Below are 178651 nucleotides of genomic sequence, written 5' to 3'. Positions count from 1 at the left end.
GTTTCGCGCCTGCGATTGCAGACCTGATTTCACTGTTTCTCATTGGGGAACAAATTGTTTAAGGCAATTTTTAGGCAAAATAACAACAAAATCTGGACCAATTTGAAGAATTCCCGTAGCTGAGTTGTGATGTATTTCTGCTTTCTACTTTTGGGGGACTAAATGATTGGCGCACTTGTTCTAAGCACATTGGCAGTTGCCGGCCTGGCGATCAGCTTTGATGACGGCGATGATAACGCGCCCGAGCCGGATCCCATTGATGAAAACCCTGAACCTGTACTGCCAGGGACCCTTCCTACGGATGGGCCGGACGATCTGATCCTGGGGGATGAAGACGATGTTCTGGAGGCAGGAACCGGGGCCGACCGGGTACAGGCCGGGGGCGGCAATGATCAGATCTCGGGCGGCGAGGGCAAAGACACTGTGCTGGCAGGCGACGGCAGCGACACGGTGTCCGGCGGCGCGTTTCATGATCTGATTTACGGTGGCAACGGCAATGACCTTTTGTCCGGCGACGGCGGCCTCGACACGATTTTCGGCGAAGGCGGCAACGATACGCTGGACGGCGGCGACTGGAACGACTCGCTGGTTGGCGGCCTGGGCTATGACAGCCTGACAGGCGGCATCGGAAACGACGTGCTGATTGCCGGCGCAGGAAAAGATGTGGCCGATGGCGGCGAAGGCAATGACACTATCTCCGGCGGCGAATTTCACGACATCGCCTATGGCGGTGCCGGAAACGATTCCCTGTCGGGCGATGGCGGCATTGACGTTCTGTTCGGCGACGCTGGCGACGATACGCTGGACGGCGGCACCTGGGATGACGACCTGATCGGCGGCGATGGCGCGGATGTTCTGAATGGCGGCGCCGGCAATGATGCCCTGAGCGGGGTAAACCTGACGCGGGACCTGACACCGGAAGAGGTTGCCAGTCTGCGCGACCAGGATGAGGGTGCAACGCTTGAGGGCGTCGGCTTCTCCAACGCGGACGACGGCGCGGATACGCTGGATGGCGGCGCCGGCAATGACTTCCTGCTGATGGGCGCCGGCGATACCGGAACCGGCGGCGAGGGGCAGGATGACTTCAGCCTGTATATGTCGCAGGACGCAACCGGTGTCATCACCATCACCGATTACACACCGGGCGAAGACGTGGTTCAGCTGGTCTTTGACAATGGCAGCGAAACCGTGAATGCCGACGACTACAGCGTTGAAAACGATGCGGAAACAGGCGACGCGCTGATCCTGCAGCAGGGCGAGGTTGTGGCCCGGTTGCAGGGGGCCGGCGAAAGTTTTACTGCCGATGACCTGGTGCTGATCGACGCGGCGTAAAACCCCGCATCGGTCACGAAACAAAAAAGGCCTGCCGCAACTGAATGCGGCAGGCCTTTGTAATGAAAAGAGCCTTCAGCTTTTAACCGTTGGCTTCGCGGATCTTGTCGGCAGCATCCTTGTCAAAGGCGATGCTGTTCTGTTCGAACATGCCGTCCAGTTCGCCCGATAGGGTCATCTCGGTGATGATGTCGCAACCGCCGACGAATTCGCCCTTGATGTAAAGCTGCGGAATGGTCGGCCAGTCGGAGTATTCCTTGATGCCCGAGCGGATGTCCTCATCCGCCAGCACGTTCACATCGGTGTAGTCCACGCCGATGTAGTTCAGCACGCCCGCCACGCGCGAGGAGAAGCCGCACTGCGGCATTTCCTTGGTGCCTTTCATAAACAGCACCACGTCGCTGGCGTTGACGGTTTCGTCGATGCGGGTTTTTACGTCGGTCATTGGTTCATGTCCTTTTCGTCGTGCCGCCGTGGATGGACCGGCAGAAAGTCGTTGAGCGCGAGATATGCCACAATGGGCAGCAATAAAAGGGCCGCAGCCGGAGAAACTTGATTTCCCGCAAATTCAAGCAGTCAGCCCAACCGGCCTACTCCGGCGCTTTTGTCGTCAGTGCCAGGGCGTGCAGTTCGCCATCGGGGCCGTCCATCTTGCCTTTCAACGCGGCATAGACGGCGCGCTGCTGCTGGACGCGGTTCTTGCCGCGGAAGCTTTCGTCGACGACCATCGCCGACATGTGAACGCCGTCGGTGCCGGCCACCTGGATTTCAGCGTCAGGGAAGCTTTCGCGCAGCAGTTCTTCGATTTCATGGGCTTGCATGGGCATCCGGGGAAGTCCTTTGTCTTGTTTGGTAAAAATGTAGGTGGGCGCCGGGGGCTGTGCAAGCGGGATTAACCGCGGTCCTGTGCAAAAGGCGCAAGGGTTTCGACAAATTCCGGCACCGCCGCCAGGGCGTCCTGCACGCTGTTTTCCTCAAAATCCCAGACAGAGGTGGGGTTGTGCGGGCAGAGCGCTGCGGTCAGTTCTGCTCTGCGGGTTTGCAGTTCCGGCGGCAAGGGCAGGGCGGCGGCCTCCTGCAGCACCAGCAAAGCTTCGTGGATGGGCCGCAGCACCCGCAGCGCATAGGTCATATGGGTCAGCAGGTCCGGGTCATCCTGCCAGGTTTCGCCATCAAACAGGATTTGCGTAACCCTCTGGCCGGCCCCGGCGCAAGAATAGGCGACGCAGCCGCCAAAGCCGCACGCAGCCAGGCCGGAATGAATGCTGCAGCGGAAATCCGGAGCGAGGTTGGGGCAGGGGGTATCTGCCTGTTTCAGCAGGCCAAAGTCTTCATGCGCCTCAAACGGATAGGCCACACAGCACAGACCTGCGCAGCGGCTGCAATCCTCTGTCAGCTCAGGAAGGGTCATGGGCCGGTCCCCGGTTCAAAACAAAGGGCGGGACGGCTGTGCCATCCCACCCTATGCATCAGTCTGCCACGGTGCCCGGTTCGGGCATTGCGTGTTTCAATCAGGCGACAGCAGCGGCAAAGCTGGAGCGGAAGATGTCCTTCAGCTCGGCCAGCGGTGCTTCGGAGCCGCCGATCTTAACCATGTCGCCGCCGAACTTGCCGACGGTAACCAACGGCACACCGGCCTGGCCAGCAGCCAGCATCAGCGCCTCGGCCTGATCAAAGTTGCAGGCGATCAGGTAGCGCGCCTGGTCTTCGCCGAACACGGTCTGGGTGTCGCCCGCGTCGATCTGCACGCCGACGCCGGCCTCTTCGGCCAACTCGAACGCCGCCAGCGCCAGGCCGCCGTCGCCAAGGTCGGTACAGGCTTTGATGAAATCGCGGTTGGCGCGGATGAATTCGCCGTTGCGCTTCTCCGTCTCCAGATCGACCGCCGGGGCGTCGCCGTCCTCGCGGTTAAAGACCTCGGCCAGCAGTGCCGACTGGCCCAAGTGGCCAATGGTTTCCCCCACCAGCAGGGCGACATGGCCGTCGCGGGCTTCGCCGGTGATCGGCTCCTCGCCCGCCGCAATCAGGCCCACGGCGCCGATGGTCGGGGTCGGCAGGATGCCCTTGCCGTCGGTCTCATTGTACAGCGACACGTTGCCGGAGACGATCGGCATGTCGAGCGCGGCCACGGCTTCGCCGATGCCTTTGATGGCGCCGACAAACTGGCCCATGATCTCGGGCTTTTCGGGGTTTCCGAAGTTCAGGTTATCCGTTGTTGCCAAGGGTTTGGCGCCCACAGCTGTCAGATTGCGGTAAGCTTCGGCCACCGCCTGTTTGCCGCCCTCAAAGGGGTTCGCCATCACGTAGCGCGGGGTCACGTCCGAGGTGAAGGCCAGCTTTTTACCGGTGCCGTGCACCCGGACAATACCGGAACCGGCGCCGGGGCGGCGGGCGGTATCGCCCATCACGGTGGTGTCGTACTGCTCGTAAACCCACTGTTTGCCCGCATAGTTCGGCGAGGTGAGCAGCGCCTTGAGGCCATCAATCGGATCAATGGTGGGCACGTCGGCGTCGGTCAGCGGTTCAGCCGCCGGGGTCGAGACCCAGGGTCGGTCGTATTCCGGCGCGGTGGAGGCCAGTTTGGACAATACCAGATCCGCCTTCACGTCGCCGTTATGCAGGATCAGGAAACGGTCTTCGGCAATGGTCTCGCCGACAATGGCGAAATCCAGGTCCCATTTTTCGAACACCGCACGCGCTTCGGCTTCCAGCGACGGCTTCAGCACCATCAGCATGCGTTCCTGAGATTCCGACAGCATCATCTCGTAGGCTGTCATGTTCTCTTCGCGCTGCGGCACGTCTTCCAGGTTCAGCTTGACGCCCAGTTTGCCCTTGTCGCCCATTTCCACGGCCGAGCAGGTGAGGCCCGCAGCACCCATGTCCTGGATCGAGATCACCGCGCCGGTCTGCATCAGTTCCAGCGTGGCTTCCATCAGACGCTTTTCGGTAAAGGGATCGCCGACCTGAACGGTGGGCCGTTTTTCCTCAATGGTGTCATCGAACTCTGCCGAGGCCATGGTGGCGCCGCCAACGCCGTCACGCCCCGTTTTGGCGCCCAGATACACAACCGGCATGCCAACGCCAGACGCGGCGGAATAAAAGATGGCGTCGGTCTTGGCCAGGCCCGCAGCAAAGGCGTTCACCAGGCAGTTGCCGTTGTAGGCGGGGTGAAAGCGGACTTCACCGCCCGCGCAGGGCACGCCAAAGCAGTTGCCGTAGCCGCCGATGCCCTCAACCACGCCGTTGACCAGCTGGCGGGTCTTGTGGTGGGACGGCTCGCCAAAGGACAGCGAGTTCATCGAGGCGATTGGCCGCGCGCCCATGGTGAAGACGTCACGCAGGATGCCGCCAACCCCGGTTGCCGCACCCTGATAGGGTTCGATGTAAGAGGGGTGGTTGTGGCTTTCCATCTTGAATACCACCGCGTCGCCATCGCCGATGTCGACGATGCCGGCGTTCTCACCCGGGCCGCAGATCACTTGCGGGCCATCGGTCGGCAGGGTGCGAAGCCATTTCTTGGAGGACTTGTAAGAGCAGTGCTCGTTCCACATCGCCGAGAAAATGCCCAGCTCGGTGAAGGTCGGCTCGCGCCCGATGATTTCCAGGATCAGATCGTATTCGTCGGGCTTCAGCCCGTGATTGGCAATCAGTTCAGGCGTGATGGCGGGTTCCTGCATCCGTAAACGTCCCCAATGGCTGCGATTGCGCGCCTTTTAGGGCAAGGAGGGGCGCGGGGGAAGCGGAATCAGCCGGCTCCCGGCCAGATGCCGGCAGAGGCGTCTTTGCGCCGCAGCGGCTGATCCGCTGAACTGGGTTAAGCTTTAGTCTTTTCAAAGCGGTAGATTTGCGGGCGTGCGGTTGGCCAAGCGCTGAAATTACAAGCATGACGAAAGTCTGCGGCGTTTGGAAAAAGAAAAGAAAAGACTTTGTTTTTTCCGCGCTGCTATCCAAGGGCATGTCCAGCCCCATTGGCGGGCCGCCGCAAGCTGTCAGGACCAGGGCACGCTTGTCCAGACCGCCTGTCGATCAATACCCCTTTGGGGTCAATGTGTTACGGCCAAAAAAAAGGCCGAGCACTAAGCTCGGCCGAAGTCCAACAGGGAGGTATGAAGGGGGGCGAAGCCGCCGCCTTCATGAGCTTCATTTAGGGCGCCGGGCCTGCCCCTTCAAGGGGATTAATGTCAAAGATGGGTCAATGCTGGTATGCGGAAATTGCATGGCTTGGGGCGCTGCACCGGTTCGGACAAATCAAAACCGGCCACGACGCTGCATTGCAGCGCGAACTTGGCCCGCTGATGCGTCGGCGCGGGTCAGAGTTTCCCCAGCTCTTTCATATGCTTCCGGTGCGCCATGATTTCGGATTGCACAAAGTCGCGGAACGCGCCGACCCGCTGGGAATGGCGCAGTTCTTCTGGATAGGCGAGGTAGACCGGCACGCTGTGCTGATCCTCTTCCGGCAGCACCTCGACCAGTTGCGGGAATTCCTCGGTCACATAATCCGGCAGAATGCCGACCCCCAGATTGTGCAGCACGCCCTGCAGCACGCCGAAATAGTTGTTGACGGTCAGCAGCGACCCCGGGTTATGGGCCATCAGCATTTTACCAAGAACCGCGGCTGAACCCACTTGGGCGGAGCGCTGGTTCTGACAGATCAGCCGGTGCTGGGAAATGTCTTCAGCGGTTTCCAAAGTGCCGCGCTGTTCCAGATAGGCCGGAGAGGCATATAGACCCATCCGCACCGTCATCAGCCGCTTGCGCACCAGATCGGCCTGGCTGGGTTCTTTCATGCGGATGGCCACATCGGCCTCGCGCATCGGCAGGTCCAGAACACGTTCTTCCAGCATAAGGTCGATTTTCAGATTGGGATACTGCTCATACAGTTTGGTCAGCCGCGGCGCCAGCCACAGGGTGCCGAAACCCACAGTGGTGGTGACGCGCAACTCGCCGAACACTTCCTCCTCGCTGTCGCGGATGCGGGCAGAGGCGGCTTCAAGCCGGGTGGACATGGATTGGGTGGCGTCAAACAGCAGCTCACCCTGTTCGGTGAGAATCAGTCCGCGCGCATGGCGGTGAAAAAGCGTCGCATTCAGGCTCTCTTCCAGTGCCCGGATCTGGCGGCTGACCGCCGATTGCGACAGATTCAGCCTGTCACCGGCATGGGTCAGGCTGCCCGCATCGGCCACCGCGTGAAATATTCTGAGCTTATCCCAATCCATATGCGTTACTTTCTGTGCGTTTGGGGCCGACTGTATGAAATCTTAGTTATGTATCAGTTTCCGTGACGCAAGCGAGCAAAAACGAAAAAAAAGCGGCTATTCAGGTCAGCAATTATGACCTATTCTTGGGGTCAGAAAGTGCAAGCTAATCCCGGTTGAGGAGGCCACGATGAGCACGCCGAAAATCTCACTTAATGACAAGTACGACCTGACGAAATCGCCGGTACTGCTGAACGGCACCCAGGCACTGGTGCGGCTGATGCTGATGCAAAAGCACCGCGACCGGGCGGCGGGTCTCAATACCGCCGGACTTGTCACCGGCTACCGCGGTTCGCCCCTGGGGGCAGTCGACCTGCAGATGAGCAAGGCCGAGAAGCATCTGAAGGCGGCGGATGTCACCTTCCAGTACGGTCTGAACGAAGATCTGGCCGTGACCGCCCTGTGGGGGGCGCAGCAGGCCGAGGTCCGCGGCGAGGGCAAATACGACGGTGTATTCGGCCTGTGGTACGGCAAGGGGCCGGGTGTTGACCGCTCGGGTGATGCGATCCGCCATGCCAATATGGCCGGCTCGTCAAAACACGGCGGCGTGCTGCTGGCGATGGGCGATGACCACACCGGCGAAAGCTCCACCGTGCTGCACCAGTCGGAATGGTCGCTCTTGGACTGCTACCTGCCAATCGTCAGCCCGGCGGGTGTGCAGGAAATCCTTGATTACGGCATCTATGGCTATGCGTTGTCGCGCTTTTCGGGCCTGTGGACCGGCCTCAAGACCATGAAGGACACGATCGAAGTCACCTCGGTTGTGGATGCAAACCCGGACCGGATGCAGCTGGTCACGCCGGAATTCGACATGCCGGCAGATGGGCTGAACATCCGCCTGGACGACGACCGCTTCCGCCAGGAAGACCGGATCATCGACTACAAGCGCTTTGCGGCAGAGGCTTTCAGCCACGCCAATAAGATGGACAAGCGCATGTGGGGCAAACCCGGCGCCAAGATCGGCTTTGTTGCCGCCGGCAAGAACTGGCTTGATCTGGTGCATGCGCTGAAGCTGCTGAACATCGACGAGACCATGGCCGAACGGCTGGGGCTGACCACCTATAAGGTGGGCCAGACCTTCCCGATGGACATGAAGGGCTTCCACGACTGGGCCGAAGGCCTGGATCTGATTGTTGTGGTCGAAGAAAAGCGCAAGCTGATCGAGATCCAGATCAAGGAAGCGATCTTTGACGACCGCCAGGGCCGCCGGGTCTATGGCTGGTACAAGGGCGGCGCCGGCAGCATGCACCGCGAGGAGCTGTTCCCGACCCGCTATGCGCTGGACCCGATCATGATCGCCGAAAAACTGGGCGGCATCCTGATTGAGGAAGGCCGCGAGACCGAGGCCATCCGGGCCGGCCTCGAAAACCTGTCAGAGGCCCGCCGCGCCGACAACGCCGAGGAAATCGCATCCCGCTTGCCCTACTTCTGCTCGGGCTGCCCGCACAACTCGTCAACCAAACTGCCGGAAGGCTCCCGCGCCTATGCCGGCATCGGCTGCCACTTTATGGTGCAATGGATGGACCGCGAGACCACCGGCTTTACCCATATGGGCGGCGAGGGCGTCAACTGGGTGGGCGAGGCTCCGTTCTCCAACCGCAAACATGTGTTCCAGAACCTGGGCGACGGCACCTATAACCACTCCGGTGTGCAGGCGATCCGGGCTGCATTGGCCGAAGGCACCAACATTACCTACAAGATCCTTTATAACGACGCGGTGGCGATGACCGGTGGCCAGCAGGCCGAGGGCGGGCTGACCGCGCAGCAAATCGCGCATGAGCTGACTGCGATGGGCGTTAAAACCATGGCCGTGGTCTATGACGAGAAGGAAGACGTCGACGCCACGCTGTTCCCGGCCGGCATGCGGATGCACGAACGCGCCGAAATGATGAAGATCCAGCGCGAATTTGAAGAGGTCGAAGGCGTTTCTGCGATTATCTATATCCAGACCTGCGCCGCCGAAAAACGCCGCCGCCGCAAGAAGGGCCAGTTCCCGGACCCGGACCAGCGGGTGTTCATCAACACCGACGTCTGCGAAGGCTGCGGCGATTGCGGGGTGCAATCGAACTGCGTCTCCATCGTGCCCAAGGACACCGAACTGGGCCGCAAACGGGCGATTGACCAGTCGTCGTGCAACAAGGACTTCTCCTGCGTCAACGGTTTCTGTCCTTCGTTTGTGACGGTCGAGGGTGCCAAGATCCGCAAGGAGGCGACCGCCGACATCGACCTGCCGCATCTGCCAAAGCCGGAACTGCCGGCCATTGACGGCACCCACAACGTGGTAATCACCGGTGTCGGCGGAACCGGCGTTGTGACCATCGGCGCCATTCTGGCGCAAGCTGCACAGATTGACGGCAAGGGCGCCGGGCTGATGGAAATGGCGGGTCTCGCCCAAAAGGGCGGCGCGGTGCATATCCACTGCCGGATTGCCAACACCCCCGATGACATCTCGGCGATCCGCGTCGCCACCGGCGAGGCGCATGCGCTGATCGGCGGCGACCTGGTGGTGAGTGCGGGGGCCAAGACCCTGGGCCTAACCTCTACTGGCCTGACCGGCGCCGTGGTGAACAGCCATGAAATCATCACCGGCGAGTTCACCAAGAACACCGAGTTCAAGGTGCCGACCGACCGCCTGGAAGTGGCGCTGCAGGCCCGCCTGCGCGACCGGGTCGATCTGTTCGATGCGTCCGAACTGGCCCGCGCCACCATGGGGGATTCGATCTTCTCCAACATGATGGTGTTCGGCGGCGCCTGGCAGCGCGGCCTGGTGCCTGTCAGCTTTGAGGCGATCAAGCAGGCGATCACGCTGAACGGCGCCGCTGTGGAGCGCAACCTGCGCGCCTTCGATATCGGCCGCTGGGCGGTGCTGCACCCCGAAGACGCGGCCCGTCTGAGCCGGCCGGACACATCAGAAAAGCCGAAAACCCTCGAGGAGAAGATCGCCTTCCGTGCCGATCATCTGGTGGCATATCAGGGCAAAGGGCTGGCCAGGCGTTATGCTAGGCTGCTCGACGGTATCAGCGATCCCGCGCTGAAAGAGGCAGCGGCAAAGGGCTATCACAAGCTGTTGTCCTACAAGGACGAATACGAAGTCGCCCGCCTGCTGCTCGACAGCCGCGCCAAGGCGGAGGCGGAGTTTGAAGGCGACCTCAAGCTGTCCTATCACCTGGCGCCGCCGATGCTGGGCGGCACCGATGCGGACGGGCGTCCGAAAAAACGCAAGTTCAGTGCAAGCATGGAGCGCGGTTTCCGCCTGCTGGCCAAGCTGAAACGCTTGCGCGGCACACCGCTCGACATCTTCGGCTACACCGAGGAACGCAAGATGGAGCGCGCCCTGATCAAGCAATATGAAGCGGACATGATGGAGTGGCTGCCGAAAGCGGCGCCGGACATCATGGAGCCTCTGCTGGCATTGGCTGAATTGCCGCTCTCGATCCGCGGTTTCGGTCCGGTGAAGATGGCAAATGAGCAGAAAACTGCGAAGCGCCGTGAGGAGCTGCTGGCAGCCCTTCGCCAGGGCGGCGTGCCGCTGAAACACGCGGCAGAGTAACCAAGGGCCGGGCGGGACACTCCCGCCCGCTCAGGGCCATCCGCAGGATGGTCCTTCCCGGTTGGGCCCGGCGCCACGCTGACGCGCGGCGTTTGCCGTTCCGCCGCTTCTTTCTGGTCCTGAATACCCCGGGGTCCGGGGCAGCGCCCCGGTCTGCTTTTGCCCCAACGATACTTGCAGCGTTCCGGCGCCAATGGCCAAAGACACAAAAGCACTTATGGATTTCTTTCGCAAAGCGACGTATGAGCTTTCTTCAGTACCGCTCAAATCCCACGGGTATGGGTTTGAGTTCGAAGAGAAACACCACGCGTGAGAAGGCGACATGGCTGTAGGCATCTTTGATTCAGGATTGGGCGGACTGACCGTCCTTGACGCCGTGCAGAAACGTCTGCCGGATTTGGATTTCCTTTACTACGGCGACAACGCCCGCGCGCCCTACGGTGTGCGCGATGCCGAAGATGTCTATCAGCTGACCAGGGCTGCGGTCGAAGATATGTGGAGCAAAGGCTGCGATCTGGTGATCCTGGCCTGCAACACGGCCTCTGCTGCGGCGCTGCGCCGGATGCAGGAGGGCGGGCTGCCCAAGGGCAAACGGGTGCTGGGGGTTTTTGTCCCTCTCATTGAAGCGCTGACAGAGCGCCAGTGGGGCGACAATTCGCCTCCGCGCGAAGTCGAAGTGAAACACGTTGCGCTGTTTGCCACGCCTGCAACTGTCGCCAGCCGCGCCTTTCAACGGGAGCTGGCTTTCCGCGCCATTGGTGTGGATGTCGAGGCCCAGGCCTGCGGCGGTGTGGTGGACGCAATCGAGGACGGCGACATGATCCTCGCTGAGGCCCTGGTGCGCTCCCATGTGGATGCCCTGCAACGTAAAATGCCGCATCCGCAAGCCGCCATTCTGGGCTGTACCCATTACCCGCTGATGGAACAGACTTTCCAGGCGGCACTGGGACCGGGGGTCAAAGTGTTCAGCCAGGGAAATCTGGTTGCGGACAGTCTGGCGGATTACCTGACACGGCATCCCGACATGCACGGCACTGGTGCCGGCGGTTTCTTCACCACCGGAAACCCGGGCCGCGTCAGCGACCGGGCGACCCAGTTTCTCCGACGGGAAATCACCTTTCAGGCCGCCTGAGAACAGACCGCGCGGAACCTTGTTCCAGGTCAAAGTGCACGGGCGCATTTCCTCCTAATTCTCACCGCAGATGGCTGCAGAACGGCAAATCACATTGAAAGACGAGGTCTGACATGACCCATAAAGTGGCTATTCTTGGCGCTTCCGGCTACACTGGCGCCGAACTGGTGCGGCTGATCGCCCAGCATCCGAACCTCGAAATTGCGGCGCTCTCTGCCGACCGCAAGGCCGGTATGACAATGGCGGAAGTGTTCCCGCATCTGCGCCATATGGAACTGCCGGTACTGTGCAAGATCGGCGAGATTGATTTCGCCGGCATTGATCTGTGCTTCTGCGCTCTGCCGCATAAGACCAGCCAGGAAGTGATTGCGGCGCTGCCCGCAAGCCTGAAGATCGTGGATCTGTCGGCAGACTTCCGGCTGCGTGATCCGGCTGAGTACGAGAAATGGTACGGTAATCCCCATTCCGCGTTGGAACAGCAGGAGGAGGCGGTCTATGGCCTCACCGAGTTCTACCGGGATGAGATCAAATCCGCGCGGCTGGTGGCCGGCACTGGGTGCAACGCAGCCACCGGTCAGTTTGCCCTGCGCCCGTTGATTTCGGCTGGGGTCATTGATCTGGACGACATTATTCTGGATCTGAAATGCGCTGTCTCAGGCGCCGGCCGGTCGCTCAAGGAAAACCTGCTGCATGCAGAGCTGAGCGAGGGCTATAACGCCTATGCCATCGGCAGCACCCACCGGCATCTGGGCGAATTCGACCAGGAGTTCAGCAAGATCGCGGGCCGCCCCGTAAAGGTGCAATTCACCCCGCATCTGCTGCCAGTCAACCGGGGCATTCTGGCGACCGTTTATGTAAAAGGCGACGCGCGGACGATCCATGACACCTTTGCCAGGGCTTACGCTGATGAGCCCTTTATCGAACTGCTGCCCTTTGGCGAGGCCCCCAGCACCCACCATGTGCGCGGCTCCAACTTCTGCCATATCGGTGTGGCGCAGGACCGGATCGATGGCCGGACCATTGTGATTGCAGCACTTGATAACCTGACAAAAGGTAGCAGCGGCCAGGCCTTGCAGAACGCAAACCTGATGTTAGGTGAGACTGAGACCGAAGGTCTGATGATGGCGCCGCTGTTCCCCTGATCCGGGAGCGGCGCAGGCAGGGACCTTGAAGTGAGGACACCATGAAGAACCTGAAGAAACAGCGCCGGATCCAGGTCATTGCCGTTGCCGCAGTGGCTTTGGTGGTTGCAACCGCCCTGATCGGCTATGCCATGCGTGACGGGATCAACTATTTCCGTTCGCCCAGCCAGGTGGCCGAGGCGCCGCCGAAACCGTCCGAAGTGTTCCGCATCGGCGGATTGGTTGAGGAAGGCACGCTGCAGCGCGGCCAGGGTGAAACCGTGCGTTTTGCGGTTACTGATGGAGGTGCGACGGTGCAGGTCGCCTATACCGGTGTGCTGCCGGATCTGTTTGAAGAAAACCAGGGCATGGTAGGCACCGGGCGTTACGTGAATGGCGTCTTTGAAGCCTCTGAAATTCTAGCGAAACATGACGAGACCTATATGCCCAAGGAAGTCATGGACGCGTTGAAGGAGCAGGGGGTCTATCAGGAACCCGAAACCTGAGACCGGTTTCTGACCAAATGGCTCCCGCCCAAAAGGCGCCTCCCTTCGGGGAGGCGTTTTGCGTTGGGCCGGGCTCGGCGCGGTGCGGCAGCGTTCCTGAGGCGGTGTTGCGCAACATGCGTACGCCGCTGTCAGGAGATCTTTTCGTATTTTCACGATGATTGACTCACCAGAAAAGGGTGAGGTTCGATGCAGAGTGTTAAGGAAATCGCCGCTGAGATTGTGGCGCGGGAAGGCGGTTTTGTGAATGATCCGGATGACCCCGGCGGCGCGACCAAATACGGTGTGACCATCGGGACCCTGCGGCGGCTGGGGCTGGATGTGACCGGCGACGGGGATGTGGACGCCGGGGATGTGAAGGCGCTGACCCGCGCGCAAGCCGTGGCCATTTTCATCCGCCACTATTTCGACGCGCCCCGGATTGCCAGCCTGCCGGAGTGCCTCCAGGCCACGGTCTTTGATATGTATGTGAATGCCGGCAGCAACGCGGTGCGCATCCTGCAGCGGTTGCTGCGCGATATGGGGTACAGGGTTGCGGTGGACGGCACAATCGGACCGCAGACGGCAGGCGCCGCCGCCGATGCTGCCACCGTTGATGCGACGGGCCTGCGCGACGCCTATGGCATCGCGAGGCGCAATTATTACTTCCGTCTGGCAGACCGCCGGCCGGCCAGCCGCAAATACGCCCGCACCCGCGCGGGCGGCAAAGGCGGCTGGATCAAACGGGCCGAGGAATTCATCTCGCCGAACTACCATCTGAACCAGCAGGCCTTTCAGGAAAGGATCGCGGCATGGGGGTAATCTCTGACATTCTGGGGCTTGTTTTTGGCAGCCAACGCAATGTCCTGCGGGAAACTGCCGAAGTCTTTCGCGAAAACGCCGAAGCCGGTGCCGGCCGTGCCCATGACGTTCAGATTGCAGCGCTTGGCCAGTTTGGCACCGAATTTCACCAGCCCGCAAAAGGCTGGTTTGACCACCTTATGGATGGGGTGAACCGGTTGCCGCGCCCTCTGCTGGCCCTGGGAACGCTGGCGCTGATGGTGTCTGCGCTGAGCGACCCGGTGTGGTTCGCCGCCCGGATGCAGGGACTCGCGCTGGTGCCGGAACCGTTGTGGTGGCTGCTGGGCGTTATTGTCTCCTTCTATTTCGGGGCGCGGCATCAGGTGAAGGCACAGGAGTTTCAGCATGGTCTGGCGGTCAGCATGGCGCGGGTTCCCCAGGCCGTCGAAAACATCGCCGCGCTGAACAGGCTGCGGGCCGATTCACCTGCGGCGGCCTCTACCGGCACCGACGCCGCAGCGCGGCTTCAGGCCACGGGCGCAGAGGAAAACCCGGCGCTGGAAGCCTGGAAAGCCCGTCGCGGCTGATCACATTTTAGCGGCTGCGGCGGCATGGCGCGGCGAATGCCATTGGCGCCCGCAGCAGACAGGCGTATAGGAAAATACATGATTACAGAGCTTGGCCACTTCGCCCTTATCCTCGCCTTCATGATTGCGATCGTGCAGGCTGTTATCCCCTTGATCGGCGCCCATAAACGCTGGCCCGGCTGGATGGCCGTGGCGGAGCCCGCGGCACAGGCGCAGTTCCTGTTCACCGCCTTTGCCTTCGGGGCGCTGACCTGGGCATTCATCACCTCTGATTTCTCGCTGAAGCTGGTGACGCTGAACAGCCATTCGGCCAAGCCGATGCTCTACAAGATCTCCGGCACTTGGGGAAACCACGAAGGATCAATGCTGCTGTGGGTGCTGATCGTTGCCCTGTTCGGGGCGATGGCCTCGGTCTTTGGCGGCGGGCTGCCGCCCACGTTGAAGGCGCGGGTTCTGGCGGTGCAAGCAGCCATTGGCGTGGCTTTTTATGCCTTCATCCTGTTCACGTCCAATCCGTTCCTGCGTCTGGCAGTGCCGCCGTTTGACGGGCAGGACCTGAACCCGCTGCTGCAGGATCCGGGCCTCGCCTTCCATCCGCCGTTCCTATATCTCGGTTATGTCGGGCTGAGCATGGCGTTTTCCTTTGCCGTTGCTGCCCTGATCGAAGGCCGCATTGATGCCGCCTGGGGCCGTTGGGTGCGGCCCTGGACGCTGGCGGCCTGGATCTTCCTGACCATCGGTATCGGGCTGGGCTCCTGGTGGGCCTATTACGAGCTCGGCTGGGGCGGGTTCTGGTTCTGGGACCCGGTTGAGAATGCCTCCTTCATGCCCTGGCTGCTGGCGGCGGCGCTGCTGCATTCCGCCATTGTGGTGGAGAAACGAGAGGCGCTGAAGAGCTGGACCATCCTGCTGGCGATCCTGGCCTTTGGCTTCTCGCTGATCGGGACATTCATCGTGCGCTCGGGCATCATCACCAGTGTGCATGCCTTTGCGAACGATCCGGAACGCGGCGTGTTCATCCTGTTCATTCTGGCGTTTTTCACCGGCGGCGCGCTGACGCTGTTTGCGGCCCGCGCCCAGGCGATGGAGGCCAAGGGCGTCTTTGGCATGGTCAGCCGCGAAAGCGCACTGGTGGCCAATAACATCCTGCTGGCGGTCAGCTGCTTTGTGGTCTTCTTCGGCACTGTCTGGCCGATCCTCGCGGATATGCTGCTGGACCGAAAGCTAAGCGTCGGCCCGCCGTTCTTCAATTCTGCCTTTACCCCTTTCATGATCGCACTGGGGCTGATCATGCCGGTTGGCGCCATGCTGCCGTGGAAACGCGGCCGGATCGGGCGCACTGCTTGGCAGCTGCGCTATGTCTTCGTGCTGGCGGTGTCGCTGGGTGTGCTGGCCTGGGCGCTGCAGACCGGCAAGTCCGCGCTGGGGCCGGTGGGTTTGTTCCTGGGCTCCTGGATGGTGTTCGGGGCGCTGGCTGATCTGTGGCTGCGCAGTGGCAAATCGGGCCGCCTGCAACGGATGCTGCGGCTGCCGCGTGCCGATTGGGGCAAGGCCGTGGCCCATGGCGGGCTGGGCATCACCATCTTTGCCATCGCCGGCCTGACCGCCTGGGAACAGGAAGATATCCGCGTGGCCCGCATCGGCGAACCCTTTGACGTTGGTGCCTTTACCCTGATGCTGACGGATGTCAGCCGGGAACAGGGGCCGAACTACTTTACCACCAAAGGCCGGGTCGAGGTGACGCGCAACGGGCAGCCCGAAGCGGTGATGTTCCCGGAAAAGCGCGACTATCCGGTCAGCCGGATGCCAACCACCGAGGCCGCAATTGATTACCGCGTCACCCGTGACCTTTACGTGGTGCTGGGCGATCAGCAGGCCGATGGCAGCTGGACCATGCGCACCTATATCAAACCCCTTGCCAATTGGATCTGGGGCGGCTCTATCCTGATGGCGCTTGGCGGGCTGCTGAGCCTTAGCGACCGGCGTTTCCGCGTTGCTGCAGGCGCGCGCAAGGCACCGGAAACAGGAGTGCCCGCGGAATGAAAACCTTGCGCTTTTTGATCCTGGCACTGGCCGGATTTGCTGCTGTAGCTATCATCGCGCCCGCTCCGGTACTGGCAGTGGAGCCGGATGAGGTGCTGGCCGATCCAGCACTTGAAAGCCGCGCGCGGGAGCTGTCCAAGGACCTGCGCTGCCTGGTTTGCCGCAATGAAAGCATTGATGAGTCCAACGCCGAACTGGCCCGTGATCTGCGTGTCCTTGTACGCGAGCGGCTGGTTGCGGGTGACAGCGACAGCGAGGCGATGAGTTTTATCGTCGACCGCTATGGCGAGTATGTGCTGCTGCGCCCCACCACCGGCGGCGCCAACTGGCTGTTGTGGGCTGCAGGCCCGCTGATGCTGCTGGCCGCCGTTGTGATCGCCGTCTTCTATGTGCGGGGACGCGCCCGCGCGCCCAAGGCCGCCGAGCAGGGGCTGAGCGCTGACGAGCAGGAGCGGTTGCGGAAAATCCTGAAGGATTGACGCCGGGTCCGGCTTTCCGGCGGGCGGGCTTTCCGTCACCATACCGGCAAACGGCCAGGCACACGCGTTTCTGGCCTCTGAACGCAAGTTACGTGAGGCACTCCGATGGACTATAAGGAAATCCTGTTTTCTCTGCAGGACGGGCTGGCGGTTGTCACCCTGAACCGCGAAGCGCGCAAGAACGCGCTTAACAGCCGGATGCGGTCCGAGATCACCCATGCGATGCGCATGGCGTCTTCCGAGGCCCGCGCTGTGGTGTTGACCGGGGCGGGCGATGCGTTCTGCTCGGGCCAGGATCTGAGCGACGCAGGCAGCAACGGCGGCCAGCTGGATCTGGAACGCACGCTGCGCGACGAGTACCTGCCGATGCTGCAGGCGATTTATGATTGCCCGGTGCCGGTTGTGGCGGCCGTCAACGGTGCCGCTGCCGGGGCAGGGGCCAATCTGGCGCTGGCCGCCGATGTGGTGATCGCCTCTGAAAGCGCGTTTTTCATGCAGGCCTTCAGCAAAATCGGCCTGATCCCTGACGCCGGCGGCACCTGGTTCCTGCCGCGCCAGATCGGTCTGGCCAAATCAATGGGGGCTGCCCTGTTTGCCGACCGCGTCAGCGCCCGGCAGGCCTGCGACTGGGGGATGATCTGGGAAGCGGTGCCGGATGCAGAGTTCGACGCCCATTGGCGGAAGCGCGCGGAATATCTGGCCAGCGGCCCCAGCAAGGCTTTTGCCGCCACCAAATCCGCCCTGCGCGAAAGCTTTGGCCGCACATTGGCCGAGCAGCTGTCGGAAGAGGCGCATCTGCAGGGCCAATGCGGCAAGACCCGCGATTTCCATGAAGGCGTCACCGCCTTCATGGAAAAGCGCCCCGCGAAATTCGAAGGGCGCTGAGCAGTTTCAGGTCGGCTGAGAATTGAAAGAAAATGCCGGGGAGTGTCTCCGGCATTTCATTTCAGGCGCGGGTCAGCACCATAACGTTGCCTGCTGTAATCAGACCACCGGCGCCTTGGATACGAGCAAAAACCTCGCCATCTGCCAGCAGCAGAGCGTCATCCTCATCACCGAATTGGTCAAGAGTGTTCTCAACTGTGATTTCAGGCGGCGTGCCTTCGCCATCGTGAGAATAGACGATAACATCTTCAAGGCGGCTGTAGTCTGTCAGAACAACCGGTTCATCGCCGGCCTCGATCCAATCGCCGAGGATCAGTTCATCCAGGCCTTCTCCCAGGCTCACTGTGTCGCCGTTGCCTGCGATAACATCGTCATTGCCGCCGCCCGCCTGGATCACATCCGCGTCTTCGTCGGTATCGTGGTTCAGCTCAGGTTCCAGTTGCACGTCAACGTCCGGATCATCGTTGGCGGCCCATTCTCTGCCGGCTTCCACGACGTTGTCCGGATCAAAGGCGCTGGTCGACACAATGAAATCGTTGCCTGCATCCCCGATCAGAGTATCGCTGCCCGTGCCGTCAATGATTGAATCATGGTCGGAGCCTCCCCGCAGGAAATCGTCACCTTCGCCGCCAATCAGCAAATCCTGTCCGCCTTGGCCAAACAGCCGGTCGTTTCCGGCATTGCCGTCTACTATGTCGTCGCCGTCCTTGGCGAATATTGTGTCCTCGCCGGATCCGCCCGCCAGGTCGTCGTTATCCTCTGTGGCGTCGGCGGTGGTGTCGCCCTTGGTAATGCCATCGTCGTCATCATCCAGGGCAATGGCAACGCCGCCGATGGTCAGGCCGATACCGAGCAAGATCAAGAGTTCCATGTCACCAATCCCATAGTCGGCTGGCAGAGGGCTTTTGCAAATGCGTGCACGGGGCCGCCCTGCCAGAAGTAAGTAAACCTGACGGTTTGGTATTGAGTTTGATTGTCTTAGTCAAACACTTCTAAATATTGAACTTTCCATAGAAACGGTCTGAGTAATGATCCGGAATTGTCGCTGTTTTATGGCTGTTGCGGTGGCATTGCCTTCGGGGCCTAGCCCCGAAAAACACAGACTCTCTTGGAGACCGCAAAAGAAAACGCCCCGCGAATTGCGGGGCGTTTGAATGTTCATTGCAACTGGCGGTCAGCGCTTTTCGATGTCGATGTAATCGCGCATGGTCTCGCCCAGGTACAGCTGGCGCGGGCGGCCGATCTTGTTCTGCGGATCGGCGATCATCTCTTTCCACTGCGAGATCCAGCCGACGGTGCGCGACAGCGCAAAAATCGGGGTGAACATCGACGTCGGGAAACCCATCGCCTCAAGAATGATACCCGAGTAGAAATCGACGTTGGGGAACAGCTTCTTCTCGATGAAGTAGGGGTCGTTCAGCGCGGTCTGCTCCAGCTCCTTGGCAACTTGCAGCAGCGGGTTGTCCTCGACGCCGAGCAGATCCAGAACCTCGTCCGCGGATTGCTTCAGCACGGTCGCGCGCGGGTCGGTGTTTTTATAGACGCGGTGGCCGAAACCCATCAGGCGGAACGGATCGTTCTTGTCCTTGGCGCGTGCGATAAACTCGGGGATGCGGTCGACCGAGCCGATTTCCTTGAGCATTTCCAGGCAGGCCTGGTTGGCGCCGCCGTGGGCCGGACCCCAGAGGCAGGCAATGCCGGCGGCGATACAGGCAAACGGGTTTGCGCCCGAGGAAGAGGCCAGACGCACGGTCGAGGTGGAAGCGTTCTGTTCGTGATCCGCGTGCAGGGTCAGGATGCGGTCCATCGCCCGGCTCAGGATCGGGTTCACGTGGTATTCTTCAGCCGGAACCGAGAAGCACATGTGCAGGAAGTTGGCTGCGTAATCCAGATCGTTCTTCGGATACACAAACGGCTGGCCGATTGAATATTTATAGGCCATCGCGGCAATGGTCGGCAGTTTGGCGATCAGACGCACGGCGGCGACTTCGCGCTGCCACGGATCGGTGACATCCAGCGAGTCGTGATAGAAGGCCGACATCGCGCCGACCACGCCAACCAGCGTCGCCATCGGATGCGCATCGCGGCGGAAGCCGCGGAAGAAGTTGTGCATCTGCTCATGCACCATGGTGTGACGGGTCACACGGGTCTCGAAATCCTCCAGCTGGGTGACGGTCGGCAGTTCGCCGTAAAGCAGCAGGTAGCAAACCTCGAGGTAATGGGACTTCGATGCCAGCTGGTCGATCGGGTAGCCGCGGTGCAGCAGTTCGCCCTTGTCGCCGTCAATATAGGTGATGGTGCTGTCGCAGCTGGCGGTCGAGGTGAAGCCCGGGTCATAGGTGAACACACCTGCCTTCGCGTAGAGCTTGCGGATGTCGAGAACATCGGGCCCGGCCGTTGGCGAGAAAATGGGCAGCTCGTAGGTTTCGCCATTCAGGCTGAGCGTGGCAGATTTCTGTGTCTCGGTCATGGATGTCCCTTCCTGTTACAGGCACGAGAGCGGCCGTGCAGGCGTCTTCATGCGGGGCAGCGCCTGCGCGGAGTCGCGCAGGGGTTGTGTTATCAAAACAGGCTTACCCGGGAGTTAAGGACCGGTTTCAGCCTGTTGCGTCTTGGAGCCGGGCAATGGTTTCATCGCGGCCCAGAATCAGCATCATATCGAACACCGAAGGCGTTACCGCCCGGCCCGCCAGTGCTGCCCGCAAAGGGCCTGCCAGCTTGCCGAACTTGGTATCATGGGCTTCTGCAAATGCGTTCAGAAGCGCCTCCAGATCGTCACGGACCCAGCTAGCATTTTGCAGCTGCGGCGTCAATTCACCCAGTATACCATCGGATACAGAAGATAGCGCCTTTTCTGCCTTCGCATCCCGGTCAATTGGCCGTGATGAAAGGATAAAATGCGCTTTTTCAAGCAGTTCAGGGAAGGTGCGTGCCCGGTCCTTGAGGCAATACATCGCAGCTTCCAGACCCTGTGACTGTGCGTCAGTCAGGGCAGTTTCTCCGGCTGCGCCCAGATAGGCGCTGATTTCTTGCCGCAGTGCGGCGTCGTCGCTAACGGCGATATGCTGACCGCTGAGATTCTCCAGCTTCTTGGTGTCGAACCGGGCCGGGCTTTTGCCGATGCCATCAAAGTTAAACCACGCCTTGGCCTGATCGTCCGTAAAAAATTCGTCATCGCCATGCGACCAGCCCAAACGGGCCAGATAGTTGCGCATGCCGGCCGCCGGATAGCCCATCGCCTGGTATTCCTGCGCCCCCAAGGCACCATGGCGTTTGGACAGTTTTTTGCCGTCCGGCCCGTGTATCAGCGGGATATGCGCCCAGACCGGCACGTCCCAGCCCATCGCCTCGTAGATCATCATCTGGCGGGCGGCGTTGTTCAGGTGGTCATCGCCGCGGATCACATGGGTGACGCCCATATCGTGATCGTCGACCACAACCGCCAGCATGTAAACCGGCGTGCCGTCCGAGCGCAGCAGGATCATGTCATCAAGCTGATCGTTCCTGATGGTGACGTCGCCCTGAACCTCATCCTTGATAACGGTAACGCCGCTTTGCGGCGCTTTGATGCGGATCACAAAAGCTGCATCCGGGTGGCTGGAGGCATCTGCGTCGCGCCAAGGCGAGCGGTAGAGGGTGGATTTGCCTTCGGCCTTGGCCTGTTCACGGAAGGCGGCGATTTCGTCCTGACTGGCAAAACACTTATAGGCCTTGCCTTCGTCCAGCAATTGCCTGGCGACCTCGGCGTGGCGGTCTGCGCCCTCAAACTGGCTGATCACCTCGCCGTCATGATCCAGGCCCAGCCACGCCATGCCCTGCAGGATGGCGGCGGTCGCCTCGGGCGTGGAGCGTTCGCGGTCGGTGTCTTCAATGCGCAGCAGGAACTTGCCGCCGCGGCCGCGGGCATAAAGCCAATTGAACAGCGCGGTGCGGGCTCCGCCGATGTGCAGAAAGCCGGTGGGAGAAGGCGCGAAACGGGTGACAACCGGTTGGGTCATGAGCGGGATTTACCTTTTGGAAACCATGTGAGGTTTAGAGTTTCAGCCTGTCTACCGGGCCAGAAGGCGGGGGGCAAGCATGCGGCCGAGCACAGCCATTGCAGACCTGCTGCAGGCGCAGCGGGGACATCTGTTCCCCTGGACCCCGGTGTTTCTCGGGACCGGGATCGGTGCCTATTTTTCTTTGAAGTCGGAGCCAGGCGCCACCGTGTTTGCCGGGCTGGCGATGTGTGCGCTGCTGATGGCAGCCGGCGCCATGTCCCGGCGGTCGCTGGCGTTTTTACTGTGGGCGCCTGCACTTGCGGCGGCGGGGCTGTGCCTGGCCGGAGCACGGGCGCACCGGGTGTCGGCTCCGGTCCTGGAGTTCCGCTACTACGGGGCGGTGGAGGGACGTGTCGTGGCTGTCGACCGCTCGCCGACCGACGCCCTGCGGCTGACCCTGGATCAGGTTCGGCTGGACCGGGTGGCGGCGGAAAACACGCCGGCCCGTGTCCGCATATCATTGAAGGCGCAGGAACAGGTGCCGCCGCCCGGCGCCAGGGTCATGACCACCGCGCATTTGCTGCCGCCGCAAGGGCCTGCCGAACCCGGCGGGTTCGATTTCCGCCGCCATGCCTGGTTCAAGCAGTTGGGCGGTCTGGGGTACACAAGGGTTCCGGTGCTGCTGGCAAAGGCACCCGGCCAAGGCCTGCCAGTGGAACGCCTGCGCAGGAATATGGCGCAGGGCTTGCAAGACCGTTTAGCCGGAGAGACGGGCGGGTTTGCAGCCGCATTTACCACCGGCGACCGCAGCGGCGTGGGGCAACAAACGCTGACTGCCCTGCGGCAAAGCAATCTGGCGCATCTTCTGGCCATTTCGGGGTTGCATATGGGGCTGCTCACCGGATTTGTCTTTGCGGCGCTGAGAGTTGCGTTCAATCTGATACCTGTCCTGGCACTGCGCTGGCCGGTCAAGAAACTGGCAGCGCTTGCGGCGCTGACTGCCGGCGCGGGGTATCTTGCCTTGTCAGGCGGCAATGTGGCGACAGAACGGGCCTTTGTCATGGTGGCGGTGATGTTTGGCGCTGTGCTGCTGAACCGGCGGGCGATTACCCTGCGCGCAGTTGCAGTGGCCGCCTGGATTGTGCTGCTGCGGCGCCCGGAAAGCCTGCTGAGCCCTGGTTTCCAGATGAGTTTCGCCGCAACGGCGGCACTGGTTGCGGTCTTTGCCGCGCTGCGGGACAGGGAAGTGCCGTTGGGGCCGCGATGGCTGCGGCCGGTTCTGGCGCTGGTGATTTCATCTGCGGTGGCCGGCGCGGCAACCGCCCCCTTTGCTGCGGCGCATTTCAATACGGTGCCGCATTACGGGCTGCTGGCGAACCTGTTGTCTGTTCCGGTCATGGGCTCGGTTGTTATTCCAGCTGCGGTGCTGGCACTGTGCCTGGCGCCGTTTGGCCTGGAAATGATCGGGCTGACAGTTATGCGATGGGGGCTGGACTGGATCCTGGCAGTTGCGCAGACCGTCTCGGAATTCGAAGGGGCGCTGTCGCATGTGCCCGCGCCGGGCGTCTGGGTTCTGCCGCTGTTTGCTGCGGGCATGCTGTTTGCGGTGATCTGGCAAGGGTGGCTGCGGCTGGCAGGGCTGCTGCCAGCGGCCTGTGCGCTGCTGATGTGGGGCGCGGCAGAGCGTCCTGTTGTCCTGATTGCTGATTCTGGCGGGCTGGTTGGCGTGATGTCGCCGCACGGCCGGGCCTTGTCCCGGGCCAAAGGGCAGGGGTTTACTGCGAAAATCTGGCTGGAGAATGATGGCGACCCGGCAGGGCAGATCGCTGCCGCGGCGCGCTGGAGCGGTGAAACAGAGGCTTTGCCGATTTGGCAAGGACCGGGATTCCGGCTGGTTCATGCGCCTGGGAAACGTAAGCTCGCGCAGGCAAGTGCCTGTAAAAAGGGAGACATCATCGTTTCCACAGTTACGGCGCAAACGCCGGAAAACTGTCTGCTGCTGACATCGGCAGTGATGCGCCAAACGGGCAGCATCGCCGTGACCGCGACAGGCGGTCTGCAGACATCCCGCAGTGTGTCTGGACAGCGGCTGTGGACAGGATGGCAGCCGGAGGGGGGTGAAATCACCCGCCTCCGGAGGATTCTTGGCCAGGAAAACCCTTAATAAGTGCGGATCAGCCCAACCAGTTGGCCCTGGATCTGCACCTGATCTTCCGGGTAGCGCCGGGTTTCATAGGCCGGGTTGGCGGCTTCCAGCGCGATCATGCTGCCCTGGCGCTGGTAGCGTTTCAGCGTCGCCTCGTGCCCCTCGACCAATGCAACAACGATATCGCCGTTATCAGCAGTACCGGTTTCACGGATCACCACGATGTCGCCGTCATTGATGCCGGCCTCGATCATCGAGTCGCCCTTGACCTCCAGCGCGAAATGCTGGCCGTTCGGCGCGATCATACCGCCCGGAACCGCCACCTGATGCGACACCTGGCTGATCGCCTCGATCGGCACACCAGCGGCGATGCGGCCCATCACCGGCAGTTCCACAGCAGCCTGGCGCATTGGCTTTGCGGCGGCAGGCGCAGAGGGCGAAGGCTGTGTTTGACCGCCGTCGATCACCTTTGGCGCAAAGCCCTGTCCGTCCGGTGCTCCGCCCAGGCTTTCCGGCAGGCGGATAATCTCAATCGCGCGGGCGCGGTGCGGCAGGCGGCGGATAAATCCGCGCTCTTCCAATGCAGTGATCAGCCGGTGAATGCCCGATTTAGACCGCAGGTCCAATTCGACCTTCATTTCATCGAAACTGGGCGGCACGCTGTCGCGCTGCAGACGTTTGTGAATGAATTCCAGCAGTTGCAGTTGCTTTTTTGTGAGCATCGCCGCTCCCTCCGCGCCTCGGGTTTTCTTTTGTTCTACGCATGTTCCCGTTTTGTGTCAATATCGCAGTCCCTGGCGAGGCGTAAAAGAGAACGCGCCTGGGGCGCGTGCCTCCGGCGGGAGTATTTTTGCAAAGCTGAAAGGGGTTTAGATCGGCAAGTATTGCACAGTATCGCCTACGCTGCGCGCGCCGTCCTTGGGCGGGCGGAGCAGCAGGGCGTTGGCTTCGGCCAAAATGGTGAGCAGGGAGCTGTCCTGGTTATCAAACGCTTGCAACTGTCCGTTTTGCACATTTGCCCGCATGTAGTGCTCGCGCGGGCCATTGGCCGTCAGGGGGGCGCAAAGGACGGCCGTCAGCAAGTGCTGCTGCGATGGTGCAGGCAATCCCAGCATGGATCGCACCATCGGGGCCAGAAACACGTGGCCGCAGACCATGGCCGAAACTGGGTTGCCGGGCAGGCCAACCATAGCAGCGCCATTCATCCGGCCGCCCATCAGCGGTTTGCCGGGGCGCATAGCAACCTTGTAGAAACTGCGCTCCATCCCGAGATCCTGCGCCACCTTGCCGACCAGATCATGATCACCAACCGAGGCGCCGCCGATGGTGACAACCAGATCAGCGCCCTCGGCCAGTTCAAAGGCCGTGCGCAGCGAGCTTTCGGTGTCACGGGCGATGGGCAGGATGCGGGCACGGGCGCCAAGGTCTTCGAGCATCGCTTTGAGGCCAAAGGTGTTGGAGGCAATGATCTGGTCCGGTCCTGGGGTGCCGCCGGGCATCACCAATTCGTCGCCGGTGGAGATCAGTGCAATCTCCGGGCGGCGGGTGACGGGTATCGCGGGGATGTTCATAGCGGCCAGCAAGGCAATGTCAGCCGGTGTCAGGCGCTTGGGGGCCGTGACGGTCTGGCCATCGGTGAAATCGCCGCCGCGAGGGCGGATGTTGTGGTTGCTGCCGGGGGCGCCGGTGATGGTGATAAGGTCGCCGTTGCGGGTTGTATCTTCTTGTATAACAACAAAACTTGCGCCTTCAGGTACCGGTGCACCGGTAAAGATACGCACGGCCTGGCCCGCGCCGGCGCGGCCCTGAAATGCGTGACCGGCGGAGGCTTCGCCGATCACCTTGAACATGGCGTGCTGCTCAACCTCAGCGGCGTTCACAGCGTAACCGTCCATTGCTGAGGCGGAGAACGGCGGCTGATCACGGCGCGCTTGCAGATCAGCCGCCAGCACCCGGCCCGCGGCCTGTGCCAGCGGCACCTGTTCGGTTTCAAGCTGTTGAACAAGCGTTAAAAGATGCGCGCGGGCTTCGCTGACCGGGATCATTTACGCCTCGTACTTGCCTGATTTTCCGCCATCTTTCAGCGTCACGCGGATGCCGCCGATCTGCATCGCCTTGTCCACGGCCTTGGCCATGTCATAGACGGTGAGCGCGGCAGTGGAGACGGCGGTGAGCGCCTCCATCTCAACCCCGGTCTGGCCGGTGGTCTTGACCGTCGCTTCAACCCGCACGCCGGGCAGGTCCGGGTCCAGTGTCAGCTCCACCGCAACCTTGGTCACCGGCAGCGGGTGGCAGAGCGGGATCAGATCGGGCGTCTTCTTGGCGCCCATGATGCCCGCGAGACGGGCCACCGACAAGACATCGCCCTTCTTGGCACGGCCTTCGGCAATGATATCAAAGGTTTCCCGGGCCATGGTAATGTGGCCCTCAGCGGTGGCGATACGCGAAGTCACAGCCTTGTCTGAGACGTCGACCATATGGGCGTCGCCCTTGGTGTCGAAATGGGTGAGGCTCATTGCGATCCTCCTTTACATCATGCCAGGCATCAGCGGATTGGCGAGCAGCGCACGGGTGGCACCGGCGACATCGTCCTGCCGCATAAGGCTTTCGCCTATAAGGAAAGTGCGCGCACCGTAACGGGCCATGTCGCTGAGGTCTTCCGGTGTGGACAGCCCGCTCTCGCAAACGATGGTGCGGTCGGCTGGCACCATGCGCGACAGTTCCCGGGTGGTGTCCAGTGTGGTCTCAAACGTCTTGAGATTGCGGTTGTTGATGCCCATCAGCGGCGATTTCAGGTTGCAGGCGCGTTCCAGCTCTTCGGCGTCATGCACCTCCAGCAGAACATCCATGCCCCAGTCAAAGGCGCTTTCTTCCAGCTCCTGCGCCTGGGCGTCTGAGACCGAGGCGAGGATGATCAGGATGCAGTCGGCGCCCAGGGCGCGGGCCTCGGCCACCTGATAGGTGTCATACATGAAGTCCTTGCGCAGCGCAGGCAGCGAACAGGCCGCGCGGGCTTGGGTCAGGAACTCCTTGGCGCCTTGGAAGCTGGGGGTGTCGGTCAGGACAGACAGGCAGGTCGCGCCGCCGTCCTCATAGGCCTTGGCCAGTTCCGCCGGTTCGAAATCAGGGCGGATCAACCCCTTGGAGGGGCTGGCTTTCTTGATCTCGGCAATCAAACCGTAACCGCTGCGGTTGGCTTGTTTCAAGCTGTCGGCAAAGCCGCGCACCGGGGAGGCATCGCGCGCCTCAGCCTCGACCGCCTCCAGCGGTTTGGCAGCCTTATCGGCGGCCACTTCTTCCAGTTTGTAGGCCTTGATCTTGTCGAGCACGTTTTTGGTCATACCAGTTTCACTCATGCCTGGGCCTCCGTTCCTGCGTTCCAGTCTATGGCAGTTTCACCGCGGGCGGCGAGCCAATTGTTCACTTTTGAAAAGGGCCGGGACCCGAAGAAGCCGCGCCGCGCCGACAACGGCGAGGGATGGGCTGTTTTCAGGATCAGGTGATCGCCCGGTTTGATATGTTTTTCAAGCTTTTGTGCAGCATTTCCCCACAGAATGCATGCGGTGGGGGTTTGTGAGGCCAGTTCCAGCACCTGATGCACCAGGTGGTGCCAGCCAAAGTGCTTGTGACCGTTTGCCTCGCCTGCGGGAACTGACAGCGCGGTGTTCAGAAGCAAAACACCCTGGCGTGCCCAGCCGTGCAGGTCCGCATTCGGGCGGGCGACGCCAAGATCATCCTCCAATTCCTTATAAATATTGGACAATGAGCGGGGAAAGGGGCGGACGTCCGGCTCGGCTGAGAAGGCGAGCCCATGGGCGTGGCCTGGCGTCGGATAGGGATCCTGCCCCAGAATCACCACGCGAGTGTTCTCAGGCTGGGTCAGCTCCAGCGCAGCGAACCGCTGGTGCGCGGGCGGCAGGATGGTCCGGGGGTCCTCAGCAATTGCAGCTGCGATCCCGGGCCAGTGGTCGGTGAAAAAGGGCAGGCTGGACCAGGCGCCCAGCCCCGGCGGAAGATCGGTCATGCGGCTGAGGTGATCCGCGCCAGTGCCTCGACCTTGGACTTGGCCGCGCCGCTGTCGATGGACTCGGCCGCGCGCGCGACACCTTCCTTGAGGTCGGCAGCCTTACCCGCGACAACCAACGCAGCGGCGGCGTTCAGCAGCACCGCATCCCGGTAGGCAGAGGGCGTGCCTTGCAGCAGCACCCGGAAGGCCATTGCGTTTTCTTCAGGGGTGCCGCCGACAATCATGTCAAAGTCATGCACCGGCAGGCCTGCGTCCTCGGGGTGGAGTTCGACATCGCGGATGCTGCCGTCTTCCTCCAAAGCGGAGACCCAGCTGACGCCGGTAATTGTCAGCTCATCCGTGCCGTCAGAACCGTGCACCAGCCAGGCGCGTTCCGACCCCAGGGCTTTCAGCGTTTCCGCCATCGGCCGGATCATCGCGCGGCTGAAAGCGCCGGTCAGCTGGCGTTTCACGCCGGCCGGGTTGGTCAGCGGGCCGAGGATGTTAAAGATAGTGCGGGTGCCAAGCTCGGACCGGGTGGGCATTACATGTGCCACTGCCGGGTGATGCATGGGGGCCATCATAAAGCCGATACCGGCCTCATTTATTGCCTTTTCAACCACTTGCGGGCCGACCATCACGTTAATGCCCATCTGGGACTGCATGTCGGCAGTGCCGGATTTGGAGCTGAGGTTGCGGTTACCGTGTTTGGCAACCACCACGCCTGCGCCGGCCGCCACAAACGCAGTGGCGGTGGAGATGTTGAGGGTGTTCTTGCCGTCACCGCCGGTGCCGACGATGTCCATGGCACCCGCAGGCGCTTTCACCGGGTTGCATTTGGCGCGCATCACGGCGGCGGCAGCAGCGTATTCGTCAACGCTTTCGCCACGGGTGCGCATCGCCATCAGAAGGCCGCCGATCTGACTGGGCGTGGCCTCGCCCTCAAACAGCAGAGTGAAAGCGGTTTCAGCCTCATCGCGGGTCAGCGAGCGTTCCGCCGCGGCGCCGATAAGCGGTTTCAGGCGGTCGCTCATGCGGGCACCTGCATCACGTCGAGAAAGTTTTTCAGCAGCGCGTGACCGTGCTCAGAAGCAATCGATTCCGGATGGAACTGCACACCGTGGATCGGCAGCTCCTTATGCTGCAGACCCATGATAGTGCCGTCTTCCAGTTCAGCGGTGATTTCCAGGCAATCCGGCAGGCTGTCGCGCTCAACCACCAGAGAATGGTAGCGGGTTGCATCAAAAGGCGTCGGCAAGCCTTTGAAAACACCGGTATCCTTGTGGTGCATCTTACCCATCTTACCGTGCACGATCTCGTGGCAGCGGATCACCTTGCCGCCAAAGGCCTGGCCGATGGTCTGATGGCCCAGGCAAACACCCAGCAAGGGTATGCCGGTTTCGGCTGCGGCTTCGGTCAGCGCCAGGCAGATGCCGGCCTGATCCGGGTCGCAGGGACCGGGCGACAGCAGAATGCCTGAGGGCTTCATTGCCATGGCTTCCTGCACGTTGATGGCGTCGTTGCGGCGGACTTCCATTTCCGCGCCCAGCTCACCCAGATAATGGACGAGGTTGTAGGTAAAGGAATCGTAGTTGTCTATCAGCAGCAGCATCGTAGCGGGCTCTTTTAAGGGTGGCGGGCGGAGGGCACGCCGCAGTATAGTGGTCGAAACATACATGTTCAGGGATACGGGGCAGCGTCAAGGGCAGGATAGGCGAATGCCGGAGTGAACAGAAACAGGGTTCGCTCAGGCACGCTGGAACGGCGCGGTACCGAAAACGGATTGAGAGGCAAAACAGGCATGCGTGGATTTCTGGGCGGCGTGAGTGTCGGGGCATTGCTGGCCGCGGGCGGGCTGGCGATGCTGTCTTTGTCGGTGCCCTTGCCGGACAGCGGTGCCGATATCGCAGCGGTGCCGGCCCCTGCCGCGCATGATCCTGGCGATGCGCCGCAGATGCCAAACGGCGGCACCGACGCCGCCACGGACGCTGCCGGAGCGCCCGCCAGCAGCCAGGGACGTGATGCAGATCTTGTTGAGGCACAGCCGGCCGCGCCGGCCGAAACCGGTGGCAGCGATGACCTGAACGCGCTTGCGGGGGCGGATACCGCGCCGGCCGGCAAACCCGAGGTCGGGCAGTCAGCGGCGCTTATCGCTTCCAGCGATCCGGAAACAGCGGCAGCACCGGGTTTGACAAAGGGACCGGATGCGCCTCTGCCGCAGGCCGTTCAGCCGGCGGTGCCGCAGGCCCCGGGCGCTGAGTCCGCCGTTGTAGCTGCCACCGAGCCAGCACCGGAACCCGCGCCCGAGGCGCCCGAAATTGCGCAAGAGGATACGGCAGAGGCTGCGCAGCCTGATGCCATGGCGGTTCCGGTTGAGACACCGGAGACCTCTGCTGTTCTGGCGCCGGATATCGGCAGCGCGCCGCAGGCAATCACGCTGCCGGTAATCGGTGCGGCACCGGTTCTGCCAGAGGCTGGCGGTGACAGCGGTGAGAGTACTTCTGACAGCGAAACAGTTCAGGACTCTGCGGTTGGAGGGCAAGGAGCTTTGGCACCAAGTATCGGCACACCGGTTGTTCCGCTGACCGACCGGGACAAGCCGCAGGACGCCGGATTTGCCACGGCGGGGGTATCGGACCAGACGCCGTTTACCGCCTATGCCGAACCTTTTGACAATCCGGAAGACCGGCCGCTGATGTCGATTGTGCTGATCGACGACGAGGGGGCTGTCGGGGCCGAAGCGCTGGCGGAATTCCCCTATCCGTTGAGCTTTGCCATTGATCCGGAAGACCCGCAGGCTGCATCAAAGATGGCCGCGCGCAGGGCGGCGGGGTTCGAAGTGCTGATGCTGGCGGATCTGCCGAGATCTGCATCGCCGCAGGACGCAGAGACGGCGCTGGAGGTCTGGCGCGGCAAGCTGCCGGAGGCCATGGCGATCCTCGAAGGTATCGGGACCGGGGTGCAGGGCAACCGGGCGCTGGCGGATCAGGTTGCAGCAGTTGCGGCCTCGGCCGGCTACGGGCTGGTGACCCAGGACAGCGGGTTGAACACGGTCCAGAAACTGGCGCTGCGCGATGGTGTGCCGGCCGGTGTTGTGTTCCGCGATTTTGACGGCGCCGGTCAAAACCCGCGGTCGATCCGGCGGTTTCTGGATCAGGCAGCGTTCCGGGCCGGGCAGGAAGGCGCGGTGATCATGCTTGGACGGTTGCGCCCTGATACGATTTCAGCGCTGCTGATCTGGGGCCTGCAGGACCGGGCCGCCCGGATTGCGCTGGCGCCGGTCTCGGCCAGTTTGGAAGCAAACCTGCCGGCCAAGTAAAAACGGCGCCCAAGGCGGGCGCCGTGCCTTCGGCGAGGGTATTTTGAACCAGAAAGAAGCCGCAGAGCAGTCCTGCGCTGCAAGTCCTAGCGGTTGCCGTTGCCGGTGAAACGGGCAGCGTCCGCTGCCGCGCGGCGGATGGCATTGGATTTATGGACGGTTTCCATGTATTCCGCTTCCGGGTCGCTGTCATAGACCACCCCGCCGCCGGCCTGAATATAGAGGCTCTGATCCTTGACGATGGCGGTGCGCAGGGCAATGCACATGTCCATGTCGCCGCCTGCCGAGAAATAGCCGACACCGCCGCCATAGATACCGCGTTTTTCCGGCTCCAGCTCGTCGATGATCTCCATCGCCCGGACTTTGGGGGCGCCGGAGACGGTGCCTGCGGGCATCCCGGCAAAGAAAGCGTCGAGCGCGTCCTTGTCCTCGGCCAGTTCGCCGACGACGTTGGAGACGATGTGCATCACGTGGCTGTAGCGTTCGATGATGAACTTCTCCGTCGGGCGCACGGTGCCGATTTTTGCGACCCGGCCGGTGTCATTGCGGCCCAGATCCAGCAGCATCAGATGCTCGGCCAGTTCTTTCTTGTCGGCCAGCAGGTCCATTTCCAGCGCCTTGTCTTCTTCGGGTGTGGCGCCGCGGGGGCGGGTGCCTGCGATCGGGCGGATGGTGACCTCCTGCCCGAAAACGCGGACCAGGATTTCCGGGGAAGCGCCCACCACCTGGAAGCCGCCGAAGTTGAAGTAGAACATGAAGGGCGACGGGTTGGTGCGGCGCAAGCTGCGGTAAAGCGCGAAAGGCGGCTGGCGGAAGGCTTGCGTCCAGCGCTGTGCCGGCACCACCTGGAAGATGTCACCTGCGCGGATGTAGTCCTTGGCTTTTTCCACCGCGGCCATGTAGCCGTCCTTGGTGAAGTTCGACACGGGCGGTGCAACTTCATCCGCGTCACCCAGATCGCGGCTTTCGGCGGGCATGGCGCGTTCCAGATCGCGCACCGCGTCCATCACCCGTTCGGCGGCTTGGGCATAGGCGGCCTTGGCGGTCTGGCCATCGCTGGACCAGACGGGGGAGACCACGGTGACCTCGCCCTTGACCCCGTCCAGCACGGCAATCACCGAGGGGCGCAGCATCAGCGCGTCGGGCAGGCCGAGCGGATCAGGGTTCACATCAGGCAGGTGTTCAACCAGGCGGATCATGTCATAGCCCAAGTAGCCGAACAGCCCGGCTGCGGCCTGCGGCAGATCATCAGGCAGGTCGATCCTGCTTTCGGCAATCAGCGCCCGCAGGTTGTCCATCGGGTTGCCGTCCTGCGGGGTGAAATCATCCGCATCAAACCGGGCTGAGCGGTTCAGGCTGGACTGATCGCCGTGGCAGCGCCAGACCAGATCAGGTTTCATACCGATGATCGAATAGCGCCCGCGCACCTCACCGCCGGTGACAGACTCCAGCATGAAGGCGTCCTTTTGGGCGCCGGTCAGCTTGAGCATCAGCGATACAGGCGTGTCGAGATCGGCGGCAAGGCGGGTGTAAACGACCTGGTTCTCGCCGGCCTCGTAAGCCTTGGCGAATGTGTCGAAATCGGGGGTCAGAGCCATTGGTGCTTGCCTTGATTACTGAAAGTTCGCCTGCGCTGCATTCAGCGCCTGCTGGTCGACACGGGGTTCGGCGCGGGCCTGGACGTCCTGCACATAGGCCTGGAACAGCTCCTGGGCCAGGGCCTGGTTCAGCTGCGCCTGCAAGGCCTGGGTGAGCAGGTTCATGTCATCGCTGGCTTCCGGCGGCAGAATACCGTCAAGGCGGACGGCCACAGCCGACTCCGCATCCTGCAGCAGGCGGAAGTTTCCGACCTCCATTTCGAAGACCTGGGTGACCAGGTCTGCGGGTACTGTGTCGATGTAGGCTGTGCGGGTCAGGCCGGTCTCGGTTTTGACTTCAGCCCCTTCGGCAAAGCCGCCGGCTCTCTCTGCCTGGGCCAGAAGCGCCTCACCCTGCTCACGCAGCGCGGTGGCGAGGCGGTCGGCCTGCCATGCGGCGAGGACCTTATCCTTGGCATCGGCAAAGGGTTCCGGACGTTCCGGCAGGACCTCGTCCAGGCGCAGGGCGAACAGGCTGCCATCGTCCAGGAAGTCCACAGCCGGGAAGTCCTCGGCGGTGACGGCGGCGGCGGCGGTGCGGAAGCCTTCATAAGCTGCGATGCCATCGCTGGTATTGTCTGTCCAATGGATCTGAACCAGCTCCAGCCCGCTTTCGGTTGCGAGTTCTTCAAGCGTAGCGCCACCGGCCAGAAGGTCGTCGATGTCTTCGGCCTGGGCCTCTACCAGACGGCGGGTGCGGTCGGACGCCAGTTCCTCGCGCAGGTCCGGCATTGCCTGTTCAAAGGTCGTGATCTGGGCCTCAAGGCGGCCGTTCACACGGTACAGTGCCGGGCCAAGATCAGAGGGCAGGGGGCCTGCCACATCGCCGATCTGGGCGGCAAACACATCGGTGCCTGCGGCGCCGAGCGCGCCCATGGTCACATCGCCCATGTCAATGTCCTGCAGGGTCAGGCCGCGGGCATCAACCAGGCTTTCGAATGTCGCACCGCCGGTTTCCAACTGTGCTTTGGCGCTGGCAGCAGCATCGTCATCGGCAAACACCAGGCGTTCCACCAGACGGCGCTCGGGCACCTGGTACTGGCTGGAGCGGTCATTGAACAGCTGGCGCAGGGCGGCCTCGTCGATCTCCACTTCGTCCAGCAGCATCGAGGGGCGCAGCGCGGCGTAGGTGATCACCTTGGTTTCCGGCAGCATGAACTGGTCCTGTGCCGCCTCGTAGAAGGCTTGCAACTCGGCATCCGCAGGAACCTGGGCGGTCAGGGCGATGTCAGCGGCGTTGATCTGCACATAGGAAAAGCTGCGGCGCGCGCCGATGAAACCGGTCAGGGTTTCGGTCAGGATCGCCGGCATTTCAGTGCCGGACAGAACCGCGTTCTGGACAATGGTGCGGGCGGCTTCGCGGCGCAGGTCCTCTTCGAATTCTTTTTCGGACAGGCCTGCGTTGCGAAGGGCAAAACTATAGGCCTCGCGGTCAAAAGCGCCGTTCACGCCTTGGAAGGCATCGATGGCGCCCAGCTCTTCGATCAGGTTTTCGTCACCGATCGACAAGCCTAGGCCCTTCGCCTCGTGATCGAGCGCTGCCAGCGAGATGAGGCGGCCAAGGACCACCCGGTCAAGACCAAAGGCGCTGAGCTGCGCCATGGAAACGGCCTGGCCGGTTTGCGCCTGCAGGCCGCGCTGCTCGCGCTGTAATTCCCGCACATAGGTGCCGATGCTGACTTCCTCGTCGCCGACACTGGCAACCGAGGAGGCGGAGCTGGTGAAATTCACCGCGCCAAATCCGGCAAGGCCGACGATCAGCATCCCCATCAGGATCCAGACAAAGGTTTTGGATAGCTTTTTCATGCCTGCGGCCATGATGCCCTCTTTATTGTTCTGCCGTGCAAGGGGTCGCCTTGCAGCGGGAAATGCCGCTGACTGAATACGCGGCTGCCCGCAGAGGGGCAAGATGGTTGCGGATCAAACTGCTGCGTGATCAGGGATTAAAGGCGGCCAGCCGGTCAAACAGCGTCTGGATGCCTGTCCGGTCCGCATTAGCAAAGGCAATGCGGAACTGGCGCGCGCCATCCGGATCATCTGCGGGCATGAACATGGAGCCCGGCAGCATCAGAACCGAAGCCTCTGACACCAGCCGTTTGGCGATGTCTTCCGACGGAAGGTCGAACGGATGCGCGACATAGGCAAAATAGGCGCCGCATCCGAGCAGCTTCCAGCCCTTGGCGGCCAGAACAGGAAACCCGTCTTCGATTGCTGCGCGGCGGTTGAGGATTTCCTGCCGCTCTCCGGCCAGCCAGCCCTGCAGGTTTTCAATTCCCCAAAGGGCGCCGGCCTGGCCCAGCTGCGAGGGGCAGATGGTGACGGTGTCCAGAAACTTCTCCATTTCGAACATCTTGTCCGGCGAAGCAGCAACAGCACCGACCCGGTGGCCGGTCAGCCGGTAAGCCTTGGAGAAGGAATAGAGGTGGATCAGGGTCCGGTCCCAGCCGTCCAGCTGGAAAAGCCCATGCGGCGCGCCTTCGCGGCTGTCAAAATCGCGGTAGGTTTCGTCCACGATCAGGGCAATGCCCCTGGCTTGGGCCAGATCAAAGAAAGCCTGCACCAGCCCGGAAGGGTATTCGACGCCGCAAGGGTTATTAGGGGTGACCAGCACGATGGCGCGGGTGCGGGGGGTGATCAGCGCCTCAGCGGCAGCAAGGTCCGGCAGCATACCGGCCCCAACGTGCAGAGGCATGGCAGTGACGCCTGCCATGTCCAGCCACATCTTGTGGTTAAAGTACCAGGGCACGGGGATGATCACCTCATCCCCCTCGCCGCACAGCGCGGCAATCGCAGCGGCAAAGGCCTGGTTGCAGCCGGAGGTGATACCAACTTGCTCTGCCCGCACGTCTGCTTGGTAGTGGCCGGAGATCTGCCGCGCCAGCGCCCGGCGCAACGGGTCATTGCCCAGGACGGGACCGTATAAATGCGCCTCAACATCATTGAGCGCTGCATCTGCGAGTGCCTGGCGCAGTCCTTGGGGCGGCGCTTCTGCCGGCGCGGCCTGGCTGACATTCAGCAGCGGGTGTTCTGGCGGGAATTCAACCCCGGCCACCCAGCGGCGCGATTCGACGATGGGCGAGACAAATGTGGCTTGGGTGCGGGGAAGGGGCATGTGAGGCTCCGGGCGGCAGCAGATAATGTCAGGTGCGCCGGACCGGGCGCCGGCACATGTCTGGCACGGCGCAATGGACAGCTCAAGCGGTAACGGCGGGTGCCGGCATGGCCAAAGAAAAAGGCGCGCTGTAACGCGCGCCTTTGGGGTCTTTCTGTCCGGACAGGATCAATCCTTGCCGCGGTAGGGCTCCACATATTGCAGCGCCATGTCCCAGGGGAAGAAAATCCAGGTGTCCTGGCTGACTTCGGTGATGAAGGTGTCCACCATCGGCCGGCCCTTGGGCTTGGCATAGACGGTGGCAAAATGCGCCTTGGGGTACAGCTGGCGCACCAGATCCAGGGTTTTGCCGCTGTCGACCAGATCGTCGATGATCAGGATTCCTTCGCCATCCCCCATCAGATCTGCATCGGGTGCTTTCAGCACCTCAGCTTCACCCTGGGACTGGTGATGGTAGGACCGCACCGAGATGGTATCGACGGTGCGGATGTCCAGCTCGCGGCTGACAATCATAGCCGGCGCCATGCCGCCGCGGGTGATTGCCACGACTGCGCGCCATGCGCCATCATCAGGGCCTTGCCCGTCCAGCCGCCAAGCCAAGGCGCGGCTGTCGCGGTGGATCTGGTCCCAGCTGATGTGAAAGCCTTTTTCGTGCGGCAGACGATCGGTCATGTTACTTGCTCCCCGCAAAGTCGCGTCAGCTTGCAGAAACCCAGGATGCCCCTGGGTTTCTTTCTGTATTCAGTTACTTGGAGATATCCGGTGCATCCACCGCCTTCATGCCCACCACGTGATAGCCGGCATCGACATGCAGGTTCTCGCCGGTCACGCCGGAGCTGAGGTCGGACAGAAGATAAAGTGCGGATTTGCCGACGTCGTCAGTGGTCACGTTGCGGCGCAGCGGCGAATTGTATTCGTTCCACTTCATAATGTAGCGGAAATCGCCGATGCCAGAGGCGGCCAGGGTCTTGATCGGGCCGGCCGAGATCGCGTTGACGCGGATGCCGTCCTTGCCCAGATCCTCGGCCAGGTATTTGACCGAAGCTTCCAGTGCGGCCTTGGCCACACCCATCACATTATAGTGCGGCATCACCTGCTCGGCACCGTAATAGGTCAGGGTCAGCAGCGAGCCGCCCTCGCTCATCATCTTCTCAGCGCGGTTTGCCACCGCGGTGAACGAGAAGACCGAGATGTCCATGGTCATCTGGAAATTGCTGCGGCTGGTGTCGACATAGCGGCCGCGCAGCTCGTTCTTGTCGGAAAAGCCGATGGCGTGGACAACAAAGTCCAGCTTGCCCCATTTGGCTTCCAGACCGGCGAATAAGGCGTCAATGGACGCTTCGTCCGAGACGTCGCACGGCAGCACGATATCGCTGCCCAGCTGCGCCGCCAGCGGGGCGACCCGCTTTTTCAGTGCGTCGCCCTGATATGAAAAGGCAAGCTCGGCGCCGGCATCGGCGCAGGCCTTGGCAATCCCCCAAGCGATGGATTTGTCATTGGCCAGGCCCATGATGAGGCCGCGCTTGCCGGCCATCAGGTGATTAGACATGCAGGTTCTCCGCCTGTGATCTGTGAATTAGAGGGTGTTTAGTATGCCGCGCGGGCCGCTTCAAGGGTGCACGCCCTTGTCGCGGGGCAGGAAGCTGCATAGGTTGCAGCGAAATCCGCAAAGAGGTGCCCGATGACCGACCGTACAGGTATATTTGCAGGTGACGATCCGTTTGCCATCGCCCGGTCCTGGCTGGGAGAGGCGGAACAGGCCGAACCCAACGATCCCAACGCCATTGCCCTGGCCACGGTGGATGAGACCGGATTGCCGAACAGCCGCATGGTTCTGCTCAAGGAAATCGAAGACGGCGCCTTTGTATTCTACACCAATTACGAGAGCGCCAAGGCGCAGGAGCTGGATCAGGCCGGCAAGGCCGCCTTTGTGGTGCATTGGAAATCGCTGCGCCGCCAGATCCGGGTGCGCGGCACCATCACCCGCGAAGACGGGCCGCAGGCGGATGAATACTACAAGTCCCGCTCGCTCAAGAGCCGGCTGGGGGCCTGGGCCTCAAAGCAGTCACAGCCGCTGGACAGCCGCGGCACGCTGATGGCCGAGGTGGCAAAGGTCACAGCCATGAAGGGTCCGAACCCGGACCGTCCGCCGTTCTGGGGCGGTTTCCGCCTGGTTCCGGTTGAGATAGAATTTTGGGCAGATGGCGCATTCCGGCTGCATGACCGGTTTCGCTGGCGCCGCAAGAACGCAGCTGCAGAATGGGAAATCCTGCGGCTCAATCCTTGAGCGGAAGCGGCAATGGCTTACCTTGGGTCAAGAGTAATTTCATGACAATTTCTAGACTTTTTAGCTTGAAATCCAAGGTCAGAATCGCGCATCAGGGCACCATCAAAATAAAAAAAACGCGGTAGGGAAAAGTACGTGGCAGAAGATCTGAGCAGCTTGCAGCAAATCCAGGGGCTGGTGAAGTGGTTCGATCCGGCCAAAGGATACGGATTTGTCGTATCTGACGAGGGCGGCGCGGATATTCTGCTCCACGTGAATGTACTGCGTAATTTCGGCCAAAGCTCTGTCGCGGACGGCGCCAGGATCGAGATTGTAACCCATCAGACCGACCGCGGTGTCCAGGCCGTTGAAGTGATCTCCATTCAGCCGCCCGAACGTGATGACACCCCGGTGCTGAGCGATTTTGCCGAACTGGACATGACCAGCCTGCAGAACGAACCGCTGGAGCCTGCCCGGGTCAAATGGTTCGACAAGGGCAAAGGGTTCGGTTTTGCCAATGTCTTTGGCCGCGGCGAGGATGTTTTCCTGCATGTCGAAGTGCTGCGGCAGTCCGGGCTGGCGGATCTGCAGCCGGGGGAAGCTTTGGCAATGCGGGTGATCGACGGCAAACGCGGCCGCATGGCGGTTGAAGTGCTGGCCTGGGAGGCTGCAATGCTCCCCGGCGACGAGGACTGAGGTCTTGATGCGGCGCCTGCTTCAGTGGAGCTTGGGCGCCTGCATGACATTTGCCGCCGGCACCGCGCTGGCGTCCGACTGCCAGCTTGCACAGGCCGATCTTCGCGGCGACTGGGGGCAGGCGGGATTTACCGTTGAAATTGCCGGTACAGAGGCGGAGCGTGCCCAAGGGCTGATGTTCCGCGAAGACCTGCCGCGCGGGGCAGGGATGCTGTTTGTCTATGACAGCCCGCAGCCTGCGGCGTTCTGGATGAAGAATACTCTGATCCCGCTCGATATCATTTTTCTGAATGAACACGGGTTGGTGACCTCGGTTCACGAGAACGCCGTGCCTGGCGATCTGACCCCGATTCCCGGGGGTGACGCTGTCTTTGCGGTGCTGGAAATCAACGGCGGGCTTGCCCGCAAATACGGTATCGCGGCAGGCTCGCAGATGCGCCACGAAGTTTTTTCCCGCAACGGTGCAGTTTGGCCCTGTTAGGGGTTTTCAAATCAGTTTGGCAGAGATAGGAAGGCGCACGGTCCGGGGCGTGGCGCAGTCTGGTAGCGCACCTGTTTTGGGTACAGGGGGTCGTGAGTTCGAATCTCGCCGCCCCGACCATACTTCTTCAATAAATTGCAGCGAATCTTTGCCGGGTAAAAACCGCGGCAAAGATTCGTTTCCCGTATTTGGTGAACTGAACCTACGCAGTTCAATCGGGGGTGTTAGGACTTTCTTAATGCACTGTTAAGACACCCTTAACCAATTGCCGCTGAGCCGCATCAGAAGGTTAATCGGAGACCGGCTGTCCTAAGGTCCGTGGCAGGAAGCCACAAGAAAATCGCTTCTAACCTGTGCGCCCCGTTGTCAGCCAGTGCAGCTGCATGGTTTTACACACCCATCACCTTTGCCCGGTACGGCCGCTGTCCTTCTGCAAGGCAGCAAGTCACTCACCCGTCAAAGGAAATCCGAACAGGCAGCAGCGCAGTCCGAAGACATTGAACGGGACAGGGCCTGTGGATGAATCAACGCCCCGCCGCAGACCCTGCAATCCGCGGAAACCGTCAACAGCAAAGATAGTTGCCAAAGTGTAAATTTGCCGTTGACCCTTAGTGTCCGAATACGCCAAATTGTGGACACCGGTTGCGATGGCACTAGATCTGGTGGGTGACAGAGCCGAAGCAACAACGCTGAAAACAGCAGACAGTCCTGTGAGAATGGCCGGCGAGGGCCGCAAGCGCGCTATATGCGGCGCGCGCCGGGTGTTTGTGTATTCCGTGACCGGATCTGACTGGCGCTTGGGGGCGCCGCGGCAAATAGACGACGAATGCTTGAAAAGGGGCTGAGCATGAAGATCGAACGGAAGTTCACCAAACCCGGACAGGATGCTTATGCTGATCTGGCCTTTATCTCGGCCACATCGGAGATCCGCAATCCGGACGGGACCATTGTTTTCCGGCTCGACAACATCGAAATTCCCGCATCCTGGAGCCAGGTCGCCAGTGATGTCATTGCGCAGAAGTATTTCCGCAAGGCCGGCGTGCCGTCGCGGCTGAAAAAAGTCCGCGAAAAAGGCGTTCCTGATTTCCTGTGGCGCTCGGTCCCTGCAGACGGCGCAGTGCTGGGCGGGGAAACCTCCTCCAAGCAGGTGTTCGACCGTCTGGCCGGCGCCTGGGCCTATTGGGGTTGGAAGGGCGGCTATTTCTCCTCCGAGGACGACGCCCGCGCCTATTACGACGAGATGCGTTTCATGCTGGCAACCCAGCGCTCCGCCCCCAATTCCCCCCAGTGGTTCAACACCGGCCTGCATTGGGCCTATGGCATCGACGGCCCGGCCCAGGGCCATCACTATGTCGACTACAAGACCGGCAAGCTGACCAAGTCCGACAGCGCCTATGAGCACCCCCAGCCGCACGCCTGTTTCATCCAGTCGGTTTCGGATGATCTGGTCAAGGACGGCGGTATCATGGACCTGTGGGTGCGCGAGGCGCGCCTGTTCAAATACGGTTCCGGCACCGGCACCAATTTCAGCCATCTGCGCGCCGAAGGCGAGCCGCTGTCCGGCGGCGGCAAGTCTTCGGGCCTGATGGGCTTCCTGAAAATCGGCGACCGCGCGGCCGGCGCTATCAAATCAGGCGGCACAACCCGTCGGGCAGCAAAAATGGTGATCGTCGATGCCGATCACCCGGACATCGAGCAGTTCATCGAATGGAAGGTGCTGGAAGAACAGAAAGTCGCTTCCATCGTCGCCGGTTCAAAGATGCACGAGAAGATGCTGAACGGTATTTTCGAGGCCATCCGCAGCTGGGACGGCGGTGAAGCGGATGCTTATGACCCGGCGGTCAACACCGGGCTGAAATCGGCCATCCGCGAGGCCAAGAAAGTGGCAATCCCGGAAACCTACATCAAGCGGGTGCTGGATTACGCCAAGCAGGGCCATACCTCGATCGAGTTCCCGACCTATGACACCGACTGGGATTCTGAGGCCTACAGCTCCGTCTCCGGGCAGAACTCCAACAACTCGATCCGGGTCACCAACGCCTTCCTGCACGCGGTTGAAAAAGACGCTGACTGGCAGCTGATCAACCGCACCGACGGCAAGGTCGCCAAAACCGTTAAGGCCCGCGAGTTGTGGGAGAAGGTCGGCCATGCGGCCTGGGCCTGCGCTGATCCGGGCATCCAGTTCCACGACACCGTGAACGAGTGGCACACCTGCCCGGAAGACGGTGAAATCCGCGGCTCAAACCCGTGTTCGGAATACATGTTCCTGGACGACACCGCCTGCAATCTGGCGTCGCTGAACCTGCTGAGCTTCCTGAAAGACGGGCTGTTCCAGGCCGATGACTTCATGCACTCCTGCCGCCTGTGGACGCTGACGCTGGAAATCTCGGTGATGATGGCGCAGTTCCCGTCCAAGGAAATCGCGCAGCGCTCTTACGATTTCCGCACCCTCGGCCTGGGCTATGCCAATATCGGCGGCCTTTTGATGAACATGGGCTACAGCTATGACTCGGATGAGGGCAGGGCGCTTTGCGGTGCCTTGACCGCGCTGATGACCGGCGTGTCCTATGCCACCTCGGCCGAGATCGCCGCGGAACTGGGGCCGTTCCCGGGTTATGCAAAAAACTCAGACCACATGCTGCGTGTGATCCGCAATCACCGCAACGCTGCAATGGGCAACGCGGACGGCTACGAGGCGCTGTCGGTCACGCCGGTGCCACTGGACATTTCCAACTGCCCGGACGCGCTGCTGGCTGATCTGGCCGCCAGCGCCTGGGACGAGGCGCTGGCACTGGGTGAAAAGCACGGTTACCGCAACGCCCAGACCACGGTGATTGCGCCCACGGGCACGATTGGCCTGGTGATGGACTGCGACACGACGGGCATCGAGCCCGACTTTGCCCTGGTGAAGTTCAAAAAGCTGGCCGGCGGCGGCTACTTCAAAATCATCAACCGTTCGGTTCCTTCTGCACTGGAGGGCCTGGGCTACAGCTCTGCCCAGATTGAAGAAATCGCATCCTACGCAGTTGGCCATGGCTCTATCGGCAACGCGCCGGGCATCAACCACACCTCGCTGGCCGGCCACGGCTTTGGCCCCAATGAGCTGGCCAAGGTGGATGCCGCACTGGAATCGGCCTTTGACATCCGGTTCGTGTTCAATCAGTGGACCCTGGGCGAGGATTTCTGCACCGGCGTTCTGGGCATTCCGGCACCCAAGCTGAATGATCCGACCTTCGACCTGCTGCGCCACCTTGGCTTTACCAAGGCGGACATTGACGCGGCCAACGACCATGTTTGCGGCACCATGACCCTGGAAGGCGCGCCGCATCTGCAAAAAGAACACTATGCGATCTTTGATTGCGCCAACCCTTGCGGTAAAAAAGGCAAGCGTTTCCTGAACGTTGACAGCCACATCACCATGATGGCAGCGGCCCAAAGCTTTATCTCGGGTGCGATCTCCAAAACCATTAACATGCCCAATGATGCCACCATCGAGGACTGTCAGAAGGCCTATGAGCTGAGCTGGAGCCTGGGGGTTAAAGCCAATGCGCTTTACCGTGACGGCTCCAAGCTGAGCCAGCCGCTGGCGGCTGCACTGGTTGAGGATGATGACGAGGCCGCTGAGGTTCTGGAGAGCGGCGCGCAGCACGAGAAGGCCGCGGTACTTGCCGAAAAGATCGTCGAGAAAGTCGTCATAAAGGAGGTGCTGAAATCGCACCGCACCAAGATGCCGCAGCGGCGCAAGGGATATACCCAAAAGGCGGTTGTCGGCGGCCACAAAGTCTATCTGCGGACCGGCGAATACGAGGACGGCAATCTTGGTGAAATCTTCATCGACATGCACAAGGAAGGCGCAGGCTTCCGGGCGATGATGAACAATTTCGCCATCGCGGTATCGGTCGGCCTGCAATACGGCGTGCCGCTGGAAGAATTTGTGGATGCCTTCACCTTCACCAAGTTTGAGCCCGCCGGCATGGTCCAGGGCAATGACTCGATCAAGAACGCCACCTCGATCCTTGATTACGTGTTCCGCGAACTGGCCGTCAGCTATCTGGACCGTACCGATCTGGCACATGTGAAGCCCGAGGGCGCAAGCTTTGACGACCTGGGCCGTGGCGAAGAAGAAGGCGTGTCGAACCTGAGCGAGCTGAGTGAAAACGCAGCCTCGCGATCGCTGGAGGTGCTGAAGCAGATCTCCTCGACCGGTTACCTGCGCAAACGGCTGCCGCAGGAACTGGTGGTGCTGCAAGGCGGTCAGACCGAAGTGTCGGCACTGGGAACTGGAACTGATCCGGTTGCCGCGTTGCAATCGCTGGTGCCAGAGACCGGTGATGCACCTGTGCAGCCTGGCGGCGGGATGGATGCGCGCGTCAAGGCAAAAATGCAAGGCTATGAAGGCGAAGCCTGCGGCGAATGCGGCAACTACACGCTGGTCCGCAACGGCACCTGCATGAAGTGCAACACCTGCGGCGGAACCTCCGGCTGCAGCTGAAGAACACCGCTTGCGTCTCTGATTTTCCCTCGGTGGCGCAGACGGATATTGGAAGCAGTGATACTGCTTCCAGCGCTATCAGGAATGGGTGCGCCCGTTCTGAACACCGAGAAGGCCCAGGTAAGAAAACTTTCGGGCAGTCAATGAAGGAGCCTGACCGGTGATAACTGGCTTCCTCTGGTTTCAGAGGAAGCCATTTTCTTGACGTGGGCGGGCTGCTTGCTGCTTTGCGGCTACAATACATAGTTCTCATAATGAGAATTATGTTAAGTTATCGGGCTTTGAAGACCTATTGTGGCGGAACTTAAAAGACTAATTTTTTCAACTACTTGCCGGACGCAGTAATCCTTCTTGGGCGACGCTGGCGATCAGTTGGCCGTCTTCCGTGAAAATAGATCCACGATTGAAGCCGCGGCCGCTGCCGGTAAACGGTGCATCCATTGTGTAAAGATGCCAGTTCTCGAATTGAACCGGTGCATGAAACCACATTGCATGGTCCAGGCTTGCGGTCATGGCGCCGGGTCTGTGAAACGTAAGCCCATGCGGCCGCATCGATGACCCAAGCAAGCCAAAGTCCGAGGCATAGGCCATCAGGATATGCTGCAGCTCAGGACCGGCGCCTTTGGCTGCCTCCATTCTGATCCACATATGATTGATATCAGATGTGTTTTCCGGTTCCAACGGATCACGCGGCGCAACTTCGCGGATCTCGAATGGCCGCGGTCTCGTGAATTCATCGCGTTTGGCCGGATCTACCCGGAATGCATTCCGCAGGAGGATTTTGTCACGCGGCTCCAGCGCGGCCGGCGATGGAACATCCGGCATTTGGTGCTGATGCTCCCAGCCGGATTCCGGTGCATGAAAGGATGACGCCAGGTTCAGGATCTGCTTGCCGTTCTGCATCGCCACCACTCGCCGGGTGGTGAAACTGCGGCCGTCCCGCGCCGGGTCAACCTCGTATATGACTGGTCTGGACGGATCACCCGGACGAATGAAATACGCGTGAAGAGAATGACATAAGCGTCCGGAAACAGTTGCATATGCTGCCGTCAGCGCCTGTGCGATCACTTGGCCGCCATAGATGCGGGTCGGTGTTTCGCCGCCGGAACCGGATCCGCGGTAAAGATTTGTATCAAGCTCTTCCAGATCCAGCAGATCAAGGAGGGCTTTGGCGGTATCCGGCATTTGCAGCGCTTTCATTGGTCTTTTCTGATGCAGAACGCTTATCTTACCTGGAACTGCGGCAGTTGGAAGTCACTCGGCAATGGCGCCATGGATCAGCGCCTTGAGTTCCGGCCGTGCCGGGTATGAACTGGAAGGCGCCAGCTGGGTCAAAAACACCACCGACATATCAAGCTGCCGGTCCAGCCAAAAGAACGTTGACGCAATGCCGCCCCAACTGAAGTCGCCAACCGATCCGGGGCACCGCGCCCGTGCCGGGCTCAGAACAACAGCGCCGCCCAGGCCAAAACCCATGCCCTCCATCGGCTGTTCGGCAAAGCTTTGCGGTCCCATTGAGGCAATGTCGCCTGTAAGGTGGTTTTGCATCATGAAATCAGCAGTTTGCGGGCTGATGATAAGGCCGTTTCGACTGCGGCCGCGGCGCCGGAGCATTTCGGTGAATTTCATGTAATCATCAATTGTGCCGATCAATCCACCGCCGCCGGAATGCATTTCAGCCTGCCAGAACGGAGAGTGCGGGTAACTGTCTGTCAGGCGCAGGCTGTTGGGTCCGGTCTCTGCGGAATTCAGCGCCATGGCGTCTCCGGCCAGCGGCGTATAGAGAGAGGCTAACCGGCTCCCTGCCCCGCTCGGCGGCTGGAAACCGGTCTCAGTCATTTCCAACGGTTCAAAGATTTCTTCTTGCAAGAATTGGCCCAGAGATTTGCCTGAAACAACCTCGGCAACGCGGCCCAGCACATCTGTCGCAACGGAGTATTCCCAACGGGTTCCGGGGTGGAAGGCCAACGGCAGCCCAGATAGCCGGGTCACCATCGGGGCAAGTGATCCGTGGTCGGGCTTGAACAGCAGATCCTCCTTGGCCATGGCTTCCGGCAGAACACCTGGGTTGAACGGGTAACTCAGCCCGCTGGTGTGGGTCAGCAGCTGGTGCAGTGTGGGAACAGCGCAAGGTTCTGTCTGGCCGATCTGGGTGGCCCCGGGCACTAGCGCCTGCATGTCATTGAATTCCGGTAGGAAATCACTGACGGGGGCATCCAGATGGAACAGCCCTTGTTCCAGAAGAGACATCACAGCCACAGACGTCACCGGCTTGGTCATCGAATAGAGGCGCACCAGCGTGTCACGGGTGAATGGCAGGTTCTCCTCGATGTTTCGAAGGCCCGACGCGTGGAAGAACTGTTCCTCGCCGCGGCGGCGGATCAAAAGGGCGCTTCCCGGGTATTTCCCTTCATCCACATAGCGTTGCTGCCAGCCCCTGATGCGTTCCAGCCGGTCTGATCTCATCGCTGTACCCTCTTGCTGCTCTGCCTCTTCATCCGGACTGTATACTGCCATTCTGCAGGACACGAGCCGGCAGACGTTGCATTCCAGGTATCGGGGCGCAGGTGCCGGAATACAGACAGAGTGAAATACAAAGGCCCGATGACTGTGCCGGCTGGAAATAGAAACGCTCAAATTGGAAATGGGCTGGAAAAGAGTGCCGGGCAAACGCTTGTGTCAGCGGGTTCAGTAAATTCCAAAATTCGAATTTTTCTAACTTATGCGCGTTTGCGTGTTCGCATTTGCAATAAATTTGTCTTAGAGGTTCAAAGGGAAGGACGAAAAGGAAACAGATCCGATGACGAGCATTCTGGTATTGAACGGCCCCAACCTCAACCTGCTTGGCACCCGCCAGCCGGAGGTCTATGGCTCGGTCACCCTGGCGATGGCCGAGCAGGCTTGCGCCGATCATGCTCAGACACTCGGGGTTGCGGTCAGCTGCTTCCAGTCGAACCATGAAGGGGCGTTGATTGATGCTATTCATGCGGCCAAGGGCCAGCATGATGGGATTATCCTGAACGCCGGCGCTTATACGCACACGTCTATTGCCCTGATGGATGCGTTGATTTCCGTGGAGATTCCGGCCGTTGAAGTGCATCTCTCCAATATTCATGCACGCGAGCCGTTCCGGCACAGCTCCTACATCGCCAAGGCGGCGCTGGGGCAGATTTGCGGTTTTGGCGCGCAGGGGTATCTGTTGGCGATGGATGCTTTGAAGGCACATTTGGAAATGGCTGCAACAGCATGAAGGTAAAGAATTACCTGAGTTTCATTTGCGGCGCTCAAAGCCTGGAAGAGCTGTGGCACGAGCATGTCCGGCAAATGTCCAGGTTCGGGTTCGACCGGCTGATTTACGGATACACCCGTTACAAAACGGAAACGTCGCTGGGGGATCCGGAGGATTTTGTTATCCTGTCCAATCACGACAGCGAATATTTGAACGGTTTCCTGCATAAGGGGCTGTATTTCCATGCGCCGATGCTTCGCTGGGCCTTGGATAATGAAGGCGCCGGCAGCTGGCGTATTGTGCAGGACATGATTGCCGGCGGGACACTTGGGCCCGAAGCCCAAAGAGTGCATGAATTCAATCAGAAGCTCGACATGAATGCCGGTTACACCGTCAGTTTCCACTCTGCTTCTCCCCGCTACAAGGGCGCGATATCGCTGGCTGCAAAGCGGGGCATGTCTCAGGATGCGGTGGACGCGCTGTGGCAGAAGTCGGGCGATGACATCGTGCTTATGAACAATGTCGCCCATTTGAAAATCCTCACCCTGCCCTACACGGCACCAAACCGCAGCCTTACCAAACGGCAGCGGGAGGTTCTGCAATGGGTTGGCGATGGCAAAACCACGCAGGACATTGCACTTCTGATGGAACTTACACCCGCGACGATTGAAAAACACCTGCGCCTTGCCAGGGAATCGCTTTCTGTCGAGACAACCGCCCAGGCTGTTTTGAAGGCGGCATTGCACAATCAGATGTATATCATGGATGCCTAGGCAGCCGCTTGACCGCGGATGACCGCCGCCGCCGCAGCGGCAATTTCAGATTTCGCCCCGCTGTCTTTGATCGCTTACAAGCGGCGGAAATTTAACCGGTTTTTCAATCCGGCCCGGCCTGAACTAAGCCGTAAGAGGTATGGAATTCTATACTACCGTTATAGGTTGATATTCTGCATGTTGCCTCTGTTCCGTGAGTGGTGGCTTTAGCCAAGGAACTAATGGGTAACGACCCTTGTGATTTCAAGGCTCTCCTACCTGGTCAGGAACAGACGCGTATTGTTCTGCGTCTGTTCCGGATACAGAGGGGCCTCGCCCATCCCCATCAGTGGGGTCCCTCACATCCTTCTGGTGGTCTCGTTAAAATATGCAAAGACCCGTTCAGCCGCTGGGCCGCGCATTCCCTATGCGGGGAGCGATGCGCACAAAAAAACCGGCAGGGACATCCCTGCCGGTTTTTGAATTCAAGCGTGAAAACTGAACAGCCCGAATTAGCTCAAATCAGCCCTGTGCGGCTTTGGCGACTTCGGCTGCAAAGTCTTCTTTTTCGACTTCGATGCCTTCACCGACTTCAACGCGGGCAAAACCGGTGATGGTTGCGCCTGCTTCTTTGGCTGCGGCTTCAACGGTCAGGTCCGGGTTCACAACGAACTGCTGGTTCAGCAGGGTCGATTCCGCGACGAATTTCTTCATCCGGCCAACGATCATCTTTTCAATCACCTGCTCCGGCTTGCCGGATTCGCGGGCGATGTCCATCTGGACCTGCTTTTCCTTTTCAACCACAGAGGCGTCCATGTCTGCTTCGGACAGCGCGGCGGGGTTGGCAGCTGCAATGTGCATTGCGATCTGCTTGCCGATCGCGGCGTCGCCGCCGTTCATGGCAACCAGAACACCGATTTTGCCCATGCCTGCGGTAGCGGCGTTGTGCACATAGGACACAACGGTTTCGCCTTCCAGCGCGGCCATGCGGCGGACCGACATGTTTTCGCCAATGGTGGCGATCTTGTCGGTGATGGTGTCAGCAACGGTTTTGCCGCCCATGTCGGCAGCCTTCAGCGCTTCGACGTCCGAAACACCCAGCGCAGCCTTGGCGATACCGCCGACCATTGCCTGGAATTCAGCGTTCTTGCCGACAAAGTCGGTTTCCGAGTTCACTTCGACGGCAACACCCTTGTTGCCTTCGACGATCACGGCAACCAGGCCTTCTGCGGCGGTACGGCCGGATTTCTTGGCAGCCTTGGCCAGGCCTTTGGTGCGCAGCCAGTCAACCGCGGCTTCCATGTCGCCGTTGTTTTCGACCAGGGCTTTCTTCGCGTCCATCATGCCTGCGCCGGTGGATTCGCGCAGTTCTTTCACCATAGCAGCAGTGATTGCCATCTTAGGCTCTCCTCAATTCAAAAACAGATTTGGGGCAGGTGATACCCTGCCCCGCATGTCAGTTCCGTGACGGGACGGATCAGGCGTCAGCAGCAGCGGCTTCTTCAGCCACGGCTTCTTCGACCGGCGCTTCTTCGAGCGCGCCCAGGTCAACGCCTGCGGCACCCAGCTGAGCGGACATGCCGTCGAGTGCTGCGCGTGCAACCAGGTCGCAGTACAGCGAGATGGCGCGCGATGCGTCGTCGTTGCCCGGAATGATGAAGTCCACGCCATCGGGGGAGCAGTTGGTGTCGACAATAGCCACAACCGGAATACCCAGTTTCTTGGCTTCGGCGATGGCCAACGCTTCTTTTTTCACGTCGATGACGAACAGCAGGTCCGGCACGCCGCCCATATCACGGATGCCGCCCAGAGACGCTTCGAGCTTCTCCTGGTCGCGTTCCATGCCCAGACGCTCTTTCTTGGTCAGGCCTTCGGCGCCGCCCGCCATTTTCTCGTCGATTTCTTTCAGGCGGTTGATCGACTGGGAAACGGTTTTCCAGTTGGTCAGAGTGCCGCCGAGCCAGCGGTGGTTCATGAAGTACTGAGCCGACTTTTCAGCCGCTTCGGCGATCGGGCCGGCTGCCTGGCGCTTGGTGCCGACGAACAGGACGCGGCCGCCTTTGGCAACGGTGTCACGGACAACCTGCAGCGCCTGGTCCAGCATCGGAACAGTCTGGGTCAGGTCCATGATGTGGATGCCGTTGCGCGAACCGTAGATGAACGGTGCCATGCGCGGGTTCCAGCGCTGAGTCTGGTGGCCGAAGTGAACGCCAGCTTCAAGCAGCTGACGCATGGTGAACTCAGGAAGAGCCATGCTAATATATCCTTTCCGGTTTCTATCCTCGGCGGGGGTTCAGAGCGGATGCTCCAACCGGGGGTCCGTCAGGGATGTCTCCCCTGATCAGGCCAAACCCCGCCTGCGGGTTCGTAGGCGCGCTCATAGAGCAGAAATTGTCAGCTGACAATAGCGGATCCGGAAGAAACCGGTTCCCGCCTGATTTTTCAACCATTCAAAGCGCGCAGGTGGCCATCCTTCACCAATTTCCCGGCAGTGGCGGCCAGGGCTTTGCGGTCCGGGAAGGCGGCAACCTTTAACGGCTGGTGGTAGATCAGCTCCACCTGGCCTTGCCGCGGGGTTGCCAGGATCTTAAGAAGATGCGGCCCGAAATCCATATCTCCCCACCAGCCATAGAACCGCACCGGGGCGCCATCGGGCGCGCGGTAGCGGACCGAAACAGGCTGGATATGCAGATCTTTGCGCAGTTTTTCAGAAAAAAACGCAGCAAAGAGCGTTGTTTTAAAGGGCAAAACCCGCAAACCATCGGTAGAGGTGCCTTCGGGGAAAAACAGCAGCTTATGGCCGGCCAGCAGGCGCTGTTCAAACATGTCGGCCTGTTCCCTGGCTTTTTTGGGATTGCGTTCGATAAAGACGGTGCCGGTGGCCCGCGCCAGCCAGCCGATCCCCGGCCATTTGGCAACCTCCGCCTTGGAAACAAAGTAGATCCGCTTGCGCGCATTGAGGGCAAAAATGTCCAGCCAGGAGGCGTGATTGGCCACCACGGCCCCTTTTTGACGCATCAGCGTTCCGCGGGTTATGAAGCGGATCCCCAGAATGCGAAAGGCATTGCGGCAGACAAACTGGGTGATGAACGGCGTGACCGGCCGCTGCAAGCCGAATACTGGCCGCTCGATCAGCCGCAGGGCCAGCAATACCAGCAGCCCGCCAAATACCAGCACCGCCAGCGGCAGCCCGCGCAGCAGCACCAGCAACCAGCCCAAGGCGCTGATCCGGACCGGATCCGGCGCCTCTTCGCTTTGCCAGCTGACGCTCATTTCCGGCCCTTGCCTCCGGAATAAATCCTGCGCTGGCGGTCGTTCATTTGCGCGGTGTCCAGGATCAGGCACACATCGGTGGTGTTGAACGACTGATCGACATAGGCGCCGTCGCCGACGTATCCGCCCAGCCGCAGATATGCTTTGATCAGCGCGGGGGTTTCCACCATCGCACGTTTGCGGTTGAGATCATCTGCGGCCACCAAGTTCATGGATTGAAACGACTTTGACCGCACACGCAGCCCGGGCGGCGCCAGATGATTGTGGTGCAGCATGGCCAGCGGATTGGCCAGCGCAGCAGGGTCGGTGCCGTGAAAACTTGCTACCCCGAAAAGAACCTCGATACCGTGGGTCTCCACATAGTCTGCCAGCCCTGACCAAAGGTGGAACATTGCCATGCCGCCGCGGTAATCCGCATGCAGGCAAGAGCGTCCCAGCTCCAGCAGCTTGCGGCCGGAGGACCTCAGCACGGTCAGGTCATATTCATCCTCGGAATAAAACTGCCCGGCTTCTGCAGCCTGATCATCGCGCAGCAAGCGGTAGACTCCGGCCACCGTGCCCGTGGTGTCATCTATTACCAGCATGTGGTCAAAAAACGGATCGAACCTGTCCCGCTCCAGCCCCGCATCATGGTCCACCAACGCGCCGCCGCCGCCAAGCTCGCGCACAAATACGTCGTACCGCAGCGCCTGTGCGGCGCGCAGCTCCGCGTCTGTTTCTGCAATCTTGACGGAAAATTCCGGAGGACAGTCTTGCATTCGGTCACCTTTGCGTCGATCAGGCTTGAGCGCATCCCTGTATTAAGGCAAAGAACGCGCAGCTTTTCAGGCGAATTAGATGGAGTTCGTTAACCCTTCATAAACCGTTATGGATCAAAGACGGGAATAAGGGAGACGCGCGCTCCGTCAATCACAAGCTTGCCTTGGTCGGGGAAATTAACGGTGATCTTGCCGCCCGCGTTCGATTGCACCTGCCCGACACCCCATTCAGGGTGATCCGGGTGCCGGACGAACATGCCGGGGGCTAAAATTGCGTTGAGGTCATTCATTGGCGGGTGGCCCAGTTCGGAGGAAGTATAAGTTATGGGTGTAGATAACGCCAATCTGGCTGCTTTGGTAGGGTCCCGGATCTGCCATGATCTGATCAGCCCTGTCGGTGCCATAAACAACGGTCTGGAACTGCTTGGAATGGCTGGCAGCATGTCCGGCCCCGAGCTGGAGCTGATCTCTGACAGCGTCGCAAATGCCAATGCCCGCATCCGTTTCTTCCGCATCGCCTTTGGCGCTGCCGGCGACCAGCAAATGGGCCGGGCCGAGTTGATTTCGGTGCTGGAGGACATCAGCAAGGGCGGCCGGATCAAGTACCAATGGTCGCCTCTGGAGGGGTGCACCCGCAGCGAGGCGCGCCTGTCCCTGCTGGCGGCACTGTGCCTGGAATCCGCCCTTCCCTATGGCGGCACAGTTAAGATTTTCTGCGCCGGCGGCAAATGGACGGTAATGGGCGAAGGCCGCAAGCTGAACGTGGATGATGAGCTGTGGGCGCGGGTCAGCGGCGGCAATTCAAATGCAGAGATCACGCCGGCGCTGGTGCAATTTGCGCTGCTCCCTGAGGCCGCAAAGGAAGCAGACCGCACCGTCCGGCTGGAGCAGAGCCTGGAAAAGATCACGCTGCAGTTCTGATCCGCAGCAATTTCCGCAAAGAAACGCCGGGCGGTTGGCCCGGCGTTTTGCGTTTTCTGCCGGTTACGCCCGGGTGGTGCCGTCGCCGCGCACCAGGTATTTGAAGCTTGTCAGCTGGGTTGCCCCAACGGGGCCGCGCGCGTGCATCTTGCCGGTGGCAATCCCGATTTCCGCGCCCATGCCAAACTCTCCGCCGTCGGCAAACTGGGTCGAGGCATTGTGCATCAGGATTGCGCTGTCGAGTTCGGAAAAGAACTTCTGAACTGCAGCCTCATCCTCGGTGATGATGCAATCGGTGTGCTGAGAGTGATACGTGCGGATGTGCTGAATTGCTTCATCAAGGCCCGCTACCTGCTTGGCGGCAATGATGGAATCCAGGTATTCCTTGCCCCAGTCCTCGGAGCTGGCAGCAGTCATACCACTTGGACCGGGAAGGCCGGCGTCAGCGCGGATTTCCACGCCGGCGGATGCCAGGGCTTCCAACACTGCTTTACCCAGCGTTCCTGCGATGTCCTGATGGACCAGCAGGCATTCCGCGGCGCCGCAGATCCCGGTGCGGCGGGTCTTGGCGTTCAGCACCACGTCCAGCGCTTTTTGCGGATCGGCGGCTTTGTCGAGGTAAATATGCACGATGCCTTCAAGATGGGCAAAAACGGGCACCCGGGCCTCTCGCTGAACCAGACCCACCAGGCCCTTGCCGCCACGGGGCACAATGACGTCGACATAGTCTGTCATGGTCAGCAGCTGCTGCACCGCAGCCCGGTCGCGGGTCGGCACCAGCTGCACAGCATCTTCGGGCAGGCCCGCGGATTTCAGCCCCTCGGCCAAGCAGGCATGGATTGCCTGACTGGAATGAAAGCTTTCCGAACCGCCGCGCAGAATGACCGCGTTACCTGATTTCAGGCAGAGCGCGCCGGCGTCCGCCGTCACATTCGGGCGGCTTTCATAGATTACCCCGATCACCCCCAGCGGCGTGCGGACGCGCTGGATCTTGAGGCCAGTGGGCTGTTCCCACTCTTCCATCACTTCGCCCACCGGATCGCGCTGTTCTGCCACCGCGCGCAGACCATCGACGATGCCTTGAATACGGGGCTCGTCCAGCATCAGCCGATCCATCATCGCGTCGGACAGGCCTTTGGTCCGGCCGAACTCCAAATCCTTGACGTTCTCGGCGATGATCTCAGCCCGGCGGCTCCAAACCGCTTGGGCCGCACTGATCAAGGCGGCATGTTTGCGCTCAGCACTGGCCGTGGCCAGGATCTGCGCCGCTTGCTTTGCACGTTTGCCAAGCTCCGCCATCACAGCGGGAATGTTCTCATTGTCTTTCATGTGTCTCGCGCCCTTGCCGGTCCTTTTATGGCACATCGGGTGCCTGCCGACTGGAATAGATTATCAGATGGTCTGCTCAAAGCGCCATATCATCGCGGTGGATCAATGCGGCGCGGCCGGGATAGCCCAGCGTGGCCTCGATTTCCTGCGATTGGCGCCCTTGGATGGCGCGGGCTTCGTCCGCTGTATAGCGTGACAGCCCCTGCCCCAGTTTGCGCCCGTCTGGGCTAAGGATGGCCAGCGGATCGCCGCGGCCAAAGTCACCCTCCACATGACGCACACCTGCGGGCAGCAGGCTGTTACCCGACATCAGCGCGCGGGCCGCGCCTTCGTCGATGGTCAGAATACCGCGGGTCTTCATCGCGCTGATCCAGCGCTTTCGTGCGGCCTGCGGGTCGCCTTGCCCGGTGAACCAAGTGCACGACGCGCCATCTTCAAGTGTTTTCAAAGGGTTCAATGGCGAACCTTCAGTGATTACCATGGCGCATCCGGCTGCAGTGGCCATCTTTGCCGCCAGCAGTTTGGTGATCATCCCGCCTTTGGACAGGCCGGAAACACCATCGCCGGCCATCGCCTCAATCTCCGGTGTGATCTTGTCAATCCGGTCATAACGTTCCGCCTTGGGATCCAGCGCGGGGTTGGCGCTGTAGAAACCGTCAACATCGGACAGCAGGATCAAGGCATCGGCACCAACTGTCACCGCCACCTGTGCCGCCAGCCGGTCATTGTCGCCATAACGGATTTCGTCTGTGGCGATGGTGTCGTTCTCGTTGACGATCGGCACCGCACCCATCCCCAAAAGCGTTTCCAAAGTGGCGCGTGAATTCAGGTAGCGGCGGCGGTTTTCGCTGTCTTCCAGCGTTACCAGCACCTGCGCCGTGGTAATCCGGTGCGGCGCCAGCGCCTCCTCATAGGCGCGGGCCAGACGGATCTGGCCAACTGCCGCTGCGGCCTGGGATTGCTCCAACGGCAGGTCTGCGCGCGGCAGGCCCAGCACACCCCGGCCCAAAGCGATGGAGCCGGAGGAAACCAGAACCACGTCGGTGCCGCCGGCCTTCAGCCAGGCGACGTCATTGGCCAAAGAATGCAGCCAGCCTGCGCGCAGCTCGCCGGTGCCGCGGTCAACCAGCAGTGCCGAGCCGATCTTGACGACAATCCGTTTTGCCGACTTCAGGGCTGCCAAGGCGCTTCCTCCTCGGCGGGTTTCATGCGGACGCGGTCATCGTCGATTTCTGCCCGTACCGCACGGAGCACCTCGTTCAGCCCTTCGCGGCTGACGCCGGACATCATCATGACCGGGCCGCCAACAGCCTGTTCCAAGGCGGCACGTTTTTCGTCGCGCTCCTCCGGGTCGATCGCATCCACCTTGTTCAGCGCAGTGATCCGGGTCTTGGTGGCCAGAACACCGCCATAGGCCTCAAGCTCGCCGATGATGGTTTGGTAATCCTCAACCACGGTGTCAGAGGTGCCGTCCACCAGATGCAGCAGCACCGCGCAGCGTTCCACATGGCCCAGGAAGCGGTCGCCGATCCCCTTGCCTTCATGTGCGCCTTCGATCAGGCCGGGGATGTCGGCAACCACAAATTCGGTATTGTCGATGCCGACCACGCCGAGGTTCGGATGCAATGTGGTAAAGGGGTAATCGGCAATCTTGGGGCGCGCGTTGGAGGTTGCCGACAGGAAGGTCGATTTGCCTGCGTTGGGCAGGCCAAGCAGGCCTGCGTCAGCAATCAGCTTGAGGCGCAGCCAGATGGTGCGCTCTACGCATTCCTGGCCCGGATTAGCCCGGCGCGGCGCCTGGTTGGTGGCCGATTTGAAGTGCAGGTTGCCAAAGCCGCCATTGCCGCCCTTGGCCAGCAGCACGCGCTGGCCGACTTCGGTGAGATCCGCCAGAACGGTTTCCTGGTCTTCGTCCAGAATCTCTGTCCCCACGGGGACACGCAAAATAATGTCGTCGCCATCCTTGCCGGTGCGCTGCCGGCCCATGCCCGACTGGCCGTTTTTGGCAAAGAAATGCTGCTGATAGCGGAAATCGATCAGGGTGTTCAGCCCGTCCGTCACTTCGGCCCAAACCGAACCGCCTTTGCCGCCATCGCCCCCGTCCGGCCCGCCGTATTCAATATACTTTTCGCGCCGGAAGCTGACACAGCCGTTCCCGCCGGCGCCCGAGCGGATATAGACCTTTGTCAGATCGAGGAATTTCATGACAGCTCCTTAATGCGGCGGGATCCTGTGCCCGCCCGCGCAGTACAAGTGTCCCGCCAAAGCCCTAAGGCCTTGGCGGGAGTGTTTCGTTTGCCTTACCGCAAAGCGCGCGCCGCGCCAATCACAGTTTTCGGCTGTAAGTCCAGGTCGGGACAGAGGCATCGCGCGCCACCGAATAGCTTTCGGCGTCCCCGAGATATTCAAAGCCGCAATGGATCAGCACCCGGGCCGAGGCCGGGTTGTCCTGAAACACCGAGGCAAACATCGCCGCGTTGCTTTGCGGATTTGCATCCACCAATGCCTTTACCGCGGCAGAGGCAAGCCCGGTATTCCAAAACGGCGGCGCAGTCCAATAGGACACTTCCGACTGGTTGCGGTCCATCCGCTTGAGGCCGATCACGCCTTTCAGCTCTGCGTCGCCTTCGGCGGTGCCATCGATCACCCAGACATCCTCGTCCCGTTCTTCGGCCATGGCACGCGCGACAAAGGCTTCGGCAGCGCCGGGCGGCAGCGGATGCGGGACCGAGCGGGTCATGCGGGCAACGCGTGCATCGCTGACGTAATGTTCGATCAGCCCGGCATCGGATTTTCGCAGCGGCCGCAAAATAAACCGTTCTGTTTCGATGGCCTGCTGACACACGATATGTTCCAAGTTCATGGACGTGCTCCTCCTCTGCCTGTGTACTTCTGGCGGCAATTGTCATTGTTGTTGCGGCGATGCTTTTCAGATGTGTTCGCCCTGCCCCTGGAGCAAGCCCCAAGGTCTTCAATTCGCGCAAAACTTCTTGTTGGTCCGGCGTGAACACCGAACTGCAGCGGTACAAAATCGAGGGGGCTGGAAACAGCAGGAAAACTCATCATGAACTCGCAGACGCAACAAAAGAAAAGGGGGACCGGTCTTATAACCGATCCCCCTAAAGATTTCTTTACCCTTCGGGTCGGTTTACTCAGCGGCCTCCGCCACTGGGAGAACCGATACAAAGGTGCGGTTTTTCAGGCCTTTGCGGAAGGTGACAGCACCTTCGGCGGTGGCAAACAAAGTGTGATCCTTGCCAATGCCTACGTTTTCGCCCGGCCAGAACTTGGTGCCGCGCTGACGCACTATGATGTTGCCTGCGATGGCCGCCTGGCCACCGAAAAGTTTCACGCCAAGACGGCGGCCCGCGGAGTCGCGGCCGTTACGTGAGGAACCGCCAGCTTTTTTATGTGCCATTCTCTCTCTCCTTAGCCTTTAGCCAGATCTTTGGCTTGCTCAACCCATTCGGGCTTCACTTTGACCGCTTCGATACCAGCAATGTCGTCTTCGGACAAGGCTGCGATCTGGGCAAAGGTGGTCAGGCCTGCTTCGTTCAGCTTTTTGACGGCAGCAGGGCCAACGCCGGTCAGCTGGGTCAGGTCGTCCGAACCGGCTGCAGGTGCAGCTTTGGCAGCGGCTTTCGGAGCAGCTTTGGTTGCGCCCGATGCCAGGATCTCGGTGATCCGGACCAGGGTCAGCTTCTGACGGTGGCCTTTGGTGCGCTTGGAGGAGTGCTTCCGGCGGCGCTTGACGAAGTTGATCAGCTTTTCGCCTTTGATCTGGTCGATCACTTCTGCCTTTACGGCAGCGCCATCTACCAGCGGAGCGCCCACAACAGGTGCGTCGCCGCCAAGCATCAGAATTTCGTCGAACTGGATGGTGTCGCCAGCGTCTGCAGCAAGTTTCTCAATGCGGAGGATATCGCCCGCTTGAACCTTGTACTGCTTGCCGCCGGTCTTGAGGACCGCAAACATGTGCGTCTTTCCTTTTATACCCGCGTCCTACGGCCCCCTTGCGGGTGTTTCGGCAAATGCCGCCTCGAACAGCGCGCCCGTGTCATGGGCGTATTACAAATGAATCCCGGCGCACGGAGTCCGGGCCGGGATGCGGGCTTATGGTTCGGAAATTCAAAGCTGTCAACCGTTTTCCACACCCTGCGCCATAAGCCTGTGCGGGATCAGATATCCTGCCCGGGTGTCAGTTCGGCCATCCGGTGCGCCAGTTCTTCAAAGCGGTTGGCTGTGATCTCATACTGCACAGCGTTAAGCAACTCATAAACCCGCTGCATGGGCGCCTCCTCCAGGGCCATGACATAGGCCTCGACCTCGGCATCGCTGAACTCCTGGTAAGTATAGGCCGAGGCGGCCAGGCTGGAGGCCTGCAGGCTGAGGCGCAGCTCGCCCTCCTGCGCCTTCATCAGGGCCCGCAAGCCGTCGGCGTCCAGCTCCAGTTTGATCACCCCGGCAGAGGCGGCGGCCATAAGGAAGCGGAATTGGATCTGCTGCAGCGCCTTTACGCCTGCCCCTGCGGCATCAATTGCGGTTCCCATCCGCTGGTACATGGCGACACGTGCGCTGCCGTCCTTGACCATTTCCGAGATGATGCGGTTGCCTGCCAATTGCTTTACCGCGTCATCTTCGACCTTATGCGAGGCGTTTTCCGCCCGCACCAGGCGCTGCCCCAATTCGCTGGCATAAAAGGCCGCCGCATGATCCAGGGCTTCGTCGTCCAGCGTGCTTTCGAGGATCTCCAGCGCCAGGCCGCGCATTTCAGCGGTATCAAAGACGTCCCCCGACAATTCGGTCCATTGACTGCCAAAGGCGCCTGCATCCACCCCCAGCATCTCCGGTGCGCTTGAGGCGGACAAGGCAATGCTGTCGAGCGCGACGTCAAAGCCGGTCACTTCCAGAAACGCCTCAACCCTCTCACGGTCTGCGGCCAGGCCGGTCTGCGGCACTCCAACGGCAGCCAAACACAGCAAAGTCAGGAAACGTAAAAGCACAGCGGGGGTTTTGAGCGGCATCTTCATAAAGCAAATTTAGGCAAAAACATTTGGCTGGCAACGGCAAACCGGCTTTTTTTGCCGCAGCCGCATTTCCTGCTTGCACGCACCCGGAATCAACCTTAAACGCTGCCCCACCAGACCCCCGCGGAGAGGTGCCGGAGTGGTCGAACGGGGCGGTCTCGAAAACCGTTGAGCCTTCACGGGTTCCCAGGGTTCGAATCCCTGTCTCTCCGCCACTATTCCCCTGATATCCAAAGACAATCAGTGAGACCCTGGGCAATAGTGCGGTTTGCATCTGTAACGGTAGATCCCGCCAAAGGTGTCATACTATGACCCCTTTGAAGTCTTCCGGCCATGCCAACTGCGCAACTTAGAAGCGCCAGATTGGACAGCTTTGGCCTTTTTGCACAGGCAGTCAGCAAACAAAAAGGCGCTCTGCTACAGAATTGCTACCCGCTGAACAGGCCGCTTGCCCGGTGCTGATTGCAAAAGGCACCGGGTCAGGGACTTTCTTCAATATCCAATCGCGTTAGCGCAGCCCGGCGGCAGCCTTCTGCATGGCGGTGATCAGGGCATCCCGTTTGGCTGAAAGCTCGGCTGGGGATTGACCCTGTGCTTCGTCCTGCACGCCCTTGATCAGGGTTTGCGCCACGTCTTCGTTCAGATGCACCTGCCCCAGATCGTCCCACCAACCGTTGAACGTATCCGCGAAGTGATCGCAGAATGCTGCCAGGCCGCCCTCTCCGGCACCCAGGTTGAACAGCATGGTCGGCCCCATCGCCGCCCATCTCAGGCCCGGTCCGGCCCACATAGCCTTGTCGACGTCTTCAACCGAGGCGACGCCCTGCATCACAAGGCTGATCGCCTCGCGCCAGACTGCGGCTTGCAGGCGGTTGGCAACATGACCTGCGATTTCCTTGTTAACGCGGATGGTTATTTTGCCGATGCTTTCATAGAAACGTTCAGCTGCCTCCACGATCCCATCCGCAGTCCTGTCATTGCCCATCACTTCGACCAGAGGGATAAGGTGCGGCGGATTGAAGGGGTGGCCCAGGATTACCCGTGACGGGTTTTTCCAGCCGCCCTGCATCTGTCCCAAAGTCAGGCCCGAGGCCGAGCTGGCCAGTATTGCATCCTTGTCCATTTCCTCTTCGATCTCGGCAAACAGGGCATGCTTAACAGGCAGCCGTTCCGGAACGCTTTCCTGAATGAACGCGGCGCCCTGGACGGCTTCCGGTGCTGAGGCGTGGAAAGTGACCGCATCGGGATCGCCGTTTGCCGTCAATCCCAGTTCAGTCATCGCCGGCCAGGCTGTCTCAATGTAGCTGCGCACCTGTTTTTCGGCGGTTGGCGCGGGATCATATACGGCCACGGACCGTCCTGATGCCAGAAACAACGCGGTCCAGCTGGCGCCGATGACGCCGCCGCCAAGAGATGCGGTATGTGCAAATTCCATCAAAACAATCCCGGATTAAGTGGTGACGCAGCAGTCATGCCGCCGTCGACAGTAAAACATGCGCCGGTCACATAGGCAGACCGGTCCGACGCCAGCAATGCAACCATGTTGGCAATGTCGGCCGGTTCCCCGAACCGCCCGACCGGATGGGGCGCCAGCGCATCGGTCATGGCCTTGCCCGGATCGTTTGCCAAGGCAAAGCCATCTTTGGCCAATTCGGTGATGGTCCAGCCGGGGCGGATAGCATTGCAGCGTACCTTTGGTCCATGGTCAACGGCGATTGAGCAGGTCAGCCCATGCACGAAAGCCTTGGACGCATTGTAAAGAGCCATAGACGGGTCCGCGGCCATGCCCGGGATCGAGCCGATAATGATGATATTGCCGCCATGTACCGCCATATCCAAGAGGGCCGCACGGCACAAGTTGAACACGCCTTTGCCATTGACGTTCATCACCAGGTTCCAATCGTCGTCGTCGCTGTCGGCCACGGTTTTTTCGACCTGAACAGCTGCATTGTTGACCAGCAGATCGACCCGCCCGAAAGCATTGTTTGCAGCTTTGATAAGGTATTGGGCCACAGCCACCAAACCGCATGGGTTTTGACCGTCGCGTTGGAGATATCATAGGCGCTGTTGGGCGTGGTGCCCGCATCGGCCAAGTGACTGGAATAGATGCCATGGGTTGCCACCTTGTAGGTGTCCATGTCGACCAGATCGCAAAAGTCCTTATGCGCTGTCGGGCAATGGCAGCATTCCAGAAAACTGTCGACCGCGTTCTTCCAGTTGGACTTAATGTCATAAGTCAGCCGATGGGCAAAAGTGAGATCGGCAATATCCGGCGCCCCGAACGGCCGGACACTTTGCAGAAACACATATCTTTCTGCAGCGTTTGCCAGCGCATCTGTGTGTGTGCCCTGAATAATGTGCGTTGCAAAACCGGCAACTGCCACGCCCCCGCATACATAGGCTGTTGAAAAAACGAAAAAGGCCGGACACTTCTGCCCGGCCTTTTGTTCAGTCTGCCTGCGCGGATCAGGCGCGGCGGCGGCGGCCGCCGGCGCGGCCGCCACGGCCACGGCCTTCTTCGCCTTCTTTGGCAGGCTCTTTGTTGAACTTGATCCAGTCGCCGCCATGCGGGTCGTTGTTGGTCAGGAAGTTGGCAGCGCGAATGGCCTCCATTTCCTTGCCTGCGCGCGGCTTGGTGGAGCCGAGACCGAACATCTGCACAAAGGCTTCGTCTTCCATGCCCTCGGGCAGGATGATGCCGGCGGCTTCAACTTCCGCCCTTTTCTCGGCGATCTTCTTCTGGGTGATGGGCAGCGCCACCGGGTTCATAATCGCCGAGGTCATGCCAGCGCCCATAGCCATCGGCAGGAAGGCGTTGTTGATGCCGTGACGGTTCGGCAGGCCAAAGGAGATGTTGGACGCGCCGCAGGTGGTGTTCACGCCCAGCTCTTCGCGCAGACGGCGGACCAGGGCAAACACCTGCAGGCCGGCAGTCGCCATTGCACCAACCGGCATCACCAGAGGGTCAACCACGATGTCATGGGCGGGGATGCCGAAATCGGCAGCGCGCTCAACGATCTTCTTGGCGACGGCGAAACGCACATCGGGGTCTTCCGAGATGCCGGTGTCGTCATTGGAGATCGCCACAACCGGCACGTTGTACTTTTTGACCAGCGGCAGGATCTGCTCCAGGCGCTCTTCTTCGCCGGTGACCGAGTTCAGCAGCGGACGGCCTTCGCAGATTTCCAGACCGGCTTCCAGCGCACCCGGAACCGAGGAGTCGATGCAAAGCGGCACATCGACCAGCCCCTGTACCAGCTCGACGATCTTCTTCATCAGCGGTGGCTCGGTCTCGTTCGGGTTCGGGTTCGAGTTGTAGACAACGCCCGCGTTGATATCGAGCACGGTTGCACCGGCCAGAACCTGCGCCACGGCGTCTTTTTCAACGGTGGAGAAATCGTCGGCTTCCAGTTCGGCCGCCAGTTTCTTGCGGCCGGTCGGGTTGATGCGCTCACCGATGACACAGAACGGCTCGTCAAAGCCCAGGACCGCGGTTTTTGTTTTTGATTCTACGACTGTACGGGTCATTTTTGATCCTTAGGGTCTTAGGAGTTAACCGGCTTGGCGGAATCGCCGCCGTTGTTGATCGCCCAGGTGGCATTAGTCTTGATGCCGCCCAGCGGGAAGAAGTGGACCTTCTCGATTGCGAAATCGGGGTTGGCTGCCTTATGCGCTGCCAGACCGGCCAGAACCTCGCCCGGTTCATGCGGCAGCAGCAGCTTGGAGACGTCTTTGGCGCGTTTCTGCAGCACTTTGAGCGACGGGCCGACGCCGCAGGCGATTGCAAATTTGATCATGGTCTGCAGTTTGGCCGGGCCGGCGATGCCGATATGGACCGGCAGGTTCATGCCGCGTTCGCTCAGCTCGTTCACCCAGTCGATCACCGGCTGCGCCTCAAAGCAGAACTGGGTTGCCAGCGCCATATCGGCGTCGGTGCGCTTGGAGAATTCCTGTTTCCAATCCAGCGCCGCATAGGTGTTGGCACGGCCGCCCTTGGGGTCGATGTCCAGGTTCGGCTCGGGATGGCCAGCAACGTGCAGGTTGGTAAAGCCCGCATCATCGAACAGCCCGGTTTCCAAGAGCTGCATCGAGCTGTCGAAATCGCCATGCGGCTTGGCAACGCCACCGGCCAGGATCAGGCCCTGCTTGACGCCGGCTTCGCCCTGGTAGCGGTTGATCCAGTCACCCAGGGTGGCCTTGTCCTTGATGATACGTGCCGGGAAATGCGGCATCACATCATAGCCTTCACCTGCAATGCGCTTGGCAGTGTCGACCATATCCTCAATCGGGGTGCCTTCGATATGTGCGACATAGACACGGGTGCCGGCGGGCAGCAGATCGCGGAAATCATCGACCTTGGCGGCAGTGCGCGGCATCACTTCGATGGAATAGCCTTTCAGGAAGGCTTCCATTTCGGGGGTGGCAGACTGGCCAGCGCCAGAATCGCGTTTCTTAAAGTTCAGCAAAGCCATCACGGCCTCCCATAGTGGTGTCAGGCTCACGCCCATCCGTCGTTTGCAATCAGGGTCTTCAGGCGGTCCTGATCGTATTCCGTTTCCAGTCGGGTTGCCTCAGCTTCGGCAACATCGGCCGCTTCGCCTTCGGCGGCATAAGGCGCGGCCTTGCGCCACTCGGCAAGATAGGCATCCGCGTCTTTGGCGTTCACCTTCATAGCCGCGCGGTCGATGGCCTGCTCGAACCGTTCTTCGAGCTGGCGTTTGGCGCCGCGGCGGCCTTTGCCAACGATGACCTGCGCAGGGATATCGCGCCAGTATACGATCGTAACGTCGGGCATGCCTAATTTCCTCCTAGCCTGGATAGACCACGTTCTAGAGCGGCGGCCGCCCGCACGTTGGTCGATTTTCGACAACACGATGGGATTGAGCGACGTTTTGCTGCCGGGACACTAGCTTTGTGCCGTTTCGAATGCCACAGGGGTTTGCCGCCAAAATATTCATGTGGATTATGAGATTTCCTCGAAGCTGCGGAAATTGCTTCGCTTCTGCCAGCAGGCGCTTGCGCCGCTGCACCGGCGCCCCTATTGTTGTCGTTAACACGATAATCGGAGGGCGTGAATCATGGCGCCCAGGCGCTCGAAAGGTGCGGGCGCGTTTCCCAAGGCGGTCGAAACCCCTGCACCGGCCCGGCCCGATCCTGATGCGCTTTATGCGGCGCTGGATCTGGGTACAAATAGCTGCCGCATGCTGATCGCCCAGCCCAAGGGCAGCGGCATTCATGTGGTTGACAGTTTCTCCAAGTCGGTGCAGCTCGGCGCCGGGCTGGAGCGGACCGGACGGTTGTCGCGGTCTTCGATGGCGCGCACCATCCAGGCGCTGCGGATCTGCCAGCAGAAACTGAAACGCAACAGGGTCCGGCGGATGCGGCTGGTGGCAACCGAGGCCTGCCGCCGGGCAAAGAACGCGCGCGAGTTCATCCGCCAGGTGAAGCGGGAAACCGGTCTGACGCTGGAAATCATCCAGCCGGAAGAGGAAGCACGTCTGGCGGTGATTTCCTGCGCGCCGCTGGTTTCCACCAAAACGGATCAGTTGCTGGTGGTCGATATCGGCGGCGGCTCGACTGAACTGGTGTGGATCGACATCTCATCAGTCCCGCGGCGCGACCGCCCCTCTGCGATCATGCGGCTGCATAACGGGTTCCATACCACCGAAAGCCCGTTTCCCGCGGCCAAGGTGGTGGATTGGATTTCCGTGCCGCTGGGGGTTGCCACATTGCGGGACCAGTTCAACGATGTCGAAGACGATGCCGCACGTTTTGCGCTGATGAGCTGGTTTTTTGAGGAAAACCTGGCTGATTTTGCGCCTTATAAGGATGAGCAGACCCGGATCGGCTTTCAGATTGTCGGCACCTCGGGCACTGTCACGACGGTTGCAGCGTCGCATTTGGGGCTGAAGCGGTATGACCGGACCAAGGTGGACGGGCTGCGGATGACCAGCGATCAGATTGACAAGGTGATCCGGGGGTATCTAGAACTCGGGCCTCTGGGCCGCCGCCGCGATCCCCGCATCGGCGAGGACCGCCAGGCGCTGATCATGTCCGGGTCTGCAATCCTGCAGGCATTGCTGCGCTGCTGGCCGACCGACCGGCTGTCGGTTGCGGACCGCGGCCTGCGCGAAGGGCTGCTTTATGCACAGATGAGCGCGGATGGCGTTCTGGAGGACGGTCCCTACTAGGCGGGGCCGGAAAAAATTGGATATTTCCGGGCCGGAATTTTTGCAGAATTCCGCGCACCGGCGCAAATGGTGACGATGATGGCAAAGACGCCGACAGGTAAGAACACATCCGGACGCGGTCAGCGCGATCTGAAGGTCAAGGTGAAATCCGCGCGCGGGCGCAAGCTCAGCTCGACGCTTTGGCTGCAGCGGCAATTGAATGACCCCTATGTCAAACGGGCGCAGGCCGAAGGCTATCGCGGGCGCGCAGCCTATAAGATCATGGAAGTGGACGACAAATACCGCTTTCTGGTGCCTGGTGCCCGGATCGTCGATCTGGGCTGTGCGCCCGGCGGCTGGGCGCAGGTGGCGGTGAAGCGCATCAATGCTTTGGGCGAAAAACAGGGCAAGTCGGTGGGCCGCATTATCGGCGTGGACCTGCAGGAAGTTGAATCGCTGGCTGGTGCCGAGTTCCATCAGCTCGATTTCATGGAGGACGGCGCCGACGACAAGGTCAAGGAATGGCTGGGCGGCAAGGCTGACGTGGTGATGTCGGATATGGCCGCCGCCAGTTCCGGCCACAAGCAGACGGACCATATGCGGATCATCTCGCTGTGTGAAACCGCCGCTTATTTTGCCTTTGACGTTCTGGAGGAAGGCGGCACCTTTGTGGCCAAGGTTCTGGCAGGTGGCGCCGAAGGCGAGTTGCAGAAGCTGTTGAAGCAGAAGTTCACCAAAGTGGCCAACATGAAGCCGCCCTCCTCGCGGTCGGACAGCTCCGAGAAATTTGTGGTGGCAACCGGGTTCCGGGGCTGAGGTCCCGTCAGACCCGGCGGCTGTGCGGTGCGGTCAGCGACCGCGTCGCCAGATCGCGCAGCAGGATAGCGTCATCACCCTCACCATCGGCCAGCCGGGACACCCGCAGTTTACGGCTGACATGGCCGGCCATTTCACGCTGGCGCATCAGTTCAAACAGGCGCATGTGGCGCAGTTTGTTTTGCAGTTTTGTCATGATGGCCCCTTCTGGATCCGCTTCTTCCTGAAGATCTAAACGGTGATTGGGCCGCTAGATGGGCTCAAATGGGGCAGGATTGCCTTATTGTTGAAGAAACGGAAACAGTTGCAGAAAACCCGCAGTTTTCATGACCGGCCCATCCCGTTGGCGATCTCGATCAGCGCACCGTTGAATTCGGCCCCCAGGATCAGGATAGCTGAATTCAGATAGAGGAAGATCATTGCGGCCATGGCGCCCGCAAGCCCTGCGTATGTGGCCGAGTATTGCGCGAAAGAGCCGACGTAAAACGCAAAGCCGCTGCCGCAGGCCAGCCACAGCAGAAGGGTTAGAATTGCGCCCGGCAGGATCCGCCGCAAGCGATGCACGCGGCCAGGCAGCAGCACATGAAACGCCAGCACCGCGCCAGTGGGAAGAGCCAGCGCCAGAACGCCCCTCAACCCCTTTTCCCAGCCTTTTGGAATGCTCTCGAAGGGCAGCAATTGGGCGATGTGCCTGACATAGAGCGGCAGTATCACCTCAAACACGGTGACGGCCAGAATACCCGCCCCGCCCAGAACGACCAGCCCGATGCACAGCGCTCTCGACCGCCAAAACGGTCTTGTATCCGTATCATGATAAGCCTGAACCATGGCCGTGCGGACGGCATCGACGCCATTCGACGCAAAATAAAGCGCAAACAGGCCGCCCAGGGTGACAAGCTGGGTATTTGATGTCTGCAGCACCGCTTTCAGTTCGGTCAGGATCGGCCGTGCCACCGCATCCGGCCAAACGCTGAACACCTGTTCCGTCATGGTTTCCATAGCGACGTCCTGCGACAGCAAACCGGCAACGGTCCCCGCCAGCGCCACTGTAAACAGAACAAACGGAAACAGCGCCAGCATCATCGACATGGCGATATGGCTGCTCATCACCCAGCCGTTTTTCCGGTTGAAGCGGCGGGCGGCGTCTAGCAAGGCTGCAGGCCAGCAGCGTAATGGCGGCAGGATTGGCATAGGCGTAAGGTTCCACAACCATTAGGGAATTGCCAGCGGCAAAGAACAAACGCCCTGATTTCCTCTTGCCGCAGCCCGGCCCGGTGTAGCAGGCACCGCTTTTCAGTACTAATTTGAAATCAAGCCGCTATCTTAGGATCTTCAGATGTTTTGGATTGTTCTTAGCACCACGGCTATTGCCGCAACCTGGGCCGCTGCCGGGTTTGCAGCCCTTCGCGCAGCCCGCACCGCGCGCACACCGCAAGGGGCCATTGGCTGGACCGTCTTCCTGCTGGCTGCGCCGATAGCCGCCCTGCCCGCCTACATGGTTTTTGGCCACCATCGGTTCAAAGGGTACTGGAAGGCACGCCGCGCCGCGGAACAGGCTGTTGTTGCTAAACGGATCTATACCAGCGTCCAATCCGAGGCGGCGCGGAAGCTGCCGGTAAACACAGCGCCCTTTGAAGCCATTGCAGGCTTGAACGTCTGCCACGGGAACGGATTGGAGTTGCTGATCAATGGCAAGAATACATTCAACGCCATCTTGGAAGAGATTGATAAGGCGCAGGAATATGTCCTTGTGCAATACTACATTCTGCGTGCGGACGCAGTAGGCAGGCAGCTTCAAGCCAAGCTGATACTTGCCGCAGAACGCGGCGTAACCATTTGGTTCATGACAGACAGTATTGGCAGCCGGAAGCTGCCTCGCAGCTATGCCCGCGCGCTGGAGCAGGCCGGTGTGAACATGATTGATCCCGCAGTTCAACGGCCGCCTTGGCACCGGCTGCGCATCAATTTCCGCAACCACCGTAAAACCGTTATTGTGGATGGGCGGACCGGCTTTACCGGCGGGCTGAATGCCGGCGAGGAATACATGGGGCTGGACCCTGTTATGGGGCCATGGCGGGATACCCATGCGCGGCTCACCGGACCGGTTGTTCAGCAGCTGCAGCTTTCCTTTGCGGAGGATTGGCACTGGCACACGCAAGAGCCGGTCCTGGACCTGTTGAATTGGGACGCTGAACACTCAGCGCAAGACCGGCCCGCCCTGATCGTCTCGACCGGCCCCGGCGATAGCATCGGCAACGGGTCCATGCTGTTTTTCTCCGCAATCACTGCAGCGCGGGAAAAAGTTTGGCTGGCCTCCCCGTATCTGGTTCCGGATCAGGAGGTGCTAGCAGCCTTGAAACATGCCGCGTTGCGCGGGCTGGATGTCCGGATCCTTTTGCCGGAATCCATTGACCACCACCTGCCTTGGCTTGCAGGCTTTGCATTTTTTGATGAGCTGCGGGAAGCTAGCGTTCATATCCTGCGCTACCGGGGCGGTTTCATGCATCAGAAATGTTTTGTTATCGATGACAGGATTTCCGGTGTGGGCACGGCGAACCTCGACTACCGGTCCTTCCGGCTGAATTTTGAAACCATGGCCTTGTTTTTCGACCCGCGGTCCGCGCGCGAAATCTCTGAAATGCTGGCCAGGGATTTCCAGCGCTCTACGGCGCTTACACAGCCGCTGGACCGGCAGGCATTGCGCATTCGATTGCTGGCACCGGTGGCGCGGCTGCTGGCACCTGTGCTTTAATCCCTTGCCCTATGTGTTTCTCCGTTAAAGGAAAACAACCGCCCCATTGCGCTGACAAGAAAGGCCGTGCTGATCCCAAACCCGAATAATCCAGTGACTGCAGCAAAGGCGGCAAAAATCCGCAACGCCGGCCCCAGTACAACGTCGCCGTAGCCAAGCGTGGTATAGGTCGCCAGAGAGAAATAAACAGATGTGTTCCAGTCGCCGATCGCACCGACCAGAACAAAAGCGGCGGACCAGATCCAGATCTGAGCCGTATGGCTGCCCAGAATTATGAAAATCGCCACCACCAGCATTATGCCGATCTGCCAAGGCCTGAAAGGTTTGGGAAAGCCCGCTGACAGCTTGTTCAACACGGCGGAACACAAAACCAAAACAGAGATTTCGAGGATCAGGCAGACACTCAGGTAGACTGAGCCCCACAGCAACTGGTTCCATAGCGTCATCTTGGCTCTCCCGTCGGTGCGAAGCTGTTCTGGGACTTTTCAGCACCTTAGAATGGTACTCCGCAACGCTTAACCATAAGAAAGCCGGATGGGCCAGCCTTTGTGCCGCACTGGACTTCTTCCTGGCAGAGGTATTGAGTGCCGTTGCAGGCATTGAAGACCAAAGCGCAGGAGGGTGCCGCGGAATGGTTTTGAAGATCCGCAATGTAACCAAAACCTATCCGGGACAGACGCCGGAAAACGCTGTTTTGCGCGGGGTGTCTTTGGATTTGGCGGCTGGCAGCAGCCTGGCGCTGACGGGCGACAGCGGCTCCGGTAAAAGCACATTGCTGCATTTGGCCGGGGCATTGGATCGTTTTGACAGCGGCGAAATTGAAATTGCTGGCATCCCTCTTTCTAACCTTAAAGACCGGCAGCGCGCGGCGTTGCGAAGAAGAGATGTTTCTCTTGTTTTCCAGCAGTTTAATTTAATACCTTCACTCAGCATTTGGCAGAACATCGCGCTGCACGCGCGGTTGGGAAACCGGTGGGATCCTGATTGGGGGCAAGTGCTGGCGGACCGTCTTGGCCTCGCCGGTTTTCTCGATCGCTACCCGGAGCAGCTCTCAGGCGGGCAGCAACAGCGGGTTGCCATTGGCCGTGCCCTGGCCTTGCGGCCTAAATTGCTGCTTGCGGACGAGCCGACCGGGAACCTGGATGAAACCGCCAGCGCGGCGGTGATGGACCTGATGCTGGAGCTGGTCCGGGAAAGCGGCGCGGCCCTGTTTCTGGTCACCCATTCCGCCGCCATTGCCAGGATGCTGGACCAACGCCTGCATTTACAGCTTGGCCAGGCCGCATGATCCGCACCGCGCTGAGTGCCATCCTGTCGCACTGGCGGCGGCATCCCCTGCAACTGGCAACGCTGATGGCCGGGCTGGCCCTGGCAACGGGGCTTTGGTCTGCAGTTCAGGCAATCAACGGCGAAGCCCGCGCCAGTTACGCACGCGCCGCCGAGCAGCTTGGTACAACAGCTGCGGACCGGCTGGCGCCGGAAGACGGTGCAATCGCGCTGCAGCAATTCGTCAGCTTGCGCCGGTCGGGATGGCAGCTGACGCCTGTTCTGGAAGGAACTGTCAGGTTTAAGCGGCAAGGCTTTGATATCATGGGCATTGATCTGCTAAGCCATCCGCTGGTTCCGGCTCTGGCTGAGGCGGCGGAGCAGGACAGCGCACCTGCATTGGATGCGCTTTTGCCGCCGGGCCGGTTTTTTGCACACCCGGAAACCGCGCAGGTGCTTTCTGCCGCGCAAAGTGAGCACCCGGTCACCCAAACGGACAGGCTGCCGCGCGGCGTGCTGATTGCAGACATCAGTTTGGCCAGCCGGCTGCTGCGCCAGCCGGACAGCCTCAGCTACCTGATCATTCTGCCGGATCAAATTCACGGCCTGACACCCCTGCAGCAGCTTGCCCCGGGCCTGACCCGCATTCCTGCCCGGAATGCAGCGGCAGATACAGCACGGCTTACCGACAGTTTCCACCTCAACCTGACAGCCTTTGGTTTGTTGTCCTTTGCTGTCGGGCTGTTCATTGTTCAAGGGACCATCGGACTCAGCCTGGAGCAGCGCCGCAGCATGATCCGGACCTTGCGCGGTCTGGGTGTTCCGATGCGGGTACTGGTTGCCCTGTTCGCAGCAGAGCTTGCGGTTGTCGCGCTGATTTCCGGGATTGCGGGGCTGGCCGGAGGCTATCTGGTGGCGGCGGCACTGCTGCCGGATGTTCAGGCCACGCTGTCCGGGCTCTACGGCGCCTCGGTGGACGGCGTCCTCAGCTTGCGTCTTGAGTGGGTTTTGTCCGGGCTGGCAATGGCCTGCGGCGGTACGTTCCTGGCCGGGGCTCAGGCGCTTTACGCCTTATGGCGGATGCCCCTGCTGGCCGCACCCGCAACCCAGGCCCGCGGGCAGCAGGCAAGCAAGTCGCACCTGGCGGCGGCGATCGCAGGTGCCGTCTGTTTGCTTGCAGGCCTTATGGTCATCCTAATCTTTCAAGGACTTATTGCAGGGTTTGTCTTTCTGTCCGGGCTTATGCTGGGGGCTGCACTGATGCTGTCGCTGCTGATCTCAGCCGGCCTGCGGATCGGGGCGCGGCTGAGCACACGTCCATTTGCCGAATGGCTTTGGGCCGACACCCGGGCGCAATTGCCGGGGATGTCGCTTGCCCTGATGGCGCTGCTTTTGGCGTTGGCGACGAATATCGGCGTCGGAACAATGGTTTCCAGCTTCAGGCTCACCTTTGTCGGCTGGCTGGACCAACGCCTGTCGGCTGAAGTTTACGTGACCACGACAAGCGATGAACAGGGAGAGAGGCTAACGCAATGGCTGGAAGACCGCGGCATAACCGTGCTGCCGATCCGGCGCAGTGACATCCGCTACAAAGGGGCGCCGCTGCGGATATACGGCATTGCGGACGATGAGACGTACCGGCAGAATTGGCCGCTGCTGGAGGCGCTGCCGGAGGTCTGGGACCGTGTCGCCGCTGGAGAAGCCCTGTTGGTCAATGAACAATTTGCCCGCCGTCATGACCTTAGCCCCGGGCGTTCTTTGGCATTGGCCCCGGATTGGGAGCTGACAATTGCCGGAATCTACTCCGACTATGGCAATCCGAATGGTCAGGTGATCACCTCGCTGGCTGCACTGCAGGCCCGCGCAGCGGATATTCCAAACCGGCAATTCGGGCTGCGGCTGCCTGCTGAAGATGTGCCGGAAATCATCAGCTCCATTCGTGAAGCATTTGAAATACCGCGGGAAAACATCGTTGACCAGGCGGGCATCAAGGCCCGTTCTCTGGGCGTCTTTGACCGGACCTTTACCATCACTTCCGCGTTGAACCTGCTGACGCTGGGAGTGGCCGGATTTGCCATGCTGACCAGCCTTCTTACCCTATGGAGCCAGCGATTGCCGCAGCTTGCCCCGGTTTGGGCAATGGGTCTTAGCCGCCGCCAGCTGGCCGGTGCCGAAATCCTGCGCAGCCTGCTGCTGGCCGCGATCACCGCGGTTCTGGCCCTGCCGCTGGGGCTTGTTTTGGCCTGGGCGCTGCTTTCCGTCATAAATGTTGAAGCCTTTGGCTGGAAGCTGCCGATGCATTTGTTTCCAGCGGACTGGCTGCGGCTTATCCTGCTGGCCTTGCTGGCTGCGGTGGTGGCAGCCGCCCTGCCCGCGCGCCGTCTCAGCCGTCTGGATCCTGCGGAACTGCTCAAGGTGTTTGCCAATGAACGTTAGATCCATATTCCCGTTCCTCCTGGCTGGCTGCGCCACTGCAGCCCTGCCGCAGGGTTATGCCGGGCTTGGTACTGAGGCCGAAGGGTTTGCGGTGCCAGAGCTTGGCCGCCAGCTGTCTTTTCCTCAGGATCACGGCGCCCATCCGGATTTCCGCATTGAGTGGTGGTACTTAACCGCCAATCTGACAGACGCCGGCGGCCAGGACTACGGCATTCAGTGGACGCTGTTCCGCTCCGCCCTGGCACCGGGAGAGGCTGAGGGCTGGCAAAGCCCGCAAATCTGGTTGGCCCATGCGGCCGTGACAGCGCCGGACCAGCACCTGTTCGCTGAACGTATTGCCCGCGGCGGTGTGGGCCAGGCTGGGGTATCGGCTGACCCATTTGACGCCTGGATCGGGGATTGGCAGATGCGTTCCACGGGAGAGGCATTTGAAAAGATGGAGATAAAGGCGTCAGATCATGAGTTTTCCTATGACTTGCGGCTCACCGCTGAAGGTCCGCTGGTGCTGCATGGAGAGGACGGGTATTCCGAGAAATCCGAGAGCGGCCAAGCGAGCTATTACTATTCCCAACCGTTCTACAAGGTGTCCGGAACGTTGGACCTGCCCGGCGGGCCGGTTGACGTCACTGGCCATGGCTGGCTGGACCGGGAATGGTCAAGCCAGCCGCTGGCAGAGGATCAAAGCGGCTGGGACTGGTTCTCGCTCAGCTTTGACAGCGGAGACAAGCTGATGGGGTTTGCACTGCGCGGCACAAGCGGTGATTTCACGTCAGGCACCTGGATAACGGCGGATGGCAAAGCCGAGCCGTTGGCGCCTGGTGCTTTTCAGGCTGAGGCGCTGGCTGTCAGCGATGTGCAGGGCCGGAATATCCCGACGCGCTGGCGTGCAAGCCTGCCGGAAAAGGGTGTTTCCGTTGAGGTTCAGGCACTTAATCCACAAAGCTGGATGGGAACCTCATTTTCATACTGGGAAGGGCCGGTGTCGGTCAGCGGCAGCCATTCCGGCAAAGGCTATCTGGAGATGACCGGCTATGAATAAGGGCGCCCGAAGGCGCCCCTGTTTATCTTCAGCGAACCACAAAGACCGAGCAATCCGAATGCCGGATCACCCGGGCCGCATTCGGCCCAAGCAGATAGTCCTTGAGATCCGGCTTGTGCGCGCCGATCACGATCAGCCCGCTGCCCGCCGTTTCGGCCACCTTCAGGATCTCCTGATACGCTTTGCCGGTGGCCACCAGATGACGCACCTTGGCATTGCCTTCCTCTCCCAGCACCTTGGTGCAAAGATCGCGCAGCCGCTGGGTGGTGTCCTTGACGGCTTTTTGGTGATGGTGCTCCTCAAAGAAGCCCGACACCCAGCTTTCGCCAAAGTCCGGCAGCACGTTGACGACATCCAATTGGGCGCCGTCCAGATCCGCCAGCCGGGCGGCCTGGGTCAGCACTTTTTCGTCGGACGCCGGATCACTCAGTTCCAGGGCGCATAGAACAGGTTTGTTCATGCCGGGACTCCTTTCTGTTCACGCGCACGGCCGCGCTGCATCATTGCAACGAGGGCAACCAGCAGCAGTGCCGGGATAAAGATCAGCTCTTTAGGCAGTTGGCTGGCCGGCGCCTGGATCGTTGCAATCTGCACCGGTTCATCGGCGTAGAAATCAAAACTTTCCAGATTGGGCGCTGCCGGCGTGCCGAACATCGGTTCATCCAGCTTTACAACGCTGTCTTCCTCCAGCAGCAGAAGGCCGTAGGCATCCACCGCTTGCTGGCCACCGGTGCCGTCGGCGGTCAGGATCATAGTGGTGCTTTTGATCTCGGACGTATCAAAATCAGGGCCTTCAACCGTGATCCGGAATTCCGCGCCGGCCTCAGCCTCATCCAAGGCCTGAACCAGCTGGGCCGGCGGCACCTGTTCATAGGGCGGCATCACCCGGTCCATGAAGAAGTCCGGCCGGAACAATGCAAAGGCCGCAAAGATCAGCAGGATGCTTTCATAGATCCGGCTGCGGCTGACAAAATAGCCCATGGTGCCGGCGGTAAAGACCAGAATGGCGATGGTGGCTGATATTGCCACGAGTATGCCTTGCATCCATGTCACATCGATCAGCAGAAGGTCGGTGTTGAAGATGAATACAAACGGCAGCGCCACGGTCCGCAACGAGTAGAAGAAGGCAATGAAGCCGGTGCGGATTGCATCGCCGCCCGACACCGCCGCTGCGGCAAAGCTGGCCAGCCCCACAGGCGGTGTCACATCCGCCATGATGCCGAAGTAGAACACAAACAGATGCACAGCGATCAACGGCACAATCAGGCCGGACTGGGCGCCGAGTTCCACCACCACACCGGCCATCAGCGAACTGACGACGATGTAGTTCGCCGTTGTCGGCAGCCCCATGCCCAGAACCAGCGACAAGATACCAACCATCACCAGCATAAGGATCAGGTTGCCGCCCGAGACAAACTCCACCAGTTCGGACATCACCTGCCCGACACCGGTCAGTGTCACGGTGCCCACGATCACCCCCGCAGTGGCCGTGGCCAGCGCGATGCCGATCATATTGCGTGCGCCGTCGATCAGCCCGTTCCACAGGTCGTAGACGCCTTCCATAAAGGAATTGGCCATATTGCTTTGGCCGCGGAAGATGGCCTTGAGCGGTTTCTGGGTCAGCAGGATCACAAACAGCAGCGCGGTTGCCCAGAATGCCGACAGGCCTGGGGACTTCTGTTCGATCATTAGGAAGTAGACCAGAACGATGATCGGCAGCAGGTAATGCAGGCCCGCCTTATAGATCTCGCCCACCACTGGCAGTTCGACCTCTTTGGCGTTCGGGTCGTCCGGCACCAGATCGTCAACGCCGGAAGCCAGCCACAACAGGGCCGCATAGGCTGCGAACACAAGGGCTGACAGGGTCAGCCCGGAGGCGCCCGGCATGGCTGAAGTGATCCATTTGACCGGGTATTGAACGCTATAGCAAAGGGCCGCAAATCCGGCAAAGAACAGCGCCATGCCGCCAATGGTTCGGCCCATGGAGACAACTCGGTTGCCGAGCGTCGGCATGTTCCGCTTCACCGCTTCCAGATGCACGATATAGACCAGCGCGATGTAGGAAATCGCGGCCGGCAGGAAGGCATGAGTGATCACCTCGACATAAGAGATGCCCACATATTCCACCATCAGAAAGGCCGCGGCGCCCATCACCGGCGGCATGATCTGGCCATTCACTGACGAGGCAACCTCGACCGAGCCGGCCTGTTCGCTGGTAAAGCCCACCCGCTTCATCAGCGGGATGGTGAAGGTGCCGGTGGTGACAACGTTGGCGATGGAGGAGCCGGAGATCAGACCGGTTGCCGCAGAACCGACAACGGCCGCCTTGGCCGGGCCGCCGCGCAGGTGGCCAAGCGCGCCAAAGGCCATCTTGATGAAGTAATTGCCGGCCCCTGCCTTATCCAGCAGCGCACCGAAAAGCACAAACAGGAATACAAACTTGGTGGAGACACCCAAGGCAATGCCGAACACGCCCTCAGACGTGATCCACATATGGCTCATCGCCTTCTTCAGGCTGGCGCCCTTCCAGCGGATAACTTCGGGCACCCATTCAGAGGAGCCAAAGAACACATAGGCCAGAAAGATAGTTGCGATGATCGCCATTGCCGGGCCAAGCGCGCGGCGGGCGGCCTCAAACAGCAGGATAAGGCCCGCCAGCGCAAACCATTTATCCATGTCATCGGCAAGCCCGCCGGAATCGACGATTTTCTGATAGAAAATATAGCCGTACATGGCAATTACGGTGCCAGCCAGCGCAAAGACCCAGTCCTGTACAGGGATGTAATCCCGCGGACTGGATTTCAATGCGGGATAGGCCGCGAAGGCCAGGAAAATGGCAAAGGCCAGATGGATTTGCCGGGAATTGTTCACCACACTGCCGGGCAGCAGCAGGTTGGAAACGGGTGAAGCCAGAATGACTTGGAACACCGACCAAATAACTGCGACGATAGCCAGGAACAGTCCCACATTTCCTACCGGATTGCGGGCGCCTGCGTCTGAGGACGCGACAAGTTCCTGAAGCTCTTCTTCGCTGAGCGGCCGATTTCCCTGAGCATCGGATGCCATGGATAATCTCCCCTGTGGCCGCCGTTTGTCCGGGGCCTGAAATTTAAAGCCTGGGCAGCGGCCTCAGGCAAAACGGGGCGCCAAATGCGCCCCGTTCCTTTTGTTGGGTGGATTACTCGATCCAGCCTTTTTCTTTGTAATACTTGGCCGCACCGGGATGCAGCGGTGCCGACAGACCGTCTGCGATCATCTCTTCCGGCTTCAGGTTGGCAAATGCCGGGTGCAGCTTCTGGAAGGCTTCGAAATTCTCAAACACCGAGCTGACAACGGCATAGACCGCATCGTCGGACACGTCCGCCGAGGTGACAAAGGTTGCGCCCACGCCAAAGGTCTGAGTGTCGTTGTCCGAACCGCGGTACATGCCGCCGGGAATGGTGGCGGTGCGGTAGAAGGAATTGTCGCCGACCAGCTTGTCAACGGCTTCGCCGTCCACGGTGACCAATACCGAGTCACAGGCGGTGGAGGCTTCCTGGATCGAACCCGACGGGTGGCCAACGGTATAGATCATCGCGTCGATCTGGTTGTCGCAGAGCGCTGCAGACTGTTCCGCTGCCTTCAGTTCGGTTGCCAGGGCGAAATCTTCCATGCCCCAGCCCTTGGCGCCCATCAGCACTTCCATAGTACCGCGCTGGCCCGAGCCCGGGTTGCCGATGTTAACGCGCTTGCCCTTGAGATCGTCAAAGGTGGAAATGCCGGAATCGGCGCGGGCCACAACGGTGAACGGTTCCGGGTGGACTGAGAATACGGCGCGCAGACCTTCGAACGGGCCTGCTTCCTCGAATTTGGAGGTGCCATTGTAAGCGTGGTACTGCCAGTCAGACTGGGCCACGCCGAACTGCAGCTCGCCTTCGCGGATGGTGTTGATGTTGTAGACCGAACCGCCGGTGGATTCGACGGCGCATTTGAAGCCATGCTCCTTGCGGCCCTTGTTCACCAGACGGCAGATGGCGCCGCCGGTCGGGTAATAAACACCGGTCACGCCGCCGGTGCCAATGGTGATGTATTCCTGAGCAAATGCTGCGGGTGCCGCAAAGGACGCCGCCACCAATGCACCGATAGCCAGCTGGGTGTGTTTCATGATCAAGTCTCTCCCACTTGTCTTATGATTTGCAGCCTGGCGCGGAAGGCAGTGAACCCGCGGTTACGGGACCTGCACGGCCACAGAATTCGGCCCGCCAGACCGGGCATGTGCGGATTATTTCGCACGTGCAGAAGGGTTTCACCGGCACCCCGCCAAGTCAAGGGTGCTATCTATTGACGCACCCGGTAAACCCGCATTTTTCTCCTAATTGACGAAGGTTAGGTAATTTTCCCCGTCAAGCTCCGGGTGCATTCCGCCACCTCTGCACAAAGTTTTTTCTTGCAAGGAAAATGACCGGTGCAGCGATTCTTCTTGCTGGCAGCCAGGCTGCTGCGCCGCGTAACCTTGGCAGCTATTCCAGGCGGATTTTTGCAGCTTTGCGACGGTTTGAAAAACATTCTGGTGACAAATCATCCGGATGACGCTAATACGCACCACATAAAAATTGATCCGCGGTACTAAAAAATAACAAAGCGGACAGCATTAACGGGGAGCTTGCGGCAATGCTGCTGAGCCAAGTGATTACTGACAACCCGTCTTTGACGGATTTCTGGGCTTTGGAACGCTGCGTTTCTGCTGAAGCCAGAAAGATACCCAGCGAGGCAAATGCGCCTTTGACCTGTGATGTGGAGCCGGAATTCCGCTGTACGCCACGGAAATGGGACCTGATCCTGTCAGCGGCCCATGACCGCGGATTGCGGGCGCGCCGCGCCTGATGCCCGGCTGATTGCGGCCTGCCCTGCCGGACCTGCGGTTCTGATGGAAGAGAAAACCCCGCCAGATGCACTGGCGGGGCGGGCTGTTCTACTCTGCCGGTCGGGCTGCCGGTGTGCCTTTGATGCGTTCCCGCATCCCCTGCATCATCGCATACAGCACCGGTACCACGATGACGCCAACCACGGTTGCCGCCAGCATGCCGCCAAAGACGGCAATACCGATGGCCCGCTGGCTGGCTGCGCCGGCACCCGAAGCAACCAGCAATGGCACCACCCCCAGCAGGAAGGACAGCGCTGTCATCATCACGGCGCGGAAACGCTGTTTGGCCGCCTCCTGCGCCGCGTCGCGGATGGTGAGCCCGGCGGCGCGCTGCTCCATCGCGAACTCGACAATCAGAATGGCGTTTTTCGACGCCAGGCCGATCAGCATGATCATCCCGATCTGCGTGTAGAGGTTGATGTCATTGCCGGCGATTGCCACTGCCGCAACCGCTCCGAACAGGGCCACGATCACCGACAGCAGAATTGCCACCGGCATCGTCCAGCTTTCGTATTGCGCGACCAGGAACAGATAACCGAACAATACAGCCATCGCCAGGATCACGGTGACCAGACCTGCCGAGTCCAGCTGCTGCTGCGCCGTGCCCGTCCACTCAAAGGCATAACCCGGCGGCAGCGCCGTCGCGGCTTCCTCCTGCATCACCCGGATCGCATCGCCGGTGGACAGACCCGCCGCCGGCACAGCTGTGACAGTGGCCGAGCGGAAGATATTGTGCCGTTTCAGCAGCACCGGCCCCAGCACGTTTTCCACATCAATCAGGGTCGACAGCGGCACCATCTCACCTGACTGCGTCCGAACATACAGGCCGCCGATATCCTCAATCTTGTCGCGGTAGGTGCCTTCCGCTTGCAGCATCACCTTGTAGACACGCCCGAACAGGTTGAAGTCGTTGACATAGTAGGACCCCAGATGCGCCTGCATGGTCTGGAACACCTCGGAAATCGGCACATTCAGCGTCTTGGCTTTCTCGCGGTCCAGATCGACAAACACCTGCGGCACGTTGGCCCGGAAGGTTGTATAGGACTGGGCGATCTCCGGACGCTGGTTGGCAGAATAGACCAGCGAGCCGACCGATTGTGCCAGATCCTGCGGGGTGCCGCCTGCGGTCTGCTGGATGGCCATTTCCACACCTGCGGACATGCCCAGGCCCGAGATCGGCGGCGGGTTGAAGGCGACGATGCTGGCTGCGGCTTCTCCGTTAGCAATGCCGTAGATCTGGCCAAGGATGGCGTTGGGATGCAGCGCCTCGGTTTGCCGTTCATCCCAGGGGTGAAGGGAGGCGATGATCATCGCACCATTGGCCCCGGCCCCGTTCAGCAGGCTGAAACCATTGACCAGAACCGTGCCCTGGACACCGGGGATCTGCCGGATCTGCTCGTCAATCCGGCCGGTCACCGTCTCTGTCCGACCCAGCGCCGCCGCGTCAGGCAGCTGGACGTCCACAAACAGATAGCCGTTATCTTCGGCCGGCAGGAAGCCTTTGGATGTAGAGTTGAAAATTGTGCCGGTGCCAAAGGCAACCGCCGCGATGATGGCCAGCCCGATCACCGGCAGGCGCAGCAGGCGGGTGACGATGCTCAGATATCCGCTGCGGACGCCGCCGATCATGTTCTCGAACAGTGCCAGCAAGCCTTTTGGCGGGCCGGAGCGCGCCTTGAGCACAATAGAACAAAGCGCCGGCGACAGGGTCAGCGCGTTGACCGAAGAGATCACAACCGCAACCGAAATTGTCACCGCAAACTGCGAGTACAGCTTACCGGTGATCCCAGGCATGAAGGTAACCGGCACAAACACCGCCAGCAGCACCAGGGTTGTGGCAATCACCGGACCGGTGATCTGCCCCATTGCCTTGCGCGTGGCCTCGGCCGGGGGCAGCCCCTCCTCGGCAATGATCCGTTCGACATTCTCCACCACCACGATGGCGTCATCCACCACAATGCCGATCGCCAGCACCAGTGCGAACAGCGATATGGTGTTGAGCGACATGCCAAGCACCAGCAGGAAGGCAAATGTCCCGATAAGGGACACCGGAATGGCCACCGCGGGGATAATTGTTGCCCGGAAAGAGCCGAGGAAGATGAACACCACCGTGATCACCAGTGCAAAGGTCATCATCAGGGTGGAAATCACGTCATTCAGCGACTGTTCGACAAAATCTGTGGTGTTGAACGGCACCGAATAGGCAACGTCGTCCGGGAAATCCTCCGACAGCCGGTCCATCTCTGCCAGCACAGCCTCGGATACTGCCAGCGCATTGGCGCCGGGAGACTGGTAGACAGCCAGGATCGTCGCCGGCACGCCGTCGAAATAGCCTGAGGAACTGTAGTTGGAGGCCCCAAGTTCAACCTTGGAAATGTCCCTGAGCCGGACAGTGCCGCCGTTGTCGCCGGTGCGGATGACGATGTCCTCAAACTCAGCAACCTCGGTCAGGCGGCCCTTGGACTTGATGGTATACTGGAACACCTGATCACCCGGAACCGGCGGCGCGCCCACCTGCCCGGCGGAGACTTCGATGTTCTGTTCGCGCACCGCGTTGATCACGTCACCGGGTGAAATCCCGAGGCCGGCCATCTTGTTCGGATCCAGCCAGACCCGCATGGCGTACTCAAAGTTGGTCAGGATTTCCGCCTTACCTACGCCTTCGACGCGGGCCAGGGCATCCTTGATGTTGATGGCGGCATAGTTTGACAGAAACACATTGTCATACGAGCTGTCAGGCGATGTCAGAGCCGCAACCAGCAGCATGTTGGAGGAACTTTTCTGCGTCACCACACCGTTTGCCGTGACCTCGGACGGCAGCGCTGCGGTTGCCTGCGCCACCCGGTTCTGCACGTTGACGGACGCGATATCGGCATCAGTGCCAACTTCAAAGGTCACTGAAAGAGAATAGCTGCCGTCGTCAGCCGAAGTGGAGGACATATAGAGCATCCCGTCCACCCCGTTGACCTGCGCCTCGATCGGCGCGGCGACGCTTTTTTCCACGGTTTCAGCATTGGCGCCGGGGTAGCTGGCGGTGACATTCACCACCGGCGGAGTGATTTCCGGGAACTGCGCCACGGGCAGCGCGAAGTAGCCGATCACCCCCATGACCGTCAGAACCAGCGAGATGACGATTGCGAATTTCGGCCGCTCGATGAAGATAGAGGAAAACATCGGTTATTCTCCTGCCTGCCCGGCCAGCACCGGGTCCACTTCCACGCCCGGGCGGATTTTCTGCAGGCCTTCGACAACAACGGTTTCCCCATTTGTCAGCCCGTCCAGCACGATGATCCCGGTGCCCTGCACATCGCCAGTGACGATATAGCGCTGGGCCACTTGGTTCTGATCGTCCACTACCAGAACAAACGGCCCCTGCTGATCGCGCTGGATTGCAGCCTGGCTGATAATGATGCGGTCGACTGCCTCCTGAGACTGCAGGCCGACGGTCAGAAAGGCGCCGTCCAGGATCAGCCGGTGATCATTTTGAAACTGCGCCCGCACGGTGACTGCGCCGGTGGCTGGATCAACCCGGTTGCCGGCAAAGGCGATCCGGCCTTTTTCCTCCAGCTCGGCGCCATTGGGCAGAACGACAAACACTTCCGGTGCGGAATCGGCATCGGCCCGTTCTATACCTTCGGCCTGAAGCTCCTGCAAAATCTCGACGAACTGCTTTTCGTTCAAAGAAAAGGAAACATAAACCGGTGCTTCGCGCACGATATTGACCAAAGCCGCGCCACTGGGGTTGACCACATCGCCGATGCTGACCTCGACCCGGCCGACCCGGCCCGAGAACGGCGCGTGGATTTCGGTATAGCTCAGATCCAATTCGGCCTGCCGGATCGCAGCTGCGGCAGCGCGCACCTGGGCTTCGGCCACCAGCTCATTGGCGCGGGAGGTATCCCGGTCGGCCTCAGGCACCGAACCGCGTTCGAACAGCTCCTGTTTGCGGGCCAGATCCAACGAGGCGAGCTCTAAATTGGCCTCAGCCTGGGCCAGTTCGGCGCGGCGGCTTTCCAGCACCGCCTCATAAGCGCTGCGTTCGATGCGGAACAGCACGTCGCCCTTTTCAACCTCGGCACCGTCTTTGACCAGCACCTCCTCCAAGTAGCCGTTGACCCGGGCCATGATGTTGGCCTTGTCGATCGCTTCACCCCGGCCGATGAAAGTTGAGGTATCTTTGATCGGTTTAACCGCTGCCTGCGACACCGAAACCTTTGGTGCAGCACCCTGCTGCGCAAACGCCGCATCTGCACTTACAAGGCCAACCGCTGCAATAACGGCAAGCCCGGTCCGGCCGGTCAGGCCCCCGTTCCAGAAATACTTCATTCTTGAGCCTTTCAATTTGACAGAAATAATCAGGGCGGCCGGTTTTCCGGTGCACCGCTTCGTTGTAAAACTTAACCCTATTGAACACTGCGCGAGCTGCTGTCTGCAAGGAGCACGCGTGCTGACCGGACAAATTCACTCCGAAACTCCGCGATTATCCAGCGGGCCTTTCCAACGAAACCTTGCGCGCAAGGCGCAATTCAGGGAAACCGGAAACAACTTGCCGGCCGATCCGGCGCCGGCAGCTGCGCCGCTACGAAAAAGGGGAAACTCCGATGAAAGTGAATGGCACCCATTACCGCTCCCTTTGGTGGGACCACAATCACGATGCGCTGCAGATCATTGACCAGCGCTGGCTGCCGCATGACTTCCGTGTCCAGCAGGTGAACACGCTGCAGGAGTTTGCCGATGCAATTGTTGAGATGCGGGTGCGCGGCGCACCGCTGATCGGTGCGACGGCAGCTTATGGCATGGCTCTGGCGATGCGGCTGGATCCGTCGGATGCGGCGATGGATCAGGCCTGGAGCTTTCTCAACGCGACCCGCCCCACCGCCATCAACCTGCGCTGGGCGCTGGACCGCTGCCGCAACCACCTGCGGCCGCTGGCAGCAGGGGAGCGCGCCGCCGCCGCGCTGGCTCTGGCACATGAGATCGCGGACGAAGATGTCGGGATCAACCGCAGCATAGGCGCGCACGGGTTGGAGCTGATCAAGCAAATCGCGGCGAACAAGCCTGCGGGCGAGCCGGTCCGCCTGCTGACCCATTGCAACGCCGGCTGGATCGCCACCGTCGATTGGGGCACCGCCACCAGCCCGATGTACCAGGCGCATGACGCGGGCATCCCGATACATGTCTGGGTGGACGAAACGCGCCCGCGCAACCAGGGTGCCCTGACCTCTTGGGAGCTGGGCAGCCACGGCATCAGCCACAGCTACATCACCGACAATGCCGGCGGCCATCTGATGCAGCACGGCCAGGTGGATCTGGTGATCACCGGCACAGACCGCACCACCCGCCGCGGCGATGTCTGCAACAAGGTCGGCACCTATCTGAAAGCGCTGGCGGCCAAGGACAACGGAGTGCCTTTCTACGTCGCCCTGCCCTCGCCGACCATCGACTGGACCGTTTCGGACGGCGTTGCCGAAATTCCGATCGAAGACCGCAGCGAACGTGAAATCACCCATGTTCAAGGCAAGACCGAGGATGGCGCCATTGGCGTGGTTCAGGTCACCCCGGATGGCACGCCTGGCGGCAATCCGGCCTTTGACGTGACCCCGAACCGGCTGGTCACTGGTCTGATCACCGAACGCGGGATCTGCGAAGCCTCCGAAGACGGCCTTGCCGGGCTGTTTCCCGAAATGGCCGCCGCCAGATCCGCTTGAGACTGGAGGATTTTGCGTGAAGCCTCCGTATCAGGACAGCCCCGGACTGCGGCAGACAGTGATCGACGCCTGCCTGGAGATGAATGCCATGGGCATCAATCAAGGCACTTCCGGCAATATCTCGGTGCGCGCGGGCGATATGATGCTGATCACGCCCTCCGGTGTGCCCTATGAAAAGATGACGCCCAAGGATCTGGTGAAGATGCCACTGGACGGCAGCCAGTTACCGGACGGCCAGTTGAAGCCTTCTACTGAATGGCCTTTTCACCTGGCCATTCTGCAGGCCAAGCCCGCTATCAACGCGGTGGTTCACGCGCATCCCGTCTATTGCAGTGCCTTGGCAATGAACCGCCAGGCTATCCCGGCCTGCCACTACATGGTCGCGGCCTTTGGCGGCAATGATGTGCCGGTGGCAGATTATGCGCTGTTCGGCAGCCGGCAGCTGTCGGACAATATTACCCGGTCATTGCAAAACCGCAGTGCTTGCCTGATGGCAAATCATGGTGCTGTCGCCACCGGCGAAAGCCTGCCGCGCGCACTCTGGCGCATGGGGGAATTGGAGGCGTTGGCAAAAGGTTATGCGACTAGTCTCACAATTGGCAGGCCACACATCCTGACTGAAACCGATATGCAGGAAGTCACCGCCGCCTTTGCGGACTACGGCCTGAAAGACAGCCGCTGACGTTGCATCAGTGCAAAGCAAGACCAATACGTGACTGCGGAATCCGCCGGTGGACGTGGACAAAAAAGAACAAAGGCCTGCAGCAAGAATGCGCTGCAGGCCTTTGTTTTCATTGGTACCCAAGGCCGGACTCGAACCGGCACGCTGTCACCAGCGGGGGATTTTGAATCCCCTGCGTCTACCATTCCGCCACTTGGGCAACGTCCTGTTCCTAGCCAAGCCAGACGCCAAGGTCCAGAGGCAAAAAGGCACTTTGCAGCCAAAAAATCGGCGCGTGGCGAATTCACCCGGCAGCAAAGGTTGACGGAATGCGGCCCGCATGCCACCTCATCTTGCAAAACCCGTTGAGGATGCAGAGCCCAGAATGCTGAAACCGCTGTACAACCGGACGATGGCCCTGGCCGATCATCCCAAGGCGCTTTGGTGTTTGGCCATTGTTGCCTTTGTCGAAAGCTCCGTGTTCCCGATTCCGCCGGATGTGCTGATGATTCCGATGATCCTGGCCCGCCCGTCGCGCGCCTGGCTGGTTGCGCTAGTGGCCCTGGCGGCCTCGGTTGCAGGCGGTGTGCTTGGCTATGCGATTGGTGCGTTCTTTTACGAGGGCATCGGCCAGCCGGTGCTGGAGGCGATGGGCAAAGGCGATGCCATGGCGGAATTCAACACCCGGTTTAACGATTTCGGGTTCTGGGCTGTGCTGGGCGCCGGCGTCACACCGTTCCCCTATAAAGTGATAACCATTATGTCGGGCTGGACCGGCATGCCCATCGGCACCTTCATTGCCACCTCTATCCTCGCACGCGCATTGCGTTTTTTCATCGTCGCCGGACTTCTCTGGAAGTTCGGAACCCCAGTCCGCGACTTTATTGAGCGCCGCTTGGGTCTGGTTTTCACGGCCTTCATCCTTGTCCTGTTTGGCGGCTTCCTGCTGGTAAGGTTTATCTGATAATGCATCGTTTTTTGATTATCCTTGCGGCCGGCGGCTCTGCTGCGCTGCTGTTGGGTGCGCTGGGGTTCCAATACATTGGCGAAATGCCGCCCTGTAAACTGTGCTATTGGCAGCGCTATCCGCATGCCGCCGCCGCTGGGATCGGCGTTTTGGCGCTGATCATTCCGGGCGCGCTGCTGCCTTATCTGGGTGCGCTGGCGGCCCTGACCACAGCAGGCATAGGCGCCTTTCACACCGGGGTTGAACGAGGCTGGTGGGAAGGTCCGTCCACCTGCACGTCCGGCCCGGTTGGAGGCCTGTCTCCGGATCAGCTGCTGGACCAGATCATGGCCGCTCCGCTGGTGCGTTGCGACGAGGTGCCTTGGGAAATGCTGTCACTGTCCATGGCCAGCTGGAACGCCATTGCATCTTTTGGTCTGGCACTGCTTTGGGTCGCAGCCGCCAACCATGCCCGCAAGCAGGGTTAACCTTATGGAAAGTCGAGGTGCGGCAGATAACCCATTGATTATCCTGCAGCCTCCGCAGACATCAGCTGTCCTTTTTGGTGGCTAGCAGCAGATTTGTCTCGCTGCTTACAATCCCTTCAAAGGTGCGGATCTTGGCCAAAGCCGTGTCCAGCGTTTCCAGGGTCTCGGTGCCAAGCTCCACAATCAAATCCCAGCGCCCGTTGGTGGTGTGAATGGCCCGCACCTCCGGCAGCCCCTGCAGCTGCCGGGTGATCCGGCTGGTGCCGCGGCCTTCGATTCCGATCAGCATCAGCCCGCGGACCGGATCCCGCAGCACGTCCTCCTTCAGCACCACGGTAAACCCCAGAATGTCCCCCCGTGCCTGCAACCGCTCGATCCGTGCCCGCACTGTGGTGCGTGACAGGTTCAGTTCGAGCGCCAGGTCCGACAGCGACGCCCGTGCGTTATGCCGCAATGCTGACACCAGCCGCTCATCCGTTTTGTCCATTACTCACCCCAAATCGGCCAATCACTGCCCTTTATGGGCAAAATGCATGCTGGAATCCATCACATTCCGGAGGTTTCTAGTAAGAAAGCAAATTTCTTGAGAGGCCAAAACGGTGACTTCGCAACATTGCATCCTTATTGGCGCGCCGGTGGACAGTGGAAAACGCCGGGCCGGCTGCCTGATGGGCCCTGACGCCTACCGGACTGCCGGGCTTGCCCCCGCACTGGAGAACCTTGGACATACGGTTGAGGACTTGGGAAACCTAAGCCCGGAATCCCATGCACCGGATGGCAATGACGGGCTGGTCTTTGCCCGGAATGAAACCATCGGCTGGACTGCGCGCCTTGCCCAGGCGGCTGAAGACGCCCTTGAGTGCGGTGTTCCCATATTCCTTGGCGGGGATCATTCTCTCTCGCTCGGCTCTGTCGCAGGGGCTGCGAATTTTGCTGCCAAGGCCGGCCGGCCGCTGTTTGTTCTGTGGCTGGACGCGCATACAGATTTCCACACACCGGAAACATCGGACAGCGGCAACCTGCATGGAACACCTGTTGGTTATTTCACTGGACGCAGTGGGTTCGAGGGTTTTCCTGATGTCGCCAACCCTGTACCGCAGGAGAATGTCTGCATGATCGGCCTGCGGTCTGTCGACACCCAGGAACGGCTTGCCCTGGAAGGCAGCTCCATCCGCACCCATGACATGCGCCACATTGATGAAAACGGCATTGCAGGCCCGTTGAACCGGTTCCTGGAGCACGTCGCCCAGGCCAATGGCATGCTGCATGTCTCGCTGGACGTGGATTTTCTGGACCCATCCGTAGCGCCTGCCGTCGGCACCACCGTTCCCGGCGGCGCAACCGTGCGCGAGGCGCATCTGGTCTGCGAAATCCTGCATGACTCTGGGCTGATGACCTCGCTGGACCTGGTTGAGCTGAACCCCTTCCTGGACGAACGCGGCCGCACAGCGCATTTGATGGTGGATCTCTGCGCTTCGGCTCTGGGCCGGCGCGTGTTTGACCGCCCGACACGGAGCTATCAGTGACCAGCCTGCAAGCCCCCTCTGCAGTGGTCATGATACGGCCGCATCATTTCCGTTCAAACCCGGAAACACAGGGCGACAACGCCTTCCAAACGCTGGCAAACACTTCGGCTGAAACGGCATCTGCCCAGGCACTGGCAGAGTTCGACGGCGCCGTGGAAACTCTGCGCGGCGCAGGTGTGTCCGTGCACGTGTTTGATGACACCACTACCGGAACCCCGGACAGTGTTTTTCCGAACAACTGGTTTTCCACCCATGCCGGCGGGCATATCGCAGTCTACCCGATGTTCGCTGAAAACCGGCGCAAGGAACGGCGCTGGGACGTGATCGAACTGCTGAAGCGGGACTACCGGGTTCAGGATGTGATCGATTACTCCGGTCTGGAACAGGACGGGCTGTCGTTGGAAGGCACCGGAGCCATGGTGCTCGATCACATCGGCCGCATTGCCTACACGGTGAAATCCAATCGCGCCGACCCGATCCTTCTGGAACGGTTTTGCACCCATTTCAACTTTGAACCCATGGTGTTCGAGGCCAAAGATAAAGCAGGCCGCGACGTTTATCACACCAATGTTTTGATGGGGATCGGCACCGAATACGCGTTGATTTGCCTCGATATGATCGTTGATCCAGCGCGCCGTTCCGAAGTTGCCGCGCGGCTGGAGGAAACCGGCCGCCGAGTGATTGATCTCACTCAGGAGCAGATTGCCAATTTCGCCGGAAACGCGCTGGAACTTACTGGCAAGAAACGCATTCTTGCACTTTCAGCCAAGGCGCTGGACGCATTGCGTCCGGACCAGATCGCAGAAATCGAAAGGAGCGCAGAGCCGCTCCCCCTGACCATTCCGACCATCGAAACCGCAGGCGGGTCGGTGCGCTGCATGCTGGCAGGCATCCACCTCAGCCCCCGTGAAAGGACTTCCGCATGACACAGCCTTCGGAAAAAGCATTGGTGCCTTTTGTCAGCGTCGACAACATGATGCGCCTCGTTCATCACATCGGCGTCGAGCAGATTCTGCGCGATCTGGCAGGTTATGTCGAAGACGATTTCAAACGCTGGGAGCTGTTCGACAAAACTCCGCGTGTTGCCAGCCATTCGGATGTCGGCGTGATTGAGCTGATGCCAACTTCGGACGGCGAGGCCTATGGGTTCAAATATGTGAACGGCCACCCCAAGAATACCTCCGAAGGCCTGCAGACTGTCACCGCCTTTGGGCTGCTGGCAGACGTCTACACCGGCTATCCGGTGCTGCTGACCGAGATGACCATGCTGACCGCCTTGCGCACCGCGGCGACCTCAGCAATGGCTGCCAAGTATCTGGCACCAAAAGGGTCAACCACGATGGCGATGATCGGTAACGGCGCCCAGTCGGAGTTCCAGACCCTGGCGATGAAAGCGATAATCGGCCTGAAATCCGTGCGTCTTTATGACAAAGACACCGCGGCAACCGCAAAATGCGCCCGGAATTTGGAAGGTCTGGGGGTTGAGGTTGTATCCTGCAAAACGCCGGAAGAGGCAATTGAAGGGGCCCAGATCCTTACCACCTGCACCGCGGACAAGCAAAACGCCACCATCCTGACCGACAACATGGTCGGCAGCGGCGTGCATATCAACGCGATAGGCGGCGACTGTCCGGGCAAGACGGAATTGGCAGCCGGTATCCTCAGCCGCTCTGACGTCTTTGTCGAATACCCGCCGCAAACCCGGATCGAAGGCGAAATTCAGCAAATGCCGGAAGACTTTGCTGTGACCGAGCTGTGGGAGGTGATTTCAGGCCAGAAACAGGGCCGCACCGGCGACCGCCAGATCACCTTGTTCGACAGCGTTGGCTTCGCGATCGAGGATTTTTCGGCTCTGCGTTACATTCGCGACCGCATCAAAGGCACGGACTATTTCATCGACCTGGACATGCTCGCAGATCCGGACGACCCGCGCGATTTGTTTGGTATGCTCCAACGCGCCAAACGCTGACCCAATGCAAAGGCGGCCCGCTCAACTGAGGCCGCCGGCACCTCCGGCCTTTTCGCCTGTTCACCGCACTTTTGGCCCTGCAGGCGACGCTCAAGGGGATCTGAGCAACGGCGCCTAACGTAGGCTGGGACAAAGGCGGAAAGGCCGGACACCTTAACTTTCAATAGGTTAATAGGTTTTCTTCAGGCGTCCAATTCAGTATCCCAGTAAAGGAAATCCATCCAGCTATCGTGAAGATGGTTCGGCGGGAATTTGCGTCCGGTATTGCGCAGTTCCTCTGCGCCTGGACGGCGCGGCGGTTTGCGCAAGGACATGCCAGCCCGATGCAGCGATTTCGAACCCTTCTTCAGGTTGCAGGGGCTGCAGGCCGCCACCACGTTTTCCCAGCTGGTCACCCCGCCGGCCGCACGCGGCACCACATGGTCAAAGGTCAGGTCGCCCTTGCTGCCACAGTACTGGCAGTGGAATTCATCCCTCAAAAATAAATTAAAGCGCGTGAAGGCCACGCGCTTTTGAGGTTTCACATAATCTTTCAGAACCACCACAGAGGGTATTCGTATCTCGGTGCTGGGACTGTGCACCACCTCGTCATACTCAGCCACAATCGCCACGCGGTCGAGCCAGGCCGCCTTGACCGCGTCCTGCCAGGACCACAAGGACAACGGATAATAGGATAATGGCCGGTAGTCTGCATTCAGCACCAGCGCCGGGTGCTGTTTCAGCGCCCCTGGAGATCTGACAAACTCTGCTCTGAAATCGCCATCCATTGTGAACGTCTTCCTCGCACTGATCTTCCGTTATCCGGAACCAGAGCGGGGAAACCGCCCCAGCTTTCATTTGACTATATCTCGTGGTTAGCGCCTGACAAGCCCTGATGATCCACAATATCTCGGGATCTATCTAAGCTGATTCCGTGACAATGCGGTGAAAGTTATCCACAAGCCTGTTTTGTGTTCTCTCTTGCTCTGCCTGATTGGCCCGCCTATTGCCATGCCATGACCCGCCTGATCCGCTTCAACAAACCTTATGATGTGCTGCCCCAGTTCACTGATCGCGGCAGTCAGGGCAGCCCCCGTGCCACGCTGAGCGAGTTCATTGACTGCCCAGGTGTTTATGCTGCAGGCCGTCTTGACCGCGACAGCGAAGGGCTGATGCTGCTGACAGACAACGGCCGGCTGCAGTCCTGGATCACCGACCCGAAACATAAAATGACCAAGACCTATTGGGTCCAGGTCGAGGGCAAACCTGACGCTGAGGCGCTCAAGTTACTTGCAGAAGGCATTGAATTAAAAGACGGAAAGACTCTGCCAGCCAAAGCCCGGCTAATGGATGAGCCGCCGGGCCTTTGGGCCCGCACGCCGCCTGTCCGGATGCGCAAGACCGTCGCCGACAGCTGGCTGGAACTGACAATCCGCGAGGGCCGCAACCGGCAGGTAAGGCGGATGACAGCCGCGGCCGGATACCCGACGCTGCGCCTGATCCGCTATAGCATCGGCGCTTGGACGCTCGAGGGGCTGGCTCAGGGAGCGTGGGACGATCTTGAAGCCCCAAAGGTGCCAGGGCCGCCCAAACCTTCGCAAAAACCGCCCCGCAGGCCCAAGGCATCTGCGAACCGGAACCCGGCAAGTGACAGGCCGCGGCGGCGCTGATATCCTGTCAGCATGCCACCGCAAGCCCCTGCCCCCAAAGCCATTCTGGAAACTGCGCTATATGCCGATGATCTGGACGCGGCGGAAGAATTCTACGGCCGGATCCTGGGACTTGAGCGGATTCAACGGGTCGGTGACAGGCACGTCTTCTTTCGCTGCGGAACTTCGGTATTGCTGATTTTCAATGCTCAGGAAACCATAAAGCCGCCCGGCAATCCGCGTTTACCAGTGCCGCCGCATGGCAGCAGCGGCCCGGGGCACATATGTTTTGCCCAGCCGCGGGCAGACCTGCTTTTGATGCGCGGTCGTTTGGTGGCATCAGGGATTGAAATTGAGGCTGAGTTCGACTGGCCCAGCGGAGCGCACTCCCTCTACTTCCGCGACCCGGCAGGAAACTCGATTGAAATCGCCGAACCGCAGCTTTGGGCTTATTGAATCGGCTGCAGCGCGCCGGAAAATTTGAATTTTCCGGCCAAAATTCTTGCCAAGAATTTTGCGGGCCCGCCGGGTCCGGACCCGGTGCGCCTCATCTTTGATGGAGCAGCACCAGGGCGGGAAGTCTTTGATCCGGCGTTACAACCCCAGCTTATCGCGCATAAAGGCCAAGGCTACGCTCAAGCCATCCGGTGCGATGCCATGGCCCGTGCCCTTTTGAATATGGGCAAAGACATCCTGAAAACCGGCCTCCTGCAATGCTTCCGCCGCTTCCGGCAAGGATTGCACCGGCACCACGTCGTCTTGATCTCCGTGCACCAGAAGGATCGGCATCTTGGACACGGCTTCGTCCTTGAGCAGTTCAGGCGCCAGCAGACGGCCGGAAAAGGCTACAATGCCGGCCACCGCGTCTTCGCGCCGTGGAGCAATCTGCAGGCTCATCATTGTGCCCTGGCTGAACCCGAACAGCACCACCTGTTCCGGCAGCACGTCCTCGTCCACCATCAGCGCATTCAGGAAGGCATTCAGATCTTCTTCGGCCGCCTGCATGCCGCGCATGCTTTCCTCTTCCGAAGAGCCGTCGATCCAGGGAATCGGAAACCACTGATAGCCCATCGGAGCGCCGGCACAGGCTTCAGGCGCGTCAGGCGCGACAAACAGCGTATCCGGCAAATGTTCAGCCAAAGGGTCCGCAAGCCCCAGCAGGTCGGCGCCATTGGCGCCATAACCATGCAGGAACACCACAATCGAGCGGATATCGCCGGAGAGCGGCTCTTTGCGGCCGGCATTCAGTACACGAGTCATCGGATCCCTTCCCTGTCCTTCGCCACCCGGTAATAGGCCCAGAGAATGCGCGCCGCAACCGATCGCCAGGGCGACCAGTCTTCGGCCATTTGCCGCAGTTCCCGGTCCTTGGGGCGGGCCGGCAGATCAAACAGCACCCGTGCCGCCTCCTGAAGGGCCAAATCGCCAGGGGCAAAGACATCGGCCCGGCCCAGCGAAAACATTGCATAAATCTCAGCCGTCCAAACACCGATCCCCGGGACCTCGACCAGACGTGTAATCACTTCCGCATCCGGAACGTCCCGCAAGGCTTTGAAATCAATGCGTGCCTCAGCCAGTGCACGGGCATAGCGGATCTTCTGGCGGCTGAGGCCTGCTGCGCGCAGATCCTCATCCGTGGCCCACAGTATCTTACGCGGCCCGGTGAGCCTGGCGGCCTTCATCCGGGCCCAGATCGCCTTGGCGGAGGCCACACTCACCTGCTGGCTGACAATTGCGCTCAACAGCTCGGCAAACCCGTCCGGCTTGCGGCGCAGCGGCAATGGTCCGGTCAATTTCAAAGCATCGGCAAACCGGCTGTCCTGCGCGGCCAGCCATTCGGCGCCCTCACTCACGCAGGCGTCGCATTGGATAATCCGTCCCGCTCCCGGCAGGAATGTCTGTCCATCTGACGCCACGTTACCCCCTGATTGGCGGCGGTTGAAAGAAACCGTGATCGCAGGGCCTGACCCGCTGGCTTGCTCCTGCACATATTCACAGCTACGCATCCCACATGACCATAAGCATGACCACCCCCAGCGACACAGTCGCCAAGAAAAACGTCGCCATCCTGGTGCTGGCCCAGGCGATCCTCGGCGCCCAAATGCCGATGATTTTCATTGTTGGCGGCCTGGCCGGCCAATCGCTGGCCTCGAACCCCTGTTTTGCAACGCTGCCGATTTCGCTGATTGTCGGCGGCTCGATGCTGGCCGCCACGCCCATCTCGGCCATTATGCAGCGCTGGGGCCGGCGGGCCGGGTTCTTTACCGGCGCGGCCTTTGGATCTGTTGGCGGGCTGGTCGGCGCTTACGGGTTGTACCTTGGCTCCTTTCCCATCTTCCTGCTCGGCAGCTTGCTGACCGGCGTTTATATGAGCGCGCACGGTTTCTACCGATTTGCTGCCGCCGATACGGCGTCCGAAGCGTTCCGCCCCAAGGCGATTTCCTATGTTATGGCCGGCGGCCTTGCTGCTGCTATCATCGGACCTCAGATTGTCAAGTTTACCAGCCAAGCCTTTGTTATTCCTTTTCTCGGTACCTATCTGGCGGTGATCGCAGTCAACGTCTTCGGGGCTGCACTGTTCTTGTTTCTGGACATTCCAAAGCCGCCCGCACCTAGCGAGGACAGCCCCAAGGGCCGCAGCCGTCTGGAATTGCTGAAGACCCCGGTGATTGCGGTTGCCGTGATCTGCGCCATGGTCTCCTACGCCTTGATGAACCTGGTGATGACCTCCACACCGCTGGCGGTGGTCGGCTGCGGTTTTACCGAAGGCAACGCTGCCGACGTGGTCACCTCTCACGTTCTGGCGATGTATGTGCCGTCCTTCTTTACCGGCCACCTGATCGCCCGCTTCGGTGTGGAAAAGATTGTGGCCGCAGGCCTGGTTATCCTTGCCGGTGCCGGTGCTGTTGCCCTGCAAGGCGTTGAAATCGAGAACTTCTTCATTGCGCTGGTGCTTTTGGGCGTGGGCTGGAACTTCGGTTTTATCGGCGCCACAACCATGCTGGCCGGCGCACATGAAAGCCATGAGCGCGGCCGGATGCAGGGGCTGAATGACCTTCTGGTCTTTGGCGGGGTCACCATGGCGTCGCTGGCTTCGGGCGGGCTGATGAACTGCTCGGGCGGCAACCCCGCCGACGGCTGGAGCGCCGTGAACATGGCGATGGCGCCCTTCCTGGTGCTGGCAGGCGGCGCGCTGATGTGGCTGGTGATGCGCCCCAAAGAGGCCTGACATATCCTCCTGCAATAACAAGAAAGGCGCCCGATCAGGCGCCTTTCTCTTTGATTTCTATCTACCAGCGGCCAAGGACAGCCCGCCGCATCAGGCCTGTTCTTCGCCGGAATTCGCTTTGCCCCAATGCACCCTGCGCCACCCGCTCTGGCTGTTTCTCCGCCTGTTTCAGAATGGCCTCGGCCTGCCATCCCGCCAGCAACGCCCTGCCTGCCTGTTTCGAAACCGCGCTTCGATCCACGCGGGCTTTAGTCAGCTGCTGCAACCCTTTGCGCGCCAAAGCCTGCACGCCTTCTAAGGTCCCATCCAGCAGCGGAATCCGCTTCTGCGCTTCCAGTTCCGGAATGGCGCGCAACCAATTCGCAATGCCCGCGCCATAGGCAAAACCCCGTACAACGGCTTCATCCGCCTGACCTAGTGACGCTGCCGCCATCCACATCAGCGAACCGCTGGTGCGATCAATGTAGCTATCAAATTCAGCTTCATCAGCAAAGGGATCCTTGTATATATCCCAACGCCGCGCCTCCGCCATGCCGTCGATGCAGGCAGCCAGTTCCGGCTTCAGCAGCCGCCCCAATGGCGTGGCCGCATAGTGGCGGCGGACAGAACCCCCCTCGGCAATCTCGGCGCCTGCATCGCGCCACCATTGCACCCGCATTTCGGCAATCATACTCTCCTGGCTGGCCCAGGGTGCCCGCGCCAGTTCGATATTGAAAGCATAGAGCGCAAACAGCAACGGCCGCGCCTGAACCGGCGCAGCCATCGTAGCCAAAAACCGGTCCGGGTCGCTTTGCTGGACCAGCTCGGCGCAGGCCGTCAGATCAGCATCAAACGTCATCCGCCTGCCCGGCCCCGCCGTCATGGATCAGCTTCCAGCGGATCGCGTCCAGCAGCGCCTCAAACGACGCATCGATGATGTTCGGGCTGACGCCAACTGTCGACCAGCGATGGCCCTGGCTGTCTTCGCTGTCGATGATAACCCGCGTTACAGCCTCGGTGCCGCCCTGGGTGATCCGCACCTTGAAATCGACCAGCCGCATATCTTCCAGCTGTGCAGAATAGCGCCCCAGGTCCTTGCTCAGCGCCCGCGCCAGCGCGTTGACCGGACCACGATCGCTGCCGGTATCATCAAGGGATTCACTGACAGACAGCCGCTTTTCGCCATCTACTTTCACCACCACAACCGCCTCTGACAGGCTGACCATCCGGTTGTATTTGTTCTTGCGCCGCTCAACGGTGACCTTATAGCGTTTGACTTCAAAGAATTCCGGCAGCTGCCCCAGCTCCTTGCGCGCCAGCAACTCAAACGACGCCTGCGCGGTGTCATAGGAATACCCCTCTGCCTCACGCGTCTTGATCCGTTCCAAAATCAGCGCCAGTGCCGGATTGCCTTTGTCCACACTCAGACCCGCATCAGTCAAACGCTTGCGCAGGTTCGACTGACCGGCCTGGTTCGACATCGGTATAACCCGTGCGTTTCCAACCTTGCCCGGCTCTATGTGTTCATAGGTAGAAGGATCCTTGAGGATCGCGCTGGCGTGCAGACCCGCCTTATGGGCAAAGGCCGAGGCCCCCACATAAGCCGCCTGCCGCACCGGAACCCGGTTCAGGATATCGTCCAGCATCCGGCTGATCCGGGTCAGGCTTTCCAGAGCTTCATGGGTGACGCCTGTCTCAAACCGGCTGGCATAGGGTTCCTTCAACAGCAGTGTCGGGATCAGCGCAGTCAGATTGGCGTTGCCGCAGCGCTCGCCCAAGCCGTTCAGTGTGCCTTGCACCTGCCGTGCTCCTGATTCCACAGCCGCAAGCGAGCAAGCGACGGCATTTTCCGTGTCATTATGGGTATGTATGCCCAGTTTTTCACCTGGAATTCCGGCGGCAACAACTTCTGAGACAATCCGTTTCACTTCGGATGGCAGGGCCCCGCCATTGGTGTCGCACAGCACCACCCAGCGCGCCCCGGCCTCCAGTGCTGCCCGGCAAGCATTTAGCGCAAAACCGGGGTTATCCTTATATCCATCAAAGAAGTGTTCGGCATCAAACAACGCCTCGCGCCCCTGTGCTACGATATGGGCGATCGAGGCACGGATGTTTTCCAAGTTCTCGTCCAGGGTGATCCCCAGCGCCTGGGTCACATGGTAGTCATGGCTCTTGCCCACCAGACACACCGCTGGCGTTCCGGCATTCATCACCGCCGCCAGAACATCGTCGTTTTCCGCTGACCGTCCTGTCCGCTTGGTCATTCCAAACGCAGTCATCGTGGCGCGTGTATCAGGCGCCTCGTTGAAAAACGCACTGTCGGTCGGGTTCGCCCCCGGCCAGCCGCCTTCGATGTAGTCAACACCAAGTCCGTCAAGCGCATGGGATATTTGAATTTTTTCTGCGGTTGAGAATTGCACCCCCTGGGTCTGCTGCCCGTCCCGCAAGGTGGTGTCGTAGAGGTAGAGGCGTTCTTTTGCCATCAAAGCGCCTCCAGTTTCGCAGGGTCAAATCCGGGCCCCGGCACCAGTTCGACACCCGCCTTGCTCATCCGCACTTCCAGACCCGCTTCTATCAAGGCCGCCTTCAGACGATCAACTTCGGAAAAATCCTTCGTTTCCATGGCGTTCTGGCGCGCTTTGAATAGGCTCTCTTCATAACCGGAGAGATCCACGGATGGTCCGGCAGCCCACGCACCCATCTCCTCAGTCAGCAGCCCCAGCAAATTGGCAGATGCCAGCAGACCGGCTGCGTCACCAGCTGCCGCCAGCTTGTGCAGCTCCGCAATGACACCAGCGGTATTCAGGTCATCCGCCAAAGCCGCCAGAACCGCGGCAGCAGCGCTGGACGCGGGTTCGATGCCCGCGGTCAGCGCCCGCCACTTGCGCAGCGTCGCCTCGGCCTCTTTTGCCTTTTTGTCAGTCCAATCCATCGGTTTTCGGTAATGGGTCTGCAAAAACACAAGCCGGATCACCTCGCCCGGATAGCCCTGATCCAGCAGGTCACGCACGGTGAAGAAGTTGCCCAGGCTCTTGGACATCTTCTTACCCTCGACCTGCAGCATCTCGTTGTGCAGCCAGTACCGTGCAAAGCTATCGTCGCCATTGGCGCAGCAGCTTTGCGCAATTTCATTCTCGTGGTGCGGGAACATCAGATCATTGCCGCCGCCGTGAATGTCAAAGGTCCCGCCCAGAAGCTCATATGACATCGCCGAGCATTCAATGTGCCAGCCAGGCCGTCCGCGGCCCCAGGGGCTGTCCCAGCCTGGCAAGTCATCAGTGGAAGGTTTCCACAGCACAAAATCCATCGGGTTCTTTTTGTAGGGCGCCACTTCCACCCGCGCGCCGGCAATCATGTCGTCCACCGACCGGCCCGACAGTTTGCCGTACGACTCTTTCCAGCTGTCGACAGCAAACAGCACATGTCCTTCAGCCGCGTAGGCGTGGCCCTTGGCGATCAGATTCCCGATCATCGCCACCATCTGCGGGATGTATTCGGTTGCGCGCGGCATGTGGTCAGGCTGTAGCGCGCCAAGTTCACCCATGTCATCCAGGAACCACTGGGTGGTCTCGGCGGTGATATCGCCGATCTGGCGTCCGCTTTCGGTGGCGCGTGCATTGATCTTGTCATCCACGTCGGTGAAGTTCCGGGCGTAAGTCACTTCCGCCGTTCCATAAACCTCGCGCAGCAGACGAAATAGCACATCAAATACCACCACTGGACGCGCATTGCCCAGGTGCGCCCGGTCATAGACCGTGGGACCGCAGACATACATCCGCACATTGCTGGCGTTGATCGGCTCAAAGACCTCCTTCTTGCGGGTCTTCGTATTCTGCAGCTTGATCTCTATGTCCATGGTACCCATGCCCGGTTCCTCTCCCATGCCCAGCCAGAAACGGCCGGCATCACCCGTTGCGCGCAGCGCGGGCTTAGCAACTTGTCAGAGAAATGAAAACGACAGAAACCGGCCCGCTGATATGTCAGCAGGTAATGCAGCAGTTAATGATGGTGCAATTCTGGTTCATGCAGGTTGCTTAGCACGGGACATTCCGCCCGCCAAGCCTTTTGCCTCAAACAGCAACGGCCGCCCGGTCCGTCTTGGGCCCGGACCGGGCGGCCAAGGGCGCGGCGGAACAGGAGTGCCGCGCCCGTAATTTTGTCAGGTTTAGAACTTGAAGGACGCGCGCAGCGATACCGATGTGGCATCCGCCCCCACGCCCGAGTTGCCGAACTGGTCGAACTCATGCTCCAGCACTTCGCCGCCGATTTGCCACTGATCGGTCACCTGATAGGCAATGCCGACACCGTAGAACTCACCGGTTTCGCTGCCCAGAGAGCTGTCAGCTTCGGCCACGCCACCGGTCACATATGCCAGCACATTGCCAAAGTCATAGCCGGCCTTCACCTTGGCACGGGCAACCGAGTCAACAGTCGCACCGCCGCCCAGATCCAGGTCGGTTGCATCATATTCCAGTTCGCCGCCCAATACGAAACGGCCGAAATCATGGTTGTAGCCGCCGTGGATACCATAAGCGGTATCGTCTCCAGAGGCGCCGTTGCTGGCGTCTGCATCCAGCTGACCGACCTGGCCACCCAGGTAGAAACCGGTCCAGTCGCCGCCATCGTTGGCCACCGGAACAGGAGCCGGAGCTGGAGCGGGTTCAATCACCGGATCACTTACATTGCCGGCAAAGGCCGCACTGCCCATTACGGCGGCGATGGCTGTCATAGCTACGAAACGAGTCATTCAGACTTCTCCTTTTGCAGTCCCGGCGCAAGCTGTGCGCCGGTGTCAGCTACAAAAGGGTTCTGCACAGGAACTTCCAGAGCCGCGTTGATCACGCCTGCTGAACTGGCAGTGACCGGCCGAAAATTCCCGGACACGTGCGTCTTTCCGCCGGAATCCGCAGGCAGGAAATTGCCACGCCATTGAAAACCGGCCTCTCCGGTCCTAGTGGCGGCAACGCTGTCTAATGTTTAATAGACCGGGTCAAAACCGGAAAGCGGCACTCACCGACAAGGTCTCCCCGCGCGGGCTGGCAGTGCCGTCCCTTGGTCCGGCCTCGTGGTGAAGCAATTCTCCGGTCACCTGCAGCGCGCGGTTCAGCGAAACCCGCATACCCAGGCCAAACAGCGGTCCTTGCCGCGATCCGCTGGACGTTTCCGCCTGCACCCGGCCCAGGGTGACGAACCCTGTTGCGGGACCAAAGTCATAACCGGCGTGCAACCGCAGCTGGCGGGTCTCTTCCGCTTGCACCGCTTGTGTCAGCAGGCCTGACTGCTCCATCGTGACAGTGCCGGCCAGGATCATTCCCCCCAAATGGCGGCCATATGCAAATTGGAAGGAGCGTGCTTCACTTGTTAGCCTGCTGCCAGTTGCAGCAGCCGGCTGACCTGTGAAACCGGAGGGCAACGGCCGCCATTCTTCCGCGGCAGATGTCTGAGAAATCAGAGCCGCCGCCGCAAATACCGCGGCTAGAGAGCACCTGTGTCTGGCCTTTTTAACCATCGGCATGTGGCTGTGCCTTTTTGAAATGCGCTGGATCAGCGCTTCATCCCCAGGATATCCAGTATAGCCATTAATGCTTAATATTTGGTTCCCGAACTCACTTTGCCAACATTGAACCACTCCGTGAAGCGTTAAAAATCGAAGTTACTGCATTAAAAATGATGAAATTTTCGGAAAAAGCATGCGGCTTCTCGGTCTCTTGGCACCCTCCGTCCAAATGAAAACCATGTCGTTTTTTTCACCAAGGTCGCTATTGTGCTAGAAACGACGCAAAAGCGTGCCAATTTGCAGGGAACTGAACAGGAGTCCGCATGCAAGGTGAACGCTGCCATGTCAGCCTTATCTGCCGCACCATTGGTGCGGCACGGGGCCGTGCGGCAAGGGGCCGACCGCAGTGAGTTGACGATTTAACACTTCAACTCACTTCTTCTGAAAGGCTCACAGAATGAACGATCAAGCCTCCCCGTCCCGCGCTGCCCGTAGCGGAGGGCGCAATGCGCGCCGTGCAGCCCGCGCTGCTGCATTGCCGGAACACCTGCGCCCGGTCCGCCCCGGCATGGAATCCACTGCGCTGAAGTTGCTCAGCCAGGCTGACATGGAAAAAATCCATGAGGCCGCCCTGACCGCGCTGGAAGAAATCGGTCTTGCCGACGCGCCGCAAAGCGGCATCGACTACCTGACTGCCGCCGGCTGCGTGCTGGGTGATGACGGCCGCATCCGGTTCCCGCGCGCGCTGGTCGAAGACACCATCGCCAAGGCAAACCGCTCCGTCACCCTGTTCAGCCGGGATGGCAAGTCTGACTTGCAGTTGTCTGGCGGCCGGGTTCACTATGGCACTGCTGGCGCCGCGGTCAGCGTGGTAGACGTCCACGGCAAGGAATACCGCGATTCAACTGTGCAGGATCTGCACGACGCTGCGCGCATCTGTGATCAGCTGGACAATATCCACTTTGTCCAGCGTCCGATGGTATGCCGCGACATCCCCGACAATCTTGAGATGGACCTGAACTCCATCTACGCGACCACCGCAGGCACAACCAAACATGTCGGCGTCTCTTTTAGCGAACCGGATTTCGTGAAGCCGGGACTGGAGCTGCTGCATATGATTGCGGGCGGCGAAGACAAATGGCGCGAGCGGCCTTTTGTGTCGAACTCAAACTGCTTTGTTGTGCCTCCCATGAAGTTTGCGACCGAATCCTGTGAAGTGATGGAGGAATGCATCAAAGGCGGCATGCCGGTGCTGCTGCTGTCGGCGGGCATGGCCGGTGCAACCGCCCCATCGTCCATCGCCGGCGCCATCACTCAGGCGGTAGCGGAATGTCTCGCCGGCCTGGTTTATGTTAACGCTGTAAGTCCAGGCGCACCCGCTATTTTCGGCACTTGGCCCTTTGGTCTTGATCTGCGTACCGGCGCGATGTCCGTGGGCTCCGGCGAACAGGCGTTGCTGACTGCAGGCTGTGCTCAGATGCATAAATTTTACAATCTGCCAGGCGGCGCCGCGGCTGGCGCATCGGATTCCAAACTGCCGGATATGCAGGCCGGCTGGGAGCAGATGTGCTCTGCGGTTATGGCGGGGCTTTCCGGCCTCAACATGGCCTATGAAGCTGCCGGAATGCACGCGTCACTGCTGGGGTTTTGCCTTGAATCGCTGATCTTGGACAACGACCTTCTCGGCCAGGCGCAGAGATGCGTCCGCGGCATTGAGGTGAACGATGAAACCCTCGCTCTGGACCAGATGCGCGCCACTTGCATGGGCGGGCCTGGCCATTATCTGGGCACCGATCAAACCCTCAGCCGGATGCAGGTCGACTATGTTTATCCGGATCTGGGCGACCGGACATCTCCCAAGGAATGGGTGGAGCTTGAAAAGCCTGACCTGATCCAAAAGGCTATTGCCAAGAAGGAGAAGATCCTGTCCCAGCGCGCATCCGCACGGTTTGATGCCGCAACCGACATGGCAATCCGCGAGACGTTCAACATCTACCTTCCGGCTTAACCGGATCTTCCAGATGCGCTGACACGGGCCGGATTTTTCCGGCCCGTTTTTTTGTGACCGGCACAAAAGCAGGACGGCGGGTTCGGGAAATCTGGGCGTTTCCCTGCCCCCTCAGCTATCTCAGCCTGTAAGTTAAGAAAATTTTCACAAAGCACTTCCGTCACACCGAAAAGGATGATAACCTTTTATTAACACGTGAAAATTTTCAGGACTCCTCGCCAAAACACGGCGTTCAATCTGCAAAAACACGCCTGTATTTGAGCAAAATGACTTTGAATAACTGCAAAGGTACCTGCATTTGACCTAGCGTTTTGCGGGTTTGTTTTGCGAAACTGCAAGGTGAATGGGGCTTCAATCTCATTAGCGTTCGATTGCGCTACTGCAAGGCAGGGGCATATGATCACCTGAGAAACCCCATAGAATGCCGACAGGATTTATTAAAATTAACTAGCAGGTGAACTATTGCCGAAATTCTTTAAAGTTCTGGCCCTAAGCCCGCCTACTCAGTTAACACTTTCGGATCCAAAGCCACTGGCATGTTTCGCACTACACCCCTGCCAGCCTTTGCGGAACGCCCGGTGCGCAACCATATTGCAAAAGTGCATTTCAATAATGCATAAATGCAGCGCAGGGACATTTCCCCGCGCTGCTTGGCATGCTTAGAAGAAGGCCTGCAATCCGGTTTGAGCGCGGCCTAGGATCAAGGCATGCACATCATGGGTGCCTTCATAAGTGTTCACCGTCTCCAGGTTCACCATGTGGCGAATGACATTGAACTCCAAGCTGATGCCATTGCCGCCGTGCATATCCCGTGCCATCCGGGCGATATCCAGCGCCTTGCCGCAGTTATTGCGCTTGATGATCGAGATCATTTCCGGCGCCGCATTGGCAGCATCCATCAGTCGGCCAACCTGCAATGACGCCTGCAAACCCAAGGTGATTTCCGTCTGCATGTTCGCCAGTTTCAGTTGAAACAACTGAGTATTGGCCAGCGGACGCCCGAATTGTGTGCGATCCAGTCCATATTGCCGGGCGGCGTGCCAGCAAGCCTCAGCCGCGCCCATTGCGCCCCAGCTGATGCCATACCGCGCGCGGTTCAAACAGCCGAACGGCCCTTTGAGCCCTTGAACATGCGGCAGCAACGCATCCTCGCCGACCTCAACACCGTCCATCACGATCTCACCAGTGATGGACGCGCGCAGGCTGGCCTTATTTTTTATTTTCGGCGCGCTCAGACCATTCAAGCCCTTCTCCAGCACAAAACCGCGGATCTTGCCGCCGTGGGCTTCGGATTTTGCCCAGACAACAAAAACATCAGCGATGGGCGCGTTGGAGATCCACATTTTGGAACCGGTCAGACGGTAACCGCCTTCGGTCTTTTCAGCCCGGGTTTTCATACCGGCTGGATCAGAACCCGCGTCCGGTTCAGTAAGGCCGAAACAGCCGATCCATTCGCCGGCAGCAAGCTTTGGCAGGTATTTCCGGCGCTGTTCTTCGCTTCCGTATGCGTAAATCGGATACATCACCAAAGAACTTTGCACCGACATCATTGAGCGGTAGCCGCTGTCGACCCGCTCCACCTCGCGGGCGACCAGGCCGTATGACACATAGCCGCCGCCAAGCCCGCCGTATTCCTCCGGGATGGTCGTGCCCAATAGGCCCATCTCACCCATCTCGCGGAAAATCTCCGGATCAGTTTCCTCGTTTTCATAGGCGCTTAGCACTCGAGGTTGAAGTTTTTCCTGAGCATAGGCGCGGGCCGAGGCAGTGATCATCCGCTCGTCTTCAGTCAGCTGGTCCTCCAACCGCAACGGGTCTTCCCAATTGAAACGGCCCAGGTCCGGGGCATCTTTGGCGCGCAGGGCGGGTTTGTCAGTCATCTTGTCACCTCTGTGGTTCGCGAATTGGGCAAACCCTAACGCGAGGTGAATGGAAAAAACAGCGAGACTTTCGCAAGCAAGCATGACAAACACTCATACATGCCTGTGCCACGTAAATTCCTGCCCTCGATCTCCTCGCTGCGCGCGCTGGAGGCAGTGGACCGGCTAGGCAGCGCCTCGGCAGCTGCAGATGAATTGGCGTTGACACAAGGGGCAGTCAGCCGCCAGCTGCAGACGCTGGAACGGCAATTGGGGATGGAACTGGTGCAACGGGACCAGAAACGGCTGGCCCTGACTGCAGAGGCGCAGGATTACGCCGCCGAGATCCGCCAGGCATTGAACCAGATCGTGCAATCCACCCTGCGTTTACAGGCCGCGCCGCTGGCCGGGTCGCTCAACCTGGCAATCCTGCCGGCCTTTGGCATGCGCTGGCTGATGCCGCGGCTGCCGGAATTTGCCCGGCGGCACCCGGATGTGACCATCAACATGGCAACCCGGCTGGAACCTTTCAACTTCGCCAATGAACCCTTTGATGCAGCGATACATTTTGGGGACGCGTCCTGGCCGGGCACGCAATCGCTGCTGTTGAAGCACGAGCAGCTTTTGCCGGTCTGCGCACCGTTGTTTCTGGAAGGGCGCAGCATTGATGAGCCCAAAGACATCCTGAAGCTGCCGCTGTTGCACATTCAGACCAGGACAAGCGCCTGGACCGATTGGTTTGAGCAGAATGGTATTGAAGCTGGCGCCGGCTTGGGTGGTACAATCTATGATCAATTCGCAACCATCACCCAGGCTGCGCTGCATGGGTTGGGCGTCGCCTTGATGCCGGATTATCTGGTCGAGCAGGATCTGGCGACAGGCCGCCTGGTGGCGCTGCATCCGGAGCCGGTGGAAACCGAAGGCGCCTATTACCTGGTCTGGCCGGAGCGGAAATCCAACGCGCCCGCGCTGATGAAATTCCGCACCTGGCTGGCCGGGAAGGCCCAGCCCGAAGACCCGCTGCCGCGCTAAAATCAGGGGGACATGCATGCCCCCCTTTCCACCATCCGTGTCCCCGGGTGCCGGTTCAGCCCAGGTTTCAGCCCAGGGCGTAGCCAGCGCCGCGCACCGTACGGACCGGATCGTCGCCGCCGTGCTGGGTAAGCGCCTTGCGCAATCGGCCGATGTGGACGTCGACGGTGCGGGTGTCGACATAGATGTCACGGCCCCAGACGCGATCCAGCAGCTGTTCACGGCTCCACACCCGGCCCGGTTTTTCAATGAAGGTGGAGAGCAGGCGGAACTCGGTCGGCCCCAGCTTGAGCGGATTGCCGCCCCGGCTGACCTTGTGGGTTTCGGCGTCCAGTACGATATCATCGTATTCCAGCCGCACGCCCACAGTAGAGGGCCGCACCCGGCGCAGTTGGCTGCGCACGCGGGCCATAAGCTCTGCCACCGAATAGGGTTTCACAACGTAATCGTCGGCGCCGGTTTCCAGACCGCGTACCTTGTCCACTTCTTCGGACCTCGCGGAGAGCATTATCACCGGGATATTGCGGGTTTCCGCGCGGGTCTTAAGGCGGCGGCACACTTCAATGCCGCTGAGGTTGGGCATCATCCAATCGAGGATGATCATATCCGGCATGTCCTCTTCAACCATCAGCAAGGCTTCCTCGCCGTCCTTGGCCTTGAGCACACGAAAGCCGTCCGCTTCAAGGTTATAGGCCAGCACTTCCCGCTGGGCCATTTCGTCTTCTACAACCAGAACAGTGGGCTGATCGGCAGCCATTGGTCAGATCTCCTGCGGTGTGGTTGAGGTGGTGTCGAATTTCTTGCGGTCTTCCTCCGGCTTTTCGCCGGTGACCAGATAGATCACCTGTTCTGCAATCGCGGTCACATGGTCGCCCATGCGTTCAGTGTTTTTTGCGATAAAATGCAAGTGCATACAGGCCGAAATGTTGCGGGGGTCTTCCATCATATGGGTCAGGAATTCACGGAACAAGGCGTTGTACATCTGATCCACGTCGCGGTCGCGCTCTATCACGTCGCGGGCCAGTTCAACGTCGCGCTGGATGTAGGAATCGAGCGCGTCCTTCAACATCCGCTCGACCTCTCGGGCCATCCGGCGCAGGGCAGAGGTGCCTTCGCTGATGTTCGGCCCCTGCGCCAGGACGCCGGTACGCTTGGCCATGTTTTTTGCATAGTCGCCAATGCGTTCCAGGTTGCCGGCAATCTTCATCACCGACAAAACCAGCCGCAGATCCGAAGCCGCAGGAGCACGCAATGCGATCAGGCGGGCGGTTTCCTCGTTGATCAGCTCTTCCAGCCCGTCAATGGCCTTGTCGCCTTGCCGGACGGTCAGCGCCAGCTCCTCGTCGCGGGTCTCCAACGCTTTGGCGGCTTCACGGATGGCGTCCTCGACCAAGCCGCCCATTTTCATGATCCGGGCCTGAATAGCCTCCAAATCGCGGTCAAAGGCCGATGCAATATGCTGTTCTACCATGTTGATTTTCCTTGCAATCAGCCGATACGACCGGTGATATAGCTTTCGGTGCGGGGGTCTTCGGGATTGGTGAAGATCTGGCCGGTGATGCCGAATTCCACCAGATGGCCAAGGTGGAAAAAGGCGGTTTTCTGGCTGACGCGCGCGGCCTGCTGCATTGAATGTGTCACAATCACCACCGAGTAGCGGCTGCGCAACTCGTCTATCAGCTCTTCAACCTGGGCGGTGGCGATGGGATCCAACGCCGAGCAGGGTTCGTCCATCAGCAGCACTTCGGGTTCAGTGGCCACGGCGCGGGCGATGCACAGGCGCTGCTGCTGGCCGCCGGACAGGCCGGTACCAGGGGCATCAAGGCGGTCTTTCACCTCATCCCAGATGGCTGCCCGGCGCAGGGATTTTTCAACGATCTCATCCAGCTCCGCCTTGTTCTTGGCAAGGCCGTGAATGCGAGGCCCGTAAGCCACATTGTCATAGATAGATTTCGGAAACGGATTCGGCTTCTGGAACACCATGCCGACCTTGGCGCGCAGCTGTACCGGGTCGACGCGACGGTCATAGATGTCCTCGCCATCCAGCAGGATGTCGCCCTTCACCCGGCAGATATCAATGGTGTCGTTCATCCGGTTCAGACAGCGCAGGAAGGTCGACTTGCCGCAGCCCGAAGGTCCGATAAAGGCGGTGACCGTCTTGTCCTCGATCTGTACATTCACGTCTTTGATCGCGTGGCTGTCGCCGTAGTGGACATTGACGTCCTTGGCGGCGATTTTGATTTTCTGTGTGTCCACGGTGTTATCCATCAAGGTCATGTCGTTCATTGCACTATGCCCCCTTACCAGCGGCGTTCAAAGCGGCGGCGCAGGATCACGGCAAGCGTGTTCATGGTCACCAGGAAGATGAGAAGGATGATGATGCCGCCCCAAGCGCGTTCATAGAACGCCGGGTCGGCGCGTTTGGCCCATTCGTAGATCTGGGCAGGCATGGCGGAGTTCGGCGCCAGCAGGCCGTCGGCCAGGGTTTCCGGCGCGTTGGAGGCGATGAAGCCGACCATGCCGATGAGCAGAAGCGGCGCGGTTTCCCCCAGCGCCTGCGCCAGGCCGATGATGGTGCCGGTCAGGATGCCGGGTGCGGCCAGCGGCAGCACGTGATGGAACACCGCCTGCATTTTCGACGCCCCGACCCCCAGAGCTGCGTCGCGGATCGACGGGGGCACCGACTTCAGCGAGGCGCGGGTGGAGATGATGATGGTCGGCAGGGTCATCAGCGTCAGCACCAGACCGCCCACCAGCGGCGCCGAGGTCGGCAGGTGCATATAGTTGATGAACACCGCAAGGCCCAGAATACCGAACACGATGGACGGCACGGCTGCGAGGTTGGAGATGTTCACCTCGATCATATCGGTGAGCCAGTTCTGCGGCGCAAATTCCTCAAGGTAGATCGAGGCGGCCACACCAATCGGCAGTGCCAGCGCCAGCACCACCAGCATCATGAACAGCGAACCCAGCATCGCAACACCGATACCGGCGGCCTCGGGGCGGGCATCGGAAGCGTCGGCACCCAGGATGAAGTCGAGGTTGAAGGTTTTTTCCAGCACACCGGCGGCGGCCAAAGCGTCAACAAGATCAAGCTGTTCTGCGGAGATGTTCTTGTCATTGACGATGCTGCCGCGGGTCACCCGGCCCTTCAGGTAGCCGTCCACCCGGCTGGAGGCGAGGAAACGGAATTCAACCGTCTGGCCGATCTGTTCCGGGTTGGCGATCACGTAGTCGCGCAGCTGGGCGGCCACATCCTTGGACAGGATGCCGGCCAGCTGTTTGGGCTTGAGGCTGGTTTCAATGCCCAGCTCCGCAACCGCGGCAGTCATCGCGCCCTTGATGATCGGGGCATAACCGAAGGTAGAGACCTTCTTGATATCGGCCAGATCGCGGTTGCCCTTCTTGTCGAGCTTGGCTTCCAGCAGGTCGACTTTCAGGGTGACAAAAGTCTGCTGGAAGGCACCGGTGCCCTTCCCGGCGATGGTGGTCACCAGGATCGCCAGCATCAGCAGGCCGGCAGCGATGGCAGCAATACCATAGGCCTTGAACCGGGTTTCCGCTGCGTTGCGTTTTTTGGTGTGCGGGGTTTGCTCCAGCAGCGAGCCGCCGTGTTTGCGCGGCGCGGAGGGGAATTGGCTGAGGTCGGTCATCAGTCGTACTGCTCCCGGTATTTGCGCACGATATAGAGCGCCAGGACATTCAGGCCGAGGGTCAGGACAAACAGGGTCAGGCCCAAGGCAAAGGCAACCAGCGTTTCCGGGCTGGCAAAGTCGGTGTCGCCGGTCAGCTGGCTGACGATGCGGGTGGTGATGGTTGTCATCGATTCCAGCGGGTTGGCAGAGAACTTGGCAATCGCCCCTGCCCCCATCACCACGATCATGGTCTCGCCGATGGCGCGCGAAGCGGCCAGAAGCACGGCGCCGACGATGCCGGGCAGGGCAGCCGGTATCACCACCTGGCGCACCGTTTCCGATTTGGTGGCGCCGAGCCCCAGCGAGCCATCGCGCAGCGCCTGCGGCACCGCGTTGATGATGTCATCAGACAGCGAGGAAACAAAGGGGATCAGCATGATGCCCATCACCAGCCCGGCAGTCAGCACCGAAGTGGCGCCGGCCATCCACTCGACTCCCAAGAGACCGCCCTTGCCAAAGAGGTCCGCCAGTGCCGGACCAACCGTCAGCAGCGCAAACAGGCCGTAAACGATGGTCGGGATGCCTGCGAGGATTTCCAGCAGCGGCTTGGCAAAGGCCCGTACAGTGCCGCTGGCGTATTCCGACAGATAGATGGCTGCAAACAGGCCAACCGGCACCGCCACCAAAAGGGCGATGAAGGAGATATAGAGCGTACCCCACAATAGCGGCAGGATCGACAGCTCACTGTCGCCGCGGAAGTTGGGCGCCCAGGTGGAGCCGAAGAAGAAGTCCGTCCAACTGTGCAGGCCAAAGAAGTTTTTGGTTTCAAACAGCATCGACAAAACGATGCCGATGGTGGTCAGGATCGCCAGCGAGGCGGCGAGGATCAGCAACGCTAGAATGGCCCGCTCCACCACATTCCGGGCACGGAAATCCTTGTGGGTGCGGCTGTAGGCCCAAGCAAAACCGCCAAATGCCAGCAGCGCGACAACCACGGTCATGGCGGTCCGGCCGGTGTGCGATAGGTTGCGGTAGGTCTGGGCCGCCGTCAGGACCTCGGGCTGCACGTCCGAGCCAAGGGCCACGCCAACCTCCCCCAGCAGGGCACGCACGTTCTGTTCGCCGCTGCTGATGTCCCGCGCCTGGCGGGCGGTCAGCAGCCCCCGCTCTACTGCGCTGTCCAGCCCCTCGGCGACGCGGCGCACATCGCTCATCACCAGGCCCAGGGTGGAATTTTCCGGAACCGCTGCAGCCGGGATTGTGCCGGAGACGCGGGTCTCGATGAACATCGGCTGCGCCAGAAGCCAGATGGCCAACGCCGCGATAGCCGGAACAAAGGCGGCCATCGCAACATGGTAGCCATAATATGACGGTAGCGAATGCAGGTCCCTCACATCACCGTTTGCAGTGGCAATCGCGCGGCGGCGGCCGCCGTAAAAGCCAGCGGCAGACAGCGCGGACAGGAGGGCAACAAGCCAGAAAGTGGGCATGAAAAGCTCCGGTTTGGCGGTGGCGTATTTGCTGCGGCAGCCCTGCCGCGGAAAGAAAGCGCCGGGGTGGATGGCTCCGCCCCGGCGGGTGTCAATCGCACACAGGGCGTCTTAGGAGTTGCCGCCCATCACGGCCTCATTGGAAACCGATTCCTGGGTGTCCGCCAGTTCCGGGTCGGCAACCAGACCGTATTCGGCCAGCGGGCCGTCTTCGCCGGCAACTTCGTCAGCAACGAAGAATTCCGCGTATTCCTTCAGGCCCGGGATCACGCCGATGTGGGCTTTCTTCACGTAAAAGAACAGCGGGCGGGAGACCGGGTATTCGCCGGTTGCGATGCTTTCGGTCGAAGGCACGATGCCGGACATGGTGGCAACCTGCAGCTTGTCGGTGTTGTTCTCATAAAATGCCAGGCCAAAGACACCGATGCCGTCCTGGTTGCTTTCAATGCGGGCCAGGGTCTCGGTGTAGTCGCCGTCAATGTCGACCGATTTGCCGTCGGTGCGCAGGGCGATACAGGCTTTCTCGGCTGCTTTTTTCTTGGCTTTGTCACTGTCGCCGGTTGCGTGGGCCAGCAGGTGCTCAAACGCGCCGGTGGCTTCGCAGCCGGCCAGGATCACCTTGTCCTCAAAGACTTCGCGGGTGCCGTGCTTGGTGCCCGGAACGAAAGCCTGGATGTCCACGGCAGGGAAATCCGGGTTCACGTCGGCCCAGGTGGTGTTCGGGTTGTCGGACAGTTCGCCGTCAACCAGAACCTTGTCGGACAGCGCCAGAAACCAGTCCGTCGGGGTGAATTCAAAAGAGTGCGCGTTGATGTCCGAGGCAAAAACGATGCCGTCATAACCGATACGGACCTCAATGATGCCGGTCACGCCGTTTTCGGCGCAGGCGGCGATTTCCTTGTCCTTGATCCTGCGCGAGGCATTGGCGACGTCGATGGTGTTCTCACCCACCCCTTCACAGAAGCGCTTGAGACCAGCGGAGGAGCCGCCGGATTCCACAACCGGGGTCGGGAAATCGAAGTTTTCGCCAAAGGCTTCTGCCACGATCGAAGCATAGGGCAGAACGGTCGACGAACCGGCAACCTGCACCTGGTCGCGGGCAGCTGCTGCGGTGGCTGAAACGGCGGCGATTGCCAGGGTGGAAGCGGTCAGTTTCACAAAGGACATTTGTGTCTCCAAGAGTTTCTAAGGTCGATCACCCCGTCGATGATCCAGGCCCCTCGTAGAAGCCGCTGATGAGCCTTTTGTGACGGCAGTGTAACAGCGGCATGACAAACCGCGTTTCGGCAGCAAAAAAGTAACACGAAAGAAGAAAACCGCCGCCGGGGCGCCCGGCGGCGGCTTGAATGCCCAAGCAGTGTTTTCAGATAGACGGCCTACTTGGGCAGGATCACTGTGAAAACAGACCCCTGGCCCAGATCGCTTTCCACCCGCAGCCGTCCGCGGTGGCGGTTGATGATGTGTTTTACAATGGCCAGCCCCAGCCCGGTTCCGCCCATCTCACGCGAGCGGTGGCTGTCGGCGCGGTAGAACCGTTCTGTCAGGCGCGGCAGATGAACGGGGTCGATGCCAGGCCCGTTGTCGATCACTTGAACACGGGCTGCAGGCACGCGCACCGACGGCTCCCGTTCTGTAAAGCTAAGCTCGACGAGGACCCGGTCGCCTCCGTATTTGACCGCGTTTTCGACGAGGTTGGTGAACACCTGCTGCAGCTGATCGGGGTCGCCGGTGACCGTCGCACTGTCCTGCGGCACCTTCAAGCCCATTGATACGCCGCGCGCCTCGGCGACCGGAGCGAGGGTTTTCAGCGTCGTCGCCAGATGGGCGGCCAGATCGACGCTCTGCTTGGGGCGCACCCGTTCTTCGCTTTCGACCCGGTTCAGCGACAGGAGGTCCCCGACCAAGCGGTTCATCCGGCTGGCCTCACCCTCCATAATCGTCAGGAAACGGTCCCGGGCAGCGGAATCATCTTTGGCCGGTCCGCGCAGGGTTTCGATAAAGCCGATCAAAGCCGTCAGCGGCGTGCGCAGTTCATGGCTGACATTGGCCACAAAATCGCGGCGCATCTGGCTGGCTTGCTCACGCTCGGTAATGTCATCAAAACAAACCAGGGCCGCGCCGCCGCCAACAGCGCCAATGCCAGGGACATATCGCAGGGTGACCGTGTAAGCAGTGTCTTGGGCGCCATCGTTGGACAGGTGCCGCGCGGTCCGGGACTCCTTGTCGTTCAGGCAGGCCTCAATGGCTGTGGCGACGCTGGGCTGGCGCAGGATGGTGGCAAAGTGGCGGCCCCTGATCGCCTGCCCCAGCAGCGTCTCGGCGCCGCTGTTCACAGCGATGAAGCGTTCGGTCTGATCCACCATCACGGCAGGCAGCGGGATCGCCGCCAGAAACCCGTCAATCTGATCGGTCGTCATCTGTACCCCGCGATTACATTCCCGGCCTGTCTAGCACCGCTGTGTAAAGCTGATGTGGCAGCCGGCCCGATTACAGCGGTTTCAGCTCTGCGCGGAAGCGGCGCATGTTGTCCTGATACAGCAGCGCGCTTTGGGTGAGTTTTTCGGCCAGCTCGGCGTCCACTTCACGCACCACCTTGCCAGGGCTTCCCATCACCAGCGAGTTGTCGGGGATTTCCTTGTTCTCGGTAATCAATGCCCCTGCCCCGATCAGGCAGTTCTTGCCGATCTTCGCACCATTCAGGATGGTGGCGCCCATGCCAACCAGGGTGTTTTCACCGATAGTGCAGCCATGCAGCATCGCCTTGTGGCCGATGGTGCAGTTCTTTCCGATGGTCAGCGGGTAGCCTGCATCAATGTGCATCACCACGTTTTCCTGCACGTTGGTGCCTTCGCAGATCCGGATTTCCTCGTGGTCGGCGCGAATGGTGACGCCGAACCAGACCGAGGCGCCTGCCTCCATTACCACCTTGCCGATCAGATTGGCGTCCGGGGCGACCCAGGTGTCTGCGTGGATCTGCGGCTTATGCTCACCAAGAGCGTACAGGGTCATGACTGTTCCTCGAACTGGGTTTGCAGGTTGCGGACGTGATCCTGCAGCCTGGGCTGCTGGATGCGGCGCATACGCTCCGCCTCGACAATGGTTTTCAGCCGCGCCTCGGTCTCGTCCAGATCATCGTTGACCAGCACGTAATCGTAGTAGCCCCAATGGCTGATCTCATCCCAGCTTTTCTGCATCCGTTTACCAATCACCTCGTCGCTGTCCTGGGCACGGGTCTCCAGACGGCGGCGCAGTTCGGGGATCGACGGCGGCAGGATGAAGATCGACAGCGCGTGTTTACCCAGATCCGAGTTGCGGATCTGGATTTCGCCCTGCCAATCGACGTCAAACAGCACGTCCTGGCCGGCCTCGATGGTGTCTTTTACCGGGCCTGCGGGGGAGCCGTAGAAATTACCGAACACGTGGGCGTGTTCCAGCATGCCGCCTTCGGCCACCTTCTGGCGGAACTCATCTTCGGACATAAAGAAATACTCGCGGCCGTGCTCCTCGCCCGGGCGCGGGGCGCGGGTGGTGGCGGAGACCGAGAATTTAAGGCCCGGGTCCCAGGCCATCAGGCGGCGGGCCAAAGTGGATTTACCGGCGCCCGAAGGCGATGAGAGGATGATCAAAAGGCCGCGGCGGTCCGCCATCTGGGCACTCCTTTTCTTATTCTATGTTCTGCACCTGCTCGCGCATCTGGTCGATCACGGTTTTCAGCTCAAGCCCGACCGCCGTCAAGGCGCTGTGCTGCGCTTTTGAACACAGCGTGTTGGCCTCGCGGTTGAACTCCTGCATCAGGAAGTCGAATTTACGGCCCACCGCGCCGCCCTTGGCCAGAAGATCGCGGGCAGCGGTCACATGGGCACCAAGACGGTCGAGTTCTTCTGTCACATCCGCCTTGACCGCGATCAGGGCCAGCTCCTGGGCCACACGGTCAGGATCCGCGCCATCGGCATTGTCCATGACGCGCGCCAGGTTGGCCTTAAGCGTCTCCGCCATTTTCAACTTGCGCTCTTCGGCACGCTCCCCGGCCTGGGCCGTCAGCGCGGCGACCTGCTCCAGCTGGCTGTTAAGGATTTGGGCAAGTGCGGCACCCTCGGCCTCGCGCATTTGCACGAATTCCGCCACAAGAGTTTCCAGTTCCTTGCTGAGTACAGCAACCAGCGGCGCCGGATCATCGCCGCCTGCAGACTGCTCCAGCACCCCTTTAAAGGTCAGAACTTCGGCGGCGGAGGCCGGGCGGATTTCCACCCGGTTCTGCTTGGCAATGGATTGTGTCTCAGCCAAGGACTTGATCACCGATTGCAGAATGGCGGCATTTACTTGCATCTGACCGGCGCCGTCTTCGATGCGCGAAATTCGCAAAGTGAGCGAGACATTTCCCCGTGCCAACGCCTTGCCCAGTGTCGAACGGATAAGATTTTCAAGACCTTCCAGCCAATCCGGCACCCGCAGCCGCAGGTCCAAACCCTTGGCGTTGACCGATCGGAGCTCCCAGCTCCAGCTGTGCTGATCAGAGCTGCCCTGCGCCGAGGCAAAGGCGGTCATGCTGCGGATGGTCATCGGGCAGGCCCTCTTAGTCGCTGGTGATTGATCAGCTCTACTGTCTCGAAAGTATAGGGTGCAAGCCCAATCGCATAACCGCAGCGCGCCTATCGCGTTAACCATTGCTTAAAGAAGTAGTCCAAATTTGAATTAGATTGTGTCATCTTAACTTCAGGGTAACCAAGCCGGCCCTAAGAGTTAACGCAGCCACCGGTTGCCGCGACCAAAGGGAAGGCCGGGGTTGAAGGGGATGAAGATATGTTTTTTGGCAGCCGCAGCGGAACTGAAGTGCAGACAGGTCAAGACAAGGTTGTTTCCATGAACCGCTTCCGCAAAGGCGGTTCACAATCGCCGTTGCGCCAAGCGGAAGCCTATTGGACCGCGCTGCGGCGCGGTGATGATGTGCCCAGCCGCTCGCAGATTGATCCGCGCGGGCTGGAAAACATCCTGAGCAATACATTCATTCTGGAACGGATCGCACCTGGGATTGCCCGCTTCCGCCTTGCCGGAACGCTGGTGAACGAAATGGCAGGTATGGAAGTGCGCGGCATGCCGGTGACGGCGTTTTTTACCACCGAGGCCCGCAAACAGTTAAGCTCGGCCATGGAGCACATGTTCGAAACCCCCGCCATTATTGAGCTGGAGCTGCAAATCGAAGCGCCGCGCCAGCGCACACCGCGCGACGCCCGCATGCTGCTGCTGCCATTGCGCAGCGACCTGGGCGATATCAGCCGGGTTCTGGGGGTTCTGGTCGCGGATGAAGGGGCAGCTGCCACCTCGCAGCGTTTCTCGATCTCGTCGATCGAAATGCGCGCGGTCGGCAAAGCCCCTGGCGCTGCCGGGTTCAAAGCCAAACCGCGGGTTTCAGCCGCAGACGAGGGCCGGGACGCAAACCAGCCAAACCCGGGTTTTGCAGAAACCCAGGCGCGGTTCAAACCTGAACGTTCAATTATGGACGAAGCCAAGGCGCTGCTGGAACGCAGCCGCGCAGGTAAACTTGGCGAACCGGCAGATACAACCGCAAAGGCAGCGGACCCGAACAAAGGTAAGCGCAAGGGGGCTTCGCATCTGCGTTTGATTGTTAGCCGCGACTGACATGCGGGCGCCGGGATACGGTCCCGCCGCATAAGTATTTTCAATTCAAGTCCAAGGTCATAGCACTTGAAGCGACTGCGCCCCGAGGGAGAACCCCGGGGCGCCTTTTTTACATGAGCAATGTATCAAAAGGCCATGCGCCGTGACAGCGCGCAGCCTGTCCAGGTTCTCAGCCAGCCTGGCGGGTGTTTTGCGCGGCCCGCAATGCAGACAGTTCCTCGGCCACCAGGAAGGCCAGTTCCAGCGACTGGCTGGCGTTCAGGCGCGGATCGCAGGCGGTGTGGTAGCGGTCGCTCAGATCCTCATCAGTCACCGCGCGGACGCCGCCGGTGCATTCGGTCACGTCCTGGCCGGTCATCTCGAAATGCACGCCGCCCGGAATAGTGCCTTCGGCCTTGTGGACGCCGAAGAAGTCGCGCACTTCGCGCAGAACACTGTCGAAGGGGCGGGTTTTGTAACCGGTGGAGGATTTGATGGTGTTGCCATGCATCGGGTCGCAGACCCAGGTGACATTGGCGCCCTCTTCCTTGACCGCCTTGACCAAACGCGGCAGGTGTTCACCGGCCTTGCCTGCGCCGAAGCGGGCGATCAGCGTCAGCTTGCCCTCTTCGTTCTCCGGGTTCAGGCGCGACATCAGCACCTTGAGATCCTCGGCGGTGGTGGTCGGGCCGCATTTGAGGCCAACCGGGTTCAGCACGCCGCGGCAGAATTCCACATGGGCACCGTCAGGCTGTCGGGTGCGGTCGCCGATCCAGATCATGTGGCCGGAACCGGCCAGCCATTTGCCGGAGGTCGAATCAAGCCGGGTCAGCGCTTCCTCATATTCCAGCAGCAGCCCTTCGTGGCTGGTGTAGAAATCCACGGTCGAGAATTCGTGGGTGGTGTCGGCGGTTATGCCGGCGGCAGCCATGAAATCGATCGTATCCTGAATACGGTTTGCGATCTCGCTGTATTTCTGGACTTCCTGTTCATCCGTAAAGCCCAGGGTCCAGGAATGCACCCGGCTCATGTCGGCAAACCCGCCGGTGGAGAAAGCGCGCAGCAGGTTCAGCGTTGCAGCGGCCTGGGTATAGGCCTGCAGCATCTTCTGCGGGTTGGGAATGCGCGCGGCAGAGGTAAAGTCCAGCTCATTGATGATGTCGCCGCGGTAGCTGGGCAGCTCAACACCATCAATGGTTTCGGTCGGCGCGCTGCGCGGCTTGGCGAACTGGCCGGCCATACGGCCCACTTTCACCACCGGCACCTTGGCGCCATAGGTCAGCACCATCGCCATCTGCAGCATCACCATGAAGGTGTCGCGGATCGCATCAGCGCTGAACTGGTCAAAGCTCTCGGCGCAATCGCCGCCCTGCAGCAGAAAGGCTTCACCGCGCCCCGCAGCACCCAGGTGCTGTTTAAGGCGGCGCGCTTCGCCGGCAAAGACCAGCGGCGGGAATTTGGAAAGCTGAGCCTCGACAGCATTCAGCGCCGCCGCATCGGTATAGTCCGGCATTTGAACCCGCGGCTTGTTGCGCCAGTCCGTTTTTTGCCATTCGCTCATGACTTTATCTCCGCATCAGAGGTCTTTAGATCAGGTTGAGTGCTCTATACAAAATCCGCATCGGAGTGACCAGTTTAGAATTGCGCCCACTTGACCCCGGGTCCAAGCTGTGAGCACGGTTTTCCAACCTGCCGCGGAGCGTGCTGCCGCGGCCCGAATTGTTTCTTGAAGGACGCCCGCCATGCAGACGCCACGCAAGCCTGCTGATTCTGGAGTTGACGCCGGCCAGCCAAAGCGGTTCGTTTTTGTGCTTCTCGACAAGTTCACGATGCTTTCCTATGCATCGGCTGTCGAATGCCTGCGGATTGCCAACCGGATGCATGGGAAGGACACCTATGCCTGGACGCTGATCGGTGAAGGCGGTGAAACGGTGACCTGTTCGGCCGGCACCACGTTCAATCTGGATGGCGATCTGAACGACCTGCACCGCGATGATGTGGTCATGCTGTGCTCTGGCATTGATGTGCAGGAATCCACCACCAAAAAGCTCTTGGCCTGGCTGCGCCGCGAAGCCCGCAAGGGGCTGACCATCGGCGGACTGTGCACCGCGTCTTACACATTGGCCAAGGCCGGTCTGCTGGACGGTAAAAGGGCGACCATTCACTGGGAAAACGCCGACAGTTTTGCCGAAGAGTTTGACGAGGTTGACCTGACCAAATCGGTCTTTGTGATTGATGGCAACCGGCTGTCCACCGCCGGCGGCACCTCGTCCATCGATCTGATGCTCAAGCTGATTGCCAATGACCATGGCGAGGAGCTGGCCAATGCGGTGGCCGACCAGCTGATCTATTCTTCCATCCGGACCGACCAGGACACCCAGCGCCTGTCGATCCCGACCCGCATCGGGGTGCGCCATCCGAAGCTGTCAATGGTGATCCAGATGATGGAAGCCAATATCGAAGAGCCGATCAGCCCGTCGGTTCTGGCGCAGGACGTCGGCATGTCCACCCGCCAGCTGGAACGTCTGTTCCGCCGTTACCTGAACCGCTCACCCAAGCGCTACTACATGGAGATCCGGCTGCAAAAGGCGCGCAACCTGCTGATGCAGACAGATATGAGCGTGATCAACGTGGCACTGGCCTGCGGCTTTGCCTCGCCGTCGCATTTTTCCAAATGCTACCGGGCGCATTACGACACCACCCCCTACCGCGAACGCGGCAGCAAGGCGGCATCCTATAAGGTGTGATCCGCGCGGCCTTCCGGCCTGTCAGCGCGAGAGCCTGAACACCGCGCCCTCGCTTTCAGACGCAAACCAGATGCTGCCGTCGGGCGCCTCCTGCACATCGCGGATGCGCCCGGTTTCGCCGCTGCGCAGCTGCTCTGCTTCTTTCAGCGGTGTTCCCGAGAGCCGGGAAATATAGTCGAACTTCAGCGAGCCTACGAAGATGTCTCCGCGCCACTGCGGCCACATCCGGCCGGAGTAAATCATCATGCCGGACGGTGCGATGGAGGGATCCCAGTACCATTCCGGCTGCTCCATCCCGGGCATTGCTGTGCCCTCGCCGATTTTGCCCCCCGAATAATGGCGCCCGTAAGAAATCACCGGCCAGCCGTAGTTGGCGCCTTTGCGGACCCGGTTCACCTCATCGCCGCCTTTGGCGCCGTGTTCCGCAACCCACAGGTTACCCTGCAGATCCAGCGCCATGCCCTGCGGATTGCGGTGCCCGTAGGACCAGATCTCCGGCTGCGCGCCTTGAGTGCCAGTGAACGGATTGCCGGCGGGCACCGAGCCGTCGCGGTTGATCCGCACCACCGATCCCTGGTGCAGCCGCAAGTTCTGGGCACTGGGCCGGTCGCCGCGCTCGCCCAGCGAAATGAACAGGCTGCCGTCATTCGCCTCCACCACGCGGGCACCGAAATGCCGCCCGCCTAATGCGCCCGGTGCGGCTTCGAACAGAACCCGGACGTTTTCCAGCCGGCTGTTGTCCTGGCTGAGCCGCCCAACAGCCAGCGCGGTGCCTGCACCGCGGCCCTGACGCCTGGCAAAGGTCAGAAAGATCTCGCGGCTTTGGGTGAAATCCCTTGGCACCATCACATCCAGCAGGCCGCCCTGCCCTTCGGCGGCCACGGGCGGCACCCCTTTGATACGTTCCTTGCGCCCTGCGCGGACATGAAACAACCGCCCATCGCGTTCTGTCACCAGCAGGCCGCCGCCGGGAAGAAAATCAAATGCCCAGGGCACATCAAATCCATCGGCTATCCGGGTCACACTCAGGCCGCCCTGACTGGTCGGCAGGTTTTCTGCATAAGAAGCCGTGAAAACCGTCATCAGCGCGGCGACTACCGTCAAAAGGCGTGAATACTGCAGCATTGAGGTCTTTTCCTTCTCTTGATTCCCTTGTAAATCCACGCCCGCGCTGCATCCGGGGATCATATGGAGGTGCAGCATAAACCAAGCGGCCCGGGGAAAACTGTTCCGGTTCAATAGGACTTTTCTTTTGGAACCGGCTTGCCTAGGGTCCGATGTGAACATTTTTGTTCCAACAATGGGAGTTTTCAAATGAAGAAACTGCTGATGGCCACCGCGGCCGCTGCGCTGACGGCTGGCACCGCATATGCCGGCGGCCACGCCAAGGAAGTTAAGCTCGGCATCCTGTTCGGATTCACCGGTCCGATTGAATCGCTGACACCGGCAATGGCCAGCGGCGCGGAACTGGCGATGGAAGAAGTCACCAAATCCGGCAAACTGCTGGACAGCGCGACCGTCAGCTCTGTTCGTGCTGACAACGGCTGTGTCGACAACGGCCTGGCTGTGGCCAACGCCGAGAAAATCATCTCAGAAGGTGTCAACGGCATCGTCGGCGGCGATTGCTCGGGCGTGACCGGTGCAGTTCTGCAGAACGTGGCCATTCCGAACGGCATGGTGATGATTTCTCCTTCCGCCAGCTCGCCCGGGCTGAGCACAATGGAAGACAACGGCCTGTTCTTCCGCACCACGCCTTCGGACGCGCGCCAGGGTGAGATCATGGCAGACGTGCTGAAAGAGCGCGGCGTCTCGTCGATCGCACTGACCTACACCAACAACGACTACGGCAAAGGCCTTGCGGATTCGATCCAATCCGCCTTCGAAGCTTCCGGCGGCGAAGTCACCATCGTTGCGGCCCACGAAGACGGCAAGGGCGATTATTCGGCTGAAGTCGGCGCGCTGGCCTCGGCTGGCGGCGACGTGCTGGTTGTTGCCGGTTACCTGGACCAGGGCGGTCTGGGCATCATCCAAGGCTCGCTGGACAGCGGCGCGTTTGACATGTTCGGTCTGCCCGACGGCATGATCGGGGATTCCCTGCCGCAGAACGTCGGCCCGGACCTGGATGGTTCTTTCGGCCAGATCGCAGGCTCGGACAGCGAAGGCTCCAAGGTATTTGCTGAAATGGCCAAGGAAGCAGGTTTTGACGGCACGTCGGCTTATGCGCCGGAATCCTATGATGCCGCTGCGCTGTTCCTGCTGGCGATGCAGGCTGCCAATTCGACCAAGCCGGCGGACTACATGGGCAAGATCCTTGATGTCGCCAATGGTCCCGGCGAGCCGATCAACCCCGGCGAATTGGGCAAGGCACTGGAAATCCTCGCCGCTGGCGGTGAGATCGATTATCAGGGCGCAACCGGCGTTGAGCTGATCGGACCGGGTGAAAGCGCGGGTTCTTACCGCGAAGTTGAAGTCAAAGGCGGCAAGATCGAAACCGTCAAGTTCCGCTGATACGAACCTGAAAAGACACAGAAAATGATCAGCCCGGGTTCCGCCCGGGCTGTTCCAAATTTAAAACGCCGCAAAACCGCGGCAGGGGATGAAATGACATGATCGTCGTCGAGGACTTGCATAAGCACTTCGGCGGGTTCCATGCGGTGGACGGCGCTTCGCTGGAAATCGCTAAGGGGTCCATAACCGGTTTGATCGGCCCGAACGGGGCCGGCAAGACCACTTTGTTCAATGTAATCGCGGGTGTTTTGCCGCCGACCTTTGGCCGTGTCACCATGGATGGTGAGGATATCACCGGCCTGCCGCCGCATGAGCTGTTCCACAAGGGGCTCTTGCGCACCTTCCAGATCGCGCATGAGTTCTCATCCATGACGTGCCGGGAAAACCTGATGATGGTGCCGGGCGCGCAATCAGGCGAGACCCTGTGGAACACTTGGTTCGGCCGCAAACGCATCGCCGACGAGGAACGCGCGCTGCGGGCCAAAGCGGATGAGGTGCTGGAGTTCCTCACCATCAGCCATATCGCCGATCTGAAGGCAGGACAGGTATCCGGCGGCCAGAAGAAGCTGCTGGAGCTGGGCCGCACCATGATGGTTGATGCCAAAATCGTCTTTCTGGATGAGGTCGGCGCCGGCGTGAACAGGACCCTGCTGTATACCATCGCCGATGCGATCAAGCGTCTGAACGAGGAGCGTGGCTATACCTTTGTCGTCATTGAGCACGACATGGAATTCATCGGCCGCCTGTGCGATCCGGTGATCTGCATGGCCGAAGGCAAAAAGCTGGCCGAAGGCACCCTGGACGAGATTAAAGCGAATGAGCAGGTGATCGAGGCCTACCTGGGCACTGGCCTGAAGAACAAAGACAAGCTGGAAAACACGTGATGGATTGCTTTGCTGCTTATTGGGGCTCTGCCCCCGCCGCTGCGCGGCTCCCCCGGAGTATTTTCAGAAAGATGAAAGGGGCAGCGAATGTCTGAACCATTTCTGATTGGTGACTGCATGACAGGCGGATACGGCAAAGGGCCGGATATTCTGCATGACTGCACCATCGCCGTGAACCCCGGCGAGATCGCCGTCATTGTTGGCCCGAACGGGGCCGGTAAATCCACCGCCATGAAGGCAGTGTTCGGGATGCTGAATGTGCATTCTGGGACTGTGCGGCTGGGCGGTGAGGACATCACCGCGCTGTCGCCGCAGGACCGGGTGGTCAAGGGGATGGGGTTTGTGCCCCAGACCAGCAACATCTTCACCTCGATGACGGTGGAGGAGAACCTGGAGATGGGTGCCTTTATCCGAACCGATGATTTTTCAGGGACAATTGAGCAGATCTATAGCCTGTTCCCGATCCTGCGCGACAAGCGCAACCAGCCGGCGGGTGAGCTGTCCGGCGGCCAGCGCCAGCAGGTGGCCGTGGGCCGCGCGCTGATGACCAAGCCCAAGGTCTTGATGCTGGACGAACCCACAGCGGGCGTGTCCCCCATCGTGATGGATGAGCTGTTCGACCGGATCATTGAGGTTGCCCGCACCGGGCTGCCGGTCCTGATGGTGGAGCAGAACGCCAAGCAAGCGCTTGAGATCGCAGACAAAGGCTATGTCTTGGTGCAGGGGCGCAATGCCTATACCGGCACCGGGAAAGAGCTGCTGGCCGATCCCGAAGTGCGCAAATCGTTCCTGGGGGGATAGAGATGACACAACGTGCTAAATCTGCCCTTTCGCTTCCGGCGCTGGGAGTGATTTTTATTTCATCGACTGCCGCGCAGGCTGCGGTAGAGTTCGAAGTCAAATGCACTTTCTCTCATTCGATTTCCTATGCCGCCGCTGTGGAGACCAATCTTCCAACTTCCACAGCAACTTCTGCGATGAAGGCACCTGCCGTTGTCGCAGAGCCAGGAGACGGGCTGCTGTTTGAGATCAAGGGTACGCAAGGTGTTCGGCACTTTATCCGGCCCTCTCTTGGATCGTTGCTAGCCGGGGAGTTCATAACTGTTTTCCCCGATGGCAGGAGTGTTCGAACACAAAACTACGCAACCGACGAGGAGACTCTCGGCGTCCATTCTGAACAAGGGCACTGCGAGGTGAAAGAATAATGGATCTTCTCAACGCCCTCGTGGCGCTTACCAATTTTGTTCTTGTCCCCGGGCTGGCCTATGGCAGCCAGCTGGCGCTTGGCGCGCTGGGGGTGACGCTGATCTACGGCATCCTGCGGTTCTCGAACTTTGCCCATGGCGACACCATGGCGTTTGGCGCCATGGTCACTATCCTGATCACTTGGGCCTTTCAGTCGATGGGCATCAGCTTTGGCGTCTTGCCGACGGCACTGCTGGCCCTGCCCTTTGGTATCCTGGGCACCATCGGGCTGGTACTGTTGACCGACCGGACCGTCTATCGCTTTTACCGCGAGCAGAAAGCCAAACCGGTGATCTTTGTCATGGTCTCGCTTGGTGTGATGTTCATGATGAACGGCATTGTCCGCTTCATCATCGGCCCCGGCGACCAGCGGTTTGCCGACGGCGAGCGCTTCATCATCAAGGCGCGCGCTTTCAAGCAGATGACCGGCCTGAACGAAGGCCTGGCGATCAAGACCACCCAAGGCATCACGGTGATCACCGCGATCATCGTGGTGGCGGCCCTGTTCTGGTTCCTGAACAAAACCCGCACCGGCAAATCCATGCGGGCCTATTCGGATAACGAGGATCTGGCGCTGCTGTCGGGCATCAACCCGGAGCGCGTGGTGATGTACACCTGGATGATCGTGGCGGCGCTGGCGACCATAGCAGGCGTGCTTTACGGCCTCGACAAATCGTTCAAGCCCTTCACCTATTTCCAGCTGCTGCTGCCGATCTTTGCCTCGGCCATCGTTGGCGGCCTCGGCAGCCCGCTGGGCGCAATTGCCGGCGGGTTCATCATCGCGTTTTCCGAAGTGACGATCACCTACGCCTGGAAAAAGGTTCTGAACTACGGGCTGCCGGACAGCCTGGCGCCTGACGGGCTGGTTCAGCTCCTCAGCACCGACTACAAGTTTGCGGTTTCCTTTGCGATCCTGATTGTTGTCCTCCTGTTCAAGCCCACCGGCCTTTTCAAAGGGAAAGCGGTATGACCGATACCATGAAACATACCCTTCTTTTCGTCTTTGTCGGCGTGATGATCCTGGCTGAGGGCATGACCGACTTTCTGTTCTTCTCCGGCTCCTGGAACTCGGCGCTGGTGATCCTGAACATGGGGCTGATTTCGGCTATTATGGCGATTGGCGTGAACATCCAATGGGGCTTTGCCGGGTTGTTCAACGTCGGCATCATGGGCTTTACAGCGCTTGGCGGGCTCGCTGTGGTACTGGTGTCGACTCCGGTGATCCCCGCGGCCTGGTCTTCGGGCGGCGCAGGCATCGTCATGGCGCTGGTGATGGGCGCACTGACGGTTGCGGCGGCGGTCATGATCACCAAGTTCATGCCCGCGGGAAAACTGCGTGCGCTGGTTCTGGCTGGTATGATGATCGTGGGTTTCTTTGTCTACCGTGCGATCTTTGATCCGGCGGTTGGTGCGGTTGAGGCGATCAACCCGGCACTGCAGGGCAACATTGGCGGCCTGGGTCTGCCGGTGCTGCTGGCCTGGCCTGCGGGCGGGCTGCTGGCCGCGGGCGCTGCCTGGCTCATTGGCAAGACCGCTTTGGGCCTGCGTTCGGACTATCTGGCGATTGCCACGCTGGGCATCGCCGAGATTATCATTGCCGTGCTCAAGAACGAAGACTGGCTGTCGCGCGGTGTGAAGAACGTGGTCGGCCTGCCCCGTCCCCTGCCTTATGAAGTGGATTTGCAGAACGATCCGGGTTTCGTTGAGAGCGCTGCGGGATTTGGTCTCGACCCGGTTCTGGCCTCGACCATCTACGTCAAGGCAGGCTATGCGCTGATGTTCACCGCTGTTCTGCTGGCGCTGTTGTGGATGGCGCAGATGGCGTTGAAAAGCCCCTGGGGCCGGATGATGCGCGCAATCCGCGACAACGAGACCGCAGCCGAGGCAATGGGCAAAAACGTGACCCGCCGCCATCTGCAGATCTTCGTGCTGGGTTCCGCAATCTGCGGCATTGCCGGCGCGATGATGACAACACTCGACAGCCAGCTGACACCGGGAACCTACAACCCGCTGCGTTTCACCTTCCTGATCTGGGTAATGGTGATCGTCGGCGGTTCCGGCAACAACTTTGGCGCGGTGCTGGGCGGTATGCTGATCTGGTTCTTCTGGATCAAAGTGGAGCCGATGGGCATTCTGCTGATGGAAGCTGTCACCTCCGGCATGGCCGAAGGCAGCGCTCTGAAGGCGCATCTGGTAGAGAGCGCCTCGCACATGCGGCTGTTCACGATGGGCTTGATACTGCTGCTTGTCCTCAGATTCAGTCCGCGCGGGCTGATCCCTGAAAAGTAAAACAAGCGCCGCCCTGGAAGTCCGGGCGGCGCTTCTGGCTTCTTTCTGGTGAAAAATACTCCCGCCGGAGGCATGGGTTTGGCGTAAAGCCAAACCCGTTTTTCTTTGCTCAGCGCCCTTTGAACAGGCTGCCGAGAATGCCGCGGACAATCCGGCGTCCGGTCGTACCCTTCAGCTCCTTGATCACCGCGTCAGACATTGCCGAGGTAAAGGTGTCTTTCTTGCGGAAAACCTTTGCAGACGAGCGGCTGACCCGAGACCCGGAATACCGGCGGGCGGCGTTGAATTCCCGCGCCATCGGCTGCGGGGCCTCTTCTGCCGCAGCCTCGGAAGTTTCCGCTTCCTCTGCCGCCGCTTCCGCCCGCTGTGCCAGGATTTCGTAGGCCGACCGCCGGTCCAGCGGTTTGTCGTATTTCCCCGCCATGTCCGAATCTTTCAGCATTTCCTCCCGCTCCTGAACCGTAAGCGGCCCAAGCTGGGTGCTTGGCGGACGGATCAGCGTGCGTTCAACGACGCCCGGCACGCCTTTTTTCTGCAGCATTGAGGTGACGGCTTCCCCGACGCCAACCTCGCGAATTGCCTCTCCGGTGGAAAAACGCGGGTTCTCGCGGTAGGTTTCCGCCGCCAGTTTCAGATTTCTGCGGTCCCTGGCAGTAAAAGCCCGCAGCGCGTGCTGGATACGGTTGCCGAGCTGGCCAAGGATATCCTCCGGCACATCGGCCGGATTCTGGGTGACGAAATAGATCCCCACCCCTTTGGACCGGATCAGCCGCGCCACTTGTTCCACCTTGTCGACCAGCGCTTTCGGCGCATCCTCAAACAAGAGATGCGCCTCATCGAAAAAGAACACCAGGCGCGGTTTCTCCGGGTCGCCCACCTCGGGCAGATCTTCGAACAGCTCGCTCAGCAGCCACAGCAAAAAGGTTGAATAGAGCCCCGGCGCCGCCATCAGCTTGTCTGCCGCCAGGATGTTGACCACGCCCTTACCTGCATCATCGCACCGCATCAGATCGCTGAGCGCCAATGCCGGCTCCCCGAACAGGCCGGAACCGCCCTGATTTTCCAGTACCAGCAGACGCCGCTGGATAGCACCGATAGAAGCCGGGGACACATTGCCGTAGCGCAGGGACAGCTGCGCCCGGTTTTCGCCGATCCAGACCAACAGCGATTGCAGGTCCTTTAAGTCCAGCAGCGGCAAGGCGTCTTCATCTGCCAGTCTGAACGCGATGTTTAAAACACCTTCCTGCGCTTCGCTCAGCTCCAATAACCGGGACAACAGCAGCGGGCCCATTTCCGCAACAGTTGTGCGCACAGGGTGGCCCTGCTCGCCATAGAGATCCCAAAAAGCGACCGGGCAGGCATGATAGCAGTAATCAGAAAACCCGATTCTTTCCGCGCGCGAAGTGAAGGCGTCATGCAGTTTGTGGCTTGGTGATCCAGGCTTTGCCAAGCCGGACAGATCTCCCTTCACATCAGCAAGGATCACCGGCACGCCGGCATTTGAAAACCCTTCAGCCAGGATTTGCAGAGTGACAGTCTTGCCTGTGCCGGTTGCCCCGGCGATCAGCCCATGCCGGTTGGCGTATTTCAGTGCCAACCCTTGCGGCGTGCCATACCCCTCGCCGCCGCCTCCCAGAAAGATACTGTCTGCCATGCCCGTCCCCTGCCTGTTATTTTTCCCTGTGGATAACAATACAACGTTAACTTTTCAGTGCGATAGTCAATCTTGCCCGCCCCCGCAAATGCGGTTGCAGTGGCGGACATTTCCTCCCTGTCAGACTGGCCGTGCCTTGTGCACGGCCTTCTTTTTTCAGCGGCACTGCCTGCAAAACAGGCAAAAACCGCGGCGATCCGGACAATCAGGGTTCCATTCCCCCTAAATTGAAGCCTGCACGACTTTTTTTGAACTTGCATGTTGACCGATGGCCAGCCCTTTCGTAACGTCCTACGCAATAACTAAGTCGGCCAGTCCGACGGGGAGACACAACACGAAAAAGGGGGCCATCCGGTTCCCTTTTTTGTTCCGGTACAGTGACTTCCGGGCTTGAAACATTTTGCGCGGATTTCCCCGCAGATCATTTGTTATTGGCCTGACACCACCCGGCCGGCGTGGTAAACGCAAAACCAGCGTCTTTAGAAAAATGAGGCATTCATGTTGAAGTCCCTGACCCCGATCACGCTTGCCGCAGTGCTGGCCATGTCCGCCCCGCTGGCGGCACAGGAAACAGCCGCGGAAGAGACTGCGGGGGCGGAATCCGCTGAGCAGACAGAACAAACAGAATCAACTGCAGATCAGCTGCTGGACCTGGGCGAACCGGTCAGCGATGGCCCTCGGGCTGGCGACCGTTATTCCAAGGAAACGCACGGCGATTGGGATCTGGCCTGCATCAAAACTGACAGCGGCACCGATCCCTGCTCGCTGTTGCAGGTGCTGGCAGGCCCGCAAGGCAACCCGATTGCCGAAGTGTCGCTGTTCCGCATCGACCAGCAAGGCGGCCAGGCCGTTGCCGGGGCCACTGTCATCGTGCCGCTGGAAACCCTGCTGCCCGCGGCTCTGACGATCTCGATCGATGGCGCCCCGGCCAAACGCTACAACTATTCGTTTTGCAACCAGCTGGGCTGTGTGGCGCAAATCGGCCTGACACAGGGCGACATCGACGCTTTCCGGAAAGGCAAGGAAGCCGTTCTGTCGCTGCGTCCGGCGCCGGCACCGGATCAAGTGGTGCAGATGAAACTGTCGCTGAACGGTTTCACCGCCGGCTTTGACGTTGTGGACGTGGTCAAGCAATAAACCCGCCGGCATTGAAAACTGAAAACGCCGCGCGCCTTCGGGCCGCGGCGTTTTTCTTTTCTTGATTCAGACCTTGCGCAGGGCCAGCACCGCGTTCAGCCCGCCAAAGGCAAAGGCGTTGGACAGGGCCACATCGACCTTGGCCTCGCGGGCCTCATTCGGCACCACATCCAACGCACATTCCGGATCGGGCTCTTCATAGCCGATAGTCGGAGCAATCACCCCGTCGCGCAGCGCCATGATGCAGGCCAGCAGCTCCACCGCACCTGTGCCGCCGATAAGATGGCCATGCATGGACTTGGTGGAGGAGATCATCAGGCTGTCCGCATGGGGACCGAATACATCCGCGACAGCAGCGCATTCGGTCTTGTCATTGGCGGCGGTGCCGGTGCCATGAGCGTTGATATATCCTACCTCAGACGCGCTGATACGGGCATCCAACAGTGCGCCGGAAATGGCACGGGCGGCGCCCTGCTTGCTGGGCATCACGATGTCGGAAGCGTCCGAGGACATGGCAAAGCCGATGACTTCGCACAGAATTTCTGCACCGCGTGCTCTGGCGTGCTCATACTCTTCGAACACAAAAATGCCTGCGCCCTCGCCCTGAACCATGCCATTGCGGTTGGCGCTGAACGGGCGGCAGGCGTCCTTGGACATCACCCGCAGCCCTTCCCAAGCCTTGACCCCGCCAAAGCACAGCATGGATTCAGAGCCGCCGGTGATCATTGCCGGGCTCATACCCGAGCGCACCATCTGGAACGCCTGCGCCATCGCGTGATTGGAGGACGCACAGGCCGTGGACACGGTGAAACTGGGACCCTTGAGGTTGAACTGCATAGACACATGCCCGGCTGCCGCATTGTTCATCAGCTTGGGCACTACAAAGGGGTGCACCCGGTTCTTGCCGTCCTCGTAAACGCTGCGGTAGTTCTCATCCAGCGTTTGCATGCCGCCGCCGGAGTTTCCCAAAACCACGCCGGCCTTGGCAGACAGATCACCATGGAACTCGAGGCCTGATTGCTCGATCGCCTCTTTGGCCGCGGTCAAGGTGAACTGGGTGAACCGGTCATAGAGGCTCATCTGTTGGCGGTTGAACCGCCCTTCTGCCTCAAATCCGCGAACCTGACCACCTATGCGGATAGCCAGGCGGTCCACATCGCGAAACTCCAATTCTCCAATGCCGCAACGGCCTTCGCGCATGGCCTCCAGTGTGGCGGGCACGGAATGTCCCAGGGCATTGATGGTTCCAGCCCCGGTGATGACGACGCGCTTCATCGGCTTTCTTACGCTTTTTCCAAAATCAGCTTGTCGATGCCTTCGACGATCGCCGCGACATTGGAAATGTTGAAATCACTGTTTTCGGGTTCATTGGCATTGAAAGGGATTGAAACATCAAACTCCTCTTCAATGGCAAAGATGCTTTCCACCAGGCCCAGGCTATCAATGCCCAGATCCTCCAACGTGCTGTCGAGGGTCACATCCGACGGCTCAAGAACCGCCTGTTCGGCAATAATTGCAATGACCTTGTCCTGCGTGCTCATGTGAAGATCCCCGACGTTGTGGCTGAGGCAGATGTAGTAATTCCGCCGTTACTTGAAAACAGCCTTTTTTAACAATTCGATGTCACGCATCAAACGCGGCAGGCGGCGTTGTGCTTTATACATCTCAGTGTGGGTCTCCATCTTGACGCTGGGATAGCCCATGATCACCCGGCCCGCGGGCACGTTCGACAGGATCTTGGTGCCGCCGCCGGCGATCACCCCGTCGCCGATGAAAATATTGTCGACCACGCCGCATTGGCCGCCCAGCACCACATTGTTGCCGACATCAACAGAGCCGGAAATGCCGGTCTGGCCGCATAGCAGGCAATCATTCCCGACCCGGGTGTTGTGGCCCACATGCACCTGATTGTCGAGCTTGCTGCCATTGCCGATCACCGTATCGCGGATGGTGCCGTTGTCCAAAGTGCAGTTGGAGCCGATTTCCACGTCATCACCAATGGTGACGGCTCCCAAAGAGTGGATGCGGACCCAGGCCTGCGCCCTGGCTTCGCCCTGATCGCCCATAGTCTTGCGGGCGTTTTCAGCGCCGGAAACTTCGGGTGTGACATATGAAAAACCATCGCCGCCGACACGTGCGCCAGGCTGGGCGCGGAAACGGTCGCCGATGGTTGCCCGGGCGCCGATCGAGACCATTTCGCGCAACTGGGCGTCCTCGCCGATCACCGCATCTGTTCCGATGTAGCAATGCGGACCGATGACCGAACGGGCACCGATTTCGGCGCCGGCACCGATGATAGCCAGCGGGCCAACCGAGACGTCCTCTCCCAGCTTAGCCGTGGGGTCGATCACTGCAGAGGGGTGAATACCGGCAGCGAAACCCTGGCCGCGGTCCAGAATGGCGGTCACGCCGGACAGGGTCAGGCGCGGACGCGGCGCAAAAATCGCGGCTTTCAGTCCGAAGGCTTGCCAGTCCGCCCCCTCCCACAGCACCGCGGCCTGCGCCCCGCCTGCCGTCAGGCCATCGGCGTACTTCGGCGCCATGGCCATGGCAATCTGATCTGCCTTTGCATCCTGCGGCTCCGCCGCGCCCGCAATTTGCAGGTCCAGGTCGCCCTGGGCTTCAATTCCCAGGGACTCAGCGATCTGGCGGATAGTGAACATGGCAGGCCCTTTCAGAATAATCCTGTGTGGGCCTGCTACTTACCCTTGAACGCCGGGCAGCACCACCCCCGCCCGCTCCAGCGCCGCCCAGATCTTGGCGTCGCGGCCATAGACATCACGGCGGAACTCCGCGCGGCCTTTGCCCGAAACAACCGCAGTCCGGTAAATGATATGCACCGGAACCTTATGTTCCAGCGCCACCTTGGTTTCCTTGCCGCTGCTCAGGATACGGTGGAAGAAATCTTTCGGGTTTTCGCTTTGCTTGGCCAGCAATGCATAGGCGAATTCAAACGGTTGCGCCAGCCGGATGCAGCCATGCGAGAAAGCGCGCACTTCGCGGGCAAACAGGCTCTTTTGCGGGGTGTCGTGCAGATAGATGTTGTATTTGTTCGGGAACATGAATTTGACCAGCCCCAGCGCGTTGCGGCTGCTGGGGGGCTGCCGCATGGAGAACGGAAAGTTCCGCGCAGTATACTGTGAAAAATCAGCAGACCCTCGGTTCACCACCCGGCCGCGCCGATCGGTGATTTGGATATGGCCGACCGCATTAGGGTTGCTCTGCAGCTTGGGCAGATACTCCTTGGTGATGATCGAGCGCGGCACATACCAGCTCGGGTTGATCACCATGTGTTCCATCTCGTCGGAGAATTCCGGGCTGCGGCGGTCATGTGTATTCTTGCCGATTACCGAACGGGTTTCAAAGGTCACATCGCCATTGTCAACGATCTTGGCGGTGAAATCAGTCTGGTTGACCAGAATGTGCCGCTCACCCCGGTCCGGTGTCAGCCAGCGCTCCCTCTCCATCGCGATGATTATAGACTTCAAACGGTTGGAGACAGGTTTGTTTACCTCGGCGATTGTGCCAGCACCAGCCACGCCGTCGGTTTCCAATCCATGATCGGATTGAAAGCTTTGTACAGCCTGTTCCAGCGCGGCGTCATAGCTGCGTGCAGCGCTCCGCTGCAAATACCCCATCGCCATCAGACGGTTCCGCAGGGCAATGACAGCCGGACCCTGATCACCAGGTTCCAGTTTCTTGGCGTTGACACCCGGCCCCCAGCCGCCCGCCGCAAGGATCTTCTCCAGCCGCAGTTTTTCGCGCATCAAACCGCGGTATTGCGGCGAAGCAGGCACCAAGCTGCGCATATAAGCATAAGGCTGCTGATCCCGGATTCCCTCCAGAAAGCCGGTCCCGTCAACCATATGTTTCTTGCGCACCATGCCATCGTCGATCCGCGACGGCACCAGCAGGCCGGTTTGCAGGTCTGTCGCATAGTCCACCAGTGCCTGGCTCAGCGCGGCCTCGATGGTGCCGATATCACGTGTGGTGCGAACGCCGCGCATTTGCTGCAGCAGCGCGCTGACCTCGGCTGAACGGTCTGGCAGCCCATGGGCATTGGTTTCGTTCAACGCCGCTAACAAGGCGGTTCGGCGCTGGCGCGACGCCTCATCCGTGCCTGTCCAAATCGCCTGATATCCGTTTTCGCGGTAGAATTTGGCCACGGCATCGCTGCCGGAGGCGGCTTCAGCCACTGCTTGGCGGAAAGCCGCCGAAATTTCAGCCTGCGCTGAACTGGAAACAGTCCCCGCGGTCAGGCTGCCCAAGGCCAGGGCAAACAGCCCTGCCTTAATCCCCGGCAAAAAGTTTCCTGCGGATGCGCGCGTCATAATATCCGGTCCTTGAGCCGTTTTTTTACTAATCTTAGCGGTGCCTATCTGAAATTCTGGTAAATGCCAGCCGGTGTTGTCCATTCACATTTGCGAAATGTTAACATTGATGCACCGATGCCGCGTCTAAGAAGCCCTGTTGCAACAGTCGCGGGGAAAAGTTCCATGCCCCTCCCCTTTTGCGCAAGAAATTGCCGAAAAACGGGCTATCCGTTCTAGTGCGGCAAAGAAATGTTGGAACCAGATTCAGGCTGTGCCATACATGCCGCACGTTAACTAAGACAGTTGGCGAGCCCGTAACATCGGGCGATTAGGCAGGACTAGAAGCGTACGGGACGGCGCAGTGAAAATGGCGAAAACCACGGGCACGGGGATCTCCCGGCGTTCTCTTTTGGGTGTATTTGCTGCAACCGCAGTGGCAGCAGCCCCGACTTTTTCCAATGCAGCAGGCTTCTTGCGAGGCGGCGGTGATATCCGCCGGATCCGCATGTATTCCGGCCGTACCGGCGAACGTCTGGACATGGTCTACTGGATCGACGGCCAGTACATCAAAGACGCGGTCAGGGAAGTCAATCATTTCATGCGCGATTGGCGGACGGATCAGGTCAAAGACATGGACCTTCGCACCATTGATATCATGGCCGCCTCGCACAATCTGCTGGATGTGAACGAGCCCTTTATGCTGCTGTCCGGCTACCGCAGCCCGAAAACCAATGCAATGCTGCGCAGCCGCTCGCGCGGAGTTGCAAAAAACTCCCTGCACATGCGCGGCCAGGCTGCAGATCTGCGGCTGGCATCACGGTCAGTGTCGCAAATGGCCAAGGCCGCCGAGGCCTGCCACGCCGGCGGTGTCGGTAAGTACCAGCGTTCGAATTTCGTGCATATGGATTGCGGTGTTGTCCGCACCTGGCGCGGCTGACTGACATATCTTTGCAAAAATGCAAGCCTGCATATCCTAGTGCGGGCTTTTTAGGTTTGAGAACACACGCCAGCCCGGAACGCCTCCAGCTTTGGCCATGAAATTGTAAACAGCCGGTTTTTCCCGTTGCAGAGGCTGCGAAGCACGGTTATACCCCGCTTTAACGACGCACCTGTAGCTCAGCTGGATAGAGCGCTGCCCTCCGAAGGCAGAGGCCAGAGGTTCGAATCCTCTCAGGTGCGCCAAAATTCCCTGAAAAACTAACTATACCTGTCGATCCAGGATACCAGCGATTGTTGCCTATACTGTGCTGGAATGCCCGCCCTCCAAGCCTCCTGCGCCTTACTCTTGAAAATCGTTAACTGCGCTGGATAGTTCAGCTGCCGCCGCGTAATAAGCGAGGCTGCGTAGATAGTCCGGAGCCTCCTCGCCAAACGCTTTCAACACCTCCTCAGCCGGTTGCATGAAATCCCCGGCAAGTTCCGGCGGAGCTGAAAGAAACCTGTTGGCCCAAGCTTCATCGTCCAGCTCACCTCCGAAGAGCGCTCGGATTTCCTGAACGATATCCGCAAATACCCCTGGTTCAGGTGTGTTCAGCGCCGCATTGACCAAACTCCTAAGTTCAGTGCCACGCTGGCCTTGCAGGGAATAATGCACCGCGGCAACTTGGCGCTTGTTCAGATGCATCGGTAGATATCCCAGGGCGAGATGTCCCTTTCCAGGCTTTGAAATCACGTTGAAACCGGCGCTTCGTCCATCTGCCGAAACCGTCACGGAATCTATAGGGAGAGCGCTAATGCCAGCCGCGGCTTCAAGAACCGATAAAAGTTCGGACTTTTCAATGGAGCCAGAGACCCCTGCATTTAGAGAGATGCCCGCGACCAGCACTTCCCGGCCTCTGAAAACCCTTGAGATTATCGCCCGCCCACGGAAATCATACGCCAGGACGTCAGCATAAGGTCTGCATTCCGGAGTGGCTTCAGGATGATACAATACACTTTCTCCGGCAGAAGGATCCATTTGGGTCAAGCGTTCGACGTCGAATTTGGCGAGTTTAGACATCTCAAAACGCCCAGCAGCGTCGATTGCTATGAGGCCCCCTGGCCCTGCGCCGCCTGATCCACCGACAAGCAGTTCAGCGCTCATTGTCCCCAAGAACCCTGCCTCCTTACTGTCATGGGGACCTTTAATCATAAGCGCAGGATAACATGTGTTTTTCTTATTACCGCCGGCCCCTAGGATCCTTGTGCCTCTGTCTACATCAATCAGATCGCCCGGATAAATCGTATGAAGCTCTCTTGCAGGGAAGGCCCCCAACGGCAGGAAGTAAAGCGCCTCCAACGCTCGGAACCGTGCTTGAACCTGGGTCACATCGGGAGAGGAATGCCCAATACCGGGCAAAAATGTTGCGGCAATCAGACTCACCGCCGCTGCATATTTTGTCACCCGCATTAGAATACCCTCCGCTGTGCCGATAACCGGCAAGAGAGAAACTATGGCGTTGGCTCTGACTTTCTACCGCCAGTTCAGGATTTCTAAAAAATGCCTGCAGCCGTGGGTTGTGTTTCAATCCAGCGGCTTTGCTTCCCCCGCAAGCTGACAACGGTGCCTCAAACGCCCATAGATGCCCTGCTGTTTGCACGGGTAAAACTTCACAGCATTGCATTCCTACTGCCGGAGTGCCTGGCTAAATGCCTCCAGCAGGGCTCTTTGCCGTGGCGATTTGCCAAGGCTCGGCGGCCAAGTCAGCCAATAACCTTCAATTATAGCCAGTTCCGGCGCAGGCGCGCATTCCAATTGCCCTGTTTGCAAGAGATCTGCAGCCAAAGCCCTGGATCCCAAAACAACACCCATCCCCAACCGGGCAGCCCGCAAGGCATGCGCCATGGAGTCTACAGACACAGGACCGGCATCAGGCTCCGATTCACCCGTCACTCTGGCCCACTCCGCCCAGCCCGGCCGTTCTCCACGCAATTCTATGACCGGAAGCTGCCTCCACCCGGCCGCTTTTCCAGGTGCTGTCATTGGTTGCAGCACTTCATTTGCCAGCAAGACCCCGTCGCGCCCCTGCCAGCCGCCGCGTCCGTAGCGGATGTGCAAAGCCCCGTCGGCCGCCTCGAACTCAAGTCGTTTTGGAACGGTTTCCGTAACCAGGCGTAAGTCCGGGTAGGTCTTTGAAAACAGACCCAGCCGCGGCAGCAAAAGCATCTCCAGATGCGATGGCAAGGCCGCAACCCTCAGCTCCCTGGCGCTTTGACCGAATAGATTATCGGTGCCCTGTTCCAATGCGAGCAGAGTATCATGAACCAGCGGCAGGTAACTTTCGCCATCCACAGTCAGCGTCACACCGCGTGCCGAGCGAATAAACAACTGCCGTCCAAGCCAGGATTCCAGGTTCCGGATCCGCTGGCTGACCGCGGCCTGTGTGGCGCCGAATTCCTCCGCCGCAGCTGTGAAACTGCCAAGCCGGCCAGCTGCTTCAAACACCTTCAGCCAATCAAGCGGCGGCAAGCCCTGTTTGGTCGCTTTCCTGGGCATTAGAAAACCTAACCCTCAAACCCCGATTTCCGTCGTTCTCTTGATGGCTCAGCCTCGGTATTAGCGCAAGGGAGAACCAAGCCAACCGGAGAGATCCAATGCCCCGTTCCGTAACCGCTGACACATCCGGCAGTTTTCTGACTTTGACTTTTGAAGACGGCCAACAGTGCCGTTTTCACGCGATCTGGCTGCGCGACAATGCGCTGGATCCAGAAACCCGCGCACCAGGTAACGGCCAGCGCCTGATCACCATCGGCGATATACCCGCGGACACCAGGATCAGCACCGCATTGGTGGAAGACGGTGCCCTGACAGTGACCTTTGCGCCGGACGGCAAGACTGTGACCTTCCCTGAGGAATGGTTGAAATCACACGCCTATGACATTGACAAGGATACTAAATTTGGCCGCACTGCACCAGACATTCAGACCTGGAACAGCAGCCAACCGGCGCCCGCCTTTGACTGGAACGACGTGCAGACCGACCCCATGGTCAAGCGCGACTGGCTGGATGCGATTGCCCGTCTCGGCTTTGCCAAGCTGGTGAACGGCCCCGTCAAGGAAGGCGCTCTGATCGACTGTGCGGAGATGTTCGGGTTTGTGCGTGAAACCAACTACGGACGCTTCTTCGAAGTGCGGACCGAGGTGAACCCGACCAACCTCGCTTATACCGGCCTGGGGCTGCAGGCGCATACTGATAACCCCTACCGCGATCCGGTGCCAAGCTTGCAGATCCTGTATTGCCTGGAAAATTCGGCAGAAGGCGGCGACAGCATCGTGGTGGACGGGTTCCGCGCGGCGGAACGGCTGCGCGAAGAGGACCCGGAAGGTTTTGCGCTGCTTGCCGGCTACCCGGCCCGGTTCGAATACAAGGGCTCCGACGGCGTGCATCTGCGCTCGCGCCGCCCGATGATTGAACTCGCGCCTGATGGCGAGATGATCGGCATGCGCTTCAACAACAGGTCTTCAGCGCCTTTTGTGGACGTGCCCTTTGAAAAGATGGAGGCCTATTACGCCGCATACCGCCGTCTGGGCGAATTTATCGACGATCCGGACATGGGCGTTTCTTTCAAACTGGAACCGGGCGAGAGCTTCATCGTCGACAACACCCGAGTGATGCATGCGCGTCTGGGGTATTCCGGTTCAGGTTCGCGCTGGCTGCAGGGCTGCTACGCTGACAAGGACGGGCTGCTGTCGACCCTGAACGTTCTGAATACCCAGCTGGAGGGCTGAACAATGAACAAGCCGGATTTCAGCACACTGACCCAGGACAACATTGTCGCCTTCATCGGCGATATCTTTGACCGCCGCGGCGACGAAGAATACCTGGGCGAGCCGGTCACCATGACCGAACATATGCTGCAAGGCGCCACCATCGCCGAAGCGAACAACCAGCCGGAAGAGATCATCGTAGGGGCGCTTCTCCACGATATTGGCCATTTCACCAGCGAGTTCGGCACTTTCTCCATGGATGACACCGAAGACCGGTTTCACGAGGAGGCCGGCGCCGAGGTGCTGGAACAGTTCTTCCCTTCTGTGATCACCGACTGCGTGCGGTACCATGTGGCGGCCAAACGCTATCTCTGCGCCACCAAGCCCGAGTATTTCAACCGTTTATCAGAGGCTTCCGTGCATTCGCTGAACCTGCAAGGCGGGCCGATGAATGCGGAAGAAGTGACCGAGATGGAGAAGAACCCAAACCTCAAGCAGATCATCGCCGTGCGCTACCTGGACGAGGCTGGCAAACGCGCGGACATGGAAACGCCCGACTACTGGCATTTTGCGCCGATGGTGCAGCGGATGGTCGACAAACACATGAATGATTGAAATTCCGCAAAATGAAGCTGCCGGGACTAGCTGAAGACTTCTGTTCCCAGCTGCCTCAGTTCTGAAACACAAAACGGCGCCCATTGGGCGCCGTCTTCGCGGGTCGGTGGCAGCTCGTCAGACAAACAACTCGTGTGCCAGCTCCAGCGCGTCGATCAGCGTGTCGACCTCTTCCTTGGTGTTGTAGAGGCCAAAAGAGGCACGGCAGGTGGCGGACACGCCCAGATGATCCATCAGCGGTCCGGCGCAATGATGGCCTGCACGCACCGCCACACCTTTTTTGTCGAGAATGGTAGAAACATCATGAGGATGCGCTGCACCCTCCATTGTAAAGCTGAAAATCGCAGCCTTCCCAGTTGCTTGCCCTTGCACATTCACCCAATTGAGGCCAGTCAGACGCTGCATTGCGTAATCGCGCAGCCCGCCCTCGTGCCTGGCGATATTGTCCATGCCGAGATCCATCATGTAGTCCAGCGCTACGCCGAATCCGATGGTCTGAACGATGCCCGGCGTGCCGGCCTCGAACTTCATTGGAGGATCATTGTAGATGATCTGCTCCTTGGAAACTTCCTTGATCATGTCGCCGCCGCCGATGAACGGGCGCATCTCAGCCATGCGTTCAGGCTTGATATAAATCGCACCCGAGCCGGAGGGGCCGTACAGCTTGTGACCGGTAATTGCGTAGAAGTCGCAACCGATATCCTGCACGTCGACGGGCATATGGACCGCCCCTTGCGAGCCATCGACCAGTACCGGCACACCCTTGGCATGGGCGCCTTGGGTGATCGCTTTCACGTCCACCACAGTGCCCAGCACGTTTGAGCATTGCGTGACCGCAATCAACTTGGTCTTGGGGGTGATCGCGTCGATCACCTTCTGCGGGTCCAGGCTGCCGTCATCTCCCACGTCGACCCATTTCAGCACCACGCCCTGGCGTTCACGCAGGAAGTGCCAGGGCACGATGTTTGCATGATGTTCCATCACCGACAGGATGATCTCATCCCCCGCTTCAAACCGCGGCATGGCCCAGCCGTAGGCGACCAGATTGATGCCCTCGGTGGTGCCTGAATTCAGCACGATAGTGTTTTCATCCCCTGCATTCAGGAAGCGGGAGATAACACCGCGCACGGCTTCGTATTTCTCTGTCGCGAGGTTAGAAAGAAAGTGCAAACCTCTGTGAACGTTGGAATATTCCTCGGAATAGGCGCGTGTTACCGCGTCGATCACGGCCTGCGGCTTCTGGGCCGACGCACCGTTGTCCAGATAGGTCAGCGGCTTGCCGTTCACCTCCCGCGCAAGGATCGGAAAGTCGGCACGGATTTTTTCCACGTCATACATTTTCGGGAAGTCCCAGATTGGCTGGGCCGATCAGACCCACGATAAAGAGAAGGGCAAACACCAGGATCATGCTGGCCATCATGACGACCCCAAGCGACCGCCAGACAGAGCCGAATTTGTGCGCCGCATTGACGAAGTGCAAGAGGATAAAGAACACCATGATGTTCGCCGCAATATTCAGCAGGGCAGCCAGGGCCGGCATAACCAGCAGCATCGCGACAACAGCTGCGTTAAGGCCTGCTTGCAGCAATTGCAGCCAGGTCACCAGTGCAAGCAGTTCAGCAAGATTTCCCTGACCGCCCAGCCATCGGCCAGTGGTTGCAAGCATGGCGATGAAGCTGATTTGCAGCAGCAGGATAACCGCAAAATAGGCGCCAGGCGCAAACCGCGGTATCAGAACTTCAGGCGGCAGCGGAAACAGCACTTGCTGCAGTGTATAGACGCAAGTGTTCAGCACCACTGACAGCAGAAAGCCTGTCCATAGCGCCTCGCGCGGCCAATCCTGGGCGAGGATTTGATGCGCAGCATCCCGCGGCGATTTCACCGTCAGCAGAGCAAAGGCGGCAAGTGCGTTCATTACTTTGCCCAATACCCTTGGATCATGCCGGACACCCAGAACCACAGAACGACCGCACACCACAGTGCCCCCACCAGGTTCAAGGCGGGACCAGTCCCGATGAAACCGGCGACAAGCCCGTTCAGCAGCATCAGCGGGCTGGCTGCCAAAAAAGCCCAGAACAGCGCCAGCCGGGCGCAATAGGCCGCGCCCTGCCCGCCTGCCGCGCGGGCAATCCAATGCGCGGCCAGTGCCAGCACGTACAGGATCAGCGGCGCGATAAACACGATGCCCAGCAATGACCCGCCCAGCAGCATATTCAGCTCCTGCCCCGACAGATGCGCCTCGCGCGCCAGCCTCGGCATCTGCGCCACAAAGGTCAGCACACAGCCGCTAAGCAGGAAAATCAACAGCCGGTCTTCGCGCACGCCCATGTCCAGAAGCCGCGCAAACACCTTGCGCGGCCCCCTGTAGGTCGCCGGGATATCCGTGGTAACGGACATCAGCGGCGCCGGGCCAGCCAGCCTTCGAGGCGGGAGACGATGTCGGCCGCGATCTCCGCGTCCTCGATCTCTTCCACCGCTTCGGCCAGAAAGGCCAACGTCATCAGATCGGTCGCCTCGGCATGGGGAACCCCGCGCGAGCGCAGGTAGAACAGGCCTTCCTCGTCGATCGCACCTGAGGTAGAGCCATGCGAGCAGGCGACGTCATCAGCATAGATTTCCAGTTCCGGCTTGGCCAGGAACTGGCTGTCGCCGTCCAGCAGCAAGGATTGGGAAATCTGATACCCGTCAGTCTTTTGCGCGCCTTCCTTCACCAGGATTTTACCTTGGAACACACCAGTAGCCCCGTTGCGCAGCACCTTCTTGAACACTTGGCGGCTTTCGCAGTTCACCGCGTCATGGGTGATGAACACGGTGTCATCGTGATGAAAGTCGCCATCGCCGACGCAAGCGCCCGCAATATGCGCAACCGCATCGTCGCCGGTCAGCTCAATCACCGCCTCGTTGCGGGTCAGCACACCGTTCACGGTCAGAGTAAATGACTTGAACACAGATTCGGTGCCGAGACGGGTGAACAGATGCGTTGCCGCGCGGCGCTCGTGGTCGCGGCCCTGGGCGCGCACCAGATGCAGCTTGCCTCCGTCGGCAATGTCGATCTCCATGCATTTGTTAAAGCGCGAGGCTGCCGGGCCGTTTTCCAGGATTGTAACCTCGGCGCCATCTTCCACGCGGATCACGTGGTGCAGGATCGCGTCGGAACTCTCATCCGAGTGCACATAGGTAAAGTTGACCGGTTTGGAGACCTTGCCGGTCACCCGGATCGCCACGCCATCGGTGGCAAAAGCGGTGTTCAGCGCCGCCAGCGGGCGTTCTACCGGGGTTTGGCCACGTGCTTCAAGAACACCGTACAAGTCTTTGGCCCAATGGATATCTTTGCAGCAGATGTCCTCGATCCGGTCGATGGTCAAACCTTCCAACGACAAATCATCCGAGGCTTCAGCGTCGAAAACACCATCGACAAAAACAATGTTCAACCGCTCAAAAGCGCTGAACATTGGTGTTTCCTCCGCAGCGAACACTGCGGCATTGAGAGCCTCAGCCTGCACCAGGGTTTCGGGACGGGTGTATTTCCAATACTCATCCCGGCGGCTGGGCAGGCCCATGGTCTGGACCCGCGACAGCGCTGCCTGCCGGGCCGCCTTCAGGCAGCCGCTTTCCGGCAGGGTCAGCGCGGACAGCCGCGCCTCGGTTGCGCTTTGCTTTACTTCCGGCAGGGCCATTTACGCCTCCTCTGCCAGGATGCCGGCATAGCCGTTGTTTTCAACTTCCAGCGCCAGCTCGGGGCCGCCGGTCTTGACGATGCGGCCGTTTGCCAGAATGTGAACCACGTCCGGTTTGATGTGGTCCAGCAGGCGCTGATAGTGGGTGATCACCAGGAAGCCGCGGCCCTCGTCGCGCAGCGCGTTCACGCCTTCGGCCACCAGTTTCATCGCGTCGACATCAAGGCCGGAGTCGGTCTCATCCAGGATGCACAGCTTCGGCTCCAGCATCGCCATCTGCAGGATCTCGTTACGCTTCTTCTCACCGCCGGAGAAGCCGACGTTGACCGGGCGCTTCAGCATGTCGGCGTCGATTTTCAGGGTTTTGGCTTTGGCGCGGATAATTTTCAGAAAGTCGGAGGCCGACAGCTCTTCCTCGCCGCGGGCTTTGCGCTGTGCGTTCACCGCGGTGCGCAGGAAGGTCATGTTGCCCACACCGGGGATTTCCACCGGGTACTGGAACGCCAGGAACATGCCGGCTGCGGCGCGTTCTTCCGGCTCCATCTCCAGGATGTCTGCGCCTTCCAGCTCGGCAGAACCGTCGGTGACCTCATAACCGTCGCGGCCGGACAACACATAAGACAGAGTGGATTTGCCCGAACCATTCGGCCCCATGATGGCGTGTACTTTGCCAGCTTCGACTTTCAAGTCGACGCCTTTCAGGATCTGCTTGTCTTCGTCTTCAAGTTTGACGTGCAGGTTTTTGATTTCGAGCATTTTTTCCTCGTCTCACATGTCTTGCGGGCATACAGCCCGCGATATTCCATGGCCCCGGCTGGAGCCGTTGCATTTTTATCCCAGCACCACCGCGGTGCCGCTGGCCGAGACCATCAGCATGGACTGCCCGACCACTTCGTAATCCAAATCCACGCCCACAACGGCATTGGCACCCTTGTCCCGGGCGCGGTCTTCCAGTTCGGCCAGTGCGGTTTCACGGGCATCCTGCAGCTTGCCTTCATAGGCGCCCGAGCGGCCGCCGACGATGTCGGTGATGGAGGCAAAGACATCGCGCACAACATTAGCGCCCATGATCGCCTCGCCCACGACGATGCCCTTGTATTCGGCGATCTGGTAGCCTTCGACGCTTGGTGTGGTCGTGACGATCATACTCTTGTCTCCTTGCGGTGCTGCCCAAGGGCCAGCCATCAGCCGACAGACCCTTCCAGAGAGATCGCAACCAGTTGCTGCGCTTCCATGGCGAACTCCATCGGCAGCGCCTGCAGCACGTCCTTGCAGAAACCGTTGACCACCAGGGCCACCGCCTCTTCCTCGTCCATGCCGCGCTGGCGGCAGTAGAACAGCTGGTCGTCATCCACCTTGGACGTGGTCGCCTCATGCTCCACGCGCGAGGAGTTGTTCTTGACCTCGATATAGGGAACCGTGTGGGCGCCGCAGTTGCCGCCGATCAGCAAGCTGTCGCACTGGGTGTAGTTGCGGCTGTCCTTGGCTTTTGGGTGCATCGACACCAGCCCGCGATAGGTATTTTGCGCCTTACCGGCACTGATCCCTTTGGAAACAATGCGCGATTTGGTGTTTCTGCCAAGATGCACCATCTTGGTGCCGGTATCGGCCTGCTGCATATTGTTGGCGATGGCGATCGAGTAGAATTCGCCCTGGCTTTCATTGCCGCGCAGGATGCAGGAGGGGTATTTCCAGGTCACGGCAGAGCCGGTTTCCACCTGGGTCCACATCACCTTGGCGCGGTCGCCGCGGCAGTCAGCGCGTTTGGTGACAAAGTTGTAGATGCCGCCCTTGCCGTTCTCATCGCCCGGATACCAGTTCTGGACAGTGGAGTATTTCACCTCGGCGTCTTCTTCGATGATGATTTCCACCACGGCTGCATGCAGCTGGGCGATATCGCGTGCCGGGGCAGTGCAGCCTTCCAAGTAGCTGACATAGCTGCCTTTATCGGCAATGATCAGGGTGCGTTCGAACTGACCGGTGTTTTCAGCATTGATGCGGAAATAAGTCGACAGCTCCATCGGGCAGCGCACGCCCGGCGGCACATAGACGAACGAGCCGTCTGAGAACACGGCGGAGTTCAAGGTGGCATAGAAGTTGTCGGAAACCGGAACCACCGAGCCGAGGTATTTTTTGACCAGCTCAGGATGTTCGCGGATAGCCTCGGAAATCGAGCAGAAGATGACGCCCGCTTCCTTCAGCTCTTTCTGGAAGGTGGTGCCAACGGACACGGAGTCGAACACAGCATCCACGGCGACCTTGCGGCCTTCGGCAGGCGCATTTTCAGCGCCTTCAACGCCGGCCAGAATCATCTGTTCTTTCAGCGGGATACCCAGCTTTTCATAAGTCGCCAGCAGTTTGGGATCGACCTCGTCCAGCGACTTGGGTTTCACTTCCATCGACTTGGGACGGGCATAATAATACTGATCCTGGAAATCGATTTCCGGATAATCCACCATCGCCCAGTCGGGTTCTTCCTTGGTCAGCCAGCGCTCATAGGCTTCCAGCCGCCAGTTCAGCATCCATTCCGGCTCTTCGTTCTTTTCCGAAATCAGCCGGACAATATCCGTGGTCAGCCCTTTGGGGGCGTATTCCATCTCGATATCGGTTTCCCAACCGTATTTGTAAGCACCGCCAACCTCGCGGACTGCGTCCACGGTTTCCTGGTCAACACCATCCTTGACTTGGGTCTGGTCCAAAGCGGCCATTGTCATCTCCTCACTCACGCCGCACGGGCGCGATGTTTCTTTTCTTTTAACAGCCACGCATCGGCAAAGCGCAGCACGTCTTCTTCTGTTGTCTCAGGCCCCAGCGACACGCGGATTGCGCCCTGCGCCGTTGCCTCGTCATACCCCATTGCGGTCAGCACCGCGCTGGCGCGCACCTTGCCGCTGGAACAGGCGCTGCCCGCGCTGATGGCAAATCCCGCCAGATCCATCTGCATGACCTGGGTTTCGCCCTTCCAGCCCGGCGTCGCAAAACACAGGGTGTTCGGCAGCCGCCTCTGATCCTTCCCGACAAAAATAGTATGGCTTGCGCCAGACACAAGCGCCTTTTCTAGAATATTTCTAAGTTCTGCAACCCTGTCCCAGACACCATTTGCCAGATCTTTTGCCGCTGCTTCAGCTGCGGCGCCGAAACCCGCGATTCCAATGACATTTTCAGTGCCCGACCGGCGGCCCATTTCCTGACCGCCACCCTTGATCTGCGCAGGCAGGTCGGTACCGCGTTTGATCACAACCGCGCCGATGCCCTTGGGTCCGCCCAGTTTATGTGCAGAAATCAGCGCCATTTGCGCGCCCAGCCAGTTGAACGCCACTGGCAATTTTCCAAAAGCCTGGGTCGCATCCGTCACCGCCAGCCCGTCCGGCAAGTGCTGCACAATGCCGGTTTCGGAATTGGCCAATTGTACTGTGCAGGATGCGGGATCGGTAACCCTGACCGTCCCGTCAGAACTTACCTCAAGATTTTCCACCGTCCAGGCGCGCACCGCATCATGCTCCACTGGGGCGCCATGCAGATCGCGGCCCGCCAATGCCAGCGATGCACCTTCCGTGGAACCGGAGGTGAACACGATATCCGCGCCGTCAGCCCCAAAAGCAGCCGCCACCTGCGCCCGCGCCTTCTCAACCAGCGCCTTTGCGGCACGGCCTTCGGCATGCACCGACGACGGGTTGCCGCAGACATCCATCGCCGCGATCATAGCCGCCCGCGCCTCGGGGCGCAGAATGGCGGTGGCATTATGGTCAAGATAAACGCGTGTCATAGAGTCATCTTTTTACGGATCGCTGCCGCCTCATACGCGGCCTTGCAGCATTTCGCAAAGCTTTCCCGCGAAATTTGTGCGGTACCCTTGAAGGGTCCGGAAAGACAATGAAGGTGAATTCTTTGCACCTCATTCATCCACGACAGCAAACAGGCTGGGCACCGCCGGGCATGGCGCCAGATCATTCTTGATCACATCCGACAGACGGGTTTGATGCAGAAACACATAGACATGCGCACTTAAACCCTCCCACAGACGGTTGGTCAGCGATTGCGCCCGGCTGCCGGACAGCGCGCCCGAGGCGCCCGCCCCTTTGTGCATCGCATCAACCGTTTCATCCACGGCAGACAGCACATCGACCACCCGGATCTCTGATGGCACCATCGCCAGGCGGTAGCCGCCGCCAGGGCCGCGCACCGACTCGACCAGTCCCGCACGGCGCAGCTTGACAAACAACTGCTCCAGATACGGCAGCGAGATATCCTGCCGCTTGGAGATGTCCCCCAGCGGCACCAATTTGCCCTGCGGCTGCAGCGCGATATCCGCCAGCGCAACCATTGCATAGCGCCCTTTGGTTGAAAGCTTCATATTTTATCCCTCAAAACCAGGGCGCGAGTGCGAAAACATTGACCTTCCCCGCGTCTGTGCGTATCTCAGCCTGACGGTGTATGGCGAGGCCAGCGCCCTTGATTAGAACTGTTCTAAGATGCCCGACGGAACCCGTCAAGTTTTCTGCCGGCAGTCGCGAGAACGAGAGTAGGATTTGAACCACCCATGCCCGAGGTCATCTTTCCTGGACCCGAAGGCCGCCTCGAAGGCCGCTATCACCCGCAAAAAGAAAAAGACGCCCCGATCGCCATCGTGCTGCACCCGCATCCGCAGTTCGGCGGAACCATGAACAACAAGGTGGTCTATAACCTCCACTACGCGTTCTACAACATGGGCTTTACGGTTCTACGGTTCAATTTCCGCGGCGTCGGCCGCAGCCAGGGCGAATACGACCAAGGTGTGGGCGAGCTGTCGGATGCGGCGTCGGCGCTGGATTACCTGCAGTCGATGAACACCAATTCCAAGCATTGCTGGGTTGCGGGATTTTCCTTCGGCGCCTGGATCGGCATGCAGCTGTTGATGCGCCGCCCGGAGATTACCGGCTTCATCTCAGTTGCGCCGCCGGCCAACATGTATGACTTTTCCTTCCTGGCGCCCTGCCCGTCTTCCGGTCTGATCATCAACGGCACATCCGACCGTGTGGCGCCGCCTGCAGATACCGCCAATCTGGTTGGCAAACTGCATGAGCAGAAGGGGATCACCATCACTCATACTGAGATCGAGGGTGCGGATCACTTCTTCCAGGAGCCGCATATGGACACGATGATCGGCGATGTGTCCGATTACGTGAAGCGCCGCCTGACCGAGAACAGCCGCTGATGGGCACGATCGAAACGCTGGCCCAAAAACTGGCGCTCGATACGATCAAGGTGCAGGAGGCCAGCGGCGAAGACCGGCTGTATGTGGAGGTGGGCCAGGTACTTGGCGCCGCCTCCCAATCGCTCGAAGAAGCGTTTCTGACCGAAATGCGCGTGCGTCTGGCCGAACGCAAGGCGCGGGAGTTTCTCAATCAGAAAGTAAGCGCAATTCAGGCGCAGCTTGACGCAAAGGGCGAAGCATGAGCGGCCGGCTGGACGCGCAGTTCGCCTTCTTGCTGGAAGCGGACAAGCTTCGCCGCATTGACCGCCAAAACCTGATCATTGATTGCAGCCGGCGCGAAAACTCGGCGGAACACAGCTGGCATCTGGCGCTTTATGCGCTGGTGCTGGCACCGTTTGCTGCGCCCGAGGTGGATATTCTCCGCGCTGTCCGAATGCTGCTGCTGCATGATCTGGTCGAAATCGACGCCGGCGATCATCCAATCACGGATAAGGTCGATTGGGACGCTGTAGCACAGGCAGAAGACGCCGCCGCCAAGCGCCTGTTCGGCCTTCTTCCTGCCGATCAGGGCACTGACTTGTTAGGCCTGTGGCAGGAATTCGAGGCCGCGGAAAGCCCCGATGCGCGTTTTGCCAAACGGGTAGACCATTGCCAGCCGATTTTCCAAACGCTTTACGGCACCAATCCTTTGGATTGGCATGTCGATGTGGTCCGGCAAAACCTGAATGGCGGGCGCGCAGCCGCGCTGGAGCAGGATTTCCCCGAAGCCTATCACCACGCATTGGCTCTCCTGAACGAAGATACCAGCTTTGACTGCAGCCGTCTGACAGCCCGCCTGCCCTTCCTGAATGAGGCGGATAAACTGAAGCTGATCACCCGCGCGTCCAAACTGGGCGATGGGTCACGCCACGAAAACTCAGCCGAGCACAGCTGGCACATCATGTTGTATGCTTGGATTCTGGCAGAACACAGCGCCGGCCCGCTAGATGTGGACCGGGTGCTGCAAATGCTGCTGCTGCATGATCTCGTGGAGATCGACGCCGGTGATGCGCCGATCCACGGCGTGACTGATCCCGCAGCCCTTGCCGCGCTTGCGGCAAAGGAAGAAGCAGCCGCAGACCGCCTGTTTGGCCTGCTGCCTGCCGATCAAGGCCTGCCGATGCGGGCGATTTGGGAAGAGTTCGAGGCGGCAGAGAGTGCTGACGCTGTTTTCGCCAAATCCATCGACCGGGTCCAGCCAGTGCTGCTCAACCTGCTGAACGGCGGCGGCAGCTGGGTCGACTATGACGTGAGCCTGCCGCAGCTGGACACCCGCGTCGGCGGCAAGGTCAGCCGCGGCACACCGGACGTCTGGACCTATGTCCGGGCAAAGATTGAACCTTGGTTCCGCGCGGCCGGACGTTTGTAAACACCGGCCGCAACTCCGGTTCGGGGCTGCGCTTCACTCCAGAAACGGCTGAAACGGCTGCGTTTCCGCGCCTTGGGAGGTCAGCGTCAGAAACTCCCCCGGTTGCAGTTCACTCCATGCTTCACCTGTGTCCTCAAGCGGTTCCGATACAACCGCCCATCCCTTCAGGCTGTGGCTCCAGCGGTAGTAGACCGAAGGTGCGATACTGTCAGAGGAGTAGCGCGCCGCATAAAGCGTCTCTCCATCCGACATGGCTACGGACAGCCGCATATGCGGTGTTCGGCCCCGAGCCCGCGACAAAGCCTCCATGCGGCCCGCCGCCCGTTCCAGCGCCGCTTTCGGATCAATGTCCAGGCCTTCGCGCAGGGCCAGAAGAAACAGCACTTCGCTGTCAGTAGCCCCTTTGCGGTGTTGATACAGCTCATCAGGGATGCACATGTCTGCATGGCGGCGGAAATTCTCAAACCCGCCGACCTGGCCGTTGTGCATGAAACTCCATCTCCCGGCTGCGAAAGGATGGCAATTATTACGGCTGGTAGCGGATCCGGTTGAGGCCCGAACATGCGCCAGGAAAAGACCGGATTGGACCTGGCTCACCAGCGCACGCAGATTACAGTCCGACCAGGCGGGGGAAACATCGCGGTAGAGCCCCGGCTCGGTCCGCTGCCCGTACCATGCAATGCCGAACCCGTCGCCATTGGTCGCAGTCTTGCATTCAACCGCCTTTTGGCTTTGCGCTATCAGCGAATGCGCAGGTATTGAAATGATGTCTTCCAAAAAGACTTTGGCACCGGTGTAGGCAGCCCAGCGGCACATATGTCGCTCCTTGTGTTGAAGATCTGATCAGGACTTCTATTCTATTCCTGACGCTAAACTTGGAACATTCATCTAAGTCAGCTTGGCTTTTTAGTACAGCGTATCTGCGCACAGTCGTCTGTTCATTGCCGCGTCGGCCGAAAACAACGCAATCAGTGACGCATTGGGACTTCCTGCACTGCATTGAATACGGTACCGGAGAAAGGAACACTGCTCCGCCGCAGGCCGGGCAAAACGCGTACACGGAGGCAGAGATGCCGGTTCACTATATCTACCTGATTATTGCGGTTGCTGCAGAAACCATTGGCACAACGGCCCTGCAGGCCAGTCAGCAGTTCAGCAAACTTGGACCGTCGCTGATCGTTCTGGTCGCTTATGCGTTTTCCTTTTACATGATGGGGCTGACGCTCAAATTCATGCCGGTGGGTATTGTCTATGCGATCTGGTCGGGTCTTGGCATCCTGCTGATAGCTGTTATTGCCTTCATTGTTTTTGGGCAGAAGCTGGATCTGCCAGCCGTTATCGGCATGGTGCTGATCATGTCCGGCATCATCATCATTCACCTGTTTTCCAAGTCTTCGGCCCATTAGATCCGCATTTGCGGCTTCTTTGGACGGATTTCCTCTGGCCTTTGTGCGGGGTTCGGGCTATGCGCGGCCCAACTTCCTTACAAAGGCGAACGTCATGGACTTGCGCAACATTGCGATCATTGCTCACGTTGACCACGGCAAAACCACCCTGGTCGACGAGCTGCTGAAACAATCCGGCGCCTTCCGCGAAAATCAGGCTGTGGCGGAACGCGCCATGGACAGCAACGATCTGGAGCGCGAGCGCGGCATTACCATTTTTGCCAAGCCCACCTCGGTCGAGTGGAACGGCACCCGTATCAACATCGTCGACACCCCCGGCCACGCCGATTTCGGCGGCGAGGTTGAGCGGATCCTGTCGATGGTCGACGGTGTGGTGCTGCTGGTGGACGCCGCCGAAGGCCCGATGCCGCAGACCAAATTCGTGACCTCCAAGGCCCTGGCCCTGGGCCTGCGTCCGATCGTGGTGCTGAACAAGGTCGACAAGCCGGACGCCGAACCCGACCGTGCGCTTGACGAATGCTTTGACCTTTTTGCTTCGCTCGAAGCCACCGAAGACCAGCTGGACTTCCCGCATATGTATGCTTCCGGCCGTTCCGGCTGGGCCGATGCAGAGCTGGACGGCCCGCGGAAGGATCTGCATGCGCTGTTCAACCTGATCGTGAACCACGTGCCCGAGCCGAAACAGATCAAACGTCAGGACGAAGATTTCCGGATGCTGGCCACTACCCTGGGCAGCGACCCCTTTGTCGGCCGCCTGCTGACCGGCCGCGTCGAATCCGGCAAACTGAAGGTCGGCGCCACCGTGCAGGCCCTTACCCGCATCGGCCAAAAGATCGAGCAGTTCCGCGTGACCCGTATCCAGGCGTTCCGCGGTCTGGCCCAGCAGGACATTGAGGAAGCACAGGCTGGCGACATCGTCTCCATCGCAGGCATGGCCAAGGCGACCGTGGCCGACACCATCTGCGCCCTCGCCGTGGATGACCCGCTGGATGCTCAGCCGATTGACCCGCCCACCATCACCGTGACCTTTGGCATCAACGACAGCCCGCTGGCCGGCCGTGACGGCAAGAAAGTCCAGTCGCGCGTCATCCGCGACCGCCTGATGAAAGAGGCCGAGTCCAACGTTGCGATCAAAATCGCCGACACTCCCGGCGGCGAGGCGTTTGAGGTTTCGGGCCGCGGCGAACTGCAGATGGGCGTCCTGATCGAAAACATGCGCCGCGAAGGGTTCGAGCTGTCGATTTCCCGCCCGCAGGTGATCATGAAGGACGTCGACGGCGTCCGCATGGAGCCGGTCGAAGAAGCCACCATCGACGTAGATGACGAATACTCCGGCGCGGTGATTGAAAAGCTGACCGGCACCCGCAAAGGCGAGCTGGTCGAGATGAAACCTGCAGGCGCAGGCAAGACCCGCATTATTGCGCATGTGCCCTCGCGCGGGCTGATCGGCTATCACGGCGAATTCCTCACCGATACCCGCGGCACCGGCGTTCTGAACCGCGTGTTCCACGGCTGGACCGCGCACAAGGGCGCGATCCCTGGCCGCCGCGCCGGTGTTCTGATCTCGATGGAAAACGGAACGTCTGTTGCGTTTGCCCTGTGGAACCTGGAAGACCGCGGTAAAATGATGATCGGCGCTCAGGCCGACGTCTACACCGGCATGATCATCGGCGAGCATTCCCGCGAGAACGACCTCGAAGTGAACCCGCTGAAGGGTAAGAAACTGACCAACGTGCGTGCATCGGGCACCGATGACGCAGTGCGTTTGACCACCCCGGTGACACTATCGCTGGAAGAGTCGATTGCCTATATCAACGACGACGAGCTGGTCGAGGTGACGCCGAATTCGGTGCGCCTGCGCAAGCGCTACCTGGACCCGCATGAGCGTAAGCGGATGGCCAAGGCCAACGCCTGATAAACAAGAAACGGCGGCAGAAATCTCTGCCGCCGTTTTCTATTCTGCCGAAGTCATCGCCGTGACGCTGGCGCCCAAAGCCACCCTGCCCGGCTCCACCACTTCGGCATACCAGCCGCCATGTCCGCGCATTGCGTTGTAACCGCCATGGCCCAGCACCTCTTCCATCCGCGAACAGGGCGGACAGGGGCCTGTAACCTGCAAAACAGCGCTGCCGATTTGCAGTTTGGCTTTGCGTAAAGCCGCCAGATTGATCCCGGAAATGACAAAGTTCCGGCGCAGCACTTCCGGCTGTAACCTATCCAGCCCGGCAAGGGCCGCAATCACCGGCAGATGCTCGGCCTGGATTAATGTAACGGCGCGTTTGCCCTCTTTGGCGTGATCGCCGCAAAGACCCGCTGCAGTTACATCCGCAGTTTCCACTGTCAGAATTTCTTCCCGCCGCGCAGGGCGCAGGCCGATCCACGCCACCCGGCCCTGGCCGGCGTGGCGTTTCAGCATCTCCGCAAAAGCGGTGATCATTATTCGGAGGTTTCCACCACCATCAGTTCGCGCTCGGACGCGCCGCGCGCATGGCTCAGCGCTTCCTGGTATTCCGGGCTGTGATAGCAATCGACTGCGGCATCGACACTTGGGAATTTGGCCACCACATTGCGCGGGCGCTCCTTGCCCTCCAGCTGCACGAAACGCCCGCCGCGGGCGACAAACGTGCCGCCGTGCTTGGCGATGGCAGGCCCCGCCAATTCGGCATATTTGCCATAGGCATCAGCGTCGGTGACGGTCACATGTGCAATCCAAAGTGCGGGCATCAGAGCCTCCCAAGTTATGATCTTTCCGGCAGATTAGGCAATTTGCCGGAAAGACCAAGAATTTTTTGACCAATTGGTCAGCCAGCCAGCACAGCCTCGGCTGCCTTGATCGCCTCGTCGGCGCCGGAGAAATCCTTGCCGCCGCCCTGGGCCATATCCGGACGGCCGCCGCCGCCTTTGCCGCCCACGGCCGGAACGGCCGCCTTCAGCACGTCCACAGCTGAGATTTCGCCAGTCAGATCGTCGGTCACACCAGCGGCCACAGCAACCTTGCCATCTTCCTCGGCGATCAGCAGGATCACACCAGAGCCGATGTTCTGCTTATGCGCATCAATCAGGCCGCGGAGATCCTTGCCAGACACCCCTTTCAGGGCCTGGGCGAGGAACTTCTTGCCGTTGACGTTCTTGGCATCGGCGCCGTTCCCGGAACCGCCACCCATCGCAACCTGCTGCTTGAGATTCGAAATCTCGTTCTGCAGCACTTTACGTTCGTCCATCATCGCTTTCAGGCGGTCGATAACATCCGCAGGCTGCGCCTTCAGCGCAGTTGCAATCTCGGCCATCCGGCCCGCTTCACGCTCCAGATGCTCAAACGCCGCGGCACCCGTCAGCGCCTCGATCCGGCGCACGCCAGCCGAGGATGCGCTGTCGCCAAGGATCACAAAGGTGCCAATGTCGCCGGTCTGCTTCACATGGGTGCCGCCGCACAATTCGATGGAATAGGTGTCGCCATCATGGCCCTTGCCGGTTTCGGCCCGGCCCATGGATACCACACGGACTTCATCGCCGTATTTCTCGCCAAACAGCGCCTGCGCGCCCAAGTCCCGCGCATCATCCGGGGTCATGATCCGGGTCGAAACAGGGGTGTTTTGGCGAATGAAATCATTTACTTCTGTGCCGACCTTCGTCAGCTCAGCTGCGCTCATCGCCTTGTTGTGGCTGAAATCAAACCGCAGACGGTCCGCAGCATTCAGCGAACCTTTCTGGGCCACATGCTCCCCCAGTGCGTTGCGCAGCGCCTCATGCAGCAGATGTGTGGCCGAGTGATTGGCCCGGATCCGGCTGCGGCGCGCGTGATCAACCTCCATAGCGGCACCCAGGCCGACAGAAACTTCACCTTCGATCACTTCGGCAATGTGCAGGAACAGCCCTTCCACCTTTTTGGTGTCGGTGATACGGGCCGCACCGCCTTCGACGGTCAGAACGCCGCTGTCGCCAACCTGGCCGCCGCTTTCACCGTAGAACGGCGTCTGGTTCAGGATGATCTGAACCGTTTCCCCCTTGCCCGCCGATTGAACCTGCGCACCGTCCTTGACGATAGCGGCAACCTGGCCTTCAGCCTTTTCTGTCTCGTAGCCCAGGAATTCGGTCGGCCCATTTGCGTCAAGAATATCGAAGTAAACCTTCACATCCGCCGCTTCGCCCAGACCAATGCCGCCAGCGCGGGATTTCTCCTTTTGCGCCTGCATCGCCGCATCAAATCCGTCGGTATCGACCTCGATCTCCTTGGCGCGCAGCGCGTCCTGCGTCAGGTCAAGCGGGAAACCGAATGTGTCGTACAGTTTGAACGCAGTTTCACCGGGCAGGACATCGCCCTTGCCCAAATCGCCCGAGGCCTCATCCAGCAGCTTCAAGCCTCGGTCCAGCGTCCTGAGGAACCGGGTTTCTTCCTGTTCAAAGGTCTCTTCGATCAGCGCCTGGCCCTGGCCAAGTTCCGGATAGGCCGCGCCCATCTTCTGCACGAGTGCCGGCACCAGTTTGTGCATCACCGGATCGGTTGCACCCAGCAGCGACGCATGGCGCATCGCGCGGCGCATGATGCGGCGCAGCACATAGCCGCGACCCTCGTTCGAGGGCAGCACGCCCTCAGCGATCAGGAAAGAACACGAGCGCAGGTGGTCCGCGATCACCCGGTGGTGCACGTTCTGATCGCCGAACGGATCGGAATTCGTAACATTTGCCGAAGCTTCAATCAGCGATTTGAACAGATCAGTTTCATAGTTGTCATGGGTGCCCTGCAGCAGCGCCGCAATCCGCTCCAGCCCCATGCCGGTGTCGATCGACTGCATCTCCAGATCGACCATCGAGCCGTCTGCGAATTTCTCGTTCTGCATGAAAACGAGGTTCCAGATCTCAATGAACCGGTCGCCGTCTTCCTCAGGCGAACCCGGAGGGCCGCCCCAGATATGATCGCCGTGGTCATAAAAGATTTCGGTGCAAGGACCGCAAGGGCCGGTATCGCCCATCTGCCAAAAGTTGTCCGAGGTTGCGATCCGGATGATCCGGTCCTCGGGCACTCCGATTTTCTTCCAGATTTCAAAGGCTTCATCGTCGGTGTGATAGACGGTGGTGTAAAGCCGGTCTTTGGGAACGTCGAGTTCCTTGGTGATCAGCTCCCAGGCAAAGGGGATCGCCTCATGCTTGAAATAGTCGCCAAAGGAGAAATTGCCGAGCATCTCGAAAAACGTGTGGTGGCGCGCGGTGTAACCCACATTGTCGAGGTCATTGTGCTTGCCGCCGGCGCGCACGCATTTCTGCGAGGAGGTTGCGCGTTTGTAGTCGCGGGTCTCAACCCCGGTAAAACAGTTCTTGAACTGCACCATGCCTGAGTTGGTGAACATCAGGGTCGGGTCGTTGCGCGGCACCAGCGGGCTGGAATCCACCACTTCGTGCCCCTGTTTGGCAAAGTAATTCAGAAAGGTTGAGCGGATATCGTTGAGCGTCGGCATATGCAGGATCTCTTGCGGGCTTAAATAAGCGGTCCGGGCAGGTTTACCCCCCAGCCGGCGCACTGTCTACAGCGCGAAGCGGCGTCTCCCATGAAAAAGGGCGCAGCTTGCGCCACGCCCTCGCATTTCAAATATTTGATCAGATTACCCGGCGCTTAGGCCTCAAGGATATCGTCTGTGCCGCTCAAATCCGGACGGTCGAACTCCAGTCCGTGCGAGGCGCGGATCTTGTCTTCGATATCAATGGCAATCGCCGCATTGTCCCGCAGGAAGGTTTTGGCGTTTTCACGCCCCTGCCCGATCCGCTCATCCCCGTAGGAGAACCAGGCGCCGGATTTGTTGACAACACCCGCCGCCACACCAAGGTCCAGCAATTCCCCCATCTTCGAGATGCCTTCGCCATACATGATGTCGAATTCCACCTGCTTGAACGGCGGCGCCACCTTGTTCTTTACCACTTTGACGCGGGTCGAATTGCCGACCACCTCGTCCCGGTCCTTGATCGCACCGATGCGGCGGATGTCCAGGCGGACGGAGGAGTAGAATTTCAACGCGTTGCCGCCGGTGGTGGTCTCCGGCGAGCCGAACATCACGCCGATCTTCATGCGGATCTGGTTGATGAAGATCACCATGCATTTGGACCGGCTGATCGAACCGGTCAGTTTGCGCATGGCCTGGCTCATCAGCCGGGCCTGCACGCCGACGCTGCTGTCGCCCATGTCGCCCTCAAGCTCGGATTTGGGGGTCAGCGCCGCCACCGAGTCGACGACGACCATGTTCACCGCACCGGAGCGCACCAGCGTATCGGTGATTTCCAGCGCCTGTTCGCCGGTATCGGGCTGCGAAATCAGCAGCTCGTCCAGGTCGACGCCCAGCTTGGCCGCATATTGCGGATCCAGCGCGTGTTCCGCGTCGACAAAGGCGCAGACACCGCCCTTTTTCTGCTGTTCTGCAATGCAATGCAGCGTCAGCGTTGTCTTGCCCGAGCTTTCCGGACCGTAGATTTCGATGATCCGCCCCATCGGCAGGCCGCCGATCCCCAGCGCGATGTCCAGGCCCAGCGATCCGGTCGAGCTGGCCTCGATCTCCTGCAAGGCCGTGCCATCGCCAAGCTTCATGATGGAGCCCTTGCCGAACTGCCGCTCAATCTGGGCAAGCGCGCTGTCGAGCGCCTTTTGCTTGTCACCGCTTACTTTATTTTTCATGGTCAAAAGATCCGCCATAGTCCCTTGTCCCTTTCTATGTGTCACACACCGGGGCGTGCGGCAATCACTGCTTTGTTCACCTCTTGTTCCTTATGAGATCAAAAAGAGAACATTGCAACAGAAAACTCTGTGTACCCACATCAAACTCTGGGTGTTAAAGAAAGATTGATGGTTAATCCGCAGCAAGAAATTTTACCGGGCAGTTAACGGAATGATGATATTTTTCAAAGAACGGCTGGCGCTCCTCTCCGTTCCCAAAACCGGCACCACCGCCTTTCAGGCGGCGTTGCGCAACCGGGCGGATCTGGTGATCTCCGACCCGCCGGAGCTGAAACACGCGCCGCTGTACCGCTACAACCGCTGGATCCGGCCGATGTTTGAGAAGGTCTGCGGTGCCGAACTGGAGGTCGCCGCAGTGATGCGGGAGCCGGTCAGCTGGTTGGGCAGCTGGTACAGGTACCGGCAGCGGCCGGCGCTGGATGGCAACCCGAATTCGACCAAGGATGTCAGCTTTGACGACTTTCTGCACGCCTATTGCAAAGGCAAACCGCCCGCTTTTGCCAATGTCGGCAGTCAAGCGAAATTCCTGGAGCCACAGCCAAATGGCTGCAAGGTCAGCCATCTGTTCCGCTATGAGGATCAGAACGCGTTGAAGCAGTTCCTGGAGTTTCGCCTGGACGTGGAAATCCGGCTGGAGCGCAAAAATGTCAGCCCACAGGCAAGTCTGACACTAAGCCCGGAAGCCCAGAACCATGTCCGGCGAAAGCGTGCTGCGGAATTTGAACTGTACGATTCTATTCCAGCCCGTTGACCATAAAAAGCCGCCGGAAGCGGCGGCTTTTACAGATCTGGATTCCTCAACCTTAATGCAGTTGCGCATGAACCGTTTCGGTCAACTGGTTGAGCGAAAACGGCTTGGGCAGGAAAACCGAATTCGGAACATCCGGGTCAGCCTCGCCAAAGGCCCCTTCGGCATAACCTGAGACAAACACCACCCGGGTATCAGGGCGCTCTTTCAGCGCCTGGCGCACCCAGCTGGGCCCATCCATGCCCGGCATCACCACATCGGTGACAAACACATCCACCGTCAGGCCGGGATCTTCCAGCGTGCGCAATGCGTCCTCGGCGGATTCGGCTTCCAGCACCGTATAGCCCCGCATCCTGAGAGCCCGGGACGCAAAGGCCCGCACCGGAGCCTCATCTTCGACCAGCAGCACCACGCCCTCGCCGTGCTGGGCGGCAACAGCCTTCTCCGTGATCTCGGCCGGTTTTTCAGCGGCAAGCTGGTCGGCCTGCTGTTTGTTGACCGGAAAGAACAGGGTGAACTGGGTGCCGTGCCCCTTGACCGAGTCGACGAAGATGTAGCCGCCGGTCTGCTTAATAATGCCATAGGCCGTGGACAGGCCCAAACCGGTTCCCTCGCCCGTGCGTTTGGTGGTGTAGAAGGGTTCAAACACCTTTTGCAGCTTGTCCGGAGCAATCCCTACACCTTCATCGGACACTTTCACGGTGACCCAATCGCCGGCCGGAACTGTGGCGCGGTTCCGCTCCAGCGGCTTATCCAGCGCGATCACTTCCGTCTCGACCCGGATCTCACCGCCCTGCGGCATCGCATCACGCGCGTTCACCACCAGGTTCATCAGCACCTGTTCCAGCTGCCGCTTATCAGCCCGGATCGACTTCATCACCGGATCGTGGCTGAGGGTCAGGGTGACCTTTTCACCCACCAGCCGGTTCAGCAGATGGGTCAGGTCCGACAGCGTGTCCCGCACATCCAGGGTTTCCGGCTGCAGGGTCTGTTTGCGCGAAAACGCCAGCAGCTGGCTGACAAGCGAGGCCGCCCGGTTGGCGTTCTCGTGGATCTGGATCAAATCGCCATAGTCCTGGTCGCCCTGATCGTGGCGCAGCAACAGCAAATCGCAGTGGCCGGAAATCGCGGTCAGCAGGTTGTTAAAGTCATGCGCAACACCGCCCGCCAGCTGCCCGATTGCCTGCATCTTCTGGCTTTGCACAAATTGCGCTTCCAGCGTCTTCAACTCGGTCGCGTCATTCAGCACTGCGATCAGCATCGGAGTGCCCTCTTCCACCACCCGGGTGAGAGTCACCTGAACAAAGACTTCCTTGTCAGCACGCGACAGGCGCAGGAATTCAGACTTGTTCGGCGCCAGCCCGTCGGCGGTATCGCGCAGCCAGTCTGACATCGGGCGGCCTAGCCCTTCCATCAGCTGGCCAAGTTTCAGATTGGCACAGCTTTCAATCCCCAAAAGACGCAGGGCCATGCGGTTGCTGGTCAGAATTTCACCTGTAGGAGCAACCTTAAGGAACGGCACAGGCAGCGCTTCCAACCCGGCTTGGGCAGAGTCGAAACTGCCTTCATCCACTTCCATGAGAAACAATTCGCTGCGGCCCTGGGTGCGGTTTTTCTCGCTGACCAGCACCTGAACCGGGCCGGACTTGGTGCTGAGAGTATTGATCTGCCCGGGCATGACCGGCAGCGCAGGGAACAAACGGTCGGTGGATTTCACACGCTCGCCGATCAGGCTGCGGGCCGCCTCATTCATGAACAAAACAGCGCCAGTGCGGCCAACCGTGATCATCGGAACCGGCATCGTTTCCGCACCGCGCCCGTTGCCGCCGCGGTCAAGGATATCTTCCACCCGCCACAGAAAGCTGCCGCCGTTCATCTGGTGAACCGCCAGCCGCACATGGCCGCGCCGGGTCACGATATCCTCGCGGGCGGCACCATCAACGCGGGCGCGGCTTTGCAGCCGGTACAAGACCGCCGACGGGTTGGCCAGGATCGACCGCAAAGTTCCTGCCAACGTGTCGCGGCTGCCGTCCTGGAACCGTTTTACAGCGGCCCCGTTGCAGGCATGGATCACTCCATCGCCGTCCGTGACAAAACTTGGCGTGGCATCTTTTTCGATAAAGCCGGTCAGCAGCTCCGCCGCCATCGACCGCGCATTCAGACGCATCCGGGTTTGAATAACCATCAGCACCGCCACAGCCGCAAGTGTCAGCCCCACCATGACAAAACCGCGGCCCATCCAATCGGGCAGCGGCATCAGCCAGGGGCCTGACAGCAGCAGCAGGGCCAGCAGCAGTGTCGCGGCCAGCCGGACGTGCTCGGGGGCATAAACCCGCAGTTCCGGAACGGAAGTTTCTTGGCGACCGGACATTACGGCTCCATGGACAATGCAAAGTGACGCCATAACGCGGCGGTTTTGGTTAAAACCACGTTAAGAAACACAAAGGTTTCCCGGCGGCGACCCTAACAACCGCCCTTTGCGCGCGTCAACACAGCAACAAAGAAACCATCGGTGCCGTTTTGCACGTGCCAGCTTTGCTGCGCCGCCAGCGACCAGCCCTCGTTCTCTTGCAAAAACCTTTGAACTTGCTCAGAGTTTTCGCCATTCAGCACCGAGCAGGTGGCATAGGCCAGGGTCCCGCCAGGCGCCGTCAGGCTTGCCGCTGTGCGCAAAATATCTGCTTGGATCTGATGCAGGTCCTGCAGGTTTTCAGGCGTCAGCCGCCATTTGCCTTCGGGTGCCCGCCGCCAGGACCCGGAACCGGAACAGGGGGCATCGCACAGCACCAGGTCAAACGGCCCGCTGCTGTCAAGGTCCGCAGTCAACAGCTGCTGCACCTGCACACCCGCCCGGGCCGCGCGTTCGGGCAGGTCCTTCATGCGCTTGGGATCGGCATCATGGACAAACAGCCGGAGGTCCGCCTGCGCGGCCATGGCCAATGCCTTGCCGCCGCCGCCGGCGCAGTAATCCAGCACTTTCATGCCGTCTTGCAATGGCAACAGCGCTGTTACAGCCTGGCTTGCTGCGTCCTGCAATTCAACAAGACCGTCCTGGTACACTTTGGTGTTGCGCAGCTTGCGGGCGCCTTCGGTCACTTCCAGCGCTGTGGCGGCGGCTGGATGCGGCCGGGTGGCGATGCCGTCGGCGCTCAGCGCCTCTTGCGCTTGCACAAGCGTGGCGCGGGCAATGTTCACCCGCAAATGCACCGGCGCACGGCTGCGCAGAGCCAGCGCTGCGGCCTCAGCCTGGTCCCCAAGACTGCTGCTGAACTCAGGCCACAGCCAATCGGGAATATCCAGCGCCTCTGCCGCTTCCGGCGGAGAAGGCAGCTGACGTTCCGCCTCGGTCAAAGGTGCAGGCCCATACCCCTGTCCGCTAAAGAATTCGTCCGGGTCCTGCCCCGCTTCCCGCAAGGCGCCCAAAACCAGCCCCCGGCCGCTGTGCGCGCCGCCAAGGACTGCGTGCGACCGCTGGCACCGCACCGCTGTAAACACATGGTCACGCACCGCGGCGCGGTCTTTAGATCCGGCAAACCGGCTCCGGCGTCCCCAGGAGGTCAGCGCCTTTTCCGCAGGCTCGCCCTCCAGAATCCGGTCAAGAACCTCAATGGCCGCCTGCAGGCGGGCGGCGGGGGTCATGCCCCTGCCTTTTGATTGCACGCAGCCATCATCAGCTTATCCTGCCCGGTAGTTCGGTGCTTCGCGGGTGATCTGCACGTCATGCACATGGCTTTCCTTCAACCCGGCGCCGGTAATGCGGACAAAATTGCAGTTCTTGCGCATCTCATCCACGGTCGCACAACCGGTATAGCCCATTGCTGCACGCAAACCGCCGACCAATTGGTGAACCACCGGCCCGGCGCCGCCTTTGTAGGGGACCTGGCCTTCGATGCCTTCCGGCACCAGCTTGTCGCTGGCGGCGTCTTTCTGGAAATACCGGTCCGCCGAGCCGCGCGCCATAGCCCCCATCGAGCCCATGCCGCGGTAAGATTTGAACGAGCGGCCCTGATACAGGATCACCTCGCCCGGGGATTCATCCGTGCCCGCGATCATCGATCCAACCATGGCGCAGGAGGCACCCGCCGCAATCGCCTTGGCAAAATCACCCGAGAATTTGATGCCGCCGTCAGCGATCACCGGGATATCACCGGCCGCATTTGCGCAATCCATGATCGCGGTCAGCTGCGGCACGCCGACACCGGCCACCATGCGGGTGGTGCAGATCGAACCCGGGCCGATGCCGACCTTGACCGCATCAGCGCCCGCATCAATCAGCGCACGGGTGGCTTCAGCCGTGGCAACGTTGCCGGCAATCACCTGCACCGCGCCATACTGTGCCTTAATCCGCTTTACCGCGTCGATCACGCCCGCCGAATGGCCATGCGCCGTATCCACAACGACGATATCAACACCTGCGTCGATCAGCGCCTCGGAGCGGGCAAAGCCGCTGTCGCCGACCGAGCTGGCGGCGGCAACCCGCAGGCGGCCCAGCTCATCCATGCAAGCGGTCGGGTGCAGCACAGCCTGTTCGGTGTCTTTGAGGGTCAGCAGCCCCGTCAGCCGGCCATCTTTGTCGGAGACCAGCAGTTTTTCGATCCGGCGCGCCTTCATCAGCGATTTGGCTTCTTCCAGATCGGCCGGCTCCTGCAGCATCGCCAGATTGTCAGAGGTCATCATCACCGACACCGGTGTGCTGTCATCCGAGGCAAAGCGCATGTCGCGGTTGGTAACGATACCAACCACGCGGCCCGCGCCATCCACCACCGGGAATCCAGTCACCCGGTAGCGTTCCTGCAGCGCCTTGGCATCGGCCAGGGTCTGGTCTGCGGTCAGCGTAATGGGGTTATAGACGATCCCCGAGATAAAGCGTTTGACCCGGCGCACTTCGCGGGCCTGCTCTTCCACGTTCAGGTTCTTGTGGATCACCCCCATACCGCCGGCCTGGGCCATGGCAATCGCCATGCGGGACTCGGTCACTGTGTCCATGGCCGAGCTTAAAAGCGGGATGTTCAGCGATACCGACTGCGTCACCCGGGTGCGCGTATCAGCGGTATTGGGCAGTACGCTCGACGCGCCTGGCACCAGTAGAACATCATCAAAGGTGAGAGCCTCACGAATCTGCATTGGTCATCCTCATGCATAACCCCGTTTGGCGGTGACCCTATGGCACAGAACCCACCGGGGGGAAAGAGGCAGCAGGCAAGAATTCCTGCAGTGCAGCAATCTCTTTCGGGCGGCTCTGATCTGGGTCAATGCGCGCAGGCCTGCTTGGCGTATCAGAAAACCTGCAAGGATGATGCAGGATATTGCCATGCCCGCCCCATTGGAAAACGTCACCGTGCTGGACCTCACCCATGTTCTGGCCGGTCCTTACTGTTCAATGATCCTGTCGGATCTTGGCGCTGAAATCATCAAGGTGGAACGCCCCGGAACAGGCGACGACACCCGCACCTTCCCGCCGTTCAAGGAGGGAGAAAGCGCTTATTTCGCCACCATCAACCACGGCAAGAAAAGCATTGCACTGGACCTGAAGGCGCCCGAGGACCGCGCGGTTTTTGAGCGGCTGCTGGCGCAGGCCGACGTGCTGCTGGAGAACTACCGCCCCGGCGTGATGCAGCGGCTGGGCTATGGCTGGGAAGATCTGCACGCCAGATACCCGCGGCTGATCTATGGTGCCGTGTCGGGCTTTGGCCACTCTGGCCCCGATGCTTTGAGGCCGGCCTATGACATGGTGGTCCAGGCCCGCGGCGGAGTGATGTCGATCACCGGCGAAAAGGACCGCGACCCGGTGCGCGTCGGTGCCTCGATCGGCGATATCGTTGCCGGCATGTTTCTGGGCCACGGCGTCCTGGCAGCCCTTCTGGACGTGCAGAAAACCGGTCAGGGCCGGTTCATCGACGTCGCCATGCTGGACAGTCAGCTGGCGCTGCTGGAGCACGCTATCGCTATCACATCGGTCACCGGACAAGCCCCGCAGCCCTCCGGCGCCCGGCATCCGTCAATCACCCCGTTTGAGACGTTCCACGCGTCAGACGGGCTGTTTGTGATTGCTGCCGGCAATGACGCGCTGTTTGCCCGGCTCTGTGACGCGCTGGATTTGCCGCTTGCCGAAGACCCGCGTTTTGCCACCAACCCGGCGCGCTGCGAAAATGCACGCCTTCTGAAACGCTTGATCGAAGCGATAACCTTAGGGAACAGCAAAGACCACTGGATCGGGGTTCTGACCGGGGCGGGCATTCCGACAGGGCCGATCCAGACGGTGGATCAGGTCATGAAGGACCCGCAGATCCTGGCCCGTAATATGGTTGTCGAAGTTCTGGGGAAAAACGGCCAATCCGCAAAATTGTCGGCTGGCAATCCGATAAAAATGAGCGGTCTGGCAGATCCGGCAACCCGCGCCCCTGCTCCGCAGCTGGATGGCAACCGGGCAGAGATTCTGGCGTGGCTGAAAGAGGTTGAGGCACAAGCCGCCCCCTGACAGCCGGCCTGATAAAAACCGCATCCCAAAGTCACCAAATATGGAAAAATGGCGCCAGCAGACGGGAAAATGCCGCCCATTGCCTTTCGCCTGCCGCAAAAGCCCATATGCTCCGCCTAAATTGCGGAATGAGAAGGCTACAGGCATGACTGACGAACCCCTCGTTGTGTTTACCCCATCCGGCAAGCGCGGGCGTTTCCCCGCGGGCACGCCGATCCTTACCGCCGCGCGGCAGCTTGGGGTCGACCTCGACTCGGTCTGCGGCGGCCGCGGGATCTGTTCGAAATGCCAGATCACCCCGTCCTATGGTGAGTTTTCCAAACATGGCGTGACCGCCGAAGAAGGCGCGCTGAGCGAATGGAACAAGGTTGAACAGCGCTATAAGGACAAGCGCGGCCTGATCGACGGCCGCCGTTTGGGCTGCCAGGCCACCGTGCAGGGCGATATCGTGATCGACGTGCCGCCGGAAAGCCAGGTCCACCGCCAGGTGGTGCGCAAGCGCGCCGAGGCCCGCGACATCACCATGAACCCTTCCACCCGCCTGTTCTATGTCGAGGTCGAAGAGCCCGACATGCATAAACCGACCGGTGACATGGAACGGCTGATCGAGGCGCTGGAGGCCCAGTGGCAGCTGAAGGGCGTCAAAACCGATCTGCATATCCTGCATGCGCTGCAGCCTGCCCTGCGCAAGGGCGGCTGGAAGGTGACCGTGGCCGTGCATCTGGGCGACGCAAGCCACCCGCCCAAGATCATGCATATCTGGCCAGGCTTCTACGAAGGCACTGTGTACGGCCTCGCGGTTGATCTCGGCTCTACCACCATTGCCGCGCATCTGTGCGACCTGAAAACCGGCGAGGTCGTCGCCTCCTCCGGTATCATGAACCCGCAGATCCGCTTTGGCGAAGACCTGATGAGCCGGGTGTCCTATTCGATGATGAACAAGGGCGGCGATCAGGAAATGACCCGCGCGGTGCGTGAGGGCATGAACGCGCTGTTCACCCAAATCGCGGCTGAGGCGGAGATTGACAAGGCGCTGATCGTGGATGCGGTCTTTGTCTGCAACCCGGTAATGCACCATCTGTTCCTTGGCATCGACCCGTTCGAGCTGGGCCAGGCCCCGTTTGCGCTTGCAACCTCCAATTCCTTGGCGCTGCGCGCAGTGGAATTGGATCTGAACATCCACCCCGCCGCCCGCGTCTATCTGCTGCCCTGCATCGCCGGCCACGTCGGCGCTGACGCTGCCGCGGTGGCACTGTCCGAAGCACCTGATAAGTCTGAAGATCTGGTGCTGGTCGTCGATGTCGGCACCAACGCCGAGATCCTGCTGGGCAACAAGGAGAAGGTGCTGGCCTGTTCCTCCCCCACCGGCCCCGCGTTCGAGGGCGCACAGATCTCCAGCGGTCAGCGCGCTGCCCCCGGCGCCATCGAACGCGTCGAGATCAACCCTGAGACCAAGGAACCCCGCTTCCGGGTGATCGGCTCGGAAATCTGGTCGGATGAGGACGGTTTTGGCGAAGCCATTGCCACCACCGGCATCACCGGCATCTGCGGCTCCGGCATAATCGAGGCGATAGCCGAGATGCGCCTGGCCGGGGTGCTGGACGCCTCCGGCCTGATTGGCTCGGCAGAACAGGCCGGCACGGCCCGCTGCATCCAGGACGGGCGCACCAACGCTTATATGCTGTGGGACGGCTCTGCCGACGGCGGTCCGACCATTACCGTCACCAACCCGGATATCCGCGCGATCCAGATGGCCAAGGCGGCGCTTTATTCCGGTGCGCGCCTGCTGATGGACAAATTCGGCGTTGAAACGGTGGACCGGGTGGTTCTGGCCGGTGCATTCGGCGCGCATATTTCGGCCAAGCACGCGATGGTGCTGGGCATGATCCCCGACTGTGTGCTGGACAAGGTAACCTCGGCTGGCAACGCCGCAGGCACCGGGGCCCGCATTGCGCTGTTGAACACCGAAGCACGCAACGAGATCGAGGAAACCGTCCGCAACATCGAGAAGATCGAAACCGCCGTGGAGCCGCGCTTCCAGGAGCATTTCGTGAACGCATCAGCCATTCCGAACTCAGCTGAACCGTTCCCGATCCTTGGCACCGTGGTGACCCTGCCGCAAGTGAACTTCAACACCGGCGGCGGAGACAGCGAAGGCGCTGGCGGAGGCCGCCGCCGCCGCCGCCGCGGCTGACCTTTCCGCATGAAAATACGCTGCGATGCCCTTGACCTCACTGGCGTCGCGGCATAATCCTTTGCTCAACGAGCGGGTATGGTGAAATGGTATCATGCGAGCTTCCCAAGCTTAAGGCGCGGGTTCGATTCCCGCTACCCGCTCCAAATCTCCCAACACTTTTTCCTTGCTTTCAATGTGATAGTGGAAGCTGCCCCTGCAGTTCCGATTGACGATACTGCATTAAAAGGCAAAATCGGGGCCACAAAGGCAGCTTCTGGAGCGTGAGACCCGGAAGTAATCCCAAAGTATTTGTCTACTGCACTGAGGCGCCGCCCCTTGCGCCCATCCAGAAACACAGGATTTCCAGCATTCCACCAGAAGCGGCTGCGTGCAGTCCGGTTATAAGCTGCATGCGTCAGCCCCCCAAGGGCAGGCAAATCATAGGTTTGCAACGAGCGCCCCGCCGGTCTTGACCTTCGCATACGAAAATTCCCCGTAAAAGACGAACGCCTCGCCCTACCCTTAAATGGTCCCTTAACCAACAGGGGCAGCGGCCCGCAGGTAACGAGTGAATGTTTAATCAGCTTGGCGGGCCGCATTTTCAAACCGGCCGGCGCATCCTTTACGGGTCGGTCAGCCGTGCTGCGGCAAAGCGACTTTGCGCTGGACGATGTTGGCGCGGGTCTGGACCGGGCGGTCTTTGTTTCCTCACCGGTTGTGGTGGAGGGAAATGGCGGCACCCGGAAAGCGTGTTTCACCATCCGCCCGTCCGAACCTGCCGCCAGCAGCCTCACGCTGGATTACCGGACCAAGAACGGCAATGCGATCGCAGGCGAGGACTGCATCGGGGCTTTCGGGTACAGCCACGATCCTGGACAACGACGGCAGCAGCGGTTTACCGGCTTTTTCGCTGACCTCAGTCAATGCAGTGGAAAGCACCGGTTCGGGGTTTGGCAGCACAGTTGTTTTCACGCTGATGCTGTCGCAGCCCGCCGAAGATGCGGTCGAGGTGAACTGCAGGTCAATGGCGGGCGCTGCTGACGAGTCTATTGATTATCCGGGCTTCAATGGCACCTTGGCTTTTGCGCCTTGCGAGACGTCCAAAACGGTTGAGGTCTGGGTAAGGCTGACCGCATTTCCGAGACCGATGAAAGTTTCGGCATCGAACTGTTTGATCCCAGCGGCGGCATTTTCACCGGCAACGCCAAGGTGCTGCGCGCGGACGCCGTTATCCTGGGTGACGATGGCGTCAATCTCGACCGCTTCATTCAGGTAACGGCGACCCAAACTAAGGAGCCCTTTCAAGACGGCCGGTTTGCAGCCTTTGAAGTGATCCTGTCCGACCCTTTCAGTAGCACTGACAAAATCCGCTATACCACCAAGGACAACAAGGCCAAAGCCGGGCAAGATCACGTGGAAACCAAAGGGGCGTTAACCTTTGCACCCAGTCAGACCAAGGCCGCTGTGAATGCGGGGCTGCTGCCTGATTACCGGGCTGAAGGGACCGAAGCCTTCTTGCTGGTGCTGAAACAAGGCAGCTTTCCAGCTGGATTGAACGTGACCAGCGGCATCACCGCCGCCAATGCCCGGATCCTTGACGATGACATCAGGGGCACCGGCAGAAAGGACGGCATCTACGGCACTGGCAGACCGGAGGGAATTCATGGCCCCGGCGGCGCTGACTGGCTGGAAGGCGGCAAGGGAGCGGATGTCTTTGTCTTTTACAGCGGAGATTCCGGTACGAGGCCAAACAAACGCGACACGGTCACCGATTTCAATCGCAAGCAGGGCGATAAGGCCGATCTCAGCGAAATCGACGGCGACCGCGATGCACCCGGTGTTCAGGACCTGATGTGGATTGGCCGGGATGCGGAATTCTCAGGCGCTGGCGAGGTCAGGTTCGATACCGCCCGGTCGCTTTTGGAAATCAATCTGGACGGTGACCCGGCTGCTGAGATGCGAATAGATTTTGATGGCCTGGACGTATTCGGCGCGCGGGATCTGATATTCTGAGTGCGGCCCCATTGCCACCTGCCAGCGCGTGGTTCTGCAAAACTGTGCTAACCTGACGCGGTCCGTCTGTGCAATGCAGGCGGATTGTTTTGAGAGGGAACCAGTATGAAACGTCATTGTTTGTTTATGGCACTGTTTTGCGCCTTCAGCGCGGGAGGCGGAATTGCCGGCACGACCTGGGACCAGGCAGGCACTGGAACGGGTATCTCGACCAGCTCTGTAACTGAAATTGCCGACGGGCACATGGTGATGCAAATCAGCAGTTCCTATGACAACATGGAAATGGCAGATGCCGCGCACCCGATGAACGGTGCGTCAGGGCCGTGTTTCGGCGCGGTTGAGATTGCGTCCGGCAGCGTTGACGGCGGCGGCATATGCGCCTTTACCAGCAGTACCGGTGACAAGGTTGTGCTGCATTGGACTGCTGAAGCAATGGATCCGTCCGGCGCCCTGACCGGCAGCTGGAAACTGACTGGCGGCACTGGACACTGGTCGGATGCCGAGGGCGGCGGCGGCTTCTCGTCAATGACAGACCCGGAAACCGGGAAATTCGTCAATACCATCACCAGCAGCGTGACACTGCCCTGAATTGGCGGCGGGGCTTGACCTGCCCCGCCTGCACTAATGCCTGTCTCAGGCCTTGGAATTACGCACGAAGTCCAGCAAGGCACGGGTGGACCCGTCCTTGCCCGCATCATCTTTCTCACCCGCCAGCAGCGGCATCAGGGAATCTGCCAGTTCCTTGCCCAGTTCCACGCCCCATTGGTCAAAGGAATTGATGCCAAGGATCACGCCTTCGGCAAACACCCGGTGTTCATAAAGCGCGATGATCTGGCCCAGCACATAAGGTGTCAGCTGCGGGTAGATCAGCGTGGTTGAAGGCCGGTTGCCCGGAAAAACCCGGTGGCGCGCCTGACGTTCCAGCTCGGCGCCTTCATACCCAGCATCCCGCATCAGCGCGCTGGCTTCCTCCAGGCTGCGTCCGCGCATCAGAGCCTCGGACTGGGCCAGGCAGTTGACCACCAGCAACCGGTGATGCGGCTCCAGCTCCGGTTCATGCCCCTTGGCTGCAACCAGGAATTCTGCAGGCACGACCGACGTGCCCTGATGCAGCAGCTGATAAAAAGCATGCTGCCCGTTGGTGCCCGGCTCGCCCCATACGACAGGCCCTGAGGGATACGGCAAAGGCGCGCCATCCATCGCAACAGACTTGCCGTTTGATTCCATCTCCAGCTGCTGCAGATAGGCCGGCAGGCGCCGCAGCCGCTGGTCGTACGGCAGCACCGCGCGGGTCGGATGGCCGCAGACCTGATTGTGCCAAATGCCGGTCAAAGCCAGCATCACCGGCATGTTCTGTTCCCAGGGGGCCGTGCGGAAATGGTCGTCCATCGCCTTGCCGCCAGCCAGGAATTCACGGAAGCGGTCCGGGCCGACCGCCAGCATCAGGCTCAGCCCGATCGGGCCCCACACCGAATAACGCCCGCCGACCCAATCCTCAAACCCGAACACATGCTCCCGCGGGATGCCGAAGGCGGCGGTTTCCTCTTCGGAAGTCGACAGCGCCAGGAATTGGCGCGCAGGTTCACCGCCGCCGGCCTCGATCCATCGCCGCGCGGTCGCGGCGTTGGTCATGGTTTCGACTGTGGTGAAAGTTTTGGAGGCAACAATCACCAAAGTTGTTTTCGGATCAATCCGTTGCAGGATGTCGTGAATGTGAGCGCCGTCGACGTTGGACACAAAATGGCACCGCGGCCCGTCGTGATACGGTGCCAGCGCCAGCGCCGCCATCACCGGCCCCAAGTCAGACCCGCCGATGCCAATGTTCACCACATCGGTAAAGGGGCCGCCGGGGCCTGCCAGTTTGCCCGAGCGCACACGCCGCGCCAAACGCTCCATCCGCCCGAGCGTCGCGCGCAGAGGAGCACGGATATCCTCCCCCTCGACGATCAGTTCAGGACCGTCGGGATCCCGCAGCGCTGTATGCAGCACCGCGCGCTGCTCGGTTTCATTGATCTCTCGGCCTTCAAACATGGCATCACGCCGCCCGGCTACATTCTGCTGGTTGCACAATGCCGTCAGCGCCGCGCGCACTTCGACGGTGATCTGCGTCTTGGAGTAGTCGAACAAAAGCGCTTCAAACCGCACGCTGAACATATCAGCGCGGTTCGGATCTTTTTCAAACAACCCGGAAATACTCTCACCGCATTCCTGGGAACGCAGCGACTTCAAATCCTTGAACATATCAATCTTTCCTGAATTCAAGGCGCCCAATGCACGGATACCTCGGACATTACCGCTTGGATTGGCGCGGTTTCCGGCGGCAATGCCAGCGCCTGTTCAAGCGCCCGGCGCTTGGCGTCCCCGAAAATCACCAAATGTTTGGCTATGGCGGCATCCAGCACCCGTGCTGTCAGGCTGATACGCGCTTCGGGCTGACTGTCAGGCCGCATGACAATAAGCGCAGGCGCATCCGCTGCCAGTGCATCCTCGATCCCTTCAGCGCCAGGAAACAGCGAGGCTGTGTGCATGTCCTCGCCCATTCCCAAAAGCAGGACGGACAGCGGCAATTGCGGCACAACCTGGCTTTCCAGTTCCGCCAGCACCTCTTCTGGCTGCCGCTCCGGCACATGAAACGGCAGCAATTGCGCCGCCGCTGCCCGGTTCTGCAGCAACCGTGCGCGGATCATTGCTGCATTGGAGCGCGCGCTGTCTGCGGGCACCCAGCGTTCATCCGTGGCCATAATCTGCACCCTGTCCCACTCAATGTCGGCAGCGCACAGGTCGTCAAAGATCATCCCCGGCGTGGTTCCGCCCGCCACTGCAAAAGAAGCCGCATCATGTGTGAGAAGATGGGTTTTCAGATCGCCTGCAATTTCATTGGCGACTTCGATCGCCAGCATGTCCTGATCAGGGTATTCGTTGAATTTCATGGGTTTATCCCTCTCCATTCACGCCCGTCGCGGCGCATCAGCAAATCGGCATCGCCGGGTCCGGTGCTGCCGCTTTCATAAGGTTTAGGCACATCGCCCCGGGACTTCCAGCCCGCAATCAGCGGATCCGTCCAGGCCCAGGCCGCCTCAACCTCGTCGCCTCTCATAAACAACGTCTGGTTGCCGCGCACAACATCCATGATCAGCCGTTCATAGGCATCCGGCGGATCGCCGCCCTCAGGTCCCAGCGCCTCGGCAAAGCTCATGTCCAGCGGCACGTCGATCAGCCGCATTCCGCCCTGCCCCGGTTCCTTGATTGTCACGCTCAGCGTGATGCCTTCGTTGGGTTGCAGGCGGATCTTCAGATGGTTTGCATGGCGCCCGGCCTCGGCCCCGAAGATCGAATGCGGCGCGTCCTTGAACATCACATTGATAACCGAAGACCGGTTCACCAGCCGCTTGCCGGTGCGCAAGTAGAACGGCGTGCCCGCCCACCGCCAGTTGCTGATATGCGCCTTCAAGGCAACATAGCTTTCGGTGCTGCTGCGCGGATTGCTGACCAGCCCTCGGTACGAAGGATGCGGGTCTGACGGATCCAGGCGCGCCTGATACTGGCCGCGCACGATGTGATGCGGCTCAACCGGGTCCAGTGCGCGGATCACTTTAAGCTTTTCATCACGCACCGCGTCCGGGTCGAATTTGGCCGGCGGCTCCATCGCGATCAGGCACAAGAGCTGCATCAGATGGTTCTGCATCATGTCGCGCATTGCGCCTGCGCGTTCATAATATTCCTCGCGCCCCTCGACACCTACGGTCTCGGCCACGGTGATCTGAATGTGATCGACATACTGGCTGTTCCACAACGGTTCAAACAGCATGTTGCCGAACCGGACCGCCATCAGGTTCTGCACGGTTTCCTTGCCCAGGTAATGGTCGATCCGGTAAATCTGGCTTTCATCGAAATGGCTGGCCAGCGTCCGGTTCAGCTCCTGCGCAGAGGCCAGGTCCCGGCCGAACGGTTTTTCCACAACAATCCGCGTATCTGCATTGGCCAGCCCATGGACGTGCAGCCGCTCTGCCAGCGGGCCGAACAGGCCTGGCCCTACCGAGAAATAGAACATGCGGACCGGCGCCTCATCGTCCGGCCGCAACTGGCGGCTCAACTCCTGCCAGCCCGCCTCTCCCAAAGCGTCAAGCGCAACATAGCTGATCCGCTCCAGAAACGCCTCCAATGCACCGCCGCCGCAGGCCTTGGGGCCCGCGTGCGCCCGCACCGCTTCGGCCACGATTGTGCGGTATTCAGCACTGGACAACCCAGAGCGCGCAGCCCCGATAATCCGCTCAGCCCCAGTCAGCTGGCCAGCGCAATGACGGCGGAACAAGGCCGGCAGGATCTTGCGCTGCGCAAGATCGCCAGTGCCGCCAAAAATCACCAGGTCAAACGGGTCGACCGGTATCACACGCGAAACCATTCTTGTTCTTCCTGTTCAAGCCGGTGCAGGCGCAGCACACCGCCGCTCACATCCCTGTCATGTGCCTGCCCGGCTGCTTTCCATTCCTGCGTAGTATAAGGTAGCTTGCCGCGAAAGGAACTGCCCCAAAGGACATCCGCATGAAAGACCTGCAAAAACCCGTCGCGAACCTAGGCAAGTTTCAAGACGCCTTTGTGACGGCCAATGGTCAGCAACGCGCATCGGTGCCGCTCAGCAATCCCGAGACCCTTTGGTTCAACACCGGCACGCTGTGCAATATCGAATGCACAAATTGCTATATCCTAAGCTCTCCTACCAATGACGCACTGGTCTATCTGACCGAGGCCGAAGTGCAAAGCTATCTCAGCCAGATCGGGGAACGCAACTGGCCAATCCGCGAAATCGGCTTTACCGGCGGCGAGCCGTTCATGAACCCCGCGATGATCGCCATGGCCCGGGCGGCGCTGGAGCGCGGCTTTGACGTGCTGATCCTGACCAATGCCATGCGCCCGATGATGCGCAAGACTGTGAAATCCGGATTGCTGGCCCTGCGGGAGGAATTCGGGAACAAGCTGACACTGCGCATCTCGGTCGATCATCACCGCGAATCCCTGCACGACAAAGAGCGCGGCGCCGGCAGTTTTGCCAAAACCATCGAAGGCATGGAATGGCTGCGCGACAACGGCGTCCGGATGACTGTGGCAGGCCGCACTGTCTGGGGGGAAAGCGAAGCCGAGGCCCGTAACGGCTATGCCGCTTTGTTTGCCGCGCATGGCTTTGCAATTGATGCGTATAACCCGGGTCAGACGGTTTTGTTTCCCGAGATGGACGAAACCGTGGAAGTGCCCGAAATCACAACCGCCTGCTGGGGTATCCTGGGCAAATCCCCGGACAGCGTCATGTGCGCTTCATCCCGCATGGTCGTTAAACGCAAAGGCGCCAAGGCACCGGCTGTGCTGGCCTGCACACTGCTGCCTTATGCACCTGAGTTCGAGATGGGCGAAACCCTGGCCGAGGCGGAACGCCCGGTGCAGCTGAACCACCCCCATTGCGCCAAGTTCTGCGTTCTGGGAGGCGCCAGCTGCTCGGCGTAACGCCTCCTCTCTTGGGCGGGGCTTAGTAGTCCCAGTTGCCCACGGTGAAATTGCCGGCGGTCAATTCGACATCCGTTTCGAATTCCACCAGGACGTTGCTGCCGTAATAGAGCTTGTCCGCGCCGTTATCCATGAACAGCCGGTCTTCCTCTGCGGCCTCCCATTCGCCCCGGTCGAACAGGACGTCTGTATCTCTTGGGATCGCCCGGCTGGATTCCTGGCGATCGAACACAAACACGTCTTTTGCAGCGGAAAAATCTTCAACAACTGCAACGGTGGAATAGGCATCCAATTCCACAAACAGACGATCCCTGCCGCCGCCTGTCTTGATGGTGTCGGCTGCGTTCGCAAAGCTGCCGGTCAGCACGTAGATGTCATCCGACCCGCCGCCGGCATTCAGACTTTCCGAATGCATGCCTTCCAGAACAACCGTATCAGCGCCCCTGCCGGTTTTGATCACCGCGTCCAGCCCGCCTGGCGACGTAATGGTCGAGCCATTGATGATAACCGTGTCATTGCCGTTGCCGGTTTTCACCGTGATATCTGCAGTAACGCCCCAATTGCCGTTGAATTCAAAATAGTCCTTGCCGCTGCCGGTGTTCACCTTCAGGTCGCTCACGTCGGCGTTCGCGGTGTACAGGACGCTGTCTGCGCCGGCGGATGTGTTGACACGGATGCTGTTTTCCGATGCGTCGGCTTGCTAGTAGATATTCAGCGTGTCGTCCTTCACCCCGCTCTGGATGGTGAAGCGGCCATCTCCCGTAACTGCGTTCAAAAATATGTCATAAAACCAATGCTCAACAGAAATGACGCTGGTCTCAATGGAATTCAGATCCAGAGTGGAGCCACCTGACAAGACTGCAGATACTTTTGATTTTACAGTGTCGTAACCGCTGCCGCCATCAAAGCTGAGCTGGCTGTACTTGCTGAGGTTGTCAGCATCTTCGGTCATGCTGAAGCTCAACAATTCCAGCGTGTCATCGCCGCTGCCGCCAAAGAAACGGTCGGTCAGATCCGGAATGTTCACACCATCCGGATTGTGATGATACAGCGTGAAATCATCGTCGCCGCCCCGCCCGTAAAAACTCTCCCGGATCGTCGAGGACGCCACGAAGATGTTTTCGAACTGGTTTCCAAAAAAGTTCTTGCGCATGAATCCCTGCCTGCTTTCCCTGTGCCCCGGGTCCCGATAGGAATACCGTGAGCCGGTCCGGGTGCTTTAAACACGCATAGGACTAGGGCGGCCACCGCATGCACGCAACGGCAAAGACTGCCGCACGGCCCTGCAATCCCTTTAAAAAGCCAGCCGGTTCAGTGCAGCTGGAACTCTCCGACCACGTTACGCCATTCTCCCGGGCCAATCATTTTGCGGTGATTGAACCGAACAGAATGCAGCGGACCGTCAATTTCCCGCTGCCAGAATTCGATGAACTCAAACAGCCGCGGATGGTCCGGAGCAAGGTCGTACTCCTGCCACACAAAGGTATTCAGAACGTGGATATAGTCGGGCATACAATAGGTGAACTCCGCCGTGGTCAGCCCGTATCCCTTCAGCATCAGCTCGGTCTCTGTGGTCTCCATTTACAGCCTCCAAAATTTGCCCCCTCTTACTGATGCTAGGCTGCTATTGGTTAATTTCCCCAAAAACAGTGTGTTACCGCTGTGTGAACGGCCTGTTTTCCGCTTTCCCGGCTGTTTGCTTGCGCCCCATATACGGTATCTGATAGGGTGCAAACACAATATATAGAGCCAGAAGAAAGAGCGGGCAGCCAACGTGAGCGATACGCCGGAAACTCCTGAAAACATGGACGAAAACCTGCCGGAACGGCCCGTATATGACGGCCCCACGGTATCCATTGAATCCGAAATGCGCACGTCCTACCTGGACTATGCCATGTCGGTCATCGTCAGCCGCGCCATCCCGGACCTGCGGGACGGGCTGAAACCGGTTCACCGGCGCATTCTCTATGCAATGCACGAATCCGGCAACACACATGAAAAGTCCTACCGCAAATCGGCCCGCCCGGTCGGCGACGTGATGGGTAAGTACCACCCGCACGGTGACAGCGCGATATATGACGCGCTGGTGCGGATGGCGCAGGACTTCTCAATGTCGCTGCCGCTGCTGGACGGCCAGGGCAACTTTGGCTCGATGGACGGCGATAACCCGGCGGCCATGCGTTACACCGAAGTGCGGATGGACAAGCCGGCGGCCTTCCTGCTGTCTGACATCGACAAGGAAACCGTCGACTTTCAGGACAACTATGATGGCAAAGACCGCGAGCCGACGGTTCTGCCGGCCCGGTTCCCGAATATGCTGGTCAATGGCGCCGGCGGTATTGCGGTCGGCATGGCCACCAACATTCCGCCGCACAACCTAGGCGAAGTGATTGATGCCACCCTGGCGCTGATCGACGATCCCGACCTGACCAGCGAACAGCTGATTGATTACGTGCCCGGCCCGGACTTTCCGACCGGCGGCGTGATGCTGGGCCGCTCCGGTGCCCGCAAGGCTTATCTGGAGGGCCGCGGCAGTGTGGTCATCCGTGCCAAGACCCGCACCGAGGAAATCAGGAAAGACCGCTATGCCATTGTTGTGGACGAGATTCCCTATCAGGTGAACAAGGCGGCAATGATCGAAAAGATCGCCGAGCAGGTGCGCGACAAAAAAATCGAAGGCGTCGCCCATGTGCAGGACGAATCCGATCGCAACGGCGTGCGTGTGGTGGTTGAGCTTAAGCGCGATGCCACGCCCGAAGTGGTACTGAATCAGCTTTACCGCTTCACTCCGATGCAGACCTACTTTGGCTGCAACATGCTGGCGCTGAACGGCGGCCGGCCGGAACAGCTGACGCTGCGCCGGTTCCTGACCTCCTTCATCGACTTCCGCGAAGACGTGGTGGCGCGCCGCACCGCGTATCTGCTGCGCAAGGCCCGTGAACGCAGCCACATCCTGTGCGGCCTCGCGGTTGCGGTCACTAATATCGACGAAATCGTCACCACCATCCGCCAGTCTGCCGATGCGGCCGAGGCGCGTGAAAAGCTGATGACCCGCCGCTGGCCGGCCCAGCCGATCCTGGAATACATCGCGCTGATTGATGATCCGACCCATACGGCCAATGACGACGGCACCTATAACCTGTCGGAGACCCAGGCCCGCGCAATTCTGGAACTGCGACTGCAGCGCCTGACCCAGATCGGCGTGAAAGAGGTCACTGACGAGCTGGAAGAACTGGCCCGTAAGATCAAGGAATACCTTGAGATCCTGTCTTCGCGCGAGCGCATCATGGGCATCATCGGTGATGAGCTGCGCGAAGTACGCGACAACTTCGCTGTGCCGCGCCGCACCGAGATCGTCGATTGGTCCGGCGACATGGAAGACGAAGACCTTATCGAACGCGAGGACATGGTGGTGACCGTGACCTCCGGCGGCTACATCAAGCGTACTCCGCTGGCTGATTTCCGGTCGCAAAAGCGCGGCGGCAAAGGTGTATCGGGTATGCAAACCAAAGAAGAGGATGTGATCACCACCCTCTTTGTGGCCAATACCCATACCCAGCTGTTGTTCTTCACCACCGACGGCATGGTCTACAAGCTGAAGACATGGCGCCTGCCGCAGTCCGGACGCACCGGTAAAGGCAAGGCCATCGTCAACATCCTGCCGATCCCGACCGGGGTTTCGATCGCGGCGATTATGCCGGTCGATGTGCCGGATGATGAATGGGAAAACCTGCAGGTGGTCTTTGCCACCAGCGGCGGTGATACACGCCGCAACCGGCTGTCGGATTTCACCAACGTCCGCCGCAACGGCAAGATCGCGATGAAACTGCCCGAGGACGGATCGGTCCAGCTGGTGAATGTCCGTATCTGTTCGGAAGACGATGACGTTATGCTGTTCACCGACTCAGGCCGTGCCATCCGCTTCCGCTCCACCGATGTGCGGGTGTTCAACTCGCGCGAATCCACCGGTGTGCGCGGCATCCGTCTCAGCGGTGAGGACCGTGTGGTCTCGATGTCGGTGATCCGGCACTCGAAATACACGCCGGAACAGCGCACCGCTTACCTCAAGATGCGCCGCGCGATGGCCGGACTGACCGACGATGCCGAGGCCTCGGATGAGGATGCGCCCGAGGATCCGAACTTCTCGACTGAGCTTTATGCGGAAATGTCGGCGGCGGAAAACCTGATCCTGACCATCACCACAGGCGGTTCGGGCAAGTTGTCCTCTTCGCATGACTATCCGGTGCGCGGACGCGGCGGCATGGGTGTCACCGCGATGGACAAGGCGATGCGCGGCGGTGAAATCGTGGCCTCCTTCCCGGTTGAAATGGATGACCAGATCATGCTGGCCACCTCCAAGGGCCAGTCGATCCGGGTGCCTGTGGATGGCATCTCCTTCCGTTCACGCTCGGCCGGCGGTGTCCGGGTGTTCAACACCGGCAAGGGCGAAGAAGTGGTGTCCGTCGCATGGATTGCTGAAAACGGTGATGAGGAAGACGGCGGCGGCGAAGAGTAACACCGCCGCTCAGCCTGACTAAAGCAGCGCCGCCCTGGATCACCTGGGCGGCGCTTTTGTGTTTAACCGCTGCCTAATCTTTCTGTGACAGACTATCGCCTGAGTTGTCTGCACCAAGGGATCGTCCCATGAACCTCTATCAATGCTCCATCGACCTGCATCACGAAGCCAAGGCGCTGAGCTTTGCCAGCGCGGTTGACCAATGGATGAGCTACCTGCAGGAGCGCGGCGTGATCCTGGGCTGGCGGCTGCTGCGGCGCAAGCTGAACCTGGCCAGCGACACTTGCCGTGATTTCCTGCTGGAGATTGAGTTTAAGGACATGACCCAGCTGGATCAGGCTTTCCGTGTCCTGGGCGAACATGACGAGGAGGTCGAAAAGCTCTACTCCCATGTCACAGCTCTGATCGCCACGTCAGAGACCGGCCTCTACCGTCCCTTCCCGGATCCCGAGCGGGCGGAGCGCATGGCGCTGATCTGACGGTTTGCGTTTCAGACCAGGGTTGGCGCCAGCACAAAGCTGGCAAAAATCAGATAGGCTATGGCTGTATGCATCAGTTATTTCTCTGCTCTCATCCCCATGAGCATCCGAGAATACACCTGAAATGCGGCAATTCCGGGGCAGCGGATTTTCCGCTGCCGCCAGAATGCCTTAGCCGTGGTTCAAGGCCGTTTCAGAGATCGTAAAGCAGGCTGAACTTCTCTTCGAGATAGGCCAGCAGCGGTGCGTGGCTGGGCTCCATGCCGGATGCATGCACGATGGTATCGCGTGGGCTGCGCAACCCGCCATGCTGTTGCAGGGTTTCTTTCAGCCATCCGGTCGCACCCGTGGTGTCGCCCTCTGCCAACTGCATATCCAGCCCCGGAACATCACGGCGCAGCGCCTGATACAGGCAGCCGGCATAGACGTTGCCCAAACTGTAGGTCGGAAAATACCCGAACAGGCCCACAGACCAATGCACGTCCTGCAAACAGCCGTTTGACGGCCTGTCGACAGC

The 178651-nt window shown here is 60.2% G+C and carries 166 protein-coding genes, 5 tRNA genes and 1 pseudogene (1 of these 172 running past the window's edge); 69 read left to right on the top strand and 103 right to left on the bottom strand.

What is annotated here, in order from left to right; all coding sequences use genetic code 11:
* Positions 1 to 162: 162 nt before the first annotated feature.
* Positions 163 to 1332 carry a calcium-binding protein gene (locus L1069_RS01385; protein WP_237454532.1) on the top strand — a complete coding sequence of 390 codons (1170 nt, stop codon included), beginning with the start codon at positions 163 to 165 and terminating at the stop codon, positions 1330 to 1332.
* Positions 1333 to 1414: 82 nt separating this feature from the next.
* Here the strand turns inward: L1069_RS01385 and grxD are convergent, their stop codons facing one another.
* From grxD to L1069_RS01360, 5 genes are all read right to left on the bottom strand, one after another.
* Positions 1415 to 1777 carry a Grx4 family monothiol glutaredoxin gene (gene grxD / locus L1069_RS01380; protein ID WP_237454531.1) on the bottom strand — a complete coding sequence of 121 codons (363 nt, stop codon included), beginning with the start codon at positions 1775 to 1777 and terminating at the stop codon, positions 1415 to 1417.
* Positions 1778 to 1922: 145 nt separating this feature from the next.
* Complete coding sequence (locus tag L1069_RS01375) at positions 1923 to 2159, bottom strand: BolA/IbaG family iron-sulfur metabolism protein (RefSeq protein WP_019297755.1); 237 nt, start codon at positions 2157 to 2159, stop codon at positions 1923 to 1925.
* 65 nt (positions 2160 to 2224) lie between these two features.
* Positions 2225 to 2743 carry a hypothetical protein gene (locus tag L1069_RS01370; RefSeq protein WP_237454530.1) on the bottom strand — a complete coding sequence of 173 codons (519 nt, stop codon included), beginning with the start codon at positions 2741 to 2743 and terminating at the stop codon, positions 2225 to 2227.
* 100 nt (positions 2744 to 2843) lie between these two features.
* A complete protein-coding gene (gene purL, locus L1069_RS01365; RefSeq protein WP_237454529.1) occupies positions 2844 to 5009 on the bottom strand; it encodes a phosphoribosylformylglycinamidine synthase subunit PurL in 2166 nt (721 codons plus the stop codon).
* 633 nt (positions 5010 to 5642) lie between these two features.
* On the bottom strand, positions 5643 to 6548 hold the full coding sequence (locus L1069_RS01360; protein WP_129370958.1) for a LysR family transcriptional regulator: 906 nt from the start codon (positions 6546 to 6548) through the stop codon (positions 5643 to 5645).
* A 169-nt stretch (positions 6549 to 6717) separates the two neighbouring features.
* Between L1069_RS01360 and L1069_RS01355 the strand changes: the two genes are divergently transcribed.
* The 10 genes and pseudogenes from L1069_RS01355 to L1069_RS01310 all read left to right on the top strand — a co-directional run bounded on the left by L1069_RS01355 (position 6718) and on the right by L1069_RS01310 (position 17670).
* Positions 6718 to 10137 carry an indolepyruvate ferredoxin oxidoreductase family protein gene (locus L1069_RS01355; protein WP_237454528.1) on the top strand — a complete coding sequence of 1140 codons (3420 nt, stop codon included), beginning with the start codon at positions 6718 to 6720 and terminating at the stop codon, positions 10135 to 10137.
* Positions 10138 to 10327: 190 nt separating this feature from the next.
* Positions 10328 to 10450, top strand: a pseudogene (locus L1069_RS01350) (acyltransferase); the annotation flags it as partial.
* Between the two features lie 9 nt (positions 10451 to 10459).
* Positions 10460 to 11269, top strand: coding sequence for a glutamate racemase (gene murI / locus L1069_RS01345; protein ID WP_129370956.1), 810 nt, complete (start codon positions 10460 to 10462; stop codon positions 11267 to 11269).
* A gap of 113 nt (positions 11270 to 11382) precedes the next feature.
* Entirely contained in the window at positions 11383 to 12411 is a 1029-nt protein-coding gene (gene argC / locus L1069_RS01340) for an N-acetyl-gamma-glutamyl-phosphate reductase (protein ID WP_237454527.1), read from the top strand.
* Positions 12412 to 12452: 41 nt separating this feature from the next.
* Positions 12453 to 12896, top strand: a complete 444-nt coding sequence (ccmE, locus tag L1069_RS01335; protein WP_129370954.1) for a cytochrome c maturation protein CcmE — start codon at positions 12453 to 12455, stop codon at positions 12894 to 12896.
* 189 nt (positions 12897 to 13085) lie between these two features.
* Positions 13086 to 13697, top strand: coding sequence for a holin-associated N-acetylmuramidase (locus tag L1069_RS01330; protein ID WP_129370953.1), 612 nt, complete (start codon positions 13086 to 13088; stop codon positions 13695 to 13697).
* Positions 13688 to 14263, top strand: a complete 576-nt coding sequence (locus L1069_RS01325; RefSeq protein ID WP_237454526.1) for a holin family protein — start codon at positions 13688 to 13690, stop codon at positions 14261 to 14263. The genes L1069_RS01330 and L1069_RS01325 overlap by 10 nt, the downstream gene beginning before the upstream one ends.
* 78 nt (positions 14264 to 14341) lie before the next feature.
* A complete protein-coding gene (locus L1069_RS01320) occupies positions 14342 to 16306 on the top strand; it encodes a heme lyase CcmF/NrfE family subunit (RefSeq protein WP_129370951.1) in 1965 nt (654 codons plus the stop codon).
* Entirely contained in the window at positions 16303 to 16785 is a 483-nt protein-coding gene (locus L1069_RS01315) for a cytochrome c-type biogenesis protein (protein ID WP_237454525.1), read from the top strand. Before L1069_RS01320 ends, L1069_RS01315 begins: the two co-directional genes overlap by 4 nt.
* Positions 16786 to 16890: 105 nt before the next feature.
* Entirely contained in the window at positions 16891 to 17670 is a 780-nt protein-coding gene (locus tag L1069_RS01310) for an enoyl-CoA hydratase-related protein (RefSeq protein WP_237454524.1), read from the top strand.
* A 61-nt stretch (positions 17671 to 17731) separates the two neighbouring features.
* On the opposite strand, the gene L1069_RS01305 is transcribed toward L1069_RS01310, so the two are convergent.
* From L1069_RS01305 to gltX, 3 genes are all read right to left on the bottom strand, one after another.
* A complete protein-coding gene (locus L1069_RS01305) occupies positions 17732 to 18541 on the bottom strand; it encodes a calcium-binding protein (RefSeq protein WP_237454523.1) in 810 nt (269 codons plus the stop codon).
* A gap of 303 nt (positions 18542 to 18844) precedes the next feature.
* Positions 18845 to 20140: a citrate synthase gene (locus L1069_RS01300; protein ID WP_129370948.1), complete on the bottom strand. Its 1296-nt coding sequence runs from the start codon at positions 20138 to 20140 to the stop codon at positions 18845 to 18847.
* 127 nt (positions 20141 to 20267) lie between these two features.
* Complete coding sequence (gltX, locus tag L1069_RS01295) at positions 20268 to 21668, bottom strand: glutamate--tRNA ligase (protein WP_129370947.1); 1401 nt, start codon at positions 21666 to 21668, stop codon at positions 20268 to 20270.
* Between the two features lie 79 nt (positions 21669 to 21747).
* On the opposite strand from gltX, the gene L1069_RS01290 reads away from it, so the two are divergent.
* A complete protein-coding gene (locus L1069_RS01290) occupies positions 21748 to 23814 on the top strand; it encodes a ComEC/Rec2 family competence protein (protein WP_237454522.1) in 2067 nt (688 codons plus the stop codon).
* Here L1069_RS01290 and lexA read toward each other — a convergent pair.
* The 7 genes from lexA to L1069_RS01255 form a co-directional block, all read right to left on the bottom strand.
* On the bottom strand, positions 23811 to 24518 hold the full coding sequence (gene lexA, locus L1069_RS01285; protein ID WP_134829910.1) for a transcriptional repressor LexA: 708 nt from the start codon (positions 24516 to 24518) through the stop codon (positions 23811 to 23813). The genes L1069_RS01290 and lexA overlap by 4 nt on opposite strands.
* Before the next feature lie 147 nt (positions 24519 to 24665).
* The gene (gene glp, locus L1069_RS01280; protein WP_237454521.1) at positions 24666 to 25841 is read right to left on the bottom strand and encodes a gephyrin-like molybdotransferase Glp; all 1176 of its coding nucleotides are present in this window, start codon (positions 25839 to 25841) and stop codon (positions 24666 to 24668) included.
* Entirely contained in the window at positions 25842 to 26312 is a 471-nt protein-coding gene (moaC, locus tag L1069_RS01275) for a cyclic pyranopterin monophosphate synthase MoaC (RefSeq protein WP_134829911.1), read from the bottom strand.
* Positions 26313 to 26324: 12 nt separating this feature from the next.
* Positions 26325 to 27137: an indole-3-glycerol phosphate synthase TrpC gene (gene trpC / locus L1069_RS01270; protein WP_134831295.1), complete on the bottom strand. Its 813-nt coding sequence runs from the start codon at positions 27135 to 27137 to the stop codon at positions 26325 to 26327.
* Positions 27138 to 27148: 11 nt separating this feature from the next.
* Positions 27149 to 27820 (bottom strand): uracil-DNA glycosylase, encoded by a 672-nt coding sequence (locus L1069_RS01265; protein WP_237454520.1) that lies wholly within the window; start codon positions 27818 to 27820, stop codon positions 27149 to 27151.
* Positions 27817 to 28836 (bottom strand): anthranilate phosphoribosyltransferase, encoded by a 1020-nt coding sequence (gene trpD, locus L1069_RS01260; RefSeq protein WP_237454519.1) that lies wholly within the window; start codon positions 28834 to 28836, stop codon positions 27817 to 27819. Before trpD ends, L1069_RS01265 begins: the two co-directional genes overlap by 4 nt.
* Positions 28833 to 29414: an aminodeoxychorismate/anthranilate synthase component II gene (locus L1069_RS01255; protein ID WP_134829913.1), complete on the bottom strand. Its 582-nt coding sequence runs from the start codon at positions 29412 to 29414 to the stop codon at positions 28833 to 28835. Before L1069_RS01255 ends, trpD begins: the two co-directional genes overlap by 4 nt.
* A gap of 189 nt (positions 29415 to 29603) precedes the next feature.
* Between L1069_RS01255 and L1069_RS01250 the strand changes: the two genes are divergently transcribed.
* Positions 29604 to 31121 carry a polysaccharide deacteylase family 2 protein gene (locus L1069_RS01250; RefSeq protein ID WP_237454518.1) on the top strand — a complete coding sequence of 506 codons (1518 nt, stop codon included), beginning with the start codon at positions 29604 to 29606 and terminating at the stop codon, positions 31119 to 31121.
* 86 nt (positions 31122 to 31207) lie between these two features.
* Here L1069_RS01250 and trpE read toward each other — a convergent pair whose 3' ends face one another.
* From trpE to fabI, 5 genes are all read right to left on the bottom strand, one after another.
* The gene (gene trpE, locus L1069_RS01245) at positions 31208 to 32719 is read right to left on the bottom strand and encodes an anthranilate synthase component I (protein WP_237454517.1); all 1512 of its coding nucleotides are present in this window, start codon (positions 32717 to 32719) and stop codon (positions 31208 to 31210) included.
* Positions 32720 to 32734: 15 nt separating this feature from the next.
* A complete protein-coding gene (locus tag L1069_RS01240; protein ID WP_237454516.1) occupies positions 32735 to 34576 on the bottom strand; it encodes a SurA N-terminal domain-containing protein in 1842 nt (613 codons plus the stop codon).
* Between the two features lie 118 nt (positions 34577 to 34694).
* The gene (locus tag L1069_RS01235; RefSeq protein WP_237454515.1) at positions 34695 to 35870 is read right to left on the bottom strand and encodes an aminotransferase; all 1176 of its coding nucleotides are present in this window, start codon (positions 35868 to 35870) and stop codon (positions 34695 to 34697) included.
* Between the two features lie 168 nt (positions 35871 to 36038).
* Complete coding sequence (gene gpt / locus L1069_RS01230) at positions 36039 to 36542, bottom strand: xanthine phosphoribosyltransferase (protein WP_129370934.1); 504 nt, start codon at positions 36540 to 36542, stop codon at positions 36039 to 36041.
* Positions 36543 to 36615: 73 nt separating this feature from the next.
* Complete coding sequence (fabI, locus tag L1069_RS01225; protein WP_129370933.1) at positions 36616 to 37419, bottom strand: enoyl-ACP reductase FabI; 804 nt, start codon at positions 37417 to 37419, stop codon at positions 36616 to 36618.
* 132 nt (positions 37420 to 37551) lie between these two features.
* Between fabI and pdxH the strand changes: the two genes are divergently transcribed.
* From pdxH to L1069_RS01200, 5 genes are all read left to right on the top strand, one after another.
* Entirely contained in the window at positions 37552 to 38157 is a 606-nt protein-coding gene (gene pdxH / locus L1069_RS01220) for a pyridoxamine 5'-phosphate oxidase (RefSeq protein WP_237454514.1), read from the top strand.
* 135 nt (positions 38158 to 38292) lie between these two features.
* Positions 38293 to 38832: a cold shock domain-containing protein gene (locus tag L1069_RS01215; protein ID WP_129370931.1), complete on the top strand. Its 540-nt coding sequence runs from the start codon at positions 38293 to 38295 to the stop codon at positions 38830 to 38832.
* A gap of 43 nt (positions 38833 to 38875) precedes the next feature.
* Positions 38876 to 39313: a DUF192 domain-containing protein gene (locus L1069_RS01210; RefSeq protein WP_237454538.1), complete on the top strand. Its 438-nt coding sequence runs from the start codon at positions 38876 to 38878 to the stop codon at positions 39311 to 39313.
* Positions 39314 to 39356: 43 nt separating this feature from the next.
* A tRNA-Pro gene (locus L1069_RS01205) sits at positions 39357 to 39433 on the top strand.
* A 727-nt stretch (positions 39434 to 40160) separates the two neighbouring features.
* Positions 40161 to 43805, top strand: coding sequence for a vitamin B12-dependent ribonucleotide reductase (locus L1069_RS01200; protein ID WP_237454513.1), 3645 nt, complete (start codon positions 40161 to 40163; stop codon positions 43803 to 43805).
* 321 nt (positions 43806 to 44126) lie between these two features.
* Here L1069_RS01200 and L1069_RS01195 read toward each other — a convergent pair whose 3' ends face one another.
* Positions 44127 to 44990 (bottom strand): acyl-CoA thioesterase II, encoded by an 864-nt coding sequence (locus L1069_RS01195; protein WP_237454537.1) that lies wholly within the window; start codon positions 44988 to 44990, stop codon positions 44127 to 44129.
* A 69-nt stretch (positions 44991 to 45059) separates the two neighbouring features.
* Positions 45060 to 46271, bottom strand: a complete 1212-nt coding sequence (locus L1069_RS01190) for a serine hydrolase domain-containing protein (RefSeq protein ID WP_237454536.1) — start codon at positions 46269 to 46271, stop codon at positions 45060 to 45062.
* A gap of 334 nt (positions 46272 to 46605) precedes the next feature.
* Between L1069_RS01190 and aroQ the strand changes: the two genes are divergently transcribed.
* Together aroQ and L1069_RS01180 are read left to right on the top strand one after the other, a co-directional pair.
* Entirely contained in the window at positions 46606 to 47055 is a 450-nt protein-coding gene (gene aroQ / locus L1069_RS01185) for a type II 3-dehydroquinate dehydratase (RefSeq protein ID WP_129370927.1), read from the top strand.
* Positions 47052 to 47807, top strand: a complete 756-nt coding sequence (locus L1069_RS01180; protein ID WP_129370926.1) for a LuxR family transcriptional regulator — start codon at positions 47052 to 47054, stop codon at positions 47805 to 47807. Before aroQ ends, L1069_RS01180 begins: the two co-directional genes overlap by 4 nt.
* Before the next feature lie 501 nt (positions 47808 to 48308).
* Here the strand turns inward: L1069_RS01180 and tsf are convergent.
* The 5 genes from tsf to L1069_RS01155 all read right to left on the bottom strand — a co-directional run bounded on the left by tsf (position 48309) and on the right by L1069_RS01155 (position 52107).
* Positions 48309 to 49184 (bottom strand): translation elongation factor Ts, encoded by an 876-nt coding sequence (tsf, locus tag L1069_RS01175; RefSeq protein WP_129370925.1) that lies wholly within the window; start codon positions 49182 to 49184, stop codon positions 48309 to 48311.
* 79 nt (positions 49185 to 49263) lie between these two features.
* On the bottom strand, positions 49264 to 50040 hold the full coding sequence (rpsB, locus tag L1069_RS01170) for a 30S ribosomal protein S2 (RefSeq protein ID WP_129370924.1): 777 nt from the start codon (positions 50038 to 50040) through the stop codon (positions 49264 to 49266).
* A gap of 188 nt (positions 50041 to 50228) precedes the next feature.
* Complete coding sequence (locus tag L1069_RS01165) at positions 50229 to 51059, bottom strand: lysophospholipid acyltransferase family protein (protein ID WP_129370923.1); 831 nt, start codon at positions 51057 to 51059, stop codon at positions 50229 to 50231.
* A complete protein-coding gene (locus L1069_RS01160; RefSeq protein WP_237454512.1) occupies positions 51056 to 51817 on the bottom strand; it encodes a GNAT family N-acyltransferase in 762 nt (253 codons plus the stop codon). The genes L1069_RS01165 and L1069_RS01160 overlap by 4 nt, the downstream gene beginning before the upstream one ends.
* A 107-nt stretch (positions 51818 to 51924) precedes the next feature.
* Positions 51925 to 52107, bottom strand: a complete 183-nt coding sequence (locus L1069_RS01155) for a DUF3553 domain-containing protein (RefSeq protein WP_039145992.1) — start codon at positions 52105 to 52107, stop codon at positions 51925 to 51927.
* A gap of 34 nt (positions 52108 to 52141) precedes the next feature.
* On the opposite strand from L1069_RS01155, the gene L1069_RS01150 reads away from it, so the two are divergent.
* Complete coding sequence (locus L1069_RS01150; RefSeq protein WP_129370921.1) at positions 52142 to 52738, top strand: histidine phosphotransferase family protein; 597 nt, start codon at positions 52142 to 52144, stop codon at positions 52736 to 52738.
* A gap of 63 nt (positions 52739 to 52801) precedes the next feature.
* Here L1069_RS01150 and L1069_RS01145 read toward each other — a convergent pair whose 3' ends face one another.
* The 7 genes from L1069_RS01145 to L1069_RS01115 form a co-directional block, all read right to left on the bottom strand.
* On the bottom strand, positions 52802 to 54067 hold the full coding sequence (locus L1069_RS01145; RefSeq protein ID WP_237454511.1) for a glutamate-5-semialdehyde dehydrogenase: 1266 nt from the start codon (positions 54065 to 54067) through the stop codon (positions 52802 to 52804).
* A gap of 76 nt (positions 54068 to 54143) precedes the next feature.
* Entirely contained in the window at positions 54144 to 55250 is a 1107-nt protein-coding gene (proB, locus tag L1069_RS01140) for a glutamate 5-kinase (RefSeq protein WP_237454510.1), read from the bottom strand.
* Positions 55238 to 56272, bottom strand: a complete 1035-nt coding sequence (gene obgE, locus L1069_RS01135; protein WP_129370918.1) for a GTPase ObgE — start codon at positions 56270 to 56272, stop codon at positions 55238 to 55240. Before obgE ends, proB begins: the two co-directional genes overlap by 13 nt.
* 121 nt (positions 56273 to 56393) lie before the next feature.
* The gene (locus tag L1069_RS01130) at positions 56394 to 56930 is read right to left on the bottom strand and encodes a GNAT family N-acetyltransferase (RefSeq protein WP_129370917.1); all 537 of its coding nucleotides are present in this window, start codon (positions 56928 to 56930) and stop codon (positions 56394 to 56396) included.
* Positions 56931 to 57215: 285 nt separating this feature from the next.
* Positions 57216 to 57485 carry a 50S ribosomal protein L27 gene (rpmA, locus tag L1069_RS01125; RefSeq protein ID WP_027258993.1) on the bottom strand — a complete coding sequence of 90 codons (270 nt, stop codon included), beginning with the start codon at positions 57483 to 57485 and terminating at the stop codon, positions 57216 to 57218.
* Positions 57486 to 57496: 11 nt separating this feature from the next.
* Positions 57497 to 58042 (bottom strand): 50S ribosomal protein L21, encoded by a 546-nt coding sequence (rplU, locus tag L1069_RS01120; protein WP_129370916.1) that lies wholly within the window; start codon positions 58040 to 58042, stop codon positions 57497 to 57499.
* A gap of 203 nt (positions 58043 to 58245) precedes the next feature.
* Entirely contained in the window at positions 58246 to 59097 is an 852-nt protein-coding gene (locus L1069_RS01115; RefSeq protein ID WP_237454509.1) for a DUF2059 domain-containing protein, read from the bottom strand.
* 122 nt (positions 59098 to 59219) lie between these two features.
* Between L1069_RS01115 and L1069_RS01110 the strand changes: the two genes are divergently transcribed.
* Positions 59220 to 59309 (top strand) — tRNA-Ser (locus L1069_RS01110).
* A gap of 293 nt (positions 59310 to 59602) precedes the next feature.
* Here L1069_RS01110 and L1069_RS01105 read toward each other — a convergent pair.
* Genes L1069_RS01105 through L1069_RS01080 form a run of 6 tightly spaced genes read right to left on the bottom strand, consistent with a single transcriptional unit; the run spans position 59603 to position 63889 of the window.
* Positions 59603 to 60529, bottom strand: a complete 927-nt coding sequence (locus tag L1069_RS01105) for a 3-hydroxyacyl-CoA dehydrogenase NAD-binding domain-containing protein (RefSeq protein ID WP_237454508.1) — start codon at positions 60527 to 60529, stop codon at positions 59603 to 59605.
* Complete coding sequence (locus L1069_RS01100; protein WP_237454535.1) at positions 60529 to 61053, bottom strand: SDR family oxidoreductase; 525 nt, start codon at positions 61051 to 61053, stop codon at positions 60529 to 60531. The genes L1069_RS01105 and L1069_RS01100 overlap by 1 nt, the downstream gene beginning before the upstream one ends.
* Positions 60981 to 61604 carry an SRPBCC family protein gene (locus L1069_RS01095; RefSeq protein ID WP_237454507.1) on the bottom strand — a complete coding sequence of 208 codons (624 nt, stop codon included), beginning with the start codon at positions 61602 to 61604 and terminating at the stop codon, positions 60981 to 60983. The genes L1069_RS01100 and L1069_RS01095 overlap by 73 nt, the downstream gene beginning before the upstream one ends.
* Entirely contained in the window at positions 61561 to 62622 is a 1062-nt protein-coding gene (locus L1069_RS01090; protein ID WP_237454506.1) for a methyltetrahydrofolate cobalamin methyltransferase, read from the bottom strand. The genes L1069_RS01095 and L1069_RS01090 overlap by 44 nt, the downstream gene beginning before the upstream one ends.
* 17 nt (positions 62623 to 62639) lie before the next feature.
* Positions 62640 to 63566, bottom strand: a complete 927-nt coding sequence (locus L1069_RS01085) for a methylenetetrahydrofolate reductase (RefSeq protein WP_129372892.1) — start codon at positions 63564 to 63566, stop codon at positions 62640 to 62642.
* A 26-nt stretch (positions 63567 to 63592) separates the two neighbouring features.
* Positions 63593 to 63889, bottom strand: coding sequence for a virulence factor (locus L1069_RS01080; RefSeq protein WP_027258981.1), 297 nt, complete (start codon positions 63887 to 63889; stop codon positions 63593 to 63595).
* 283 nt (positions 63890 to 64172) lie between these two features.
* On the opposite strand from L1069_RS01080, the gene L1069_RS01075 reads away from it, so the two are divergent.
* Positions 64173 to 65285: a Ppx/GppA phosphatase family protein gene (locus tag L1069_RS01075; protein WP_129370911.1), complete on the top strand. Its 1113-nt coding sequence runs from the start codon at positions 64173 to 64175 to the stop codon at positions 65283 to 65285.
* A 78-nt stretch (positions 65286 to 65363) separates the two neighbouring features.
* Positions 65364 to 66080, top strand: coding sequence for an RlmE family RNA methyltransferase (locus L1069_RS01070; RefSeq protein WP_129372891.1), 717 nt, complete (start codon positions 65364 to 65366; stop codon positions 66078 to 66080).
* A gap of 7 nt (positions 66081 to 66087) precedes the next feature.
* Here L1069_RS01070 and L1069_RS01065 read toward each other — a convergent pair whose 3' ends face one another.
* Together L1069_RS01065 and L1069_RS01060 are read right to left on the bottom strand one after the other, a co-directional pair.
* The gene (locus L1069_RS01065; protein WP_129370910.1) at positions 66088 to 66276 is read right to left on the bottom strand and encodes a hypothetical protein; all 189 of its coding nucleotides are present in this window, start codon (positions 66274 to 66276) and stop codon (positions 66088 to 66090) included.
* A gap of 128 nt (positions 66277 to 66404) precedes the next feature.
* On the bottom strand, positions 66405 to 67271 hold the full coding sequence (locus L1069_RS01060; RefSeq protein WP_134829881.1) for a YihY/virulence factor BrkB family protein: 867 nt from the start codon (positions 67269 to 67271) through the stop codon (positions 66405 to 66407).
* Between the two features lie 145 nt (positions 67272 to 67416).
* Between L1069_RS01060 and cls the strand changes: the two genes are divergently transcribed.
* Positions 67417 to 68832 (top strand): cardiolipin synthase, encoded by a 1416-nt coding sequence (gene cls / locus L1069_RS01055; protein ID WP_237454505.1) that lies wholly within the window; start codon positions 67417 to 67419, stop codon positions 68830 to 68832.
* On the opposite strand, the gene L1069_RS01050 is transcribed toward cls, so the two are convergent.
* Positions 68829 to 69278, bottom strand: coding sequence for a potassium channel family protein (locus L1069_RS01050; RefSeq protein WP_129370907.1), 450 nt, complete (start codon positions 69276 to 69278; stop codon positions 68829 to 68831). The two genes, cls and L1069_RS01050, sit on opposite strands and share 4 nt — an antisense overlap.
* Positions 69279 to 69463: 185 nt before the next feature.
* Here L1069_RS01050 and L1069_RS01045 point away from each other — a divergent pair, with 185 nt between their 5' ends.
* Genes L1069_RS01045 through L1069_RS01035 form a run of 3 tightly spaced genes read left to right on the top strand, consistent with a single transcriptional unit; the run spans position 69464 to position 73573 of the window.
* The gene (locus tag L1069_RS01045) at positions 69464 to 70120 is read left to right on the top strand and encodes an ABC transporter ATP-binding protein (protein WP_129370906.1); all 657 of its coding nucleotides are present in this window, start codon (positions 69464 to 69466) and stop codon (positions 70118 to 70120) included.
* Positions 70117 to 72534, top strand: a complete 2418-nt coding sequence (locus L1069_RS01040) for an ABC transporter permease (RefSeq protein ID WP_237454504.1) — start codon at positions 70117 to 70119, stop codon at positions 72532 to 72534. The genes L1069_RS01045 and L1069_RS01040 overlap by 4 nt, the downstream gene beginning before the upstream one ends.
* A complete protein-coding gene (locus L1069_RS01035) occupies positions 72524 to 73573 on the top strand; it encodes a lipocalin-like domain-containing protein (protein WP_237454503.1) in 1050 nt (349 codons plus the stop codon). The genes L1069_RS01040 and L1069_RS01035 overlap by 11 nt, the downstream gene beginning before the upstream one ends.
* 28 nt (positions 73574 to 73601) lie before the next feature.
* Here L1069_RS01035 and L1069_RS01030 read toward each other — a convergent pair whose 3' ends face one another.
* The 3 genes from L1069_RS01030 to L1069_RS01020 all read right to left on the bottom strand — a co-directional run bounded on the left by L1069_RS01030 (position 73602) and on the right by L1069_RS01020 (position 77717).
* Complete coding sequence (locus L1069_RS01030) at positions 73602 to 74033, bottom strand: universal stress protein (protein ID WP_129370903.1); 432 nt, start codon at positions 74031 to 74033, stop codon at positions 73602 to 73604.
* The gene (locus tag L1069_RS01025) at positions 74030 to 76639 is read right to left on the bottom strand and encodes a TRAP transporter permease (protein WP_237454502.1); all 2610 of its coding nucleotides are present in this window, start codon (positions 76637 to 76639) and stop codon (positions 74030 to 74032) included. The genes L1069_RS01030 and L1069_RS01025 overlap by 4 nt, the downstream gene beginning before the upstream one ends.
* Positions 76640 to 76751: 112 nt before the next feature.
* On the bottom strand, positions 76752 to 77717 hold the full coding sequence (locus tag L1069_RS01020; protein WP_129370901.1) for a TAXI family TRAP transporter solute-binding subunit: 966 nt from the start codon (positions 77715 to 77717) through the stop codon (positions 76752 to 76754).
* A gap of 300 nt (positions 77718 to 78017) precedes the next feature.
* On the opposite strand from L1069_RS01020, the gene L1069_RS01015 reads away from it, so the two are divergent.
* Positions 78018 to 78182, top strand: a complete 165-nt coding sequence (locus L1069_RS01015) for a hypothetical protein (RefSeq protein WP_237454501.1) — start codon at positions 78018 to 78020, stop codon at positions 78180 to 78182.
* Positions 78183 to 78524: 342 nt separating this feature from the next.
* On the opposite strand, the gene L1069_RS01010 is transcribed toward L1069_RS01015, so the two are convergent.
* A complete protein-coding gene (locus L1069_RS01010) occupies positions 78525 to 81650 on the bottom strand; it encodes a multidrug efflux RND transporter permease subunit (RefSeq protein ID WP_237454500.1) in 3126 nt (1041 codons plus the stop codon).
* 3 nt (positions 81651 to 81653) lie between these two features.
* Positions 81654 to 82802: an efflux RND transporter periplasmic adaptor subunit gene (locus tag L1069_RS01005; protein ID WP_237454499.1), complete on the bottom strand. Its 1149-nt coding sequence runs from the start codon at positions 82800 to 82802 to the stop codon at positions 81654 to 81656.
* Positions 82803 to 83077: 275 nt separating this feature from the next.
* Here L1069_RS01005 and mtnA point away from each other — a divergent pair, with 275 nt between their 5' ends.
* Both mtnA and L1069_RS00995 read left to right on the top strand, forming a co-directional pair.
* Positions 83078 to 84184, top strand: a complete 1107-nt coding sequence (gene mtnA, locus L1069_RS01000) for an S-methyl-5-thioribose-1-phosphate isomerase (RefSeq protein WP_237454498.1) — start codon at positions 83078 to 83080, stop codon at positions 84182 to 84184.
* A 16-nt stretch (positions 84185 to 84200) separates the two neighbouring features.
* The gene (locus L1069_RS00995) at positions 84201 to 84866 is read left to right on the top strand and encodes a class II aldolase/adducin family protein (RefSeq protein WP_237454497.1); all 666 of its coding nucleotides are present in this window, start codon (positions 84201 to 84203) and stop codon (positions 84864 to 84866) included.
* Positions 84867 to 84979: 113 nt separating this feature from the next.
* Here the strand turns inward: L1069_RS00995 and L1069_RS00990 are convergent.
* A tRNA-Leu gene (locus tag L1069_RS00990) sits at positions 84980 to 85065 on the bottom strand.
* A gap of 165 nt (positions 85066 to 85230) precedes the next feature.
* On the opposite strand from L1069_RS00990, the gene L1069_RS00985 reads away from it, so the two are divergent.
* Together L1069_RS00985 and L1069_RS00980 are read left to right on the top strand one after the other, a co-directional pair.
* Positions 85231 to 85809: a YqaA family protein gene (locus L1069_RS00985; RefSeq protein ID WP_129370894.1), complete on the top strand. Its 579-nt coding sequence runs from the start codon at positions 85231 to 85233 to the stop codon at positions 85807 to 85809.
* Between the two features lie 2 nt (positions 85810 to 85811).
* The gene (locus L1069_RS00980; RefSeq protein WP_134829871.1) at positions 85812 to 86279 is read left to right on the top strand and encodes a disulfide bond formation protein B; all 468 of its coding nucleotides are present in this window, start codon (positions 85812 to 85814) and stop codon (positions 86277 to 86279) included.
* Between the two features lie 61 nt (positions 86280 to 86340).
* On the opposite strand, the gene L1069_RS00975 is transcribed toward L1069_RS00980, so the two are convergent.
* A complete protein-coding gene (locus L1069_RS00975) occupies positions 86341 to 86766 on the bottom strand; it encodes an Lrp/AsnC family transcriptional regulator (protein WP_027258961.1) in 426 nt (141 codons plus the stop codon).
* Between the two features lie 112 nt (positions 86767 to 86878).
* Here L1069_RS00975 and rocF point away from each other — a divergent pair, with 112 nt between their 5' ends.
* Genes rocF through L1069_RS00960 form a run of 3 tightly spaced genes read left to right on the top strand, consistent with a single transcriptional unit; the run spans position 86879 to position 89774 of the window.
* Positions 86879 to 87805, top strand: a complete 927-nt coding sequence (gene rocF, locus L1069_RS00970) for an arginase (protein ID WP_237454496.1) — start codon at positions 86879 to 86881, stop codon at positions 87803 to 87805.
* On the top strand, positions 87802 to 88731 hold the full coding sequence (locus L1069_RS00965; protein WP_237454495.1) for an arginine deiminase-related protein: 930 nt from the start codon (positions 87802 to 87804) through the stop codon (positions 88729 to 88731). Before rocF ends, L1069_RS00965 begins: the two co-directional genes overlap by 4 nt.
* Entirely contained in the window at positions 88728 to 89774 is a 1047-nt protein-coding gene (locus L1069_RS00960) for an ornithine cyclodeaminase (protein WP_237454494.1), read from the top strand. Before L1069_RS00965 ends, L1069_RS00960 begins: the two co-directional genes overlap by 4 nt.
* A 182-nt stretch (positions 89775 to 89956) precedes the next feature.
* Here the strand turns inward: L1069_RS00960 and L1069_RS00955 are convergent, their stop codons facing one another.
* Positions 89957 to 90541 carry an HNH endonuclease gene (locus L1069_RS00955; protein WP_129370889.1) on the bottom strand — a complete coding sequence of 195 codons (585 nt, stop codon included), beginning with the start codon at positions 90539 to 90541 and terminating at the stop codon, positions 89957 to 89959.
* A gap of 228 nt (positions 90542 to 90769) precedes the next feature.
* On the opposite strand from L1069_RS00955, the gene L1069_RS00950 reads away from it, so the two are divergent.
* Complete coding sequence (locus L1069_RS00950; protein ID WP_237454493.1) at positions 90770 to 91423, top strand: pseudouridine synthase; 654 nt, start codon at positions 90770 to 90772, stop codon at positions 91421 to 91423.
* 12 nt (positions 91424 to 91435) lie between these two features.
* The gene (locus tag L1069_RS00945; RefSeq protein WP_129370887.1) at positions 91436 to 91858 is read left to right on the top strand and encodes a VOC family protein; all 423 of its coding nucleotides are present in this window, start codon (positions 91436 to 91438) and stop codon (positions 91856 to 91858) included.
* 138 nt (positions 91859 to 91996) lie between these two features.
* Here the strand turns inward: L1069_RS00945 and L1069_RS00940 are convergent, their stop codons facing one another.
* Positions 91997 to 92662: an alpha/beta fold hydrolase gene (locus tag L1069_RS00940; RefSeq protein ID WP_129370886.1), complete on the bottom strand. Its 666-nt coding sequence runs from the start codon at positions 92660 to 92662 to the stop codon at positions 91997 to 91999.
* Positions 92659 to 93255: a DNA-3-methyladenine glycosylase 2 family protein gene (locus L1069_RS00935; protein WP_237454492.1), complete on the bottom strand. Its 597-nt coding sequence runs from the start codon at positions 93253 to 93255 to the stop codon at positions 92659 to 92661. The genes L1069_RS00940 and L1069_RS00935 overlap by 4 nt, the downstream gene beginning before the upstream one ends.
* A gap of 158 nt (positions 93256 to 93413) precedes the next feature.
* Between L1069_RS00935 and L1069_RS00930 the strand changes: the two genes are divergently transcribed.
* A complete protein-coding gene (locus L1069_RS00930) occupies positions 93414 to 94631 on the top strand; it encodes an MFS transporter (RefSeq protein WP_237454491.1) in 1218 nt (405 codons plus the stop codon).
* Between the two features lie 61 nt (positions 94632 to 94692).
* On the opposite strand, the gene L1069_RS00925 is transcribed toward L1069_RS00930, so the two are convergent.
* The 5 genes from L1069_RS00925 to L1069_RS00905 all read right to left on the bottom strand — a co-directional run bounded on the left by L1069_RS00925 (position 94693) and on the right by L1069_RS00905 (position 99921).
* The gene (locus tag L1069_RS00925) at positions 94693 to 95469 is read right to left on the bottom strand and encodes a squalene/phytoene synthase family protein (protein ID WP_237454490.1); all 777 of its coding nucleotides are present in this window, start codon (positions 95467 to 95469) and stop codon (positions 94693 to 94695) included.
* Positions 95459 to 97093 (bottom strand): citramalate synthase, encoded by a 1635-nt coding sequence (gene cimA, locus L1069_RS00920; protein WP_237454489.1) that lies wholly within the window; start codon positions 97091 to 97093, stop codon positions 95459 to 95461. Before cimA ends, L1069_RS00925 begins: the two co-directional genes overlap by 11 nt.
* The gene (cysS, locus tag L1069_RS00915) at positions 97093 to 98475 is read right to left on the bottom strand and encodes a cysteine--tRNA ligase (RefSeq protein WP_237454488.1); all 1383 of its coding nucleotides are present in this window, start codon (positions 98473 to 98475) and stop codon (positions 97093 to 97095) included. The genes cimA and cysS overlap by 1 nt, the downstream gene beginning before the upstream one ends.
* Before the next feature lie 300 nt (positions 98476 to 98775).
* Positions 98776 to 99357, bottom strand: a complete 582-nt coding sequence (locus tag L1069_RS00910; protein WP_129370880.1) for an outer membrane beta-barrel protein — start codon at positions 99355 to 99357, stop codon at positions 98776 to 98778.
* A 243-nt stretch (positions 99358 to 99600) separates the two neighbouring features.
* The gene (locus L1069_RS00905; RefSeq protein ID WP_237454487.1) at positions 99601 to 99921 is read right to left on the bottom strand and encodes a hypothetical protein; all 321 of its coding nucleotides are present in this window, start codon (positions 99919 to 99921) and stop codon (positions 99601 to 99603) included.
* Between the two features lie 643 nt (positions 99922 to 100564).
* Between L1069_RS00905 and L1069_RS00900 the strand changes: the two genes are divergently transcribed.
* On the top strand, positions 100565 to 102115 hold the full coding sequence (locus L1069_RS00900) for a trimethylamine methyltransferase family protein (protein WP_237454486.1): 1551 nt from the start codon (positions 100565 to 100567) through the stop codon (positions 102113 to 102115).
* A 659-nt stretch (positions 102116 to 102774) separates the two neighbouring features.
* Here L1069_RS00900 and L1069_RS00895 read toward each other — a convergent pair.
* On the bottom strand, positions 102775 to 103995 hold the full coding sequence (locus L1069_RS00895; protein WP_237454485.1) for an acyl-CoA dehydrogenase: 1221 nt from the start codon (positions 103993 to 103995) through the stop codon (positions 102775 to 102777).
* A gap of 99 nt (positions 103996 to 104094) precedes the next feature.
* Between L1069_RS00895 and L1069_RS00890 the strand changes: the two genes are divergently transcribed.
* Positions 104095 to 105006, top strand: a complete 912-nt coding sequence (locus L1069_RS00890; protein WP_237454484.1) for a LysR family transcriptional regulator — start codon at positions 104095 to 104097, stop codon at positions 105004 to 105006.
* 67 nt (positions 105007 to 105073) lie between these two features.
* On the opposite strand, the gene phoB is transcribed toward L1069_RS00890, so the two are convergent.
* The 10 genes from phoB to L1069_RS00840 all read right to left on the bottom strand — a co-directional run bounded on the left by phoB (position 105074) and on the right by L1069_RS00840 (position 114691).
* Positions 105074 to 105763, bottom strand: a complete 690-nt coding sequence (phoB, locus tag L1069_RS00885; protein ID WP_129370875.1) for a phosphate regulon transcriptional regulator PhoB — start codon at positions 105761 to 105763, stop codon at positions 105074 to 105076.
* A 3-nt stretch (positions 105764 to 105766) separates the two neighbouring features.
* Complete coding sequence (phoU, locus tag L1069_RS00880; protein ID WP_129370874.1) at positions 105767 to 106477, bottom strand: phosphate signaling complex protein PhoU; 711 nt, start codon at positions 106475 to 106477, stop codon at positions 105767 to 105769.
* A 17-nt stretch (positions 106478 to 106494) separates the two neighbouring features.
* Positions 106495 to 107292: a phosphate ABC transporter ATP-binding protein PstB gene (gene pstB / locus L1069_RS00875; protein ID WP_237454483.1), complete on the bottom strand. Its 798-nt coding sequence runs from the start codon at positions 107290 to 107292 to the stop codon at positions 106495 to 106497.
* Positions 107293 to 107306: 14 nt separating this feature from the next.
* Positions 107307 to 108659 carry a phosphate ABC transporter permease PstA gene (gene pstA / locus L1069_RS00870; RefSeq protein WP_237454482.1) on the bottom strand — a complete coding sequence of 451 codons (1353 nt, stop codon included), beginning with the start codon at positions 108657 to 108659 and terminating at the stop codon, positions 107307 to 107309.
* Positions 108659 to 110131 carry a phosphate ABC transporter permease subunit PstC gene (pstC, locus tag L1069_RS00865; RefSeq protein WP_237454481.1) on the bottom strand — a complete coding sequence of 491 codons (1473 nt, stop codon included), beginning with the start codon at positions 110129 to 110131 and terminating at the stop codon, positions 108659 to 108661. Before pstC ends, pstA begins: the two co-directional genes overlap by 1 nt.
* Positions 110132 to 110242: 111 nt before the next feature.
* Complete coding sequence (locus tag L1069_RS00860; protein ID WP_237454480.1) at positions 110243 to 111298, bottom strand: substrate-binding domain-containing protein; 1056 nt, start codon at positions 111296 to 111298, stop codon at positions 110243 to 110245.
* Between the two features lie 209 nt (positions 111299 to 111507).
* Complete coding sequence (locus tag L1069_RS00855; RefSeq protein ID WP_237454479.1) at positions 111508 to 112548, bottom strand: ATP-binding protein; 1041 nt, start codon at positions 112546 to 112548, stop codon at positions 111508 to 111510.
* A 70-nt stretch (positions 112549 to 112618) separates the two neighbouring features.
* Positions 112619 to 113140: a gamma carbonic anhydrase family protein gene (locus L1069_RS00850; RefSeq protein WP_237454478.1), complete on the bottom strand. Its 522-nt coding sequence runs from the start codon at positions 113138 to 113140 to the stop codon at positions 112619 to 112621.
* Positions 113137 to 113778, bottom strand: a complete 642-nt coding sequence (gene gmk, locus L1069_RS00845) for a guanylate kinase (RefSeq protein ID WP_129370867.1) — start codon at positions 113776 to 113778, stop codon at positions 113137 to 113139. Before gmk ends, L1069_RS00850 begins: the two co-directional genes overlap by 4 nt.
* 16 nt (positions 113779 to 113794) lie before the next feature.
* Positions 113795 to 114691, bottom strand: a complete 897-nt coding sequence (locus L1069_RS00840; protein WP_237454477.1) for a YicC/YloC family endoribonuclease — start codon at positions 114689 to 114691, stop codon at positions 113795 to 113797.
* Positions 114692 to 114931: 240 nt separating this feature from the next.
* Between L1069_RS00840 and L1069_RS00835 the strand changes: the two genes are divergently transcribed.
* Complete coding sequence (locus L1069_RS00835; protein WP_129370865.1) at positions 114932 to 115768, top strand: PAS domain-containing protein; 837 nt, start codon at positions 114932 to 114934, stop codon at positions 115766 to 115768.
* Between the two features lie 169 nt (positions 115769 to 115937).
* Here the strand turns inward: L1069_RS00835 and L1069_RS00830 are convergent, their stop codons facing one another.
* Complete coding sequence (locus tag L1069_RS00830) at positions 115938 to 117308, bottom strand: 3-deoxy-7-phosphoheptulonate synthase class II (RefSeq protein ID WP_134829854.1); 1371 nt, start codon at positions 117306 to 117308, stop codon at positions 115938 to 115940.
* 181 nt (positions 117309 to 117489) lie between these two features.
* Here L1069_RS00830 and L1069_RS00825 point away from each other — a divergent pair, with 181 nt between their 5' ends.
* Positions 117490 to 118494, top strand: coding sequence for a GlxA family transcriptional regulator (locus tag L1069_RS00825; RefSeq protein WP_129370863.1), 1005 nt, complete (start codon positions 117490 to 117492; stop codon positions 118492 to 118494).
* Positions 118495 to 118515: 21 nt separating this feature from the next.
* Here the strand turns inward: L1069_RS00825 and L1069_RS00820 are convergent, their stop codons facing one another.
* Positions 118516 to 119619: a PQQ-dependent sugar dehydrogenase gene (locus L1069_RS00820; RefSeq protein ID WP_237454476.1), complete on the bottom strand. Its 1104-nt coding sequence runs from the start codon at positions 119617 to 119619 to the stop codon at positions 118516 to 118518.
* A 189-nt stretch (positions 119620 to 119808) separates the two neighbouring features.
* Here L1069_RS00820 and L1069_RS00815 point away from each other — a divergent pair, with 189 nt between their 5' ends.
* The 6 genes from L1069_RS00815 to L1069_RS00790 all read left to right on the top strand — a co-directional run bounded on the left by L1069_RS00815 (position 119809) and on the right by L1069_RS00790 (position 125420).
* The gene (locus L1069_RS00815) at positions 119809 to 121002 is read left to right on the top strand and encodes an ABC transporter substrate-binding protein (protein WP_129370861.1); all 1194 of its coding nucleotides are present in this window, start codon (positions 119809 to 119811) and stop codon (positions 121000 to 121002) included.
* 98 nt (positions 121003 to 121100) lie between these two features.
* Positions 121101 to 121886: an ABC transporter ATP-binding protein gene (locus tag L1069_RS00810; protein WP_129370860.1), complete on the top strand. Its 786-nt coding sequence runs from the start codon at positions 121101 to 121103 to the stop codon at positions 121884 to 121886.
* 87 nt (positions 121887 to 121973) lie between these two features.
* Positions 121974 to 122687: an ABC transporter ATP-binding protein gene (locus tag L1069_RS00805; RefSeq protein WP_237454475.1), complete on the top strand. Its 714-nt coding sequence runs from the start codon at positions 121974 to 121976 to the stop codon at positions 122685 to 122687.
* Between the two features lie 2 nt (positions 122688 to 122689).
* A complete protein-coding gene (locus L1069_RS00800; protein WP_237454474.1) occupies positions 122690 to 123091 on the top strand; it encodes a hypothetical protein in 402 nt (133 codons plus the stop codon).
* Entirely contained in the window at positions 123091 to 124101 is a 1011-nt protein-coding gene (locus tag L1069_RS00795; RefSeq protein ID WP_237454473.1) for a branched-chain amino acid ABC transporter permease, read from the top strand. Before L1069_RS00800 ends, L1069_RS00795 begins: the two co-directional genes overlap by 1 nt.
* Complete coding sequence (locus tag L1069_RS00790; protein WP_237454472.1) at positions 124098 to 125420, top strand: branched-chain amino acid ABC transporter permease; 1323 nt, start codon at positions 124098 to 124100, stop codon at positions 125418 to 125420. Before L1069_RS00795 ends, L1069_RS00790 begins: the two co-directional genes overlap by 4 nt.
* A gap of 109 nt (positions 125421 to 125529) precedes the next feature.
* Here the strand turns inward: L1069_RS00790 and L1069_RS00785 are convergent, their stop codons facing one another.
* The gene (locus L1069_RS00785; protein ID WP_237454471.1) at positions 125530 to 127074 is read right to left on the bottom strand and encodes a helicase HerA-like domain-containing protein; all 1545 of its coding nucleotides are present in this window, start codon (positions 127072 to 127074) and stop codon (positions 125530 to 125532) included.
* Positions 127075 to 127572: 498 nt separating this feature from the next.
* Here L1069_RS00785 and L1069_RS00780 point away from each other — a divergent pair, with 498 nt between their 5' ends.
* Positions 127573 to 128211 carry an invasion associated locus B family protein gene (locus L1069_RS00780; RefSeq protein ID WP_129370854.1) on the top strand — a complete coding sequence of 213 codons (639 nt, stop codon included), beginning with the start codon at positions 127573 to 127575 and terminating at the stop codon, positions 128209 to 128211.
* Between the two features lie 66 nt (positions 128212 to 128277).
* Here the strand turns inward: L1069_RS00780 and L1069_RS00775 are convergent, their stop codons facing one another.
* The 4 genes from L1069_RS00775 to L1069_RS00760 are packed head-to-tail and all read right to left on the bottom strand — an operon-like array spanning position 128278 to position 132542.
* Complete coding sequence (locus tag L1069_RS00775; protein ID WP_134829848.1) at positions 128278 to 129486, bottom strand: beta-ketoacyl-[acyl-carrier-protein] synthase family protein; 1209 nt, start codon at positions 129484 to 129486, stop codon at positions 128278 to 128280.
* A gap of 8 nt (positions 129487 to 129494) precedes the next feature.
* Positions 129495 to 129752: an acyl carrier protein gene (locus L1069_RS00770; RefSeq protein WP_129370852.1), complete on the bottom strand. Its 258-nt coding sequence runs from the start codon at positions 129750 to 129752 to the stop codon at positions 129495 to 129497.
* Between the two features lie 48 nt (positions 129753 to 129800).
* Entirely contained in the window at positions 129801 to 130874 is a 1074-nt protein-coding gene (gene lpxD / locus L1069_RS00765) for a UDP-3-O-(3-hydroxymyristoyl)glucosamine N-acyltransferase (protein WP_237454470.1), read from the bottom strand.
* Between the two features lie 39 nt (positions 130875 to 130913).
* Positions 130914 to 132542 carry a L,D-transpeptidase family protein gene (locus tag L1069_RS00760; protein WP_237454469.1) on the bottom strand — a complete coding sequence of 543 codons (1629 nt, stop codon included), beginning with the start codon at positions 132540 to 132542 and terminating at the stop codon, positions 130914 to 130916.
* 349 nt (positions 132543 to 132891) lie between these two features.
* On the opposite strand from L1069_RS00760, the gene L1069_RS00755 reads away from it, so the two are divergent.
* Positions 132892 to 133461 (top strand): DUF882 domain-containing protein, encoded by a 570-nt coding sequence (locus L1069_RS00755; protein ID WP_129370849.1) that lies wholly within the window; start codon positions 132892 to 132894, stop codon positions 133459 to 133461.
* Between the two features lie 168 nt (positions 133462 to 133629).
* Positions 133630 to 133706 (top strand) — tRNA-Arg (locus tag L1069_RS00750).
* Positions 133707 to 133803: 97 nt separating this feature from the next.
* Here L1069_RS00750 and L1069_RS00745 read toward each other — a convergent pair.
* Positions 133804 to 134913 carry a hypothetical protein gene (locus L1069_RS00745; RefSeq protein ID WP_237454468.1) on the bottom strand — a complete coding sequence of 370 codons (1110 nt, stop codon included), beginning with the start codon at positions 134911 to 134913 and terminating at the stop codon, positions 133804 to 133806.
* A gap of 216 nt (positions 134914 to 135129) precedes the next feature.
* A complete protein-coding gene (locus L1069_RS00740; RefSeq protein WP_237454467.1) occupies positions 135130 to 135999 on the bottom strand; it encodes a LysR family transcriptional regulator in 870 nt (289 codons plus the stop codon).
* A gap of 98 nt (positions 136000 to 136097) precedes the next feature.
* Between L1069_RS00740 and L1069_RS00735 the strand changes: the two genes are divergently transcribed.
* Entirely contained in the window at positions 136098 to 137231 is a 1134-nt protein-coding gene (locus L1069_RS00735) for a gamma-butyrobetaine dioxygenase (RefSeq protein WP_129370846.1), read from the top strand.
* A 3-nt stretch (positions 137232 to 137234) separates the two neighbouring features.
* Positions 137235 to 137825: an HD domain-containing protein gene (locus tag L1069_RS00730; RefSeq protein WP_129370845.1), complete on the top strand. Its 591-nt coding sequence runs from the start codon at positions 137235 to 137237 to the stop codon at positions 137823 to 137825.
* Positions 137826 to 137942: 117 nt separating this feature from the next.
* On the opposite strand, the gene L1069_RS00725 is transcribed toward L1069_RS00730, so the two are convergent.
* From L1069_RS00725 to L1069_RS00685, 9 genes are all read right to left on the bottom strand, one after another.
* Positions 137943 to 139163 (bottom strand): cysteine desulfurase, encoded by a 1221-nt coding sequence (locus tag L1069_RS00725; RefSeq protein WP_129370844.1) that lies wholly within the window; start codon positions 139161 to 139163, stop codon positions 137943 to 137945.
* Positions 139156 to 139740 carry a YIP1 family protein gene (locus L1069_RS00720; protein ID WP_129370843.1) on the bottom strand — a complete coding sequence of 195 codons (585 nt, stop codon included), beginning with the start codon at positions 139738 to 139740 and terminating at the stop codon, positions 139156 to 139158. Before L1069_RS00720 ends, L1069_RS00725 begins: the two co-directional genes overlap by 8 nt.
* Positions 139740 to 140222 (bottom strand): YIP1 family protein, encoded by a 483-nt coding sequence (locus tag L1069_RS00715; protein WP_129370842.1) that lies wholly within the window; start codon positions 140220 to 140222, stop codon positions 139740 to 139742. Before L1069_RS00715 ends, L1069_RS00720 begins: the two co-directional genes overlap by 1 nt.
* A complete protein-coding gene (locus L1069_RS00710) occupies positions 140222 to 141502 on the bottom strand; it encodes a SufD family Fe-S cluster assembly protein (RefSeq protein ID WP_237454466.1) in 1281 nt (426 codons plus the stop codon). Before L1069_RS00710 ends, L1069_RS00715 begins: the two co-directional genes overlap by 1 nt.
* Positions 141503 to 142258: a Fe-S cluster assembly ATPase SufC gene (sufC, locus tag L1069_RS00705; protein WP_129370840.1), complete on the bottom strand. Its 756-nt coding sequence runs from the start codon at positions 142256 to 142258 to the stop codon at positions 141503 to 141505.
* A 75-nt stretch (positions 142259 to 142333) separates the two neighbouring features.
* Positions 142334 to 142648: a heavy metal-binding domain-containing protein gene (locus L1069_RS00700; protein ID WP_027258903.1), complete on the bottom strand. Its 315-nt coding sequence runs from the start codon at positions 142646 to 142648 to the stop codon at positions 142334 to 142336.
* Positions 142649 to 142686: 38 nt separating this feature from the next.
* On the bottom strand, positions 142687 to 144210 hold the full coding sequence (gene sufB / locus L1069_RS00695; RefSeq protein WP_134829838.1) for a Fe-S cluster assembly protein SufB: 1524 nt from the start codon (positions 144208 to 144210) through the stop codon (positions 142687 to 142689).
* A 14-nt stretch (positions 144211 to 144224) separates the two neighbouring features.
* On the bottom strand, positions 144225 to 145268 hold the full coding sequence (locus L1069_RS00690; protein WP_237454465.1) for a cysteine desulfurase family protein: 1044 nt from the start codon (positions 145266 to 145268) through the stop codon (positions 144225 to 144227).
* 129 nt (positions 145269 to 145397) lie between these two features.
* Positions 145398 to 145856, bottom strand: coding sequence for an Rrf2 family transcriptional regulator (locus L1069_RS00685; protein WP_129370835.1), 459 nt, complete (start codon positions 145854 to 145856; stop codon positions 145398 to 145400).
* 186 nt (positions 145857 to 146042) lie between these two features.
* On the opposite strand from L1069_RS00685, the gene L1069_RS00680 reads away from it, so the two are divergent.
* The 3 genes from L1069_RS00680 to L1069_RS00670 are packed head-to-tail and all read left to right on the top strand — an operon-like array spanning position 146043 to position 148104.
* Positions 146043 to 146696 carry an alpha/beta hydrolase gene (locus L1069_RS00680; RefSeq protein WP_129370834.1) on the top strand — a complete coding sequence of 218 codons (654 nt, stop codon included), beginning with the start codon at positions 146043 to 146045 and terminating at the stop codon, positions 146694 to 146696.
* Positions 146696 to 146938 carry a hypothetical protein gene (locus L1069_RS00675; protein ID WP_129370833.1) on the top strand — a complete coding sequence of 81 codons (243 nt, stop codon included), beginning with the start codon at positions 146696 to 146698 and terminating at the stop codon, positions 146936 to 146938. Before L1069_RS00680 ends, L1069_RS00675 begins: the two co-directional genes overlap by 1 nt.
* Positions 146935 to 148104, top strand: coding sequence for an HD domain-containing protein (locus tag L1069_RS00670; protein ID WP_237454464.1), 1170 nt, complete (start codon positions 146935 to 146937; stop codon positions 148102 to 148104). Before L1069_RS00675 ends, L1069_RS00670 begins: the two co-directional genes overlap by 4 nt.
* 33 nt (positions 148105 to 148137) lie before the next feature.
* Here L1069_RS00670 and L1069_RS00665 read toward each other — a convergent pair whose 3' ends face one another.
* Entirely contained in the window at positions 148138 to 148920 is a 783-nt protein-coding gene (locus tag L1069_RS00665; RefSeq protein ID WP_237454463.1) for a class II glutamine amidotransferase, read from the bottom strand.
* Between the two features lie 254 nt (positions 148921 to 149174).
* On the opposite strand from L1069_RS00665, the gene L1069_RS00660 reads away from it, so the two are divergent.
* Together L1069_RS00660 and typA are read left to right on the top strand one after the other, a co-directional pair.
* The gene (locus L1069_RS00660; RefSeq protein WP_129370830.1) at positions 149175 to 149510 is read left to right on the top strand and encodes an SMR family transporter; all 336 of its coding nucleotides are present in this window, start codon (positions 149175 to 149177) and stop codon (positions 149508 to 149510) included.
* Between the two features lie 94 nt (positions 149511 to 149604).
* Positions 149605 to 151425 (top strand): translational GTPase TypA, encoded by a 1821-nt coding sequence (gene typA, locus L1069_RS00655; RefSeq protein WP_129370829.1) that lies wholly within the window; start codon positions 149605 to 149607, stop codon positions 151423 to 151425.
* 39 nt (positions 151426 to 151464) lie between these two features.
* Here typA and L1069_RS00650 read toward each other — a convergent pair whose 3' ends face one another.
* From L1069_RS00650 to recA, 4 genes are all read right to left on the bottom strand, one after another.
* Entirely contained in the window at positions 151465 to 151947 is a 483-nt protein-coding gene (locus L1069_RS00650) for an MOSC domain-containing protein (protein ID WP_237454462.1), read from the bottom strand.
* Entirely contained in the window at positions 151947 to 152234 is a 288-nt protein-coding gene (locus L1069_RS00645) for a DUF1330 domain-containing protein (protein WP_027258893.1), read from the bottom strand. The genes L1069_RS00650 and L1069_RS00645 overlap by 1 nt, the downstream gene beginning before the upstream one ends.
* Positions 152235 to 152311: 77 nt before the next feature.
* The gene (gene alaS / locus L1069_RS00640) at positions 152312 to 154963 is read right to left on the bottom strand and encodes an alanine--tRNA ligase (RefSeq protein WP_237454461.1); all 2652 of its coding nucleotides are present in this window, start codon (positions 154961 to 154963) and stop codon (positions 152312 to 152314) included.
* Positions 154964 to 155118: 155 nt separating this feature from the next.
* Positions 155119 to 156186 (bottom strand): recombinase RecA, encoded by a 1068-nt coding sequence (gene recA / locus L1069_RS00635; protein ID WP_237454460.1) that lies wholly within the window; start codon positions 156184 to 156186, stop codon positions 155119 to 155121.
* Between the two features lie 193 nt (positions 156187 to 156379).
* Between recA and L1069_RS00630 the strand changes: the two genes are divergently transcribed.
* Entirely contained in the window at positions 156380 to 156979 is a 600-nt protein-coding gene (locus L1069_RS00630) for a gamma-glutamyl kinase (RefSeq protein WP_237454459.1), read from the top strand.
* Between the two features lie 52 nt (positions 156980 to 157031).
* On the opposite strand, the gene L1069_RS00625 is transcribed toward L1069_RS00630, so the two are convergent.
* From L1069_RS00625 to guaB, 3 genes are all read right to left on the bottom strand, one after another.
* Positions 157032 to 159347: an ATP-binding protein gene (locus L1069_RS00625; protein WP_129370824.1), complete on the bottom strand. Its 2316-nt coding sequence runs from the start codon at positions 159345 to 159347 to the stop codon at positions 157032 to 157034.
* Positions 159348 to 159439: 92 nt separating this feature from the next.
* Positions 159440 to 160615 carry an RsmB/NOP family class I SAM-dependent RNA methyltransferase gene (locus tag L1069_RS00620; RefSeq protein ID WP_237454458.1) on the bottom strand — a complete coding sequence of 392 codons (1176 nt, stop codon included), beginning with the start codon at positions 160613 to 160615 and terminating at the stop codon, positions 159440 to 159442.
* Between the two features lie 36 nt (positions 160616 to 160651).
* Positions 160652 to 162100: an IMP dehydrogenase gene (gene guaB, locus L1069_RS00615; RefSeq protein ID WP_129370822.1), complete on the bottom strand. Its 1449-nt coding sequence runs from the start codon at positions 162098 to 162100 to the stop codon at positions 160652 to 160654.
* Between the two features lie 187 nt (positions 162101 to 162287).
* Here guaB and L1069_RS00610 point away from each other — a divergent pair, with 187 nt between their 5' ends.
* From L1069_RS00610 to L1069_RS00595, 4 genes are all read left to right on the top strand, one after another.
* The gene (locus L1069_RS00610; RefSeq protein WP_129370821.1) at positions 162288 to 163454 is read left to right on the top strand and encodes a CoA transferase; all 1167 of its coding nucleotides are present in this window, start codon (positions 162288 to 162290) and stop codon (positions 163452 to 163454) included.
* A gap of 145 nt (positions 163455 to 163599) precedes the next feature.
* The gene (locus L1069_RS00605) at positions 163600 to 165648 is read left to right on the top strand and encodes an ASKHA domain-containing protein (RefSeq protein WP_129370820.1); all 2049 of its coding nucleotides are present in this window, start codon (positions 163600 to 163602) and stop codon (positions 165646 to 165648) included.
* Between the two features lie 72 nt (positions 165649 to 165720).
* Positions 165721 to 165794: transfer RNA gene (locus tag L1069_RS00600), tRNA-Gly, on the top strand.
* 475 nt (positions 165795 to 166269) lie between these two features.
* Positions 166270 to 166671, top strand: a complete 402-nt coding sequence (locus tag L1069_RS00595) for a hypothetical protein (protein WP_237454457.1) — start codon at positions 166270 to 166272, stop codon at positions 166669 to 166671.
* 12 nt (positions 166672 to 166683) lie between these two features.
* Here the strand turns inward: L1069_RS00595 and L1069_RS00590 are convergent, their stop codons facing one another.
* Positions 166684 to 166917: a hypothetical protein gene (locus L1069_RS00590; RefSeq protein ID WP_237454456.1), complete on the bottom strand. Its 234-nt coding sequence runs from the start codon at positions 166915 to 166917 to the stop codon at positions 166684 to 166686.
* Here L1069_RS00590 and L1069_RS00585 point away from each other — a divergent pair.
* Together L1069_RS00585 and L1069_RS00580 are read left to right on the top strand one after the other, a co-directional pair.
* A complete protein-coding gene (locus L1069_RS00585) occupies positions 166840 to 167643 on the top strand; it encodes a Calx-beta domain-containing protein (protein ID WP_343328034.1) in 804 nt (267 codons plus the stop codon). The genes L1069_RS00590 and L1069_RS00585 overlap by 78 nt on opposite strands.
* A 105-nt stretch (positions 167644 to 167748) precedes the next feature.
* Positions 167749 to 168231, top strand: coding sequence for a hypothetical protein (locus L1069_RS00580; protein WP_237454454.1), 483 nt, complete (start codon positions 167749 to 167751; stop codon positions 168229 to 168231).
* 45 nt (positions 168232 to 168276) lie between these two features.
* Here the strand turns inward: L1069_RS00580 and pgi are convergent, their stop codons facing one another.
* Genes pgi through zwf form a run of 3 tightly spaced genes read right to left on the bottom strand, consistent with a single transcriptional unit; the run spans position 168277 to position 172045 of the window.
* Positions 168277 to 169884, bottom strand: coding sequence for a glucose-6-phosphate isomerase (gene pgi, locus L1069_RS00575; RefSeq protein WP_237454453.1), 1608 nt, complete (start codon positions 169882 to 169884; stop codon positions 168277 to 168279).
* Positions 169885 to 169901: 17 nt separating this feature from the next.
* Entirely contained in the window at positions 169902 to 170573 is a 672-nt protein-coding gene (pgl, locus tag L1069_RS00570) for a 6-phosphogluconolactonase (protein WP_237454452.1), read from the bottom strand.
* Positions 170570 to 172045 carry a glucose-6-phosphate dehydrogenase gene (zwf, locus tag L1069_RS00565; protein ID WP_134829825.1) on the bottom strand — a complete coding sequence of 492 codons (1476 nt, stop codon included), beginning with the start codon at positions 172043 to 172045 and terminating at the stop codon, positions 170570 to 170572. Before zwf ends, pgl begins: the two co-directional genes overlap by 4 nt.
* Before the next feature lie 140 nt (positions 172046 to 172185).
* Here zwf and L1069_RS00560 point away from each other — a divergent pair, with 140 nt between their 5' ends.
* Positions 172186 to 173139, top strand: a complete 954-nt coding sequence (locus L1069_RS00560; RefSeq protein ID WP_237454451.1) for a radical SAM protein — start codon at positions 172186 to 172188, stop codon at positions 173137 to 173139.
* Between the two features lie 22 nt (positions 173140 to 173161).
* On the opposite strand, the gene L1069_RS00555 is transcribed toward L1069_RS00560, so the two are convergent.
* The 3 genes from L1069_RS00555 to L1069_RS00545 form a co-directional block, all read right to left on the bottom strand.
* The gene (locus tag L1069_RS00555; RefSeq protein WP_237454450.1) at positions 173162 to 173758 is read right to left on the bottom strand and encodes a hypothetical protein; all 597 of its coding nucleotides are present in this window, start codon (positions 173756 to 173758) and stop codon (positions 173162 to 173164) included.
* Between the two features lie 81 nt (positions 173759 to 173839).
* The gene (locus tag L1069_RS00550; protein ID WP_237454449.1) at positions 173840 to 174292 is read right to left on the bottom strand and encodes a hypothetical protein; all 453 of its coding nucleotides are present in this window, start codon (positions 174290 to 174292) and stop codon (positions 173840 to 173842) included.
* A gap of 158 nt (positions 174293 to 174450) precedes the next feature.
* Entirely contained in the window at positions 174451 to 174720 is a 270-nt protein-coding gene (locus tag L1069_RS00545) for an usg protein (protein WP_024090192.1), read from the bottom strand.
* A gap of 223 nt (positions 174721 to 174943) precedes the next feature.
* Here L1069_RS00545 and gyrA point away from each other — a divergent pair, with 223 nt between their 5' ends.
* Positions 174944 to 177655, top strand: a complete 2712-nt coding sequence (gyrA, locus tag L1069_RS00540; protein ID WP_237454534.1) for a DNA gyrase subunit A — start codon at positions 174944 to 174946, stop codon at positions 177653 to 177655.
* Between the two features lie 128 nt (positions 177656 to 177783).
* Entirely contained in the window at positions 177784 to 178134 is a 351-nt protein-coding gene (locus L1069_RS00535; protein ID WP_237454448.1) for a DUF6614 family protein, read from the top strand.
* Positions 178135 to 178327: 193 nt separating this feature from the next.
* On the opposite strand, the gene L1069_RS00530 is transcribed toward L1069_RS00535, so the two are convergent.
* A protein-coding gene (locus L1069_RS00530) for a carboxypeptidase M32 (protein WP_237454447.1) crosses the window boundary here: on the bottom strand, positions 178328 to 178651 show its 3' end. 1146 nt of this gene lie beyond the right edge of the window; the window shows 324 of its 1470 coding nt (coding positions 1147-1470); its start codon lies beyond the right edge, outside the window — the gene reads right to left on this strand; it ends in the stop codon at positions 178328 to 178330.

Origin of the sequence: Leisingera sp. MMG026, from assembly GCF_021654205.1 — a bacterium.
Taxonomy (GTDB): Bacteria; Pseudomonadota; Alphaproteobacteria; order Rhodobacterales; family Rhodobacteraceae; genus Leisingera.
This window is presented reverse-complemented; position numbering and strand designations above follow the sequence as displayed.

Coding starts and splice junctions, on each gene's coding strand:
- L1069_RS00560 (WP_237454451.1), top strand. CDS start 172,186: ATGAAAGACCTGCAAAAACCCGTCGCGAACCTAGGCAAGTTTCAAGAC.
- L1069_RS01155 (WP_039145992.1), bottom strand. CDS start 52,107: ATGAATGACCTCAACGCAATTTTAGCCCCCGGCATGTTCGTCCGGCAC.
- L1069_RS00815 (WP_129370861.1), top strand. CDS start 119,809: ATGAAGAAACTGCTGATGGCCACCGCGGCCGCTGCGCTGACGGCTGGC.
- L1069_RS01165 (WP_129370923.1), bottom strand. CDS start 51,059: ATGAGCGTCAGCTGGCAAAGCGAAGAGGCGCCGGATCCGGTCCGGATC.
- L1069_RS00620 (WP_237454458.1), bottom strand. CDS start 160,615: ATGACCCCCGCCGCCCGCCTGCAGGCGGCCATTGAGGTTCTTGACCGG.
- fabI (WP_129370933.1), bottom strand. CDS start 37,419: ATGTCTAATCACCTGATGGCCGGCAAGCGCGGCCTCATCATGGGCCTG.
- L1069_RS00985 (WP_129370894.1), top strand. CDS start 85,231: ATGCTGAAACCGCTGTACAACCGGACGATGGCCCTGGCCGATCATCCC.
- L1069_RS00665 (WP_237454463.1), bottom strand. CDS start 148,920: ATGTGCCGCTGGGCTGCCTACACCGGTGCCAAAGTCTTTTTGGAAGAC.
- L1069_RS01310 (WP_237454524.1), top strand. CDS start 16,891: ATGGACTATAAGGAAATCCTGTTTTCTCTGCAGGACGGGCTGGCGGTT.
- L1069_RS00805 (WP_237454475.1), top strand. CDS start 121,974: ATGTCTGAACCATTTCTGATTGGTGACTGCATGACAGGCGGATACGGC.
- sufB (WP_134829838.1), bottom strand. CDS start 144,210: ATGGCCGCTTTGGACCAGACCCAAGTCAAGGATGGTGTTGACCAGGAA.
- L1069_RS00890 (WP_237454484.1), top strand. CDS start 104,095: ATGCCTGTGCCACGTAAATTCCTGCCCTCGATCTCCTCGCTGCGCGCG.
- glp (WP_237454521.1), bottom strand. CDS start 25,841: ATGATCCCGGTCAGCGAAGCCCGCGCGCATCTTTTAACGCTTGTTCAA.
- L1069_RS01355 (WP_237454528.1), top strand. CDS start 6,718: ATGAGCACGCCGAAAATCTCACTTAATGACAAGTACGACCTGACGAAA.
- L1069_RS00715 (WP_129370842.1), bottom strand. CDS start 140,222: ATGTCCGTTACCACGGATATCCCGGCGACCTACAGGGGGCCGCGCAAG.
- L1069_RS01360 (WP_129370958.1), bottom strand. CDS start 6,548: ATGGATTGGGATAAGCTCAGAATATTTCACGCGGTGGCCGATGCGGGC.
- L1069_RS00740 (WP_237454467.1), bottom strand. CDS start 135,999: ATGCCCAGGAAAGCGACCAAACAGGGCTTGCCGCCGCTTGATTGGCTG.
- L1069_RS01045 (WP_129370906.1), top strand. CDS start 69,464: ATGGTTTTGAAGATCCGCAATGTAACCAAAACCTATCCGGGACAGACG.
- L1069_RS00710 (WP_237454466.1), bottom strand. CDS start 141,502: ATGGCCCTGCCGGAAGTAAAGCAAAGCGCAACCGAGGCGCGGCTGTCC.
- L1069_RS00945 (WP_129370887.1), top strand. CDS start 91,436: ATGCCACCGCAAGCCCCTGCCCCCAAAGCCATTCTGGAAACTGCGCTA.
- L1069_RS00670 (WP_237454464.1), top strand. CDS start 146,935: ATGAGCGGCCGGCTGGACGCGCAGTTCGCCTTCTTGCTGGAAGCGGAC.
- L1069_RS00625 (WP_129370824.1), bottom strand. CDS start 159,347: ATGTCCGGTCGCCAAGAAACTTCCGTTCCGGAACTGCGGGTTTATGCC.
- L1069_RS01035 (WP_237454503.1), top strand. CDS start 72,524: ATGAACGTTAGATCCATATTCCCGTTCCTCCTGGCTGGCTGCGCCACT.
- L1069_RS00860 (WP_237454480.1), bottom strand. CDS start 111,298: ATGTCCTTTGTGAAACTGACCGCTTCCACCCTGGCAATCGCCGCCGTT.
- L1069_RS01325 (WP_237454526.1), top strand. CDS start 13,688: ATGGGGGTAATCTCTGACATTCTGGGGCTTGTTTTTGGCAGCCAACGC.
- murI (WP_129370956.1), top strand. CDS start 10,460: ATGGCTGTAGGCATCTTTGATTCAGGATTGGGCGGACTGACCGTCCTT.
- L1069_RS00610 (WP_129370821.1), top strand. CDS start 162,288: ATGCCCGCCCCATTGGAAAACGTCACCGTGCTGGACCTCACCCATGTT.
- L1069_RS01255 (WP_134829913.1), bottom strand. CDS start 29,414: ATGCTGCTGCTGATAGACAACTACGATTCCTTTACCTACAACCTCGTC.
- L1069_RS00730 (WP_129370845.1), top strand. CDS start 137,235: ATGAACAAGCCGGATTTCAGCACACTGACCCAGGACAACATTGTCGCC.
- obgE (WP_129370918.1), bottom strand. CDS start 56,272: ATGAAATTCCTCGATCTGACAAAGGTCTATATCCGCTCGGGCGCCGGC.
- L1069_RS00950 (WP_237454493.1), top strand. CDS start 90,770: ATGACCCGCCTGATCCGCTTCAACAAACCTTATGATGTGCTGCCCCAG.
- L1069_RS01370 (WP_237454530.1), bottom strand. CDS start 2,743: ATGACCCTTCCTGAGCTGACAGAGGATTGCAGCCGCTGCGCAGGTCTG.
- aroQ (WP_129370927.1), top strand. CDS start 46,606: ATGACGAGCATTCTGGTATTGAACGGCCCCAACCTCAACCTGCTTGGC.
- L1069_RS00830 (WP_134829854.1), bottom strand. CDS start 117,308: ATGAGCGAATGGCAAAAAACGGACTGGCGCAACAAGCCGCGGGTTCAA.
- L1069_RS00535 (WP_237454448.1), top strand. CDS start 177,784: ATGAACCTCTATCAATGCTCCATCGACCTGCATCACGAAGCCAAGGCG.
- L1069_RS00825 (WP_129370863.1), top strand. CDS start 117,490: ATGCAGACGCCACGCAAGCCTGCTGATTCTGGAGTTGACGCCGGCCAG.
- moaC (WP_134829911.1), bottom strand. CDS start 26,312: ATGAGCCTCACCCATTTCGACACCAAGGGCGACGCCCATATGGTCGAC.
- L1069_RS00925 (WP_237454490.1), bottom strand. CDS start 95,469: ATGACGTTTGATGCTGATCTGACGGCCTGCGCCGAGCTGGTCCAGCAA.
- pdxH (WP_237454514.1), top strand. CDS start 37,552: ATGACCGACCGTACAGGTATATTTGCAGGTGACGATCCGTTTGCCATC.
- rplU (WP_129370916.1), bottom strand. CDS start 58,042: ATGTTTGCGGTCCTCAAGACCGGCGGCAAGCAGTACAAGGTTCAAGCG.
- gmk (WP_129370867.1), bottom strand. CDS start 113,778: ATGGCGGACCGCCGCGGCCTTTTGATCATCCTCTCATCGCCTTCGGGC.
- L1069_RS00720 (WP_129370843.1), bottom strand. CDS start 139,740: ATGAACGCACTTGCCGCCTTTGCTCTGCTGACGGTGAAATCGCCGCGG.
- L1069_RS01065 (WP_129370910.1), bottom strand. CDS start 66,276: ATGACAAAACTGCAAAACAAACTGCGCCACATGCGCCTGTTTGAACTG.
- L1069_RS00770 (WP_129370852.1), bottom strand. CDS start 129,752: ATGAGCACGCAGGACAAGGTCATTGCAATTATTGCCGAACAGGCGGTT.
- L1069_RS00900 (WP_237454486.1), top strand. CDS start 100,565: ATGAACGATCAAGCCTCCCCGTCCCGCGCTGCCCGTAGCGGAGGGCGC.
- cls (WP_237454505.1), top strand. CDS start 67,417: ATGTTTTGGATTGTTCTTAGCACCACGGCTATTGCCGCAACCTGGGCC.
- L1069_RS01115 (WP_237454509.1), bottom strand. CDS start 59,097: ATGAAGATGCCGCTCAAAACCCCCGCTGTGCTTTTACGTTTCCTGACT.
- L1069_RS01320 (WP_129370951.1), top strand. CDS start 14,342: ATGATTACAGAGCTTGGCCACTTCGCCCTTATCCTCGCCTTCATGATT.
- L1069_RS01020 (WP_129370901.1), bottom strand. CDS start 77,717: ATGAAACACACCCAGCTGGCTATCGGTGCATTGGTGGCGGCGTCCTTT.
- guaB (WP_129370822.1), bottom strand. CDS start 162,100: ATGCAGATTCGTGAGGCTCTCACCTTTGATGATGTTCTACTGGTGCCA.
- L1069_RS00725 (WP_129370844.1), bottom strand. CDS start 139,163: ATGTATGACGTGGAAAAAATCCGTGCCGACTTTCCGATCCTTGCGCGG.
- L1069_RS01235 (WP_237454515.1), bottom strand. CDS start 35,870: ATGCCCCTTCCCCGCACCCAAGCCACATTTGTCTCGCCCATCGTCGAA.
- L1069_RS01085 (WP_129372892.1), bottom strand. CDS start 63,566: ATGGCTTTGCTGAACTTTAAGAAACGCGATTCTGGCGCTGGCCAGTCT.
- gyrA (WP_237454534.1), top strand. CDS start 174,944: ATGGACGAAAACCTGCCGGAACGGCCCGTATATGACGGCCCCACGGTA.
- L1069_RS00745 (WP_237454468.1), bottom strand. CDS start 134,913: ATGCGGGTGACAAAATATGCAGCGGCGGTGAGTCTGATTGCCGCAACA.
- L1069_RS00755 (WP_129370849.1), top strand. CDS start 132,892: ATGGCGAAAACCACGGGCACGGGGATCTCCCGGCGTTCTCTTTTGGGT.
- L1069_RS00790 (WP_237454472.1), top strand. CDS start 124,098: ATGACCGATACCATGAAACATACCCTTCTTTTCGTCTTTGTCGGCGTG.
- L1069_RS01315 (WP_237454525.1), top strand. CDS start 16,303: ATGAAAACCTTGCGCTTTTTGATCCTGGCACTGGCCGGATTTGCTGCT.
- rpsB (WP_129370924.1), bottom strand. CDS start 50,040: ATGGCTCTTCCTGAGTTCACCATGCGTCAGCTGCTTGAAGCTGGCGTT.
- L1069_RS01030 (WP_129370903.1), bottom strand. CDS start 74,033: ATGAACAAACCTGTTCTATGCGCCCTGGAACTGAGTGATCCGGCGTCC.
- gpt (WP_129370934.1), bottom strand. CDS start 36,542: ATGACCGATCGTCTGCCGCACGAAAAAGGCTTTCACATCAGCTGGGAC.
- L1069_RS01180 (WP_129370926.1), top strand. CDS start 47,052: ATGAAGGTAAAGAATTACCTGAGTTTCATTTGCGGCGCTCAAAGCCTG.
- phoU (WP_129370874.1), bottom strand. CDS start 106,477: ATGGTAGAACAGCATATTGCATCGGCCTTTGACCGCGATTTGGAGGCT.
- L1069_RS00580 (WP_237454454.1), top strand. CDS start 167,749: ATGAAACGTCATTGTTTGTTTATGGCACTGTTTTGCGCCTTCAGCGCG.
- L1069_RS01145 (WP_237454511.1), bottom strand. CDS start 54,067: ATGAAAGACAATGAGAACATTCCCGCTGTGATGGCGGAGCTTGGCAAA.
- L1069_RS01150 (WP_129370921.1), top strand. CDS start 52,142: ATGGGTGTAGATAACGCCAATCTGGCTGCTTTGGTAGGGTCCCGGATC.
- L1069_RS01265 (WP_237454520.1), bottom strand. CDS start 27,820: ATGACCGATCTTCCGCCGGGGCTGGGCGCCTGGTCCAGCCTGCCCTTT.
- L1069_RS00800 (WP_237454474.1), top strand. CDS start 122,690: ATGACACAACGTGCTAAATCTGCCCTTTCGCTTCCGGCGCTGGGAGTG.
- L1069_RS00975 (WP_027258961.1), bottom strand. CDS start 86,766: ATGGACAAAACGGATGAGCGGCTGGTGTCAGCATTGCGGCATAACGCA.
- L1069_RS00605 (WP_129370820.1), top strand. CDS start 163,600: ATGACTGACGAACCCCTCGTTGTGTTTACCCCATCCGGCAAGCGCGGG.
- L1069_RS01060 (WP_134829881.1), bottom strand. CDS start 67,271: ATGCCAATCCTGCCGCCATTACGCTGCTGGCCTGCAGCCTTGCTAGAC.
- typA (WP_129370829.1), top strand. CDS start 149,605: ATGGACTTGCGCAACATTGCGATCATTGCTCACGTTGACCACGGCAAA.
- L1069_RS01190 (WP_237454536.1), bottom strand. CDS start 46,271: ATGAGATCAGACCGGCTGGAACGCATCAGGGGCTGGCAGCAACGCTAT.
- L1069_RS00795 (WP_237454473.1), top strand. CDS start 123,091: ATGGATCTTCTCAACGCCCTCGTGGCGCTTACCAATTTTGTTCTTGTC.
- L1069_RS00940 (WP_129370886.1), bottom strand. CDS start 92,662: ATGACTCGTGTACTGAATGCCGGCCGCAAAGAGCCGCTCTCCGGCGAT.
- L1069_RS01200 (WP_237454513.1), top strand. CDS start 40,161: ATGAAGATCGAACGGAAGTTCACCAAACCCGGACAGGATGCTTATGCT.
- L1069_RS01025 (WP_237454502.1), bottom strand. CDS start 76,639: ATGGCATCCGATGCTCAGGGAAATCGGCCGCTCAGCGAAGAAGAGCTT.
- L1069_RS00675 (WP_129370833.1), top strand. CDS start 146,696: ATGGGCACGATCGAAACGCTGGCCCAAAAACTGGCGCTCGATACGATC.
- L1069_RS01330 (WP_129370953.1), top strand. CDS start 13,086: ATGCAGAGTGTTAAGGAAATCGCCGCTGAGATTGTGGCGCGGGAAGGC.
- L1069_RS01250 (WP_237454518.1), top strand. CDS start 29,604: ATGCGTGGATTTCTGGGCGGCGTGAGTGTCGGGGCATTGCTGGCCGCG.
- L1069_RS01375 (WP_019297755.1), bottom strand. CDS start 2,159: ATGCCCATGCAAGCCCATGAAATCGAAGAACTGCTGCGCGAAAGCTTC.
- tsf (WP_129370925.1), bottom strand. CDS start 49,184: ATGGCAATCACTGCTGCTATGGTGAAAGAACTGCGCGAATCCACCGGC.
- recA (WP_237454460.1), bottom strand. CDS start 156,186: ATGGCGGATCTTTTGACCATGAAAAATAAAGTAAGCGGTGACAAGCAA.
- L1069_RS00545 (WP_024090192.1), bottom strand. CDS start 174,720: ATGGAGACCACAGAGACCGAGCTGATGCTGAAGGGATACGGGCTGACC.
- L1069_RS00810 (WP_129370860.1), top strand. CDS start 121,101: ATGATCGTCGTCGAGGACTTGCATAAGCACTTCGGCGGGTTCCATGCG.
- L1069_RS01040 (WP_237454504.1), top strand. CDS start 70,117: ATGATCCGCACCGCGCTGAGTGCCATCCTGTCGCACTGGCGGCGGCAT.
- L1069_RS00980 (WP_134829871.1), top strand. CDS start 85,812: ATGCATCGTTTTTTGATTATCCTTGCGGCCGGCGGCTCTGCTGCGCTG.
- L1069_RS00895 (WP_237454485.1), bottom strand. CDS start 103,995: ATGACTGACAAACCCGCCCTGCGCGCCAAAGATGCCCCGGACCTGGGC.
- L1069_RS00960 (WP_237454494.1), top strand. CDS start 88,728: ATGACACAGCCTTCGGAAAAAGCATTGGTGCCTTTTGTCAGCGTCGAC.
- L1069_RS00820 (WP_237454476.1), bottom strand. CDS start 119,619: ATGCTGCAGTATTCACGCCTTTTGACGGTAGTCGCCGCGCTGATGACG.
- L1069_RS00840 (WP_237454477.1), bottom strand. CDS start 114,691: ATGACCATCCGCAGCATGACCGCCTTTGCCTCGGCGCAGGGCAGCTCT.
- L1069_RS00700 (WP_027258903.1), bottom strand. CDS start 142,648: ATGATCGTCACGACCACACCAAGCGTCGAAGGCTACCAGATCGCCGAA.
- L1069_RS01005 (WP_237454499.1), bottom strand. CDS start 82,802: ATGAAGTATTTCTGGAACGGGGGCCTGACCGGCCGGACCGGGCTTGCC.
- L1069_RS00650 (WP_237454462.1), bottom strand. CDS start 151,947: ATGATCACCGCTTTTGCGGAGATGCTGAAACGCCACGCCGGCCAGGGC.
- L1069_RS00630 (WP_237454459.1), top strand. CDS start 156,380: ATGATGATATTTTTCAAAGAACGGCTGGCGCTCCTCTCCGTTCCCAAA.
- zwf (WP_134829825.1), bottom strand. CDS start 172,045: ATGGTTTCGCGTGTGATACCGGTCGACCCGTTTGACCTGGTGATTTTT.
- L1069_RS00785 (WP_237454471.1), bottom strand. CDS start 127,074: ATGGCAGACAGTATCTTTCTGGGAGGCGGCGGCGAGGGGTATGGCACG.
- L1069_RS01300 (WP_129370948.1), bottom strand. CDS start 20,140: ATGACCGAGACACAGAAATCTGCCACGCTCAGCCTGAATGGCGAAACC.
- L1069_RS00835 (WP_129370865.1), top strand. CDS start 114,932: ATGTTTTTTGGCAGCCGCAGCGGAACTGAAGTGCAGACAGGTCAAGAC.
- L1069_RS00735 (WP_129370846.1), top strand. CDS start 136,098: ATGCCCCGTTCCGTAACCGCTGACACATCCGGCAGTTTTCTGACTTTG.
- L1069_RS01385 (WP_237454532.1), top strand. CDS start 163: ATGATTGGCGCACTTGTTCTAAGCACATTGGCAGTTGCCGGCCTGGCG.
- L1069_RS00775 (WP_134829848.1), bottom strand. CDS start 129,486: ATGAAGCGCGTCGTCATCACCGGGGCTGGAACCATCAATGCCCTGGGA.
- L1069_RS01050 (WP_129370907.1), bottom strand. CDS start 69,278: ATGACGCTATGGAACCAGTTGCTGTGGGGCTCAGTCTACCTGAGTGTC.
- cysS (WP_237454488.1), bottom strand. CDS start 98,475: ATGGGTACCATGGACATAGAGATCAAGCTGCAGAATACGAAGACCCGC.
- L1069_RS00550 (WP_237454449.1), bottom strand. CDS start 174,292: ATGCGCAAGAACTTTTTTGGAAACCAGTTCGAAAACATCTTCGTGGCG.
- L1069_RS01240 (WP_237454516.1), bottom strand. CDS start 34,576: ATGGCCGCAGGCATGAAAAAGCTATCCAAAACCTTTGTCTGGATCCTG.
- lpxD (WP_237454470.1), bottom strand. CDS start 130,874: ATGTTCACTATCCGCCAGATCGCTGAGTCCCTGGGAATTGAAGCCCAG.
- L1069_RS00660 (WP_129370830.1), top strand. CDS start 149,175: ATGCCGGTTCACTATATCTACCTGATTATTGCGGTTGCTGCAGAAACC.
- trpE (WP_237454517.1), bottom strand. CDS start 32,719: ATGGCTCTGACCCCCGATTTCGACACATTCGCCAAGGCTTACGAGGCC.
- L1069_RS00930 (WP_237454491.1), top strand. CDS start 93,414: ATGACCATAAGCATGACCACCCCCAGCGACACAGTCGCCAAGAAAAAC.
- L1069_RS00680 (WP_129370834.1), top strand. CDS start 146,043: ATGCCCGAGGTCATCTTTCCTGGACCCGAAGGCCGCCTCGAAGGCCGC.
- L1069_RS01075 (WP_129370911.1), top strand. CDS start 64,173: ATGGCGCCCAGGCGCTCGAAAGGTGCGGGCGCGTTTCCCAAGGCGGTC.
- pgl (WP_237454452.1), bottom strand. CDS start 170,573: ATGAAATTCAACGAATACCCTGATCAGGACATGCTGGCGATCGAAGTC.
- L1069_RS00855 (WP_237454479.1), bottom strand. CDS start 112,548: ATGACGACCGATCAGATTGACGGGTTTCTGGCGGCGATCCCGCTGCCT.
- L1069_RS01080 (WP_027258981.1), bottom strand. CDS start 63,889: ATGCCCGACGTTACGATCGTATACTGGCGCGATATCCCTGCGCAGGTC.
- trpD (WP_237454519.1), bottom strand. CDS start 28,836: ATGAGCGACCGCCTGAAACCGCTTATCGGCGCCGCGGCGGAACGCTCG.
- L1069_RS01105 (WP_237454508.1), bottom strand. CDS start 60,529: ATGGAATTTGCACATACCGCATCTCTTGGCGGCGGCGTCATCGGCGCC.
- pstA (WP_237454482.1), bottom strand. CDS start 108,659: ATGACCGACCTCAGCCAATTCCCCTCCGCGCCGCGCAAACACGGCGGC.
- L1069_RS00850 (WP_237454478.1), bottom strand. CDS start 113,140: ATGACCCTGTACGCTCTTGGTGAGCATAAGCCGCAGATCCACGCAGAC.
- L1069_RS01130 (WP_129370917.1), bottom strand. CDS start 56,930: ATGAACTTGGAACATATCGTGTGTCAGCAGGCCATCGAAACAGAACGG.
- pstC (WP_237454481.1), bottom strand. CDS start 110,131: ATGCCCACTTTCTGGCTTGTTGCCCTCCTGTCCGCGCTGTCTGCCGCT.
- purL (WP_237454529.1), bottom strand. CDS start 5,009: ATGCAGGAACCCGCCATCACGCCTGAACTGATTGCCAATCACGGGCTG.
- sufC (WP_129370840.1), bottom strand. CDS start 142,258: ATGCTCGAAATCAAAAACCTGCACGTCAAACTTGAAGACGAAGACAAG.
- L1069_RS00760 (WP_237454469.1), bottom strand. CDS start 132,542: ATGACGCGCGCATCCGCAGGAAACTTTTTGCCGGGGATTAAGGCAGGG.
- pstB (WP_237454483.1), bottom strand. CDS start 107,292: ATGAACGACATGACCTTGATGGATAACACCGTGGACACACAGAAAATC.
- phoB (WP_129370875.1), bottom strand. CDS start 105,763: ATGGCTGCCGATCAGCCCACTGTTCTGGTTGTAGAAGACGAAATGGCC.
- L1069_RS00910 (WP_129370880.1), bottom strand. CDS start 99,357: ATGACTCGTTTCGTAGCTATGACAGCCATCGCCGCCGTAATGGGCAGT.
- L1069_RS00955 (WP_129370889.1), bottom strand. CDS start 90,541: ATGGATGGCGATTTCAGAGCAGAGTTTGTCAGATCTCCAGGGGCGCTG.
- grxD (WP_237454531.1), bottom strand. CDS start 1,777: ATGACCGACGTAAAAACCCGCATCGACGAAACCGTCAACGCCAGCGAC.
- L1069_RS01305 (WP_237454523.1), bottom strand. CDS start 18,541: ATGGAACTCTTGATCTTGCTCGGTATCGGCCTGACCATCGGCGGCGTT.
- lexA (WP_134829910.1), bottom strand. CDS start 24,518: ATGCTCACAAAAAAGCAACTGCAACTGCTGGAATTCATTCACAAACGT.
- L1069_RS01290 (WP_237454522.1), top strand. CDS start 21,748: ATGCGGCCGAGCACAGCCATTGCAGACCTGCTGCAGGCGCAGCGGGGA.
- L1069_RS00905 (WP_237454487.1), bottom strand. CDS start 99,921: ATGATCCTGGCCGGCACTGTCACGATGGAGCAGTCAGGCCTGCTGACA.
- L1069_RS01010 (WP_237454500.1), bottom strand. CDS start 81,650: ATGTTTTCCTCTATCTTCATCGAGCGGCCGAAATTCGCAATCGTCATC.
- trpC (WP_134831295.1), bottom strand. CDS start 27,137: ATGACCAAAAACGTGCTCGACAAGATCAAGGCCTACAAACTGGAAGAA.
- L1069_RS01195 (WP_237454537.1), bottom strand. CDS start 44,990: ATGCCGGATACCGCCAAAGCCCTCCTTGATCTGCTGGATCTGGAAGAG.
- mtnA (WP_237454498.1), top strand. CDS start 83,078: ATGAAAGTGAATGGCACCCATTACCGCTCCCTTTGGTGGGACCACAAT.
- argC (WP_237454527.1), top strand. CDS start 11,383: ATGACCCATAAAGTGGCTATTCTTGGCGCTTCCGGCTACACTGGCGCC.
- L1069_RS01160 (WP_237454512.1), bottom strand. CDS start 51,817: ATGCAAGACTGTCCTCCGGAATTTTCCGTCAAGATTGCAGAAACAGAC.
- alaS (WP_237454461.1), bottom strand. CDS start 154,963: ATGCCGACGCTCAACGATATCCGCTCAACCTTTCTGAATTACTTTGCC.
- gltX (WP_129370947.1), bottom strand. CDS start 21,668: ATGACCCAACCGGTTGTCACCCGTTTCGCGCCTTCTCCCACCGGCTTT.
- cimA (WP_237454489.1), bottom strand. CDS start 97,093: ATGGCAAAAGAACGCCTCTACCTCTACGACACCACCTTGCGGGACGGG.
- L1069_RS00780 (WP_129370854.1), top strand. CDS start 127,573: ATGTTGAAGTCCCTGACCCCGATCACGCTTGCCGCAGTGCTGGCCATG.
- L1069_RS01210 (WP_237454538.1), top strand. CDS start 38,876: ATGACATTTGCCGCCGGCACCGCGCTGGCGTCCGACTGCCAGCTTGCA.
- L1069_RS00685 (WP_129370835.1), bottom strand. CDS start 145,856: ATGAAGCTTTCAACCAAAGGGCGCTATGCAATGGTTGCGCTGGCGGAT.
- L1069_RS01090 (WP_237454506.1), bottom strand. CDS start 62,622: ATGACCCGTACAGTCGTAGAATCAAAAACAAAAACCGCGGTCCTGGGC.
- L1069_RS00645 (WP_027258893.1), bottom strand. CDS start 152,234: ATGCCCGCACTTTGGATTGCACATGTGACCGTCACCGACGCTGATGCC.
- L1069_RS00690 (WP_237454465.1), bottom strand. CDS start 145,268: ATGACACGCGTTTATCTTGACCATAATGCCACCGCCATTCTGCGCCCC.
- L1069_RS01070 (WP_129372891.1), top strand. CDS start 65,364: ATGGCAAAGACGCCGACAGGTAAGAACACATCCGGACGCGGTCAGCGC.
- pgi (WP_237454453.1), bottom strand. CDS start 169,884: ATGTTCAAGGATTTGAAGTCGCTGCGTTCCCAGGAATGCGGTGAGAGT.
- rpmA (WP_027258993.1), bottom strand. CDS start 57,485: ATGGCACATAAAAAAGCTGGCGGTTCCTCACGTAACGGCCGCGACTCC.
- ccmE (WP_129370954.1), top strand. CDS start 12,453: ATGAAGAACCTGAAGAAACAGCGCCGGATCCAGGTCATTGCCGTTGCC.